The sequence below is a fragment of the Cognatishimia activa genome (assembly GCF_001458335.1).
Lineage (GTDB): Bacteria > Pseudomonadota > Alphaproteobacteria > Rhodobacterales > Rhodobacteraceae > Cognatishimia > Cognatishimia activa.
The window spans coordinates 1-223,887 of record NZ_CYTO01000020.1 but is presented as its reverse complement, the minus strand read 5'-3'; the positions used below and the strand labels follow the sequence as shown (position 1 = coordinate 223,887).

The 223,887-nt window shown below is 54.9% G+C and carries 225 protein-coding genes, 3 tRNA genes, 1 pseudogene and 1 riboswitch; of the genes and pseudogenes, 132 read left to right on the top strand and 97 right to left on the bottom strand.

Features of this window, described 5'->3' with window-relative positions:
- The first annotated feature begins 36 nt into the window (after positions 1 to 36).
- Positions 37 to 1,002, top strand: a complete 966-nt coding sequence (gene nudC, locus TA5113_RS10885) for an NAD(+) diphosphatase (RefSeq protein WP_058314966.1) — start codon at positions 37 to 39, stop codon at positions 1,000 to 1,002.
- A gap of 68 nt (positions 1,003 to 1,070) precedes the next feature.
- Complete coding sequence (locus tag TA5113_RS10880) at positions 1,071 to 1,538, top strand: SRPBCC family protein (RefSeq protein ID WP_058314967.1); 468 nt, start codon at positions 1,071 to 1,073, stop codon at positions 1,536 to 1,538.
- Positions 1,539 to 1,556: 18 nt separating this feature from the next.
- On the opposite strand, the gene TA5113_RS10875 is transcribed toward TA5113_RS10880, so the two are convergent.
- A complete protein-coding gene (locus tag TA5113_RS10875; protein WP_058314968.1) occupies positions 1,557 to 2,405 on the bottom strand; it encodes a prephenate dehydratase in 849 nt (282 codons plus the stop codon).
- Positions 2,406 to 2,520: 115 nt separating this feature from the next.
- On the opposite strand from TA5113_RS10875, the gene TA5113_RS10870 reads away from it, so the two are divergent.
- From TA5113_RS10870 to TA5113_RS10850, 5 genes are all read left to right on the top strand, one after another.
- Entirely contained in the window at positions 2,521 to 3,042 is a 522-nt protein-coding gene (locus TA5113_RS10870; RefSeq protein WP_058314969.1) for a c-type cytochrome, read from the top strand.
- Positions 3,043 to 3,272: 230 nt separating this feature from the next.
- Complete coding sequence (locus TA5113_RS10865) at positions 3,273 to 5,207, top strand: extracellular solute-binding protein (RefSeq protein WP_058314970.1); 1,935 nt, start codon at positions 3,273 to 3,275, stop codon at positions 5,205 to 5,207.
- 7 nt (positions 5,208 to 5,214) lie between these two features.
- Complete coding sequence (locus TA5113_RS10860) at positions 5,215 to 6,306, top strand: microcin C ABC transporter permease YejB (protein WP_058314971.1); 1,092 nt, start codon at positions 5,215 to 5,217, stop codon at positions 6,304 to 6,306.
- 5 nt (positions 6,307 to 6,311) lie between these two features.
- Positions 6,312 to 7,421, top strand: coding sequence for an ABC transporter permease (locus tag TA5113_RS10855; RefSeq protein ID WP_058315748.1), 1,110 nt, complete (start codon positions 6,312 to 6,314; stop codon positions 7,419 to 7,421).
- The gene (locus TA5113_RS10850) at positions 7,418 to 8,995 is read left to right on the top strand and encodes an ABC transporter ATP-binding protein (protein WP_058314972.1); all 1,578 of its coding nucleotides are present in this window, start codon (positions 7,418 to 7,420) and stop codon (positions 8,993 to 8,995) included. Before TA5113_RS10855 ends, TA5113_RS10850 begins: the two co-directional genes overlap by 4 nt.
- On the opposite strand, the gene hemN is transcribed toward TA5113_RS10850, so the two are convergent.
- On the bottom strand, positions 8,996 to 10,351 hold the full coding sequence (gene hemN, locus TA5113_RS10845; RefSeq protein WP_058314973.1) for an oxygen-independent coproporphyrinogen III oxidase: 1,356 nt from the start codon (positions 10,349 to 10,351) through the stop codon (positions 8,996 to 8,998).
- 59 nt (positions 10,352 to 10,410) lie between these two features.
- Between hemN and fnrL the strand changes: the two genes are divergently transcribed.
- Positions 10,411 to 11,157, top strand: a complete 747-nt coding sequence (fnrL, locus tag TA5113_RS10840) for a transcriptional regulator FnrL (RefSeq protein ID WP_058314974.1) — start codon at positions 10,411 to 10,413, stop codon at positions 11,155 to 11,157.
- Here the strand turns inward: fnrL and TA5113_RS10835 are convergent.
- Positions 11,154 to 11,993, bottom strand: coding sequence for a universal stress protein (locus TA5113_RS10835; RefSeq protein WP_058314975.1), 840 nt, complete (start codon positions 11,991 to 11,993; stop codon positions 11,154 to 11,156). The two genes, fnrL and TA5113_RS10835, sit on opposite strands and share 4 nt — an antisense overlap.
- Before the next feature lie 212 nt (positions 11,994 to 12,205).
- Here TA5113_RS10835 and ccoN point away from each other — a divergent pair, with 212 nt between their 5' ends.
- The 8 genes from ccoN (at position 12,206) to ccoS (ending at position 20,325) form a co-directional block, all read left to right on the top strand.
- Positions 12,206 to 13,810 (top strand): cytochrome-c oxidase, cbb3-type subunit I, encoded by a 1,605-nt coding sequence (ccoN, locus tag TA5113_RS10830; protein ID WP_058314976.1) that lies wholly within the window; start codon positions 12,206 to 12,208, stop codon positions 13,808 to 13,810.
- A gap of 14 nt (positions 13,811 to 13,824) precedes the next feature.
- Positions 13,825 to 14,556 carry a cytochrome-c oxidase, cbb3-type subunit II gene (gene ccoO / locus TA5113_RS10825; protein WP_058314977.1) on the top strand — a complete coding sequence of 244 codons (732 nt, stop codon included), beginning with the start codon at positions 13,825 to 13,827 and terminating at the stop codon, positions 14,554 to 14,556.
- Positions 14,557 to 14,567: 11 nt separating this feature from the next.
- Positions 14,568 to 14,765 (top strand): CcoQ/FixQ family Cbb3-type cytochrome c oxidase assembly chaperone, encoded by a 198-nt coding sequence (locus TA5113_RS10820; protein ID WP_058314978.1) that lies wholly within the window; start codon positions 14,568 to 14,570, stop codon positions 14,763 to 14,765.
- Complete coding sequence (ccoP, locus tag TA5113_RS10815; protein ID WP_058314979.1) at positions 14,762 to 15,628, top strand: cytochrome-c oxidase, cbb3-type subunit III; 867 nt, start codon at positions 14,762 to 14,764, stop codon at positions 15,626 to 15,628. Before TA5113_RS10820 ends, ccoP begins: the two co-directional genes overlap by 4 nt.
- Before the next feature lie 479 nt (positions 15,629 to 16,107).
- Positions 16,108 to 17,538: a cytochrome c oxidase accessory protein CcoG gene (gene ccoG / locus TA5113_RS10810; RefSeq protein ID WP_058316711.1), complete on the top strand. Its 1,431-nt coding sequence runs from the start codon at positions 16,108 to 16,110 to the stop codon at positions 17,536 to 17,538.
- The gene (locus TA5113_RS10805; protein WP_058314981.1) at positions 17,535 to 17,996 is read left to right on the top strand and encodes a FixH family protein; all 462 of its coding nucleotides are present in this window, start codon (positions 17,535 to 17,537) and stop codon (positions 17,994 to 17,996) included. Before ccoG ends, TA5113_RS10805 begins: the two co-directional genes overlap by 4 nt.
- 2 nt (positions 17,997 to 17,998) lie before the next feature.
- Positions 17,999 to 20,170: a heavy metal translocating P-type ATPase gene (locus TA5113_RS10800; RefSeq protein WP_058314982.1), complete on the top strand. Its 2,172-nt coding sequence runs from the start codon at positions 17,999 to 18,001 to the stop codon at positions 20,168 to 20,170.
- Complete coding sequence (gene ccoS / locus TA5113_RS10795) at positions 20,167 to 20,325, top strand: cbb3-type cytochrome oxidase assembly protein CcoS (RefSeq protein WP_058314983.1); 159 nt, start codon at positions 20,167 to 20,169, stop codon at positions 20,323 to 20,325. The genes TA5113_RS10800 and ccoS overlap by 4 nt, the downstream gene beginning before the upstream one ends.
- Positions 20,326 to 20,328: 3 nt before the next feature.
- Here ccoS and TA5113_RS10790 read toward each other — a convergent pair whose 3' ends face one another.
- Together TA5113_RS10790 and TA5113_RS10785 are read right to left on the bottom strand one after the other, a co-directional pair.
- The gene (locus TA5113_RS10790; RefSeq protein ID WP_058314984.1) at positions 20,329 to 21,366 is read right to left on the bottom strand and encodes a Hint domain-containing protein; all 1,038 of its coding nucleotides are present in this window, start codon (positions 21,364 to 21,366) and stop codon (positions 20,329 to 20,331) included.
- A 34-nt stretch (positions 21,367 to 21,400) separates the two neighbouring features.
- The gene (locus tag TA5113_RS10785) at positions 21,401 to 22,732 is read right to left on the bottom strand and encodes a D-alanyl-D-alanine carboxypeptidase family protein (protein ID WP_082625872.1); all 1,332 of its coding nucleotides are present in this window, start codon (positions 22,730 to 22,732) and stop codon (positions 21,401 to 21,403) included.
- Between the two features lie 596 nt (positions 22,733 to 23,328).
- On the opposite strand from TA5113_RS10785, the gene clpS reads away from it, so the two are divergent.
- Genes clpS through TA5113_RS10760 form a run of 5 tightly spaced genes read left to right on the top strand, consistent with a single transcriptional unit; the run spans position 23,329 to position 26,808 of the window.
- Positions 23,329 to 23,646, top strand: coding sequence for an ATP-dependent Clp protease adapter ClpS (gene clpS / locus TA5113_RS10780; RefSeq protein ID WP_245627181.1), 318 nt, complete (start codon positions 23,329 to 23,331; stop codon positions 23,644 to 23,646).
- A gap of 30 nt (positions 23,647 to 23,676) precedes the next feature.
- Entirely contained in the window at positions 23,677 to 24,660 is a 984-nt protein-coding gene (locus TA5113_RS10775) for a class I SAM-dependent methyltransferase (RefSeq protein WP_058316710.1), read from the top strand.
- A 53-nt stretch (positions 24,661 to 24,713) separates the two neighbouring features.
- Entirely contained in the window at positions 24,714 to 25,517 is an 804-nt protein-coding gene (locus TA5113_RS10770) for an SDR family NAD(P)-dependent oxidoreductase (RefSeq protein WP_058314987.1), read from the top strand.
- Between the two features lie 23 nt (positions 25,518 to 25,540).
- On the top strand, positions 25,541 to 26,434 hold the full coding sequence (gene hemF, locus TA5113_RS10765) for an oxygen-dependent coproporphyrinogen oxidase (RefSeq protein WP_058314988.1): 894 nt from the start codon (positions 25,541 to 25,543) through the stop codon (positions 26,432 to 26,434).
- Positions 26,435 to 26,436: 2 nt separating this feature from the next.
- Positions 26,437 to 26,808, top strand: coding sequence for a hypothetical protein (locus TA5113_RS10760; RefSeq protein ID WP_258953925.1), 372 nt, complete (start codon positions 26,437 to 26,439; stop codon positions 26,806 to 26,808).
- Between the two features lie 18 nt (positions 26,809 to 26,826).
- Here the strand turns inward: TA5113_RS10760 and hemC are convergent, their stop codons facing one another.
- Entirely contained in the window at positions 26,827 to 27,795 is a 969-nt protein-coding gene (hemC, locus tag TA5113_RS10755; protein WP_058314990.1) for a hydroxymethylbilane synthase, read from the bottom strand.
- 116 nt (positions 27,796 to 27,911) lie between these two features.
- Between hemC and hemE the strand changes: the two genes are divergently transcribed.
- Positions 27,912 to 28,946 carry a uroporphyrinogen decarboxylase gene (gene hemE, locus TA5113_RS10750; protein WP_058314991.1) on the top strand — a complete coding sequence of 345 codons (1,035 nt, stop codon included), beginning with the start codon at positions 27,912 to 27,914 and terminating at the stop codon, positions 28,944 to 28,946.
- On the opposite strand, the gene TA5113_RS10745 is transcribed toward hemE, so the two are convergent.
- From TA5113_RS10745 to TA5113_RS10735, 3 genes are all read right to left on the bottom strand, one after another.
- On the bottom strand, positions 28,947 to 29,591 hold the full coding sequence (locus TA5113_RS10745; RefSeq protein WP_131726414.1) for a LytTR family DNA-binding domain-containing protein: 645 nt from the start codon (positions 29,589 to 29,591) through the stop codon (positions 28,947 to 28,949). It lies immediately after the preceding gene.
- 728 nt (positions 29,592 to 30,319) lie between these two features.
- A tRNA-Met gene (locus TA5113_RS10740) sits at positions 30,320 to 30,396 on the bottom strand.
- 91 nt (positions 30,397 to 30,487) lie between these two features.
- A complete protein-coding gene (locus TA5113_RS10735; RefSeq protein WP_058314993.1) occupies positions 30,488 to 30,835 on the bottom strand; it encodes a RidA family protein in 348 nt (115 codons plus the stop codon).
- A 172-nt stretch (positions 30,836 to 31,007) separates the two neighbouring features.
- Between TA5113_RS10735 and TA5113_RS10730 the strand changes: the two genes are divergently transcribed.
- From TA5113_RS10730 to TA5113_RS10690, 8 genes are all read left to right on the top strand, one after another.
- Positions 31,008 to 31,934 (top strand): ABC transporter ATP-binding protein, encoded by a 927-nt coding sequence (locus TA5113_RS10730; RefSeq protein ID WP_058314994.1) that lies wholly within the window; start codon positions 31,008 to 31,010, stop codon positions 31,932 to 31,934.
- A complete protein-coding gene (locus TA5113_RS10725; RefSeq protein ID WP_058314995.1) occupies positions 31,931 to 32,692 on the top strand; it encodes an ABC transporter permease in 762 nt (253 codons plus the stop codon). The genes TA5113_RS10730 and TA5113_RS10725 overlap by 4 nt, the downstream gene beginning before the upstream one ends.
- Positions 32,693 to 32,793: 101 nt before the next feature.
- Positions 32,794 to 33,591, top strand: a complete 798-nt coding sequence (locus TA5113_RS10720; protein ID WP_058314996.1) for a S49 family peptidase — start codon at positions 32,794 to 32,796, stop codon at positions 33,589 to 33,591.
- Between the two features lie 186 nt (positions 33,592 to 33,777).
- Positions 33,778 to 34,743, top strand: a complete 966-nt coding sequence (locus TA5113_RS10710) for a calcium/sodium antiporter (RefSeq protein WP_058314998.1) — start codon at positions 33,778 to 33,780, stop codon at positions 34,741 to 34,743.
- 366 nt (positions 34,744 to 35,109) lie between these two features.
- Positions 35,110 to 36,984 (top strand): excinuclease ABC subunit UvrC, encoded by a 1,875-nt coding sequence (uvrC, locus tag TA5113_RS10705; protein WP_058314999.1) that lies wholly within the window; start codon positions 35,110 to 35,112, stop codon positions 36,982 to 36,984.
- 351 nt (positions 36,985 to 37,335) lie between these two features.
- On the top strand, positions 37,336 to 37,995 hold the full coding sequence (pgsA, locus tag TA5113_RS10700) for a CDP-diacylglycerol--glycerol-3-phosphate 3-phosphatidyltransferase (RefSeq protein WP_058315000.1): 660 nt from the start codon (positions 37,336 to 37,338) through the stop codon (positions 37,993 to 37,995).
- Between the two features lie 4 nt (positions 37,996 to 37,999).
- Positions 38,000 to 38,245, top strand: a complete 246-nt coding sequence (moaD, locus tag TA5113_RS10695) for a molybdopterin converting factor subunit 1 (RefSeq protein ID WP_058315001.1) — start codon at positions 38,000 to 38,002, stop codon at positions 38,243 to 38,245.
- 1 nt (position 38,246) lies between these two features.
- On the top strand, positions 38,247 to 38,690 hold the full coding sequence (locus TA5113_RS10690; RefSeq protein ID WP_058315002.1) for a molybdenum cofactor biosynthesis protein MoaE: 444 nt from the start codon (positions 38,247 to 38,249) through the stop codon (positions 38,688 to 38,690).
- Between the two features lies 1 nt (position 38,691).
- On the opposite strand, the gene TA5113_RS10685 is transcribed toward TA5113_RS10690, so the two are convergent.
- The 3 genes from TA5113_RS10685 to ubiA form a co-directional block, all read right to left on the bottom strand.
- On the bottom strand, positions 38,692 to 39,021 hold the full coding sequence (locus TA5113_RS10685) for an SNARE domain-containing protein (protein WP_058315003.1): 330 nt from the start codon (positions 39,019 to 39,021) through the stop codon (positions 38,692 to 38,694).
- Positions 39,008 to 40,984: an OmpA family protein gene (locus TA5113_RS10680; RefSeq protein ID WP_058315004.1), complete on the bottom strand. Its 1,977-nt coding sequence runs from the start codon at positions 40,982 to 40,984 to the stop codon at positions 39,008 to 39,010. The genes TA5113_RS10685 and TA5113_RS10680 overlap by 14 nt, the downstream gene beginning before the upstream one ends.
- 70 nt (positions 40,985 to 41,054) lie before the next feature.
- Positions 41,055 to 42,020 (bottom strand): 4-hydroxybenzoate octaprenyltransferase, encoded by a 966-nt coding sequence (ubiA, locus tag TA5113_RS10675; RefSeq protein ID WP_058315005.1) that lies wholly within the window; start codon positions 42,018 to 42,020, stop codon positions 41,055 to 41,057.
- A gap of 12 nt (positions 42,021 to 42,032) precedes the next feature.
- On the opposite strand from ubiA, the gene TA5113_RS10670 reads away from it, so the two are divergent.
- From TA5113_RS10670 to TA5113_RS10660, 3 genes are all read left to right on the top strand, one after another.
- Positions 42,033 to 42,755, top strand: a complete 723-nt coding sequence (locus TA5113_RS10670; RefSeq protein ID WP_058315006.1) for a 16S rRNA (uracil(1498)-N(3))-methyltransferase — start codon at positions 42,033 to 42,035, stop codon at positions 42,753 to 42,755.
- Between the two features lie 70 nt (positions 42,756 to 42,825).
- Complete coding sequence (locus TA5113_RS10665; RefSeq protein WP_058315007.1) at positions 42,826 to 43,335, top strand: hypothetical protein; 510 nt, start codon at positions 42,826 to 42,828, stop codon at positions 43,333 to 43,335.
- A 75-nt stretch (positions 43,336 to 43,410) separates the two neighbouring features.
- Positions 43,411 to 44,781, top strand: coding sequence for a glutamate--cysteine ligase (locus TA5113_RS10660; RefSeq protein ID WP_058315008.1), 1,371 nt, complete (start codon positions 43,411 to 43,413; stop codon positions 44,779 to 44,781).
- A 64-nt stretch (positions 44,782 to 44,845) separates the two neighbouring features.
- Here TA5113_RS10660 and TA5113_RS10655 read toward each other — a convergent pair whose 3' ends face one another.
- The 5 genes from TA5113_RS10655 to TA5113_RS10635 all read right to left on the bottom strand — a co-directional run bounded on the left by TA5113_RS10655 (position 44,846) and on the right by TA5113_RS10635 (position 49,100).
- Complete coding sequence (locus TA5113_RS10655; RefSeq protein WP_058315009.1) at positions 44,846 to 45,322, bottom strand: YHS domain-containing (seleno)protein; 477 nt, start codon at positions 45,320 to 45,322, stop codon at positions 44,846 to 44,848.
- A gap of 167 nt (positions 45,323 to 45,489) precedes the next feature.
- Positions 45,490 to 46,095, bottom strand: a complete 606-nt coding sequence (plsY, locus tag TA5113_RS10650) for a glycerol-3-phosphate 1-O-acyltransferase PlsY (RefSeq protein ID WP_058315010.1) — start codon at positions 46,093 to 46,095, stop codon at positions 45,490 to 45,492.
- Positions 46,095 to 47,372: a dihydroorotase gene (gene pyrC / locus TA5113_RS10645; protein WP_058315011.1), complete on the bottom strand. Its 1,278-nt coding sequence runs from the start codon at positions 47,370 to 47,372 to the stop codon at positions 46,095 to 46,097. The genes plsY and pyrC overlap by 1 nt, the downstream gene beginning before the upstream one ends.
- Before the next feature lie 94 nt (positions 47,373 to 47,466).
- On the bottom strand, positions 47,467 to 48,027 hold the full coding sequence (locus tag TA5113_RS10640) for a hypothetical protein (protein WP_058315012.1): 561 nt from the start codon (positions 48,025 to 48,027) through the stop codon (positions 47,467 to 47,469).
- 116 nt (positions 48,028 to 48,143) lie between these two features.
- Complete coding sequence (locus TA5113_RS10635) at positions 48,144 to 49,100, bottom strand: aspartate carbamoyltransferase catalytic subunit (protein ID WP_058315013.1); 957 nt, start codon at positions 49,098 to 49,100, stop codon at positions 48,144 to 48,146.
- Positions 49,101 to 49,228: 128 nt separating this feature from the next.
- Between TA5113_RS10635 and TA5113_RS10630 the strand changes: the two genes are divergently transcribed.
- The 5 genes from TA5113_RS10630 to TA5113_RS10610 all read left to right on the top strand — a co-directional run bounded on the left by TA5113_RS10630 (position 49,229) and on the right by TA5113_RS10610 (position 56,187).
- Positions 49,229 to 50,008: a uracil-DNA glycosylase gene (locus TA5113_RS10630; RefSeq protein ID WP_058315014.1), complete on the top strand. Its 780-nt coding sequence runs from the start codon at positions 49,229 to 49,231 to the stop codon at positions 50,006 to 50,008.
- An 8-nt stretch (positions 50,009 to 50,016) separates the two neighbouring features.
- Complete coding sequence (locus TA5113_RS10625; RefSeq protein WP_058316709.1) at positions 50,017 to 50,637, top strand: LysE family translocator; 621 nt, start codon at positions 50,017 to 50,019, stop codon at positions 50,635 to 50,637.
- A complete protein-coding gene (moaB, locus tag TA5113_RS10620; protein WP_058315016.1) occupies positions 50,638 to 51,186 on the top strand; it encodes a molybdenum cofactor biosynthesis protein B in 549 nt (182 codons plus the stop codon).
- A gap of 147 nt (positions 51,187 to 51,333) precedes the next feature.
- Positions 51,334 to 52,794, top strand: a complete 1,461-nt coding sequence (locus TA5113_RS10615; RefSeq protein ID WP_058315017.1) for an efflux RND transporter periplasmic adaptor subunit — start codon at positions 51,334 to 51,336, stop codon at positions 52,792 to 52,794.
- A gap of 3 nt (positions 52,795 to 52,797) precedes the next feature.
- Complete coding sequence (locus TA5113_RS10610; protein ID WP_058315018.1) at positions 52,798 to 56,187, top strand: efflux RND transporter permease subunit; 3,390 nt, start codon at positions 52,798 to 52,800, stop codon at positions 56,185 to 56,187.
- Here the strand turns inward: TA5113_RS10610 and TA5113_RS10605 are convergent.
- On the bottom strand, positions 56,184 to 57,011 hold the full coding sequence (locus TA5113_RS10605; protein WP_082625873.1) for a protein-disulfide reductase DsbD domain-containing protein: 828 nt from the start codon (positions 57,009 to 57,011) through the stop codon (positions 56,184 to 56,186). The genes TA5113_RS10610 and TA5113_RS10605 overlap by 4 nt on opposite strands.
- A 166-nt stretch (positions 57,012 to 57,177) precedes the next feature.
- Between TA5113_RS10605 and TA5113_RS10600 the strand changes: the two genes are divergently transcribed.
- Complete coding sequence (locus tag TA5113_RS10600; RefSeq protein WP_370736444.1) at positions 57,178 to 57,753, top strand: YqgE/AlgH family protein; 576 nt, start codon at positions 57,178 to 57,180, stop codon at positions 57,751 to 57,753.
- Here the strand turns inward: TA5113_RS10600 and TA5113_RS10595 are convergent.
- Entirely contained in the window at positions 57,750 to 58,700 is a 951-nt protein-coding gene (locus tag TA5113_RS10595; protein WP_058315019.1) for an L-threonylcarbamoyladenylate synthase, read from the bottom strand. The two genes, TA5113_RS10600 and TA5113_RS10595, sit on opposite strands and share 4 nt — an antisense overlap.
- 106 nt (positions 58,701 to 58,806) lie before the next feature.
- Here TA5113_RS10595 and TA5113_RS10590 point away from each other — a divergent pair, with 106 nt between their 5' ends.
- From TA5113_RS10590 to TA5113_RS10570, 5 genes are all read left to right on the top strand, one after another.
- On the top strand, positions 58,807 to 60,519 hold the full coding sequence (locus tag TA5113_RS10590; protein ID WP_058315020.1) for an acyl-CoA dehydrogenase: 1,713 nt from the start codon (positions 58,807 to 58,809) through the stop codon (positions 60,517 to 60,519).
- Positions 60,516 to 61,556, top strand: coding sequence for an MBL fold metallo-hydrolase (locus tag TA5113_RS10585; protein ID WP_058315021.1), 1,041 nt, complete (start codon positions 60,516 to 60,518; stop codon positions 61,554 to 61,556). Before TA5113_RS10590 ends, TA5113_RS10585 begins: the two co-directional genes overlap by 4 nt.
- A 3-nt stretch (positions 61,557 to 61,559) precedes the next feature.
- A complete protein-coding gene (locus TA5113_RS10580) occupies positions 61,560 to 62,009 on the top strand; it encodes a DUF6173 family protein (RefSeq protein ID WP_058315022.1) in 450 nt (149 codons plus the stop codon).
- 122 nt (positions 62,010 to 62,131) lie between these two features.
- Positions 62,132 to 62,266 carry an aa3-type cytochrome c oxidase subunit IV gene (locus tag TA5113_RS10575; RefSeq protein WP_058315023.1) on the top strand — a complete coding sequence of 45 codons (135 nt, stop codon included), beginning with the start codon at positions 62,132 to 62,134 and terminating at the stop codon, positions 62,264 to 62,266.
- Positions 62,267 to 62,289: 23 nt separating this feature from the next.
- The gene (locus TA5113_RS10570; protein ID WP_245627155.1) at positions 62,290 to 62,925 is read left to right on the top strand and encodes a hypothetical protein; all 636 of its coding nucleotides are present in this window, start codon (positions 62,290 to 62,292) and stop codon (positions 62,923 to 62,925) included.
- 1 nt (position 62,926) lies between these two features.
- Here the strand turns inward: TA5113_RS10570 and TA5113_RS10565 are convergent, their stop codons facing one another.
- Together TA5113_RS10565 and TA5113_RS10560 are read right to left on the bottom strand one after the other, a co-directional pair.
- Positions 62,927 to 63,250 (bottom strand): AzlD domain-containing protein, encoded by a 324-nt coding sequence (locus TA5113_RS10565; protein WP_306338405.1) that lies wholly within the window; start codon positions 63,248 to 63,250, stop codon positions 62,927 to 62,929.
- On the bottom strand, positions 63,243 to 63,962 hold the full coding sequence (locus TA5113_RS10560) for an AzlC family ABC transporter permease (protein WP_058315025.1): 720 nt from the start codon (positions 63,960 to 63,962) through the stop codon (positions 63,243 to 63,245). The genes TA5113_RS10565 and TA5113_RS10560 overlap by 8 nt, the downstream gene beginning before the upstream one ends.
- Positions 63,963 to 64,014: 52 nt before the next feature.
- On the opposite strand from TA5113_RS10560, the gene TA5113_RS10555 reads away from it, so the two are divergent.
- The 4 genes from TA5113_RS10555 to TA5113_RS10540 are packed head-to-tail and all read left to right on the top strand — an operon-like array spanning position 64,015 to position 67,281.
- Positions 64,015 to 64,899, top strand: coding sequence for a formate dehydrogenase accessory sulfurtransferase FdhD (locus TA5113_RS10555; RefSeq protein WP_058315026.1), 885 nt, complete (start codon positions 64,015 to 64,017; stop codon positions 64,897 to 64,899).
- Positions 64,899 to 65,513 (top strand): molybdenum cofactor guanylyltransferase MobA, encoded by a 615-nt coding sequence (gene mobA / locus TA5113_RS10550; RefSeq protein WP_058315027.1) that lies wholly within the window; start codon positions 64,899 to 64,901, stop codon positions 65,511 to 65,513. Before TA5113_RS10555 ends, mobA begins: the two co-directional genes overlap by 1 nt.
- On the top strand, positions 65,513 to 66,016 hold the full coding sequence (mobB, locus tag TA5113_RS10545; RefSeq protein WP_058315028.1) for a molybdopterin-guanine dinucleotide biosynthesis protein B: 504 nt from the start codon (positions 65,513 to 65,515) through the stop codon (positions 66,014 to 66,016). Before mobA ends, mobB begins: the two co-directional genes overlap by 1 nt.
- On the top strand, positions 66,013 to 67,281 hold the full coding sequence (locus TA5113_RS10540) for a molybdenum cofactor synthesis domain-containing protein (protein ID WP_058315029.1): 1,269 nt from the start codon (positions 66,013 to 66,015) through the stop codon (positions 67,279 to 67,281). The genes mobB and TA5113_RS10540 overlap by 4 nt, the downstream gene beginning before the upstream one ends.
- Before the next feature lie 3 nt (positions 67,282 to 67,284).
- Here TA5113_RS10540 and TA5113_RS10535 read toward each other — a convergent pair whose 3' ends face one another.
- Positions 67,285 to 68,295, bottom strand: a complete 1,011-nt coding sequence (locus TA5113_RS10535) for a hypothetical protein (protein ID WP_058315030.1) — start codon at positions 68,293 to 68,295, stop codon at positions 67,285 to 67,287.
- A gap of 82 nt (positions 68,296 to 68,377) precedes the next feature.
- On the bottom strand, positions 68,378 to 68,848 hold the full coding sequence (gene greA / locus TA5113_RS10530) for a transcription elongation factor GreA (RefSeq protein ID WP_058315031.1): 471 nt from the start codon (positions 68,846 to 68,848) through the stop codon (positions 68,378 to 68,380).
- 349 nt (positions 68,849 to 69,197) lie between these two features.
- On the opposite strand from greA, the gene TA5113_RS10525 reads away from it, so the two are divergent.
- Positions 69,198 to 70,850, top strand: a complete 1,653-nt coding sequence (locus TA5113_RS10525) for an electron transfer flavoprotein-ubiquinone oxidoreductase (RefSeq protein WP_058315753.1) — start codon at positions 69,198 to 69,200, stop codon at positions 70,848 to 70,850.
- Between the two features lie 219 nt (positions 70,851 to 71,069).
- Positions 71,070 to 72,779 (top strand): tetratricopeptide repeat protein, encoded by a 1,710-nt coding sequence (locus TA5113_RS10520; RefSeq protein WP_306338399.1) that lies wholly within the window; start codon positions 71,070 to 71,072, stop codon positions 72,777 to 72,779.
- Between the two features lie 68 nt (positions 72,780 to 72,847).
- Here the strand turns inward: TA5113_RS10520 and TA5113_RS10515 are convergent, their stop codons facing one another.
- A complete protein-coding gene (locus tag TA5113_RS10515) occupies positions 72,848 to 73,849 on the bottom strand; it encodes a polyprenyl synthetase family protein (protein ID WP_058315032.1) in 1,002 nt (333 codons plus the stop codon).
- Between the two features lie 55 nt (positions 73,850 to 73,904).
- Between TA5113_RS10515 and TA5113_RS10510 the strand changes: the two genes are divergently transcribed.
- The 3 genes from TA5113_RS10510 (at position 73,905) to TA5113_RS16680 (ending at position 75,237) form a co-directional block, all read left to right on the top strand.
- Positions 73,905 to 74,123: a putative signal transducing protein gene (locus TA5113_RS10510; protein WP_058315033.1), complete on the top strand. Its 219-nt coding sequence runs from the start codon at positions 73,905 to 73,907 to the stop codon at positions 74,121 to 74,123.
- Entirely contained in the window at positions 74,120 to 74,875 is a 756-nt protein-coding gene (locus tag TA5113_RS10505) for a tRNA1(Val) (adenine(37)-N6)-methyltransferase (protein ID WP_058315034.1), read from the top strand. Before TA5113_RS10510 ends, TA5113_RS10505 begins: the two co-directional genes overlap by 4 nt.
- Before the next feature lie 197 nt (positions 74,876 to 75,072).
- A complete protein-coding gene (locus TA5113_RS16680; protein ID WP_082625874.1) occupies positions 75,073 to 75,237 on the top strand; it encodes a YdcH family protein in 165 nt (54 codons plus the stop codon).
- A gap of 51 nt (positions 75,238 to 75,288) precedes the next feature.
- Here TA5113_RS16680 and yddG read toward each other — a convergent pair whose 3' ends face one another.
- Both yddG and gcvA read right to left on the bottom strand, forming a co-directional pair.
- Positions 75,289 to 76,161: an aromatic amino acid exporter YddG gene (yddG, locus tag TA5113_RS10500; RefSeq protein WP_058315035.1), complete on the bottom strand. Its 873-nt coding sequence runs from the start codon at positions 76,159 to 76,161 to the stop codon at positions 75,289 to 75,291.
- Positions 76,158 to 77,108, bottom strand: coding sequence for a transcriptional regulator GcvA (gcvA, locus tag TA5113_RS10495; protein ID WP_058315036.1), 951 nt, complete (start codon positions 77,106 to 77,108; stop codon positions 76,158 to 76,160). Before gcvA ends, yddG begins: the two co-directional genes overlap by 4 nt.
- A gap of 107 nt (positions 77,109 to 77,215) precedes the next feature.
- Between gcvA and TA5113_RS16985 the strand changes: the two genes are divergently transcribed.
- Complete coding sequence (locus TA5113_RS16985; RefSeq protein ID WP_165589408.1) at positions 77,216 to 77,368, top strand: hypothetical protein; 153 nt, start codon at positions 77,216 to 77,218, stop codon at positions 77,366 to 77,368.
- 79 nt (positions 77,369 to 77,447) lie between these two features.
- Here TA5113_RS16985 and phbB read toward each other — a convergent pair whose 3' ends face one another.
- From phbB to TA5113_RS10475, 4 genes are all read right to left on the bottom strand, one after another.
- Positions 77,448 to 78,170: an acetoacetyl-CoA reductase gene (phbB, locus tag TA5113_RS10490; protein ID WP_058315037.1), complete on the bottom strand. Its 723-nt coding sequence runs from the start codon at positions 78,168 to 78,170 to the stop codon at positions 77,448 to 77,450.
- Positions 78,171 to 78,359: 189 nt separating this feature from the next.
- A complete protein-coding gene (locus tag TA5113_RS10485; protein WP_058315038.1) occupies positions 78,360 to 79,538 on the bottom strand; it encodes an acetyl-CoA C-acetyltransferase in 1,179 nt (392 codons plus the stop codon).
- Between the two features lie 132 nt (positions 79,539 to 79,670).
- Positions 79,671 to 80,504 (bottom strand): EAL domain-containing protein, encoded by an 834-nt coding sequence (locus tag TA5113_RS10480; RefSeq protein WP_058315039.1) that lies wholly within the window; start codon positions 80,502 to 80,504, stop codon positions 79,671 to 79,673.
- 59 nt (positions 80,505 to 80,563) lie between these two features.
- Positions 80,564 to 81,127 carry a TlpA family protein disulfide reductase gene (locus TA5113_RS10475; protein WP_058315755.1) on the bottom strand — a complete coding sequence of 188 codons (564 nt, stop codon included), beginning with the start codon at positions 81,125 to 81,127 and terminating at the stop codon, positions 80,564 to 80,566.
- Positions 81,128 to 81,149: 22 nt separating this feature from the next.
- On the opposite strand from TA5113_RS10475, the gene argH reads away from it, so the two are divergent.
- From argH to TA5113_RS10455, 4 genes are all read left to right on the top strand, one after another.
- On the top strand, positions 81,150 to 82,535 hold the full coding sequence (gene argH, locus TA5113_RS10470) for an argininosuccinate lyase (protein ID WP_058316708.1): 1,386 nt from the start codon (positions 81,150 to 81,152) through the stop codon (positions 82,533 to 82,535).
- Between the two features lie 175 nt (positions 82,536 to 82,710).
- Positions 82,711 to 83,040 (top strand): DUF2834 domain-containing protein, encoded by a 330-nt coding sequence (locus TA5113_RS10465; RefSeq protein WP_058316707.1) that lies wholly within the window; start codon positions 82,711 to 82,713, stop codon positions 83,038 to 83,040.
- A 119-nt stretch (positions 83,041 to 83,159) separates the two neighbouring features.
- Positions 83,160 to 84,425 (top strand): diaminopimelate decarboxylase, encoded by a 1,266-nt coding sequence (gene lysA, locus TA5113_RS10460; protein ID WP_058315042.1) that lies wholly within the window; start codon positions 83,160 to 83,162, stop codon positions 84,423 to 84,425.
- A gap of 48 nt (positions 84,426 to 84,473) precedes the next feature.
- Positions 84,474 to 87,059 (top strand): TIGR02302 family protein, encoded by a 2,586-nt coding sequence (locus tag TA5113_RS10455; protein ID WP_058315043.1) that lies wholly within the window; start codon positions 84,474 to 84,476, stop codon positions 87,057 to 87,059.
- Between the two features lie 31 nt (positions 87,060 to 87,090).
- Here the strand turns inward: TA5113_RS10455 and TA5113_RS10450 are convergent, their stop codons facing one another.
- Positions 87,091 to 88,257, bottom strand: coding sequence for a zinc-ribbon domain-containing protein (locus TA5113_RS10450; RefSeq protein WP_058315044.1), 1,167 nt, complete (start codon positions 88,255 to 88,257; stop codon positions 87,091 to 87,093).
- Between the two features lie 146 nt (positions 88,258 to 88,403).
- On the opposite strand from TA5113_RS10450, the gene TA5113_RS10445 reads away from it, so the two are divergent.
- Genes TA5113_RS10445 through TA5113_RS10430 form a run of 4 tightly spaced genes read left to right on the top strand, consistent with a single transcriptional unit; the run spans position 88,404 to position 91,309 of the window.
- Positions 88,404 to 89,081, top strand: a complete 678-nt coding sequence (locus tag TA5113_RS10445) for a cell division ATP-binding protein FtsE (protein WP_058315045.1) — start codon at positions 88,404 to 88,406, stop codon at positions 89,079 to 89,081.
- A 20-nt stretch (positions 89,082 to 89,101) separates the two neighbouring features.
- The gene (locus tag TA5113_RS10440) at positions 89,102 to 89,983 is read left to right on the top strand and encodes a cell division protein FtsX (protein WP_058315756.1); all 882 of its coding nucleotides are present in this window, start codon (positions 89,102 to 89,104) and stop codon (positions 89,981 to 89,983) included.
- Positions 89,983 to 90,726: a lysophospholipid acyltransferase family protein gene (locus TA5113_RS10435; protein ID WP_058315046.1), complete on the top strand. Its 744-nt coding sequence runs from the start codon at positions 89,983 to 89,985 to the stop codon at positions 90,724 to 90,726. The genes TA5113_RS10440 and TA5113_RS10435 overlap by 1 nt, the downstream gene beginning before the upstream one ends.
- A complete protein-coding gene (locus TA5113_RS10430) occupies positions 90,704 to 91,309 on the top strand; it encodes a pyridoxamine 5'-phosphate oxidase family protein (RefSeq protein WP_058315047.1) in 606 nt (201 codons plus the stop codon). Before TA5113_RS10435 ends, TA5113_RS10430 begins: the two co-directional genes overlap by 23 nt.
- 222 nt (positions 91,310 to 91,531) lie before the next feature.
- Here the strand turns inward: TA5113_RS10430 and lpdA are convergent, their stop codons facing one another.
- From lpdA to mdh, 7 genes are all read right to left on the bottom strand, one after another.
- On the bottom strand, positions 91,532 to 92,929 hold the full coding sequence (lpdA, locus tag TA5113_RS10425) for a dihydrolipoyl dehydrogenase (RefSeq protein WP_058315048.1): 1,398 nt from the start codon (positions 92,927 to 92,929) through the stop codon (positions 91,532 to 91,534).
- A 115-nt stretch (positions 92,930 to 93,044) separates the two neighbouring features.
- Positions 93,045 to 94,256: a 2-oxoglutarate dehydrogenase complex dihydrolipoyllysine-residue succinyltransferase gene (odhB, locus tag TA5113_RS10420; protein WP_058315049.1), complete on the bottom strand. Its 1,212-nt coding sequence runs from the start codon at positions 94,254 to 94,256 to the stop codon at positions 93,045 to 93,047.
- Between the two features lie 6 nt (positions 94,257 to 94,262).
- Positions 94,263 to 97,220 carry a 2-oxoglutarate dehydrogenase E1 component gene (locus TA5113_RS10415; RefSeq protein ID WP_058315050.1) on the bottom strand — a complete coding sequence of 986 codons (2,958 nt, stop codon included), beginning with the start codon at positions 97,218 to 97,220 and terminating at the stop codon, positions 94,263 to 94,265.
- 104 nt (positions 97,221 to 97,324) lie between these two features.
- Positions 97,325 to 98,206 (bottom strand): succinate--CoA ligase subunit alpha, encoded by an 882-nt coding sequence (gene sucD / locus TA5113_RS10410; protein ID WP_058315051.1) that lies wholly within the window; start codon positions 98,204 to 98,206, stop codon positions 97,325 to 97,327.
- Positions 98,207 to 98,210: 4 nt separating this feature from the next.
- A complete protein-coding gene (sucC, locus tag TA5113_RS10405) occupies positions 98,211 to 99,404 on the bottom strand; it encodes an ADP-forming succinate--CoA ligase subunit beta (RefSeq protein ID WP_058315052.1) in 1,194 nt (397 codons plus the stop codon).
- Positions 99,405 to 99,604: 200 nt separating this feature from the next.
- Entirely contained in the window at positions 99,605 to 100,453 is an 849-nt protein-coding gene (locus tag TA5113_RS10400; protein WP_165589407.1) for a putative nucleotide-diphospho-sugar transferase, read from the bottom strand.
- Between the two features lie 180 nt (positions 100,454 to 100,633).
- Positions 100,634 to 101,596 carry a malate dehydrogenase gene (gene mdh, locus TA5113_RS10395; protein WP_058315054.1) on the bottom strand — a complete coding sequence of 321 codons (963 nt, stop codon included), beginning with the start codon at positions 101,594 to 101,596 and terminating at the stop codon, positions 100,634 to 100,636.
- Positions 101,597 to 101,763: 167 nt separating this feature from the next.
- Here mdh and TA5113_RS10390 point away from each other — a divergent pair, with 167 nt between their 5' ends.
- Positions 101,764 to 102,501, top strand: a complete 738-nt coding sequence (locus TA5113_RS10390) for a sulfite exporter TauE/SafE family protein (RefSeq protein WP_058315055.1) — start codon at positions 101,764 to 101,766, stop codon at positions 102,499 to 102,501.
- Here TA5113_RS10390 and TA5113_RS10385 read toward each other — a convergent pair.
- Positions 102,498 to 102,812, bottom strand: a complete 315-nt coding sequence (locus TA5113_RS10385) for a hypothetical protein (RefSeq protein ID WP_058315056.1) — start codon at positions 102,810 to 102,812, stop codon at positions 102,498 to 102,500. The genes TA5113_RS10390 and TA5113_RS10385 overlap by 4 nt on opposite strands.
- A 226-nt stretch (positions 102,813 to 103,038) precedes the next feature.
- Here TA5113_RS10385 and TA5113_RS10380 point away from each other — a divergent pair, with 226 nt between their 5' ends.
- The 9 genes from TA5113_RS10380 to TA5113_RS16980 all read left to right on the top strand — a co-directional run bounded on the left by TA5113_RS10380 (position 103,039) and on the right by TA5113_RS16980 (position 110,157).
- A complete protein-coding gene (locus tag TA5113_RS10380) occupies positions 103,039 to 103,893 on the top strand; it encodes an HpcH/HpaI aldolase/citrate lyase family protein (protein ID WP_058315057.1) in 855 nt (284 codons plus the stop codon).
- Between the two features lie 69 nt (positions 103,894 to 103,962).
- Positions 103,963 to 104,166 (top strand): DUF1737 domain-containing protein, encoded by a 204-nt coding sequence (locus TA5113_RS10375; protein ID WP_058315058.1) that lies wholly within the window; start codon positions 103,963 to 103,965, stop codon positions 104,164 to 104,166.
- A complete protein-coding gene (locus TA5113_RS10370) occupies positions 104,167 to 105,198 on the top strand; it encodes a MaoC family dehydratase (RefSeq protein WP_058315059.1) in 1,032 nt (343 codons plus the stop codon).
- Positions 105,199 to 105,518: 320 nt separating this feature from the next.
- Positions 105,519 to 105,902 (top strand): succinate dehydrogenase, cytochrome b556 subunit, encoded by a 384-nt coding sequence (sdhC, locus tag TA5113_RS10365; RefSeq protein WP_058315060.1) that lies wholly within the window; start codon positions 105,519 to 105,521, stop codon positions 105,900 to 105,902.
- A gap of 10 nt (positions 105,903 to 105,912) precedes the next feature.
- Positions 105,913 to 106,284: a succinate dehydrogenase, hydrophobic membrane anchor protein gene (gene sdhD, locus TA5113_RS10360; RefSeq protein WP_058315061.1), complete on the top strand. Its 372-nt coding sequence runs from the start codon at positions 105,913 to 105,915 to the stop codon at positions 106,282 to 106,284.
- 23 nt (positions 106,285 to 106,307) lie between these two features.
- Positions 106,308 to 108,116 (top strand): succinate dehydrogenase flavoprotein subunit, encoded by a 1,809-nt coding sequence (gene sdhA, locus TA5113_RS10355; RefSeq protein ID WP_058315062.1) that lies wholly within the window; start codon positions 106,308 to 106,310, stop codon positions 108,114 to 108,116.
- A 15-nt stretch (positions 108,117 to 108,131) separates the two neighbouring features.
- Positions 108,132 to 109,001 (top strand): hypothetical protein, encoded by an 870-nt coding sequence (locus tag TA5113_RS10350; protein ID WP_131726415.1) that lies wholly within the window; start codon positions 108,132 to 108,134, stop codon positions 108,999 to 109,001.
- An 86-nt stretch (positions 109,002 to 109,087) separates the two neighbouring features.
- Positions 109,088 to 109,870 (top strand): succinate dehydrogenase iron-sulfur subunit, encoded by a 783-nt coding sequence (locus TA5113_RS10345; RefSeq protein ID WP_058315064.1) that lies wholly within the window; start codon positions 109,088 to 109,090, stop codon positions 109,868 to 109,870.
- 137 nt (positions 109,871 to 110,007) lie between these two features.
- Positions 110,008 to 110,157 (top strand): hypothetical protein, encoded by a 150-nt coding sequence (locus TA5113_RS16980; RefSeq protein WP_165589406.1) that lies wholly within the window; start codon positions 110,008 to 110,010, stop codon positions 110,155 to 110,157.
- Between the two features lie 66 nt (positions 110,158 to 110,223).
- On the opposite strand, the gene deoD is transcribed toward TA5113_RS16980, so the two are convergent.
- Both deoD and TA5113_RS10335 read right to left on the bottom strand, forming a co-directional pair.
- Positions 110,224 to 110,928: a purine-nucleoside phosphorylase gene (deoD, locus tag TA5113_RS10340; RefSeq protein ID WP_058315065.1), complete on the bottom strand. Its 705-nt coding sequence runs from the start codon at positions 110,926 to 110,928 to the stop codon at positions 110,224 to 110,226.
- A gap of 9 nt (positions 110,929 to 110,937) precedes the next feature.
- A complete protein-coding gene (locus TA5113_RS10335; RefSeq protein ID WP_058315066.1) occupies positions 110,938 to 111,384 on the bottom strand; it encodes a GNAT family N-acetyltransferase in 447 nt (148 codons plus the stop codon).
- Positions 111,385 to 111,537: 153 nt separating this feature from the next.
- Between TA5113_RS10335 and TA5113_RS10330 the strand changes: the two genes are divergently transcribed.
- Entirely contained in the window at positions 111,538 to 112,071 is a 534-nt protein-coding gene (locus tag TA5113_RS10330) for a DUF4329 domain-containing protein (protein ID WP_058315067.1), read from the top strand.
- A 1-nt stretch (position 112,072) separates the two neighbouring features.
- Here TA5113_RS10330 and TA5113_RS10325 read toward each other — a convergent pair whose 3' ends face one another.
- Positions 112,073 to 112,348, bottom strand: coding sequence for an acylphosphatase (locus TA5113_RS10325; protein ID WP_058315068.1), 276 nt, complete (start codon positions 112,346 to 112,348; stop codon positions 112,073 to 112,075).
- Between the two features lie 54 nt (positions 112,349 to 112,402).
- Positions 112,403 to 114,370: an ethylmalonyl-CoA mutase gene (locus tag TA5113_RS10320; protein WP_058315069.1), complete on the bottom strand. Its 1,968-nt coding sequence runs from the start codon at positions 114,368 to 114,370 to the stop codon at positions 112,403 to 112,405.
- A 406-nt stretch (positions 114,371 to 114,776) separates the two neighbouring features.
- Here TA5113_RS10320 and ccrA point away from each other — a divergent pair, with 406 nt between their 5' ends.
- The 4 genes from ccrA to TA5113_RS10300 all read left to right on the top strand — a co-directional run bounded on the left by ccrA (position 114,777) and on the right by TA5113_RS10300 (position 118,787).
- Positions 114,777 to 116,060 carry a crotonyl-CoA carboxylase/reductase gene (gene ccrA / locus TA5113_RS10315; protein ID WP_058315757.1) on the top strand — a complete coding sequence of 428 codons (1,284 nt, stop codon included), beginning with the start codon at positions 114,777 to 114,779 and terminating at the stop codon, positions 116,058 to 116,060.
- A 193-nt stretch (positions 116,061 to 116,253) separates the two neighbouring features.
- A complete protein-coding gene (locus TA5113_RS10310; protein WP_131726416.1) occupies positions 116,254 to 116,439 on the top strand; it encodes a hypothetical protein in 186 nt (61 codons plus the stop codon).
- 66 nt (positions 116,440 to 116,505) lie between these two features.
- A complete protein-coding gene (locus TA5113_RS10305) occupies positions 116,506 to 118,056 on the top strand; it encodes an ATP-dependent DNA helicase (RefSeq protein ID WP_058315071.1) in 1,551 nt (516 codons plus the stop codon).
- Positions 118,053 to 118,787, top strand: coding sequence for an SDR family oxidoreductase (locus TA5113_RS10300; protein ID WP_058315072.1), 735 nt, complete (start codon positions 118,053 to 118,055; stop codon positions 118,785 to 118,787). The genes TA5113_RS10305 and TA5113_RS10300 overlap by 4 nt, the downstream gene beginning before the upstream one ends.
- 3 nt (positions 118,788 to 118,790) lie before the next feature.
- Here the strand turns inward: TA5113_RS10300 and TA5113_RS10295 are convergent, their stop codons facing one another.
- From TA5113_RS10295 to trpS, 11 genes are all read right to left on the bottom strand, one after another.
- Positions 118,791 to 119,561 (bottom strand): TIGR02186 family protein, encoded by a 771-nt coding sequence (locus TA5113_RS10295; RefSeq protein WP_058315073.1) that lies wholly within the window; start codon positions 119,559 to 119,561, stop codon positions 118,791 to 118,793.
- Position 119,562: 1 nt separating this feature from the next.
- On the bottom strand, positions 119,563 to 120,480 hold the full coding sequence (locus TA5113_RS10290) for a sulfite exporter TauE/SafE family protein (protein WP_058315074.1): 918 nt from the start codon (positions 120,478 to 120,480) through the stop codon (positions 119,563 to 119,565).
- Positions 120,481 to 120,567: 87 nt separating this feature from the next.
- Positions 120,568 to 121,533 carry an ABC transporter permease gene (locus TA5113_RS10285; RefSeq protein ID WP_058315075.1) on the bottom strand — a complete coding sequence of 322 codons (966 nt, stop codon included), beginning with the start codon at positions 121,531 to 121,533 and terminating at the stop codon, positions 120,568 to 120,570.
- Positions 121,533 to 122,630: an ABC transporter permease gene (locus TA5113_RS10280; protein ID WP_058315076.1), complete on the bottom strand. Its 1,098-nt coding sequence runs from the start codon at positions 122,628 to 122,630 to the stop codon at positions 121,533 to 121,535. The genes TA5113_RS10285 and TA5113_RS10280 overlap by 1 nt, the downstream gene beginning before the upstream one ends.
- The gene (locus TA5113_RS10275; RefSeq protein WP_082625875.1) at positions 122,630 to 124,210 is read right to left on the bottom strand and encodes an ABC transporter ATP-binding protein; all 1,581 of its coding nucleotides are present in this window, start codon (positions 124,208 to 124,210) and stop codon (positions 122,630 to 122,632) included. The genes TA5113_RS10280 and TA5113_RS10275 overlap by 1 nt, the downstream gene beginning before the upstream one ends.
- Before the next feature lie 7 nt (positions 124,211 to 124,217).
- The gene (locus tag TA5113_RS10270; protein WP_058315078.1) at positions 124,218 to 125,213 is read right to left on the bottom strand and encodes a BMP family lipoprotein; all 996 of its coding nucleotides are present in this window, start codon (positions 125,211 to 125,213) and stop codon (positions 124,218 to 124,220) included.
- 163 nt (positions 125,214 to 125,376) lie between these two features.
- Positions 125,377 to 125,799: a ribosomal protein S18-alanine N-acetyltransferase gene (gene rimI, locus TA5113_RS10265; RefSeq protein WP_058315079.1), complete on the bottom strand. Its 423-nt coding sequence runs from the start codon at positions 125,797 to 125,799 to the stop codon at positions 125,377 to 125,379.
- Positions 125,796 to 126,377, bottom strand: coding sequence for a tRNA (adenosine(37)-N6)-threonylcarbamoyltransferase complex dimerization subunit type 1 TsaB (gene tsaB, locus TA5113_RS10260; RefSeq protein WP_058315080.1), 582 nt, complete (start codon positions 126,375 to 126,377; stop codon positions 125,796 to 125,798). The genes rimI and tsaB overlap by 4 nt, the downstream gene beginning before the upstream one ends.
- Complete coding sequence (locus tag TA5113_RS10255; RefSeq protein ID WP_058315758.1) at positions 126,367 to 126,930, bottom strand: NifU family protein; 564 nt, start codon at positions 126,928 to 126,930, stop codon at positions 126,367 to 126,369. The genes tsaB and TA5113_RS10255 overlap by 11 nt, the downstream gene beginning before the upstream one ends.
- A 122-nt stretch (positions 126,931 to 127,052) precedes the next feature.
- Positions 127,053 to 127,508 carry a universal stress protein gene (locus TA5113_RS10250; RefSeq protein ID WP_058315081.1) on the bottom strand — a complete coding sequence of 152 codons (456 nt, stop codon included), beginning with the start codon at positions 127,506 to 127,508 and terminating at the stop codon, positions 127,053 to 127,055.
- A gap of 349 nt (positions 127,509 to 127,857) precedes the next feature.
- Positions 127,858 to 128,889 carry a tryptophan--tRNA ligase gene (gene trpS / locus TA5113_RS10245; RefSeq protein WP_058315082.1) on the bottom strand — a complete coding sequence of 344 codons (1,032 nt, stop codon included), beginning with the start codon at positions 128,887 to 128,889 and terminating at the stop codon, positions 127,858 to 127,860.
- 86 nt (positions 128,890 to 128,975) lie between these two features.
- On the opposite strand from trpS, the gene TA5113_RS10240 reads away from it, so the two are divergent.
- Positions 128,976 to 129,662 (top strand): rhomboid family intramembrane serine protease, encoded by a 687-nt coding sequence (locus TA5113_RS10240; RefSeq protein WP_058315083.1) that lies wholly within the window; start codon positions 128,976 to 128,978, stop codon positions 129,660 to 129,662.
- 62 nt (positions 129,663 to 129,724) lie between these two features.
- Here TA5113_RS10240 and murJ read toward each other — a convergent pair whose 3' ends face one another.
- From murJ to TA5113_RS10225, 3 genes are read right to left on the bottom strand one after another with little or no spacing between them, the layout of a single operon-like run.
- Positions 129,725 to 131,263, bottom strand: coding sequence for a murein biosynthesis integral membrane protein MurJ (gene murJ, locus TA5113_RS10235; RefSeq protein ID WP_058315084.1), 1,539 nt, complete (start codon positions 131,261 to 131,263; stop codon positions 129,725 to 129,727).
- Positions 131,260 to 134,070, bottom strand: coding sequence for a [protein-PII] uridylyltransferase (locus TA5113_RS10230; RefSeq protein ID WP_370736443.1), 2,811 nt, complete (start codon positions 134,068 to 134,070; stop codon positions 131,260 to 131,262). The genes murJ and TA5113_RS10230 overlap by 4 nt, the downstream gene beginning before the upstream one ends.
- Positions 134,030 to 135,202 carry a penicillin-binding protein activator gene (locus TA5113_RS10225; RefSeq protein ID WP_058315759.1) on the bottom strand — a complete coding sequence of 391 codons (1,173 nt, stop codon included), beginning with the start codon at positions 135,200 to 135,202 and terminating at the stop codon, positions 134,030 to 134,032. Before TA5113_RS10225 ends, TA5113_RS10230 begins: the two co-directional genes overlap by 41 nt.
- 93 nt (positions 135,203 to 135,295) lie before the next feature.
- On the opposite strand from TA5113_RS10225, the gene rsmI reads away from it, so the two are divergent.
- The 3 genes from rsmI to gshB all read left to right on the top strand — a co-directional run bounded on the left by rsmI (position 135,296) and on the right by gshB (position 137,579).
- Entirely contained in the window at positions 135,296 to 136,153 is an 858-nt protein-coding gene (rsmI, locus tag TA5113_RS10220) for a 16S rRNA (cytidine(1402)-2'-O)-methyltransferase (protein WP_058315086.1), read from the top strand.
- A gap of 70 nt (positions 136,154 to 136,223) precedes the next feature.
- Positions 136,224 to 136,559, top strand: coding sequence for a YraN family protein (locus tag TA5113_RS10215; RefSeq protein ID WP_245627156.1), 336 nt, complete (start codon positions 136,224 to 136,226; stop codon positions 136,557 to 136,559).
- Positions 136,560 to 136,637: 78 nt separating this feature from the next.
- The gene (gshB, locus tag TA5113_RS10210; RefSeq protein ID WP_058315088.1) at positions 136,638 to 137,579 is read left to right on the top strand and encodes a glutathione synthase; all 942 of its coding nucleotides are present in this window, start codon (positions 136,638 to 136,640) and stop codon (positions 137,577 to 137,579) included.
- A gap of 3 nt (positions 137,580 to 137,582) precedes the next feature.
- Here gshB and TA5113_RS10205 read toward each other — a convergent pair whose 3' ends face one another.
- The 4 genes from TA5113_RS10205 to cobU are packed head-to-tail and all read right to left on the bottom strand — an operon-like array spanning position 137,583 to position 141,169.
- A complete protein-coding gene (locus TA5113_RS10205; protein ID WP_058315089.1) occupies positions 137,583 to 139,091 on the bottom strand; it encodes a YifB family Mg chelatase-like AAA ATPase in 1,509 nt (502 codons plus the stop codon).
- Positions 139,092 to 139,144: 53 nt separating this feature from the next.
- Positions 139,145 to 140,026, bottom strand: a complete 882-nt coding sequence (locus TA5113_RS10200; protein ID WP_058315090.1) for a glutathione S-transferase — start codon at positions 140,024 to 140,026, stop codon at positions 139,145 to 139,147.
- A gap of 58 nt (positions 140,027 to 140,084) precedes the next feature.
- A complete protein-coding gene (locus TA5113_RS10195; protein WP_058315091.1) occupies positions 140,085 to 140,651 on the bottom strand; it encodes a histidine phosphatase family protein in 567 nt (188 codons plus the stop codon).
- Positions 140,648 to 141,169, bottom strand: a complete 522-nt coding sequence (cobU, locus tag TA5113_RS10190) for a bifunctional adenosylcobinamide kinase/adenosylcobinamide-phosphate guanylyltransferase (protein ID WP_058315092.1) — start codon at positions 141,167 to 141,169, stop codon at positions 140,648 to 140,650. The genes TA5113_RS10195 and cobU overlap by 4 nt, the downstream gene beginning before the upstream one ends.
- Positions 141,170 to 141,243: 74 nt before the next feature.
- Between cobU and TA5113_RS10185 the strand changes: the two genes are divergently transcribed.
- The 5 genes from TA5113_RS10185 (at position 141,244) to TA5113_RS10165 (ending at position 146,985) form a co-directional block, all read left to right on the top strand.
- Complete coding sequence (locus TA5113_RS10185) at positions 141,244 to 142,119, top strand: RNA polymerase factor sigma-32 (RefSeq protein WP_058315093.1); 876 nt, start codon at positions 141,244 to 141,246, stop codon at positions 142,117 to 142,119.
- Positions 142,120 to 142,199: 80 nt separating this feature from the next.
- Complete coding sequence (gene coaBC, locus TA5113_RS10180; protein ID WP_058315094.1) at positions 142,200 to 143,399, top strand: bifunctional phosphopantothenoylcysteine decarboxylase/phosphopantothenate--cysteine ligase CoaBC; 1,200 nt, start codon at positions 142,200 to 142,202, stop codon at positions 143,397 to 143,399.
- A 17-nt stretch (positions 143,400 to 143,416) separates the two neighbouring features.
- The gene (gene dut, locus TA5113_RS10175; protein ID WP_058315095.1) at positions 143,417 to 143,878 is read left to right on the top strand and encodes a dUTP diphosphatase; all 462 of its coding nucleotides are present in this window, start codon (positions 143,417 to 143,419) and stop codon (positions 143,876 to 143,878) included.
- Positions 143,878 to 144,915: a HesA/MoeB/ThiF family protein gene (locus TA5113_RS10170; protein ID WP_058315096.1), complete on the top strand. Its 1,038-nt coding sequence runs from the start codon at positions 143,878 to 143,880 to the stop codon at positions 144,913 to 144,915. Before dut ends, TA5113_RS10170 begins: the two co-directional genes overlap by 1 nt.
- A 57-nt stretch (positions 144,916 to 144,972) precedes the next feature.
- Complete coding sequence (locus tag TA5113_RS10165; RefSeq protein ID WP_058315097.1) at positions 144,973 to 146,985, top strand: M3 family metallopeptidase; 2,013 nt, start codon at positions 144,973 to 144,975, stop codon at positions 146,983 to 146,985.
- Positions 146,986 to 147,049: 64 nt separating this feature from the next.
- Here the strand turns inward: TA5113_RS10165 and TA5113_RS10160 are convergent, their stop codons facing one another.
- The 5 genes from TA5113_RS10160 to TA5113_RS10140 all read right to left on the bottom strand — a co-directional run bounded on the left by TA5113_RS10160 (position 147,050) and on the right by TA5113_RS10140 (position 152,550).
- Positions 147,050 to 148,891, bottom strand: coding sequence for a KpsE/RkpR family capsule polysaccharide export protein (locus TA5113_RS10160; RefSeq protein WP_058315098.1), 1,842 nt, complete (start codon positions 148,889 to 148,891; stop codon positions 147,050 to 147,052).
- Complete coding sequence (locus TA5113_RS10155; protein ID WP_058315099.1) at positions 148,869 to 149,528, bottom strand: ABC transporter ATP-binding protein; 660 nt, start codon at positions 149,526 to 149,528, stop codon at positions 148,869 to 148,871. Before TA5113_RS10155 ends, TA5113_RS10160 begins: the two co-directional genes overlap by 23 nt.
- 200 nt (positions 149,529 to 149,728) lie before the next feature.
- Complete coding sequence (locus TA5113_RS10150; protein ID WP_058315100.1) at positions 149,729 to 150,988, bottom strand: Na+/H+ antiporter NhaA; 1,260 nt, start codon at positions 150,986 to 150,988, stop codon at positions 149,729 to 149,731.
- 202 nt (positions 150,989 to 151,190) lie between these two features.
- A complete protein-coding gene (locus TA5113_RS10145) occupies positions 151,191 to 152,219 on the bottom strand; it encodes a permease (protein ID WP_058315101.1) in 1,029 nt (342 codons plus the stop codon).
- Positions 152,212 to 152,550: an ArsR/SmtB family transcription factor gene (locus TA5113_RS10140; RefSeq protein WP_058315102.1), complete on the bottom strand. Its 339-nt coding sequence runs from the start codon at positions 152,548 to 152,550 to the stop codon at positions 152,212 to 152,214. The genes TA5113_RS10145 and TA5113_RS10140 overlap by 8 nt, the downstream gene beginning before the upstream one ends.
- Positions 152,551 to 152,674: 124 nt before the next feature.
- Here TA5113_RS10140 and TA5113_RS10135 point away from each other — a divergent pair, with 124 nt between their 5' ends.
- From TA5113_RS10135 to TA5113_RS10125, 3 genes are read left to right on the top strand one after another with little or no spacing between them, the layout of a single operon-like run.
- Complete coding sequence (locus tag TA5113_RS10135) at positions 152,675 to 153,313, top strand: LysE family translocator (RefSeq protein ID WP_058315760.1); 639 nt, start codon at positions 152,675 to 152,677, stop codon at positions 153,311 to 153,313.
- Between the two features lie 9 nt (positions 153,314 to 153,322).
- A complete protein-coding gene (locus TA5113_RS10130) occupies positions 153,323 to 153,901 on the top strand; it encodes a uracil-DNA glycosylase family protein (protein WP_058315761.1) in 579 nt (192 codons plus the stop codon).
- Positions 153,902 to 153,906: 5 nt separating this feature from the next.
- A complete protein-coding gene (locus TA5113_RS10125) occupies positions 153,907 to 154,695 on the top strand; it encodes an SseB family protein (protein ID WP_106387475.1) in 789 nt (262 codons plus the stop codon).
- A 75-nt stretch (positions 154,696 to 154,770) separates the two neighbouring features.
- Here the strand turns inward: TA5113_RS10125 and TA5113_RS10120 are convergent, their stop codons facing one another.
- A complete protein-coding gene (locus TA5113_RS10120; RefSeq protein WP_058315103.1) occupies positions 154,771 to 155,700 on the bottom strand; it encodes a 2-hydroxyacid dehydrogenase in 930 nt (309 codons plus the stop codon).
- On the bottom strand, positions 155,697 to 156,107 hold the full coding sequence (locus tag TA5113_RS10115) for a VOC family protein (RefSeq protein ID WP_058315104.1): 411 nt from the start codon (positions 156,105 to 156,107) through the stop codon (positions 155,697 to 155,699). Before TA5113_RS10115 ends, TA5113_RS10120 begins: the two co-directional genes overlap by 4 nt.
- 90 nt (positions 156,108 to 156,197) lie before the next feature.
- Here TA5113_RS10115 and TA5113_RS10110 point away from each other — a divergent pair, with 90 nt between their 5' ends.
- Positions 156,198 to 157,028, top strand: coding sequence for a LysR family transcriptional regulator (locus TA5113_RS10110; protein WP_058315105.1), 831 nt, complete (start codon positions 156,198 to 156,200; stop codon positions 157,026 to 157,028).
- Here the strand turns inward: TA5113_RS10110 and rodA are convergent.
- From rodA to TA5113_RS10085, 5 genes are all read right to left on the bottom strand, one after another.
- Positions 157,025 to 158,164 carry a rod shape-determining protein RodA gene (rodA, locus tag TA5113_RS10105; RefSeq protein ID WP_058316706.1) on the bottom strand — a complete coding sequence of 380 codons (1,140 nt, stop codon included), beginning with the start codon at positions 158,162 to 158,164 and terminating at the stop codon, positions 157,025 to 157,027. The genes TA5113_RS10110 and rodA overlap by 4 nt on opposite strands.
- The gene (mrdA, locus tag TA5113_RS10100) at positions 158,161 to 160,107 is read right to left on the bottom strand and encodes a penicillin-binding protein 2 (RefSeq protein ID WP_058315107.1); all 1,947 of its coding nucleotides are present in this window, start codon (positions 160,105 to 160,107) and stop codon (positions 158,161 to 158,163) included. Before mrdA ends, rodA begins: the two co-directional genes overlap by 4 nt.
- Positions 160,104 to 160,631 (bottom strand): hypothetical protein, encoded by a 528-nt coding sequence (locus TA5113_RS10095; RefSeq protein ID WP_058315108.1) that lies wholly within the window; start codon positions 160,629 to 160,631, stop codon positions 160,104 to 160,106. Before TA5113_RS10095 ends, mrdA begins: the two co-directional genes overlap by 4 nt.
- Complete coding sequence (gene mreC / locus TA5113_RS10090) at positions 160,624 to 161,526, bottom strand: rod shape-determining protein MreC (RefSeq protein ID WP_058315109.1); 903 nt, start codon at positions 161,524 to 161,526, stop codon at positions 160,624 to 160,626. The genes TA5113_RS10095 and mreC overlap by 8 nt, the downstream gene beginning before the upstream one ends.
- Before the next feature lie 76 nt (positions 161,527 to 161,602).
- Complete coding sequence (locus tag TA5113_RS10085; protein WP_058315110.1) at positions 161,603 to 162,643, bottom strand: rod shape-determining protein; 1,041 nt, start codon at positions 162,641 to 162,643, stop codon at positions 161,603 to 161,605.
- 227 nt (positions 162,644 to 162,870) lie between these two features.
- Between TA5113_RS10085 and TA5113_RS10080 the strand changes: the two genes are divergently transcribed.
- Positions 162,871 to 163,650, top strand: a complete 780-nt coding sequence (locus tag TA5113_RS10080; protein WP_058315111.1) for a 23S rRNA (adenine(2030)-N(6))-methyltransferase RlmJ — start codon at positions 162,871 to 162,873, stop codon at positions 163,648 to 163,650.
- Positions 163,651 to 163,761: 111 nt separating this feature from the next.
- On the opposite strand, the gene TA5113_RS10075 is transcribed toward TA5113_RS10080, so the two are convergent.
- Together TA5113_RS10075 and TA5113_RS10070 are read right to left on the bottom strand one after the other, a co-directional pair.
- Positions 163,762 to 165,318, bottom strand: a complete 1,557-nt coding sequence (locus tag TA5113_RS10075; protein WP_058315112.1) for a 2-isopropylmalate synthase — start codon at positions 165,316 to 165,318, stop codon at positions 163,762 to 163,764.
- A gap of 11 nt (positions 165,319 to 165,329) precedes the next feature.
- The gene (locus TA5113_RS10070) at positions 165,330 to 165,686 is read right to left on the bottom strand and encodes a cupin domain-containing protein (protein WP_058315113.1); all 357 of its coding nucleotides are present in this window, start codon (positions 165,684 to 165,686) and stop codon (positions 165,330 to 165,332) included.
- Positions 165,687 to 165,981: 295 nt separating this feature from the next.
- Between TA5113_RS10070 and TA5113_RS10065 the strand changes: the two genes are divergently transcribed.
- Entirely contained in the window at positions 165,982 to 166,644 is a 663-nt protein-coding gene (locus TA5113_RS10065; protein WP_058315114.1) for an SDR family NAD(P)-dependent oxidoreductase, read from the top strand.
- An 11-nt stretch (positions 166,645 to 166,655) separates the two neighbouring features.
- Here the strand turns inward: TA5113_RS10065 and TA5113_RS10060 are convergent, their stop codons facing one another.
- The 4 genes from TA5113_RS10060 to TA5113_RS10045 all read right to left on the bottom strand — a co-directional run bounded on the left by TA5113_RS10060 (position 166,656) and on the right by TA5113_RS10045 (position 170,502).
- A complete protein-coding gene (locus TA5113_RS10060) occupies positions 166,656 to 167,528 on the bottom strand; it encodes an alpha/beta fold hydrolase (RefSeq protein ID WP_058315115.1) in 873 nt (290 codons plus the stop codon).
- The gene (locus TA5113_RS10055; RefSeq protein ID WP_082625878.1) at positions 167,525 to 169,018 is read right to left on the bottom strand and encodes a tripartite tricarboxylate transporter permease; all 1,494 of its coding nucleotides are present in this window, start codon (positions 169,016 to 169,018) and stop codon (positions 167,525 to 167,527) included. The genes TA5113_RS10060 and TA5113_RS10055 overlap by 4 nt, the downstream gene beginning before the upstream one ends.
- Positions 169,019 to 169,027: 9 nt before the next feature.
- The gene (locus TA5113_RS10050; protein ID WP_058315116.1) at positions 169,028 to 169,486 is read right to left on the bottom strand and encodes a tripartite tricarboxylate transporter TctB family protein; all 459 of its coding nucleotides are present in this window, start codon (positions 169,484 to 169,486) and stop codon (positions 169,028 to 169,030) included.
- A 62-nt stretch (positions 169,487 to 169,548) separates the two neighbouring features.
- Positions 169,549 to 170,502: a tripartite tricarboxylate transporter substrate binding protein gene (locus TA5113_RS10045; protein ID WP_058315117.1), complete on the bottom strand. Its 954-nt coding sequence runs from the start codon at positions 170,500 to 170,502 to the stop codon at positions 169,549 to 169,551.
- A 134-nt stretch (positions 170,503 to 170,636) separates the two neighbouring features.
- Between TA5113_RS10045 and TA5113_RS10040 the strand changes: the two genes are divergently transcribed.
- A complete protein-coding gene (locus TA5113_RS10040; protein ID WP_058315118.1) occupies positions 170,637 to 171,659 on the top strand; it encodes a LacI family DNA-binding transcriptional regulator in 1,023 nt (340 codons plus the stop codon).
- A gap of 23 nt (positions 171,660 to 171,682) precedes the next feature.
- Here TA5113_RS10040 and TA5113_RS10035 read toward each other — a convergent pair whose 3' ends face one another.
- Entirely contained in the window at positions 171,683 to 173,083 is a 1,401-nt protein-coding gene (locus tag TA5113_RS10035) for an MORN repeat-containing protein (protein WP_082625879.1), read from the bottom strand.
- Between the two features lie 145 nt (positions 173,084 to 173,228).
- Here TA5113_RS10035 and TA5113_RS10030 point away from each other — a divergent pair, with 145 nt between their 5' ends.
- Positions 173,229 to 174,887: an NAD+ synthase gene (locus TA5113_RS10030; RefSeq protein ID WP_058315119.1), complete on the top strand. Its 1,659-nt coding sequence runs from the start codon at positions 173,229 to 173,231 to the stop codon at positions 174,885 to 174,887.
- Position 174,888: 1 nt separating this feature from the next.
- A complete protein-coding gene (locus TA5113_RS10025) occupies positions 174,889 to 175,374 on the top strand; it encodes a flavodoxin family protein (protein ID WP_058315120.1) in 486 nt (161 codons plus the stop codon).
- A 19-nt stretch (positions 175,375 to 175,393) separates the two neighbouring features.
- Here the strand turns inward: TA5113_RS10025 and TA5113_RS10020 are convergent, their stop codons facing one another.
- Both TA5113_RS10020 and TA5113_RS10015 read right to left on the bottom strand, forming a co-directional pair.
- On the bottom strand, positions 175,394 to 175,912 hold the full coding sequence (locus tag TA5113_RS10020; RefSeq protein ID WP_058316705.1) for a Pr6Pr family membrane protein: 519 nt from the start codon (positions 175,910 to 175,912) through the stop codon (positions 175,394 to 175,396).
- Positions 175,913 to 176,149: 237 nt separating this feature from the next.
- Positions 176,150 to 177,073, bottom strand: a complete 924-nt coding sequence (locus tag TA5113_RS10015; RefSeq protein ID WP_058315122.1) for an MBL fold metallo-hydrolase — start codon at positions 177,071 to 177,073, stop codon at positions 176,150 to 176,152.
- Positions 177,074 to 177,164: 91 nt separating this feature from the next.
- Here TA5113_RS10015 and TA5113_RS10010 point away from each other — a divergent pair, with 91 nt between their 5' ends.
- The 6 genes and pseudogenes from TA5113_RS10010 to gcvP all read left to right on the top strand — a co-directional run bounded on the left by TA5113_RS10010 (position 177,165) and on the right by gcvP (position 185,387).
- Complete coding sequence (locus TA5113_RS10010) at positions 177,165 to 177,599, top strand: DUF1801 domain-containing protein (RefSeq protein ID WP_058315123.1); 435 nt, start codon at positions 177,165 to 177,167, stop codon at positions 177,597 to 177,599.
- Positions 177,600 to 177,724: 125 nt separating this feature from the next.
- Entirely contained in the window at positions 177,725 to 179,050 is a 1,326-nt protein-coding gene (gene gltX, locus TA5113_RS10005) for a glutamate--tRNA ligase (protein ID WP_058315124.1), read from the top strand.
- A 136-nt stretch (positions 179,051 to 179,186) separates the two neighbouring features.
- The gene (locus TA5113_RS10000; RefSeq protein WP_058315125.1) at positions 179,187 to 180,581 is read left to right on the top strand and encodes an MATE family efflux transporter; all 1,395 of its coding nucleotides are present in this window, start codon (positions 179,187 to 179,189) and stop codon (positions 180,579 to 180,581) included.
- A gap of 105 nt (positions 180,582 to 180,686) precedes the next feature.
- Positions 180,687 to 180,772, top strand: a riboswitch (glycine riboswitch).
- Positions 180,773 to 180,927: 155 nt separating this feature from the next.
- Complete coding sequence (gene gcvT / locus TA5113_RS09995; protein WP_058315765.1) at positions 180,928 to 182,061, top strand: glycine cleavage system aminomethyltransferase GcvT; 1,134 nt, start codon at positions 180,928 to 180,930, stop codon at positions 182,059 to 182,061.
- 24 nt (positions 182,062 to 182,085) lie between these two features.
- Entirely contained in the window at positions 182,086 to 182,445 is a 360-nt protein-coding gene (gene gcvH / locus TA5113_RS09990) for a glycine cleavage system protein GcvH (RefSeq protein ID WP_058315126.1), read from the top strand.
- Positions 182,446 to 182,538: 93 nt separating this feature from the next.
- A pseudogene (gene gcvP / locus TA5113_RS09985) lies at positions 182,539 to 185,387 on the top strand (aminomethyl-transferring glycine dehydrogenase).
- A gap of 66 nt (positions 185,388 to 185,453) precedes the next feature.
- On the opposite strand, the gene TA5113_RS09980 reads toward gcvP, so the two are convergent.
- Positions 185,454 to 187,982: an ABC transporter permease gene (locus TA5113_RS09980; RefSeq protein ID WP_058315128.1), complete on the bottom strand. Its 2,529-nt coding sequence runs from the start codon at positions 187,980 to 187,982 to the stop codon at positions 185,454 to 185,456.
- On the bottom strand, positions 187,979 to 188,665 hold the full coding sequence (locus tag TA5113_RS09975) for an ABC transporter ATP-binding protein (RefSeq protein WP_058315129.1): 687 nt from the start codon (positions 188,663 to 188,665) through the stop codon (positions 187,979 to 187,981). Before TA5113_RS09975 ends, TA5113_RS09980 begins: the two co-directional genes overlap by 4 nt.
- A 51-nt stretch (positions 188,666 to 188,716) precedes the next feature.
- Here TA5113_RS09975 and TA5113_RS09970 point away from each other — a divergent pair, with 51 nt between their 5' ends.
- Entirely contained in the window at positions 188,717 to 189,346 is a 630-nt protein-coding gene (locus TA5113_RS09970; protein ID WP_058315766.1) for an arylesterase, read from the top strand.
- 2 nt (positions 189,347 to 189,348) lie between these two features.
- On the top strand, positions 189,349 to 189,960 hold the full coding sequence (locus TA5113_RS09965) for an SOS response-associated peptidase (protein ID WP_058315130.1): 612 nt from the start codon (positions 189,349 to 189,351) through the stop codon (positions 189,958 to 189,960).
- Here the strand turns inward: TA5113_RS09965 and TA5113_RS09960 are convergent.
- The gene (locus tag TA5113_RS09960) at positions 189,957 to 191,105 is read right to left on the bottom strand and encodes an MFS transporter (protein ID WP_245627157.1); all 1,149 of its coding nucleotides are present in this window, start codon (positions 191,103 to 191,105) and stop codon (positions 189,957 to 189,959) included. The two genes, TA5113_RS09965 and TA5113_RS09960, sit on opposite strands and share 4 nt — an antisense overlap.
- Positions 191,106 to 191,332: 227 nt before the next feature.
- Between TA5113_RS09960 and speA the strand changes: the two genes are divergently transcribed.
- From speA to speB, 4 genes are all read left to right on the top strand, one after another.
- On the top strand, positions 191,333 to 193,219 hold the full coding sequence (gene speA / locus TA5113_RS09955) for a biosynthetic arginine decarboxylase (RefSeq protein WP_058315132.1): 1,887 nt from the start codon (positions 191,333 to 191,335) through the stop codon (positions 193,217 to 193,219).
- 24 nt (positions 193,220 to 193,243) lie between these two features.
- Positions 193,244 to 194,455: a saccharopine dehydrogenase family protein gene (locus TA5113_RS09950; RefSeq protein ID WP_058315133.1), complete on the top strand. Its 1,212-nt coding sequence runs from the start codon at positions 193,244 to 193,246 to the stop codon at positions 194,453 to 194,455.
- Positions 194,456 to 194,577: 122 nt separating this feature from the next.
- On the top strand, positions 194,578 to 195,747 hold the full coding sequence (nspC, locus tag TA5113_RS09945) for a carboxynorspermidine decarboxylase (RefSeq protein ID WP_058315134.1): 1,170 nt from the start codon (positions 194,578 to 194,580) through the stop codon (positions 195,745 to 195,747).
- Positions 195,744 to 196,586 (top strand): agmatinase, encoded by an 843-nt coding sequence (gene speB, locus TA5113_RS09940; RefSeq protein WP_058315135.1) that lies wholly within the window; start codon positions 195,744 to 195,746, stop codon positions 196,584 to 196,586. Before nspC ends, speB begins: the two co-directional genes overlap by 4 nt.
- Before the next feature lie 12 nt (positions 196,587 to 196,598).
- Here the strand turns inward: speB and TA5113_RS09935 are convergent, their stop codons facing one another.
- The gene (locus tag TA5113_RS09935; protein WP_058315136.1) at positions 196,599 to 197,618 is read right to left on the bottom strand and encodes a LacI family DNA-binding transcriptional regulator; all 1,020 of its coding nucleotides are present in this window, start codon (positions 197,616 to 197,618) and stop codon (positions 196,599 to 196,601) included.
- Positions 197,619 to 197,725: 107 nt separating this feature from the next.
- Here TA5113_RS09935 and TA5113_RS09930 point away from each other — a divergent pair, with 107 nt between their 5' ends.
- From TA5113_RS09930 to TA5113_RS09905, 6 genes are all read left to right on the top strand, one after another.
- Entirely contained in the window at positions 197,726 to 198,556 is an 831-nt protein-coding gene (locus tag TA5113_RS09930; RefSeq protein WP_058315137.1) for a sulfite exporter TauE/SafE family protein, read from the top strand.
- Positions 198,557 to 198,636: 80 nt separating this feature from the next.
- Positions 198,637 to 199,731: a TRAP transporter substrate-binding protein gene (locus TA5113_RS09925; RefSeq protein ID WP_058315138.1), complete on the top strand. Its 1,095-nt coding sequence runs from the start codon at positions 198,637 to 198,639 to the stop codon at positions 199,729 to 199,731.
- A gap of 62 nt (positions 199,732 to 199,793) precedes the next feature.
- On the top strand, positions 199,794 to 200,294 hold the full coding sequence (locus TA5113_RS09920; RefSeq protein WP_058315139.1) for a TRAP transporter small permease subunit: 501 nt from the start codon (positions 199,794 to 199,796) through the stop codon (positions 200,292 to 200,294).
- On the top strand, positions 200,294 to 201,895 hold the full coding sequence (locus TA5113_RS09915) for a TRAP transporter large permease (protein WP_058315140.1): 1,602 nt from the start codon (positions 200,294 to 200,296) through the stop codon (positions 201,893 to 201,895). Before TA5113_RS09920 ends, TA5113_RS09915 begins: the two co-directional genes overlap by 1 nt.
- An 18-nt stretch (positions 201,896 to 201,913) precedes the next feature.
- On the top strand, positions 201,914 to 202,633 hold the full coding sequence (locus tag TA5113_RS09910) for a dienelactone hydrolase family protein (RefSeq protein ID WP_058315141.1): 720 nt from the start codon (positions 201,914 to 201,916) through the stop codon (positions 202,631 to 202,633).
- Positions 202,626 to 203,465 (top strand): alpha/beta fold hydrolase, encoded by an 840-nt coding sequence (locus TA5113_RS09905; RefSeq protein WP_058315142.1) that lies wholly within the window; start codon positions 202,626 to 202,628, stop codon positions 203,463 to 203,465. The genes TA5113_RS09910 and TA5113_RS09905 overlap by 8 nt, the downstream gene beginning before the upstream one ends.
- On the opposite strand, the gene TA5113_RS09900 is transcribed toward TA5113_RS09905, so the two are convergent.
- The 5 genes from TA5113_RS09900 to TA5113_RS09880 all read right to left on the bottom strand — a co-directional run bounded on the left by TA5113_RS09900 (position 203,454) and on the right by TA5113_RS09880 (position 208,184).
- Complete coding sequence (locus tag TA5113_RS09900) at positions 203,454 to 204,209, bottom strand: hydroxypyruvate isomerase family protein (protein ID WP_058315143.1); 756 nt, start codon at positions 204,207 to 204,209, stop codon at positions 203,454 to 203,456. The genes TA5113_RS09905 and TA5113_RS09900 overlap by 12 nt on opposite strands.
- The gene (gene otnC / locus TA5113_RS09895; RefSeq protein ID WP_058315144.1) at positions 204,206 to 204,856 is read right to left on the bottom strand and encodes a 3-oxo-tetronate 4-phosphate decarboxylase; all 651 of its coding nucleotides are present in this window, start codon (positions 204,854 to 204,856) and stop codon (positions 204,206 to 204,208) included. The genes TA5113_RS09900 and otnC overlap by 4 nt, the downstream gene beginning before the upstream one ends.
- Positions 204,856 to 206,124 (bottom strand): 3-oxo-tetronate kinase, encoded by a 1,269-nt coding sequence (gene otnK, locus TA5113_RS09890; RefSeq protein ID WP_058315145.1) that lies wholly within the window; start codon positions 206,122 to 206,124, stop codon positions 204,856 to 204,858. Before otnK ends, otnC begins: the two co-directional genes overlap by 1 nt.
- A gap of 2 nt (positions 206,125 to 206,126) precedes the next feature.
- On the bottom strand, positions 206,127 to 207,035 hold the full coding sequence (ltnD, locus tag TA5113_RS09885; RefSeq protein WP_058315146.1) for an L-threonate dehydrogenase: 909 nt from the start codon (positions 207,033 to 207,035) through the stop codon (positions 206,127 to 206,129).
- A 150-nt stretch (positions 207,036 to 207,185) separates the two neighbouring features.
- Positions 207,186 to 208,184 (bottom strand): LacI family DNA-binding transcriptional regulator, encoded by a 999-nt coding sequence (locus TA5113_RS09880; protein WP_058316704.1) that lies wholly within the window; start codon positions 208,182 to 208,184, stop codon positions 207,186 to 207,188.
- Positions 208,185 to 208,421: 237 nt separating this feature from the next.
- Here TA5113_RS09880 and TA5113_RS09875 point away from each other — a divergent pair, with 237 nt between their 5' ends.
- On the top strand, positions 208,422 to 208,802 hold the full coding sequence (locus tag TA5113_RS09875) for a methylglyoxal synthase (RefSeq protein ID WP_058315148.1): 381 nt from the start codon (positions 208,422 to 208,424) through the stop codon (positions 208,800 to 208,802).
- Between the two features lie 46 nt (positions 208,803 to 208,848).
- Here the strand turns inward: TA5113_RS09875 and TA5113_RS09870 are convergent.
- A tRNA-Thr gene (locus TA5113_RS09870) sits at positions 208,849 to 208,923 on the bottom strand.
- Positions 208,924 to 209,023: 100 nt separating this feature from the next.
- Complete coding sequence (locus TA5113_RS09865) at positions 209,024 to 209,920, bottom strand: LysR family transcriptional regulator (RefSeq protein WP_058315149.1); 897 nt, start codon at positions 209,918 to 209,920, stop codon at positions 209,024 to 209,026.
- Positions 209,921 to 210,035: 115 nt separating this feature from the next.
- On the opposite strand from TA5113_RS09865, the gene TA5113_RS09860 reads away from it, so the two are divergent.
- The 6 genes from TA5113_RS09860 to hisD all read left to right on the top strand — a co-directional run bounded on the left by TA5113_RS09860 (position 210,036) and on the right by hisD (position 214,178).
- Positions 210,036 to 210,461 (top strand): hypothetical protein, encoded by a 426-nt coding sequence (locus TA5113_RS09860; protein ID WP_058315150.1) that lies wholly within the window; start codon positions 210,036 to 210,038, stop codon positions 210,459 to 210,461.
- Complete coding sequence (locus TA5113_RS09855; protein ID WP_058315151.1) at positions 210,458 to 210,769, top strand: hypothetical protein; 312 nt, start codon at positions 210,458 to 210,460, stop codon at positions 210,767 to 210,769. The genes TA5113_RS09860 and TA5113_RS09855 overlap by 4 nt, the downstream gene beginning before the upstream one ends.
- Before the next feature lie 113 nt (positions 210,770 to 210,882).
- The gene (locus tag TA5113_RS16855) at positions 210,883 to 211,044 is read left to right on the top strand and encodes a hypothetical protein (RefSeq protein ID WP_165589405.1); all 162 of its coding nucleotides are present in this window, start codon (positions 210,883 to 210,885) and stop codon (positions 211,042 to 211,044) included.
- A gap of 6 nt (positions 211,045 to 211,050) precedes the next feature.
- Positions 211,051 to 212,319 (top strand): UDP-N-acetylglucosamine 1-carboxyvinyltransferase, encoded by a 1,269-nt coding sequence (gene murA, locus TA5113_RS09850; RefSeq protein ID WP_058315152.1) that lies wholly within the window; start codon positions 211,051 to 211,053, stop codon positions 212,317 to 212,319.
- On the top strand, positions 212,316 to 212,777 hold the full coding sequence (locus TA5113_RS09845; protein ID WP_058315153.1) for a DUF2948 family protein: 462 nt from the start codon (positions 212,316 to 212,318) through the stop codon (positions 212,775 to 212,777). The genes murA and TA5113_RS09845 overlap by 4 nt, the downstream gene beginning before the upstream one ends.
- Before the next feature lie 96 nt (positions 212,778 to 212,873).
- Positions 212,874 to 214,178, top strand: a complete 1,305-nt coding sequence (gene hisD / locus TA5113_RS09840; protein ID WP_058315154.1) for a histidinol dehydrogenase — start codon at positions 212,874 to 212,876, stop codon at positions 214,176 to 214,178.
- Between the two features lies 1 nt (position 214,179).
- On the opposite strand, the gene TA5113_RS09835 is transcribed toward hisD, so the two are convergent.
- The gene (locus TA5113_RS09835; protein WP_058315767.1) at positions 214,180 to 214,938 is read right to left on the bottom strand and encodes an SDR family oxidoreductase; all 759 of its coding nucleotides are present in this window, start codon (positions 214,936 to 214,938) and stop codon (positions 214,180 to 214,182) included.
- Between the two features lie 143 nt (positions 214,939 to 215,081).
- Between TA5113_RS09835 and TA5113_RS09830 the strand changes: the two genes are divergently transcribed.
- The 7 genes from TA5113_RS09830 (at position 215,082) to TA5113_RS09800 (ending at position 218,355) form a co-directional block, all read left to right on the top strand.
- A complete protein-coding gene (locus TA5113_RS09830) occupies positions 215,082 to 215,561 on the top strand; it encodes a UPF0262 family protein (protein WP_058315155.1) in 480 nt (159 codons plus the stop codon).
- A 2-nt stretch (positions 215,562 to 215,563) separates the two neighbouring features.
- On the top strand, positions 215,564 to 216,016 hold the full coding sequence (locus tag TA5113_RS09825; RefSeq protein WP_058315156.1) for an arsenate-mycothiol transferase ArsC: 453 nt from the start codon (positions 215,564 to 215,566) through the stop codon (positions 216,014 to 216,016).
- Between the two features lie 131 nt (positions 216,017 to 216,147).
- A complete protein-coding gene (gene infA, locus TA5113_RS09820) occupies positions 216,148 to 216,366 on the top strand; it encodes a translation initiation factor IF-1 (protein WP_007205486.1) in 219 nt (72 codons plus the stop codon).
- Positions 216,367 to 216,399: 33 nt separating this feature from the next.
- Positions 216,400 to 216,978 carry a Maf family protein gene (locus TA5113_RS09815; RefSeq protein WP_058315157.1) on the top strand — a complete coding sequence of 193 codons (579 nt, stop codon included), beginning with the start codon at positions 216,400 to 216,402 and terminating at the stop codon, positions 216,976 to 216,978.
- Entirely contained in the window at positions 216,975 to 217,994 is a 1,020-nt protein-coding gene (locus TA5113_RS09810; RefSeq protein ID WP_058315158.1) for a ribonuclease E/G, read from the top strand. Before TA5113_RS09815 ends, TA5113_RS09810 begins: the two co-directional genes overlap by 4 nt.
- Before the next feature lies 1 nt (position 217,995).
- Positions 217,996 to 218,202, top strand: coding sequence for a DNA gyrase inhibitor YacG (locus TA5113_RS09805; RefSeq protein ID WP_058315159.1), 207 nt, complete (start codon positions 217,996 to 217,998; stop codon positions 218,200 to 218,202).
- 78 nt (positions 218,203 to 218,280) lie between these two features.
- Positions 218,281 to 218,355, top strand: a tRNA-Phe gene (locus TA5113_RS09800).
- A gap of 31 nt (positions 218,356 to 218,386) precedes the next feature.
- On the opposite strand, the gene TA5113_RS09795 is transcribed toward TA5113_RS09800, so the two are convergent.
- On the bottom strand, positions 218,387 to 219,499 hold the full coding sequence (locus TA5113_RS09795; RefSeq protein WP_058315160.1) for a tyrosine-type recombinase/integrase: 1,113 nt from the start codon (positions 219,497 to 219,499) through the stop codon (positions 218,387 to 218,389).
- Positions 219,499 to 219,735 (bottom strand): hypothetical protein, encoded by a 237-nt coding sequence (locus TA5113_RS09790; RefSeq protein ID WP_058315161.1) that lies wholly within the window; start codon positions 219,733 to 219,735, stop codon positions 219,499 to 219,501. The genes TA5113_RS09795 and TA5113_RS09790 overlap by 1 nt, the downstream gene beginning before the upstream one ends.
- Positions 219,736 to 220,101: 366 nt before the next feature.
- Here TA5113_RS09790 and TA5113_RS09780 point away from each other — a divergent pair, with 366 nt between their 5' ends.
- From TA5113_RS09780 to TA5113_RS09750, 5 genes are all read left to right on the top strand, one after another.
- Positions 220,102 to 220,524 carry a helix-turn-helix domain-containing protein gene (locus TA5113_RS09780; RefSeq protein WP_245627159.1) on the top strand — a complete coding sequence of 141 codons (423 nt, stop codon included), beginning with the start codon at positions 220,102 to 220,104 and terminating at the stop codon, positions 220,522 to 220,524.
- Between the two features lie 3 nt (positions 220,525 to 220,527).
- Complete coding sequence (locus TA5113_RS09775) at positions 220,528 to 220,848, top strand: hypothetical protein (RefSeq protein ID WP_131726418.1); 321 nt, start codon at positions 220,528 to 220,530, stop codon at positions 220,846 to 220,848.
- A gap of 371 nt (positions 220,849 to 221,219) precedes the next feature.
- The gene (locus tag TA5113_RS09765) at positions 221,220 to 221,591 is read left to right on the top strand and encodes a hypothetical protein (protein WP_058315165.1); all 372 of its coding nucleotides are present in this window, start codon (positions 221,220 to 221,222) and stop codon (positions 221,589 to 221,591) included.
- 141 nt (positions 221,592 to 221,732) lie between these two features.
- Positions 221,733 to 222,365 carry a tyrosine-type recombinase/integrase gene (locus TA5113_RS09760; protein WP_058315166.1) on the top strand — a complete coding sequence of 211 codons (633 nt, stop codon included), beginning with the start codon at positions 221,733 to 221,735 and terminating at the stop codon, positions 222,363 to 222,365.
- An 887-nt stretch (positions 222,366 to 223,252) separates the two neighbouring features.
- Positions 223,253 to 223,492, top strand: coding sequence for a hypothetical protein (locus TA5113_RS09750; protein ID WP_131726419.1), 240 nt, complete (start codon positions 223,253 to 223,255; stop codon positions 223,490 to 223,492).
- Positions 223,493 to 223,513: 21 nt separating this feature from the next.
- Here the strand turns inward: TA5113_RS09750 and TA5113_RS16975 are convergent, their stop codons facing one another.
- Entirely contained in the window at positions 223,514 to 223,681 is a 168-nt protein-coding gene (locus tag TA5113_RS16975; RefSeq protein ID WP_165589404.1) for a hypothetical protein, read from the bottom strand.
- Positions 223,682 to 223,887: the final 206 nt, after the last annotated feature.

Genomic DNA, 223,887 nt, shown 5'->3' with positions numbered 1-223,887 from the left:
CTGGCGTATCTCATCAGCCAAAGCGGAGAGCAGGTTATGGCGAATTTTGAAGCAGTCACCTTTGGTGGTTCGGGTTTGGACCGAGCGGCCGAGTTGCGGGGCGATGAGAGTGCATTGCGGGCTGCGCTGACGGACCCGTCTAGTCGGTGCATCGCGTTTTGGCGCGAAAAACCATTGGTTTCAGGCGAGGATGCAAAACAGCTCGTGCGGTTGCCCATGAACCACGCGGTATCAGAGTATTCCATCGAGAGACCGCTGTTTTTGGGGAGGGATGAAGAGGGATTTGTTTTTGCGCACAATCTTGAGACCTGGGAGCCTGAAGCGCAGGATTTGCCGGGGTCTGATTTCGTAGATCTAACCCTGCAACACTTTCCGGGTCTTCCCGGGGATCATCAATTCGAAGAGTTGCGGGCGATTATGACTCGCTTGAACCCACGTGATGCTGAACTTGCTGCAACGGCGCGGTCGCTTTTTGCATGGCATCGCACTCACGGATTTTGCGCAAAATGCGGTCATCAGTCGGTGATCACGCAAGCGGGTTGGCAACGGGATTGTCCTGCATGTGGTGCCAAGCATTTTCCGCGAACGGATCCAGTGGTAATCATGCTGATCACCCATGGAAACCAAGTTCTGGTTGGGCGCAGCCCCGGGTGGCCAGAGGGGATGTATTCGCTGCTCGCTGGATTTCTTGAGCCGGGAGAAACACCGGAAGCCGCGGTGCGGCGCGAAGTCTATGAAGAGGCAGGCATTCGCGTCGGAGATGTCAGCTATCTCGGGAGCCAGCCTTGGGCATTCCCGTCCTCTCTGATGCTTGGATTTGAGGGCGAAGCTCTGGGCACTGACATCTCAATTGATCCAGTTGAGATCGAAGAAGCGATCTGGGTCAGCCGCGAAGCCATGATGGATGTGTTCGCAGGGACTCACCCAACGATAAAACGTCCGCGAAACGGGGCCATTGCACACTTTATATTAAAGAACTGGCTTGAAGATTGCCTTGATTAAGGCGAGAATCCGAAGAAGTCGGTCAATAACGTTCCACAATAAAACCCGCGTTTATAAAGAGCAGAGCAATGGAATTCACCGCAAAAGACGACCTAGATGTTCCGATCGAGGCAGCGTTTGACCTGCTCTCGGATTATGATGTGATCGAGCGCATGGCCATGCGTCGAGGGGTCGAAGTGCAACGGCATAATCCCGAGAAACCGATTGGCCTTGGCACGTCTTGGGATGTTGAGTTTGAGTGGCGCGGCAAAGACGTGCCGATGCAGGCTCAGATCATCAAGTATGAACGCCCAGATGTTTTGGAAATCGAAGCCATCATGCCGGGAATGGATGTGGTCGTACATTTCGAGTTGGTCGCACTTTCCAAGAAGCGGACACGCATGCATTTCCATGCAACTTCGACTGCCAAAACATTGCCGATGCGCCTGTTGCTTCAGTCGCTGAAGCTGGCACGCAGTAGCATCGACCGCAAAATCAAAGAGCGCGTGTCAATGCAGTGCCGAAATCTGGAAGAGCGTTACGCGCAGGCGGCATAATACCTTGCGTCTTTGGCATTAGCTTTCTTCTAAGTGCCGTGCTTTCTCCGCGGGATAAACGCCCAAGATATTGAGATAATTGGTGAAATAGTCCAGTTCCTCAAGCGCACGCTTTAGCGCTGGGTCCTCAGGGTGCCCTTCCACTTCTGCATAGAATTGGGTGGCCGTGAAACGGCCATCAACCATATAGCTTTCCAATTTGGTCATATTCACACCATTCGTCGCAAACCCACCCATCGCTTTGTACAAAGCAGCCGGGATGTTGCGCACTTGAAAGACGAAACTGGTGACCATGCCATGGCCTTTGTCGCGCCGATCTGTTTGCGCTTCAGGAGCCATGATAAGGAATCGTGTCGTGTTATTGGCGAAGTCTTCAATATGACGCGCCAAGACGTCGAGACCATAGATTTCGCCAGCCAATTCAGAAGCCAACGCGGCGGATGACTTGTCGCCAGCTTCCGCAACTTCGCGCGCCGCGCGTGCGTTATCTGGACTCACACGCCCACGAATATTGTGTTCCTTCAAGAAGGTTGCGCATTGCGGCAAAAGAACCAGATGGGAATAGGCTTCTTTCACATCTGAAAGCGATGCGCCGGGCACGGCGAGCAAGTTAATATGAACACGAACGAACGCCTCATCAATGATGTGAAGCCCACTTTGCGGCAGCAAACGGTGAATGTCTGCGACGCGTCCATAGGTGGTGTTCTCGACGGGCAACATCGCCAATGCGGCCTCGCCCGTTTTGACTGCTTCGATCGCATCTTCGAAGGTTGCACAAGGCAGCGCATCCATGTCTGGACGCGCATTTCGGCACGCCTCATGAGAGTAGGCGCCGGGTTCTCCTTGGAATGCAATCCGCTGTGTCATCGTCGTATCCGTATTTTTCCCAAAACAGGGCGTTTGGTCGCGGTATCTACACCTTGCTTTCAATGGAAGGAAGCGCTTAGGTTACGCCATCAACGCCACGAAATGGAAACGTAGCATGTTTGACACGATGACAATGACCAAAGTCGCAGGTGCACTCTGTGGATCACTGTTGGTCTTTTTGCTGGGCGCATGGGCCGCCGAAGAACTTTATCACACTGGCGGTGGCCATGGACATGGTGGCGAGGCAAAACAAGGCTATGCCATTGAGGTAGAAACAGCGAGCGCGGGCGCTGCTGTTGAAGAAGGCCCTTCTCTTGAAGAATTGCTCGCAGCGGCGGACCTAGGCAAAGGCGAAAAAGTATTTGGCAAGTGTAAAGCGTGCCACAAGCTTGAAGATGGCGCGAATGGCACCGGCCCACACCTGTTTAACGTGGTTGACCGTGCGGTTGGCGTACAAGATGGATTTGCATATTCAGGCGCAATGGTTGCTGTGGCTGAAACATGGTCAGCTGAAAACTTGGACGGTTTCTTGGCAAGCCCCAAGAAATTCGCACCCGGCACCAAAATGGGTTTCGGTGGTCTTAAGAAGCCAGCGGATCGTGCGAATTTGATTGCGTATCTTGCGACGATCAAGTGATCTGATTGGATCACAAAGAATTCATGGGGCCGTTGCGTTGCAGCGGCCTTTTCTTTTGCACAAGTCATTTGCGAACGGCTCCTGAAACAAGTTTTCACGGGGCTGTGCGAATCTGCCCTTGAAACGATCACCACTTGTTTATGCATTCTTGCCTTGAATGCTGTGAGGCCGAAGTCATAGTCTATAACAAAGGACCGCAAAGCGTTCAGTCTCAACAGAAAGGGCACCCTATGATTAAGCATGCCGAAGAAAAGAAGTTCCTAGAATTTTCACGGCGACATGTGCTTGGGCTCATGGGGAGCAGCGCTGCAGCAATTGGGTTCGGCCTGCCGGGGCGTGTTTACGCCGATGACGATGAGATGGTTGTCGCCCATGGTTACTCTTTCTTTGGCGAGTTGAAATATCCCAAAGACTTTCCTCACTTTGACTATGTAAATCCTAACGCGCCAGTTGGGGGTGAGATTGCCGTCGCGACGCGGGGCTCATTTGACGGTATGAACCGCTTTGCAAGCAAGGGGCGGTCTGGCCTGTATTCTGGCCTCATTGCCGAATCTATGTTCGCAGATGGGCCATTTGGGACCGCCACTCCGGCTGACCGCTTGACGGAGTCCTATTGCCTGCTCGCACACACCGTTGAATACCCGAAGAGCAAACGTTGGTGTGTCTTCCACATGCGCCCTGAAGCGCGGTTCGCCGACGGATCCCCGCTTACGGCCCATGATGCCGCCTTCACACATAACCTCTTCTTGGAACAAGGCATTCGCAGTTATGCGCGTGCGGTGAAGCAGCGTATCAAAGGTGTTGAGGTCATTGATGATCACACCCTGCGATATGAGTTTGTAGATGGCATTTCACGGCGCTCTCTTGTGTCTCAAGTCGGTGGCACGCCGGTGTTTTCCAAAGACTGGTATGAGCGTACCGGCGAACGGTTGGATGAACCGAGCCTCAATACCCCTATGGGGAGTGGTCCATACGTGGTCGATGATTTCGAGGTGAATCGTTACATCGTTTACAAACGCAATCCGGATTACTGGGGCTGGCATGTGAATGTGAACAAAGGCCGCCACAACTATGATCGCGTGCGTGTCGAATATTTTGCGGATGACGCCGCAGAATTTGAGGCGTTCAAATCTGGCGTTTACACATTCCGCGCGGAAGGCAGTACAAAACGCTGGGCGACCGGCTACGACTTCCCGGCGATCGACAAGGGCTTTGTAAAACGCCAAACTCTAAAGAGTGGAACACCTCCATCTCCGACCGGCTTTATCTTCAACTTCCAACGCGAAAAGTTTCAGGACAAACGTGTACGCGAAGCCATGGCGCTTGCGTTTAACTTCCAGTGGACCAGTGCCTCACTGCAATATGACCTGACGGAACAGCGTCATTCGTTCGTTCAGAACACAGAGATTGAAGCGAAAGGCGTACCAGAAGGTTTGGAAAAAGCGTTCCTCGAAAGCCTTGGCGATGTCGTGCCAGCTGAAATGATGACCGAAGAAGCGGTGCTGGCGCACACATCAAACCCGAACACCACCGTTGATCGCCGCAACAAGCGCAAAGCGTTGAAGCTTCTTCAGGATGTCGGTTGGATCGTGGGTGATGATGGCAAGCTCAGAAACGACGCGGGCGAGCCATTCCAGGTGCAGTTTATGCTGTCTTCTGCGACATCTGACACGGCTGAAGCAATCATCACAACCTATGTTTCTAACCTTCAATCCTTCGGCTTTGATGCTGAAATGGAGAAGGTAGACACCGCGCAAATGCAGCAGCGGTTCTTGGACAAAGACTTCGATATGCTCTTCACGCGGAACCAGTCTTTCCAGACATCGGGAACGGGCTTGATGCAGACCTATGGTTCCGAGCAAGCGATCGTTTCGTCTTGGAACCCTCAATCTCTGCAAAGCCCATTGGTGGACGCAATTATCGAAGCGTCTCTCGAGACGAAATCTCGTGAGGAAGAAGTTGCTTCCTTGGTGGCACTGGATCGCGCATTGCGTTACCTGCGCATTCAAGTGCCTGTGGGATATGTGGCGGACAATTGGATTGCGTCTTATGACATGTATGAACATCCAGAAGAGTTGCCGCCCTTGGCCGTTGGCTATCTCGATTTCTGGTGGCAGAACGAAGAGAAATATGAAGCTCTTAAAGCCGCTGGTGCGTTTGGGTAACTGAACCGTGGGCGCCTATATTCTAAGACGGCTATTGCTGGTTATCCCGACGCTTATTGGGATCATGATCATTAACTTTAGCTTGGTGCAATTTGTACCGGGTGGACCAATCGAACAAATCATTGCGGAAATGCGTGGCGAGGGCGACGTGTTTGGCGGATTTGCGGGTGGGTCCAATGATGTTGACTTAAACAGCGAAGCATTGGGTTCTGACAGCGAATATATCGGCGCTCGAGGCTTGCCCAAAGACTTCATCGAAGAACTCGAAAAGGAATTTGGCTTCGATAAGCCGCCCGTCCAGCGTTTTCTCGACATGATGTGGAACTATATCCAGCTAGACTTTGGCGAGAGCTATTTCCGAAAAATCGGCGTCATCGACTTGGTATTAGAGAAGCTGCCGGTGTCTATTACACTCGGCCTTTGGTCCACGCTAATCGCTTATATCGTCTCAATCCCGCTTGGCATTCGCAAAGCTGTGAAGGACGGAACGGCCTTTGACACCTGGACAAGCGGCGCGATCATTGTGGCTTATGCAATCCCGGGCTTCCTCTTTGCGATCCTTCTCGTTGTTCTCTTCGCTGGGGGCTCTTACTGGCGTATCTTCCCACTTCGCGGACTGACAAGCGATGGTTGGGAAGACATGACCCTCATTGGCCAAATCCTTGATTACTTCTGGCACATCACTTTGCCAGTGCTTGCCAGCACGATTTCTGCCTTTGCAACACTCACATTGCTCACCAAGAACTCGTTCTTGGATGAGATCAAGAAACACTATGTTATGACCGCGCGGGCGAAGGGCCTGAGCGAAAATCGGGTTCTGTATGGGCATGTTTTCCGCAACGCGATGCTGATTGTCATCGCGGGATTCCCAGCGGTGTTCATTGGTGTTTTCTTTGGCGGTTCGCTGATTATCGAAACGATCTTCTCGCTTGATGGCCTTGGGCGCCTGGGTTTCGAAGCAGCGGTGGCGCGCGATTACCCGGTGATCTTCGGTACCCTCTTTGTGTTCGGCCTTATTGGCCTTGTGGTCGGGATTTTGAGCGACTTGATGTATGTGTTTGTTGATCCACGCATCGACTTTGAGCGGAGGGAAGGCTGATGGGTATGATCTCGCTTTCCCCGATCAACCAGCGCCGCTGGCGCAATTTTTGCCGCAACCGTCGCGCGTACTGGTCATTGATCATTTTCAGTGTGGTTTTCGGCCTCAGCCTGTTTGCTGAGCTTATTGCCAACGACAAACCCATCTTGGTCAAATACCAAGGCGAGTACTATACGCCGGTTTTCAAATTCTATCCGGAAACGGCTTTTGGCGGGGATTTCAGAACCGAAGCGGCTTACCGAGATCCAGAGGTCGAGTGTCTGATCGTGACCGGCGGGATGGACCTCTGTTTTGATGACCCGGAAGGCTATATTGAGGATGCCCAAGATGGCGTGATCGAGGGCGAGACCATCCAACAAGGTTGGTCCCTTTGGCCATTGATCCCTTATTCCTTTGATACACCCGTGGATCGTGCAGGGGCTGCGCCATTGGCTCCGAATGAGCAGAACTGGCTTGGCACCGATGACACCAAGCGAGACGTGGTCGCACGGGTGATTTACGGTTTCCGCCTTTCGATCTTCTTCACTCTGATCGTGACCACATTTGCAAGCATTGTGGGGATTCTCGCAGGTGCTATTCAAGGTTACTTCGGTGGTTGGGTAGATCTCATTTTTCAGCGGGTGATCGAGATTTGGGGGGCGACCCCAAGCCTCTACATCATCATTATTCTCTTCGCGATATTGGGGCGAAGTTTCTGGCTATTGGTGTTCCTAACAGTGCTCTTTGGCTGGACGGCCCTTGTGGGCGTTGTCCGGGCTGAATTCCTAAGGGCGCGCAACCTTGAATATGTGCGCGCTGCCAAAGCGCTGGGCGTCTCAAACCGGGTGATCATGTTCCGCCACATGTTGCCAAACGCGATGGTTGCCACGGTGACCATGCTGCCGTTCATCGTAACAGGTACCATCTCTACACTGGCTGGGCTCGATTTTCTGGGCTTTGGCTTGCCGTCTTCCGCACCGTCTCTGGGCGAGCTGACATTGCAAGCCAAGCAGAACCTGCAAGCGCCATGGCTTGGCTTCACCGCCTTCTTTACCTTCGCCATTATGCTGTCGCTTCTTGTCTTCATCTTCGAAGGCGTGCGTGACGCGTTTGACCCTAGAAAGACCTTTTCATGAGCATTCTCAAGGTTCGGAACCTGCGTGTGTCTTTCCGGGTCGAAGGCCGAGACTTCCAGGCCGTCAAAGGCGTGTCTTTCTCAGTCGATCGGGGAGAGACCGTTGCTTTGGTGGGCGAGTCCGGTTCCGGCAAGTCGGTGACTGCGCTGTCTACCGTTTCTTTGCTGGGTGCGAGCGCCGCCGTCGAAGGTTCTGTACAATATGACGGTCAAGAGATGGTCAATGCGGATGAGAAGCTGCTGCGCAAAGTGCGCGGCAATGACATCAGCTTTATTTTCCAAGAGCCGATGACCTCGCTTAATCCTCTCCATACGCTGGAAAAGCAGCTGGGAGAGTCGCTTGCTCTGCACCAAGGGATTGTTGGCGATGAGGCGCGCGGGCGGATTCTTGATCTGCTTGAGAAAGTCGGCATCCGAGATGCTGAAAGCCGACTGACGTCTTATCCTCACCAACTTAGTGGTGGCCAGCGACAGCGCGTGATGATCGCAATGGCTTTGGCCAATAAGCCGGACATTTTGGTGGCGGACGAGCCGACAACGGCACTGGACGTGACCATTCAAGCGCAGATCCTTGAGTTGCTGGCGGAGTTGAAGAAATCCGAAGGCATGGGGCTGTTGTTCATCACCCATGATCTGGGGATCGTTCGTAAAATCGCCGACAAGGTTTGCGTCATGAAAGACGGCGAGATTGTCGAGGCTGGCCCGGTAGCCGAAATCTTCGAAAATCCACAACACGAATACACCAAAACTTTGCTGAATGCCCGTGCTGCGGGTGTGCCCGAGCCTGTGTCTGAGGACGCCCCAGTTGTGGCTGAAACAGACGGTCTGCGCATCTGGTTCCCAATCCAACGCGGTTTACTGCGGCGAACCGTGGGCCATGTGAAAGCTGTGAACGATGCGACGCTCACTGTAAGAGCAGGGGAGACGTTGGGTATCGTCGGCGAGAGTGGTTCTGGGAAGACTACGCTTGCCCTTGCCCTTATGCGTTTGATTTCCTCCGAGGGCGGCATCCACTTTATGGGTGAGGACATCCGGCAGCGAAACACCAAGTCCTTGCGCGCCCTGCGCAAGGATATGCAAATCGTGTTTCAGGATCCGTTTGGAAGCCTGTCCCCGCGTATGAGCTGCGAGCAAATTATTGCGGAAGGTCTTGGCGTACATGGTAATCCCGATGGGCGCGATCCGCGGGATTTGGTAGCGGAAGTTATGGATGAAGTGGGGCTGGACCCAGCGACAATGGATCGCTACCCACATGAGTTCTCTGGCGGTCAACGCCAAAGGATCGCAATTGCGCGGGCCATGATCCTGCGCCCCAAACTGGTCGTCTTGGATGAACCAACATCAGCATTGGACATGACGGTGCAGGTTCAGATCGTGGACTTGCTGCGGAACCTGCAGAAGAAGTACGGCTTGGCCTATCTCTTCATCAGCCATGACCTGCACGTCGTGCGTGCCATGAGCCATAAGATCATGGTGATGAAGCAAGGGGATGTGGTTGAGGCTGGCGATGCAAGCCAAGTCTTTATGCAACCTTCGACGGATTACACACGCGAATTGATGGCGGCCGCTGATTGATCAAATCGCTGCGCTGTGGCGTGCTTTGGTTTGGTCATAGGCGTCAAAACTGCGTGCGATAAGACGCGTTAACGGGCGTACCTCCGGCGGGATATACAAGCCGTCATGAGTTACGCTTAGCAAACCATCGAATTCAGTGTTCACAGCCTCAAACCGCTGCCGCAGCTGCGTAGGCGTGATGTCAAAGAGGTCTACGATCTCCGCTGTATCAACCGCAAAATCACACATCACCGCTTCGATCAGTCGGGAATTTAGTGTGTCTTCCCCGGAAAAGCGATGCCCGCGGGAGACTGAAAATCTCCCTGACTCAATCGCTTTTATATAGGCGGCCGTTGCGGGAGCATTTTGCGCGAAACCTTGTGGGAACCGAGAGATGGAGGACGCGCCGATGCCAATCAAAACATCTGCCTGATCGTCGGTGTATCCTTGAAAATTCCTTCGTAGTGTCCCCGCCTTCGCAGCCTTTGCCAGCCCATCGCTGGGCAACGCGAAGTGGTCAATGCCAATTGCGTCGTAACCATCCCACTCAAACAGCTTTGATGCAGCTTCAAACAACGCAAGGCGTTCTTCTGGTGTTGGAAGTTTGTCTGATGGGATGAGCTGCTGGCGTTTTGCCATCCAAGGCACGTGGGCATAGCCATAAAGCGCGACTCGGTCTGGGGAGAGCGACAGGAGCTTTTGGACACTTTCCGTGATCTTTTCCAAATTTTGGTCCGGCAGTCCAAAGAGAATGTCTGCGTTTAGACTGTCGATCCCGCGCGCCCGGATCATCTCGGAGACGTCCTTGGTCAGGGCATAGCTTTGTTGCCGTCCAATGATATCCTGAATGTCTGGATCAAAATCCTGCACGCCAATTGAAGCGCGTGTCATGCCCGCGCGTGCGAGAGCATCCAAACGCGCTTCATCAAGCTCGTTTGGGTCGATCTCTACCGAGAATTCACCGCCCGCGGCCATGGGCGCAGTTTCAAAGATGGCGTCCGTTATTTGGTCTATCATCTCTGGCGTCAAAAGGGTGGGTGTTCCTCCGCCCCAATGCAGACGAGAAAGCGTCACGCCTTCTGGCAACCGGTCAGTTAACATTCTGAGTTCTGTTCGCAAAACATCGACATAAGCAGCGACCGGTGATGCGGATTGGGTGCCCTGAGTACGACAAGCGCAGAACCAGCAGAGACGCCGGCAAAACGGCACGTGGACGTATAGAGAAATCTCCGCGCCCTCTGGAATTTTGCTTAAGCAGTCCTCAAAAAACGGCGCGCCGATCCCTGTGTTGAAATGCGGTGCTGTTGGATAACTGGTGTAGCGCGGTACCTTAGCGTCAAACAGTCCCAGTTTTGCGAATTGCTGTTTTTGTCTCATGTCGATAGCATTAGGGGGTGAGACGTGAGTCTTCTTTGACGCAGATCAAAGGTTTAACGATGCTATTGGATATGCCGGGCCAAGCGCCCAGCCATTGTGGAGACTGCCAAATCCGGCACCGCGCCGTATGTGCGAAGTGCGACACGGACGAATTGCAGCGCCTTGAAGAGATCAAATACTATCGCAGCTTTGAAGCGGGGCAGACTGTGATTTGGTCCGGCGATCACATGGGGTTTGTTGGCTCTATTGTCACTGGCATCGCGACGTTGACCCAGACAATGGAGGACGGGCGAACCCAAATGGTGGGTCTTTTGCTGCCATCTGATTTCGTTGGGCGTCCTGGCCGCGAGATCGCGCCTTATGACGTGGTTGCGACCTCTGATATCGTTATGTGTTGTTTCCGCCGTAAGCCGTTTGAAGAGATGATGGAAAGCACACCTCATATCGCGCAGCGCTTGTTGCAGATGACTCTTGATGAGTTGGATGCTGCTCGTGAATGGATGTTGGTGCTTGGTCGCAAAAAGGCACGGGAACGGATCGCGTCGCTGCTGGCGATCATTGCGCGGCGCGATGCGACCCTGAAACTGGCCTCGCTGCAGGGCAAGATCGAATTTGATTTGCCCCTGACCCGTGAAGCAATGGCTGACTATTTGGGCCTTACTCTAGAAACAGTAAGCCGCCAAATCTCCGCGCTTAAGAAAGACGGGGTCATTTCGGTCGAAGGCAATCGCCACGTTACTGTGCATGACATGGACACCTTGTTGCAGGAAGCAGGTGACGATACCGATGGAGGCATCCTCTCTTAATGCGCCATGAACACCGGTACGTCCGCTTGTTCGAGCATATGGCGTGTTGCACCGCCTAAGATAGATTCCCTGAGCCGCGAGTGGCCATAAGCGCCCATCACAATGAGGTCAGATCTTTTGTCCTTAGCGTGTCGCAATATGACATCAGATACCCGTGGAAGCGATTTGGATAAGACGTCGATTTCCACGTGCACACCATGGCGAGCCAAGAAGGTAGACAGCAATCCCCCCGGATCAGAACGATTGGCTCCGTGTTTCGCGGGGTCGATCACCAGAACGCGAACGATATTCGCGGATTTCAAAAGCGGTAGCGCGGCCTTTGCTGCATTGAGAGATTCTTGGCTTTCGTTCCAAGCAAGAGTGACCACTTTGGGTTCAGAGAGCGGCTTCATTCCATTGGGCACCACAAGAACTGGCGCGGCCCCATCAAAAAGCGCGGCCTCAACAATGGTCTCCATCTCGACACCGTGTTTGTCACCGTATGGCTTTGGTAGAATTGTCAGGTCCGAAAACCGAGCGCGGGCAGCAACGTGGCGCGCCACATCGGTCGTCATGCAAACACCAGCTTCGGTTCCCCAACGACCATCGGTATTTTTAAGAAATGTTGTCGCCATGCGCTCTATGTCTAGCGCCTCGGCGCGCGCGTCATTCAACGTGGTCTCGACGACCACGGCGCTGGCACCAGAAAAGTAGTGTCCCATCTGCGTTCGGTCGACACCGAGGCAGAGGACATCAAGATGCGCGTGTTGATTTCGCGCGAAATGGCTTGCCTGTTCCAAGGGCGTTTGCGCGAATTCGATATCTGAAAGCACCGTTAAGATGGATTTATAAGTCATGGGACCTCTCACCTAAGGCTAAATTGTTCTGCGAACTGTGAGCTCTTGAACCTATCCTGTGCCTCAGATGCTGCCTGCGCCTTGATGCAGATCAAGGCAGCGATTCCGCCAGCGCGGCAAAACCCCTTCAGTCAGTAGCCGCCCGCAATCTGTTTGGATTCGATTCTTGTTTGGATCCATAACGCTAGCTGGGCACGACAAAGGGACATGAAATGGTCAACATAGTTAAGCTGGTCGTGCTGGGAGTAGTCACGCTATTTGCGATGATTGCTGCCAACTATGCACGCGATTTGGCCTATATGGTGCAAGCATTGATCGTGATGCTCGTCGCCGGAGGGCTTTTCTTGTGGACCCTGAGAGGTGTTGGGGAAGAGAAACCCGCGATCAATCAGGGCGAGTATATGGATGATGTCATCCGGTTTGGGGTGGTCGCGACCGCCCTTTGGGGTGTCGTCGGGTTTTTGGTTGGCGTCGTCATCGCCTTTCAATTGGCCTTTCCAGTGCTCAATTTTGAATGGTCCCAAGGGATCACAAACTTCGGCCGTTTGCGTCCTCTGCACACAAGTGCGGTGATTTTTGCCTTTGGGGGCAACGCTTTAATCGCCACCTCGTTTTATGTCGTTCAGCGCACCAGCGCAGCGCGACTATGGGGCGGCAACCTCGCTTGGTTTGTGTTCTGGGGCTATCAGCTTTTTATCGTGCTTGCGGCAACTGGCTATGTGTTTGGCGGCACTCAGGGCAAAGAATATGCCGAGCCTGAATGGCATGTCGATCTTTGGCTCACCATCGTCTGGGTCGCGTACCTTGCGGTGTTCTTGGGCACCATCATCAAGCGCAAAGAGAAGCATATCTATGTGGCGAACTGGTTCTTCCTGAGCTTCATCGTCACCGTTGCGATGCTGCATTTGGTGAACAACGCGACCATTCCAGTCAGCATCTTTGGTTCGAAATCCGTGATCCTTTGGGCCGGTGTTCAGGACGCCATGGTGCAGTGGTGGTATGGCCACAACGCTGTGGGCTTCTTCCTGACAGCGGGCTTCTTGGGCATGATGTACTACTTCATTCCAAAGCAAGCCGAACGTCCGGTTTTCTCGTACAAACTGTCCATCATTCACTTTTGGGCGCTGATCTTCCTGTATATCTGGGCGGGTCCGCACCACTTGCACTATACAGCGCTCCCTGACTGGGCATCGACCTTGGGTATGGTCTTCTCGATCATCCTCTGGATGCCAAGCTGGGGTGGTATGATCAACGGTCTGATGACGCTCTCCGGCGCCTGGGACAAACTGCGCACCGACCCGGTTATCCGGATGATGGTGATCAGCCTTGGCTTCTACGGCATGTCCACCTTCGAAGGCCCGATGATGTCGATCCGTGCGGTGAACTCTCTGAGCCACTACACTGACTGGACCATTGGGCACGTGCACTCTGGTGCGCTGGGCTGGAATGGTATGATCACATTCGGTGCGCTGTACTTCCTAGTGCCAGTTCTGTGGAAACGCGAGCGTCTTTACAGCCTGACCATGGTCAGCTGGCACTTCTGGCTCGCGACTATCGGCATCATTCTCTACGCGGCCTCCATGTGGGTCACAGGGATCATGGAAGGTCTGATGTGGCGTGAAGTGGATGCGAACGGCTTCCTCGTGAACTCTTTCGCCGACACCGTGGCAGCGAAGCTTCCGATGTATGTGGTGCGCGGATTGGGCGGGGTCATGTACCTCACCGGCGCGATCATCATGTGCGTGAACCTCTATCTAACCGTTCGCAGAGCCCCAGCACGGGAGGCCCGCCTCTCTGTTGCGGTCCCAGCGGAATAAGGAGGGTCTAAGAGATGGCAATTCTTGATAAACACAAAATCCTAGAAACCAATGCGACACTCCTTTTGGTGTTCAGCTTCCTCGTCGTGACTATCGGGGGGATCGTACAGATCGCCCCGCTGTTCTGGCTGGAAAACACCATCGAGGACGTTGAGGGCATGCGGCCTTATACACCACTGGAACTTGCAGGGCGTGACATCTATCTGCGCGAAGGCTGCTATGTCTGCCACAGCCAGATGATCCGCCCAATGCGAGACGAAGTAGAGCGCTACGGTCACTACTCACTGGCGGCAGAGTCACAGTATGACCACCCATTCCAGTGGGGGTCCAAACGGACGGGTCCTGATCTGGCGCGTGTTGGTGGTCGCTACTCTGACGATTGGCATGTTGATCACCTGATCGATCCGCAGTCGGTTGTACCTGAATCGATCATGCCGAAATATGGCTATCTGACCAACAAGCAGGTCGATGGGAAGCACATCGGCGACTTGATGCGGACTCAGTCGTATGTCGGCGTGCCTTACACCGATGAAATGATCGTGAATGCGCAGTTGGACTTCAACGCACAAGCCGATCCCGATCTGGACTACGACGGGCTGCTGGAACGCTACGGCGAGGACAGCGTGAACGTGCGCAACTTCGATGGGCGCCACGGCACCTCTGAGATGGATGCGTTGGTCGCCTATCTGCAAATGCTGGGCACATTGGTCGACTTCTCGACCTTCACCCCAGATGCGTCACGTTAAGGGAGGAGATCATGGAAACTTATTCTCTCTTACGTGAGTTTGCAGATAGCTGGATGTTGTTGTTCCTGTTCACGTTTTTCGTCGCTGTGATCCTTTGGGTGTTTCGCCCCGGATCCCGGTCCGAATACCAGGAAACGGCCGATATCCCGTTCCGCCATGCTGATAAACCAGCGCCAGCCGCCGCGACCGAAAAGGAGGCGCAGCCATGAGCAAACAACCGGTTCAAAAAAATGAGGTCTCGACCACCGGCCACGAGTGGGATGGCATCGAGGAATTCAACAACCCGCTGCCACGTTGGTGGCTCTGGACCTTCTATCTCACCATCATCTGGGGCATTGGCTACACCATAGCCTATCCAGCATGGCCAGGTATCAAAGGGGCAACGGAGGGCATGTTGGGCTTTTCCACGCGTGCTGAAGTCGCCGCCGATATCGAAGCGGTCAATACTCAGAACGAGGCGATTAACACCCGCTTGGCATCAGCGGAACTGACCGAGATCGCGAATGATCCCGAACTGAACGGCTATGCGAATTCTGCTGGTGCAGCGGTGTTCAAAACCTGGTGCGCTCAGTGTCACGGGTCCGGTGCTGCCGGGGCTAAAGGGTACCCGAACTTGCTGGACAACGATTGGCTTTGGGGCGGTGATATCGAAAGCATCCACCAGACGGTCACAGCCGGTATTCGCAACGAAGAAAACTTTGATGCGCGGTACTCGGAGATGCCAGCCTTCGGGCGTGATGAGCTGCTTGAAGACGAGCAGATTGATCAGGTCGTGAACTTTGTGATGTCTCTGAGTGGCGATCCAATGGATGCGAGCCTCGTAGGTGAAGGTGCGACTGTCTTTGCGGACAACTGTGCCTCTTGCCACGGCGATGCCGGGCTTGGGGATCGCGACCAAGGTGCGCCGAACCTCGCTGACGCGATTTGGCTATTTGGCGGCTCATACGGCGACATTCGTGAGACGGTTTATAACAGCCGCTTCGGCGTCATGCCGAGTTGGGACACCCGTCTGACAGAAGCACAAATTCGCGCCGTCTCCGCCTATGTGCATCAATTGGGCGGCGGTGAATAAGCGCGCCAAATCAATAAATGTAAGGCCCCCGCATCGATGATGCGGGGGCTTTTGTTCAGAAATAGGTGATGGAGAAATATGCGAACGGTCGTCCGGCGTTTCCATCAACTCCATTCACCAAGGCGGGCGCTACCCTGCCATCTTCCGTCAAAAAAGTTGACTGAACTGGCCATTCAATAACACCGCTTGATCTGTATCAAAGCGATACTCCTGCGAATCTGCGACTTTGTAAGGGAAGACGGGCCGTCGCTCCCACATAACCGACGGCAACGTCCCCGAATACCCACCCTGAGGAGCGTGGGTATGGGTGCCGGTCGTTCTCCTGTTCGCGCGTTTCCGAACGACCGGCACCAAAACTCTCTTCGAAATCAATGGAACAGTTTTTATCCCGCCTTTGATCTTGGTCAAAGTGCAGCTTGGACGACTCGGGCAAAAGCAAGGGGCGAATACGAAATCCCAGCCAAATTGTGAGCCAGTAAGTGTCATCAGATAGCCTATATGCAGCCCGCGAACCGGTGTTTCCACGCCGGGTGAGCGGTCGTTTCCGTTCACTTAAGTGGATCATCATGGCCGTGACGCTCGGCATCTATTACATCGTTCCATGGTTGCGGTGGGACCGTGGTCCTGCGCTGCCAGATCAGGCTGTGCTGGTCGATTTGGCAAACCGTCGCTTTTTCTTTTTCTTTATCGAAATCTGGCCGCACGAATTCTATTTTATCGCGGGCCTATTGATTATGGCCGGCTTGGGGCTGTTCCTCTTTACTGCTGCGTTGGGTCGCGTTTGGTGCGGCTATGCATGCCCGCAGACGGTTTGGACCGATCTCTTTATTCTTGTGGAAAGATGGATCGAAGGGGATCGAAATGCACGGCTCAAGCTCCATCGGCAGAAAAAATGGGATCTTCGCAAATTACGCCTACGGGTCACTAAGATCTTCGCTTGGATTTTGATTGCCCTCGCTACTGGCGGGGCTTGGGTGTTTTATTTCGCCGACGCGCCAAACTTGTTGCGCGACTTGGTCACCGGACAGGCCCATCTTATCGCCTATTCCACAGTGGGAATTCTGACCGCTACCACATTCTTCTTCGGTGGCTTTGCGCGAGAACAGATTTGTATCTATGCCTGCCCATGGCCGCGGATTCAGGCGGCCATGATGGATGAAGACACTTTAACCGTGGGCTATCGCGAATGGCGTGGTGAGCCACGGGGGAAACTCCAGAAAGAAGTAGATCCGAACGCACCTCCGCAGGGCGACTGCATCAACTGCATGGCCTGCGTGAACGTGTGCCCAACCGGCATCGACATTCGTGACGGCCAGCAGATGGAGTGTATCACTTGTGCGCTCTGTATCGACGCCTGCGACGACATGATGGAAAAGATCGGTAAGCCGCGCGGCTTGATCGATTATCTTGCCCTGAGTGACGAGCCTCTTGAACGCGCGGGCACACCACCGCGTCCTATCTGGAAACACGTCTTTCGCTTGCGCACTATGGTTTACACCGGGCTTTGGTCGCTCGTTGGGGTTTTGTTGATTGTTGCGCTGCTCATGCGCTCTGACATCGATGTCACTGTCGCGCCAGTGCGCAATCCAACATTTGTCACCCTGTCTGATGGATCCATTAGAAACACCTACGAGCTGCGCATGCGCAACAAACACGGGGAGGAGCGTCGGTTTGAAATTGGAATTGAAAGCAGTGAGGCGCTGTCCCTGTCCATCGAAGGCTCGGAGGACATGAGCGTAACTGTAGACCCGGACTCAATGCGCCTGCAACGCGTTTACGTTGTTGCCCCCAAAACATCCCAGGCTGCGCAGGGTGCGTTGAGCGACCTCACCTTCTGGATCGAAGATAGCATCAGCAACGAACGTGCCCATAAGGACACGGTGTTCCACGGTAAAGGAAATGGCCAATGACACGAGACAGACAAATTACCGGGCGTCACGTCGCCATGATCTTTGTCAGCGCATTTGCTGTGATTATAGCGGTCAACCTTTTGCTGGCTTTCAGTGCGGTGAAAACCTTTCCCGGACTCGAGGTGAAGAATTCCTACATCGCCAGTCAGACCTTTGACGACCGCCGTCAAGCGCAGCATGCTTTGGGTTGGGAAATCAACGCTTCCGCTGAGCGTGGCGCGTTGGTGCTGTCCATTCGCGATTCATCCGGGCACCCGGTAGAAGCGGCGAGCCTGCATGCGGTGGTTGGACGCGCTACCCATGTTAAAGATGATTTCACCCCAGAGTTTCTTTATGATGGGCAAGATTATGTAGCGCGCGCCAGTTTGGCGGAAGGGAATTGGAACATGCGCATGACAGCGACAGCGCAAGACGGCACAACCTTTGAACAAAGGGTTGTACTGCACGTGGAGCGCTGACGATGACGGCGATCTCTGCCTGTCCTGCATGTGATGCGGTACCTGCGGCGCAGACCGTTGCTCAGCAAGATGTGCTATCTGATCAGTCGTTAGCCCTAAGCGTACCGCAGGTTCATTGCGGCGCATGTATTTCAAAGGTCGAGAACACGCTCGCTGCTTATCCGGGTGTCCACAGCGCTCGCGTAAACCTGTCTTTGAAGCGCGCCTTCGTTGAGGCAGAGCCGCAGGTTTCAATTGATGACCTAATCACGCAATTGGCCGGGGTTGGGTATGAGGCCCACGAGCTCGACCAAGGGGCGCTGAGTGCGACGGTTAATGACAAAGCCAGGCGGGACTTGCTCATGCGGCTGGGTTTGGCGGGCTTTGCGGCGATGAACGTCATGCTGCTGTCCGTTGCCGTTTGGGCCGGGGCGGAAAACGCCACACGTGACTTGTTTCATTGGATTTCGGCGGCCATTGCTTTGCCAGCGCTCGCCTACACGGCCAGTCCGTTTTACAAAAGCGCCTGGAAGGCATTGCGGGCACGGCAGCTCAATATGGACGTGCCCATTGTCTTGGCCATAGTTCTTGCCGTGGTCACCTCCGTTTGGGAAACCGCACTTTCCGGCCACCACGCCTATTTTGATGCCGCACTGACGCTGGTGTTCTTTCTTCTTGCAGGTCGCTATTTGGATCACCGTACCCGCGCTGCCGCACGTTCGGCAGCGGAAGAGTTAACTGCATTAGAAGTGCCACGCGCCACCCGTGTTGACGGGGACACTACGTCGACAGTTGCGATTTCAGAATTGCAGGTGGGCGACCTTGTGCTTGTCAAACCGGGTGGTCGTATGCCTGTGGACGGTGAGATCGTTTCAGGAGAGTCAGAACTGGACCGCTCGCTGCTAACCGGTGAAACGCTACCCGTCTTTGCAAAGCCGGGGCAAAACGTGAGCGCTGGCGAAGTGAACTTGACGGGTCCTTTGACCGTAAGGGCAGCTGCGATTGGCGCAGACACAAGCCTGCAGCGCATGGCGAACCTAGTGGCCATCGCTGAAAGCGGGCGCTCTCGGTATCGCTCGCTCGCAGACAGCGCTGCAAAACTTTATGCGCCCGGCGTACATATCCTATCCGCTTTGGCCTTTCTTGGCTGGTATGTGTTCACTCTTGATGTGCGCACGGCGCTCAACATCGCGGCCGCTGTTTTGATCATCACATGCCCATGTGCTTTGGGCCTCGCAGTGCCGGCAGTGACAACGGCGGCGAGTGGACGCTTGTTCCAAAAGGGTATGCTGGTGAAGAGCGCCACTGCTTTAGAACGGCTTGCGACTGTCGACACAGTGGTTTTTGACAAGACCGGAACGCTCACGCAAGGCACGCCAGTGGTCACCAATTGGGCCGCCTTAGATGCCGAGGCAGCCAGCGTCGCGCTTGCATTGGCATCAGGCTCGGCGCATCCGCTCAGCCAGGCGATTGTTCAGGCCGGGGCAGGGGGCATCGCTGCGGAGCTTAGCGATATCCAAGAGCGTCCGGGCTTTGGCATCGAAGCGGTGTGGCAGGGCAAGCCGGTTCGTTTGGGGCGCTGTGATTGGGTTGGCGCTCAGCCAGTGGAGGGCACCGCTGTTTACCTAAAGGTAGGCGCTGAGACTGCCTTTGCCATTCGCTGCACTGATGCACTGCGTCCGGGTGCTGCGCAAACCGTTTCCGATTTACGAGAACAAGGGTTCCATGTGCATCTGCTGTCAGGGGATGCAGAAAACGCGGTTGAGGCGATTGCCCAAGAGCTTGGGATTGAGGATTGGCGGGCGGAATTCCTGCCAGAAGAAAAATCTGAATATATCAAAGCCCTCAATGATGCTGGTCATCGTGTTCTCATGGTTGGAGATGGTCTAAACGATACCGCAGCCCTAACCGCAGCCGATGTGTCTATCTCTCCTGCATCTGCGTTGGATGCGGCACGCGTGGCGTCTGATATCGTTTTGCTTGGGACTGATTTATCTCCAGTAACCGATGCCTTGCTGGTTGCGCGTCGCGCGGTTCGTCGGATCAAAGAGAATTTTCGTATTGCAACACTGTATAACGTCGTCGCGGTGCCACTGGCTGTGGCTGGACTTGCCACTCCATTGATCGCAGCGATTGCCATGTCCACCAGTTCAATTACGGTGAGTTTGAACGCATTAAGAGTGAGAGTGAAATGACAGTCCTAGGAATCTTAATTCCAGCATCACTTTTGTTGGGCGGTCTTGGGCTTTTCGGCTTCTTCTATACGCTGCGCAAAGATCAATATGATGACCCGAAAGGGGACGCAGAGCGCATTTTATCCGGCGACTATGACGACCACCCGAAACCTTAAGGTTTAACTGACCTTCAGATGAAAGGTCTCTTCTCGCGCAAGCTCTCGCATCAGCCTTTGAACTTCATGCGCCTTGAGCACGCGACGCGCCGTTTTGGTATGCTCAGCAAACGTCGCCAAGCTTTCCAAGCCTTCGCTGCTCTCCTCAGAAAAGGCCTCCCCTGCAATCTTGCCGTGGAACAGGCTTTCCGCTGCCATACCGTTGGCGCGGATGACATGGTGATCTGCTAGAAGAATGTGGTGAAAGCGGATCGGAAGAGCGACTGGTGCATGGCCGATGCCGTTGTAGCCCATCAAGAACTTAGCAGCGATAAGCACTTCGCGATTGCCGAATAGTTCGAAACACAGAACGTGTGAAAACAGAAGACGATGATTGGCCGATACAAAGGTGTCCTTCGCGGGATGTGCTGGACTTAGGGCATGCGCGGGAACCCGGATTGGTCTCGCCATAGGATCAGACGTTTGGTCCAGAGAAAGTTGACAAGCACCGGCCCAAAGAACGGGCTGCAACCCGCTGTCATTTGTCTGAACATAATCCCCCACAACGAGGTCCTGCACTGGCAAGGGGCCGCGATCCGTCTGGATCAAAGTCCCTTCCAGAAAACATGGCACTGTGCCTTTTGATGGGGTGTCATTTACGCCGTAGTTCGCGCCGCCATCTGTGGTCTCTAGGGATTCGCCTTGGCCTGTACCGCCAAGTTGCGTCGATGTCATACCCGCTGCGGGGCCGTTGGTTGCGGTGAACTCGGACTCAAACGAGATGAACTGAACGACCACACCGTCTTCAACCACGGCGACTGCACCATTTTTGTGTACGCCATTGAATGTTGCTGAGTTGGCGGATTCGATGACGTAGATGTCTTTGCCCGCAACGGTATCCTCGACAGTGCCGAGATCATTGGTCGTCCGCACCGACCCGTTGGGATGATAGATCACAATCTGCACGTTGCTTGGATCGCTACCTGCATCAAGTGCGATCTCCACGAAGTCTACGTTCCCGGCACCCAGAAATTTGACCTCAGATACAAAAGGGTCTGGCATGGCGTCATCCTTTCAGAAAGAAAGCAATCCGAGTTTAGCTTGGCCCGATCATGAAACAGTTAACTTGACGGGCTTGCAGGCGACGACATGCGAGGTCTGCTGTCTCACGGGTGAGCCCCATAAAGTTCGCGTCAAAACCACGCTTGGACTTCACGACTTTCCGCAGCGACCCATCGAGCGTGCTCATTTCCGCAAGCGCAGTTTTCAGTAGAACTTTTTCGGCGGCATAGCGGCTGCCATAACGGCCAACGTTGATCCCCCAGTGCCGACCGCCGGAGGTCGACAGGCGAGTTACAACCTGAGGCTCTTGCTCTTCGATGATTGTCGGCGCTGCTGGCTCTGCGGTTTTTGCTGCAGTGGGATAGATTGATGCGGTGTTGGCTTTCGCTTCCTTCAGCGCATTTTTGATTTCAGCATCCATCACTTCGTTCGCGGCCAAAACAGTTGGCGCTGGAGCGCTTGCTGTTGTGGGTCGGATGTTTGGACGAAGGCTCTTTTTCACTGCTGTCGCAACCCGAATTGTTTTGCCGACAGGCTCGGATGCAGACCCGCCAGAGGTGCCTGCATTGCCCGCATAAGCTGGACGTGTCGGTTTGCGCAGGGCGACCCGGCTTGGTGCACGGCGGAAGCCCAGATCAAGCAATTCGGCGACCTTGGCATTGCGAGACGCGGTGGAGCGGCCACCAAATACAGTCGCGATGATGCGTTCGCTGCCGCGTTCGGCAGAGGCAACAAGGTTAAAGCCCGCTGCACGGGTGTAGCCAGTTTTGATGCCATCAGCGCCGCGATAGTTGCTTAGAAAGCGGCGGTTTGTATTGGCCACTTGCTTAACACCGGCGTGCGTCGATTGGCGGGAGAAGAGGTTGTAGTACTGCGGGTAATCATACAGCAGATGGCGCCCCATTGTGGTCATGTCCCGGGCAGTGGACATATGGCCATTCTCAGTAAGACCATGGGCGTTCTTAAATGTGGTCCGGGTCATGCCCAAAGCACGCGCTGTGCGGTTCATCCGGCGGGCAAATGCTGCTTCAGACCCGGAGACGGCCTCACCGATTGCGGTTGCCGCGTCGTTAGCAGATTTCACGGCGGCTGCGCGCACAAGATAGCGCAGGGCAATGCGCTGGCCGGCTTTCAAACCGAGCTTTGAAGGTGGCTCTGCCGCGGCAACTTTGGAAATCCGCACCTTAGTGTCCATGGTGAGCTCGCCGTTCTGAACCGCTTCAAATGCGATATAGAGCGTCATCATTTTGGTCAAAGAGGCGGGATGCAGACGCGTATCAGCGTTGCGTGAATGCAGAACCTTGCCTGAGCGAGAATCGACCACCATAGCCGCATAAGGCGCAGCCACCGCTGAGAGCGCGGTCATGCACAAAAGAAAACCTGTGATCAGGATAAATAGCCCAAAATGGGCCGGCCTGTTTTGCCGAACCTTCACTGTTACTTGCCCTTACTGCCTCTGCCGCCGATTTTTTCGGCTGACCTTTTGTAGAAAGGCTACCATAGGGTGGTTTTTAAAGAAACCCTTTGATTCAAGCGGTTTGCAAAAGTTTAAGGCAGGTTAATTTCAATATTTAGCGTGTGCCGTAAAGTGAGCCACTAAACCATCGATTGTGGCGAGAATGTGGCAGAGAAAGATATCTGCGCGGAACCTGTTCTCGGCCAACTGGAACCTGAAGCCGCTGTTCCGACGCGCACGATTTCTTAGTAAAGTCATGCAAAGTGGTTAAAAAATCGGTTTTTGCGAAGGAAATGTCGCCCGAATCGAGATTCGAGGTATATTGGAAACCAAGGTCAGCGCAGGGCCGCTTATGTCGGTGTCGAATGGATCACATTTTGCTGGATTCAGCCACTGAGCGCATACCAGCGGCCACTGGGGTCTTTCATATTGGTGATGACAGGCTATATAACGCGCGGATACGAAGCATCGGAATGACATTAGGTATGGCAGCACAGCCGTTTTTCATGACGTCGGATAATGAAGATGACAGCGATGTAGGCATCGCGGTCAAAACCCGTGCGCGCACGAAACGGCCGCCGCTGTATAAAGTCCTGCTGCTAAACGATGACTACACGCCGATGGAATTTGTGGTGCAAATTCTTGAGCAGTTCTTTGGCCTGACCCACGCGCAGGCCTTTGAGATTATGCTGACGGTGCACAAAAAAGGCGTCGCAGTCGTTGGTGTGTTTAGCCACGAGATCGCTGAGACAAAGGTCACACAGGTGATGGACTTTGCTCGACGCCACCAACACCCGCTTCAATGCACCATGGAAAAGGAGTGATCCGCGGCAAAGCCCGGGATCAAGAGCCTCATGTCATCTTCTCGATTGTCGCTGGCCGTTGAAAGCGGCCAGATTTCATTGCCTGCCGAAGGGCGAATTGCAGTTTTTGCGCCAAGCGCAGGAATGAACCTGTCGGCTTTGCCGCGCGAACGCGTTCAAGTGATTACGTCTTTGAAGCCCGACTACGACGCCTTCTCTGCAGCTGGATATGATGTCGCTCTCGCACCCGAAGGTGATTATTCTGCTGCCTTGGTCTTCGTAACACGTGCCAAAGCAGAAGCGCGGGCGCTTGTTGCGCAGGCGTCTGAATTAGCGGACATCGTTTTCATCGATGGGCAAAAAAACGACGGCGTGGATTCAATGCTTAAGGATTGCAAAAAACGCGTCGGTCTTAATGGGTCTTTCTCTAAAGCGCATGGCAAGCTCTTCTGGTTTGAGGGGGGGGACTTTAGCGATTGGAAAGAGGCTGGCCCTTCCGAGGTTGCGGCAGGTTTTGTGACCCGTCCCGGCGGTTTCTCGGCTGATGGCATCGATCCGGCATCTGCAGCTCTGGTCGCAGCTTTGCCTGACAAGCTTGGCCGACAGGTTGCGGACTTGGGGGCTGGCTGGGGATATCTGTCCAAGGCTGTTCTGGAACGTGCCGATGTTGAAGATCTATACCTCGTCGAGGCCAATCACGTCGCGCTAGATTGTGCACAGCAAAACATCACCGACAGCCGGGCCAGTTTTCACTGGGCGGATGCGATAACCTGGGAGCCGCGCGCGCGGATGAACACGGTTGTTATGAACCCACCGTTTCACAGCGGCCGCGCAGCCAACCCGGCGCTTGGCAAATCGTTCATTGCGGCCGCGGCGCGAATGCTAGCACCTTCTGGCCAGCTTTGGATGGTGGCCAACAGACACCTTCCGTACGAGGCGACCTTGGAAGGTTTGTTTGGCAAGGTTGAAGAAATCACCGGCGACAATCGGTTCAAAATCTTACGCGCTGAACGGCCTTCTCGCGCGAAGGGATAAATCCGCGTAACGTTCTTCAAGAATCGCGGGCAAAAGACGTAGTGGGGATAGACATGTCATTTTCAATTGCAGGTAAGACCGCCATTGTGACCGGAGCCGCCAACGGGATCGGTCTCGCCATCTCCCGCGAATTCGCCGAGCAAGGGGCGAATGTGATGATGGTAGACATGGATGACAAACAACTCAGCAAAGAAGCAGGCGATGTACCTGAGGGCAGCAAGATCGAGTTCTTCGCTGGTGATTTGCGCGAACGGCTGACAATCGCCAATCTGGTCTCTGCCACCATAGATGCGTTTGACCGCGTTGATATCTTGGTCAATGCCAGCCGCCAAATGATGCGGACAGATCCGCTTGATATGGATGACGACAGCATCTCTATCATGTTGAACCAGAACTTGCTGACGTCCTTGCATCTAAGCCAAGCAGTGGCAAAGCGCATGATCAAGCAGGCTGATGCAGAAGAGCAGGAGGGGCTTGCGGGCTCTATCGTCAACATGTCGTCGATCTCTGCATGCCGCACCAACCCGGACCTTATGGGGTATTCCATGGCAACGGCGGCGCTGGACCAAATGACTCGTGGCTTGGCGACCGCTTTGGCACCGCACCGCATTCGCGTGAATGCAGTTGCCTTTGGATCGGTCATGAGCGCGAGCTTGCAGAATATTTTGAAAGAAAACCCGGATTATCGTGGTGATATCGAAGCGCATACGCCACTCGGTCGCATTGCGCCGCCGACGGAACTTGCTGATACGGTAAGATATCTGGCGTCTGACGCATCTGCCTTTATGACAGGGCAAATCATCACCGTTGATGGCGGTCGGACATTGATCGATCCGGTTTCCTCTCCGGCGCACTAAAGAAACACATACTGGACCGGCGCATGACTGACTCTATGGAACAACAAAAGGCTCAGGCCAGCGCTTGGTTTCGAACACTGCGCGACGATATTGTTGCAGCGTTTGAGGGGCTGGAGGATAGCCACGACGTCGGGCCGTTTTCAGATCAACCAGCCGGACGCTTTGAGGTTACGGAGACCAAACGCGCCTCTGATGATGGGACTGATGCAGGCGGCGGCTTGATGTCCGTGATGCGCGGCGGGCGTGTGTTTGAGAAGGTCGGCGTGAACGTTTCCACGGTGTTTGGAACGCTTGGGGAACGCGCGCAAGCTGCCATGGCTGCGCGCAAAGGTCTACCGGGTATGAAAGATGATCCGAGGTTCTGGGCTTCGGGGATTTCATTGGTGGCGCATATGCAAAACCCCCATTGTCCTGCAGTGCACATGAACACACGCATGTTCTGGACGCCCTATGGTTGGTGGTTCGGCGGTGGTTCCGACCTAAACCCGTGTCTGGAATATGACGAGGACACCGGTCATTTTCATGGTGTCCAAAAAGAGCATTGCGACCGGCACGGAGACCAGCACTATCCCCGCCTGAAGGAATGGGCGGACGAGTATTTCTATATTCCGCACCGCGGCCGCGCGCGCGGAGTTGGTGGTATTTTCCTAGATGACCATAACTCTGGAGATTGGGACACGGATTTCGCGTTCATCCAAGACATCGGCAAAGCCTTTTTGCCTGCTTTTGTTCCCTTGATCGAAAAGCGACGCGTCGACGACTTCGGCGATACGGAGAAGCATGCGCAACTTGTGCACCGTGGTCTCTATGCCGAGTATAATCTGGTTTATGACCGTGGAACTAAGTTTGGGCTAGAGACCGGGCATGACGCAAATGCAGTGCTGATGAGCCTACCACCAATGGCGAAATGGGTCTGAGTTTGTCTTTTGCATACGCATACATGACGCTCTGTTTTGGCGTTGCGCTGTTTCAGATCGCCCTAATTGCCGGCGCTCCTTGGGGTAAGATTACCCAAGGTGGACGCTACGAAGGGCCACTGCCGGTCTCTGGACGGATTGCGGCGGCAGCCTCCATCGTGGTTATTTTGGCGATGGGGCTTTCTGTCATGTCCGCCGCCGGCACTTGGCCAGAATGGCCTCGCTGGACCGGGTTTGTTGCTTTAGGTGTTCAGGCTTTGTCTTGCATTGCAAATTGGATAACGCCTTCATCTGCAGAGCGCCGCATCTGGGGGCCGATAACCAGCCTAATGCTTGGGTTGGCTGCTGCAGTGGTGTTTCAATTTGTTCGGTAGGCTGAGGTTGGGTTCGATCTAGGTAAGGTCGAAAAAGCCAGCAGGTGCCAGGGCCAACAACTCTTCGCCAAGCTCACGACCAAGATCCTCTGCACCAGACAGCAATGCACGCCCTTCAATTTCAAGGCAATCGGACCCGTCTGGTCGCAGAATTTCGCCGCGCAAGTGGATTTCGGGGCCATCAATCTCGGACAGAGCCGCAATGGGTGTTTCGCAGGACCCATCTAGCGCGCGCAAGAAAGCCCGTTCGCAACGCACGCGCCAGCCTGTTTCTTCATCGTGAATAGCGCTCAGCATATGCTGGGCTAGGGAGTCATCGACACGACATTCCAGCCCGATTGCGCCTTGGGCGACGGCGGGGAGCATCTCGTCAGGTTCAATCGCTGACGTGACCTTGTCGAGCATGCCCAGCCGGGTGAGGCCCGCCATGGCAAGAAAAGAACAATCGGCGACTTCGTCTGATAGTTTCGTCAGGCGGGTCTGCACGTTGCCACGGAATTCAACCACGTCAAGGTCAGGGCGTTTGCGCAAAAGCTGCGCGCGTCGGCGCAAGGAAGACGTCCCGACCTTCGCGCCCGCTGGCAACTCGGAGATCGAGCCATACTTCAATGAAATGAAGGCATCCCGAACGTCTTCACGCGGCAGGAATGTCTCTAGCGCCAGGCCTTCGGGCTGCTCAGTTGGCATGTCCTTGGTGGAGTGGACCGCGACGTCGATATCACCGCGAAGCATCGCTTCTTCGATCTCTTTGGTGAACAAACCCTTGTTGCCGATTTCCTTAAGCGGGCGATCGGCGTCGATCATCTGCCGATTGTCGCCCGTCGTCGCGATGACTTCGATGTGAAATGCGGCTTCAGGCAAATCAAAGGCTTCCATCAACCGATCCCGAGTCTCATGGGCCTGTGCCAAAGCCAATGGAGAACCACGTGTCCCTATTTTTAGGGGAGAGTCCGGTGTCGGGAAAGTAAGCGTCGCTGGGTTGGTCATGGCTCGAGGTCTAGCCGCGCTAGATTGTCCTGACAAGGAGAATGCCACCTCCCGAGCCTTGACATCTTGTCGCTTGCGCTAGACCTAACGAGAGACAGCGAAGAGCGAGGAAGACCATGGCAGAGCAAAAAACCATCCTGCGAGCCCTAGCGGGTGAAACCCTGCCAACGCCGCCAATTTGGATGATGCGCCAAGCAGGGCGGTATTTGCCAGAGTACCGCGCGACCCGAGCGCAGGCCGGGGATTTTCTTTCGCTGTGTTACAATTCCGAGCTGGCTGCCGAAGTGACCCTGCAGCCGATCCGTCGCTACGGGTTTGATGCCTCGATCCTGTTTGCAGACATTCTTTTGTTGCCGCAGGCCTTGGGTGCAGATCTTTGGTTTGTGACTGGCGAGGGGCCACGACTTTCCACGATTCAGTCTCAAGCGGACTTTGATGTGCTGAAGCCAGCAGATGCGGTGCACGACACGTTGTCGCCAATCTATGAAACGGTACGTATTCTGCGGCGCGAACTTCCTGCCGAGACTACATTGATTGGCTTTGCTGGAGCGCCTTGGACCGTTGCGACGTATATGATCGCTGGACGGGGGACGCCCGACCAAGGGCCAGCGCATGCGCTAAAGGACGAAAATCCAGACCTATTTGGTCAAGTCATTGATCGCCTGGTCGAAGGAACAATCACGTATTTGTCTGAACAGATCAAAGCAGGCGCTGAAGTGGTGAAGCTCTTTGACAGTTGGGCAGGCTCTCTCAAAGGCGCCGACTTTGAGCGCTACGCGGTAGAGCCAACCAAACGCATTATTGCGGCGCTGAAAGACATGCATCCAAATACACCGATCATCGCTTTCCCCCGTGGGGCGGGTGAGCGATATGAAGGTTTCGCGCAAGCGACTGGCGCGGATTGCGTGGCTTTTGATGATGGTGTGACCGCGGCTTGGGCGGCTCAACATGTTCAGAAAGATGGGTGCGTTCAGGGCAACCTGAAATCATCCCACATGGTTACGGGCGGAGATGCCTTGGTTGCGGAGACACGCGCCATTGTGGACGCGCTAAGGGGCGGGCCTCACATCTTTAACCTTGGGCACGGGATCACGCCGGATGCGGATCCCGAAAACGTGCAGTTGATGATTGATACGGTGCGCGGCCACTGATCACTCGGCTGCATCTCGCCCTTCTTGTCGCTCTCGGATCATTTTGACGTTCTTACGGCTGATCGGATGCACGGTTCCGGTGGTCGCAAAAATGCGCGGGTTGCCGTTCTCATAAATAATGCGCCCCATGGCGTCCCATGCGAGCCAAACAGAACGGTGTATGCGCATACCTCGTGCCGGGTCTAGCTTCTCCTCAGCTGCTGTCAGCGACATAGACAAAAGCTGTTCGCCGTTTTGTGTTGTGACACGGATGTATTTATTCTCAGCAACGATTTGTAAGACGGGCCCCCTGACTGGGGCCAAAAGAAGCCCTTGTATCTGCTCGTTCTCTAGGTCGGGTTTTGCGGTTTCAATTGGGACCTCTACAGGCGCACTTTTTTCTGGCCAACGCAGAACGCGAACGTTCAGGTCTCCTTCGTCCAGGATTGCCTGAAAGTCGCTTTCCAAGACAAACAGCAGAATCAGAAGAGCGGAGCACGCGACTGTTGTCTCAGAAACAATGAGCCCCAAAAACTTCATCGCATAACTGTGTTCCTCAAAAAAACCTTCTGGCACCCACAAGAGCATAATGATTGCTTCGGGCACCACAGTTGGGACCACAGCGACAAACGCGGCGATCAAAAGTGGCACACCATATGGCGCCATACGCACAACATTCCATGGGGCAAGCCATATGAGACAAGCGGCTTGAACAAAGGAAAGTGCGAAGGGCAGAAAGAAAAGGAAAGCGAAGGAGAGATGCTCAAATCCGCTGGGTTGCAAGAGAGGCAAACGAAGCGAGGCGAGGCTTACAATCAAAACGAAAAGCGGAGAATAGGCTGTTTTGATCGCATAGAGTCGTAGATTTCTTTCAACGGTGCGTTTGTTTGGGGGCAGGGTCGCCGATTTCTGTAAATACAGGGAAAGAAAGTCCGAAATGGTGCTAGGCAAGAGGCCTCCATTTGAGTTCGTTAACACTGAACGTTCTCAAAGCTGTAGATCCTTTGGTGTTCCCACTCCCCAGCAGCCCAAAGGAACCGTTGCTCGTCGAACGTAGGTTTAGCTTAGCGACTGTGGCCGCGGATGAAAGCGTTGCTCGCGAAACTTGTGAAGTGCGTCACGAAAACGTGCTTTCGAGTCAGGCGCTTCCAAAGCAGGGTAAATTCAGCGCCCGTTACTTGAATGCGTTTTCTCCCCTCGTATTCGCAGGCAGGGGTCGCTGACATAAAAACGCTGCGGTTATTGCAATTGCATCCCCATATGCATCCCCCAGGTTGCACCAATACCATGTGTTTTAATGATCAAGGCCAGCAAGGTGTTGCTGGCCTTGTTTCTATAAGGCAACAACGGACTTCGGGCCGATGAACGGGTGGGTTCTTTATAAATTGGGGAAGTGGTGGCGTGGGGGAGACTTGAACTCCCGACCTCTCGATTATGAGTCGAGCGCTCTAACCAGCTGAGCTACCGCGCCATGAGTGGAGCGGGGTTTAGGCCAGCCCGCAGATAGCGTCAAGAGGAAAGCGACGAGAAAATCCCGTCGCTTTCAAAAAAATGTGCAGCACTTATTTGGCGGCGGTGACGATCATTTCGACCTTCAGTTCCGGGCGTGCCAATTTAGACTCCCCGCAAGCCCGCGCAGGCGCGTGGCCTTCTGGCACCCAGGCGTTCCAAACCTCATTCATTTCAGCGAAGTAACCCATGTCAGACAGCCAGATGGTGCATTGCAAAATGCGGGTTTTGTCGGAACCGGCTTCGGCGAGCAGGGCATCAATCTTGTCCAAGCACTCTTGGGTTTGTTTCTGAATAGACTCACCTGCTGTTCCCACTTGGCCAGTCAGGTAAATCGTTTCGTTGTGGACAACGATCTTGCTGCTGCGGACGCCAGTGTGTTTGCGAATGATCTCGCTCATGACTTACACCTCTTCGTAATGGATTTGTATTTCGTGACCTGTGACAGATCGTTCTGTCGGGGCGTCTATATGCAAAAACGCATATTGTCTTATGCCAATTTACGCAATTGGATGTGACCAGCTGGCGGGCTAAGTACGCACTGCAATGTGAGGCATCTTGGGAAAGAGAGCGATGTCTATTTTAGAAATTGAAGACCTTAAAAAGGTCTATGAAGGTGGCTTTGAAGCGCTCAAGGGCGTGAGCTTAGAGATTGAAGAAGGTGAGATCCTAGCTTTGCTTGGGCCAAACGGCGCAGGCAAGACCACGCTTATTTCCACCATTTGCGGAATCACGACCAGCACATCAGGTGATGTGCATGTGGGTGGTTTTAATATCAAAGATGATTACCGCGCTGCGCGCAGTCTGATTGGACTGGTGCCGCAAGAAATCAACCTCGAACCTTTTGAAACGGTTTGGAATACGGTGCGGTTCTCGCGGGGGCTTTTCGGTAAGAAGCGCAACGACGCCTACCTAGAGACGGTGCTGCAAAAGCTTAGCCTGTGGGACAAAAAAGACAGTCGCATCATGGAGCTTTCGGGCGGCATGAAACGCCGGGTGTTGATCGCCAAAGCGCTGAGTCATGAACCGCGTGTGTTGTTCTTGGACGAACCGACTGCTGGTGTCGACGTCGCGCTACGCAAAGACATGTGGGACACGGTCGCGGAACTGAAGCGTGATGGCGTCACAATCATTCTGACCACGCATTACATCGAAGAAGCAGAAGCGATTGCCGACCGGGTTGGAGTGATCAACAAGGGCGAATTGCTGTTGCTTGAAGAAAAGGCGTCGTTGATGCAACGGCTTGGTAAGAAGCAAATGAAGGTTGAATTGCAAGACGCCATTCAGTCATTGCCTGAAAGCCTGAGCGCCTATGATCTTGCGTTAGAAGAAGGAGGCTCTGTGCTGACCTATTCGTATGACACGCGATCAGAGCGTACTGGTATTACAACCTTGCTGTCGGACCTTTCGGCGGCGGGGCTTGTGCTTAAGGACTTACAGACCGCGCAGAGCAGTTTGGAAGACATCTTTGTCGGTCTCGTTGAGGAGGGCCAATCATGAATTGGACCGCAATTACCGCCATCTACAAATATGAAATGGCGCGTTTCTTCCGCACGTTGACCCAGAGCTTTATCTCTCCGGTCATTTCTACGTCCCTTTATTTCGTGGTGTTCGGCGCTGCCATCGGCAGCAGGATCGAGCAGGTCGAAGGCGTAAGCTATGGCGCATTCATTGTCCCAGGTTTGATTATGCTTTCGATCATGACACAGGGGATTTCGAACGCGTCGTTCGGCATCTACTTTCCGAAATTCATAGGGACGATCTACGAACTGCTTTCTGCACCAGTGAACTTCATTGAAATCGTCATTGGGTATGTCGGCGCCGCGGCGACCAAGTCGCTCTTTATTGGTGTTGTCATTCTGGCAACCGCCGGGTTCTTTGTGGATTTAGAGATTCAGCACCCCATCGCGATGATCGCCTTTATGGTTCTGACTTGTACAAGTTTCGCGCTGTTCGGATTCATCATCGGGATCTGGGCGAAAAACTTTGAGCAGCTTCAATTGGTGCCGCTGTTAATTGTGACGCCTTTGGTTTTCTTGGGCGGGTCTTTTTACTCGATCTCGATGTTGCCTCCATTTTGGCAGACAGTGACCCTGTTTAACCCGGTTGTTTACCTGATCTCTGGATTCCGCTGGGCATTCTTTGGATTGGCAGATGTCCCGGTTGGATTGAGCCTCGTGGCGATTGCCGGGTTCACAGCGGTTTGCTTGGTCGCGATCTGGTGGATCTTTAAGTCTGGCTGGAGAATTCGCAGCTAAAAGTCTCATTTTTTGGGGAAAAAAACTGCAAAAGTATCAAATGGGCGCTTTCTGAAAGCGCCCATCTTGTTTGGCAAGGAAACGCGTTCTACATGCGATGCATGAAACGTTGGATCCCATTTACGAAGAAGTCTCCCACCGTCGCAGTTGTGCGTTTGGCTGGTGTTATTGCAGCCGGAAACCGCGGTGGCCTGAGCGATCAGGCGCTCGCCCCTTTGATCGAGAAAGCTTTCCGCCGCGGCAAGCCTGATGCGGTTGCGCTTATACTAAATTCTCCGGGTGGCTCGCCTGTGCAAAGTGCACTGATCGGAGCACGTATCCGTCGTTTAGCAGAAGAGAAGGATATCCCGGTTTACGCATTCGTTGAGGATGTCGCCGCGTCTGGTGGGTACTGGCTCGCCGCTTCTGCCGATGAAATCTATGTGGACGCGTCATCCGTCGTTGGTTCTATCGGTGTGATTTCAGCGGGCTTTGGTGCCCATGAACTCCTTGAGCGCCATGGCATTGAGCGCCGCGTACACACAGCGGGCAAATCGAAATCTATGCTCGATCCGTTCCGTCCCGAAAAAGAAGAGGACGTGGAGCGGCTCAACACAATGCTCGAAGATATCCACGAAAACTTCATTGTTCATGTTCGAAGCCGACGTGGTGAAAAGCTTGTCGACAACGAAGACCTTTTCACCGGCGAGATTTGGATTGGTCAAAAGGCGGTCGACCAAGGGCTTGCCGACGGCTTGGGTCACATCGTGCCGGTGATGAAAGAGAAGTTTGGCAAGGACGTACGTTTCCGCCGCTATGACCAACGCCGGCCCTTCTTGCAGCGGTTCGGCGCGCAGCTTGCGCAAGATGCCCTAACCGGGCTAGAGGAACGGGCAAGTTACGCGCGGTTTGGGCTTTGAAGTGTTAGCAAAGATTGTTCTCCTTTTTCTCGCAGGCATGGCTGTCTTGGCCATGTTCGGCAAGCTTAGCGTGCCGGGCAAGAAGACCCTGCAGAAACAGTTGAACGCAAGACGATGCTCCGATTGTGGGCGATTTCAGTTTGGTAAGGGCCCTTGTCCCTGCCGCAGCAAAAAGGGCTAAAGTTCATGCTCGTTTGGCTAACGGCCGGTTTGGGTCTGATAATTCTGCTTCTCGCTGGGGACGCATTGGTGCGAGGTGCAGTCAACCTCAGTCTGCGTGTGGGTATCCCCGCGTTGATCGTAAGTCTGACCATCGTTGCTTTTGGAACATCTGCCCCTGAGTTGCTGATTGCAATCAGCGCGATTGATGACGGTGCTCCAGGTATCGCAATGGGGAACGTGGTCGGTTCTAATACGGCCAACGTGCTGATGGTTCTTGGCATTCCAGCCATTTTGTCGCGATTGCATACAAGCACCTGTGATACGCGAAAAAACTATTTGTTCATGATGGGCGCCACGGTGCTTTTCATCGGATTGGCTTTCTGCGGTGTCTTCACTTGGGTAAGTGGCTTGATCTTGTTGGCCGCTCTGGCCTTCGTTTTGGGTGACGCTTTTCGTATGGCGATGCAACATCGCAAGGCGGGAAAAACCGTTTGTGACAATGCCGACGAAGATCTGGAGGATCTAGAGGGCGCAGATCCAGATTTGCCTTGGTGGCGGATTATTGTGTTTCTTGGCTTGGGCTTGATCGGTTTGCCGTTTGGCGCGGATCTGCTGGTCGATAGTTCTGTTGAAATTGCGCGGATGTTCCATGTGGAAGAGGCGGTGATTGGCTTGACGCTTGTTGCCGTTGGCACCAGCCTCCCTGAACTTGCCACAACAGTCATGGCAGCCTTGCGTCGTCAGGCCGATGTAGCTTTGGGCAACGTCATCGGGTCAAACATGTTCAACCTGTTGGCCATCGTTGGAATTGCGAGCTTGATTGGCCCAATCCCTGTTGATCCAGAGTTCCTAGAGTTCGACTTGTGGGTCATGGCCGGTGCAAGCCTGTTGCTGCTGCCATTTGTCTGGTTCAAGAAAGACATCACACGCCGCTGGGGTGTCCTCTTAACGGCCCTCTATGTCGCGTACATCTTGGTCGTACTTTCCTAAAACTAAGCCGGTTATAGGTCGCGGGTTATCAGACCGATACCAGGTCATTTATTGTCAGTAGAGTGAGCGGCGGTAGCCACAACCAAATAAGTTGTGCACCGGTCACACTTCCGTCACGGAAGCGTTACAAAAATCATAGTGTTTTCAGTGTTTTGGCTGGCTTGAAAATTAATTTATATTAAAATCAATGACTTAGGGTTTTGCCTAAAAAATAGGCAACGATTGATTTTGGGTTAAAAATAAGGGGATTTCGAATGTCAGAGAAAGTTATCTGCAGAGTTATCCACAGAATTAGTGGACATGTTCTCTCTTGCCATAGAGCAACTAAGATTGCAGGCAGGGTAAGAATCATAGCTCAATGTGCCCATGACTGACCAAGACCCGAAATCCGAACCATCATTGACCGGACACGCCCGTATCGCGGCGTATCTAAAGACTTTGGATGGATCCCCAGGGGTTTACCGGATGCTGGATGCGCAGGCGCGTGTCTTGTACGTGGGGAAAGCGCGTAATTTGAAAGCGCGCGTGTCGAATTACTCTCGACCAACTGGGCACACAGGCCGGATCGCTCGTATGATCAGCGAAACGGCGACCATGATGTTTCTGACAACAAAGACAGAAACGGAAGCGTTGCTGCTAGAGCAAAATCTCATCAAGCAGCTGAAACCAAAATACAATGTGCTTCTGAGGGATGACAAAAGCTTCCCGAATATCTTCATCTCTTCCGAGCATGATTTTCCCAAGCTTGAAAAGCATCGGGGCGCGAAAACCCAAAAGGGCCGATACTACGGCCCCTTCGCAAGCGCTAAGGCGGTCAATCGGACCATCAATACATTGCAGAAGGTTTTCTTGCTGAGAACATGTTCTGACCGAGAGGTCGAGGCAGGTGACCGCCCTTGTCTGAACTACCATATGAAACGCTGCGCTGGTCCATGCTGTGGCGCGATCAGCGTGGAGGACTATGCAAAGCTCGTCAAAGAAGCGGATGACTTTCTATCGGGTCGCTCGACCCGCGTTCAGGCCGAACTCAAGGAACAGATGAAAGACGCGTCCGATGCCATGGAGTTTGAAAAGGCGGCATCGCTACGCGATCGGATTGCTGCTTTGACTCAAGTGCAGTCGGCCCAAGGCATCAACCCGCGTGGCGTGCCCGAGGCTGACGTTATTGCTTTGCATATGGAAGGGGGGCAGGCATGCGTACAGGTCTTCTTCATCCGTGCCAATCAAAACTGGGGGAATTGGGATTACTACCCGCGCGCAGGGAATGAGATTGATGCGGCCGAAGTGCTGGGTGCTTTTGTGGGGCAGTTCTATGACAGCAAAGACCCTCCGAAGCAGGTGATACTTTCCCACGCAATTGAAGATCAGGAGCTTATGTCCGAGGCGCTTGGCGAAAAGGCCGGTCATAAAGTGCAAATCCTGGTGCCCCAGCGCGGCGAAAAAGCTGAGCTTGTTGCAGGCGCTTTGCGCAATGCAAAGGAGTCTCTTGCTAGAAAGATGAGTGAGAGTGCGACCCAGGTTAAACTTCTCAAAGGTGTCGCCGAAGCCTTCGATCTTGATCAACCGCCAAAGCGGATCGAAGTTTACGACAACTCTCACTTACAGGGCACAAATGCGGTAGGCGGTATGATTGTCGCCGGTCCCGAAGGGTTCATGAAGAACAGCTATCGCAAATTCAATATTCGCGGTGAGGACATTACGCCTGGCGATGACTTCGGAATGATGAAGGAAGTGCTGCTGCGGCGGTTCAAGCGGCTTCAAAAGGAAGACCCCGAACGCGAGAAAGGCCAATGGCCCGATTTGTTACTGATTGACGGCGGTGCGGGTCAGGTCTCTGCCGTGCATGAAATCATGCAGCAATGTGGCGTCGAGGACATTGCCATGGTCGGTGTCGCAAAGGGCGTAGACCGTGATCATGGCAAAGAAGAGTTTCACCGGATCGGACAGCGCCCCTTTGCGTTGCGCCGCAATGATCCAGTCCTCTATTTCATCCAGCGGTTGCGCGACGAGGCCCACCGATTTGCGATCGGAACGCACCGTGCGAAACGGGCGAAGTCGGTAAGTGCCACTCCATTGGACGATGTGCCAGGTGTTGGGGCGACCAGAAAACGAGCCCTCTTGGCGCATTTTGGAAGTGCCAAAGCGGTGAGCCGCGCGAATCTCCAAGACCTCAAAGCAGTGGATGGAATCTCGGACTCATTAGCGGAATCAATCTATGATTTCTTTCATGAAGGACGCTGATCAGACTCCTAACCTAAAGTATAGTTACCTACCCGATTTTTGTCCGAATTGCTCTGCGCCATCTAGGCTAAACCTTTGTCGTTCATGTAGAATAATTCTAACGAAGCGTGCACGCTGATGGACGTCTCTGTAACTCGGATCACTAAGCATCCCGATCCGTCTTTGCCCCCAGGGGAGACCATCAGCAATCGAAAGAATTTCGGGGAGTAAATTGCTTCGGCACGAGGCCCGGACATACCCAATGTCCGGGCCTCTTTGATTCTGGTCCATTTTTAGATGCTGAGAGCACAAGCTCATTGTCGCGCGGCTCGAGGGCTTTTCACCAAGCGGGAGACCGGTTAGGAATGGCACATGACCTGGACCTTCCCGAATATCCTGACCGCACTGCGCTTGTTGGCAGCGCCAATGATCGCAGTGATTTTTCTTGTGCTGCCTCGGCCCTTCGCAGACATTCTCGCCTTAACGTTGTTTGTTTGCGCTTCGCTGACTGACTATCTGGACGGCTATCTCGCGCGGAAATGGAACCAGGTAACAAAGCTCGGTGCGATGCTTGATCCAATCGCTGATAAGGCGATGGTGGTGATAGCTCTGATGGTTATCGTTGGTTTCTCATCTCTGTCTTTGGCTTTGGTTTTGCCTGCGGCGATAATTCTGTTTCGTGAGGTCTTTGTGTCTGGTCTAAGAGAGTTCCTAGGCGACACAGCCGGTACGTTGAAAGTAACGAAGCTGGCGAAATGGAAGACGGCTTCTCAGATGGTTGCAATCGCTGTGCTGCTTGCCCAAGGGATTTTTGAACATTACTTCGGCATGTGGTCCTGGGGTATGGATCAAGAGACAGTGGCACTTATCCTGTCCGGCGGGAGTGAAGACGTGAATGGTTTGCGCTCCGTCTATTCAGGCGCTGTTTGGACGAGCCAAGCGGGCTTGGGGCTTTTGTGGATTGCGGCTGTGCTGACCCTCGTGACCGGGTTTGACTATTTCCGCAAAGCAGCACCGTTTTTGAAGGACTAACGCCATGGAACTTGTCTATTTTGCATGGGTAAGAGAGCGGATCGGCCTACCGAAGGAACGCTTTGAAACCAGTGCCGCGACCGTAAATGAACTGGTCGACGAATTGCGCGCCAGAGAAGAGCGCTATGCCTTAGCGTTCTCAGACCTGACTGCGCTAAGAGTGGCGCTAGATCAGGAGCTTTCGGATTTTGATGCTTCTCTGAGTGGCGTGCGAGAAGTCGCTTTCTTCCCGCCAATGACAGGTGGCTAAGATGCGGATCGTTGTGCAAGAGGCGCCATTTGATCTGGGTGCGGAGAGTGATGCTTTCGCCGCTCAACACGAGGGAATGGGGGCGGTCGTCACCTTCACAGGCATTGTGCGCAACAACGCCGAAGGCACGCTGCAGTCGATGCAGATTGAGCACTATTCGGGTATGACGGAAAAGGCGCTGACTAAGATTGCAGAAGAGGCGATAAAGCGTTGGGATCTCGGTGATGTTTTGGTCATCCACCGCTATGGCAATCTCAAGCCTGGCGAACGGATCATGATGGTTGCAACCGCCTCAAAACACCGCGCTGATGCGTTTCAGGCTGCTGATTTCTTGATGGATTTCCTGAAGTCCCGAGCACCATTCTGGAAGAAAGAGATCACCTCTAACTCTGCAGAATGGGTGGCGGCAAAAGACGATGATGAGGACGCGCTGAAGCGCTGGTAAATCAGCTTGGTTGCTGAATCTGCGCCACGTATTTGCGAAGCTCTTCTGCCTCGTGACGGGCATCGCGCAGACCTTCCATCGCAGCGCCAAGCTCTGCTTCAGTCTGGTTCAGCTGATTGGTGAGCTCTGCTTCGCGTTGCTGAAGGTATGTTATCGCCTGATCGCGTGTCTCTTCCGCTTCGTGAAGCTCTTGGCTCATGCGCTCAAGCTGATCCACGTCGGATTGTGCGACCCGCGTGAAGCGGTGCACAAGCCAATTGGCGAACCATCCAAGACAGAATGCAATGAACAGAACAATCGCGGTTGCGATAATAAACTCAATTCTGGACATCGGGGACTGTCTCCTGGGCTTCGGTGTTTTCACCGTTCGTGTCTTCTTCCACCGGATCGGCGTTGTTTTCAAGGGGGGCTTGAGACTCTTCCGTAGGTTCAGAGGTATCTTCAGATACATTCGTCTCTTCGTTTGGCGCAGGCGTATCGGCGACTGGCTCAATTAACACGAACTCGATCCGGCGGTTGGCTTCGCGCCCTTCCTCGGTTTCGTTGTCCCCGATTGGCTTTGCTTCCCCATACCCGAGCGCGGCAAATGTCCCGGTCAGGATGCGACGGTCCCTTAGGGCGGCCAGGACGGATTGCGCTCGGTTCTGGCTCAATGCAAGGTTCATGCTTTCGCGCCCTTGGCTATCGGTATGGCCTTGAATCTCCAACGGCAGTTCACCGCAGTCTTCTAGGATCACGGCGATTGCATCGATAATGGGTTCAGCAGAGGCGTCTAGAGTTCCTGAGCCAGGTTCAAAGGTGATCTTGGCCTTCGTCTGGACCGCTTGCAGCTTGGCAATACATTCTTCAGGAGTTGGGATAAGTGCCAAGGGATCCAGCGCTTCCACATAGGCGACGTCGATCGCGAATTGCTGTCCTTCACCAAGGCGCTTCGCCAGAACTTGGCTGATTTCAGCACTAGCGTTTGTTGACCCGGTTAGTCCGCTGACTTCAACAAAATCCGAGGTCACAGTCACAGCGCCATTGCTCAATTTTGACAATGCGTCCAATCCTGCCATCACGCGGCTGGGCCAGTTCGCTGGGACCTGATCAGACAGACGCAAAGCATCGTAGACGTTGTCATTGCCAAAGCGCGCCTGAGCGTAGCTGTCTATGGTGGTTTGGCTTAGGGCGCTGCCCAGTTTGCCACGCATCTGCATCAAGCCTTCCGGGCTCAATGTCGCGATAAACTCGGTTTTCTCTGCCTCACCGTTTTCGTCAATTTGCGGCAAAGTTGCATGTAGTGCGAAAAGCTCTGGCAAGTTTTTCTCTGTCTTCGCAACGACCCGATCAAAAACGGCTGGATCGGTTCCCGCCATCGCCACCAATGAAATGTCTGCGTCCGTCAGCGTGACGGTGCCGCCGCCAAGCTCACTCAATGCCTCTAGTGAGGCCACAGAGGCTTTGGACCACTGCGGTGAGGGTACGCCAAGGCCAATTCGGCAGTCCTGTCCGTCAGGCAGGCCAATCAGGTCCGCGGCCGCAAGGATCTCTGCGCGTGTGTCCTCGGTGTCTGCCGAACAGGCATCAAAGCGAAGGCTTCCGTCGGCAAAAATTGCGCGCAGCGTAAATGGGGTGATGACGGGGCGAGGCGCGGAAATATCCAGAATAAGGTCGACGCCCTTTGGCGTGTCTTTCGCGAAATCGCGCTCAAGTTTAAGCTTTTCTTCGATACTGTCCGCCATTGCGGTGATCCGTACAGCATCTGCGTCCACAGAAATCTTAGAACGCGGGAGGTCTCGTAAAGCATCGACCGCAAAGCGAAGCGACTTTGACCAGCGCTGTGGAACGGCGTAGTCCGCTGTTTCCAACAAGTCCGCGATGCTTTCGTTTTTGTCCGCAGCTTTTTCTAAGCGAGACATGAGTGCGTCCCGATCCTGTGCTTGTGGGATTAGGCCAATCACCGAAATCCCTGCGTCATTCCGCAGAATCTCGACAGAGAATTTTGGCGCTTCTAACGCGGCGATCGCTGCCACGTTCATATTGTCGATCACTCGTGCCGCATCGACGATACCACCGGCAGTCGACATGGCGCGGAATCGCTCCGCTTCATTTGGAGCGGTACCCGTTAGGAACACCTCCAAGCCTTCGGCGTAGGTCTCGGCCCACTCAAGGCCACCCTTGTCCAAAGCGGCCTGAACGCTGGCCTGCGTACTGTCTTCGATGACGGTCGCGGTCAGGCTTGCGGCTGCAAGGCTGACGATCCCAGCGAGTCCAAAGGTAGTGGCCACGGTCAAATTTAAAGGCAGTCGCATCAGGTCTTCTTTATTTGATCTTTCGGTCTGCGGTTCCGTGACTGATACGCAACTCGGCGCGCCTTATCAATCAAAGGAACAGGGCACCGGCGAAAAACAGCAAAGGAATCAAGCCCGCATCCCGGTTTGAGCGGAAAATTTTGACCAAAGTGTCTGCATCTTCCGTGTCCAAATTGCGCAGCTGCCAATGCAAGTGCCATCCCATGGCCCACACTCCTGTAAGCGCGAGGACCATGGAAAACGGGTTGCGCTCGATCGTTGCACCGATCACCGCAAAGGCCATGAGACACATGGTGGCAATCAAAAAGCCGGTGAGCCATTTTCCGGTGTTTCCCGCAAAAAGCCGTGCCGTCGATCGGATGCCGATCAGGGCGTCATCTTCTTTGTCCTGATGGGCGTAGATCGTGTCATAGAACAGGGTCCAAGTAATCCCCGACAGATAGAGAACCACGGCCGGCCATTCCAACGCATTGCTATGGGCAGTCCAAGCAAGCAAGGCACCCCAGTTGAACGCCAAGCCGAGGAAGACCTGAGGCCACCATGTAAAGCGTTTTGCGAATGGGTAGATGGCGACTGGCACCAAAGCGAGAATGCCAAGATAAATGGCGTTTGGGTAAAACGTCAGCAGGATCACAAAAGCCAGAAGCGCCTGCGCGACCATCCAGACCACTGCGCCCTTTACAGTGACCTGACCACTCGGGATCGGGCGAGATTTCGTTCGCTCAACTTGGCCGTCATATTTGCGGTCTGTGATATCATTCCATGTGCAGCCAGCCCCGCGCATCAGAAATGCTCCCATTGCGCATCCAACCAGCGTCCAAGCGTCCTGCCACCAAACCCGGCCATCATACAGCATGGCGAGCATCAGCCCCCACATGCATGGGATAAACAATAGCCATGTTCCTATGGGACGGTCCGCGCGGGACAGTCTCAGGTAGGGACGCGTCGGGGCGGGGGCCCATGTGTCCACCCAATTTCCTTCGACCGCATCAGAAACCTGCCCATCTGGCTCTGGCGTTGTGGGGGTGTCGGCCATATGTAGGTCCTCATGAAGGATGCAAAAGTCAGACTGTATGTAGATCAACCCTTGGGGGTTGGGCAATCGGTTCCTCTGGGCCGGGACCAAGCGCATTACCTTTTTGGGGTGATGCGATTGGCTGTTGGAGCCCATATCCTGCTGTTTAACGGCAAGGATGGCGAATGGCGGGCCGAGGTTGTACAGGCGGGCAAACGCGCGGGTGAGCTGTCTTGCATTGAGCAGACAAAGCCCCTGCAAATGCCCCCCGATCTTTGGCTGATCTTCGCACCAATCAAAAAAGCACGTACCGATTTCATCGTGGAGAAGGCCGCTGAGATGGGGGCGGCAATGATCATGCCGGTGCAGACTGAATACACGAATTCTGACCGTATTCGCCAAGATCGCCTTCAAGCCCATGCGCTGGAGGCTGCAGAGCAATGCGGCGGAACCTATGTGCCTGAGGTCACCGATATCCAGAAATTGGATCGCTTGCTGGCGGATTGGCCGGAAGACCGCAATCTGATGTTTTGCGATGAGGCCGAAGTCGGTGCGGCGAAAACGCTTGGAGCTGCAAACGGAGAAAAATGGGCCATTCTGATTGGGCCGGAAGGTGGTTTCTCTCCGAAAGAACGCGAACGTTTACATGCGCATCCCAAAGCTCATGTTGTGTCATTGGGGCCGCGGATTTTGCGTGCCGATACGGCGGCAGTCGCGGCGTTGACCGTTTGGCAGCAACAGCTCGGAGACTGGTGATGTTGCGCGAGGCGGCAATGGTCGTTCCCGATCGGTACTTTGCTGCGTTTATGACCGGGGTGCAGAAGAAATGAGTTTCATACGACCAGAAGCCCAAGCGGCACTTATGCAATGGCGTGAAGCGATCATTGGTATTGCCGTTGTCATTCTTGGCGCATGGTGGATCGCTGGCGGAGGTATTCTTCGTTGGGTTGGCATGGCCGTTGTGCTTGGGGGTGCCGTCTTGATCTATACCGGCGTTCAGCGCGCGCGTTTTCGCTCTGGTAAGGGTGGGCCGGGGGTCGTCACGGTCGATGAGGGTCAGATCAGTTATTTCGGCCCGCTGTCAGGGGGCGTTGTTGCGATCAGTGACCTTGCAATGGTTGTCCTCGATCCAACACAAACGCCTCCGGTATGGCTGCTGCAACAACCTCGGCAAACCGATCTTGCAATTCCGGTGAATGCAGAAGGCTCTGATCAGTTATTTGATGCTTTTGCCAAGCTTCCTGACATGCGAACCGAACATATGTTGTCTTCCCTAAAAGCCGACGCGGCTCAACCTGTCGTGATTTGGGCAAAACCTGTCACTCGGCTGCATTGACAGTCGTCGCGATTCCCTTCACCAACGTCACCCTGAACACTATTTCGCAATCTGCGATTTTATCGGAGACAGCCCATGTCCATCCCACAGTCCGGCGGCGGACCTATTGAACGCCACGAACAACTTGCGGAATATCTTGAGGCGGGCTGTAAACCGCGGGATCAATGGCGGATCGGCACTGAACACGAGAAGTTCGGCTTTTGCCAAGACAGCCTGAATCCATTGCCTTACGAAGGTGAACGCTCGATCCTTGCGGTTCTTGAAGGCCTTCGCGATGGCCATGGCTGGGCACCGGTGCTTGAGGGCGACAAGCTGATCGGTCTTGAGAAAGACGGCGCGAATGTCTCTTTGGAACCGGGCGGGCAATTGGAACTTTCCGGCGCACCGCTTCAGTCGATTCATGAGACCTGCGACGAGGTGAATGCCCACCTTAAGGACGTGAAAGATATCGCCGATAAGATCGGTGTGAAGTTCATCGGTCTTGGAGCCGCACCGATTTGGACCCACGAACAAATGCCGGTCATGCCCAAAGGCCGCTACAAGCTGATGACCGAATATATGGACCGCGTCGGCACCATGGGGAAATCCATGATGTACCGGACCTGTACCGTTCAGGTGAACCTCGATTTTGGGTCCGAGGCAGACATGGTGAAAAAACTGCGCGTGGCCCTGGCATTGCAGCCTGTGGCGACGGCACTCTTTGCAAATTCCCCGTTTTTTGATGGCAAAGTGAATGGCCATAAATCCTGGCGCTCGCGCGTATGGCGTGACCTTGATCCTGCGCGCACCGGCATGTTGCCGTTTGTGTTTGAGGACGGGTTTGGGTTTGAACGCTGGGCGGAATATGCGCTCGATGTGCCGATGTACTTTGTCTATCGCGACGGCAAATATGTCGACGCGCTGGGCCAGTCTTTCCGCGATTTTCTGAAAGGTGAACTGCCTGCATTGCCCGGTGAAACCCCAACTCTTTCTGATTGGGCTGATCACCTGACCACCGCTTTCCCAGAAGCGCGCATCAAGAAATTCATGGAAATGCGTGGTGCAGATGGCGGGCCATGGCGTCGCTTATGTGCGCTGCCAGCCTTCTGGGTCGGCTTGATGTATGATCAATCCTCGCTCGATGCTGCGTGGGATCTGGTCAAAGGCTGGGATGCTGAAACGCGCGAAGCGTTGCGCGTCGGCGCAAGCGAGCAAGCGCTTCAAGCGCAGGTCGGCAATCTCAACATGCATGATCTGGCGCGTGAGGTCGTTGCGATTTCAGATGCTGGTCTCAAAGCGCGCGCGAAACCGGGTGCCGGTGGTTTGATCCCAGATGAAACCCATTTCCTCAACGCACTGAAGGAAAGCTTGGACAGCGGCAAAGTCCCTGCAGATGAGCTGCTCGACCGCTATCATGGTGACTGGGGCGGTGATCTCACCAAAATCTACGACGAATTCAGCTACTGATCTTTGGTCAGTACACATAACGGCGGCGCCTTTCGGTGCCGCCGTTTCCATTTTATCTCAAGTGTTATTGAGCTTGCAAAGTTGCCGGAGCGACATCTGCGATTTCAGTCCACTGCGCGTCTGCTTTTTCGATGTAACCCGGGATGTCACCTTCCCAACGCTCTTGGATGTCCTGCGCAAGGTTTAAGAACAGCTCACCATCAACTATTTTCCAGAGTTCTGGATCACCATCGAATTTAAAGCCCATTGCTGCCCCGAATGCACAGTATCCGCCGTATTGAGGCAGGTAAGCTTCTGGGTTTGCTTCAAAAGTGGCTTTGTGAGCCTCGGACGCAAACCGGTACGTGGTGTCATTATAAACCGTCGTGATCTTATAGTCGCCCGGTGTTGCTTGGCCTTCGGTGAAGTATGCGACTGGGTCATAACCTTGCAGGGCCAGACCTGTGTTTGAGGCATTGACCTCAACGCCTGCGGCAAAAGCTGAAGCTGCAACTGAAGACGCGAGAAGAATTCCCCCGATGAGGGATTTCAAAGTGTTCATGATGTTTACCTTTCGGAATGTGTTGGTCCTTCGGCAAAAATTGCGTCGGGACCGGAATGGGACGTCTCGACGAAATTGCGTCGGACAGCCCCAATCTCATGGCGCATCAGATCAAATTCAAAACAACAGATTTTGATTGTGCAGCGGCGCAGAAAGGTTGTGCGCCGTTACTTCTGGCCGATCTTTGGCTCGATGCCTGCCCGCAGGCGAGAAATGTTTTCGGAGTGTCGCCAGAACACCAGAAGGGTCACAGCAATTCCGAGAATGAAAACAGGGCTATACCCAAGGATCAGAATCCAGAAAGTAGACGAAGCCGCGGCTACAAGCGCTGAAAGCGAAGAAATCCGTGAGACCAGTGCGGTTACCAGCCATGTCAGACAGCAGGCAACGCCGACAGGCCACGCCAAGGCAAGCATCAGACCAAGGAATGTCGCGACGCCCTTGCCGCCTTTGAACTTCAGCCAAATCGGAAAGCAATGACCTAAAAAGGCCATAAGCCCTGCCAATTGCGCAGCATCTTCTGCCGCCAACCAACGCGCGACCAAAACCGCGATAGCGCCTTTGCCGCCATCTAGGATCAAGGTCGCCGCCGCTGCGGGTTTAGAACCGGTGCGCAAAACATTGGTGGTTCCGATATTGCCGGACCCAATTTGACGCAGATCACCCAAGCCAAAGACGCGAGTGATCACGATCCCAAAGGGAATAGAGCCAAAAAGATAACCCACAAGCCCCCAAAGAATCAGAGCCAGCAAACCGGTTTCAATGGGGGGCATTAGTCTCTCCGATAAACAGCCGCGCCGGCCACGTAAGTCGCCACGACCTTACCCTGCATTTTTTGTCCGTCAAACGGCGTGTTCTTGGATTTTGACTTCAGTTTGAAGCGGTCCAGAACAAACGGCGCGTCCGGATCAAAGACTACAAGGTCGGCTGGCGCGCCTTCGCTCAGACGACCAGAGTCGAGCCCCAAGCGCGTTGCCGGATTCAGCGACAGCGCGCGGAACAATTCTGGCAGGGTCAGCTGCTCATTAAGAACAAGTCGCATCGCGGCTGGCATTAGCGTTTCGAGTGCGACTGCGCCCGCAGCCGCTTCCTCATAAGGAAGTCGTTTGCTTTCTTCGTCCTGTGGGGTGTGCATCGAGCTAATCGTGTCAATCAAGCCGGATTTCACCGCATCAATCATGGCCAGCCGGTCATCTTCGCTGCGCAGCGGTGGTTTGACTTTGAAGAAGGTTCGGTAATCCGCCACGTCCAACTCGTTCAGGGTCAGGTGGTGGATAGACGTGCCTGCTGTGATGTCGAACCCATTGGCCTTTGCACGTTCCAGCGCGGGCAGGGCGCGGGCCGTGGTGATCTGGTCGGCGTGGTATTTCACACCAGTCATCTCGATCATCGCGATGTCGCGGTCGAGCCCCATACGCTCTGCCATTGGGGACACACCGGGCAAACCGCGCAGGCTCGCAAATTTGCCAGAAGTCACGGCAGCGCTTTTTGAAAGGCCCGGATCTTGCGGATGACCAATAACCAACGCACCCATGGCGCGTGCATAGGTCAGCGCGCGGGAGAACACCTTGTTGTCCGTGACCACGTTGTCCCCATCGGTGAATGCGATCGCACCGGCATCTTGCAAGAAGCCGATCTCGGTCATTTCCTTGCCTGCACGCCCTTTGGTGAGGGCGGCCATCGGCACAACATTCACGGGAGCAGCTTCATTCGCGCGGCGAGTTACGAATTCCAAAGTTTCAGGGTTATCAATGGCAGGCGTTGTGTCGGGGCGCGTCACCATTGTGGTGATGCCACCTGCGGCTGCTGCTTGCCCAGCGGTTTTGTAGCTTTCTTTGTGGCGCTCGCCCGGCTCACAAACCTTAACACCGATATCCACGATCCCCGGCGCGAGGCAGTGACCTTGGCAATCAATCACCTCAGCACCTTCTGGGGCCGCGATGTTATCACCCACGGCGATGATCTTGCCGTCTTTTACCAGCAAACTGCCAAGAGTGTCGGTTTGGTTTTCAGGATCAATCAGGCGGGCGTTGGTGAAAAGAAGGCTCATGAACGGTCAATTCCTCTTTTAGTCAGCGCCCTGCGCTTGGTTTGAAGCCACATGCCGGTTTGCAGCAATGACGTCAAGGGTTTGCACCTGCGCGTCATCTTAGAACAAGCCACGCCAAAAGGGCCAATAGACCGATGATGATCGGCAGCGCGACAATCGCCGCAAGTAGTGTGAGATGAGGGTTATTGATTTTCGGCGGTGGCGTATCGGCGACAGAGCCGCGTGCGGCTTCGCTGGCAAGTGGTTTGAACTGCACGGGCGCGGTTTCCTCTTTGAAGGTTCCAAGCCAACGTAGTGGAGCTCTGGCATGTAGCGTCTGTTCAAACCCATCAAAGGCACTTGAAAGAACCACAAGCACATGTCCCGAGATTGCATCGATCTGGGGTTTCATGTCAGCCAAGTCTGCCGCTGAAACTCCCAACCCTTGGCGCATATAGCCGTGAAGACCAAGATCTTCTAAATCAGCAACGTCAAAGACTTCGATGAAATCTTGGTCCAGGTAAGTCGCACCAAGGGCGTCGCGTAGGGGCCAGTGATCATCGTCCTCAGAGAAGCTGCGATTGCGAAACTCGTCGATTTCTTCCGCAGAAAGATCAATTGCAAAGATCCGAACAAGGCCATGTTCATGTTGGCTGACCTTCATCTGTTCGGACATTTGACGCTCCTGATCACCCAGCGATAAAGACCATCAGGCCAACAAGCGCGAACATCACCAGCAACGCGATGCTTGCCACGCGGCCGCTCATTTTTGGGTCCTTGGGATCTTCCATATCAGACCTCGACCGGTTGGTTCTGGCGTGCTTCGCGCAGGTTTCGTGCAAGCAGATCCATCGCAGCCATGCGTACGGCCACGCCCATTTCCACTTGATCTTGGATCACTGAGCGATTGATGTCGTCTGCAAGTTCGCCATCAATTTCGACACCGCGGTTCATCGGCCCCGGGTGCATAACGATGGCGTCGTCCTTGGCATGGGCGAGTTTTTCCGCGTCCAGACCATAGCGGTGATAATACTCTCGTTCTGACGGGATAAAGCCGCCATCCATACGTTCTTTCTGAAGGCGCAGCATCATGACAACGTCGGCGTCTTTGATGCCTTCCGCCATGTCGTCATAAACTTCGACACCAAGTTGGTCGACTTGGCTTGGCATAAGTGTGGGTGGACCAACCAGACGCACTCTGTTTTCCATCTTGCCCAGTAGGATCATGTTAGACCGCGCCACGCGGCTGTGGGTTACGTCCCCACAGATCGCGATGTTCAGGCGGTGCAAGCGTCCTTTTGAACGGCGGATGGTCAAGGCATCCAGCAAAGCTTGGGTCGGGTGTTCGTGTTTGCCGTCACCGGCATTCAATACGGCACAATTCACTTTTTGAGCCAGCAGATCCACCGCGCCGGAATGCGGATGGCGCACCACGAGCAGATCCGGGTGCATCGCATTCAGCGTCATCGCCGTATCAATTAGCGTTTCACCCTTTTTGATCGAGCTCGCCTGCATGGCCATGTTCATCACATCCGCGCCCAAACGTTTGCCAGCAATCTCAAAGCTGGCTTGCGTGCGGGTGGAGTTTTCAAAGAACATGTTGATCTGTGTGAGACCGCGCAGCGCCTCAGAGTGCTTTACGTCCCGGCGGTTCAGATCGACATATTGGTCGGCCAAATCAAGCAGTGCGGTGATCTCTTCTGGGTGAAGCTGTTCAATCCCTAGAAGATGCTTTTGACGAAACACCATCGCACGGCTCCTTTAAGTGATCTGTGAATGATCCTTGCCGCTTATAAGAAGCACGCGCCTTATGGGCAAGCGGCGATGAGGCGCGATTGTGGTTTTCGCGGCCAGCAGGCCGGGGTAGGGTAACGCCTATGGAATCGGGGTTGGATTTTCACACGGCAAAAGCGCTGCTGGATTGGCAGGTCGAACTTGGTGCGACCGAAGCCATTATGGATGCGCCAATAAACCGTTATGAGGTCCCTGAGAAAAAGGCTAAACCGGCCGCGCAATCAGAGCCTCCAGCGCCGGTGAAACGCGTGGAGGTCGATCCTGCCGACGTGGCCACCCAGATGGCGAAGCAAGCGAACGATTTGGATCAACTCAAGGCCGCCATCGCTCAGTTTGAGCATTGCACATTGAAGCAAGGCGCACGCTCTTTGGTGTTTAGTGACGGCAACCCGAAAGCGCGGATCATGATCATCGGCGAAGCGCCGGGGCGAGATGAGGATCGTGAGGGGCGTCCTTTTGTTGGGCGTGCTGGTCAATTACTGGATAAAATGCTCGCGGCGATTAATCTGGATCGAAAAGCCGAAGCGCCGGAGGGTGCGGTCTATATCACGAATGTTCTGCCATGGCGGCCGCCGCAAAACCGTGATCCTCAGACCGAAGAAATCTTCATGATGATGCCGTTCGTGCGGCGTCATGTGGAATTGGTTGATCCAGACATTCTTGTCGTTATGGGCAACATCGCCTGCCACGGTGTTTTTGGCAAACGCGGCATCACCCGCCTGCGTGGTGATTGGGTGGAAGCCATGGATCGCCCCGTGCTGCCCATGTTCCATCCAACATTTTTGCTGCGCAGCCCGCATATGAAACGCGAGACATGGGCAGATCTTTTGGACCTAAAAGCAAAACTTCTGAGTTTGGGTTAAGACGCAACATGGATCTCTATCTTCTACTGGCCTTTATCCCTGCGGCGCTTGCTTTGAACCTGACGCCCGGCGCAGATATGATGTTTTGCTTGGGGCAGGGCCTTAGGTCTGGCACCAAAGCCGCGGTTGCAGCGAGTGCCGGTATCTCGTTGGGGGCCATGATTCATATGGCGCTTGCCGGGGCAGGGTTGGGTGCAATTGTTGCAACTGTACCGTGGGTTTTTGATGCCATCCGCTGGGTCGGTGTCGCCTATTTGCTTTGGCTCGCATGGGGCGCTTTACGGGCCAGCAACGTCGAGAACGGTAAGGTGCAAGGGCTCAGCGCTGCAAAGGCTTTCAGACAAGGGCTGATCGTCAATCTCAGCAACCCTAAGGTCATCCTGTTTGTGCTCGCGTTTGTCCCTCAATTTGTTGATCCCACCAAAGGCTCGGTTTTTGTCCAATTCATGGTGTTTGGATCGATCATCGCCTTAGGCGGGTTCGTCGTGAACGGTATGTTGGTTGCTTTTTCTGGGACCGCCGGTCGCGCGTTGACCGGCTCTGTGAAGTTCCAGCGAGGCCTTGGATATACCACCGCGGCCATCTTTACTGCTCTTGCCGCACGGCTTGCGATTATGGAGAAAGCATAAGTGTCTCGTATCGACGAAAACCGCCCGTTTGTTCCTGTGCGCATTGCGATCCTGACGGTCAGCGACACCCGTGGCCTGGATCAGGACAAAAGCGGAGACACGCTGGTCGCTCGCCTAGAGGACGCGGGGCACCTACTGGCGGCAAGGGCGATCTTGCCCGATGAAAGGGATCAAATCGCGGATCAACTGCGCGCGTGGTGCACTGAACCCGATATTGATGTCATCATATCCACCGGAGGCACTGGCTTAACAGGGCGAGATGTGACGGTGGAAGCGCATCGCGATGTCTATGAGAAAGAAATAGATGCGTTTGGGACCGTGTTCACGATGGTTTCCATGCAGAAAATTGGGACCTCTGCGGTGCAGAGCCGGGCGACCGGCGGTGTTTCCAATGGGACTTATCTCTTTGCACTGCCGGGCAGTACCGGGGCCTGCAAAGATGCGTGGGACGAGATATTGCGACTTCAACTCGACTATCGCCATATGCCTTGCAACTTTGTTGAAATACTGCCGCGACTGGATGAGCACCTGAAACGCAGCAAGGGGTGATTTCCCAGACCGGCTTGTCTGCCGGTAAGTTTTTGTTCAACTTTTTGCGACGGAAGGCGGTTTTGGTACCGTTTAACGACGGTAGGCATTTGCAAAACACTGAAAAAACATCACCTTTGTTGTGCGCGGTATCGGAAGGAAACCTAAATGCGTTTTTTGCGGCAAAGTATGACGGGGCTTTTCTTGCTCGCCGTATCGCTTGGATTGCTGGCGGCTGCCCTACAGGTATTCTCGCAGGCGGTTTCTGAGCGCGCTGGCCGCGAGCAACGTGCGCCGCAACAGCGTGAGCGGGTCTTTACTGTCAATGTCCAGACAGCGGAGCTGCAAACGATTGCACCCAAACTGGCTGTTTTTGGTGAAGTACAAAGCAAACGCTCTTTGGATATTCGCAGCGCCTCTAGCGGAACCTTGGTGGAGCTCAATCACAACTTCCGTGACGGTGGCCGGGTCAAAAAAGGGCAGGTACTAGCCCAGCTCGATACGGCGGATGCCGAGGACGATTTGGCGCGTGCCCGCGCGGATTTGAAGGCGGCTCTGTCAGAGGTCGAAGATGCGGAACGCGCTTTGGAGCTGGCGCGCGAAGAATGGGTTGCGTCTACCGAGCAGAAAGACCTGCGTGCGCGGGCTTTGACGCGACAGCGAGATTTGGAAAGCCGTGGCGTGGGCACCGCAGCAGCAATTGAAACCGCAGAACTCAACTTTTCCAACGCGCGCCAACAGGAATTGGGCAACAGACGCGCCGTCGCGCAAGCGGAGGCGCGCGTCAATCAAGCCGGGACATCTGTGGAACGCGCGCAGATTGCGGAAATTGAGGCGTCCCGCAATCTTTCGGAACGCCAAATTCTTGCAGAGTTCGACGGCACGCTTTCTGGCGTAACTGTTGTCGAGGGCGGATTGGTATCTGCCAATGAACGTATCGCGCAGTTGATTGACCCTATGGCTTTAGAAGTGTCTTTCCGCGTTTCCACCGCCCAATACGCGCGAATGTTGAACACCGAAGGTGCTCTAAGACAGTCCGATGTCTCCGCCGTTCTAAACGTTTCCGGCCTAGAGCTTATCGCACGCGGTCAAGTGAGCCGTGACAGCGCCGCCGTTGGTGAAGGTCAAACAGGGCGTTTGATCTTTGCAACGCTTGATGTCGCACCCGGGCTAAAGCCCGGCGACTTCGTAAGCGTCTTCGTGGATGAGGCTCCTTTGACGAATGTTGTTGAACTACCGTCGTCAGCGTTGGATCCACAAAACCAAGTCCTTGTGGTGGGGGAAGCAGACCGACTGGAGGCGTTGCCAGTCACATTGCTGCGCCGCCAAGGCGACAAGGTGCTTGTGTCCGGGAGCCGAGAATTGGCCGGGAAGTCGGTTGTGACCCAACTCACGCCCCTGTTGGGGGCTGGGATTAGAGTGAAACCGGTAGGCGATGCAGTGCCGGAATCGCCCGCAGAACCGGAAATGCTGGAGCTGAGCGAGGAGCGTCGCGCCAAGCTATTGGCTTTTGTTGAAGGCAATCGCCGGATGCCTGCAGACCGCAAGGAACGCATACTGGAGCAGCTCTCTCAACCGGCAGTGCCTGCACAGATGGTGAACCGCATCGAAGCGCGGATGGGAAGCTAAGCGATGGTGCGTGGTATTCCACCTTCGGCGCAAGGGCTGCTTTCCTACTTCACCCGTCACGGAACAGCGGCCAATTTACTTTTGGTGCTGCTGCTGATTGCAGGTTTTGCCGCCGTCCCGAACATGCGGGCGCAGTTCTTTCCAGATGTGATTGTCGACAACGTGTCCGTTTCAGTGAACTGGGATGGTGCCGGCGCGGAAGATGTCGACAATGCAATTGTCGGTGTCCTGGAACCGGTTTTGCTTGCGGTTGAAGGTGTCGAATCCACCAATGCGCGTTCATCTGAGGGATCCGCGCGAATATCGATGGAGTTTGAACCCGGATGGGACATGGCGCGTGCTGCGAACGATGTGCAAGACGCGGTGGATACGATCTCGACCCTGCCCGAAGACGCGGACGATCCGCGGGTGCGCCGCGGCGCGTGGCGTGATCGGGTCACAGATGTTGTTATTACCGGTCCGCTTGCGCCCGAGCAACTGGGGCGGTTTGCCGACGAATTTGTCACGCGCTTGTTCGCAGAAGGAGTCACGCGGTCGACAATCCGCGGAATTGCCGCGCCGCGCACGATTGTTGAAGTGCCATCGGTCAATCTGATCCAATTTGATCTGACGATGGCGGAAATTTCCGCTGCGATTGGCGCCGAGGCCGATGCAGATCCCGCAGGTGACATCACAGGGGCAAATGCGCGTGTGCGCACTGGCGTTGCGAAACGCACCGCTGAACAGATCGCAGAGATCGTTTTGCGCACGGAGGTTGACGGGTCATCCTTAACCGTCGGTGGTGTGGCAACTATCGTGGTCGAAGGCTCCGATCGAAACCGCAGCTATTTTGTTGGGGAAGACCCGGCAATTTCGGTACGGGTTGATCGTTCTGCGCAAGGTGATGCCATTGGCATTCAAGCCTCGGTCCAAACCGTCGCTGATGAGCTGCAAGCAACACTGCCGAAGGGTGCGAGTATCGAGCTGATCCGTACCCGTGCCGAGGCGATCAGTGGGCGTCTCAATCTGCTCATTGATAACGGCTTAATGGGGCTTGGCTTGGTGGTGCTCTTGCTGTTCCTTTTCCTGAACGCTCGAACAGCCTTCTGGGTGGCCGCTGGCATTCCAGTCGCCATGTGCGCAGCGCTTGCGCTGATGTATGCGGCGGGTGTGACGATCAATATGATCTCACTCTTTGGGCTGATCATCACCCTAGGTATCGTCGTAGACGATGCGATTGTGGTGGGTGAACACGCGGACATGCGTGCACGCCGATTTGGAGAAGCACCAGAAGTCGCCGCTGAGAACGCGGCCAAACGCATGGCTCTGCCAGTCTTTTCGGCCACGCTGACCACGATCATCGCTTTTTTTGGGCTTACGGCCATTGGTGGCCGGTTTGGTGACCTCATCATTGATATTCCGACAACGGTGATTTTGGTGCTGACGGCATCTTTGATCGAGTGCTTCCTGATCCTGCCGCATCATATGAGCCATGCTTTGGTCCACACCGCCAAAGAGCACTGGTATGACTGGCCAAGTCGCCAAGTGAACCGTGGTTTCCGCTGGGTGCGTGATGTGCCGTTTCAATACTTCATGCGTTTTGTCATTTGGGCACGTTATCCGGTCCTTGCGGCCCTTGTTTTGGCGTTGTCCACGCAAGCAGCATTGTTTGCAAAAGGCGATGTACAATGGCGGTTCTTTAATGCGCCAGAGCGGGGTTCGGTTTCAGGCAACTTTATCATGTCCGCTGATGCGACACGTGCGGACTCGCTAGCCATGATGCGAGAACTTCAGCGGGCGACCGAAGCGTTGGGTGCAGAATATGAAGAGCGTCACGGCACCAACCCGTTGGATTTCGTCATCGCAGAAATCGGTGGCAATACCGGTCGCGGGCTTTCTGGCGCCGAGAATCGCAGTGGCGATCAGTTGGGTGGCATCGCCATTGAATTGATCGACGCCGATTTGCGCCCGTATTCCAGCTTTGCCTTTGTGGCTGACTTGCAAGATCGTGTTCAGAAACATCCTTTGGCAGAGACGGTCAGCTTTCGAGGTTGGCGCTCTGGCCCAGGTGGGGATGCGCTAGACGTACAGTTTTTCGGCGCAGATAATGACACTTTGAAAGCAGCAGCAGAGTCCTTGAAAGAAGCGCTGCTGCCATTCCCAGAAGTCTCGGCTGTTGAAGATTCCTTGCCTTATGACAAAGAAGAGCTCGTGCTGGACCTGACCGCACAGGGACAGGCGCTGGGCTTTACCATTGATGGGCTGGGCCGAGTGCTTCGAAACCGTCTCAATGGGCTTGAGGCTGCCACTTTCCCTGAAGGGCCGCGAACCGCAAGTATCCGTGTGGAGTTGCCCGAAGGCGAGCTGACCGCCGATTTCCTTGAACGCATTATGATGAGAACACCGGGCGGAGAATATGTGCCGCTTGCCGACATTGTAAGTGTGGAGCGCAAGACGGGCTTCTCGACCGTACGGCGCGAAAACGGTGTTCGTGTGATTTCAGTGAATGGCGATATATCGGAAGATGACCCCGTACGAGCGGCAGAAATCGAAGACGCGCTTGAACAAACGATCCTACCAGAAATCGCGTCAGTTCATCAGGTTGAGTGGCGTTTGGCCGGACTTTCAGAACAAGAAAATGAATTTCTGAATGACGCGCGCAATGGCTTGATCTTGTGCCTAGCGGGAATCTACTTGGTTCTCGCTTGGGTCTTTGCCAGCTGGTCCCGTCCGATGGTGGTCATGGCCATTATTCCGTTTGGCCTTGTTGGAACGATCTGGGGTCATCACTACCATGACGTCCCTTTATCCATGTTCTCAGTTGTTGGCCTCCTTGGCATGACGGGGATCATTATCAATGACTCAATCGTGCTGGTTACAACCATTGATGAATACGCAAAAGAACGCGGGATGATTCCGGCGATCATCGAAGGCACTTCAGAGCGCCTGCGCCCCGTTTTGTTGACGACGATGACAACGGTTCTTGGGCTAACACCGCTTTTGTTTGAGCGATCCGCGCAAGCCCAGTTCCTGAAACCTACGGTGATCACGTTGGTCTATGGATTAGGTTTTGGCGTGCTTTTGGTGCTTCTGGTCGTCCCCGCATTGCTCGCTGCTCAGCAGGATATCGGCAAAATGGTGCGGTCCTATCGTCGGGCTGTCAGAGCACGCGAGTTGCGTGTGCTGTTTGGCGCGACCACGCTGCTAACCCTTGCTTGGTTTGCGCTTACCCTCGGCTGGCAACTGCTAAACGGAGCGCTGCACCCGATCCTGCAATCCATCGACAGCTTCGCAGACATCACGAGCTTTGGGCCAGCGATGGGCGTTTTTGCCGCTGGCGCAGCGGTGCTCGCGCTTTTGGCTTACACCTTTGGTGCTGTTGTCTTGATGATGCGTCGACGCGCGCAGGCTTAGCCAGAGCAGCCCTGAATATCGACGGCGTAATTGCCTCCGATCACCGTGAAGCGCAGGCTAGAGCGATTTAGCAAAAAGCTTTGTTCTTCCACATGCATCACCTCAGAACGCAAACGCAACGTGTTGCCTTTGCGGGTTGAGGTGGCCTCTGCGACCCATAGCAGCGGGTTGTCGGTCTCAATGACCGAATATTCCCGTCCACCAGTGGATGGCATCTTAATCTCTGCAGAAATCGCCATACCGTCGCTGGTTGGTTCAATCGAACAAGACACCTTCTGGACCCCGGCTTCTTCAGCAGAATAAGGCTGATCCGCTAAGGCAACAGAGATGCTTGGGTCGATCTTTTGTCCTTCAGCGGGCAGCCGTGCGGTGACGTTAAGCGTTTCGGGTACGCAAATTTCTTCGCAAACGCCAATCTCCAAACGCCCTTTCAAGACAACATCCTTATCCGCACGTTTTGGGGTCACCAGAATGGGCACAATCACTTCGTCTTTGTACCCAAGGGACCGCATGCCGCCCTGATCAAAAACCGTGGGCGTTGGCCACATGGCTTCAATGTTTCCCGCGTTCCGAGAGCCTTTCCAGTCAAACCGAGGCGGAATGCCGCCATCGCCAGGCGAGCGCCAATAGGTCTTCCAGCCGTCTTTCAGGCGAAAACGCAACGCAGCCATATGATTGCCATCGACCACACGCCAGCCGGGCAAGATGTCTGCTTCAACAGCAATCGTGTCATAGGACTGCGATTGGGCCAACTGTGGCGCGAAAGTAAGCGTGGACAGGGCAAGCGCGGATGCGAGCGTTTTTGGCAGTTTGGTCGTGTTCATAAGCCAGAGATGCGCGATAGGTTGGTAAATGCCAACTCACTTTACAGCGAGCAAATGTGTCGGACGCAGAAATATCACACTCTTTCAGCCGTTGAATCGGTCCTTGGGCCTTGCGTCACGCCGGCGCGGGTCTAACATTATGATTAAGCAGTAGAGGACATATCGATTGAGTGACGCCTCAGAAAAACTGGATCTGACCGGCAAAATCCTAATTGCCATGCCTGGCATGGGGGATCCGCGATTTGCCCATTCATTGGTCTACCTTTGTGCCCATAGTGACGACGGTGCAATGGGTCTGATCGTCAACAAAACAATGGGTCAAATGACCTTTAGCGATTTGCTTAAGCAGCTTTCAATTGAGGAAAGTTCAAAAAGCCGACCGCTTCCATTGCATTTTGGTGGGCCTGTAGAGGGAGGCCGCGGGTTTGTGCTGCACTCTGCAGAATATCGCTCTCAAATCTCAACGCTGCCGGTGGATGATTTCTTTTCAATGACGGCTACGCAGGATGTGCTTGAGGAAATGGCGCAAGGTGCAGGGCCAGACAAGGCGCTTATGGCCCTGGGGTATAGCGGCTGGGGGCCGGGGCAGCTTGAAGGTGAAATTGCTCAGAATGGCTGGCTGATCTGCGATGCTGGTTTCGAGCTGGTGTTTGACCTCGCAGACGACAAGAAATGGGAAGCGGCCCTGAATACGTTGGGCGTTGACCCGATTACCTTATCGGCAAGCGCTGGTCGGGCTTAACCGCGCGGCGCGGCGGCGCGTTTCAACCGGTCATTGATCGCCACACCAAGCCCTTGGTTCGGAATGGGCGAAACCGCGATGGCTTTTGCCTGTGCCGCATCAAGCCTATGAAGATGATGAAACAGGTTTGCCGCGGCCTCTCGCAGGTCACCCGCCTCCGATAGATTGAGGTCGCACGCGACCGCACCAAAGCCCAGCATCACCTCACCCTGTTCTTTTTGTGATGCATTCAAACGCACCGGCGCACCCGGTGCATAATGAGAGGTCATTTGTCCCGGCGCGACCAGTGGATCTGCGGCCGTATGAATCGCGAGTGCTTCCCCAAGTGCGGCTTCCAGCGCCTCGTGGGGTAAACCTCCGGGTCGCAGAAGCATCGGCTGATCAGACAGGCCAACAATGGTGCTTTCCAACCCAACCTCACAAGCGCCACCATCCACGACCGCTTCGATCTTTCCGTTCAGCCCTGCGACCACATGGTCTGCGGTTGTCGGGCTGATTTTGCCGGACGGGTTGGCGGAAGGAGCGGCGATTGGGCCGCCGAAGGCTTGCAAGATATCGCGTGCAACGGGATGTGCTGGCATTCGAACAGCGAGCGTTGGCAAGTCAGCGGTTACAAGTGGAGAAAGCCCAAATTCCGGTTTCAAAGGCAAAACCAACGTCAACGGCCCGGGCCAAAACGCGCTGGCCAACCGATCTGCAAGATCGTTCCATTCCACCAGCGCCTGCGCTTGCGCAACATCGGCCACATGCACAATCAAAGGGTTAAATTTTGGACGCCCTTTGGCTTCAAAAATCCGTGCCACCGCCAGATCATTTCGCGCATCTGCCCCAAGCCCGTAGACCGTCTCTGTCGGCAGCGCGACCAAGCCGCCTTCGCGCCAGATTTCCGCGGCGCGGCGAAAACCTTTGGGATCGGCATTCAGAACTTCGGTCGTAAGGTCATGCATTTTCTGACGCTGCGTTAGTGTATCGGGGGCACAAGCCCGTTTCTATGCTGTGTCTGGCTGCATACTAGCCTCGCCAAACAAAGCCAACCAGTTAAGGGTCTTTCCCATGCCGTACCGCGCACCTACCGGTGATTACGAATTCATTTTTAGCCAGCTGATCAACTTGGATCAGGTCAGTCAGACTGAAAAATTCGCTGACGTTGATAGCGACACCGTGTCTGCGATCCTGACCGAGGCGGGCAAGATGAGCGAAGAGGTGTTGTACCCGACCCTGCGCAATGGCGATTTGACCCCGGCCGTCTTGGAAAACGGAAAGGTGCGGTCCTCTCCGGGATTTGCCGAGGCCTTTTCAGCCATTGGCGATGGTGGCTGGATTTCCACCTCTGCGGATCCGGAATTTGGCGGGATGGGTTTGCCCTTTACGGTGACAATGGCAGTCAACGAGATGATGGCATCGGCGAACTTGGCCTTACAGCTCAACCCGCTGCTGACCCAAGGCCATATCGAAGCGTTGGAGGCGCATGCCACCGAAGAGCTCAAACAGACCTACTTGCCAAAACTCAATTCCGGCGCATGGAACGGCACCATGAACCTGACCGAGCCGCAGGCTGGCTCTGATGTCGGCGCACTGTCAACGAAAGCGGAACGCAACGATGACGGCACATACGCGATCACTGGTCAGAAGATATTTATCACTTGGGGCGACTCTGATTTTGCCGAAAACGTGGTGCATTTGGTTCTGGCGCGTTTGCCAGACGGCGGCAAAGGCACCAAAGGCATCAGCCTGTTTGTGGTTCCCCGCAACATTCCAGATGAAAACGGCGAGCCGGGTGTCGCGAATAGCCTGAAGGTCGTAAGCCTTGAGCACAAGATGGGGATCCACGGCTCCCCAACCGCAGTCATGCAATATGACGGTGCTACCGGTTGGCTCGTCGGCGAAGAACATGACGGCATGAAGTGCATGTTCACCATGATGAATAACGCGCGCCTGAATGTGGGCGGGCAGGGTGTTGGCGTGGCCGAAGCGGCCTATCAACATGCGTTGGCCTATGCGCTGGATCGCAAACAAGGTCCAACGCCGCTGGGCAACGGCACCATTGTGGATCACGCTGATGTGCGTCGTATGTTGGCGACCATGAAGGCCGAGACCTTCGCCTCCCGCGCGATTGCGCTGGAAAGCGCATTGGCCATCGATATGGGCAACGCGACTGGCGAGAAGGCGTGGAAAGCTCGCGCCGCGTTTTTGACGCCGATTGCCAAAGCCTTCGGCACAGATACGGGTATCAAGGTGGCCGATCTGGGCATTCAGGTCCATGGTGGCATGGGCTTTATCGAAGAAACAGGCGCCGCCCAATATGCCCGCGATGTGCGCATCACATCGATCTATGAAGGCACCAATGGCATCCAGTCCATGGACCTTGTGGCACGTAAATTGATGGATGGTGGCGAAGCGGCCTATGCCTTGATCGAAGAAATCGAGAACTTCGCTGAGAGTGCGCGTGCCACCCGCCCGAATATGGCGGAGATGGTCTGGCAGGCCTCTGAAACGCTGCGCGAAGCGACCGAGTGGATGGTGAAGCAGGGCGACCTGAATGAACGCTTCGCTGGTTGTGTGCCATTCCTGAATGGCTTTGCCCGCATTTTGGGCGCGCATTTCCACCTAAAAGCTGCATGTGCGGAAGATGGCGAAGGCCCTCGCACCAAGCTTGCAAGGTTCTACATCAAACGGCTATTGCCAGAGCATGCGGGCCTTCTGGCTCATGCAACACAAGGGGCAAAAGAGCTTTATGATCTTGGAATTGACGATCTGTCCGCATGAATGAACTAAGCGGCATTCGCTATCCTTGGGAAACTCCTCCGGAGCAAGGTCAAGCGATCAAGGTGGCGCAAGGCGTGTTTTGGATACGCCTACCGCTTCCGATGGCGCTGGATCATGTGAATGTTTACGCCTTGGACGATGGGGACAGCTGGACCATTGTCGACACCGGGCTATTCACCCGGAAATCGGTGAAAATCTGGGAAGACCTACTGGTGAGCGCATTGGCTGCGAAACCCGTGGGTCGGGTGATAGTGACCCATCATCACCCCGACCATGTGGGCATGGCGGGGTGGTTCCAATCTGAAAAAGATGCGGAACTCTGGACAACACGCACGGCGTGGTTGTTCTCTCGGATGTTGCTGCTTGACGAACAGGCAGTCCCCACCGCCGAGTCACTGGCTTTTTATCGCTCTGCCGGGATGGATCCGGAAATCTATGAAGAGCGCAAAGCCACACGGCCATTCAATTACGCCGATGGTGTCCATCCCATGCCGCTTGGATTTAAGCGTATTAAACAGGGGGATGTGATTCGCGCAGGTGGGCGCGATTGGGACGTTCATATCGGCAATGGGCACTCGCCAGAGCACCTGACCCTCTGGTCCCGCGATGACAATCTTGTGATTGCTGGGGACCAAATCCTGCCGTCAATCAGCTCTAACATCGGTGTCTACGCAACCGAACCAGATGCCGATCCGGTCGCAGATTGGCTGGAAGCATGTGAACGGTTGGCGGAGTTCGCGCGTCCGGACCATCTTGTTTTGGGCGGTCATAAGCTGCCTTTCACCGGTTTGCCGACCCGTATGCGCCAACTCATCGATAACCACCATGGCGCACTCGAGCGTCTGATTGCCCATCTTGATGAACCCAAAACGGCAGGCGAGTGTTTTCCGCCGCTGTTCAAACGCAAGATTGGCAAAGGCGAATATGGTCTGGCCCTTGTAGAAGCGATTGCTCATCTCAACCATCTGTATCATCTTGGCGAAATCACCCGGCGGCGCCGGGACGATGGTGCCTGGCTTTGGCAGATAAAGGATTGAGAAATGGACGACGACATCAAAACCTCTGCTGAGGCCGTAGAAGCTGATGCTTTGCCACGTCGCTATGAAGTGGACGCCGCAAAAGGTGGGAAAAAAGATCTGCCGACAGCGGTGGCAAAAAAGCCTGCAAAGCAGAAAAGCCCAGCTGAATGGGCCTATGAACGGTTGATCCTTTATATCCAGAACTTTGAGCAGCAGCTTGATAATGAACACGAGATTGCCATGGGTTTTACCGGTGGCGACGCAGGTGTTCTACGCATCGAGGGTATGGGCTTTTTTGACCCAGACATGGTGACCTTCCACGGCACAGATACAGACGGGGCAAAGACGCAGTTGGTGCAACACGTCAGCCAGCTGAACGTGATGCTTCGCGCGCTGCCGAAACAGGTCGAAGCCGAAGAGCCAACGCGCATCGGATTCCGTCTGGCTCGGGACCTAGAAGAAAACGGTTAAGGCTTGGGAGAACCTGATTTTGCGCCCGGCTTTTTGTCGCGGGGCTTGTGGGTGACAGGTTCATACAATTGCAGTATTCATCTCCTAAGCAAGGATTTATCCCAGTTAAGAGGAACAACGATATGGCTGAACACGAACACGGCACCATGAACACAGACGTTCAAGAACAGTCTTTTGCAGGGTTCATTCGCGTGTCGACCTATGTGGCAGGTGTTTCAATCGCAGCGATTGTTCTTGCATTGGCATTCTTCGGCTAAAGAAGGCCGCGAAAGGAGCTGCCATGATGAAGCTATTGGTCAGGGCGGCTGTTTTTGCTGCGGCGACGGCCACGCTTACAGCTTGTACTGTTCCTAACCGCGGTGGCGCGAGCTTGGAAGAGGTTTCGCGGGCGGCCTATGTCCACGATGGGCCGCCAAGCATCACGCTTTATACCATGCTGTCCAACCGCAGTGGTGCTGGTGCACATACCTCTATATTGGTGAACGGATCACAGCGCGTGGCCTTTGATCCCGCGGGCAGCTTCCGTCACGAAAAAATCGTGTCACGAAATGACACGGTTTATGGCATGACCCCTTATTTGGTCGACCAATACACCCGCTTTCACGCACGTGAAACGTTTCATGTTGTGACCCAGACCATCGAAGTCTCTCCCGAGGTGGCTGAGCAAGCTTTGCAATTGGTCATGAGCCACCCAGCGGTGGGTCAATCGCACTGCGCCATGTCGACATCACAACTGTTGTCTAAGCTGCCGGGATTTGAGGACGTTCGACCGTCTTACTATCCGAAGCGTCTTATGGAGACGTTCAAAGCTAAAGGCGCAACCTTTGAGCGGCTTTACGAATACGATGATGCGGATAAGACGGGTGTCTTACGTGCCTTCGTACCTGAATATGAAAAGCGCAGAAACGGCGCTTAATTTAATTTAACAAGTACAATCCGCCATAAAGCGTGATCGCCCCTGCGATCACTGCCAGAAGCACGCTCTTGCGCCAATACCCCACTGCGAAAGTGACACAGGCCGCAGCCATACGCGCTGGCTCTGGTTCGCCGCCGGTGCCAGCGGGCCAGAGAACAAGTGGTATCACTAGCCCCGGCAAAATCGCCACCGCTGTATAGCGTAAGTGTCGCATCACCCAGTCGGGGAGGGTGCGGTCACCGATCAATCCTATGAACAGAAAACGCAAGCCAAAGCTGCCGAATGCCAATGATAAAATGACGGTCCAGACCGTGAACTTATCCATCAGCTTGCACCTTCTTTGAAAGCCAAAGCTCCACTTGGGCGCCGGTAAGCATTGCCAATATCGCGGCTATCAAAAGCCCCATATTGAAAGGGATGCCGCCGAAGGCCAGTGCGCCAACGACTGAAACAAATGCTGCCGCCATATGGGCGGGTGTTCGCAACATGGGGCCGATCATAGCCAAGAAGGTGATGGGCAACGCAAAGTCTAAAGCCCAACTTTCAGGAACGGCCTTCCCGCCAAGAGCACCAATCAGGGTGAAGCAGTACCAAGTGGGCATAGCAACCGAAATGACCCCAAAGAAATAAGCCATCTTTGACGCGCGCGACATCTCGGGTTCTTGGTCATAGAGGATCAAAGACAAGGCCGCACTCTGGTCAACCGTCGCATAGGCGGCGAGGGCCTTTTGCCAAAGCGGAGCGCCGGCAAAATGCGGGGCTAGGCTTGCAGAATACATAGCCATGCGTAGGTTCACAGCCAAAGCGGATGCAATCACGATGGCCGTCGGTGCATTTTCCGACATCAGTTGGAGTGCCGCAAATTGCGCGGTCCCGGCGATCACAGCGATCGAGAAAACCAAGGTTTCAAAAACGTTCAACCCTGCTTCTGTGGCGACCACGCCAAACAGGCCCGCAAACGGGGCTAGCACAAGGAAAAAAGGCGATCCGTCGCGAAATCCCCTTAAGAATGCGATTTTTGGTGTGGTGCTTGCCATGGGGAGGCCCTAGGTTTGAATATGCATTAGCCGTAACCGCCTGAAAAGTGAGATGCAATTGGCAAAGTTGACTGACATCAACTATGTGATCGCGCCGGACCCAGAGAAGGTCGGATTGACGCGCGCAGTTGCGGGCGTGGATCATCTTGGTCAGGCAGTAGAGCTTGGCGTTGTAGAAGAGCGTCCGCTAACGATTTTCTTGAACCGTCGAGAAATCGTCACTGCCATGACCATAGGGGATTACCCCGAATTCTTAGCCTTAGGTTTTCTGCGCAATCAAGGCATGCTGCAGGATGGGGAAACTGTCACAGCTGTTGATTTCGATGAAGAGTTGGAAACTGTCGTCGTCCGGACGCAAACGGAAACGGACTACGAAGATAAGCTTTCTCGGAAAACCCGCACAAGCGGGTGTGCAGTGGGTACTGTTTTTGGAGACATGATGGAGGGGCTTGCAGAGGTGAACCTGCCCAAGACCTCTGTTCGCACATCCGATCTTTACGCACTGTCTGCAAAGATCAATCGGACCCCATCACTCTATTTGGAAGCGGGCGCAATCCACGGGACCGTTCTGTGCCAAGGTGAAGCACCGCTGGTCTATATGGAGGATGTCGGTCGCCACAACGCCGTGGACAAAGTGGCAGGGTGGATGTTCCAAACCGGGACGTCTGGCGCAGATAAACTGCTCTACACAACCGGTCGCCTGACATCAGAGATGGTGATCAAATGCGCGCTCATGGGCATCCCTGCTTTGGCCAGCCGCTCTGGCTTCACCGCTTGGGGCGTGGAGATCGCAAATCAAGTGGGTTTGACACTTATCGGTCGTTTGAAGGGGCAGCGGTTTGTGTGCCTGTCGGGCGCTGAACGTTTGATCCGCGACGCCGATCCCACTGCGGTGGCTGCCGAACCCCCCAAATCTCGCCGTAAAGGAGGGGTGTGATGGACCGGCCTTTGGGCGTGATCTTGGCCGGTGGTCAGGCGCGGCGAATGGGCGGCGGTGACAAGGGTTTGCTGCGCTTAGATGAGCGCAGCATTTTGGATCATGTCATTGAACGGCTTTCCCCGCAGGTCGACGCGATTGGATTGAATGCAAATGGTGATCGCACGCGTTTTGCCGATACAGGCCTGCCTGTTTTTCAAGACAGTATTGATGGTTTTCCGGGGCCTTTGGCAGGTGTCTTGGCGGGTATGGATTGGGCTCATGATCAAGGGGCCAGCATGATTGTGACAATTGCTGCCGACACACCGTTTTTTCCGGGCGATCTGGTGGCACGCCTCATGTCTCAATACTCAGAAGCCAATCCCATTGTTTTGGCGGCGACACGCGATGAGGCCGGTAAACTTTGGCGGCATCCGACCTTTGGGTTGTGGACCGTGTCTTTGCGAGATGACCTCCGGAAAGCACTTGGTGACGGTTTGCGAAAAGTGGTTCTGTGGACCGATCAGCACGGTGCAACCGAAGCTGAGTTTGAAACCACACCAATTGATCCGTTTTTCAACGTGAACACGCCAGACGACCTTGTTGAGGCCCGTCGCCTATTGGAGACCGCATAATGAAGGTCTTTGGTGTCACCGGTTGGAAAAACAACGGCAAGACCACATTGGTTGCGAAACTCGTGGCTGAGATCACGTCTCGTGGCTTCACCGTCTCAACAGTCAAGCGCACTCACCATAGTGTTGATCTGGACACTCCAGGTACGGACACATTCAAGCACCGACAAAGCGGGGCGAACGAGGTGATGCTGGCGTCGGACGCGCGCTATGCGATCCTGAAAGAACTGTCGGAACCGCCAAGCCTTGCGCACATGATATCACGACTAAGTCCCGTTGATCTCGTGCTGGTCGAAGGTTTCAAATCGGAATCGCATGACAAGATCGAATGCCACCGAAAGGGTGGGGAACGTCCTTTGATTTGCGAGAGCAACACTTCAGTTGTGGCAGTAGCGACAGACGCGCCGATTGATGCACCAGTCCCGTTGCTGGCAATCGACGATATCGTCGATATTGCGGATTTCGTGCTTGCCAAAGTCGGTCTTGAAAAAGGGATGGAAAAATGAGTTCATCAGATCTCACGCCTCCCCCATTAAAGAACGATTGTTTCGCGCTGCCCGCTGGCGCGCATTGGGCGCCGGTCGATGAAGTCTATGACTTGCTCAGGACGCGTTTGGACGTCGTTGTCGGGCGCGAAACGGTTCCAATTGGCAAGGCAATGAACCGTGTATTGGCGACTGACGTGTTGGCAAATAGAGCAAACCCACCTGCGGCGAATAGTGCTGTGGACGGTTATGCGGTCTTTGGTGCGACTTTTGCAGACGGCGAGCACATTGTGCCCTTAATTGAAGGCCGATCAGCCGCAGGTGATCCATTTCAAGGAAAGTTCACACAAAGCGAAGCCCTGCGCATTCTGACCGGCGCGAACATGCCTGCCGGAGCAGATACGGTGATCTTGCAAGAGGACGTCACACTTGGGGACGGCGAAATTGCCTTCCGCGGTCCCCTAAAACCCGGTTCAAATGCTCGGAAAGCTGGAGAGGACTTCAATACCGGTGATGTATTGCTCCGTGCAGGCCGGCGCGTGAGCGTTGCTGACATGGCTTTGCTCGCAGCTGCGGGCGTATCTGAAGTTGAGTTGCGCAAGCCGTTGCGGGTTGCGGTTCTGTCCACCGGAGATGAGTTGGCTGAAGCAGGCTCTGACGCTGCTGCTGAGCAAATTTTTGATGCCAATCGACCAATGCTTTTGGCGCTGGTTCAGCGTTTGGGCCATGAGGCGATAGACATCGGACGCATTCCTGATGACCGTGAAACCCTGAGATCCGCGCTTGATCGTGCGGCCTCAGAAGCGGATCTGATCCTGACCAGCGGCGGAGCCTCAGCCGGTGACGAAGACCACATGTCAGCGCTTCTGGAAGAAACCGGAGCGATGGCCCTTTGGCGCGTGGCGATCAAACCGGGCCGCCCCTTGGCGCTTGGTATGTGGCAAGAAACGCCGGTATTTGGCCTGCCTGGAAACCCAGTTGCAGCGATGGTCTGCGCCTTGATCTTTGCCACCCCAAGTATGGGCGTTTTGGCCGGGCAGGGGTGGCGCGTTCCAGAAGGCGTTTGGGTGCCTGCGGCGTTTGATAAGCGCAAGAAAGCTGGGCGACGCGAATATCTACGGGCGCGTCTGAGGAATGGCAAAGCTGAGGTATTCGCCTCTGAGGGCTCAGGGCGCATCTCTGGTTTGAGCTGGGCGGAAGGTCTAGTCGAGCTTCCCGACGATGCCATCGACGTCACCGAGGGCACATTGGTGCGTTACTACAGCTACGGCGAGTTCGGGATTTAGAGCTTAGTCGAAGATTCCGGCGACACGGCCCAAAAGCATGAAAGCGCGCGCCGTGCGCGTCTCAGACAAAGCGGTGATTTCCTGATCGCTCGCGGATTTCTCAAATTCCACAAAGGTCTTATCAAACCGACGAAGGAAGTGATGCGCCGCATCCCTAAAGATTGGGTCTTGCTTCATGCGACCGGCAGAGAGGGCCAAAGAGGAACGATCACGTACACCACCAAGTGCTGCGATTTCGCGGCCACGGATTCCTTCCGCAAACTGCCGCCAGATTTCAGGGCGCGCGAGGTCTGGGCGTAGGTCATCCATATAGATGCCATCTTGGCTCAGCAGGGTTAGAACGTCTTGCGCCGCTTGCACCAATTGACTTGCTTGGCGATCCTTCAGCGCTTTGCGCAAAGCGTTGAAGCCCTCTTGGTCTTCTGCATTTTCCGGGAAATGCATTGCGCGGATCAGATCCGCGTTGCTGATAGGTGGGTCCAATTCTTCTGCAGATGTGCCAAGCGCGAGAAGACCCTGATCTTCCTCATCCCGAGCAGGCTCGGCCTGTTCAACAACGCGAGCCGCTTGTGTCTCGCGCGTGGTTGAAAACATGGCGATGGCGGTTTCGGTCTTGCGCTGAGCCGCGGCGATCTCGTCCAGTTTTTTGGCGATGGTGGGTTCCATCCCGCTTTGACCAGAGGCTTGCGCCTGAGACATGTAGCTTTGACGCAAGCCTTCAACGGCAGCATTTATCCGTTGACCTTCTTCGCGCATGACGCGGCTGGACCGCGCTGTCATGGCAGCTACCCAAATCAGGGCGACCGGCATGAAAATTGCCACCATGGTCATGATGAATTGAAGACTGTCAGCGCCTTCAGTTGACGGTTCCAAGATCAAGAAGAACACAACTGTCGCCAGCAGCCAAATCAAGCTTAGAACGACAGCGATAACTTCGATGCCGGTCACCTCGCGTTTTTGAGGCCGGTCGTAAAGGCCAGCGGGTGCTGACGTGCTGTCGTTGTTATTTACCATTTAAACATCTTACCAAATCTAGCGGTTAGAACCATAACCAAGCTCTGGTGCAACCTACAAACCCAAAGCTGACGAGCCAGAGTTAAACGTATGAAACCTCGACGATTTCGTAGCTTTTTGTACCACCGGGCGTGCGCACGTCTACACTGTCGCCTTCTTCTTTACCGATCAAGGCACGGGCGATTGGCGATTTAATGTTCAGCAGGCCTTTTTCGACGTTTGCTTCATATTCACCCACGATTTGCCAAGTTTTCTCTTCGTCTGTGTCTTCGTCGGCAACAGTCACAGTCGCTCCGAACTTAACGGATCCCGAAAGGTTTGCCGGATCGATCACATCAGCAAGCGATAGGATACCTTCCAGCTCTTTGATCCGTCCTTCAATGAAGCCCTGCTTTTCGCGTGCGGAATGGTATTCAGCATTTTCTTTCAAATCACCCAATTCACGCGCTTCCGCGATCGCCTGAATGATGGCTGGGCGTTCTTCCGATTTCAAAACCTTCAATTCTGCCTCAAGCGCGGTGAAACCCACGCGAGTCATTGGGATTTTGTCCATTTATGCGTTCCCTAAAATCTTGTTTTCTTTCAGAGCGGGTATGCTCGAGCGTTAACGGATGAATTACCTGACCTAAACCGGAATGTGAATGCAAGGGAAAGCTGAAAGCCCGGGGAAATTTCGACAGAACTCCGCTGAATTCTTAACTGCGACCATATGAATGCTGGGCGGCAGTGTCGAAATCGCGTGGTTTTCCCAATCTCATAGGTTAGTTTGGCCTTATGACGTGGCGTTTACTCGAGATTTTGCGTCGCGTTCGCATTGACCTTTTTGATTTGAAAAGGCTAGCAAAAACCGAATGAATTACCCGGTAGCCATCCGGACAGCCACCCCAAGGAAGGAAGCCACGATGGCCGATATTGAACGCGAAACAATGGAATACGACGTCGTGATCGTAGGCGCAGGCCCAGCCGGCCTGTCTGCAGCGATCCGTCTCAAGCAACTCGACCCTGATCTGGACGTTGTCGTCTTGGAAAAAGGCTCTGAAGTTGGCGCCCATATTCTGTCGGGCGCTGTCCTTGATCCATGTGCATTGAATGAGTTGATGCCAGACTGGAAAGAAAAGGGTGCACCGCTCAATACACCAGTGACCGAGGATAACTTCTATGCCCTGGGTCCAGCGGGCCAAATGCGCATCCCAAACTTTCCGATGCCGCCATTGATGAACAACCATGGCAATTACATCGTATCCATGGGCAATGTCTGTCGCTGGATGGCAGAACAAGCCGAAGAGCTGGGCGTCGAAATCTTCCCGGGTATGGCATGTTCTGAATTGGTTTACGGCGACAAAGGCGAAGTCAAAGGCGTGGTGGCTGGTGTCTTCGGCTTAGAGGCGGATGGGTCTTATGGTCCAAACACTGAGCCGGGAATGGAATTACACGGCAAATACGTCTTCATCTCGGAAGGTGTGCGCGGGTCTCTCGCGAAAGAGATCATCGAAAAATACGGGCTTCAGGACGGCAAACAGCCGCAGAAGTTCGGTGTTGGTATGAAAGAGATCTGGGAGATCGATCCGGCCAAACACAAAGAAGGTACAGTCACGCACACAATGGGCTGGCCTCTTGGGTCCAATGCTGGCGGTGGGTCGTTCATCTATCACTTGGAAAACAACCAAGTTTATGTCGGCTTCGTGGTGCACCTGAACTACAAAAACCCGCATCTGTTCCCTTACATGGAGTTCCAACGCTTCAAGCACCACCCAATGGTGGCGGACCTCTTGGAAGGCGGAAAACGCGTGGCTTATGGCGCACGTGCGATCTCTGAAGGTGGCTACCAGTCCATGCCGAAAATGACCGCACCAGGTGCGGCATTGCTGGGCTGTTCAGTTGGCATGGTCAACGTGCCGCGCATCAAGGGTAACCACAATGCGATGTATTCCGGCATGGCAGCGGCGGAAGCGGCCCATGCAGCAATCAAAGCGGATCGCTCTGGCGATGAGCTGCATGACTATGAAGAAAACGTGCGCAAAGGCCCAATTGGTCAGGATCTGAAGAAAGTGCGCAATGTAAAGCCGCTTTGGTCGAAGTTCGGCATGGTGGCCTCCCTAGTACTGGGCGGTTTTGATATGTGGGTTCAGACCCTGACACGTGGTGTTTCCCTGTTTGGCACTCTGGGTCACGGTAAGACCGACGCGGCTGCAACAGAGCCTGCGTCCGCACATAAACCAATCGATTATCCAAAGCCCGATGGCAAACTGTCCTTTGACCGTTTGACCAATGTCAGCTTTGCAATGACCAACCATGAAGAAAGCCAGCCGTGTCACTTGCGTCTTGCTGACCCAATGCGACCGATCTCTGATAACCTCCCAATGTTTGATGAGCCTGCGCAGCGTTACTGCCCTGCCGGAGTTTATGAGATTGTCGAGAAAGACGGTAAGCCAGAGTTCGTCGTGAACTTCCAAAACTGTGTTCACTGTAAGACCTGTGACATTAAAGATCCGGCTCAGAACATCACTTGGGTCACACCCCAAGGCGGCGATGGGCCGAACTATCCGAATATGTAAATTCACAATTTCGACAGAATGCCCGCTTCGAGCGGGCATTTTTTTAATCAGATGCGTCTTGGGATTGGCGTTTTGCCAAGTTTTAAAGCGGTCTGAGCATCGCTGCTGACGGATGACATGGCATAATTCAGCTTATGATCTGCTTGTGTGCGCTGGCCATTGCCACGCTTGGAACTGCCGTTTAGTCTTTCTCGGGTCGAGCAAGATAAGGACCATCCTGTGAAAAAGATTACTCTGCGCGCGCTTGTCGCCACGTTGATGTTGAGCACTGCCACATTCCCAGCACAAGCAGAGACGAATTCTGGATCTTATCTCGCTGCCCGTTCTGCAACGATGCAAAGTGATTATGCAGCGGCATCGCTCTATTTTACACGCTTGCTCGTGCAATCTCCGCAAAACGCATTCTTGTTGGAAAATTTGGTGCTCGCCAATCTTGCGCTTGGTGAAATGGATAAGGCGATCCCGCCGGCGCGCGTGCTTGATCAACAATCGGTCAACAGCCAGATCGGCAATATGGTTGTGATCGCAGATCTCATTGACCAGCAGAACTTCGCAGAACTGATCAATCGGTTTGATGCTGATAATGGTATTGGCCCGCTTGTGGACGGACTTTTGCTGGCTTGGTCCCATCTTGGGAATGGCCAGATGTCCGAGGCGCTGGCTGATTTCGACAAAGTGGCGCAAGAACGGGGCCTCGAAGGGTTCGCGCTTTATCATAAAGCGCTGGCGTTGGCGTCTGTGGGCGACTTTGAAAGTGCCGAAGATATCTTTGGTGGTGAGACCGCCAGCACGGTGCAACTTTCCCGCCGCGCGGTGATGGCGCATATCGAAATTCTTAGCCAACTCGAACGCAATGAAGACGCGATCGTTGTGATGGATGCGTTATTTGGGCAAGGGCTGGACCCAGAACTTCTGCAGATGCGAGAGGTGCTTGAGGCAGGCGAAATGCTACCTTTCTCTCAAGTAACGCAACCAAGAGATGGCATGGCAGAGGTGCTCTATAGCGTTGCCAACGCGTTGAAAGACGAAGCCTCTCCCGACTACACGCTCCTTTATAGCCGTACCGCGCAATTCCTACGCCCATCTCATATTGATGCGCTGCTGTTGTCTGCGGAACTTTTGGAAGAAGTCGAGCAATACGACCTGGCGACGGAAGTATATAAATCCGTCCCAGCCGGTCACCACAGTTTCCACGCCGCTGAAATGGGGCGCGCCGAAGCGTTGCGCGCTGGTGGCAAAGCGGAAGCGGCGATTGAAGTTCTGGAACAGCTTTCGCGAACCCATGGTGATCTGGCCATCGTGCACACCTCCCTTGGTGATGCCTTGCGCCAGCAAGAACGCTTTGGAGAAGCCGCTGAAGCCTATGACCGTGCGCTTGGGCTATTTGATGCCCCTGACGAAAGCCAATGGTTCTCTTACTACGCGCGCGGCATATGCCACGAACGGCTTGGTGAATGGGAAGATGCTGAGTCAGATTTTCGTCAAGCCCTGGAACTCAACCCCGGCCAGCCGCAGGTTCTCAATTACCTTGGTTACTCTTTGGTCGAAAAACGTATCAAGCTCGATGAAGCGCTGGGTATGATTCAGCAGGCGGTCGATGCACGGCCTGACAGCGGCTACATCGTCGACAGCTTGGGGTGGGTGCTTTACCGTTTGGGGCGCTATGAAGAAGCGGTATCACATATGGAGCGCGCGACGGAACTCATGCCTGTCGATCCCGTTGTAAATGACCACCTTGGCGATGTTTATTGGTCTGTGGGTCGCAAGACAGAGGCACAATTCCAATGGATGCGCGCCCTAAGCTTTATCGACGAGAACGCGCCGCCAGAAGCGGATCCTGACCGCATTCGTGCAAAACTAGATCGCGGCCTAGATGCTGTGCTTGCAGAAGAAGGCGCAGCTCCGATCCAAGTGGCAGAAGAAAAATAACTTCCGCTTTCTTTTTGGCAAAATATCCTGGGGGAGCTTGAACCTCGTTCAAGCGGGGGCAAAGCCCCCTAGCTGACGCGCGCCACGACGTAGTCGGCGAGATCGGTCAACAAACCCTTGATCTCGTGATCTGGCAGCGGTTCAAGAGCAGATTTCGCCTTTGCTGCCCAAGCCAGAGCATCTTTGCGTGTCGCTTCCAACGCACCGTGTTTGTTCAAAAGCTCAAGCGCATGTTCTAGATCGCCGTCATCCTGCTTGCCCTTTTCGATGGTGCGTTCCCAGAATGCCCGCTCATCAGTGTCAGAATTGGCGACTGCTTTGATCACCGGCAAGGTGAGTTTACGTTCGCGGAAATCGTCGCCGACGTTTTTACCCGTCGCTTTAACGTCGCCCTGATAGTCTAGCAGGTCATCCACAATCTGGAACGAAATTCCTAGTGCGTCACCATAATCAAAGAGCGCCTTCACATGTGCTTCATCGGCACCAGCAATCACGCCACCGACCTCGGTTGCCGCTGAAAACAGAGCTGCCGTCTTGCCGCGCACCACTTGCAGATAAATGCTCTCATCGGTTTTGAGATCCTGCGCGGCTGTCAACTGCAGCACCTCACCCTCAGCAATAGTTGCTGATGCGTTCGCGAGAATATCCAAAACACGAAGCGACCCGGTTTCCACCATCAACTGGAAAGAGCGGGAAAACAGATAGTCGCCCACCAAAACAGAGCTTTTGTTGTCCCACAAAAGGTTCGCTGTCGGACGCCCGCGGCGCTGTCCGCTTTCGTCTACCACGTCATCATGCAGCAATGTTGCGGTGTGAATGAACTCTACCGTTGCTGCCAGATGCACATGGTAGGGGCCTTCATAGCCACAGAGTTGCGCAGCGGCCAAAGTCAACATCGGGCGCAAGCGTTTGCCGCCAGCCCCCACAAGATGTGCTGTGACCTCTGGGATGCGAGGCGCGTGTTCGCTCGCCATACGTTCGGTGATCAACGTATTCACCGCTTCCATATCCGACGCCAAAAGCGCGCTCAGCGCCTCATGTGGTTTTGTCGCTGCGTGGTCCAGACCCATCACACTCCCGTCACAAGGCTCGACATTTGCCGGGCCTTGCCCTTACATCCCAACTATGAAGGAACTTTTGCGTACCACCGACCCGACGATCATCGCCTTTGCCATGGCACTCCTTCGAGGGGAGGGTATAGACTGCTTTGAAATGGACGTAAATATGAGCGTGCTCGAAGGCGGCATTGGGATCTTTCCCCGCCGAATTTTGGTCCATGAAGACCGGCTCATACAAGCAGAGCGCGTGATGGCGGATAACGAAATCCCATTGGGGCGACCGTGACCGAGCAAACCACTGAAAATGCCTATCTTGGCGGGCGTGTGCGCATCAAGCAGCCCTCAAAAGGCTATCGCGCAGGGGTTGATCCTGTCTTGTTGGCCGCCGCCATTGAGGCAAGTTCCGGGCAAACCGCGTTGGAGCTTGGGACTGGTGTCGGCACTGCGGCACTTTGTCTGGCAGCACGTGTGCCGGGAATTCAACTGCATGGTGTTGAAATCCAACCAGCCTATGCGTCACTGGCACGAGAAAATGCTACCTTAAATGACGCTGACTTTTCGGTGTTTGAAGCAGACTTGACCAACCTGCCACAAGATCTGAAACAGCGCCGTTTTGATCATGTCTTTGCAAATCCGCCCTACTTTGACCGAAACACCGGCAACGCAGCCACCGACGCAGGTCGTGAGCAAGCGATGGGTGAAGATACTCCACTTAAGACTTGGTTGGAGGTCGCAGTAAAGCGCGTGCAGCCAAAGGGCTACGTAACCTTTATCCACCGTGCCGAGCGATTAGGTGATCTCTTGAGGAATATGCCGACAGCGATGGGATCTCTGCAGGTGCAGCCCTTCGTTCCACGTCCTGGACGGGATGCAAATCTTGTCTTGGTTCGCGCCCGTCATTCCGGTCGCGCGCCGTTGCGTCTGCACGCTCCAATCCAGTTACATTCTGGGCAAACGCATGAAAAAGACGCAGAAGACTACACAGATCGCATCAAATCTGTGCTCAGAGACGGAAATTCCTTAGGGTTCCCGGCATGAATTCGCCCACCGCATTTCTCTGATTAAGCAATTTGAATCGCTGGTAAATCCCCGTTCAGGCTGCGGGTTTGCGCGATTTTTAACGCCTTTTGCTTGGTTTTTGAGGCGAAAATGATGCGCCTGCAGCGTGACAGAAACACGAATTTGTGATGGACTGATGAGGTTAACCGAAACCTATTTAGAGAGGAGTATGCCATATGAGCGTGAGCTCGCACTTGGAACAGTTGAAACGGAAACACGAGAGCCTCTCAAAACTCGTCGAAGAAGAACAGCGCGCCCCAGGGTCCAGTGACCTCGAGATCGCTGAAATGAAAAAGCAGAAGCTGAAGATCAAAGAAGAGATCAGTCGCCTGTCTGCTTAGTGACACCCTCAAAAATTGAAACAAAAGCCCCGTTTCTTTTGAAGCGGGGTTTTATTGTGTTTGATTTGAAACGCTTGCGCGGGCGGCGATGATAGCCCCTAAGGTGATCAACAGTGCCGCGATACCCAGCGACCAGCTGGCGTTTGCGACGCCAGCGAGCACCAGAACCAGTGTCGATAAAAGCGGCGCGGCATAGGAGCTTGTGCCAAGCAGTTGTATATCGCCCTTTTTGACGCCGATGTCCCAGACATAAAAAGCCAGTCCCACGGGGCCCAACCCGAGGGCGAGAACCGAGCCCCAACCCAACGCGCTGTTCGGCCATGTGGTGGTTTCAAGTGCAAGGTGAAGGGCGAGGGACAGGATTGAGGTCGCAACGCAAAAAACGGCAACCGCCGCCGTTGGGACATCGCCAAGCCGGCGGGAAATGACAGAGTAACCGGACCAGAACAGCGCGCAACAGAACGCCAAAGCGTAGCCCGCTGCGGCTTCCGCTTTGAATCCGCTTCCGCCACCTTGAACGATAATTGCCGCTCCGGCGAACGCCACGATGGCGCCGATCACGTGGGCCGTTTTCAAGCGTTCTCCGGGCAAAAGACCCGAGAACAAAACAATCAAGAGCGGCCACAGATATGCGATCAGACCAGCCTCTGCGGCTGGGGCCAGTCGCAGAGCACTAAAGTAGAGCGCGTGATAGCCAAAGAGACCGATGGTGCCGAAGCCAAAGACCCATAACGGCACCTGTTTCAGCTGCCTTAGGCCTCCGGTCCGCGCGGTCCAAACCAAACCCAGCGTTCCACCGATTGCAAAACACACCGCGTTCAACAAAAGTGCGGGCATCGGAGCGGTGCCGACGGTAAAGAGCGCAAGAAAAGACCAAAGCAGAACAGCAAGGAACCCAATCAGGGTTGCGCGGTTTTTCGTCATTTAGATTGCAGCTCCGTCACTGGGATGATTTCAAACCCATCAGAGAAATGCGCTGTTTTTTCGATCTCTGCAACGAACCAATCGCGCAGGGCTGCCACATCGGGTCTTGTTTCCGCTCCCTTCCGACAAAGAAAGCGGAATCGGGCATCTGACTCGATTGCGATTTTGAATGGGGCAACGAGTCGGCCTTCTAAGACATCCTTCAAGATGATGGGGCGGCGACCTAAGGCTGCGCCAACACCGGCAATAGCCGCATCGATCGCGTGGTCGGCGTTTGAGAAATGCGCGCCACGTTTGTTTGCGGGCATTTCAATCCCGGCCGCCCTGAACCAAACGGGCCAATCACATCGCGGATTTAGAAAGTCGATCGAGTCATCAAAAACCAAAGGAGCGTCCAGTAGTTTTTCCGGGCTGTTAAACTGTTCTGCCATTTCTGGCGTCATCACTGGCGTAAGCCACTCTTTCTGCACCGGGAGGCAATATAGGTCTGGATAGTCCCGCTGACCAAAACGAATGGCGACATCTACGTCGTCGCGTTCCAAATCCAGGTTCTTCAAGGATGCTGAGAAGCGCAATTCCGTGTCTGGATGCTGGCGTGCGAAATCAAAAATTCTCGGGGCGAGCCATTTTGCCGTCAGGGCGGGTCCAGCGGTAATCGTGAGTGTATTTGTGCTGACCGACCTTTGCGCACTGCGCCACGCATTTGCCAAAGCATCAAATCCTTCAGATGTCCCGGGCGCCAATGCGCGCCCTGCTTCCGTCAGCTCAACGGCTCGATTTAGGCGCACAAAGAGCGGGTGCCCAAGGTGTTCTTCTAACGATTTGATCTGAAAAGACAGGGCGGCAGGCGTGACATGAAGCTCTTCTGCAGCCATGGCAAAGGACCGATGCCGCGCAGCGGCTTCAAAGGCGCGTAGAGCGGTGAGCGGTGGGAGACGGTCAGCCATATCAGTTAAGTAAAACTAAACTGAAGACATGAAAAGTCTCGTTTGTAAACTTTATTTGCGGGCTGCATATTCACAACAGTTCAGAAATTCAAATGCAGGAGCGCAAAATGATCGAAGTATCTACAACCCGCGAGATCGCCCGCGCATACGACCGGGCTCACGCAGAACGAGCGCAAGCTTTTAAAAAGCTGTTCCGTCTTCCTCGCGTTAACTTTCATGTGCCGCTGGGCTGGTTTGCCCTTACGGCGCCGTCCCGCTGATTTGGCAACATTTCTTACGGGACCAAATGAGAAGGGCCGGTCAATTGACCGGCCCTTTGCATTTTGATCAGGTCTGCGCTTAGACGAAGAACTGCGCACCGTTCGCAGAAATGGTCGAACCGTTGATGAAGCCCGCATCGTCGGACGCAAGGAAGGTCACGCAGCGTGCGATTTCTTCTGGCTCACCCAAACGACCTGCTGGGATTTGGCCGATGATGGATTCGCGTACCTTTTCTGGAACTGCCATCACCATTTCTGTTGCAATGTAGCCTGGGCAGATTGCGTTTGCAGTGATGCCTGCGCGCGCGCCTTCTTGGGCCAAGGACTTTACGATGCCAAGGTCGCCTGCTTTGGTTGCTGCATAGTTCACCTGTGCGAACTGACCTTTTTGACCATTGATCGAAGAGATAACGATGATGCGGCCAAACTTACGCTCACGCATGCCAGGCCAGATCGGGTGGATGGTGTTGAACACGCCAGTCAGGTTCGTGTCGATCACTTCTTTCCACTGTTCAGGGGACATTTTGTGGAAAGGTGCGTCGCGTGTAATGCCTGCGTTTGCCACAACCACATCGATTGGGCCTAGGTCCGCTTCGACCTGAGCAAGGCCGGCTTTGGACGCGTCATAATCCGCAACGTTCCATTTATAGGTCTTGATACCGGTTGCTTCGGTGAAAGCAGCGGCTTTTTCATCGTTGCCTGCGTAGGTCGCTGCGACCTCGTAGCCTTCGGCTTTAAGGGCTTTGGAAATGGCTTCACCGATGCCGCGTGAACCGCCGGTGACGAGTGCTACTTTTGCCATGAATCTACTCCAAGTTGGTCAAGTCTTCAGGTAATTCTATTACTAATTTTATGCCGAACTTGCAATATTATTACTGCATGAGAATCGGCAAATTAGCTCAAGATTTCGATTTAAAAAGAGGTACTTATAAACAAAAAGGGCGACCCAAGCTGGGACGCCCTTCACAAAAGGTGTTTTGGCGTCAGAAAGTTATGGGCGCTCTACGCAGAGCGCGACACCCATGCCACCGCCGATGCAGAGAGTCGCGAGACCTTTCTTCGCGTCGCGGCGCTGCATTTCAAACAACAGAGTGTTCAGAACACGGCAGCCAGACGCGCCGATTGGGTGACCAATCGCAATCGCGCCGCCATTGACGTTCACGATTTCTGGATCCCAACCCATGTCCTTGTTCACCGCACAAGCTTGCGCAGCAAAAGCCTCATTGGCTTCGACCAGGTCCAGGTCTGAAACGGACCAGCCTGCTTTATCCAGAGCTTTGCGGGACGCGTAGATTGGGCCAACGCCCATGACAGATGGGTCCAAGCCAGCAGTTGCATAAGATGCAATGCGCGCCATTGGATTAATGCCGCGCTTTTCGGCGTCATCTGCAGACATCAGCAGAACGCCCGCCGCGCCATCGTTTAGGCCAGATGCGTTCGCCGCAGTTACGGTGCCGCCATCGCGTACGAAGGCTGGGCGCAACTTCTGCATGTTTTCAATAGTTGCGCCGTGGCGGATGTATTCGTCTTTGTCGACGATGATCTCACCCTTACGGGTTTTGATGGTGAAAGGGATCACCTCGTCATCAAACTTACCGGCTTTCTGAGCGGCCTCGGCTTTGTTCTGAGACGCCAGCGCGAATTCGTCCTGCATTTCGCGAGAGATTTGCCATTGGTTTGCAACATTCTCAGCGGTTTGACCCATGTGATAGCCGTTGAAGGCATCCCAAAGACCATCGCGGATCATGGAGTCGATGTATTTCATGTCGCCCATCTTCTGGCCGGCACGTAGGTGCGCCACGTGTGGCGACAGGGTCATGTTTTCCTGACCACCTGCTGCGACGATAGATGCGTCGCCCAACTGGATGTGCTGCGCTGCCAAAGCAACGGCGCGAAGACCGGAGCCACAAACTTGGTTAATGCCCCATGCGGCGCTTTCTTGCGGAAGGCCTGCGTTGATATGTGCCTGGCGCGCAGGGTTCTGGCCCTGACCGGCGGTCAGAACTTGACCCAAGATGGTCTCAGACACTTCGGATTTATCAACACCGGCGCGTTCAACCACTGCTTCCAGCACTGCGGCGCCCATGTCATGAGCAGGTGTGTTTGCGAAAGATCCGCCAAAGCTGCCAACAGCGGTACGGGCTGCGGAGGCAATTACTACGTTCGTCATATTATTCGGTCCTCTAAAGATGCGAGAGATGCGCTCACTGTGACGCATTTCGCTGTCCTTGCGTGGTCTCAATAGCTGAATTGCTGCACTGCCGCAACAGTAAGCGACTTCCGATCGAAAGAAAATTTCAGATTAGGCCGCTGATTTGGAATTTTTGTTCTCATCCCGCGGCGGATTCACCGTCGGAGCGCCAAAGCAATAGCCCTGCAGACAGCGGACACCTAATCCGTGAAGTGTACTTGCATCATCCATACTCTCTATACGTGTCGCAACTGTGAACATCCCAAATTGTTGCGCTAGGTAAGAAATTGCGTAGGTCAGTGCCTGGTTTTTGGGATCCGTTTGGATGCTTTTAGCGAATGATGCGTCCAGTTTTATGTAATTGAAAGAAAAGTCTTTTAAGTGCCGGTACGAGGTCAGATCCGCGCCGTAGTCATCTAAGGCAAATGCGACAGAATGCTGCTGGTACTCATCCATAAAGTCCATGACCAATTCTGGGACCTGCATGACGGACGTTTCTGAGATCTCAAGAATCAGTCGTCGCCCCAGCGTGGGGTCGCGCTTCAGGTTAGAATTCAGGATGTGCTTCCAATTCCGATAACCGATCGAACGTGCCGACATGTTGATTGAGAGAACGATGTCAGGATTGTCGCGAAGGGTTTTTAAGCCCATCGAAAGCGACAAGCAGTCCAGTTTTCGACCCGCTTCGCTCACTTCAACCTGTGCAAAGAAGTCTCTGGCGGGAATCACCCGGCCGGTTTCATCTAGCACCCTGATGAGTGCTTCAAAATGAGCGGCCATTGTCGGATTTTCGGCGAACACCACCGGCTGATATGCGAGCAGCACCTCTTTATGCTGAATGGCCTCGTTGACCATATCAAGCGTCTGCTGGTCGCGCCCGTCCAGCGCCCAATCCAAAGGGCTGCTTTTTGCTGCCCTTCGTAATTTCCGATCTTCCTTGCCCATCTAGGTGCCCTCCAGCGACTCTGATTAGAGGGTGAATGGGTGAAGAAGGGGTTAAATGATCAATTTGAAGTGTGGCCAATCAGGGTGGTCAAAATGGCCTTAGCATTGTCGCTGGACCAATCGGCATCACCGCGCAGTCGAGCGATCTCGTTACCCTCTGGATCAAGGATCATTGTGGTTGGTAGGCCAAACACTTTCATCTCACGCGCAACCGTTTGTTTTGGGTCACGGTGCTGCGGCAGGTTGTCCACGCCAATTTCTTTGAGAAACTTCGCCATTGCGGGCGGCATATTTCGTCCGGTGGCCAATGTAACAACCTCAAAATCATCACCGCCGAGCTCTTCTTGTAATTCAGAGAGCATGGGCATTTCATGGCGGCACGGCGCGCACCAAGTGGCCCAGAAGTTCAAAAGAACATATTTGCCTTCGTAGTCAGCCAGCGTTCCTTCGCCACCATCTTCATGCAGGAAAGCCGCTTTTGCGGTTGGTAAAGCCTCTGGATGAAAGACCAGCTTTTTCATATCACCTTCACGCAAGGCTACCGCAGTTTGAATATCAGCGGACGCAACATTTGCGCTTAGGGCTAAGGCCATATAAAGCACGCTAAACCGTAACAGACGCATCGTTCCTCCAGAAGGGCAAGACATGACAGACAATTCCTCAAACCAGATGTGGGGCGGCCGCTTCGCCGCCGGGCCGGACGCGATCATGGAGGCAATCAATGCCTCGATCGGTTACGATCAGCGGATGGCGGCACAGGACATTGCTGGCTCGCGGGCCCACGCAGCCATGTTGGCCAAGGCAGGCATCATTACGGATAAGGATGCTGAAGCGATTAGGGAAGGCCTGCTCACGGTCTTGTCAGAGATCGAGAACGGAAATTTCAATTTTTCTGCAGCGTTGGAAGACATTCACATGAATGTCGAAGCGCGCCTGAAAGAGATTATTGGCGAACCAGCCGGTCGTTTGCACACGGGTCGTTCCCGGAACGATCAGGTGGCGACAGACTTCAAACTCTGGGTTCGCGATCAGATGGACGCGGCGATTGCTGGCATCGAAGCGCTGATGAAGGCGCTCTTGTCGCAAGCAGAAGCGGGCGCGGAATGGGTGATGCCGGGCTTTACACATTTGCAGACTGCGCAACCGGTCACATGGGGCCACCATATGATGGCCTATGTGGAAATGCTGGCGCGGGATCGCAGCCGGTTCATGGATGCGCGCAAGCGTATGAACGAATCCCCACTGGGCGCCGCCGCTCTGGCTGGCACGTCCTTCCCGATTGACCGTGAGATGACCGCAGACGCGCTTGGCTTTGATCGCCCTGCGGCGAACTCTTTGGACGCCGTGTCTGACCGCGACTTCGCACTAGAGTTTCTATCTGCATCCACCATCTGTGCTGTGCATTTGAGCCGCCTGTCCGAAGAACTGGTGATCTGGTCCTCTGCGCAATTCCGCTTTGTGACCCTGTCTGATCGTTTCTCTACCGGCAGCTCGATCATGCCGCAGAAGAAAAATCCAGACGCAGCAGAGCTGATCCGCGCGAAGATTGGTCGGATCTTTGGGGCCAACACCGCGCTGACGATTGTCATGAAGGGCCTGCCATTGGCCTATTCCAAAGACATGCAGGAAGACAAAGAACAGACCTTTGATGCGGCAGACAACCTGATGCTGGCGCTTGCTGCAATGGAGGGCATGGTCAAAGACATGTCTGCCAATACCGAAAGCCTTGAAGCGGCTGCCGGAAGCGGTTTCTCAACCGCAACCGACCTCGCTGACTGGTTGGTGCGTGCCCTGAATATGCCGTTCCGCGATGCGCATCACGTGACCGGCACTTTGGTCGCCATGGCGGAATCTCGCGGCTGTGATTTGCCCGATTTGACCTTGGAAGATATGCAATCAGTACACGAGCACATCACCGAGGACGTCTTTGGCGTGCTTGGCGTGCACAATTCCGTGGCCTCGCGCACGTCTTACGGTGGCACCGCCCCAAGTCAGGTCCGCGCGCAGGTCGCCCGTTGGAAGGATCTGTAGGGATGAAAATCGTTGCTGGGTTGATGGCTGTAGTGTTTCTGGCGTCTTGCGGGGCGGATGGAGCACCGATCAAACCGAGCGCTTCCGTTGGCATTGGTGTCGGAACGAATGGGGTTTCGACTTCTGCGAGTGTGGGAGCCTCTAAAGGTAATGTGAGCGTGAGCGTCGGGCTCTAATGGAAAAGAGAACTGGCCTGCATTGGATCTTTTTAGCCCTCGCGATCTGGGGTGCGATCCACCCTATGTATTACTTCGTGTCTTGGTTTCAGGAGAACGGAGTTGACCTCGCAGCGATGGGCCGTGCCTGGAATGTGAATAATGCCGCCAGCGGTTTGGTTTGGGACCTCACGATTTCAGCGATTGCATTAACCATTTGGGTGATCGCGGACGCCATTCGCCATCGCGCCTGGCGGTGGCTGATCGCTATACCTGCCACTTGGTGCATTGGCGTGAGTTGCGGGCTACCGCTTTTCCTTTTCTTTCGTCTTGGGCGCGGCAGCCTTTGAATTTGAGTATTTGGGCAAAGAAGAAGCCCGGATATTAGCTCTGATGATTGCAAGCGGTGGCAGTTCTGCCTAAGAGGGGCCGACTGACCTGAGCTAGACTTGCGGATGAGGGTGCGCGAATGGATCATTTTCTTTATCGGGACGGTGTCTTGCACGCCGAAGACATTCCGGTTGCAGAGATTGCAGCGGAGGTGGGTACACCCTTTTATTGCTATTCAACTGCAACCCTAGAGCGGCATTTCCGCCTTTTTGATGAGGCATTGGCCGGGACCGAGCATTTGGTTTGTTACGCCATGAAGGCGGCAAGCAACCAAGCGATCCTGAAAACCCTTGCGGCGCTGGGCGCTGGCATGGATGTTGTTTCTGGCGGCGAATACGCGCGCGCCAAAGCGGCAGGTGTACCGGGTGATCGGATTGTGTTCTCCGGTGTTGGTAAGACGCATGATGAAATTCACGCAGCCCTGAGTGGCGGCATCCGTCAGTTCAACGTTGAGTCCGAGCCAGAAATGGCAGTGATCAACGCTGTTGCTTTGGAATTGGGTGTAAAAGCCCCGATCACGGTGCGCGTAAACCCAGATGTGGACGCAAAAACCCACGCCAAGATTGCCACCGGAAAATCCGAAAACAAGTTCGGCATCCCCATCAGCCGCGCGCGCGAAGTCTATGCGCACGCCGCCAGCTTGCCGGGCTTGGAAGTGATCGGGATCGATGTGCATATCGGTAGCCAACTGACTGAACTTGCGCCTTTCAAATTGGCTTATGAAAAAGTTGCCGCACTCACAGAAGAGCTGCGCGCCGATGGACATGACATTCGCCGTCTCGATCTAGGCGGCGGCTTGGGTATTCCTTACGAGCGCAACAATGAAGCGCCACCTTTGCCAGTGGAATATGGCGCAATGGTCAAAGAGACCCTTGGTCATCTGAATGTCGAGATTGAGATCGAGCCGGGTCGCTTGATCGCGGGCAATGCGGGAATTTTGGTCTCTAAAGTCATCTATGTCAAAGAAGGCGAAGACCGGAAATTCATGATCATCGATGGGGCGATGAACGACCTCATCCGCCCGTCTATGTATGAAGCCTTCCACGAAATCGTTCCTTTAAAGGAAGCAGAACCCGGCGTCGACTTCACCAAATACGATATTGTTGGCCCGGTCTGTGAGACCGGTGACACCTTTGCCAAAGAACGCAATATGCCACCGGTTCAATCCGGTGATTTGGTGGCGTTCCGGTCTGCCGGCGCCTATGGCGCGGTCATGGCCAGCGAGTACAACACGCGGCCTTTGATCCCAGAGGTCTTGGTGAAGGGCGATCAATTTGCGGTTATCCGCCGACGTCCGACCTTTGAAGAAATGATAAATCGCGATACCATTCCTGAGTGGCTGTAGGGCAATTCCGCCCAAGAGCCCCCGTTTGGGAGCACGATTTGAGGTCTCATGGCGCAGGCTGACCGCGCGAAAGCCGTCCTGAGCAAGCTAAGCTGGGTTCTATCGCTGACGCGACTGGGCCTGTTTTCTGAACGTGTGATTCGCGCCTTCTGGCCCGTTTGGTCTCTGATTTTCGTGGTTTCAGCCGCCCTCATGATGGGGTTGCAGGATGTGCTTTCTCTTGAATTGGTCTGGGCGGCGGGTGTTCTGTGTCTCGCGGCGCTGCTGTTTTTCATTTGGCAGGGCGTTCGGCGCATAACGCTACCGAGCCGTGATGAGGCGCTGCAGCGGCTGGACGACACTTTGCCGGGGCGTCCCGTGCAAAGTTTGCTCGATCAACCTGCGTTGAGAGAAAGTGACCCAGCAACCCAAGCGCTCTGGCAGGCACACCAGCGCCGTATGGCTGATAAGGCGGCTTCGGCGCGGGTTCCAAAACCGAATTGGGTGGTTTCCCATCTCGATCCGTTCGGATTGCGCTTTACTGCGCTCCTTTTGTTCTGCGTTGCTCTTTTATTTGGCAGCGTTCATCGCGTGGGCAGCCTGTCAGATATGGCCCCCAACTCCGCTGCGCCCTCGATTGCTGCGGCGTCATGGGAAGGTTGGGTTTCGCCGCCGCGCTATACTGGTCTTCCGACGCTCTATCTCAATGATTTGCCTGCAGGTCAATTGACACTACCGGTCGGGAGCCAAGTGACATTGCGCTTGTACGGCGAAGTTGGCGCTTTGACCGTGAACGAGACGGTGTCCGCGCGGACCGAAGTTCCGAGTGCGGCCGATTCAGCGCAGAGTTTTGAGTTGAACAAAGATGGCACCCTTGAAATTGCTGGCGAGAATGGTCGGCAATGGCAAGTTGCGCTGATCCCCGACGCACGGCCTGAGGTGACGAATGTCGGAGAAGCAACCGTTTCCTCACGGGGGGAAATGACGCTGCCTTTCTCTGTCAAAGATGACTACGAAGTTGTCGATGGGTCTGCGCGTTTGGCCCTTAACCTTGATCGGGTCTCGCGCCGGCACGGGCTTAAGTTTGATCCTGAAAACACGGATCCTTTAGATCTGGTGCTACCTTTGCCAGTGACCGGCCAACGGGACGCATTTGATGAGAACCTGATAGACGATTTCTCGGCGCATCCTTGGGCGCATTTGCCGGTCGAGGTGACGTTGCAGGCCCGTGATGCGGCAGGTCAATTGAGCGAGCCGAAGGTGGTGCAGTTCGATCTGCCTGCCCGCCGGTTCTTTGATCCCATGGCCAATGCATTGGTGGAAATGCGCCGTGATCTTCTTTGGTCAAGGGAAAACGCAACCCGCGTTGCGCAGTTGATGCGTGCCATTTCGCACCGCCCCGATGAAGGTGTGTTCCGCAAAGACAAAGATTATCTGCGCCTTCGTACGATCCTGCGCCACCTTGAGCGTGTGATCCCAGCGGGTTTGCCTGATGAGGATCGCAAGGCGATCACGGACGAACTTTGGGCGTTTGCAATTGAGCTGGAAGAGGGCGATCTGGACGACGCTCTGGAGCGGATGGAACGCGCCCGAGAGCGCCTTGCCGAGGCCATGAAGAACGGCGCGAGTCCCGAAGAGATTGCGCGTTTGATGCAGGAACTGCGCGAGGCGACACGCGACTACATGCGCCAGCTTGCGCAGCAGAGCCCTTCCAGCGAGCAAACGCCGGGGGAGCAGCAACAAGCGCAAAACCGCATGGAAATGAACCAAAGCGACATCCAGCGCATGATGGACCGGATCCAAGAGCTGATGGAGCAGGGCCGCATGGCGGAAGCGCAGCAGGCTTTGGAAGAATTTCAGCGTATGATGGAGAATATGCAAGTGACCCAAGGCGGGCAGGGGGAGCCATCGCCCGGCCAGCAAGCCATGGATCAATTGGGAGAGATGCTCCGGGATCAGCAAGGGCTGAGCGACGAAGCCTTCCGCGATCTACAGGAACAGTTCAATCCGAATGGCCAGCCGGGGCAGCCCGGCCAACAAGGCCAGCCGGGACAGTCACAGCCCGGTCAAAGCCAAAATGGACAGTCTGGACAAAACCCCGGACAATCCCAGCAGGGTGAAAACGGATCTGGCGAACAGGGCGAAGGCCAAGGCGAACGGGGTTTAGAAGGCGAACTCGCGGATCGACAGCAAGCTTTGCGCCAAGAACTCCAGCGACAGCAACAGGGCTTGCCCGGTCAAGGTACCCCTGAAGGGGACGCCGCACGGGAGGCGTTAGATCGCGCTGGCGAAGCTATGGATGGTGCGGAAGACGCGCTTCGCAATGATGATCTGGCCGAAGCGATTGATCGACAGGCCGATGCCATGGAAGCGTTGCGCGAAGGCATGCGCAACTTGGGTGAGGCGCTCGCACAGAACCAAGAAGGCGAGGGTCAAGAAGGCGATGGCCAGAACACGCGCGGAGCTGGACTGGATCCTTTGGGTCGAAACCCTGGTGAAACTGGATTGTCCAATAGCGAGGAAGGCCTGTTGCAGGGTGAGGACATCTATCGACGGGCGCGGGAGATCTTGGACGAAATCCGCCGCCGTGCCGGAGAGGAAGAACGCCCTGAAATTGAACGGAATTATCTGAACCGGTTGTTGGATCGGTTTTAAGGGAATGCCGGGCTGAAGCCCGGCCTACAATTTACCCTTCAGATGAGAGCCCATCGAGCCATAACATCAGCTTCGTCATCTGCGCATCAAGCCCAAGGCGCACACTATCCACTCCATTCACAAACGCGGACACAAAAGTGCTTGAACCTGGAATGGTCTCACTGACCGTTTCAGAGTTTGTGTAGATCAGCGCGCCCGCAGCAATCAGCAACAATGCCAAGGCAAATCCCATGCGTCGACCACCGGCTCGACGCTGACTTGGTGTTGGCCGTCCATCTGGCTGCTCCTCAGGCATGCGATCTTCAGTTGCGCGCAGCGTTGAGTTGATCTCTTCAATGTCAGGCAACAAATCTCGGCGCGAATTTTCAGGCACAGGCTGAGCGGGTTGACCTGCAGCATCCGGAGAAAGGCCACGCATCCGGGCCATCCGGTCCCGCGCCTGTTTGGCGCGTTTGGCCGCGTCATCAAGCGGTTGTTCTTCGAGACCTAAATCAGGCTGGCTTTCGAGATTTGTCTCTTCTGCCCGTTTTTCGGCCTCTAATGCGGCCTCTTCTTGCAAGATGCCGGCGACGGTTGGATCAATTGTGCGCCGCGGTGGTGTGTCATGTTCGACCGGTTCTTCTGGTTCATCTTGTGTGGGTTCGAAATAAATCTCGTCTTCGGCTTTGCCTAGTGACTTGGCTTCGTCGACGTCCGACGCGGCTGCTTCTGGTTCGACCTTTGGCGCGTCAGCTTCGATCTCGCCTAAAGCTTCGTCGAGTTCATCTTCAAAATCTTGATCCGCTTGTGCAATCGCAGGGGTCGGCTCGTCTTTTTCCGGGATGTCCGTGATCTCGACCGTCGCACCAGGTCGGGCACGACGTAGCGCTGCTTTCACCGCCTCTGCCAATACCGCATCGGGTGCGTCCGCGGCCATCGTTACGGGCCCATCCTCATTAGAATTGTGGTTGGGTTCTGGCGCCTCTGGCACGGCCTCCGCTAGTGGTTCATCCGCCGGAACCTCAGGCGTCCATTCTTCTTCTGGCTGCGGAGTTTCTTCAGAGGTCGATAGATCTTCTTCTGCCGCAGGAGCGGTGTCCGGGTGGGCCTGAAACCACGTTGATCCGCAGTTTGAGCATTGCACATCGCGGCCTTCAGGTGGAATCACATCATCAGGCACTTCATATTGCGCATCGCAATTTGGACAAACTAACCGCATGAACCCCTTAAACCCCAGTTAACCTATGGTCTTTTACACAACATATTGTGGAATGGCTGCGCGGGAAAGTGCAAAGGCGTGTATGCTTATATTGCAACCAAAGCGATGCTACGGCACAACAGGGCAAATTGTGATTGAGGCCCGAAGTGATTGAGTTGAACAACGTCGCCTATAGTTATGGCGGTGGAGAGCTATTAAGCGAGATCGACCTGTCGATTCAGCCCGGGGATTTCTATTTCCTGACTGGCCCGTCTGGGGCCGGTAAAACCACATTCCTGAAACTCTGCTACGGCGAACTTACGCCGACCGCGGGCCATGCGTCGCTGTTTGGGCAGGATATTCGCACAATGACCCGTGACGACCACGCGATGACCCGTCGCCGGATCGGAGTGGTGCATCAGGACTGTCACTTCCTTGATCATTTGCCATTGGCAGACAATGTCGCGCTGCCGTTGACTGTTTCGGACCGCAACGATCTTGAACAGGTGGCGAACCTAAAGGAACTGCTGACTTGGGTGGGGCTGAAGGAACGCGCAAAAGCTCTGCCGCCCGAACTTTCTGGAGGCGAGCGGCAACGCGCGGCCTTGGCACGCGCTGTCATCATGTCGCCCGATATCGTGCTTGCTGACGAGCCGACCGGGAATGTCGACTGGGAAATGTCTCAGCGCTTGCTGCAACTGCTGATCGAGCTCAATAAAATGGGCAAAACGGTGATGATCGCAACCCATGACATGAATTTGATCCGCGCCGCGAAATCCAAGGTGCAGGCGCGCGTGTTGCGTATCGCGAACCGTCGCGTGCAATTGGCGGGGGCGGATCTGTGAAGCGTTTCTTCAATGACATTATGGCAGTGATCGTTGGTGATGCCCAAGCGGACCGTATGGTGCCACCCACGGGGTTCACCGCGCGTCTGACCTTGTTTGCGTCTGCCGCCATGGCCTTCCTCGCGGTTTTTGCCATTGCGCTGTCACTGGCCTCTGGCCGTTTGGCTCATCGCTGGGGGCAGGAACTCGCACAAAGCTCCACTCTGCGGATTTCAGCCCCGGTCGAACAGATGGCTGCCCAAACGGCAGCCGCGTTGCGTGTGCTCGAGACGACACCGGGCATCGCGAAAGCCGAGGCGATGTCTGATGAAGAGCAACAAGCTCTGCTGGCACCATGGTTTGGGCCGGATTTGCCGGTCGAAGATTTGCCGATCCCGCAGTTGATTACAATTGAGGAAACCGCTGAGGGTTATGATTCAGCTGGCTTGCGTTTACGTCTGCAAGCGGAAGTGCCCGGCGCAATCTTGGATGATCACACCAGATGGCGCAAACCCCTGCAACAAGCGGCCTCACGGCTGCGTTTGCTGGGTTTCCTATCCGTCGTCTTGATCGCATTGGTCACTGCTGCGATGATCACTCTGGCTGCGCAGGCCGCTCTTGCAGCAAATGCTAAGATCATTGCGGTACTGCGCCTTGTCGGGGCCCAGGACAGCTACATCGCAAAGGCTTTTGTAAGACGTTTCACATTTCGTGCCTTTAGCGGCGCTGCAGCGGGAGCATTTGTCGGCTTTCTCGCGGTGCTCCTATTGCCAGCTGCACAGGAGCAGGGCGGATTTCTCACCGGTCTTGGTTTCCAAGGGCTGTCAGCGCTTTGGCTGCTGTTGATCCCGCTCCTTGCAGCAATTGTGGGCTACTTTGCGACCGGCACCGCCGCACGGCGTACCTTGAAGGAACTTCGTTAATGACCGTCCAGTGGCTGCGCTCGCTGTTTTTCATCATCCAGATGTATGTTGTGATGCTGATTATGGGACTCGGGTTCTTTATCCCATCCCTCTTTAGCCGCGACATCGCGATCTATGGCATGAAGCTCTATTGCGCGTGGGTGCGCTGGACGCTCTCTTGGATGGTTGGCCTAAAGACCGAGATGCGCGGCCCGCTCCCGGAAGGCAACGTGATCGTTGCCGCTAAACACCAGAGCTTTCTTGACATTATCATGCTGATGGGCTGGCTGCCGTCGGGCAAATTCATCATGAAGCGCGAATTGATGTATGCGCCGATCCTCGGGCAATACGCGCTGCGCATAGGCTGCGTGCCCGTCAATCGTGGCAAGCGTGCACAAGCGATCAAGAAGATGGCGGATGATGTGCGCAAAGGGACCCGCCATCCGGGGCAATTGATCATTTACCCGCAAGGCACGCGGATCGCTCCGGGGGTGAAAGCCCCTTACAAGATCGGAACCTTTGTCCTTTATGAGCAGATCGAGCAGGCCTGTGTGCCTGTCGCGGCCAATGTGGGTCTCTTTTGGCCGAAACGCGGCATCCTGCGGAAACCGGGCAAAGCGGTGATTGAGTTCATGGACCCCATCCCCGCGGGTCAGGATCAAAAAACTTTCATGAAAACCCTAGAAAACCAAATTGAAGAGCGCTCAAATGCGCTTATGGCAGAAGCAGGGTTTGACGTGAATGCAGTTCATCGAGACGATTGAAGATCTAGAAAGCCATTACGGCACTCCGGGGGCAGCGGCCACGCGTAAAGTGGCTCAACACTTAACACCCCTGTATCGCAAATGGATCATGGCCTCACGCCTCTGCATGGTCAGCACTGTCGGTCCTGAAGGCACGGATGGCAGCCCGCGGGGCGATGATGGCCCTGTGGTATTGGAACTCGATCCGCAAACGCTGGCGATGCCCGACTGGCACGGCAATAACCGCATCGACACGCTGCGCAATGTTGTGCGTGATCCGCGCATATCATTGATGTTCATGGTACCCGGCTCCAACAACGTCGTGCGCGTGAATGGGCAAGCGAAAGTGACCGCCGATGCGGCGCTGCGGGAACGTTTTGAGTTCAAGGGCAAACAACCCCGAACAGTGATCGTCATCAAAATTCAAGAGATCTACACCCAATGCGCACGCGCCTTGATGCGCGCCCGGCTTTGGCAAAGCGATGATGAAAGCGCGGATCTTCCGACAGTTGGCCAAATCCTTGCCGAACAGACTGACGGCGAAGAGGGTGGCAAGCCATACGATGACGCCTGGGGTGCGCGTGCAGCTGACACAATGTGGTGAAGATCGGGCCGCACGGATTTGTGAAGCGGCTTGAGGAGAATTCCGCGGCCCAAATGCCTACGTTTGGCTAAGCGCAGCCCCGATGCGCGCCAAGGCTTCAACCTCGGAGGAGGCCTTAGGCGGAGCGACAGACACCCCATTCCCCCTGTCGCTCTGCCTTAACTCTGCAAAAAGAAAAAGGCGGCCAATTTAGGCCGCCTTTCTTGTTCGATATAGACTTGCTTATGCGTGGATTGGACCGTCGCCGCAGGCCAGCGCCGCTTCGCGAACCGCTTCCGAATAGGTCGGGTGTGCGTGGCAGGTGAGGGCGATGTCTTGTGCAGATGCGCCAAATTCCATGGCCACGCAGATCTCGTGGATCATGTCACCGGCCGCTGGGCCGATGATGGCTGCGCCGAGAACGCGGTCGGTTTCTTTGTCCGCAATCAGCTTTACAAAACCGTCCGCTTGACCAACCGCTTTCGCGCGGCCGTTGCCCATGAAGGAGAACTTGCCAACCTTGATCTTGTGACCCGCTGCTTTCAGCGCGTCCTCGGTCTGGCCAACGGTTGCAACCTCAGGAGTGGTGTAAACCACGCCCGGAATGACGCCATAGTTCACGTGACCATGGTTGCCCGCCAGAACGTCCGCAACCGCCATGCCTTCGTCTTCGGCTTTATGCGCAAGCATCGGGCCTTCGATCACGTCGCCGATGGCGTAGATGCCAGGCACGTTTGTCGCCCAGTTGCCGTTCACAGCAATCTGACCGCGTTCTGTCATTTGCACGCCAAGCGCGTCCAGTCCCAGACCTTCCGCATATGGCTTACGGCCGGTCGCCACCAGAACAACATCCGCGTCGAGAACCTCTTCGGCGTCCGGGGATTTCTTCAGTCCGTATTTGACCTTGGCTTTGGTCTTGGATGCATCCACACCAGAAACAGCCGCGCCCATGATGAAGTTCAGGCCCTGCTTCTCAAGGATTTTCTTGAAGGTGCGCTGAACGTCTTTGTCCATGCCCGGGCAAACCGCGTCCATATATTCAACGACGGTGACTTCAGAACCGAGACGCGCATAAACGGAACCCAGTTCCAGACCAATCACGCCCGCGCCAATCACGGTCATTTTCTTAGGGATCTTTTTCAGTTCCAAAGCACCGGTGCTGTCCACAACAACACCTGCATCATTGTCCACTTCAACACCCGGCAGGGCGGATGGCACAGAACCAGACGCAATCACGATGTTCTTGGTCTCGTAAGTAGTGTCGCCCACGGTGACCTTGCCCGCCGCAGGGATGCTCGCCCAGCCTTTCAGCCAGTCGATCTTGTTCTTCTTCATCAGGAACTCAACACCGCCGGTGTTCTGGCCGATAACATTGTCCTTGTAGGTCAGCATCTGTTTCCAGTCCACGGAAGGCGATTTGCCCTTCAGGCCCATATCCGCGAAGTTGTGCTCCGCTTCATGCAGCATGTGGGTCGCGTGCAAGAGCGCCTTGGACGGGATACAGCCCACGTTCAGGCAGGTGCCGCCCAGGGTCTCGCGGCCTTCCACGATAGCGGTTTTCAGGCCCAGCTGGGCGCAGCGGACAGCGGAGACATAGCCGCCAGGGCCTGCTCCGATGATGATGACGTCATATTGGGACATATTTGTCTCCTAGAAATTCGGGCGGGTTTAGGGGGCTCTGCCCCCGATGCCTTTGGCATCTCCCCGGAGTATTTATGCAAAGAAGAAAGGGGGGCGTTGTGCCCCCCAATTCAGATTACAGGTCCATCAGCAGGCGACGTGGGTCTTCCAACGCGTCTTTCACGCGCACAAGGAAGGTCACCGCGCCTTTGCCGTCCACGATCCGGTGGTCGTAAGACAGGGCCAGATACATCATTGGGCGGATTTTGATTTCGCCGTTGATGACCATTGGACGGTCCTGAATTTTGTGCATGCCGAGGATGCCGGACTGCGGTGGGTTCAGGATCGGTGAAGACATAAGGGAGCCGTAAACACCGCCGTTAGAGATGGTGAATGTGCCGCCCTGCATCTCTGCCATGGACAGTTTGCCGTCACGTGCGCGTTTGCCTTTTTCAGCGATCGCCTTTTCGATGTCTGCAAAAGACATGGAGTCAGCGTCGCGGATCACAGGAACAACCAGACCGGTTGGTGTGCCGGCTGCGATACCCATGTGAACGAAGTTTTTGTATACGATGTCGGTGCCGTCGATTTCAGCGTTCACTTCAGGCACTTCTTTCAGCGCATGCACACATGCTTTTGTGAAGAAGGACATAAAGCCCAGACGCGCGCCGTGTTTCTTTTCGAACTCGTCTTTGTACTGTTTGCGCAGCGCCATCACCTCGGTCATGTCGACCTCGTTGTAGGTGGTCAGCATCGCGGCTGTGTTCTGAGAGTCTTTCAGACGTTTCGCGATGGTCTGGCGCAGGCGGGTCATCTTCACGCGCTCTTCGCGTGCTGCGTCATCTGCTGGAACCGGTGCACGAGGCGCTGCGGACGCTGCTGGCGCAGGCGCTGCTGGCGCAAGCGCTGCTTTCAGCACATCTTCTTTCATCACGCGGCCATCGCGACCAGAGCCAGAAACAGCTGCCGGATCAATGCCTTTTTCAGCCATCAGTTTGTTGGCGGATGGCGCGTTCTCAACGTCAGAGCGACCTGCGGTCGGTGCAGGTGCTTCAACCGCTGGGGCAGGTGCCGCTTCTGCCGCAGGGGCGGGAGCTGCTGCCGCGCCGTCGCCTTCAGCGACGTAAGCCAGCAATGCGTCAACGCCAACGGTATCGCCTTCTTGCGCAACAATGTCGCCCATGACACCGGCCACAGGGGACGGTACTTCGACGGTCACTTTGTCGGTTTCCAATTCGCAAAGCATTTCATCGACGGCAACCGCGTCACCTGGCTGTTTGAACCAGGTGGCAACTGTTGCTTCGGTCACGCTTTCGCCCAGAGTAGGGACACGTACTTCGGTGGACATATTAATTTACCCTTCAATGGTCAGCGCGGCGTCGACCAGCGCTTCTTGTTGAGCTTTGTGTTGGCTTGCCAGACCGGTGGCTGGCGAAGCGGAAGCCGCTCGCCCGGCGTAGGTCGGACGGGTGTGTTTGGCTTTGATACGGCCCAAGACCCATTCGATATTCGGTTCAATGAAGCTCCAGGCACCCTGGTTCTTCGGTTCTTCCTGACACCAGACCATCTCTGCGCCTTTGAAGCGCTCCAGTTCTTTGACCAGAGAGATCGCTGGGAACGGATAGTATTGTTCGATCCGCAGGAGGTAGACGTCGTCAATGCCACGGCGATCACGCTCTTCCAGCAGGTCGTAGTAGACTTTACCGGAACACATCACCACGCGTTTGATCTTGTTGTCCGCCACCAGTTTGGTGTCGCTATTGCCTTGCTGTGCATCGTCCCACAGAACGCGGTGGAAGCTGGATCCTGTGGTGAATTCTTCGGTCTTGCTGACCGCCAGTTTGTGGCGCAGCAGAGACTTTGGAGTCATCAGGATCAAAGGCTTCCGGAAGCTGCGGTGCAGCTGACGGCGCAGGATGTGGAAGTAGTTCGCAGGCGTTGTACAGTTCGCAACGATCCAGTTGTCACCGCCACACATTTGTAAGAAGCGTTCCAGACGCGCAGAGGAGTGCTCTGGGCCCTGGCCTTCAAAGCCGTGCGGCAGAAGAACCGTCAGACCTGACATCCGCAGCCACTTGGATTCGCCAGAGCTGATGAACTGGTCAAACATGATCTGCGCACCGTTGGCGAAATCACCGAACTGCGCTTCCCAAAGGGTCAGCGCATTTGGTTCTGCCAGTGAGTAGCCATATTCAAAACCCAATACCGCGTATTCGGATAGAGCAGAGTCGATGACTTCGTACTGCGCCTGACCTTCACGGATGTTGTTGAGCGGGTAGTAACGCTCTTCCGAGTTCTGGTTCACAATGCCGGAGTGACGTTGAGAGAATGTGCCCCGTGTCGCGTCCTGACCGGACAAACGCACTGGATAGCCCTCTGTCAGCAATGAGCCAAACGCCAGCGCTTCGCCAGTCGCCCAGTCAATGCCCGCCCCTGTGTCAAACATCTTGGTACGTGCGTCCAAGAAACGATTAATGGTGCGGTGCAGAGGATAGCCTTCTGGGACTGTTGTCAGTGCTTTGGCAACGTCATCAAAAGTTTCCGGTTTGATGGCGGTTTCGCCACGCTGGTACTCTTCGTCCTGACGATCCAGGTGGGACCACTTGCCATCCAGCCAGTCGGCTTTGTTTGGCTTGTACTCTTTGCCCGCTTCGAACTCGGTGTTCATTTTGGCCTGGAAAGCGGCCTTCATGTCTTCGATTTCGCCTTCCGGGATCAGACCGTCTTTGACCAAACGCTCTGTGTACAGAGACAGGGTCGTCTTGTGACCTTTGATCTTCTTGTACATCACCGGGTTGGTGAACATCGGCTCGTCGCCTTCGTTGTGACCAAAGCGGCGGTAGCAGAAGATGTCCAGAACCACGTCTTTGTGGAATTTCTGGCGGAATTCAGTTGCCACTTTCGCTGCGTGCACAACCGCTTCTGGGTCATCGCCGTTCACGTGGAAGATTGGCGCTTCCACAACCAACGCGTTGTCGGTCGGGTATGGAGAAGACCGAGAGAAGTGTGGCGCGGTTGTGAAGCCGATTTGGTTGTTCACAACGATGTGCATGGTGCCGCCGGTCTTATGGCCACGCAGGCCAGACAGAGCGAAACATTCTGCCACAACACCTTGGCCTGCAAAGGCCGCGTCACCGTGCAGAAGAATCGGAAGAACCGAAATTCGGTCGTCGTCGTTCATCTGGTCTTGCTTGGCGCGCACTTTACCCAGAACAACTGGGTTCACCGCTTCAAGGTGGGATGGGTTGGCTGTCAGCGACAAGTGAACGCTGTTGCCGTCGAATTCGCGGTCAGAAGACGCACCAAGGTGGTATTTCACGTCACCAGAGCCATCAACGTCTTCAGGCTTAAAGGAGCCGCCTTGGAATTCGTTAAAGATCGCGCGGTATGGTTTGGCCATCACGTTGGCGAGGATGTTCAAACGACCACGGTGGGGCATGCCAACCACGATGTCTTTCACACCCAACGCGCCGCCGCGTTTGATGATCTGTTCCATCGCTGGGATCAGAGATTCACCACCGTCCAGACCGAAACGCTTGGTCCCCATGTATTTCACATGCAGGAATTTCTCAAAGCCTTCCGCCTCAACCATCTTATTGAGGATCGCTTTGCGGCCTTCTTGAGTGAAGGTGATTTCTTTGTTGAAACCTTCAATGCGCTCTTTCAGCCAACCGCTCTCTTCCGGGTTGGAGATGTGCATGTATTGCAGCGCGAAAGTGCCACAATAGGTCCGCTTCACAATGTCCAGGATTTGGCGCATGGTGGCGATTTCGAGGCCCAGAACTTTGTCGATAAAGATCGGGCGATCCATGTCCGCTTCTGTAAAGCCGTAGGACGCTGGGTCGAGTTCCGGATGCGGGGTCGCGTCGCGCATGCCCAATGGGTCAAGGTCCGCAACCAGGTGACCGCGAATACGGTACGCGCGGATCAGCATCAACGCGCGGATGGAATCTAGAACCGCTTGCTTGACGGCGTCGTCAGACACCTCAACGCCTTTTTCTGCGGCTTTGGCTTTGATCTTGTCACCAGCGGCTTTGCCTTCGGCTGCTGCAGGCCATTCACCTGTCAGAGCACCGGTCAGATCATCATTGGGGGCCATTGGCCAGTCGCCACGGGACCAACTTGGTCCGGCCGCTTCAGCTTTCACGTCCAGCTCTGCGTCTCCGAGCTGACGGAAGAATTCTTGCCAGGACGCGTCCACTGCGTTCGGATCAGCTGCGTACCGGGCGTACATCTGTTCGAGGTACTCGGCGTTGTGACCCTGCATAAAGCTGGATGCGTGGAAAATATCGTTAGGGGATTGGTCGGTCATTGGAGGTGACTCCCGAGCCACTACTGGGTTTCATTTTAACGTCCAGCTTGGTGCTGGATTAAGAGACAGGCCGGGAATACGGCCTGCCTCCAATTCAAAAACGATTAGCCGATCGCTTTCAAGACCGCTTCGCCCAGACCTGCTGGGCTGTCAGCCACAACGATGCCCGCAGACTTCATTGCTTCGATCTTGTCTTCCGCGCCGCCTTTGCCGCCAGCAACGATCGCGCCAGCGTGGCCCATGCGACGGCCTGGAGGGGCTGTACGGCCCGCGATGAAACCAGCTGTTGGCTTCCAACGGCCTTTTTTCTTCTGCTCCGCGAGGAACTCGGCCGCTTCTTCTTCTGCAGAACCGCCGATTTCGCCGATCATGATGATGGACTGAGTCTCATCGTCATCCAGGAACATGTCCAGCACGTCGATGTGCTCTGTGCCTTTGATTGGGTCGCCGCCGATGCCCACAGCTGTGGACTGGCCCAGACCTATGTCTGCGGTTTGCTTAACCGCTTCATAAGTCAGTGTGCCGGAGCGGGATACAACGCCCACAGAGCCGCGCTTGTGGATGTGACCTGGCATAATGCCGATCTTACATGCGTCAGGTGTGATGATACCTGGGCAGTTAGGACCGATCAGGCGAGAAGAAGAGTTCTCCAGTGCGCGTTTCACTGCCATCATGTCCAGCACAGGAATGCCTTCAGTGATACAGATGATCAGTTCCATTTCCGCGTCGATGGCTTCCAGAATGGAATCCGCCGCGAAGGGAGGAGGAACATAGATCACGGAAGCGTTCGCTTCGGTAGTCGCTTTCGCTTCGTGCACGGAGTTAAAGATTGGCAGGCCCAAATGTTCCTGACCACCTTTACCCGGTGTCACGCCGCCAACCATTTTGGTGCCGTAAGCGATTGCTTGTTCAGAGTGGAAAGTACCCTGAGAGCCGGTCAGACCCTGACAGATGACTTTGGTATTTTCGTCTACGAGAATGGCCATTTTCTTATCCTTTCACCGCTTTGACGATCTTTTCAGCGCCATCGGACAGGTTGTCTGCCGCGATCACGTCAACATCGGAGTTGTTGATGATGTCTTTACCGGCTTCCACATTGGTGCCTTCCAGACGAACAACCAGTGGCACTTGCAGACCAACTTCTTTCACAGCAGCCACAACGCCCTCTGCGATCACGTCACAGCGCATGATGCCGCCGAAGATGTTGACCAAGATGCCTTTAACGTTTGGATCAGAAGTGATGATCTTGAACGCTTCGGTCACTTTCTCTTTGGTCGCGCCACCACCTACGTCGAGGAAGTTTGCTGGCTCTGCACCGTAGAGTTTGATGATGTCCATGGTTGCCATCGCGAGACCCGCGCCGTTCACCATACAGCCGATTTCACCGTCCAGAGCGATGTAGTTCAGGTCGTACTTGGACGCCTCAAGCTCTTTTGGATCTTCTTCTGTTTCGTCGCGCAGTTCTGCAACATCTGGGTGGCGGTAGACCGCGTTGCCGTCAAAGCCCAGTTTCGCGTCCAGAACTTTCAGGTCACCAGAGTCGGTTACGATCAGTGGGTTGATTTCCAGCATCTCCATATCCTTCTCAATGAAGGCTTTGTAGAGCTGGGACATCAGTTTCACGCACTGCTTTACCTGTGCGCCCTTCAGGCCCAAAGAGAATGCGATGCGGCGACCGTGGTAAGGTTGGAAACCTGTCGCTGGATCAACAGAGAAGGACAGGATCTTTTCAGGAGTTGCTTCCGCAACTTCTTCAATGTCCATGCCACCTTCTGTGGAGCATACGAAAGACACGCGAGATGTCTGACGGTCGACCAACAGAGCCAGATACAGTTCTGTTTCAATGCCGGAACCTGCTTCGATATAGATGCGGTTCACTTGCTTGCCTGCTGGGCCTGTCTGGTGTGTCACCAGTGTGCGACCGAGCATGTTCTTGGCTTCTTCTGCGGCTTCTTCAACAGATTTGGTCAGGCGAACACCGCCCTTTTCACCAGCTTCTGCTTCTTTGAAAGAGCCTTTGCCGCGGCCACCTGCGTGGATCTGAGCTTTGACAACCCAAAGAGGTCCATCAAGTTCGCCCGCTGCGGTTTTAGCGTCCTCGGCCTTCAGGACAACGCGTCCTTCAGAAACCGGGGCACCGTAAGAGCGAAGCAATGCCTTCGCCTGGTATTCATGGATATTCATGAAACTATCCCATTTTGCTGCAGTTGGATCGGGTATAACCGCAGCGAGCCCTATAAACTAACTGGTTTTTACAAAACTGTAGGAAAAAGCGACATTTGTGATCACACGCAAAAAAAGTGTGATCACAAAAGGTGGATTTGAAATGGCGAAATGCGATTCGATGTTAGCCGCGGCAGATAATCTTCAGCTCTGCGATCGAACTATGCCCCAATCAGACTTATTGCGCGACGCCAAATGCTTTTCTTCTTTTGAGTTTCTTCAAGGCTATTCAACTTTCGCACCTTAGCTTTCGGATTCCCACCAAGCGAGAAGTCGGAAGCAATGAGCTGCTTTAAATGCGTTGTCAGTTCTGGCGACAGAATTTCGTCATATTCAAATGGTTTCTTCGGATCGCCTGGGTCATCCCTGTAGTGCAATGCCGGACAATGTAGGACGCGAGGTGCATTGGTTTTACTTGTCCAAACCTGAATAGTCTCGAGCATCATCAAATTATACTCGGGGGGCAAGATGCCAAGGTTGTAGTCGTTATCGTAGAGCAGTTTGCGTAGGTAAGGTTGGTCCAACTTATCGCCAGATTGGCTGAATTCGTCGTCCCACTTGCGCATTAAGTCGCTAGTGCTTTCAGATTTGCGTATTGCTATCACCCCGGTATTCACTTGCGGAAATGAAACAGGAATGTGTTTCGTAAAAGGACGGCGTGATAAGGCCATATTGCTGCCACGCGCATGTGCGGCCATAAATTCATATTTGTCGAGAGCACGAAACAGATCTTGAATATCGGCCACGACCATGATGTCGCAATCTAGGTAAATTGTGCGGTCAAACCGGGAACGCCGTAATGCCTCCATTTTGGGGCGGGTGGTGTCCTTTGAGACAGCGTGCACTTTCTCAAAAATAGGGTCTATAATTTCTTGGTCGCTATAAAGGTCAATTGCAGCATCAGCGTGAATGCGCCTCAGACTGCGCGCAGCGCGCCGAGCAAGAATGTTATATTGATCGCCTGTTGCCGCGAATACAAATCCGCACCTAATTTCAGAATGGTCAGACACGTCTTTTTCACTTCGAAGCATTGGAATTGTTTTGATGTTAATGATCGAACTATATTTGCGGTCTCTTTGAAAGAGAAACATAATTGGACGAAATGAAACTTGTTTCGTTAAACAAAAAACCCAAGCCTCGAACGTTGAGGCTTGGGTTTCATTTTGCTTTGAATAAGCGTGATCTTTGGCTTAGGCCAGAGAGCTGTCGATGCCTTTGCAAGCTTCAACCAAGCCGTTGACAGCATTCACGGATGTGTCGAACATTTCTTGCTCTTCCGCGTTCAGCTTGATGTCGACGATGCGCTCAACGCCGCCAGCGCCGATCACTGTTGGAACGCCAACATACATGCCGTTCAGACCCAATGCGCCGTCAACATATGCCGCACATGGTAGAACGCGTTTTTGATCTTTCAGGTAAGCTTCTGCCATTTCGATCGCAGAAGTTGCAGGCGCGTAATACGCAGAACCTGTTTTCAGCAGGCCAACGATTTCCGCACCGCCATCACGTGTACGCTGAACGATACCGTCCAGTTTCTCTTGAGTGGTCCAGCCCATTTCCACCAGGTCTGGCAGAGGGATGCCCGCGACTGTGGAGTAGCGCACAGATGGCACCATGGTGTCGCCGTGGCCGCCCAGAACGAAGGCTGTGACGTCTTTCATGGAAACATTGAACTCTTCTGCCAGGAAGTGGCGGAAACGAGCGCTATCCAGAACACCTGCCATGCCGCAAACTTTGCTGTGTGGCAGACCGGAGAATTCGCGCAGGGCCCAAACCATTGCGTCCAGCGGGTTGGTGATGCAGATCACGAACGCGTCTGGAGCGTTGTCGCGGATGCCTTCACCCACGGACTTCATAACTTTCAGGTTGATGCCCAGCAGGTCGTCGCGGGACATGCCTGGCTTGCGAGGAACACCCGCTGTCACGATGACAACGTCAGCGCCAGCGATGTCGGCGTAATCGGTTGTGCCAGACATTGCCGCGTCAAAACCCTCAGATGGGCCGGACTCTGCGATATCCAACGCTTTACCCTGTGGGATGCCGTCTGCGATGTCGAACAGAACGACGTCGCCAAGTTCTTTGATTGCTGCAAGGTGAGCCAGTGTGCCACCGATCTGACCAGAACCGATAAGGGCGATCTTGGGTCGTGCCATGGGAAATCTCCAATCCGATTGAAATTCGCGCTAGTGGGTAAGGGCAAACTGTGCGCGGCGCAAGCCTTTTGGAGTCTCACGTTATGAGGTAAGCCTGTCTCGAGTTCGCCCAAAATCCCATTTTGTGCGCAATTGTATACATTTTAGCGCTAAACGGTCGGCCGATAATGGATCTACAATTTTTTGCAGTTGCAGCATTGGCGGTGACCTTTGCTGGGGTGTCAAAAGGCGGATTTGGCGGTGGACCCGCTTTCGCTGCATCAGCGATTCTTGCGCTTGTCGCGACCCCCACGCAGGCCATCGGGTTGATGTTGCCATTGCTGATGTTGATGGATGTCACTGCGTTGCGGCCGTTCTGGAAAAAGTGGGATTGGGTGCGCGCCAAGATCATGATCATCGGGGCGGTGCCGGGTGTGGCGTTAGGGGCCGTATTCTACAAAATCACCAACGACGACGTATTGCGATTGTTGATTGGTTTGGTTTCTTTGGGGTTTGTCGTGTGGCAAATCTGGCCCAAAACGAGAGTGAAAGAGGCCAACTTTTCCGCGCCGGTCGGGCTTATTGCTGGTCTAGTGGCAGGCTTCACGAGCTTTATTAGCCATGCAGGTGGCCCACCCGGCGCGATGTATCTGCTCTCGCAAAAACTAGACAAAACCACTTATCATGCCACCATGACTTTGATTTTTTGGATCGTAAATATGGTCAAAGTCATTCCCTATGCATTTTTGGGAATCTTCACTTTTGATACGGTTTTTAACGGTATTTTGTTAGCGCCGTTTGCCATTATCGGGGTCTGGCTTGGTGTTCGGGCGCATTACGTCCTGTCGGAAGTTGTGTTCTTTCGGCTGACCTATGCGCTCTTGGCTATGACCGGGTGCAAGTTGATTTTTGATGCGCTGACCTAAGCATCTTTGTCAGAAAGCGGAAGTTTCTCGGCAAACGTTTCGAAGCTTTGGCCTGATGCGATGAGGCAGGTCATACCCGTCGGCGTCGTGACAGTAATGGTCCATGTACCGCTCTCGACACTCGCGTAAACTTCCATCAGCGCGTTATCGCGCCCCAGCCCAACGGATTGCCGCGTCTCCCCATAACCGTCCGCAAGTCTTTCAACGACCGTTTCTCTTGGGGCGCAGTGCCTTTGAGTTTGTGCTTGTGTCATTTCGGCGGCCAACAAAAGTGCGAAAGCAAGGCCGATTGGTTTTAGTAGTCCTTTCATAGTGAACCCTTTCTGAAACACTTGGCTGCCGTTGAGGCTGCGCCAATCAGGTGTTTCTGCTGATGACCAAAACCATGCTGCGGTAAAGAAAACACTCCGTTAACGGACCGTTCTTTGTGAGGGTAGAGTTTGACGTGGGGTCTTTTCTGCACCGCAGAAAATAGCGCTTGAATTCTTTTTGGAAAAAATGTCAGTAATGAGCGCAACTTTATTGCGGAGTGAATCTATGAGCCAGCGCGCACGTCCTTACCGGTCCGTTCTCTACATCCCGGCCTCCAATACTCGAGCGATGGAAAAGGCGAAAACCCTGCCCATCGACGCGATCATCTTCGACTTAGAGGACGCGGTCGCTCCGGCCGAGAAAGAAAATGCACGTGGTTTGTTGGCCGAGGCACTGGCGACAGGTGACTACGGCAAGCGTATGCGCATTGTTCGCATCAATGACCTCAACACAGAGTGGGGACCGTCCGACGCTGCCGCAGTCAAAGACATGAAATGCGATGCAGTACTATTGCCCAAGGTCGAAAGCGCAGCGCAGGTACAGGCATTGGCTGATATCACCGGCGATCTGCCGATCTGGGCGATGATGGAAACACCGCGCGGCATGCTCAACGCACATGAAATCGCGCTGCATCCGATGTTGAAGGGCATGGTGATGGGCACCAATGACCTGGCGAAAGAGCTGCAAACCCGTTTCCGCCCCGACCGTTTGCCAATGCAGGCGGGGCTTGGGCTTTGTCTGCTCGCGGCAAAAGCCGAAGATGTTGTGATTGTTGATGGCGTCTATAACGCCTTCAAAGACGCTGAAGGGTTACAAGTGGAATGTGATCAGGGCCGAGATATGGGCTTTGATGGCAAAACCCTGATCCATCCGGCTCAGGTGGCCGTTGCCAATGCAGCCTTCGCGCCGTCTGAGGCGGAAATCGATCTCGCCCGCCGCCAGATCGAAGCCTTTGCGCAAGCCGAAGCGGATGGGTCCGGCGTCGCCGTTGTCGACGGAAAGATTGTTGAGAACCTTCACGTGGCCACTGCACAAGAGATCATTGCGAAAGCCGACGCGATTGCTGAGCTCGAAGCCTAAGCAATCGGGCTTGCTCGACCCATAAATCGGGGGCATTCAGAGTAGGAGAGCCTTTAAAGGAATACCTAAATGAAACTCTATCGTTTGCTCACAGAAGATGACACCCCTGCCTTCTGCCACAAGGTCACGGACGCCCTGAATAAGGGCTGGGACCTGCATGGCGATCCAACCATCACATTCGACTCTGCCCGCGGCGTGACCCGTTGCGCGCAGGCGGTGGTGAAGGAAGTGGAAGGCACTTACACCCCAGAGACCAAATTAGGAGCGCATTAAATGGCAAAGACCAACGCGGGTCGTTTTTTCGAAGATTATGCCGTCGGAGATGTGATCAAACATGCGGTGCCACGCACCGTTTCAGGCGGCGAGCGAGCGCTTTATCACGCGCTCTACCCGGCGCGCCACGCGCTTTATTCTTCTGACGAATTCGCGCGCGCGTCTGGTCTGCCGAAGTCTCCGATCGACGATCTGGCTGCGTTCCACGTGGTGTTTGGTAAAACAGTTCCTGATGTGTCTTTGAACGCAGTAGCCAATTTGGGCTACGCGGAAGGACGCTGGCTTAAGCCTGTCTATGAAGGCGATACGCTCCGCTCTGAATCTGAAGTGATCGGCGTCAAACAGAACTCCAACGGTAAGTCCGGCGTCGTCTATGTGCGCACCTGCGGCCTGAACCAAAATGACGAAGTTGTCATGGAGTATGTGCGCTGGGTGATGGTGCGCAAAGGGAACCTCGACGCGCCTGCACCGGAAACCGTCCTTCCAGAGCTGAACAAGGTGATCCCGGCGGATCAACTGGTTGTGCCTGAGGGATTGGACTTTACTGGTTATGACTTTGACCTGGCGGGCGAGAGCCATCGCTTGGGTGACTACGAGATTGGCGAAACCATCGATCACGTCGATGGGGTGACCATCGAAGAAGCCGAACACATGATGGCAACGCGCCTTTGGCAAAACACGGCTAAGGTCCATTTTGACAATACGGCCCGTCCAGATGGGACGCGGCTCATTTATGGCGGCCACGTGATTTCCATGGCGCGCGCCCTGTCCTTCAATGGTCTCGCCAACGCCCAGATGATCGTCGGCCTGAATGGCGGCGCGCATGCCAACCCTTGCTTGTCTGGCACAACCGTGCGCGCATGGAGCGAGGTTCTAGACAAAGCAGAGACCTCCGCGCCGGGTGTCGGTGCAATCCGTCTCCGCCTTGTAGCGACCAAAGGCGGCGCTCCGTTTGATCTGAAAGGCGAGGATGGAAAATATCTGCCAGACGTCCTGTTGGATCTCGACTACTGGGCGCTGATGCCGCTCTGACCAGATCTGTGATCGCATAAAAAGAAGTGGGGCTAAATGCCCCTAAAAAATCGACGCATTTTGCAAGAAACCCGAGCGAATTTGCGTTAACTTATTCCATGAAATTCACCGACTCACCGGTCGGTTTTGGGTGTCGGTTTTAAAAGTGAGAATTTACGTGAGTTGTGATCACAGTAAATCTAAGTGTGATCACAAAATGGCCGCTTGTTTGCGCAAACGCGGTTTTCTTACATAAAATAGACGTTTTTTGGCCGCCCAAGCCGTGACAGAGAGCGATTTTTCTGTAGTAAGAACCGGGAGAGAACTCGAAAGGACTCAGAATGGCAGACGTGAATCGCGGCAATCGCCCGCTTTCGCCCCACCTCACAATCTACCGTCCTCAAATGACATCCATGTCTTCGATCATGGTTCGCATCACTGGTATTGCGACATTTGTTTTGGCGATCCTTGTGGTTTGGTGGCTGATTGCGGCGTCCACTTCAGAGGCAGCATTTGCCGTAATCGATGGATTGCTTGGTAGCCTACTTGGTGACCTGCTGGTGCTCGGCGCGGTTTGGGCGCTGTTTTACCACATGCTCGGGCGCCTGCGTCACGTGATCTGGGACTTTGGTTATTGCTTGGATGTTGAGACGTCTGAGAAGATGGGTGTTGGCATGTTTGTCGGCGCAACCGTCCTGGCATTTGTCGCCATCATTATTGTGTAAGGAGCAAACGATGAGATACCTTACCGACCGCAAACGCGCCCAAGGCACCGGCTCTGGCCGCCAAGGCACCGAGCACCACTGGAAAATGCTTGTAAGCTCCATCTTGATGGTGCTGGTCGTTCCACTGTTTATCTTCGTGTTTGGCGCGGGCTTTTCCGGATCCTACGAAGACGTCTTGGCGTATTTTGGCCGCCCATTCCCAGCCATTGTGACCGGTCTGACCGTCACGGTGATCATCCTTCATGTCATGCGTGAAGCGCACGAAGCGATTGAAGACTACATGCATGGGGTCCCAGAGCGACTGGCGCTGATCGGCTCCACCGCGATGGCTTACACGATGATCGTCACTGCGATCTTTGCCCTCATCAAGCTTGCGCTTTAAGGCGCTGCCAAGGAACGAATGAGATGACAGCAGCATATGAATATGAAACCCACGAATATGACGTGGTCGTAGTTGGCGCCGGCGGCGCTGGTCTGCGTGCAACCCTTGGTATGGCCGAGCAGGGCCTGCGCACCGCTTGTGTAACCAAAGTATTCCCAACCCGTTCCCACACCGTGGCCGCCCAAGGTGGTATCGCGGCGTCTCTGGCCAATATGGGTCCGGACAGCTGGGAATGGCACATGTACGACACCGTAAAGGGCTCTGACTGGCTTGGTGACACCGATGCGATGGAATATCTCGCTCGTGAAGCACCAAAGGCGGTTTACGAGCTAGAGCATTACGGCGTTCCGTTCTCACGGACTGAGGAAGGCAAAATCTATCAGCGTCCATTCGGCGGCCACACCACCGAATACGGTGAAGGTCCACCTGTACAACGGACCTGCGCGGCTGCGGACCGAACCGGTCATGCGATCCTGCACACGCTTTATGGCCAGTCCGTAAAGAACAACGCTGAGTTCTTCATCGAGTATTTTGCGATCGACCTGATCATGTCCGAGGATGGTCAATGTCAGGGTGTCGTTTGCTGGAAGCTCGACGACGGCACTATGCACGTCTTCAACGCGAAGATGGTTGTCCTAGCGACCGGCGGCTACGGCCGTGCATACTTCTCTGCGACGTCTGCTCACACCTGTACCGGTGACGGCGGCGGCATGGTCATGCGCGCTGGCTTGCCAATGCAGGACCTTGAGTTCGTTCAGTTCCACCCAACCGGCATCTACGGCTCTGGCTGTTTGATCACCGAAGGGGCTCGGGGTGAAGGTGGTTATCTGACCAACTCTGAAGGCGAGCGTTTCATGGAACGTTACGCGCCGACCTATAAAGACTTGGCACCACGCGACTATGTTTCCCGGTCCATGACCATGGAAATCCGCGAAGGCCGCGGTGTGGGTGCAGAAGGGGATCACATTTTCCTCAACCTGAACCACTTGCCAGCCGACGCATTGGCGGAGCGCCTCCCAGGTATCTCTGAATCCGCGAAGATCTTTGCGGGTGTGGATGTAACCAAAGAGCCGATCCCGGTTATTCCAACTGTTCACTACAATATGGGTGGTGTGCCGACCAACTATTGGGGTGAGGTTCTTGATCCATCAGAGGACGATCCAAACAAGGTTGTTCCGGGTCTTATGGCCGTGGGTGAAGCGGGTTGTGCATCTGTTCACGGTGCGAACCGCCTGGGTTCTAACTCCTTGATCGACTTGGTTGTTTTCGGTCGCGCTTCTGCGATCCGTGCGGGTCAGGTTGTAGATCCAAACACACCTAATCCGAAGCTAAACCAAGCGTCTGTCGACAAAGCGTTCGAACGTTTTGACGGTCTGCGTTACGCAAAAGGTGCGATCCCAACTGCTGATCTGCGTCTGGAAATGCAGAAAGCGATGCAGGCAGACGCGGCGGTGTTCCGGACTGCAGAGACCATGAAAGAGGGCGTCGAAAAGATGACCGTGATCGCCGACAAAATGGACGATCTGAAAGTCACCGACACGTCCTTGGTGTGGAACTCTGATCTGATGGAAACATTGGAACTGACCAACCTGATGCCAAGCGCATTGGGCACCATCCACGGTGCGGAAGCGCGTAAAGAATCCCGTGGCGCGCATGCGCATGAGGACTTCCCAGAGCGTGACGACAAAAACTGGCGTGTTCACACGATCAGCCGCGTCGACGGCAGTAAGGTCGATCTGAGCTATCGCCCAGTTGTTCTTGATCCGCTGACCAAAGAAGAAGATGGCGGCATCGAGCTTAAGAAGATCGCTCCTAAGAAGCGGACGTTCTAAAGCACGATGAACGAAGTGGCGCAAAAATCCCTCGCAGACGCGCTCGGCATTCAGCCGGGCGTGGTCTTGCGTACGTTTGGGATGCGCCGCTCTGGCAACCACGCCATCATCAACTGGCTGCTGCGCAATGCGCATATGGGGTCCGTCTTCTTGAATAACTGTTCTGTGGGGCGCCCGGCGCGTCGCACATGGCGGTCAATCGAGGTGAATGGCCGTCGTGCGAGCATTACCAAAGGTGATCCCATCAGTGGTGTCACATCCAAAGCCCGCGATGGCGCTTTGGTGATTGTGTCCTACGAGGATTTCTCGCCAGACCCAGATGAAATGGGGGCAGAGGTCACACCGGATCTGTCAAAATCCGAAGTCACCCATGAAGTGCTTTTCTATCGGGATTTCATGAACTGGTCGGCGTCGCTGTTGAAAAAAATTCAGGCCAATGACGACCAAGACGCCTTGGTGTGTCTTCGGATTATGATGGTCGCTTTGGATAAATACCGCGACATGTTGCAGTTGATCACGCAGGCCAAATCCCTAGGGGTCGTGCCTGTGAACTATGATCGCTGGCTGACGCGCCCAGTTTATCGAGAGAAAGTGCTGCAGACTCTTGGTTTGCCGTGCAAAGACAACTCACTTGGCAAGGTTCAGCCTTACGGTGGTGGGTCGTCCTTTCAGAAAGATGCCGTAAACGCGTCGGACTTAAAGGCGGATCAGCGCTGGCTTACTATGGCCAACGATGCCGCTTTCCAAATTGTGCTTTTGGCAGCCAGCCAAGACAAAGAACTGATCGGTTTGATGCAGAAACTGATGCCCAAAGACGCAGAGCTTTTGGCCAATTATCTGGATCAAGCCCAGTTTCCATATATTGTACAGGTGGGAGATACATGACCCCTCTTGTTCATCCTATTGGCGTGATCACACGCTACGTAACCAAGCGCACACTATGTGCGTCAGGCAGGTAAGGAGGCCGTATCATGGTCGAATTCGCACTCCCAAAAAACTCCCGTATCACGACGGGGAAAACTTGGCCGAAACCTGACGGTGCTAAGAACATCCGCAAGTTCCAGATTTATCGTTGGAACCCGGATGATGGCAAAAACCCATCGGTCGACACGTATTTCGTCGATATGGACACGTGTGGTCCGATGATTTTGGACGCGCTGATCAAGATCAAAAACGAGATTGATCCAACGCTGACCTTCCGTCGCTCTTGCCGGGAAGGCATTTGCGGCTCTTGCGCCATGAATATTGGCGGCATCAACACGCTGGCCTGCATTTATGGCATCGACGAAGTCAAAGGCGGCGCGGTGAAAATCTATCCACTGCCGCACATGCCGGTGGTCAAAGACCTGATCCCAGATCTGACACACTTCTATGCACAGCACGCATCCATCATGCCGTGGCTGGAAACCAAGACCAACCGCCCTGCGAAAGAGTGGAAACAGTCCATTGAAGACCGCAAAAAGCTTGATGGTCTTTATGAGTGTGTGATGTGCGCATCCTGCTCCACCTCTTGCCCAAGCTACTGGTGGAATGGCGACCGTTACCTCGGCCCAGCAGCCTTGCTGCACGCATATCGTTGGATCATCGACAGCCGTGACGAAGCGACGGGCGAACGACTGGATGCTCTGGAAGATCCATTCAAACTCTATCGCTGCCACACCATCATGAACTGCGCGAAAACCTGTCCAAAGGGTCTGAACCCTGCAGCGGCCATCGCGCATATTAAGAAAATGATGGTCGACCGCGCGGTCTAAGTCGCGTTGCGAAAACGGCACTTGCTGCAATGCAGCAAGTGCATACCGCCTCTGTAAAACTATCGGATGCAAAGGCGCCCCTGCGGGTCTATTTGAACGGCAGGGAGGAGTGATGAAACCAAAATGGGATCACTCCAATGACACTAGACACTGCAAACACCCAAACCAAAGCTGAAGACGCCCTGGCCGTACTTGAAGAGGCTTGGAGCTATTATTCGCCAGAACCTGTGCTGGTCTCTGACGGCCAACATGAACCTGAATGGTTTGAATACGCCAACGCCGCGTAATCTTATGTGGAAACAAAAAGGGCACCTCGTTGTGAGATGCCCCTTTTTGAAATCTCCGACGAATAGTCAGGCGAAGGCCGCTTCCAGCGCAATTTCCACCATATCGCCAAAGGATTTCTCGCGCTGATCGCTGGGCAATGCCTCTCCTGTCAGCAAATGGTCCGAGACTGTTAGCACGGCCAAAGCGCGGCAATCGTAGCGTGCCGCGAGGTTGTAAAGCTCCGCGGCTTCCATTTCGACACCAAGAATGCCGTGACGGGTCATCTGTTCATTCAGATCAGGGCGTTCGTCGTAGAAAACATCAGCGGAGTAGATTCCGCCGACATGGGTTGGTGTTCCCTTTGCTTCCGCTGCATCCGCCGCAGCACGCAGCAATCCGTAATCGGCGCTAGGGGCAAAGTTGATCTCTTTGAAAATCCCCCGCGATGGCGTGGAGATTGATGTGGCCGTCATGGCGATGATCACATCGCGCACGCTGACTTTCTTTTGCATGCCGCCGCAAGAGCCGATGCGGATCAGGGTTTTGGCACCATAATCTTTGATAAGCTCGTTCACATAGATCGACAGGCTGGGCATGCCCATGCCGGAGCCGTGGATCGTCACGGGATTGCCTTTCCACGTGCCGGTGAAACCAAGCATCCCACGCACTTCGTTCACGCATTTCACATCATCTAGGAACGTCTCTGCCGCCCACTTCGCGCGGTAAGGGTCGCCGGGCAAAAGAACGGTTTCCGCAATATCTCCGGGCTGAGCGCCAATATGAATTGTCATTTCTTCCTCCTATGTCCGAGCATATTTGATGAAGGGTGTCAGGCTACCGATGCGATCATACAGTTTGCGCGCATCGGCGTTAAAGTCTTGGGTCATCCAATAGACGGTTGGCGTGCCGTTGTCGTCGGCGGCTTGGTACACTGCCTCGATTAGCGCTCGGCCAAGTCCCAAGCCACGCGCCTCTGGAAGCGCAAATAGGTCTTGCAGGTATGTGACCTGTTCCACGTGCCAATTGTGCGCGTGATAAATGTAGTGAACGAGCCCAAGGAGTTTTCCTTCGCGTTCAGCTACAAACGCGTTTTGGTCATGGCATTCTGGATCGCAAAGCCGCGCAAAGGTAGTTTGTGTGACCTCATCTATGACACTGGATTCATAGAACTCCAGGTAATCCTGCCAAAGCGCATTCCACTGCTCAAAGTCATCCTTCTGAACGGGACGAATTCTTATCTCTGCCATTGAGACACCTCCTAGGCCTCAGGGTTAGTTCAAGTTGATAGCATGCGCCAGTCCAATCCAACGGGCTTAAGACAGTGTGCCAGTGAGTGAACATACATTGTCCTTGGCAGTTCTCTGTGCTTCATTTCGATCACCGTAGAACAGGACGTAACCATGATGCGCAGTACCCTTCGCCCGATGATTTCCTTTCTTGCTGTCTTGGCAGCCACAAGCCTCACCGCAGGTCCCCGCGACGAAGTCGCTTTGATGAAAGAGGTGTTTGAAGAAATCCAACCTCTGTCGCTAGATCACAATCGCGAGTTCTGCGGCTATATTGGATTGGATGAAAACGGCGAACTGGTTGCATCTCCGGCGCGCAAAGGCCGCAAATCAAGCTGCCGTCCACGCAATCCCCGCAATATCGAAGTGATCATCGCGTCCTATCACACGCATGGGGGATATGAGGGGCATGACGCCTATGAGGTGCCGAGCGTCGATGACATTGAAAGCGACGAAGCAGAAGGAATCGATGGATACGTCGCCACCCCCGGTGGTCGCCTTTGGTTCATTGATACCGAAGACATGACAATTTCATTGGTCTGTGGCCCAAAATGCCTGACGCACGCAGAGGGCTACGAGTCTGAACCAGATGCCGATATTCGTGACTTCTACACCTACGAAGAGTTGGTGATCTGGTACGAAGAGTAAGCTAATCGATGATTTCGAAGTGTGTGCTTGTGTGATCCTGAGAGATCGCACGATGCTGCACATCGCGAACTGAGGCAGCTCCGGGTCCGGACCAAAGTTCTTCTACCATCTGATGAACGGTTTTTTTGTCGCCCTCAAGGTGCGCAATGACGGCGCCGGATACGTCGTTTCGAACCCAGCCGGTCAGACCCAGCGCGCGGGCGCGCGAACGTGTCCAGTTGCGGTAAGCCACGCCTTGTACGCGGCCGGTGACACGGGCTTCCACTGATAAACTCATATGACATCCTCCCTCCAAAAGTGTGGCAGGGAGGAGCAGATTTTGCAAATTGGGCTATTCCGCCGCGACCGGGGCAGGGTCCGCGAGCACCACAATGTCATGCATAATGGTGTTCAGCTCAAAGTCTTTTGGCGTGTAAACACGGGATACACCCATGGCCAAAAGCCGCTCTGCATCGTCATCAGGAATGATGCCGCCAACGATCACAGGTGTGCCTGAAAGACCCGCGTCTTTCATGCGCTGCACAAGGTCTTCGACCAGCGGGATGTGAGAGCCAGACAGGATCGACAAGCCGACCACATGGGCCTCTTGTTCCTTCGCGGTCTTCACGATCTCTTCGGGCGTTAGGCGGATGCCATCATAGGTAATGTCCATGCCGCAATCACGGGCGCGGAATGCAATCTGCTCCGCACCGTTTGAGTGCCCATCTAGCCCAGGTTTGCCAATCACAAACTTCAGGCGACGACCGAGCTTGTCGCTGACCAAATCCACAGCATTGCGCAAATCGTCGAGACCTTCGGTTTTGTTGGACTGGCTTCCAGATACGCCGGTTGGCCCACGGTATTCTCCGTGTACCGCACGCATTTGTGCCGCCCATTCGCCGGTGGTGACACCGGCTTTTGCAGCCTGAATCGAGGCAGGCATGATGTTCTTGCCCACCGCCGCCGCCGAACGGAGTTCGGCGAGCGCCAGATCAACTTCACCTTGATCGCGACTGTCACGCCATTCTTGCAAACGGCTGACCTGTTCCTGCTCCACTGCGGGGTCGACCACCATAATGCCGCCGTCACCGGTCATCAGCGGTGATACTTCCCCTTGCTGCCATTTATTCACACCAACCACGACCACTTCGCCCGCTTCAATACGGTTCAAGCGGTCCGCGTTGGATTCCACCAAACGGCCTTTCATATAGTCGATCGACCCAATCGCGCCGTCCATGGACTCAAGGGTTGCCAATTCGTGTCGCGCACCTTCTTTGAGTTCTGCGACTTTGCGGTCTACGGCCGGGTTGCCGTCAAACAGGTCTTCATATTCCAAAAGATCAGTTTCATAAGCCATGATCTGCTGCATGCGCATGGACCACTGCTGGTCCCATGGGCGTGGCAAACCCAGAGCTTCGTTCCAAGCAGGCAGCTGAACGGCGCGCGCGCGGGCACGTTTTGAAAGCGTCACAGCGAGCATCTCGATCAGGATGCGGTAAACGTTGTTTTCAGGCTGTTGTTCGGTAAGGCCCAACGAGTTTACCTGAACGCCATAACGGAAACGGCGGAATTTCGGGTTTTCGACGCCATAGCGTTCCTGCAGGATTTCATCCCATAGCTCCACAAAGGCACGCATTTTGCACATCTCGGTGACGAAACGAATGCCCGCATTCACAAAGAATGAAATCCGACCGCAGAGGGCAGGGAAGTCTTCGGCCGGAACCCGCGGTTGCAGCTCATCAAGAACGGCGATTGCAGTGGCAAGCGCAAAGGAAAGCTCTTGCTCGGGCGTCGCTCCTGCCTCTTGCAGGTGGTAAGAACAGACGTTCATCGGGTTCCACTTGGGAACATTTGTGTAGCAGTACTCAGCCACATCGCCGATCATCTTCAAGCTAGGCTTTGGCGGACAAACATAGGTGCCTCGGCTGAGGTATTCTTTGATCAGGTCGTTCTGAACAGTACCTTGCAGCTTCGCGACATCGGCACCTTGCTCTTCCGCCACCGCAATATAGAGCGACAACAGCCACGGAGCTGTGGCGTTGATCGTCATCGACGTATTCATCTGTTCAAGCGGTATTTCATCGAACAGCGTGCGCATATCGCCCAAGTGGCATACTGGAACGCCAACTTTACCCACTTCGCCCCGTGCGAGGATGTGATCACTGTCATATCCAGTTTGGGTTGGAAGATCGAAAGCAACCGAAAGGCCCGTCTGACCTTTCGCGAGGTTGGACCGGTAAAGGGCATTTGATGCCTTAGCGGTGGAGTGACCAGCATAGGTTCGGATTAACCACGGGCGGTCTTTCTGCGCTTGCGACATGTTCGGCTCTCTTTCGTTGGCTGAGCAATAATATTACGCTTGTTTGTAATTAGGCGAAGTTTTTAACACTTGTCAATTCGCTGCGACGCGGCGATTTGGGGTGAAATCGGCCAAAAAACCGTGAAATATCGCTAAAATCATACCAGTTTGCAGAAGTATATGTTCCCAGTTTCGCTCCTCTAAGTGGCTTGAATTTTTTTTATGCTATTGAAAATATTGAAGTTTTTCAGATTTTTCGTGTCTGAGTCCAAAGTGACGCCACGTTTCTGCGTTTGCGAGGTTATAAAATTACTCATATAGTGTTGATCGTGTTGCAAAGTTGCGCGCAAGAATCTATCTCTACCTCAGAGACGCGATTCTGCATCGCGGCGAAACAACAAGCGAAACCCCCAGCCAGGAGGCAAAAATGGCTCTGGATTCTGATAACGGCACCCTCTCCTACGAGGCACCGGAAAAAGATCTTTATGAATTGGGGGAAATCCCTCCAATGGGCTATGTCCCAAAGCAAATGTACGCATGGACCATCCGGCGCGAGCGTCACGGCACGCCTGATAAGTCCTTTGAAGTCGAAGTGGTTGATGTTCCAACCCTAGACGCACACGAAGTTCTGGTTCTCGTGATGTCTGCTGGCGTGAACTACAATGGCGTTTGGGCTGGCCTCGGACAGCCGATCTCTCCGTTTGATGGTCACGGTGCGGATTACCATATTGCGGGTTCTGACGCGTCTGGCATCGTTTGGGCCGTTGGTGAGAAAGTGAAGAACTGGAAAGTGGGCGACGAAGTCGTGATCCACTGTAACCAGGACGATGGTGATGACGAAGAGTGTAACGGTGGCGATCCGATGTACTCTCCGAGCCAGCGCATCTGGGGCTATGAGACACCAGATGGTTCTTTCGCTCAGTTCACCAATGTGCAAGCTCAGCAGTTGCTGCGCCGCCCGACACACCAGACTTGGGAAGAAAGCGCCTGCTACACGCTGACACTGGCGACCGCGTACCGGATGCTGTTTGGCCACGCGCCACACGATCTGAAGCCAGGTATGAACGTTCTGGTCTGGGGCGCGTCTGGCGGTTTGGGCACCTATGCAATCCAGCTGATCAAAGCAGCGGGTGCGAACGCTATTGGTGTGATCTCTGACGAAAGCAAACGCGACTTTGTTATGGGTCTTGGCGCGAAAGGCGTCATCAACCGCAAAGACTTCACTTGCTGGGGTCAGCTGCCAACGGTCAACACACCTGAGTACAACACATGGTTCAAAGAAGCGCGCCGTTTCGGTAAAGCGATCTGGGACATCACCGGCAAAGGCAACAACGTTGATATCGTCTTTGAACACCCTGGCGAGACCACATTCCCTGTGTCTAACCTGGTTTGTAAAAAGGGCGGCATGGTTGTGATCTGTGCGGGTACCACCGGCTACAACCTGACGTTTGACGTTCGCTACACTTGGATGCACCAGAAGCGTCTGCAGGGTTCGCACTTTGCGCACCTCAAGCAAGCGGCGGCTGCCAACCAGCTGATGATTGAACGTCGTATTGAGCCGTTCCTGTCTGAGACATTCTCTTGGGACGAAATCCCTGAAGCGCACATGAAAATGTATCGCAACGAGCACAAGCCTGGGAACATGTCTGTTCTGGTGCAAGCGCCAACGACCGGCCTGCGCACTTTGAAAGAGGTTCTGGACGCCAAATAAGCGCGACCAAATCGTTGAAAATAAAACCGCCAGCGACTTACCGTTCGCTGGCGGTTTACGTTTGAGAAACCGTTTCACTGATATTCAAAGGCCGATGGCTCTTTCGTGGGGCAGAAAGCCCACGTCGCCTGTGACCATCGCGTGTGTTTTGCATAAAGCGTGACGCCGCTCATCGGACATGCTGGGGGCAGCCATGAAGTACGATTGGATACTTGACGTGATCTCTGATCTAGAGACGTTCGCAGCCGCCAATGACATGCCTGATCTGGCTGCGGAATTGGGGGATTTGAAGCTTGTGGCTGCCGCAGATATTTCCAGCAAAGAGGCGCAAGAGTTGAATTCAGATCGTGCAAGCAACATAGGTCGCCGCCCTCATTAATCCCCCATTTAAATCCGCCGCCAACTAGCGCTGGTGCTTTCAAGATGGCCCCTGTAGGGTCCGCTCATGACGACGCCATCCACGCCAGAAAATACCACATCGGCGGTAACTTTATCCCATGATCAGGCGGACGCTTTCGATCAGATTTCGGCGATTCTGAAGGACTCGGGTGTTGATCTAGACGACAGTCTATTGATGCCACCAAAGGCCAGCACCTCTGCGGTGGCTGCGGTCATGGGCAAGGCTGGATCCGGCAAAACGCTCTTGCTTGCCGAACTGGTGAACGCGCTGAAAGATGCGGGTGTTTCCATTGTGTCTGGGGATTATGAGAGCAAGAAAGCGCTCGACCGCCGCACTTTGGCGATTTTGGCCCCCACCAACAAAGCTGCCAGCGTTTTGCGCATGCGTGGTGTGCCGGCGACCACAATCCACCGCATTCTTTATTCACCGGTCTATGACCCGGAATACGAAAAGATCGCTGAGTGGCTGGCAGAAAACGGCGAGCGTCCAGAGATTGAAGGGTTGACCGATGAAGCATTGGAGCGCGCTCATGCGTTCTATCAGCTTCATAAATCCATCCCCGGCGCTTTGGCCGCGGCAGGACTACGGGGATCAGACTTCATCACCGGCTGGAAACGCCGCGAAGATCCTCTGGATATCGGCTTCATTGACGAAGGCTCAATGCTGGATGACCGCCAGTTTGAAGATCTGCAAGCGATCTTCTCGACCCTTATTGTGTTTGGGGATCCTGCTCAGCTCGCGCCAGTCAACCAATCCGGGTCGATGGTGTTTGATAAGCTGCCAGAAAAAGCCAAATTTTCGCTCAGCCGTATTCACCGCCAAGATGCTGATAACCCGATCCTCGATCTGGCCCATGCCTTGGCCGACCCGGAGCTTGGCTTTGAAGATTTCGAACGGATGATCGAAGAGAAGGCACGGCAAGATGACCGGGTGGTCTGGTCTCAGCGGGTCGAAGTGGATCTTATGGCGCGGTCTCCGGTTTTGGTCTGGCGTAACAATACACGTGTGCGGTTGATCAGTGCCTTCCGTGCGGTGCATGGCGCACCGGAAGATGACCTTCTCGAAGGCGAACCGCTGATCTGCGATGGCATCGAGCTCCCCATGAAACACCGTAAGAAACGGTTGGATCTGGAAGCGCGTGGCCTGATCAAAGGCGCGCAGGTGGTCTATCTCGGGCCGGGTCGCAAACCCGGCTTCTCGCGATTGCACGTCATGGGTGCCGAAGATCCGCAGGTCTCTGCGGCCTCGATTGTGAAGATCGAGAAGCCAGATGAAGAAGAACCCTTTATTCCATATGCCGCGCGGATGGGCGCTGCATTCCTTCACGGGGCAGCTGTGACCATTCACAAAGCCCAAGGGTCGCAATGGGAGAATGTTCAGGTCTTTGCGCCCGATCTCTTCGTTGCAGCGCGTATGGGCCGGGTTGAAGCGGGGCAACCTTTGTGGAAACGTCTGGCTTACGTGGCCATCACCCGCGCGCAAGAGCGCCTTTACTGGGTGGTTCGTAACAGGTTGGCCAAGCCAACTGGGCCACTTGTAATAGATGACCTCAGGGCGGCCCCAGCAGCGCCTTTAACTTTGGAGGAGCAAACATGAAAAGCATCATCGTAACGGGAGCCAGCTCCGGCATTGGACGGGCTACGGCAGAGGCTTTTCTTGAGCAGGGTTGGAAAGTCGGGCTGATTGCACGCCGCGGCGATCGCTTGGCTGAAATTGCTGCCAAAAACCCGGCGGCTATTCCATTACCTGTCGATGTAACCGACGCATCGGGCATGCAGGCGGCATTTGATAAGTTTCTCGACATGACCGGACGTCTTGATGCGCTGTTTAATAATGCAGGCAGTTTTGGCCCGTCGGCCTCGATCGATGAAGTCGACCTCGACGATTTTGACAACGTGCTGAATGTAAATGTGCGCGGCATGTTTATTGCGGCTCAACTGGCATTCCGGCAAATGCGGGAACAGTCCCCGCAAGGCGGACGTATCATTAACAATGGCTCACTGTCGGCGCATAGTCCGAGGGATAGCAGCATTTGCTACACCACGAGTAAACACGCAATTACGGGCATGACCCGCAGCTTGTCGCTGGACGGTCGCCCACATGACATCGCCTGTGGTCAGATCGATATTGGCAATGCCCGCACTGAGCTCGTGGATGATCTAAACGCGCGTGCGCTGGCCGATGATCCGAACGCAAACCTAATGCCCATGATGGATGTGGGTGACGCGGCGCGCTTGGTCCTGCATATGGCAGAGCTGCCGCCGGAAGCCAACGTTCAGTTCATGACCGTAATGGCGACCAAAATGCCTTACATTGGACGCGGCTAACGCTTAGCGGACCTGTCGGATCACCCGGAAAAATGCAGATGCACCCCAACCCGCGACAATCGCAATGGCAAGCGAAAGCAGGCCATAGATCAGCGGTTGCTGACGGGACAGGTTGAACAAGAAGCGCTCTAGGCCAACTTTGCGTACGTCGATGGTCGTTTCATGCTCTGACACGATTTTGCCGCTTCGTGTCAAGAAAACGCGTGCGCTGTAGTCACCTTCGGTAAGGTTTGCAGGCATTGCAACGGACGTTCTGAACAGTGTCTGCTCTGCGACCTCAATTGCGCCTTCTTGCACCGAATAGAGACCATTGTCAGTCCGAATTCGGCTCACCGCTTGAGCAAAGTCGATGGGATGATCTGACTGGAAATGGGCGCTGATCACATCAATTGCATTCTCGATAGAAACACGGCTCAGCTTGTCTTCTTGTGCCGTCAGAACATCGCGCAGCGGGCCACTTGTGGCCACTGTGTAAAAGCTTGGCGCACCATCAATGGTCACGCTTTCCGTATTCACCCAAATGCCAAATCGCTTTTCTTTACGACGAACAGTGATCTTTTCTTTTGGACCAGAGATGGCAATGACCACTTCAAGTGGGTCGCCATCAGGGATTTGGGTTTCGCGTTTGACCGCGCCAAAAACGAGGATCTCCGATCCATCAAAATTTGCGGTAATCGCAACACGATTTTGGCTGAGGCCCAAAACCACTTCCTCATTGGCGGTGGCCGTGAGTGGTGCAATCAAAAGCGCGAGAGAAATCAAAAGACGCCGCATCTTAGTGTCCTCCCGCTGCGCCGATGGAGTAGAGCTCGCTCGGCATAATCAGCAGATCCAGCGCCAACTTCAGGCAGACCGCGATCACCATTAGGGCCAATAGGATACGCAGCTGTTCGGCTTTCAGTTTCGCGCCGATCACCGCGCCGAACTGTGCGCCAATGACGCCGCCAACCAAAAGCAGCACCGCAAGCGCCATGTCCACGGTGTAGTTGGTGGTTGCGTGTAGAAGTGTGGTGAACGCGGTGACAAAGATGATCTGAAAGAGCGACGTGCCCACAACCACTTTGGTTGGCATGCCAAGCAGATAGATCATGGCAGGCACCATGATAAAGCCGCCGCCGACCCCCATGATTGCTGACAGGATACCGACAAAAACACCGACAATGAGTGGAGGGATGACTGAGATATAAAGACCCGACACGCGAAAGCGCATTTTGAATGGAAGGCCGTGAACCCAGTTGTGTTTCTTGCGCTTGATCGGGCCCGTGTTCTTGCGAGACTTGCGGATCGCATTCAGGCTCTCCACGAACATCAAACTGCCGATGATGCCGAGGAAGATCACGTAGCAAAGCTTTACCAGCAAATCGACTTGGCCAAGCGATTTGAGGTAGTTGAAGATCACCACCCCAAGCGCGGCTCCCGTCAGGCCGCCGATGAGCAACACTGTGCCCATCCTGAGATCCACCGTTCGCCTTTTGAAATGCGCGAGCACTCCTGAGAAAGAAGAGGCTACAATTTGGTTGGCTTCTGTGGCCACGGCCACGGCTGGTGGGATCCCGATGAAAAACAAAAGCGGCGTCATTAAGAAGCCGCCGCCAACACCAAACATCCCTGAGAGCACGCCAACAAGACCACCCAGCCCCAAGAGGAGGAAGGCGTTCACGGAGACTTCGGCTATCGGTAGGTAGATTTGCATGGCGGCACATAGCGCCTGAAAATCTCAAAATGCAACCGGGCTGCGTCACTTTGGCAGCCCGGTCATATAGTTTTTTTTAAACTGGACTCATCGTTCTTTTACATATGGCTCACCGCCAGCTCTTGGCGGGATGGCGCGGCCTACAAATCCAGCAAGAATTACCACCGTCAAAATGAACGGCAGCGCTTCCATCAGTTGCACCGGAATGACGATTCCCGCCAGTTCGATGCTTTGGAACCGAACCGCCAGAGCCTGTAGCAGACCAAATAGCAAGCAAGCCCAAAGCGCATACCAGGGCCGCCACTTCGCAAAGATCAACGCAGCCAGCGCGATGAAGCCACGGCCAGCAGTCATGTCTTTGATGAAACCCGCTTGCAGGCCTGTGGCCAGATACGCCCCTGCGACACCGCAAAGCGCACCGCAGATCAATACCGCAGTGAAACGCAGGCGGATCACAGAGACACCAGCCGTGTCCACGGATGCTGGGTTTTCACCCACCGCGCGTAGACGCAAACCGAAACGGGTGCGGTATAGGATCCACCAAGTCAGTGGCACAAAGGCAAAGGCGACATAGACGATCAGGCTGTGGCCAGAAACGAGCTCGCTATAGGTTGGACCAAACAACGGGATCGACTCAAACATATCAGCGAATGGCAGATTGATTGGGTTCAGGCGCCCTTCGGTCAACAGCGAAGGCGTACGGCCCCCTTGTTGGAACCAGTCTTGCGCAATCAATACCGTCATCCCCGCCGCAAGCATGTTGATCGCAACGCCCGAGATCAGCTGGTTGCCGCGGAATGTGATGGATGCCACGCCGTGCAGAAGGGACAAGATCATAGACGCGCCGATGCCGGCTAGAAGACCGACCCAGACAGATCCACTCACCGCGGCAAAGGCACCTGCCGCAAAAGCAGCGGCCAGCATTTTACCTTCAAGGCCAATGTCAAAGATGCCCGCGCGCTCGGAATAAAGACCCGCCAAACACGCCAGAAGCAGCGGCACGGCAAGACGAACGGAGCTATCCAGAACCTGAAGAAGTGTCAGGAAATCCATTATGCGTTCTCCTTGCGGCCAAAGTTCAGGAACAGGCGCTCAAGTGGCATACGCACCATATTGTCCAATGCGCCGGTGAAGAGGATTACCAAGGCTTGGATGACAACAATTAGCTCGCGCGGAATATCGGTCCAAAGTGCGAGTTCGGCACCACCTTGTGCAAGGAAGCCAAAAAGCAGAGCAGCCATCAGGATACCAATCGGGTGGTTGCGGCCCATCAAGGCCACCGCGATCCCCACAAAACCTGCTCCTTCCGTCGAGTTCAGGATCAAGCGTTCGCTTTCACCCAGTGTGGTGTTCACCGACATCATGCCCGCCAAAGCACCCGAGATCAGCATCGCGATCACAGTGATGCGCACTGGGGATGTGCCTGCGTATTTCGCAGCGGTTTCAGAGAAGCCAAAGCTGCGGATGTCATAGCCTAGGCGCGTTTTCCAGATCAGAACCCAGACAAAAACACAGGCCAACAGGGATAGGAAGAACGTCACGTTTGCAGGCGCGCCACGGAACATGCGTGAGCCTTCAGGGGCAAACATCTCGTGGAAGTTTGGCAGGTGCGTTGCTTCTGGGAAGCTTGCGGATGCCGGGTCCATTTGGCCAGTTGGGCGCAGGACCTCGACCAGTAGGTAGCCAAGCACAGAAAAGGCGATGTAGTTGAACATGATCGTGGTGATCACGATGTGGCTGCCGCGTTTGGCTTGTAGGTAGGCCGGGATGAAGGCCCAAGCCGCACCAAACAGTGCTGCCGCTGTGGATGCACCCACAATCGCCAAGCTCCAATGAGGCCATGGAATGTAGAGACAGGCCAAAGCAACGCCAACGCCACCGATCATCGCCTGACCTTCACCGCCGATGTTAAACAGCCGCGCATGGAAGGCGACCGCGACCGCGAGGCCGGTAAAGATGTAGTTTGTTGTGTAATAGAGCGTGTAACCCCAGCCTGCAGAGCGTTTCAGCGCCCCATCGACCATCAAATTAAACGCTTCAATCGGGTTCTCGCCGATGCCTAAGATCACGATGGCGCTGAAGAACGCTGCCAAAAGCAGGCTGATCAGCGGCACCAGAATGGCGTCGGCCCAAAGTGGCATTTTGCCCATTACGAAGTCTCCCCTGTGACGCCGGCCATCAGGAGGCCTAGTTCTTTCTCGTCTGTCTCACTGGCGTTGCGTTCGCCCATGATTTGGCCGTCAAACATAACTGCCACACGGTCCGCCAAAGACAGAACCTCTTCGAGCTCCACGCTGACAAGCAAAATCGCTTTGCCCTGATCGCGCAGGTTCACGATCTGTTGGTGGATGAATTCAATCGCACCGATGTCCACACCACGTGTCGGCTGACCAATCAGCAAGACATCTGGGTTGCGCTCAATCTCGCGTGCCACAACGATCTTCTGCTGGTTACCGCCAGAAAAGTTCTTTGCCGCCAAATGCGGATGCGGAGGGCGCACGTCAAAACGCTCCATCTGGTCGGCCGCTTTTGCGAGGATGCCTTTGTTATCCATCAGGATGCCGTTTTGGTATTCCGGCTCGTGGTGATAGCCAAAGACCGAGTTCTCCCATGCAGAGAACTCCATGATCAGGCCCTCTTTCTGGCGGTCTTCCGGTACGTGGGCAATGCCCGCCGCTCGGCGCGCTTGCCCGTCGGCACCATGACCAGACAGTGGCAGCTCTTGGCCGTTCACCGTCACAGAACCGGTTGCATCTTGGAAACCTCCCAAAACCTCAAGCAATTCGGATTGACCATTGCCTGCGACACCCGCGATACCAACGATTTCGCCAGCGCGTACGGTCAGGTCTATGCCTTTGACGCGTTCAACGCCTGCTTCATCGACAACACGCAGCCCTTCGATCTTGAGGATCTCGTCACCCGGTTTTGCGGGCTCTTTGTCCACTTGCAGCAAAACTTTCCGGCCCACCATCAGCTCTGCCAGTCCTTCCGGAGAGGTGTCTTTGGTTTGGACCGTCGCCGTCATCTGGCCGCGGCGCATCACACTTACGGTGTCGGTGTACTCCATGATCTCACGCAATTTGTGTGTGATCAGGATGATCGTTTTGCCTTCTTTGCGCAGCCGATCAAGAATACGGAACAACTGGTCCGCTTCCGCCGGAGTCAGCACGCCGGTCGGTTCGTCCAAGATCAGGATATCTGCCTGACGATACAGGGCTTTCAGGATCTCAACGCGTTGTTGGTGACCGACACTTAGGTCTTCAATCATCGCATCTGGATCGACATTCAGCTCGTATTCTTCTGCCAGTGTTTTCAGCGTTTTGCGCGCCTTGGCCAAGGACGGCCGCAGCAGGGCGCCGTCTTCTGCACCCAAGATGATATTCTCAAGCACTGTGAAATTCTCAACCAGCTTAAAGTGCTGGAAGACCATGCCGATGCCCGCCGCGATGGCGGCTTGGCTGTCGGGGATATTGGTTTTCTGACCCCGAATATAAATCTCGCCGGAATCCGCTTTGTAGAATCCGTAAAGGATCGACATCAGAGTCGATTTACCCGCACCGTTCTCACCGATGATACCGTGGATCGTGCCCGGGCGGACTGAGATTGAAATGTCTTTATTGGCCTGAACAGGCCCAAAGGCTTTGGAAATTCCCTTGAGCTCTAACGCCAAGGGGGTGGAGGCGGCAGGGGCGGCCATTTCTGGCCGCCCCGTATCAAGAGTATCAGTCATGTAAGGATCAGAATTCTAGAACAGAGCAGGACTCTGCTGCTGCGTAATCTTCGACTGTGATCTCGCCAGAAACGATGCCTTTGGTCGCCATATCCACGGCTTCCTTCATCTCGGCAGACACCAGAGACGCGTTGTTGTCGTCAAATGCAACACCAACACCGTCGCTTGCGAGGTTCAGGTTTTGGAAGCCAGTTTCCAGATCAGCGCCGTCTTTCAGTGCGTTGTATACCGCAACGTCTACACGTTTCAGCATGGAAGTCAGAACTTTGCCTGGGTGCAGGTGGTTTTGGTTGCTGTCAACGCCGATGGACAGGATGCCTTCGTCCGCTGCTGTCTGCAGAACACCAACACCGGTGCCGCCCGCTGCCGCGTAAACAACATCCGCACCTTGAGAGATCTGCGCTTTGGTCAGCTCGGAGCCTTTTACCGGGTCGTTCCATGCTGCAGGTGTTGTGCCAGTCATATTTGCAATGATGGTCGCGTCTGCGTTTACAGATTTAACACCTTGGGCATAGCCACAAGCGAACTTGCGGATCAGTGGGATGTCCATACCGCCGATGAAGCCAACGGTGCCGGATGTGGAGGCTTTTGCAGCCATAACACCAGCCAGATAAGACCCTTCATGCTCTGCGAAGGAGATGGTTTGAACGTTTGGCAGGTTGGCCCAGCCATCAATATTCACGAACTTGGTCTCTGGATACTCTGGCGCAACCTGTTCGATGGTTGGCGTCATTGCAAAACCCATAGTCACGATTGGGTTTGCACCAGCTTCTGCGAAACGGCGTAGCGCTTGCTCGCGCTGTGCTTCGGACTGCAGTTCGATGTCCAGGTACTTACCGCCAGTTTCAGCGGCCCAACGCTCGGCGCCGTTGTAGCCCGCTTCGTTGAAAGATTTGTCGAACTTGCCGCCAAGGTCAAAGATGACCGCTGGGTCAGCGTTGGCAACGCCAGCTGTCAGCGCGACGGTCGCCGCAGCGCCGAGGAATTTTTGCATAAGGGTCATGAATGTATCTCCCAGTTTTGTATCGGTTCGTACTGTCACTCGTCGAACCTTTGCGTTCTTAAGGATCGCTAAGATCAATATCCAAAGGTGGCCGTAGAGGGCAGGGGGGGTCAACCGGTTTTTTGACCATCCGTACGAGAATTAAACAGTTTCAAATTGGACTTTATAATTTTAGCTGCATGATGAGGGCATCTACGGGCGTTCCAGTGGTGCGTTTGTAGTAGCCTGCGCGCACGGAAATGACTTCGTAAGACATTGTTTTATATAAATTAAGAGCCCTTGTGTTGTCTTTCGCGACCTCTAGGAAAAGCGTATTGGCCCCTCTGGCTTGGGCTTCGTCATGATAGTGCTGCAAAAGCAGGCGGCCATGGCCTTTACCTTGCGACACTGGGTCTACGGCGATGGTTAAAAGCTCGGATTCCTGAGCAATTAAACGGCCAATAGCAAAACCGTGTGAGTCGCCGACGCAAAAACAGTGTTTGGACGCTAACAGCGCTTCGAACTCTTCCGTGCCCCAAGGTCGAGATTCGCGGAAGGCGGCGGCGTGAAGGCGCGCAAGGTCTTTTGGTTTGAGGAGTGTCGTCACAGGATTTTTGGAGGCAGGTCGCGGGACGGCGCTGCATCCGCTTGCCTGATGTAGAGTGGGGCCGGGCGTTGCGCAGTGTCGTCCATCCGAAGTCGCGCCTGGTGGGCGATGTTTTCTGCGAGAATGGCGCCACCGGGCGGATAAACAATGGGAAGGTCTGTATCGTACGGAAGGGAGACCAGTTTTGCTGCCTCACCTGGCTCTTGAACATATTGCTGATCACGCGGAGCAGGGACCGCTGCTGCCGCGGGCGTTGTTGTTCCATGTAGCGTCGCGTCAAAAGTAGAGACCCCAATGCAAGGTACTTCAAGCGCCAAGGCCAAGCCGCGCGCTGCTGATACCGAGATGCGAATGCCGGTGAAGTTTCCAGGACCAGTGCCAACGCCGATTGCTGACAGGTCGCTCCAATTCAGATTTTGCCCAGCCAATAGAGCTTCAAGCAAAGGCATGAGCTCTTCAGCTTGTCCTCGGGTCATTTCCAAAACACGTGAGGCCAAAACCTCTTCCCCACGCAGCAAAGCGGCCGCGCAATGCGCGGCCGATGTGTCGAAACCCAAAATAAGTGGATCAGAGGCCAACCGGGCGTACCTCTGTGACTTCAGGAATATAGTGGCGTAGCAGATTCTCGATGCCCATTTTGAGGGTCACGGTCGAGGATGGGCAACCGGCACAAGCGCCTTGCATATGCAGGTAGACGACGCCGCGCTCAAAGCCATGGAACGTAATATCGCCACCATCCTGCGCGACCGCTGGACGTACGCGCGTATCCAAGAGCTCTTTGATCTGTTCGACGATTTCCCCGTCTTCACCGTGATGCTCTGCGTGCGCCGCAGGCGCATTGGCATCTCCACCCAAGACAGGGTCACCGGATTGGAAGTGCTCCATGATCACGCCAAGAATAGAAGGCTTGAGGTGGTCCCACTCAACGGAGTCGGTTTTGGTGACTGTCACAAAATCATGACCAAAGAATACGGCTGTTACACCCTCAACGCCGAAGACGCGGGTTGCCAAAGGCGATTGCTTGGCGGCTTCCTCAGATGGGAAGTCTGCTGTGCCCATTTCCAGAACCGTTTGGCCCGGTAGGAATTTCAGCGTTGCTGGATTCGGCGTGGATTCGGTTTGAATAAACATGGTCATGCCTTTCGTATCTGCACACTGATATGCGTGGCGGGTATGCGAGTGTCAAGGTTTAGAAGCATTCTAAACTGCCGTGACAAAGCTTATACCTGCTCTACATCAATCAGTGGCGTCTGTTAGGTGATCGCTTCCAGCCGATCTTTTGGTAGATCGCCTGGTACAATTGTCACCGGAATTGGCAATGTGCCAGAGGCTTTTGCCATCTGTGTGACGAGTGGTCCTGGACCCGCGCTTTCCGTGCCCGCACCGAGAACCAGAACGCCGATTTCTGGGTCCGTATGAACTTGTTCTAGGATTTCGGTGACCAGTTCGCCCTCACGGATAACCAATTCAGGATCAATGCCCTGACGGTCGCGCATCCATTTGGCAAAAACCTCAAAGTGGGCCTCGATGCGCTCACGCGCTTCCTGACGCATGATATCGCCGACGCCAATCCAGTGCTGGAATTCCTCTGGCGGAATGATGGACAAGATTTCCACACCACCATTGGTCTTCTTGGCACGCATCGCCGCAAAGCGCATCGCGTTCAGGCATTCGCGACTGTCATCAAGCACCACAAGAAATTTACGCATAAAACGGCCTCCTTCGCGGCATCATGGCGGAAGGTCGAAGGCAGGGCAATGGGTATTTGGTTGCAGTGATCAGGGAAACTCGACCGCATATGAAATGACCCCAGAGCCGAAGCTCTGGGGCAAATTATTGAAAAGTGCTTTTGGCTGACGCCTTCAAATGTCAGGTATGCGTCGCGGATCTCGGGGGGGAAGCGCCACATAAATTCCGAGTTTGAATGCGCACAACTTAACGGCGAAAAGATTCGATTTTGTGACAGTTTTCGACGTTTGCCACCATGTTTTCCGACAAGCAAAATCAAAAAAACCGGGCGCGGTGCACCCGGTTTTTCAATTCTTGAAGTCAATTAAATTAAGCGCCGACCATACCGATGATTTTGTAGGTTTCTTTCAAGATCGGAGAGGCGATCTCACGTGCCCGCTCAGCGCCGCGGGCCAAGATCTTGTCGATCTCTGCCGTGTCTTCCATGAGCCGTGCCATCTCGCCGGAGATCGGTGCCAACTTTTCAACCGCTAGTTCGGCGAGCATCGGCTTGAATTCCGAGAACTGTTTCCCGCCGACATCCGCTAGGACAGCGTCAACCGATACTTCAGACAATGCTGAGTAAATATTGACCAAGTTGCGCGCTTCTGGGCGATCTTCCAGCCCTTTCGCTTCAGACGGCAGAGCTTCTGGGTCGGTCTTTGCTTTACGGATCTTCTTGGCAATCGTGTCCGCGTCATCGGTCAGATTAATTCGCGACGCATCAGACGGATCAGACTTTGACATCTTCTTAGATCCATCACGCAAAGACATCACACGTGTAGCCGCGCCTTCGATCACCGGCTCAGGCACCGGGAAAAAGTCGACCTTGTAGTCGTGGTTGAACTTGTTCGCGATGTCGCGTGTCAGCTCAACGTGCTGCTTCTGGTCTTCGCCCACTGGGACGTGGGTTGCGTGATAAATCAAAATGTCCGCTGCCATCAGAGCAGGATAAGCAAAGAGACCCAATGAGGCGTTTTGCGAGTTCTTTCCCGCCTTATCCTTCCACTGGGTCATGCGCTGCATCCAACCCATGCGGGCGACGCAGTTGAAAATCCAGCCAAGCTGCGCGTGTTCGGGCACTTGGGATTGATTGAAAAGAATGGATTTCTCTGGGTCGAGACCTGACGCAATGTAGCCCGCGCAAAGTTCACGGGTCGCGCGGCGCAAATTCTCTGGGTCTTGCCAGACGGTGATCGCGTGTTGGTCGACCATACAATAGATCGATTGCACGCCGGTGTTCTGGGTGTCCACAAAGCGCTTCATTGCGCCGAGGTAGTTGCCGAGCGTCAGGCCACCGGACGGTTGAATGCCGGAAAAGACGCGGGGCGAGAAAGAAGACGTTTGGACCGCCTCACTCATATCAGATACTCCGTCTGGAAATTGTTGCCCGCTTGGCTTACCCATGGCTGCAATGAGCGTCAAGCCGCACCCCTGCAGGAGCTTTCATGTCTGATCCCAATATCCAAAGCCCGTTTAATGCGCTGCCGCCGGTGATTGCCGCTTTGGCGATCGTGATTGTTGGGGTGGAGATCGTTTTCTACCTAGGCAGCACTGGTTTGGTCGGTGGCCCCGAGGCGATTGGCTGGCGTCTGCAAGCGGTGCAGCGATTTGCGTATTCACCAGATATCTTTGCGTGGATGTGGCAGAACGGAACTTGGCCGTCAGAGCATGTCGTCCGCGTTTTCAGTTATCTCTTTTTGCACGGTAACTTTACGCATGCCCTGTTTGGAGCAGTGATTGTTCTGGCGCTGGGCAAAATGGTCGGAGAGGTGTTTCACCCGGTCGCGACTTTGTTGGTGTTTTTCGCCTCTGGTGCGGTTGGTGCCATTGCCTACACCGCAATTTGGTCTGCGCCAGTGCCTTTGATTGGCTCTTACCCCGGGGCCTATGGTTTCATTGGCGCATTCACATTCTTGATGTGGGCACGTCTGCGCGTTGGCGGCGAGAACCAGATGCGCGCCTTTTCCTTGATTGCGATGTTGCTGGGAATTCAGCTGCTTTTTGGCGCTTTGTTTGGCAGCAATGGGGATTGGGTTGCCGACCTTTGTGGCTTCGTCACTGGTTTCGCGCTGTCGTTCTTTTTGGTGCCCGGTGGTTGGGCACGCATTCGTGCAATGATCCGGCACGATTGATGTAGGGTGGGGGTTTACCCCACCTTCAGGATCGCATTAACATGGTGGGGTAAAACCCCACCCTACGATTTCCCACCTTTGATAATCTGGCGCAGGTTAAAGGCGCCAATTGCGTGGCCAGCGACAAAGTAGACTGCTGCTCCAGCGATAACCAACGCAAGCAAGGCAAGGTAACGCCAGCCATCTGTGTAAAGCGCGGTTTGAAGCAGTTCTTGCAGACCAAAGAGGGCAATTGCCATTGCGGTGGTTGCGGCAATAATGCGCGGCAAGCGGCGTGCAAATTGGGCGTCAAACTTTGCTACGTCCCCAAAGCCGCGCGCGCCGATCCAAAGAAACGCCACCATTGCCCAACCAGCAACGGTTGTCGCAACCGCAGGTGCCATCCAGCCAATAAAGGGATGAAGCCCAAATGCCAGCGCGGCGTTAATAATCATCGCATAGACCGCAAAACGAAACGGTGTTTTGGTGTCTTCACGGGCAAAGAAGAGCGGCTGCACGAGCTTTTGCAGCACGAAAGCGGGCAAGCCCAAACCGTAGATTGCGACGGCCCAAGCGATGGCTTCACTATCTGCAGCCGTCGTTTCGCCGCGTTGATACATTACGGAAACAAGCGCCAATGGGATCACCAAGAACGCCACGGCACTTGGAATCGTCAACGCGAGGGCAAATTCACCGGCACGGGAATAAGCATCGCGCGCGCCACTATCATCGCCTGCTTTCAAACGACGAGAGAGTTCCGGCAGCAAAACAATCCCGACCGCAATCCCAACAACGCCCAAAGGCAGTTGATAAAGACGGTCCGCTGCGAAAAGCCAGCTCACGGCAGACTCTGTGCGTGACGCAACAAGCTGACCGACTACAAGGTTGATCTGCATCACGCCAGAGGCCAATGCAGCCGGTATTGCGACCTTTAGCATGTGAGACATATCCGGCGTCCAACGCGGGCGGCCAATGCGCAGCGTGATGCCGGCGCGTTCTGTTGCAACCCAAACCAGTGCCAGCTGTGCGATGCCTGCGACTGGGATCGTCCAGATTAGCCAATTGATGACCTCGCCACCAAGAAGATAGCCAAGGGTCATCGCGCCTACGGCGAAGATATTGAGCAGAACCGGTGCCGCAGCGGCGGCTGCAAAACGGCCCGTGGCGTTCAAAACGCCTGAAAACAAAGCCGCTAAGGACATACAAATGATGTAGGGAAAGACGATCCGTCCGTAGCCGACAGTCAAATCAAACCGCGCATCGCCGTAAAACCCTTCGGCTGTCAACCAAACAAGCCCGGGCATAAAAACCATGGCGATGGCAATTAGTGTCAAAACCGCAAAAGCCAGCCCATTCAACGCATCCTGAGCGAAGGCCTGCGGATCGTCCCCGACCTCATATTTCTTGGAAAACATGGGCACAAAAGCTGCGTTAAACGCGCCTTCGGCGAAGAAACGGCGGAACATGTTGGGCAGGCGGAAAGCGGCGACAAAGGCGTCAAATACGGCTCCGGGCCCGATCAGCGAGAGGATCATGATCTCGCGTGCAAACCCCAATATGCGGCTGGCAAGGGTCCAAAACCCGACGGTCATAAAACCGCGTATCAGCCGGATCGGCTTCACCCGTTCGCCCTCTCATAGCCCTTGGCGATGGCGTCGCGCAGGCGCTTCTCAAGGGTTTTTTGTTTGCTCTCTGTGTAGAATTTCAATCCGAACATGTCTTTGACATAGAATGTATCCACCACCTGTTCCCCGTAGGTCGCAATGACGGCAGAGGCGACGTAGATATTGCTGCTCGCTAAGGAGCGCGCGAGGTCATAAAGCAGACCCGGCCGATCGCGGGTGTCCACCTCGATAATTGTGTAGATATCCGAGCCTTCGTTGTCGAAGGTGATGGTCGTTGGGACGCGGAAAGCACGTTCGCGTTTCTTGATAACGTCGCGCGACTTCATCGCCTCTGTCGTGACCACTTCGCCCATCAGGGTCTTGCGGATCATCTGAGACAGACGCCCCAAGCGGCTGGCCTCATAAGGGCTGCCTTCTGCGTCCTGAACCCAGAAAGCGGCGGTGGCATAGCCGTCTTTGGACGTGTAGGTGCGTGCATCGACCACGTTCGCGCCGACCAGTGCCAATGCACCGGACAGTCGCGAGAAGATCCCCGGGTGATCTTCCAAAGCAAACAGGACACGTGTTGCATCGCGATCCTCATCTGGCTCTAGGTCGATATGGACTTCGTCACCATCAAGGTTTTGCAAGAGCTTTGCGAATGCCACATGGGCTTCCGCAGGCAGACCTTGCCAATAAGGATCGTAATGACGGGCGCATTCCTCTTTAACGAGCTTGCTTTCCCAATCTTTAAGGCGCAGACGAAGCGATTTTTTGGCTTCGTTGGTCCGTTGTGTGGTATTGATCGCTTCGGCGCCACCCTCCAGCGCATCACGGGTCAAACTATAGAGATTGCGGATCAGCGTGGCCTTCCAGTTGTTCCAGACGTCTGGTCCAACGCCACGAATGTCACACACTGTGAGGACAGTGAGCAGGTCGAGCTTCTTCACCGATGTAACGGCCTTCGCGAAATCACGAATGGTGCGCGGGTCTGAAAGATCGCGTTTCTGCGCAACGTCAGACATCAGTAGGTGATAGCGCACGAGCCATTCGACGGTTTTGCATTCTTCCTTGTTGAGCCCCAGACGCGGCGCGACTTTCTTGGCAATCTTCGCGCCAAGGATGGAGTGGTCTGTGTCGCGCCCTTTGCCGATGTCATGCAAGAGCATGGCCACCATAAGAACCTTGCGATTGATACCGCGTTTCAGGATTTCAGAACTTAGAGGCAGTTCTTCAATGAGATCCTCACGTTCAATCTGAGTGTAGGTCGAGATCACCTGGATCGTGTGCTCGTCCACAGTGTAGGAATGATACATGTTGAACTGCATCATTGCGACGATGGGTTCGAACTCAGGAATGAAAGCAGAAAGAACACCCAGTTCGTTCATGCGACGCAGAGCACGCTCTGGATTGCCGTGCTTTAGCAAAGTGTCCAAAAAGATCTTAGCCGCCCGCGGGTCGGCGCGCATGTCATCATCGATGAGATGCAAATTGGCCTGCAACAGGCGCATGGTATCTGGGTGGATCAGAACCCCGGTGCGCAAGGCTTCTTCAAACAGCCTAAGAATATTGAGCTTATCCGCCAGGAATTCAGTTTCGTCAGCGACTGAGATCCGGTTGTTCGTGACGATATAACCCGCTTTTACTTTCGGGGGGCGGCGTCGGAAAATCCGCTCCAAAAGTGGGGCAGATTTTGTGTGGTTGTCTTCGAGCTTAGTGAGCAAAATCCGCGTCAGGTCCCCAACTGCCGTCGCGTTGCGGAAATAGTCCTGCATGAAATGCTCAACCGCACGGCGGCCGTCTTTATCCGTGTAACCCAACCGTTCAGCGACCATGACTTGCATGTCAAAACTGAGCTGCTCGGTTGGTCGGTTATTGATCAAATGCAGATGTGCGCGCGTTGCCCACAGGAAGTTTTCGGCGCGTTCAAAAAGTTCGAATTCGTCCTGATGGAAAAGGCCCAAGTCGACCAATTCCCGCGTCGTATTCACGTGGTAGACATATTTCGCAATCCAAAACAACGACTGCAAATCGCGCAGTCCGCCTTTGCCTTCTTTCACATTCGGCTCAACCACGTAACGCTGGCCCTGTTTTTTGTGGCGTTCATCCCGTTCGGCGAGTTTTGCGTCGATAAATTCACTCTCGCTGCCTTTAAAAAGCTCGTTCTCAAGGCGGGTTGTGAGTTGAGCAGATAGAGAAATATAACCCGCCAGAAAGCGCTGTTCCAAAAGCGCGGTTCGGATCGTGAAATCCTCGCCACCCAGTCGGATGCAATCCTTGACGGTTCGAGAACTGTGGCCAACTTTTAGGCGTAGATCCCAGAGGATGTAGAGCATCGACTCAATCACGCTCTCCGCCCAGCCGGTGATTTTGTAAGGCGTTAAAAACAGCAGATCCACATCGGATTGCGGCGCCATTTCTCCGCGCCCGTAGCCACCCACAGCAAACAGAGCGATGCGTTCGCCTTCGGTTGGGTTTGCATTTGGGTGAAGCGCGTGGGTCGACACGAAATGCGCTGAATTGACCAAACAATCGGTGAGCCAAGTATAGGCGCGCGTCATTGGGCGCGCAGCAAATGGATCTTTCTCAAAAGCAGCAGCGATGGCTGCGCGACCGTTCTTCTGCGTTTCGCGCAGCAGTTCGACCACAGCTTTGCGTGTGTCTTTTGCGTTATTCGCCGCAAGGCAGGCGTCAACAATTGCCGCGCCCAATTGGGCGCGGTTGACGATCAAATCTGCATCGCAAATGAGGTTGTCCGGTGGGACCGGGAGAAAAGCGGCAGGATTAGAAGCCTGCGTCGCCAAAACTTCTTGGTGCTGGGTCAATGATAACAACCTGTTTGTCGCGGATCGTGGCCACTGCCAACCCGCGTTCGTTCGTTCCATCCGCGCGAAGGCGGAAAACTCCGTTGACGCCATTAAAGCCCGCACCTTGGGTGAGAGCGGCGGCTGTCAGAGCATCTGATTTGCCTTGCGAGACCAAGGCGCCAATTGCTGCAATACCATCATAAGCAAGCCCACCGATTGGATGTGGCGTCGTGCCATAAGCGTTTGAGTAGCGGTCACGGAACTGACCGGTCAGCGCCGGATCAGGCATCGCGAACCACCCCCCTTGAACACCCGGCAGAGCAAGGGTCTGCGCGGGAATGTCCCAGCGGGTCAAACCAATGAATTGCGTGTCCGTTGGGTTCACACCAGCTTCGGGCAATAATTGAGAGAAAAGAGGCAAGGCACCCGACGTGTCTGATGTGAAAAAGATCGCATCAGTTCCGGTGCTGCGTGCGGTGTTGCGGACTTGATCCACTGCATTGATCACGCCTTTCTGGGAAAATTCGTAAGGCACGGATCCGGCACTGCTTGCGCTTGTCGACGCCAAAGCGTTGGCGATCGCGTCACGTCCCGCCTCGCCAGCAACATTCTGCGCATGGACAGTCAAAATATTGGATTTGCCGTTTCGTGCCGCGAAGCGTGCAAGGCGATTTGCGCTATTTTGAAAGGTTGGCCCAAGTACAAAGACGTTACCGCCTGCAATTGAGGTGTTGTTTGAGAAGGACAGAACGTTCACGTTCCGACCTGCAAGCGCAACGCCAACCGCATTAGACGGGCCACTGCGCACTGGCCCCAGAATGATCTTAGCGCCTTCGCCAACCGCTTTAAGGGCTGCAGTCTGCGCGACCCCCGCATCACCTGCAGTGTCGTAGACACGCAGGTCGATCTGCACGCCTTCCAAATCCGACATCGCCAAACGCGCTGCGTTTTCAAGGCTTTGTGAAAGTACCGCGTCTCCTGAAGACTGTGAAGATTTTGGAACCAAAAGCGCGACAGGTACGGGTTTTGCAGTGTTGATCGATGGGCCGCCGCCAATTGTGACGGGTTCACAAGCTGATACAAAAGCCGCAGCACTTATGGTCAGCAGACCTTTCAGAATTTTACGGCGCGGTTTAAAAGCAGCAAACATGAACAACATCCTCAGACTGTACCAAATGGGCGGCGCAACTCGTACCGCCGTTTCGACTGCGGATAATAAACGCCCCAAGCGGAGGGTCCAGCGTTGAATCATCAAATCGTTCCTTTGAAGGCGGGGCTGTACTTTGTCGCAACACCGATAGGTACGGCGCGTGACATCACGCTGCGTGCATTAGATATCTTGGCAAGCGCTGATGTGCTGGCCGCGGAAGACACCCGGTCGTTGCGTCGGCTTATGGAGATTCATGGGGTTCCATTGGGGGATCGCAAGGTTCTGGCATATCACGACCATTCTGGCGAAGGCGTACGCCAAAAGCTGATCGAGCATTTGGACGCAGGTCGATCCGTTGCATATGCTTCGGAAGCCGGGACACCTTTGATTGCAGACCCGGGCTATCACTTGGCCAAAACGGTCTCGGAAGCGGGGCATCTGGTGACTTCTGCGCCGGGTCCGACCGCCATTGCGACAGCATTGACGCTCGCAGGGCTGCCGACGGACGCGTTTTTCTTTGCGGGTTTCCTGCCGAACGCAAAAACTGCGCGGCGCAATGGGCTAGACGCGGTCAAAGACGTTCCGGGCACCCTTGTCTTTTATGAAAGTCCGAAACGTTTGGCCGAAATGCTTGGCGATGCTGCGGACGTTTTGGGTGCAAGCCGAAACGCGGTTGTTTGTCGTGAACTGACCAAAAAATTTGAAGAAGTGCGCCGCGGTGAGCTGTCAGAACTGGCCAGCTCATTCGGTGGTCAGCAGGTCAAGGGTGAGATCGTTGTCTTGATTGACCGCAAGCAAGGTGACGACAATTCCGCTGAAGACATCGAAAGCGCGCTTCAAAAGGCATTGGAGAACATGACGGTGCGCGACGCCGCCGACACCGTCGCAAAGGCCTTCGGCACCAATAAACGCAAAGTTTACAAGTTGGCGCTAGAGCTGAAAGGGAAATAAAGGAAAGCCCTGTCATATGCAGCCATATCAAAACGCAACATTTCGTTCCCAACGAGGAAAACGGAATTTCTTGGCCGGACAGGCTGCAGAACACTCTGTTCGGCGCATCTATCAGGATCGCGGCTTCGATCTGATTGCACAGCGTTGGCGCGGCGGCGGCGGGGAACTCGATCTGGTCTTCAGAAAGGGCGACAGTTTAACCTTCGTTGAAGTCAAAAAGTCGCGGAGCCATGAGTTGGCTGCGCAGCGCGTTTCGCAACAACAAATCCACCGTATTTTTAACGCAGCATCCGTTTTCGCGAGTAAGCTGGAAGGCGGAAATTTGCTGGAGATGCAGTTTGATGTGGCACTGGTTGATGGTGCAGGCGCGGTTCAAATTCTTGAAAACGCACTGATGGCGTTCTGATCGCCATTGCAACCGGCAGGGCGCTACGCCATGTAATGGGCTGAACCACAGGACAAGCCCAGAACGAGCCAGAACAAAATGACCAAAAGAATCGCCTTTCAAATGGACCCGATTGATGCGGTCGATATCAACGCAGATAGTTCATTTCGGATTGCCGAAGAAGCGCAGGCGCGCGGGCATCAATTGTTTTACTACTCCCCAGACCAGCTGGCTTATGAAGAAGGCGTCATCACGGCACGCGGGCATTCCATGGTTGTGCGCCGTGAGCAGGGCAACCACGTGGATCTCGGGCCGCTTGAGAAAGTTGACCTTAGTGATTTTGATGTGATTTGGCTCCGCCAAGACCCGCCGTTTGATATGCATTACATCACATCCACGCATCTACTTGACCGCCTGAAAGATGATGTGTTGGTGGTGAATGACCCGTTCTGGGTGCGGAATTACCCGGAAAAACTGCTGGTTTTGGATTTCCCAGAGCTGACCCCACCAACCACAATTGCGCGCGATCTCGAGACGATCAAAGACTTCAAAGCCAAGCATAAAGACGTGATCCTAAAGCCGCTATACGGCAATGGCGGTGCAGGCGTTTTTCGGCTTGATGCAAATGATCGTAATCTCTCGAGCCTGCATGAGCTCTTCACGGGGTTCAGCCGAGAGCCGCTGATTGTCCAAAAGTTCCTGCCTGATGTGAGCAATGGCGACAAGCGAGTCATCTTGGTTGACGGCGAACCCGTTGGCGCGATCAACCGCGTTCCTGCGGCTGGAGAGACCCGCAGCAATATGCATGTGGGCGGTCGGCCTGAGAAAATTGGTTTAACGGAACGGGACCTTGAAATCTGCGCAGCCATCGGCCCGCTTTTGAAAGAAAAAGGGCAGGTGTTTGTGGGGATTGACGTCATCGGCGATTACTTGACCGAGATTAACGTGACCTCGCCGACGGGTATTCAAGAGCTTGAACGCTTTGATGGTGTGAATATTGCTGAAAAGATCTGGGAAGCGATTGAAGCGAAACTCGTCTGACGCTTAATGTGCCGCAGCCATCCGGTAGCTGATCGCTTCTGCTATATGATCTCGGTGGATTTTGTCGCTTTCGGCCAAATCGGCAATGGTGCGCGCAACACGTAATACGCGATGATAACCACGCGCGGTGAGGCCAAACCGCTCGGCAGCCTTTCCCAACAGCGCGCGCCCTTCATTATCTGGGGCCGCCACCTCTTCCAACAGTGCACCCTGCATATCGGCGTTGGATCGAATGAAGCTTTGGTCTTTGAAGCGTGACATCTGCTGCTCCCGCGCGGAAGCTACGCGCGAAGCGATCGTGGCTGATGTCTCTCCGTCAGCCGGTAAATCCAAGTCTTGATAGCTCACGGGCGGGACCTCAATTCTCAGATCAATACGATCCAATAACGGGCCAGAGATGCGTCCAAGGTAGTCCTCTCCACAATTTGGCACTTTCGGGCAAGCGCGTGATGGGTCGTACATGTAGCCGCATTTACAGGGATTTGCGGCGGCGACCATCATAAAACGGCAGGGATAGGTCACGTGGGCATTCGCGCGCGCAACCATGACCTCTCCGGTTTCAATCGGCTGGCGCAGTGTTTCCAAGACCTGCCTTGAAAACTCTGGCAGTTCATCCATGAAAAGGACACCGTTATGGGCAAGGCTGATTTCTCCCGGCGAGGCGCGTCTGCCGCCGCCGACAATTGCGGCCATCGACGCGGTGTGATGAGGTTCCCGGAAAGGGCGTTGCATCGAAATGCCACCCTGATCCAATAGTCCTGAAAGCGAATGGATCATGCTGGTTTCCAGCGCTTCAACAGCAGACAGGGGCGGCAAAATAGTTGGCAAACGGGACGCGAGCATAGATTTTCCTGATCCGGGCGAGCCGACCATCATCACATGATGCCGTCCTGCAGCGGCGATCTCTAAAGCGCGTTTGGCGCGCTCTTGGCCTTTCACGTCACGCATGTCTTTTGTGCCGACCGCGGTTGTCACTTCGCCGGGTTCGCACGGTGGTAGCGGGCTTTGGCCGGTAAAATGACGGATCACATCCGCCAAATTACCGGCACCAATCACCTGCGCCGCGCCGACCCAAGCGGCCTCTGCTCCGGAGGCTTCGGGGCACAGCAACATCCGGTTTTCTTCGGCCGCGGACATGGCGGCGGGTAAAGCGCCAATAACGGGCACCAATGCGCCATCAAGTGACAACTCGCCCAATGAAACGGCTCCTTCTGCCGCATCTTTCGGGATAATCTCTATCGCAGCCAACAAGGCCATGGCGATGGGTAGGTCGAAATGGCTGCCTTCTTTGGGGAGGTCCGCAGGCGATAAGTTGATTGTGATGCGTTTGGACGGCAGAGCAATTGCTAAAGAGGTCAGGGCTGCACGGACCCGGTCGCGCGCTTCAGAAACCGCTTTGTCAGGCAGGCCGACGACGGAGAACGCGGGCAATCCAGCGGTCACCGCGCATTGGACTTCCACTTGATGCGCTTGCACGCCCTCAAAGGCGACGGTGTAGGATTTGGCGACCATGGCTCTCCCCAGCGGTTTGCAAGAACCATATTGGGGAGAGCGTTACTCGATTATTAACCATGTTCTGCGCGGACTTGGGTGAATGCGGGCCAAGCTTCTGGGTCGGCAACGGTTTTGTCACGGCAGAAGGCATTACAAAAACCGTAGATCACACCGTCTAGCTCAAGCATATTGGTGCTTTTCTTGCCGCTATATGGGCACAGATCGTTAACAGGTGCGCCTTCAGCGGCCTGAGCTTTCAATGGCGTTGGGCCTGGCCAGGCTCTCTGTGGGTGTGGCTGATCATAAAATGAAAGATGAGCGCCGCGAACCAGTCCCATGGCCCGCCAACGCCGCAAGGCAAGGTCATTGAGGTGCATGTCGACATAGGCCAGTGCTCTGCTTCCAACTGGTAGGCTAAACCCAGCAATGCGCATAGCGACCGGGGCATACATTGCATCAACGGCGGAATAGTTGCCGCAAAGCCAACCACCATCCTCGGTGCCGCATTCTTTTCGAGCCCATGCCCAGATTTCTTCGATCCTCTCGAGGTCAGCCAGCACAGCAGCATCTGGGCTTTCCCAAACAAAAGACTGTCGCAGATTCATTGGGCAAGCATTGCGCAATGAGGCAAATCCCGAATGCATTTCCGCCGCCAACGACCGAGCAACAGATCGATGCTTTGGGTTTTCAGGCCAAATTCCTGCGTCTGGGTGCCGGTCTGCCAGATCCTCGGCAATGGCATAGCTTTCAGAGATGATTCCACCGTCTGGGGTGCGGATCGTGGGGACGGTCCGGGCGGGTGCAAAGCTTGGCATCTGTTCTTTGACAGATGCGTCGGAGCTGAATTCCACCAGAGTGACATTGCGTGGAATGTCGAATTTTTCAAAAAGCAACCAGCCCCTCAGGGACCACGAAGAATAGGCATAATCGCCAATAACAAGATCATAGGTCATAGCCAGAGGCTACGTCAGGTGGCCCGGTCAGCAAAACGAGGTTTTGTTGAGTGCAGCATCACAAAACGTGATTAATCCTTGGGGCGGACCAATTTGGCTGTGTGTGGATTTCGGTGACGGAGAGGTTGCTGATCTTGTGACCGAAGGCCTCATAAGCCGAGATGTTTAGGGCCCGTTGGATTTGCGTAACGACCACACCAAAATGGCAAACGACCACTAAGTCGCCCTCGTATTCCGACATCAAAGCGTCAATCGCTTGGTCGACACGGGCGGAGAACCCGTTCCAGTTTTCGCCATTTGGTGCGTTGATTTCCCCGGGTTGATCCCAAAACGCCATCATGTGGTCTTTGTCTGCAATTTCCGTGTGGGTCTTTAGCTCCCAATCCCCGAAGTGAATTTCACGCAGGTCACTATGATGGGGCAAACGCAGGCGCGCGCCTTGAATGGCGTTTGCCGTTTCAATTGCACGTGACAGGTCAGAGGACACTATCTTGGCGTCGGCCGGTAGCGATGCCTCAAGCCGTGCCAAAGCGGCTGTATCCGAAAGGTCCGCCGGTAGGTCAGACCAACCGACCATGGATTTTGCATGGGTGGGGCCATGGCGCACAAGGAAGAGGCGGCTCATGGCAATTGCCCCTTTAGAACATTCGGCAGACCGGCAACAACAAACACGGCGAGCTCCGCCTGCGCCGCTATTTGCTGATTGAGCTTGCCTTGGGCGTCGCGGAATCTTCGTGCCAAAGCGTTATCTGGGACAATGCCCATCCCGACCTCGTTAGACACCACAACGACACGGCCGGAGCAGTCATTGATTTGAGCCAGAAGGCCTTCAGTTTCCGCAGCGATATCCGCCTCAGCCATCATATGATTTGAGAGCCACATTGTCGCGCAATCCAGCAAGACCACTTCATCTTGATTGATCGACGCAAAGGCGTCGGACAGGTCAGTAGGTGCTTCAATCGTGCGCCAATCCGTGCCACGCATCGTCAAATGAGCGTCTACCTTGGCGCGCATCTCCGCATCAAAGACCTGTGCCGTTGCGATGTAAACCCTTGGCGCACCTGTCTGAATCACGAGTTGCTCAGCGAAAGCTGATTTGCCGGACGCCGCGCCGCCCAGAATAAATGACAGTTTCGGTAACATTGGCACCTTAGAATTGATCCAAATTCCGCCCCCCTGCGTAATACCAGAAAAGCTGGCAAGCAAGGGAGACGGACATGCATACGCAAGAACGTAAGAACATGGTGACCCAAGCCGCCATGAAAACCAAATTGCTTGAACCGGAACAAGAGCTGGAACTGGCCCGCGCTTGGCGCGACGACAGAGACGAAAAATCCCTGCACAAACTGACCATGGCTTATATGCGTCTCGCGATATCCATGGCGATGAAATTCAAACGATACGGCGTACCAGTGCCAGACCTGATCCAAGAAGCCGGTGTTGGTCTGATGAAGGCGGCGGAAAAGTTTGACCCTGATCGCGGCGTGCGTTTCTCGACCTATGCGGTCTGGTGGATCCGGGCGAGCATTCAGGACCATGTGATGCGCAATTGGTCATTGGTTCGTACCGGGTCGACCTCCGCGCAAAAGTCCTTGTTCTTTAACCTGCGCCGCGTCGAGGCAGAGCTGTCGCGGGATGCACAAAAAGCGGATTTGGATCTTGATAGCCATCAATTGGCCCAGCAGGTCGCGACTGAAATCGGCGTTTCTGTAAGTGATGTGCAGATGATGCAGGGCCGTTTGTCCGGCAGCGATTTCTCATTGAATGCGCTGCAAGGGGCGGACGAGGACAGCCGAGAATGGATCGACATTCTTGAAGACGAAGATGCGATTGGCGCTGACACCGTTTCGCGTGACCATGATCAAGCGCAAGCAAAGGCGTGGATCGGGGAGGCGATGGACCATTTGACAGATCGTGAGCAAATGATCATTCGCCAGCGAAAATTGGCAGATGAAGCGCAAACGCTGGAAACTCTGGGTCAGGCGCTGGGCATTTCAAAAGAGCGCGTACGTCAGTTGGAGGTCTCTGCGCTGACCAAAATGCGCAACGCGCTTTCCGCACACGCGCCAGAGCTGCGTCAGCTTCTCGCTTAAGTCTTCGCAACGCGCGGGCGCGCTTGTTTCCGCCCGCGCAAATGCATAGTGTCTGATCAGCCTGACCTCGGAGGGGCCAAATGCTGGAAGACAAACGCATTCTTCTGATCATTAGTGGCGGAATCGCCGCCTATAAATCGCTGGATCTGATCCGCCAGCTTCGCAAACGCGGAGCGTGGGTCACGCCTGTTTTGACAAAATCTGCGGAAGAGTTTGTCACCCCGCTTTCCGTATCGGCGTTGTCAGAGGAAAAAGCCTATCGGGATCTGTTTGATCTGACCGATGAAGCAGAGATGGGCCATATTCAATTGTCCCGGTCTGCTGATTTGATCGTTGTTGCGCCAGCCACTGCAAATCTGATGGCAAAAATGGCGACGGGCCAAGCGGATGATCTTGCATCCACCCTCCTTTTGGCGACAGACACGCAGGTCTTGGTGGCACCCGCTATGAACGTGCGGATGTGGGAACACCCCGCGACTCAACGCAATCTTCAAATGCTCAAGCGAGACGGTGTCGCTTTTGTAGGGCCCAACGAAGGTGACATGGCGTGCGGCGAATATGGCCCCGGTCGCATGGCAGAGCCCGCCGAAATTGTAACTGCGATTGAAAACCAATTGGCGGAAGGTCCCCTGACCGGCCGGCGCATCATTGTCACGTCCGGCCCAACCCATGAACCGATTGACCCGGTGCGCTACATCGCAAACCGGTCTTCCGGCGCACAAGGCACAGCAATAGCGCGCGCGCTTTCGATGCTTGGGGCAGAAGTCGTGTTTGTCACTGGCCCTGCGGACGAGCCGCGCCCGGAAGGGGCCCATGTGGTCGAGGTCGAAACCGCCAAAGAAATGAAAGACGCCGTTGACGCAGCCTTACCTGCTGATGCTGCCATTTTCGCGGCCGCAGTTGCTGATTGGCATGTGGATGGGGCCAGCGACAGCAAGATCAAGAAGCAAGACGGCAAAATCCCAAGCCTAAGTTTTGCGGAAAACCCGGATATTCTCGCAAGCGTGTCTCAGTCAGGAAAAGAACGCCCAGCACTGGTCGTTGGGTTTGCTGCAGAAACAGATGATGTGATCGAAAACGCTACGAGAAAGCGTGTGCGTAAGGGATGTGATTGGATTGTGGCCAATGATGTCAGCCCGGAGACCGGGATCATGGGCGGTCGTGAGAACGCCGTTGTTTTGATCTCAGATGCGGGCGCCGAACACTGGCCGCGCATGGAAAAAGACGCCGTCGCCCGGCAATTGGCAGAGCGTATTGCTGCCGCTTTAGAAAACAACTGACCTCAAGAGGACCTACTGTGGTTGCCATCAAATTCACTTGGACCGAAACAGCAGATCGCGATCTTGGTTTGCCTTCCTATGAAACGCCCGGTGCAGCTGGCGCAGACCTGCGCGCAAATTTTGCTGAAGAAGATCGTGGCGGTGTCACCCTTGCGCCCGGTGAGCGGACGTTGGTGCCGACGGGTTTGCGTATGGAAATACCATTGGGCTACGAGGTGCAAATCCGTCCGCGTTCCGGCCTTGCATTAAAACACGGTATTACCCTGCCGAACACACCGGGCACCATTGATAGCGATTACCGCGGCCCGCTGGGGGTCATCGTTATGAACGCGGGTCAGGAAGCCTTCCATATTGGCCATGGTGATCGCATCGCTCAGATGATTGTCGCTCCGGTTTTGCAGGCGGAGTTCCTGCTCGCTGGGGATCTGAGCGAGACTGAGCGGGGCGCTGGCGGGTTCGGGTCTACAGGCGTCAACTGATGCTTCTGGTCCTAGGGATTTGCGCATCGGTTTGGGGATTGGGCCGCGTGCTTAAGCTCCCAAATCAGGTGATTTGGCCGATCCTTGGGCTCATCTATTTGGCTGTCATCAGTGTGAATTTGGTGCTGCCACCGGAAAATGGTTTGCGGGTCGCGACCGGTGGGTCTGCCGCACTTTGGCTGATGCTTGGGGGCGCGGGCGCTTTGGTTCTTGGGTATGTACGCGGTCTCAAGTGGCTAAAATCACGTGTGCAGAAACCAGGGCCGGTTGTGGAGCGACACGGGCCTTTCTCTGAAACGGAACTCAACCGATATGCGCGCCATATCGTATTGCGTGAGGTTGGCGGCCCAGGCCAGAAACGACTGAAAGACGCGCGTGTTCTTGTGGTTGGGGCAGGGGGGCTTGGCTCTCCAGCGTTGCTGTATTTGGCAGCGGCAGGGGTCGGCACGATCGGCGTGATCGATGACGACACTGTCGAGAACTCCAATCTTCAACGTCAGGTGATCCACAAGGATCAATCTATCGGTATGCCGAAAGTGCATTCCGCTGCGGAGGAAATGCGTGCGCAGAACCCATTCGTGACCGTTCTGCCTTACGCGAAACGTTTGACGGAAGAGCTCGCGAGCGAGCTGATCGCCGATTTCGATATAGTTCTGGATGGCACCGATAATTTCGACACGCGATACCTTGTAAATCGCATTTGCTTTGAACTGGGCAAGCCTTTGATTTCAGGTGCTTTGTCTCAATGGGAAGGCCAGCTTACGGTCTTTGATCCAAAGGGAAATACACCTTGTTATCAATGTGTCTTCCCCGAAGCGCCCGCGCCGGGCCTCGCGCCCAACTGTGCAGAAGCGGGCGTCATAGGCCCGCTTCCTGGCGTTATTGGCGCAATGATGGCGGGTGAGGCCATCAAGGTGATCACTGGGGCAGGCGCTGCGCTGCGGGGCGAGATGCTGATCTACGATGCGCTCTATGGCGAAAGCCGGAAGATCACGCTGAAACAGCGCGCTGATTGCCCGGTTTGTGGGGATAAATAACACTTCGCCATTGCGGATCAGCGACAGAGGCATAGGTTGTTTCCAAAGGAGACACCCATGACCAACCCGTTGCTTTCTGATTGGAAAACCCCCTTCGAAATCGCGCCATTTGCAGAAATCGCCGACGAAGATTTCATGCCTGATTTTGAAACGGCTTTGGCAGCCGATCTGAAAGAAACGGAAGCGGTGGCTGGCAACCCTGAACCCGCGACTTTTGCAAATACAATTGAGGGCCTGATGGCGACGGGCAAGGCCTTGGATAGGGTCGCAGGGGCGTTTTATACGGTGGCCGGTGCCGACAGTAACCCAGCGCGCGAAGCGATTATGCGAGAGATGGCGCCAAAGCTTGCAGCACATTCTTCAGCCATTTTTAGTAATAAAGCTTTGTTTGCACGCATCCAGCAAGTTTGGGAGCAGCGAGATGAGCTAGATCTGACGGATGAGCAAGCACGGGTCCTGATGCTAACGCATCGCGGTTTCGTTCGCGCAGGTGCGGCGCTCACGGGCGATGCTGATGCGCGTATGAAAGAGATCAAGTCTCGACTTGCTGTGCTTGGAACGGAGTTTACGCAAAACCTACTGGCGGATGAACGTGACTGGTTCATGGATTTGTCGGAAGAAGATCTAGAAGGCCTTCCCGGTTTTGTCGTTTCCGCCGCGCGGGCAGCTGGTGAAGAGAAGGGCGCGCAAGGTCCGGTGGTGACCTTGTCTCGGTCTCTCATCGTGCCGTTTTTGCAATTCTCGCCACGGCGCGATTTGCGTGAGAAAGCCTTTGCCGCATGGACGGCCCGTGGTGCAAATGGTGGAGAGACAGACAACCGAGAAATAGCGGCTGAAATTCTCGCGCTGCGTGAGGAACGTGCAAAACTGCTCGGCTATGCAAGCTTCGCCGATTTCAAGCTCGAAACCGAAATGGCCAAGACGCCTGACGCGGTGGAAAAATTGTTAATGGACGTTTGGGAACCGGCAAAGGCGCAAGCCGAAAAAGACGGTGCTGTGCTCGAAGGGTTGATGCATGCCGATGGCATCAATGACAGTCTGGCCCCATGGGATTGGCGCTATTACGCCGAGAAACGACGCAAGGCCGAGCATGACTTGGATGAAGCCGCGTTGAAACCGTACCTGCAGCTTGATCGGATGATTGAGGCCTCTTTTGCCTGTGCGAACCGCCTGTTTGGTCTGGAATTCGCGCCGTTGGATGTGCCGCTTTATCATGAGGATTGCCGCGCGTGGGAAGTCACACGTAACGGTGCACATGTGGCTGTGTTCATCGGCGATTATTTCGCGCGTGGTTCAAAACGCTCTGGTGCTTGGTGTTCGGCGATGCGTTCTCAGGCGAAGTTCCCTGAGACCCAAGCGCCTGTTGTGATCAACGTCTGCAACTTTGCAAAGTCAGACCCAGCTTTGCTGTCTTACGATGATGCCCGCACGCTGTTCCATGAGTTCGGCCACGCGTTGCACCAAATGCTGTCTAATGTGACCTATGAAAGTGTGTCCGGCACATCGGTGGCGCGCGACTTCGTCGAGCTGCCAAGCCAACTTTATGAGCATTGGTTGGAGGTGCCAGAGGTCCTCAAGGAGTTTGCAACGCACGCCGATACCGGCGAAGCGATGCCTGAGGCGCTGCTTGAAAAAGTTCTGAACGCCGCGAATTTCGACATGGGGTTCCAGACGGTGGAATATGTTGCCTCCGCGCTTGTGGATCTGGCGTTCCACGACGGCGATGCGCCTGCTGATCCAATGGCGAAACAGGCTGACGTTCTCAAGGGGCTCGGCATGCCTGCGGCGATCACCATGCGACATGCAACGCCGCACTTTGCTCACGTGTTTGCCGGGGACGGTTATTCCAGCGGCTACTACAGCTATATGTGGTCAGAAGTGATGGACGCAGATGCTTTTGAAGCGTTCCTAGAAGCGGGCAGTGCATTTGATGCAGACACGGCCAAAGCATTGGAGGCCAATATCCTGTCTACCGGAGGCTCGGTGGATGCCGCAGATCTGTACAAAAGGTTCCGAGGTCGTTTGCCCGGGGTTGAGGCCTTATTGAAAGGTCGCGGTTTGGCTGCCTAAAGAAAGCCCACATGGAAAAAAGGCCGCTTTTCAGCGGCCTTTCTTTTATAAGATTTAGCCAGTTTTATCCCGAAACTTGCTCGCGCAGGATCGATCCAGTCAGCGAGATCATCAGATAGATTCCAGAAAAGATCAGGAAGCTAAGCATGGTGTTCTCAAAGCTGCGTGGATAGCTTGGATCCTGTGATGTCACCGGCTGCACTGAGGTCGTCAGGTAACGCACCTGACGAGAGGCCTCGAGCTCTGTTTGGTTCAGGGTTTGCAGCGCAGCTGTCAGAATGATGTCAGCGGTTGCAAGGTCAGCCTGAGCAATCTGAATGGCCGCGGCTTGTCCCGCGAGCGATGACTGTGTGCCACCGACTTCGGTCATCCGGTTCTCTAGTCCGAGCAAAATAGACTGCAGGTTCCTGATATTGCCCCGAACACCATTCACCCGTGCTTGGTTTGGACGTGGATTGTCCAGCAACTGGCTCAGTTCCAACTGGTTTTCCTGCAGTTCCAGCTCATAAGTACTGATTTGTTGACGCAAGCTGGCAATCAGACCTTCTGGGTCCAAAACTGAGTTTTCTTGCAATTCAACAAGCGCTCTTTGTGCACTGCGTCGGTCTTCTTTGGCCTTCTCTAGGCTACGACGGGCGTCTTTTAATTGGTCCTCGCGCTTACGCTGCGACTGGCCGTCAACGCGGTCTTCCGCATAACCGATCAGTGCACGGGAGTATTCGGTGCTGGTGTCTGGATCAGGGGAGGAGACTTCCATGCGGATCACGCCGTCGGTGGGGTCAAAGCCGATTTTGACGTATTTTTGGTAGACCTTGTAAGCCTCTTCATTTGTCGGGTTCTCGCCAAGACGTTGGAGAGGATCTACAGATGGATCGGCGAATACAGATTTGAACCCGACATCCTCTTCCAAAAGCAACATCGCTTCTTTGGATTGCAGGAAGGATTGGGTGGAGGTCGAGTCTTTGGTGTCAAATTGGGAACCAGCAAGTGAGAAACCACCGGTCGGGCCCGCTTGTTCTGACGCGATGATCAGAAACTCGGACTTCGTGGAATACATCGGGGTCGCCATTTTGTAATAGTAGTAGCCGGCCAAGAGCGTCGGTAACATGACGAATGCAGCAAGCCTCGCGATCATCAGCACAGATTTGCGACGGCGACGCCGCGCGATGTCTTTTTGGATATCGCCGATTTCGCGGACGCGGCGTTCGGCAGGCGACGCCATTTCCATAGATGGTAAGTTCGCCTGACCAGCGGCCTGCGTTTGAGGCAGTTGTGGTGCGCCAGATGCGATCTGAGTGCCCGGAGGTGGTGCCACCTGATCCAGCATATTTTTGCTGCGGAACGGATCTAATCCTTGCGCGCGCAACAGCCGCACGGCGTCATAGTCGGATGTGGCCGCCAAGTTGTGTTTTTGAGCCAATCGGCGCGCCATGCGCAACTGTCGACCGGTCAGACCTTCTTGCCGGATCAGTGCAATCGCTTCCTCAGGGGAACTTGATGCTGGCATGGATGCTGGAGGTGCGGTTGTGCCACCGGTTGGAGGCGGCGCGGACGCTGCGACGTTAGGTGCGGCAGCGGCCATTTCCAAGCCGCCCATGTCTTCTTCGGTCGAGGTCGGCAAAGGCTGTGCATCATCAACCGTAGCATTGCGTGCGCGGCGTTCTGCGGATCGGGCCATGCGAGCCTGGCGCCGCGAAGCTCTATCGGAAACCTCGGCATCCGGTTGCGGAGCTTCGGCGTTTGGCGCGGTTGGGACCTCAGAGAGTTGTGTCTCTGGCATTTCTGCGGTTTCAGGCGCTACGCTGCTTTCAACGACATCGGATTCCGGCGCTGCAGGCGCTGCCGCAGATTGGCTGCCCGAGCTGCGCCGGATGCGGAATTTTTTAGCCTTGGGTTTGGTAGTCATAGAGCTGCTTTGCCTCTTCCAAGGTGTCAAACATATGCAATTGCCCGTTCACAAGCACACCGGCTGAGCGAGCAAATTTTTCCAGCGTTTTGGGCTGGTGGGACACGATGATCATGGTGGTGGTGCGCAGGCGTTCGCGAAGAACCTCCCCCGCTTTGCGATTGAATTCCACATCCGTGGAAGAGGGCATGCCCTCATCAACCAAATAAATATCAAAATCGAGCGCCAGCATCAGCGCGAATGAAAATCGCGCGCGCATGCCGGATGAGTATGTGCCCAGCGGCTGGTCGAAATATTCTTCGAGCCCGCAGAGCCAACGGCAGAAGGCTTCCACATAATCCGGATCAAGCCCGTAAAGCCGGGCGATATAGCGGCTGTTTTCCACGGCAGTGTGTTTGTTGACTACCCCACCCATAAAACCCAGCGGGAAGGAGATACGGCACGTGCGACGGATTTCGCCTTCGTCGGGTTTCTCGAGGCCTGCCATCATGTTGATGATCGTCGTTTTTCCAGAGCCATTGGGGGCGAGAATGCCAACGGATTCACCCAAATCCACGCGAAAAGACGCCTGATCAAGAATGACCTTGCGCTGCGTCCCCGTCCAGAAGGACTTACTCACGTTATCAAATTCGAGCATTCAACTGCTCCGGCTGCTCTGCCTTACGTTTATTAGAAGCCCCACCTTATTGGTGAAGTCTTAATAGGCCGCACATACGACCTTTGTTTATTATGACGGATTTGATTGATCCCTGACAACATATGCGTCGCGATTAGGGCGAAAAAAAGGCAAAAACCGGCGCGATGGCACCGGTTTCTGTGTGTTTTGAAGGGGATGAGTTACTCCGCCGGCGTCAATTCAGCCTTTTCAACCCTAAAGACCTTGCCGGCAATGATGGAAATCACCGCTGCAAAGAAGCTGAACAGCGCCCCCATCTTGGCCGCGTCTTGCACGTCCCCAGGCGGGAAGGCCACAGAGGCGACAAAGAGCGATACGGTAAAGCCAATCGCGGCAACAAAGCCGATGACCACAAGATCAATGATGCGCATGCCCTGCGGAATACCAAGCCTTAGAGGAACCGCCGCGAACCAGCCAAAGAGCAGGATGCCAATCGGCTTACCAATGATCAAACCTGCGAGAACAAGCCATGTCGCATCTCCGATGGCGCTGAATTCTACACCAGCATTCAAAAGGCCAAAGAAGAACAGGATAATCTCAACCGGATGTTTGAGCGCGTGCTCAATCACGTTCAGCAAGTCGTGTAGATGGGTTTCCGCTTCCGAGAACATACCAAAGGCACGGTCGGCATGAGGGATCGCCGGAACGATTGGCAACAAGCCAAGAGCTGGGTGAAGGCCCGAGCGCATAAAGCCGTACCAGCTGACGCAGCCAGCAACCGCATAAGGCACGAAATGTAGGTTCTTGCGAACCCAAGTGGAGTTTGGCCGGTCTTGGTTGCCGCGGTCAAGCCGACGTGGCAGCCAGTTGAAAACCAGGAAAACCACAATAGCGGCACCGAAAGAGGCCAGTAGCCATTCTGGCGCTAGCTCGCTTGATGGGTAGAATATTGCAAGGATAATTAGCCCGGCCGCATCGTCAGCAATCGCGAGAAGAAGTAGGAAACGCACTGCGGGGTGACCCGCTCCAAAAACCAGTCGACCCACGAGATAGGAAAACGCAATGTCCGTTGCAGTCGGGATCGCCCAGCCGTTTGCCACAGCGTTGTAAGTGTCAGAGCCCAGCAAGAAGGCCAGACCTAGGTACACGCCGATTGGTCCGAACATACCGCCCGCTGTCGCAAAAAGCGGCGTTGCGGCCTTTTTGCCTCTTAGAGAGCCGTCATTCAAAATCACCGCTTCCCAGACTTCCTTGGCGGCCATCGCAAAGAAGAGGGCCATGAGAATGTCATTGACGAGATAGTGCAGCGTGAGGGTGCGATGACCGTGGTGATAATGCCCGATCGGCGCATGGTCCCAGATCACGAATTCCACAAAGTGATGGTAGGTTTCAGGGTTCGTATTTGCCCAGAACAGCGCAAGAATTGCGCCGAAAATTAACAGAAGCGAGTAGTTCGTTAAGAAATTCCAGACGCGATACATCGATGCTCCCCCGAATTTTGTTTTTGAATGGATAGCCCAAGATTGGATTTCAAACAACGAAATCAGCAGCAGTATGAGCGGTTTTGACGCGGATTTACGGCCCAAAACGCCAAATTGAATGTTGGAATAAAGTCGCTGTTAAACAAAAACAAACGCTGCATTGCAGCAATGCAGCGCTTGTCATTGTCAATTAATGGTTGTGTCAGGCGATGAATTGCCAGCTTATTCCAGCCATGAAAGCGCCGACCATCGCGAGGCCAAGATAGGCCCCAAAGACGCGTGGTTTCACGAGCGCCCACACAGCGATGGCAGCGGGGACAGAGCTCACACCGCCAGCAATCATGAAGCTCATGGCTGCGCCCGGTGCCATACCTTGTAGAAGAAGCGCGTCCACCAATGGAACAGCCGCATAGCCATTCAGATAAGCCGGTGCACCGACCAAGGCCCCAAGTGCGATTGGTTGAAGGCCTTCGCCACCCAGCACATTCGCAATCCAAGATGCGGGCACGTAGTGGATCATCAGCGCTTCGACCGTATAAGCCAATGCGAGCCACTTTAGGAGGAACACGGCGTTCTCGATCGCGGTTTCCCTGAAAACGGTCCGGCGGGTGTCATCGCCCCAGAATTTCCAAACCGGTGTCTCAGAAAATGGCGCTTTGACCCCGCAGCAACCGCCCACTTGAGGCTTCTCGCGCAGCGGATCTGCAAAGACGGAGGATTTAGCAAACCACATGGTCATGAAGCCGCCAAAGAGCCCAAGCCCCACCGCAGACGCGGTTTTGGCGATAGCAAAGTCAAATCCAAGCTGACCAGCGGTGATTGAGAACATGGCCGGATCCATCAAAGGCGATGCCAACCAAAAGGCCATGACCGCAGACAATGGCGTGCCCGCAGCGAGAAGGGCCGCAATGAAGGGGATCACTTCGCAAGAACAGAAGGGCGCTAGCCCACCGAGAAGTGCAGCGAAGACGATCATGCGGCTTTCTTTGCCAACAAAGGCCTTGGCGAGCACGTTCTCTGCGCCGGTCGCTTTTAGGTAGGCGATGGCCATGACTGCAAACGCGATAAAGGGCGCAGTGCCAAGGACGGCATTTGTCGCAAAGGAGACCGTTGGAATAAATTGGGGCCGATCAAAGACCGCAACAGCAACCAATATCAGAACCAAAGCCAGCCAGGCTTTGTCCACGCGTCTGAAGAGGTGTGGTGCAGGAGAGTGGGTTGTGTCAGCCATGGCTGCAATCCTCTGTATCAAGATCAGCACAGCATTCCTTGAGCAGAAACTCAGACAATGCGCGCACCTCGTCAAAAGCAACAGCGGCGCAAATGATGCTGCGACCTTGCTTTTGTTGGTTAACAAGGCCCGCTTGGGCCAAGATTTTCATATGGTGTGTCAAAGTGGACCCCGTAACGCCCGTGCGTTCGCCCAGTGCACCAATCGTAAGGCCCTGATCGCCCGCCCGCACCAAGGTGCGCAAAACGCTAAGGCGTTGTTCCGAGCCAAGGGCCGCGAAAGTAGAAGCGGCGACTTCGAGGCTGATATCGTTGAATGCTGTATTTTTCATAATTCTAGAAATATCGAAATAAAAAATTCACGCAAGAGATATTTTCATAATTTTCGAAATATAGAATTGATTTGCTTTTACCGGGGTGGCACGCGAGGGTGAGCCTGCTTGCAAGGAGACCTTTATGACGCTCGCAGACATTTTGACTTTTGCCTTTGTTGCCAGCCTCTTGGTGATATCACCTGGCCCGAACGGGGTGCTTATCGCAAAAACCGTTCCGACGTCCGGTCGTCGGGCAGGGTTTGCCAACGTCGTGGGATTTTTGACCGCCTTTTACTTGCATGGAGCCTTTTCAATATTCGGTCTGTCATTGCTTTTGACGCAATCGGCCACTGCTTTCGCGGTGCTAAAGTACCTCGGAGCTGCTTACCTTTGCTGGATCGGTTTGAAGTCACTAATGGAGGCTTTGAATGGTTCGACTGCGTCCGTTGCTGTTGCACCTGCGAGACGGGCGCGTAGCTTGCAAAAGTCTTTTGTTGAAGGGTTTCTGACCAACGCACTGAACCCGAAAGTGTCAATGTTCTACCTTGCGGCTTTCCCACAGTTCATCATGGTGGGCGGCAACACAGCGCTGACTTCTCTGATGCTGGTCACAATCCACGCCTTTATCAACGCGATTTGGTTCACTGCGATGGTTTTGCTTTTAGCACGGCTGTCCGCCGTTTCGCGCGATGCTGGGTTCCAACGTTGGCTCAAGGGGGTTACCGGCGTGGTGTTCCTTGGTTTTGGCGCGAAGTTGGCGACATTGCGGGCTTCTGCCTAGCATAATGTGGTGGGGCTACGGGCTGACATATTATCTTGTCGGTTGTGTTCGGATCGGTTCGAACACACCCATACGCGACATAGGCCGAGACCAGTTGTCTGGTTCCGTCCCGGCGCGCGTATTCTTGTAGCGGGACAAGCGCCGGGTGCGCGGGTCCATGAAAGCGGGCGACCCTTCACTGATCCATCCGGCGACCGGTTGAGAGAGTGGATGGGGATTGGGGAAGATGTCTTCTATGATCAAAGTAAGCTCGCGATCCTGCCGATGGCGTTCTGTTTTCCGGGATACAATGCAAAAGGCTCTGACCTGCCGCCGCCCCCAATATGCGCAAAAACTTGGCGCGACGGGGCTTTGGCTGAGCTGGGATCGGTCCGCTTGACGCTTTTGGTTGGTGGTTACGCACAAAAGTGGCATCTGGACGCACGCGGCGTCACTGAAACAGTTTCCGCTTGGCGCGACCATGCGCCCACCGTCTTTCCCTTGCCACATCCGTCTTGGAGGAATACGGCATGGTTGAAGAAACATCCGTGGTTTGAGGCCGAGCTATTGCCAGCTTTGCGCCACGCTGTCCAAGAGGCCCTGACGTGACCGAGATTGATCTGACCCCGCTTGATAAAGCCCATGCGGAAATGGAAGCAAACACCGCTGACGACAATGCGCGCTTGCGGTTTTATGAACGCCTTGCGGATGCGGAACTCTTCTTGTTGCTGGAGAAAGAGCCTGAAAACGAGAAGATCTCTCCTGAGGTGTTTGAGGTGCAGGATCATTCTTTTGTGCTGGTTTTTGATACAGTGGATCGCTTAGCGGAATTCGTCGGGAAGCCCGCGCCCTATGTCGCGCTCTCCGGTCGTGTTGTGGCGGGCATGCTGGCCCCGTCGGGTATTGGCTTAGGCGTGAACCTCGAAGTCGCGCCGTCTTCGATCTTGATACCGGCGGAGGCGATGGGCTGGCTCGTGGACACGCTTGGCAATGCACCAGATGAGGTGGAAGCGCGGATGTCTGAGTTCACCGCGCCTGCCGGTTTGCCAGAGACATTGGTGACGTCTCTGGACGCAAAACTATCGACAGCGGTTGGCTTGGCGAAATGGGCCTATTTGGTTGGCACGGTTCAGGAAAACGGAACGCGGTCCCACATGATCGGTTTTGTAAGCGCTGTTGACGGTGCACAAAGCGCCTTGGCGAAGGCGGTATCGGAAGCTTTGACCTTCTCAGGTATCGAGGCCGGCGCCTTGGATGTGGGGTTCTTTGACAGCAATGATCCAGTCGCTGCGCAGCTTGCACGGGTCGGTTTGCGGTTTGATTTGCCGGAACCAGAGAAGCCAACGGAATATGTACAGGTCGCTCCGGGAAGCGATCCTGACAAACCGCCGATTTTGCGGTGAGGTGGTCCCGGGATTTTCTTTGAAAATCCTGCCTGCGGCGCGGATATTTGAGCCAAAAAGAAAGCCGGATTTGCGTTAGTATCCCGCTGCTTTGTCCACCTGATGGAGCAGGGATTGACCGCTCTCGCAGCGTGCGATGTTTTCGGCAATAACTTCTGATGCAGAACTTGGGCGCGTTTCAGCGGCAATATGCGGTGTCACGGTGACCTTTGGGTGCGACCAATAAGGATCATTGGCTGGTAGAGGCTCAATGCGGAAAACGTCTAGGGTTGCATGGGCAATCTGGTCGTGATCGAGAGCTGCGATCAAAGCGGCATCATCAATCAGCGTCCCTCTGCCAGGATTGATGATCCGAGCGCCTTTGGGCAAATGGGCGAGTGTCTCAGCATTCAGCGTGTTCTCGGTGGAGGGGGTATTTGGGAGCAAGAGCACGACAATCTCTGCGCTCTCGAGGGCTGCGGTGAGACCCTCTTCACCGAATTGACAAGTGATCCCGGCAATTGATTTCTTTCGCCGCGACCAACCTGTCATCGCAAACCCCAATCCAGCAAGGGTGGTTGCACAGGCGGTTCCAAGTTCACCGAGACCTAAGATCGTGATCTTACGATCCTGCGCAAGTGGCGGGGTTTTCGGGGTCCATTGCCCGTTTTGACTGGCCAGCGCCTCGTCAATCCCCAGATGATACCGCATGCAATGACCGGTGACCCATTCGACCATCCCCTGCGTTAACCCCGGATCCACCATCCGGCAAAGCGGTTGGGTGAGGGATAGATTGCCGACGATCTTTTCGACACCTGCCCAAAGGCTTAGGACCGCTTTGCACTTGGTGAATGGGCTAAAGTCTTTTAGGTCGCTGACTGGCGCGTAGATGATATAGTCTGAGTCCTCGGCGGGGTGTGCCGTGCTGAGGTCAATGCTCAGGCTTCGGTCCTCAAATGCTTTGGTAAGTGGAGCCTCGTAAGTTTGCCAGTTTTCGTCACCAGCGGCGAAGAGAACTTTGATCACGACGCAAACACTCCGCTTTCATCATGAAACCCCTTGATCTCGATTGGGTTGCCAGACGGATCATAAAAAAACATCGTGGCCTGCTCTCCAGGCTCGCCTGCAAACCTGATCTGCGGGGGGATTTCAAATTCAATCGTTTGATCTTCAAGCCGCACCAATAGATCTCGCCACTGAGGCATTGGCAGCACTGCTCCGAAATGTGGCATCGGGACATCGTGTTTTCCCACCTTGCCGGATTTCGTTACCGGAAAGGGTGTACCAAGGTGGAGCGATATTTGGTTTCCAAAAAAATCGAAATCGACCCAGGTCTCGGCAGAGCGGCCCTCTTGGCAGCCCAGAATGTCGCCGTAAAACATGCGGCTTTTGTCCAAATCTGTGACGTGAAATGCGAGGTGGAACGCTGGCATTGGAGTATCCTGATGTTGTTTCGTTAGAGATAACACGTCCTTATAAATTTAGGTTAGCTTTCTTTTGTTTCTTCTATAGTAAGTAAAACTATGGATCTAAAGTTCTTGGAAAGCTTTCTCTTGGTTGCCGAGCACAACAGCATTGCTGCCGCGGCACGTGCGCAGAACCTTACCGCTGCGGCGGTCTCTCAGCGATTGACGGCGTTGGAGGCTGAACTTGGCGTGAAGTTGGTCATACGTGAAGGACAGAAGATGGCGATCACCGCAGACGGGGCCGCGATCCAGCCAACCGTGCGTCACATGCTTCATCTGCGTCATGACATGGAGCGGTTGTTGGCCTCAAAGCAGCTCTCTGGAACTCTGCGTGTCGGGTCAATTTCGACTGCCCTCAGCGTGTTTGGTGCCGACCTGGTCGAGCGCATGCAAAGAGAGGCGGCAAAGGTGTCCTTACAGTTGCAGCCGGGTTCATCGGAAGAGCTCTATGAAGCGTTTGAAGCGCGAGACATTGATATGGCTGTCGTGGTTGCGCCGCCTTTTGAATTGCCCAAATCGGTCCGCTTTTACGAGATCGCAACGCAAGAGATAGGTCTCGTCCGTCGCAAGGATAAGCCTCAAGATCAGCCCTTTGTTGTCTATGACCGTAACTCATGGGGCGGCCGCACGTGCTGGGAAGCGCTGCGCCAATATAACCATAGCCCTCGCGTGATCTGTGAGATGGACGCGCCTGAGGTGATCGCTCAGATGGTCATCGACGGCTTGGGGCAAGCTGTCCTGCCCAAATGGCCGGGGCTCAGACTTGATGACGCCAATCTTCACTTTGAAAGCCTTGGCGTCTCCAGATCGATTGGGTTGCTTTGCTGGCAAAGCCAGGTCGATGCACCGTTGACTGAGCTGATCCTGAAATTGATGCAGTTCCGTTAGCGCGGGCGATGCACATGGGCGCTTTGCACCAAGCCAAATGCCACCATCAAGACAAGCATCGCGGATCCACCATAGCTCACCAGCGGGAGCGGCACGCCCACCACCGGTGCCAATCCCATCACCATGGACATGTTCACCGCGAAGAACAGGAAGAAGGTGCCTGCAATGCCCATGGTCATCAGTGACGAGAACCGATCTTTGTTTTGGATCGCCGACACCACGCAGAAGACGATGATTAAGGCATAAAGAAGCAGCAATGAAATCGCGCCGATAAAGCCAAACTCTTCCGCAAGCGTGGTAAAAATGAAGTCTGTGTGTTTTTCCGGTAGGAAGTTTAGTCGACTTTGGGTGCCTTGCATAAAGCCGCGCCCGGTCCAGCCGCCGGAGCCCAAGGCGATTTTGGATTGGGTGATGTGGTAACCTGCCCCGAGCGGGTCAGAGGCCGGGTCCAAGAATGTATCGATACGGCGGTATTGATAGTCTTGTAAAAACTGCCAACCGGTTCCACGCGACTGAAACACGGCTGTGACAAGGCCGACTGCGAGCGTGATGACCGCCGCGAAATAAGCCCAGTGAACCCCGGCAAGGAAAATCACAATGGCTCCGCCCATGAGCAACAGAAGGGATGTACCAAGATCGGGTTGTTGCAAGACAAGATATGTCGGCAACAGGGTGATCAAGATTGGCAGCAATATCCACTGTGGCTTGGAGGTACGGTTTGCCGGGAGCCAGTCGTAATAAGCCGCTAAGAACATCACTAAGGTGATCTTCATCAGCTCTGACGGTTGCAGGCGCATGAACCCAAGATCAATCCATCGCTGCGCCCCCATCTGAACGGTGCCCATAACCTCTACGAGGATCAAAAGCACCAATGAGGCCGCGTAGAGCACACCTGAAACATTGCGCCAGAACCATATCGGTACCATGGCAACGCCGAACATAAGCACGAGGCCCATGATGAAGCGTTTCATTTGTGCTTCCGCCCATGGGGTGTAGGACCCGCCGGCAACGGAATACAGCATGAGAAAGCCCGCGCATGCGACGGTGATTAGAAGCACCACCAACGCCCAGTTCATATGCAGGATTTTGCGAAGACCGGTGGGTACCGATTTGACGGAATACTCAAGATAGCTCATGCGCGGTCGTTTCCTGAGCTACCCAAGCTTGGGTTTTCGAGGCGTAAGCGTTCTTGCTGTGACTTTATGCGGTTGCGATCTTTTGACGGGTAAGCGTCAAGCGGCGGGTCGCCATCATAAAGCGCTTGAAGTGTGATGTCGCGGGCAATGGGTGTCGCTGCTTTAGAGCCGCCACCATGCTCGACAACAACCGCAACAGCGATGCGCGGATCGTTGTAGGGGGCGAAGTTCACAAACAACCCGTGGTCGCGACGCTCCCATGGAAGGTCTTCGTTACGAATAACGCCGGCGCGACGTTCCGCGGCCGTAATGTTGCGCACCTGGCTGGTGCCTGTTTTGCCCGCAAGGCGCACTTCATCTTTGATGATGCGCTGGCTGTAGGCCGTGCCTTTGCGATGGTTTGATACCGCAAACATCGCCTGGCGTACCATGCGCAGGTGGTTTGGATTGACGTCCAGGTCCGGAACATCTTCGGCGGGAACCGTTTGATCGATACCGTTGATCGATTTCAGAAGTTGTGGCTCCACAGCTTTGCCAGATGCCAGTCGCGCGGTCATCACGGCCAGTTGCAATGGTGATGTCAGCACAAATCCTTGACCGATCGATGCGTTTACAGTGTCACCAATCACCCAGTCTTGATCGATATTTCGGGCTTTCCAGCCTTTTGTCGGCGTTAGGCCGGTGGCAACCGCAGACATTGGAATGCCATGCTTGACGCCGAGCCCAAGACGGTTTGCCATCTCGGTGATCTTTTCAATGCCCACTTCCAAAGCGCATTCATAAAAGAACACATCACAGCTTTCCCGCAAGGCGCCTTCCAAGTTCATATGCCCGTGGCCACCACGCTTCCAGCAGTGGAAGTCACGGTTGGAAACCTTGAGCTTGCCGGAGCAGTAGTAAGTCGTCTTGCTGTCAATCACGCCCGCTTCAAGTGCTGCGAGGGCGACGACCATTTTATAGGTGGAACCAGGTGGGTAGGTGCCCTGCACAGATTTTGTTGCCAACGGGCGATGATCGTTTTCCGTGAGTGTGGAATAATCGGCGACCGAAATACCCCGCACGAATAGGTTGGGATCAAAGGTCGGCGCGGAGTTTATCGCTAGGATTTCTCCCGTCTTGCAGTCCATAACAACGGCGGCGGCGCTTTCGTCGCCAAGCCGCGCTTGGATATAGCTTTGCAGCTTTTGATCCACAGTGATCTGCAGGTCATCCCCGGTTTGACCTTCGCGTCGATCCAGCTCGCGCATGACACGGCCAACGGCGTTCACTTCAACCTGTTTGGTTCCCGCTTTGCCCCGCAGCTTCTCTTCGCGTTTGGCCTCTAGGCCAACCTTTCCGATTTGGAAACGCGGGATCAAAAGCAACTGATCGGGATCTTCGATCTTTGAGAGATCATAGTCAGAAACGGGGCCGACATAGCCAACCACATGGGCGAAATCTACTCCATAGGGGTAGACACGTGACAGGCCAACTTCGGGAGTCACACCCGGGAGAGCCGGGGCGTTCACTGCCACGCGAGACATTTCCTCCCAGCTGATGCGCTCTGCAACCGTGACTGGCAGGAACGGCGGAGACCGCTTCATCTCTGTCATCGCCCGGTTCAAAGCGGTGTCATCCAGCTCAATCAATGTCGAGAGACGGCCGATAACTTCCCCAACATCGCCAGCATCCTCGCGGACGATGGTAATACGGTAGCTGGGTTCGTTGGCGGCGATGGTGACTCCGTTGCGGTCATAGATCTCGCCCCGTGCTGGAGGGATTAGGCGTACGTTGATACGGTTCTCTTCTGCAAGAAGCCGGAACTCATCCGCTTGGTCGACCTGCAAATACCGCATGCGTAGGCCCAACAACCCCATGAACCCGAGCTGTGCGCCGCCAAGCAACAAGGCGCGGCGGCTCAGCCGGTTATGACTTGCGGCAGTTTCTGCGGCAGTGCGCTTCACGTCAGGTCTCCTTCACGGAAACGGGTCTGGCGGATGCCCATCAGTAGGCCAAATCCGCTTGCAACGATCGGATAGATGACAAAGCTGCTGATCAATTGGATCAATGTAAGGCCCAGAGATGACTGATCCAGCAGGAATATCGACAGGAGAACGCGGTTGCCAATCACAATCGCGGCAAGACCAGCGGCTGCCGTAAGCCATTCCATCGAGAACTGCATTTCAACCCCCGTCATGGAGCGTCGGCGCAGGTTTTCAGTGACGATGACCGTGAGTGCAGCCATCAGGCCGGGGGGGCGAGACAGCAGGAAGTCAGCGAGCAGCATAAGACCTGCTATGAGATAGACCGGCGCGTAGTCAGGACGGCGCAGAACCCAAACCATCATCAAGACCAGCAGCAGATCCGGTCCAGCGAAGTTGCTGGGAACCGTGTTCAACGGCATGAGTTGCCAGTACAGGATCCCCAGTGCCAAAACCGCGAAGGTGATCCGCATGATCCATGGTTTTGCGCCAGAGGTCTCAGCCATCGCTGCCCTCCGACGATAGGTCGCTTTGAACGAGACCTTCAGGGGCGATCAGCTCGCCCGGTTGTTCAATCTGTTCTTTGCCGTAATCGCGCAAGACACGGAGGAACTCCAAGCGTTCGTAGTCTGCTGCCAACCGGACGCGAAGGCGACCACCGGGATCTGATGCAATGCGACCAATCAAAAGTCCCGCGGGGAAAACACCACCGTCACCCGATGTCACCACCCGGTCACCGGGGCGGACTTGGTCGGCATTTTCGACAAAGTCGATATGGGGGGCGAGGGTGTTGTCGCCCACGATCAGTGCGTTTTGGCCTGAGGGCTGGATCGTTGCTGGAATACGCGATGATGCGTCCGTCAATAGGATCGTACGGCTGGTGGATTCACCGACGCCCGAGATGCGTCCCACAAGACCGATCCCATCCATCGCGGCCCAACCATCCACAACTCCGTCGCGTGCGCCAATATTTAGCAGCACCGACTGACGGAAGGGGGAGCCACTATCCGCAAGAACAACGCCAGTGATGTAGGTCAGCCGCGGATCAAGCCGCACGTTGTTCAGATCCAATAGCCGTGCATTTTCTTGTTCAAGCTGCAGCGCGGCTTCTTTCCAAGCCTTCATCTGCTGCAATTCGCGACGGAGTTCTTTGTTTTGCTCCACGACCCGTTGATAGCTTTGGAAATCGCGGAACAGGTTGATCGTCCCAGTGACAGGGGCCATGGCCCATTCAAAGGATGGCACAAACCGGTCAACAAGGTTTGCGCGGAATTGCTCAACCCGAGGGCTATCTATGCGCCAAAGCAGGAAGATTCCCAGCAGGCACACCACAAGAATGCCCGCAAAGAGCCGCTTGAGCGGGGCGACATAATCTTCACCCTGTGTCCTGTCTCGGGCCATACGTCCTCCGGTTCAGAACAATGCCTGCAAAAGAATATGGCGAGGCAAGCGTGTCTGCCAAGAAAATTGCGCGCGATCAGCTGTCGTAGTCAATTGCGTGGCGCAGTTGCTTTTCGAATTCCAGCGCTTTGCCGGTGCCCAAAGCCACGCAGTTCAGGCTCTCATCCGCGATAGAAACCGCAAGGCCAGTCTGTTCACGCAGCGCGAGGTCCAAATCGCCTAGTAGTGCACCGCCGCCCGTCAGCATAACGCCACGGTCAACGATATCTGCTGCCAGATCCGGTGGAGTTGCTTCCAGCGCGGTCATCACTGCTTCGCAGATTTGCTGCACAGGTTCTGCCAGAGCTTCCGCCACTTGCGCCTGTGAAATTTCGGTTTCTTTTGGGACGCCATTCAACAGGTCGCGACCACGGATTTGCATGGAAGAGCCACGGCCATCGTCTGGCATGCGGGCTGTGCCGATCGAGGTCTTGATGCGTTCTGCGGTGGATTCACCCACCAGCAGGTTTTGCTGGCGACGCAGGTAAGAAATGATCGCTTCGTCCATACGGTCACCACCGACACGCACGGAGCGCGCGTATACGATGTCGCCCAGAGAGAGGACCGCAACTTCGGTTGTGCCACCACCAATGTCGACAACCATGTTACCGGTTGGATCGGTGATTGGCATACCTGCGCCAATCGCAGCAGCAATCGGTTCTGCAATCAGGCCTGCGCGGCGTGCGCCGGCAGAGAGAACCGATTGACGGATCGCGCGTTTCTCGACTGGTGTGGCACCGTGTGGGACACAAACAATGATCTTTGGCTTAGAGAAGGTGGAGCGTTTGTGCACTTTGCGGATGAAGTGTTTGATCATCTCTTCCGCAGTATCAAAATCCGCAATCACACCTTCACGCATTGGGCGGATCGCTTCAATGGAACCCGGGGTCCGGCCCAGCATGAGCTTTGCGTCTTCGCCCACGGCGAGGACTTTCTTCACGCCATCTTTAACATGATAGGCCACCACAGAAGGTTCGCTGAGAATAACACCTTTGCCTTTAACATAAACAAGTGTGTTGGCCGTGCCCAAGTCGATGGCCATGTCAGACGTAAACAGTCCGCCAAGATTTCCCAGCATTTCTACCCCGATCCCCAAATACGATTCTATGTCGGCCCGCGACTCTGGGTGAGTTCGGGCCGCTCTCTTATAGGACTGCGCTGGGGTTAGTGAAAGGGCGCGATCTTTGAAATCAGCGTTATTCCGCCAGATTCTTCGACCAATCGAATTTGGGTTTGTAAATTGACGTCTGTCCTGCCGTCAGAAACTCGGATAAACCCGAACAAGACCGGCGAAAAGGGCAGTTTATGCTTAGTTATCAGCACATTTACCATGCGGGCAATTTGGCGGACGTACAAAAGCATGCGCTTTTGTGTGCGATGCTTGAATATATGAGGCAAAAGCCCAAGCCGATGAGCTACCTTGAAACCCATTCTGGGCGCGCGCTTTATGATTTGAGCTCAGCGGAAGCCACGAAAACCGGTGAAGCGGAGGCAGGTATTGGGTTAGCGGAAAAGTGGTTCGCCGCTGAGCATCCATTTCGTCGCGCTTTGAAAGCGGTGCGCGATGGGTTTGGCGAACAGTCCTATGGCGGCTCGCCCCTATTGGCTGCCCAGCTTTTGCGCCCTGATGATAAGATGCATCTGGCAGAGTTGCACCCTCAGGAAGGGGATGCCTTGGAAGACGCCATGGTGATGTTTGACGCCAAGATTCATCGCCGGGATGGGTTTGAAATGGCGCAGGCTGTTTGCCCGCCCACGCCGCGACGTGGGATGTTGCTGATTGATCCGAGCTATGAGATCAAGACTGATTACGAAACGATCCCCAAACAGATCGCAAAGCTGCATCGCAAATGGAATGTTGGGGTCATCGCACTTTGGTACCCGATTTTGGCCGATGGCACGCACCTGCCGATGGTCACCGCATTGGAATTTCAGAACCTGCCGAAAGTTCTGCGTCACGAGGTGCGTTTCCCGGCGGCACGGGAAGGGCATCGCATGATCGGGTCGGGCATGTTTATTGTGAATGCGCCTTACGGATTGGACGATGAGGCTAAGCGCTTGACTGAGTTGTTCGGTAAGGCGTGATTTTGCAAAAAAGGGAGGGGCTTTGCCCCTCAGCGCTGACGCGCTTTCACCCCAGAGTATTTTGCAAAGGTGAATGCAGGGGCGCAGGTATGGGCCGCGCCCCAATTGGCATTACGCCATGTCTTTGTAGTTGATTTCTTTGGCGTCTACGCCATCACCCAGCTTGCCGCGACGCACCAGAAGGCGGTTCAGGGCGTGGATATAGGCTTTCGCGGAGGCCACCACCGTATCTGTGTCAGCACTTTCACCGGTGGCGATATTGCCATCCTCTGACAGACGCACCGAAACTGTTGCTTGCGCGTCGGTGCCAGCGGTCACGGCGTGCACTTGATAGAGCTCCAGCCTTGCGGTGTTTGGGTGCAGTTGACGAATGGCTTTGAAGGCCGCGTCGACGGGGCCATCTCCGCTTTCAATGGCGGTTTTCTCTTTGCCATCGATCTCCATCACCAGGGTCGCGTCCGCCGGACCTCCGGTGCCGCAGACCACACGCAGGGTTTTCAGCTTCAGCGTGTCGTTGGCGTCGTCCGTCCGCATCAGGGTGATGATGTCGTCATCAAACACCTCTTTTTTACGGTCCGCCAGATCTTTAAACCGAACAAAGATATCCTTGAGCTGGTTGTCGCCAACTTCAAAACCCAGCTGCTCCAGCTTGTCGCGCAGTGCCGCGCGACCGGAATGTTTGCCCAGAGGCAAAGATGTGCCGGACAGGCCCACGTCCTCTGGACGCATGATCTCGAAGTTTTCTGGGTTCTTCAGCATGCCATCTTGGTGGATGCCGCTTTCATGGGCAAAGGCGTTTTTGCCGACGATGGCTTTGTTTGGCTGCACCACAAAACCAGACACAGTGGAGACGCGACGGGAGATCGCCATGATCTTTGTCGTGTCGATCCCTGTGGTATAGGGCATAATATCGTTGCGGGTTTTCATGGCCATAACCACTTCTTCCAAAGCGGTATTGCCGGCCCGTTCACCCAAACCGTTGATCGTACATTCGATCTGACGCGCACCACCTGCGACAGCCGCCAGCGCATTGGCGGTCGCCATGCCAAGGTCGTTGTGACAATGCGTTGCGAAGATTACCTCATCCGCACCCGGAACAGTTTCGATCAGGCGTTTGATCAGATCGGCAGACTCTACTGGGGCTGTATAGCCGACTGTGTCTGGGATGTTGATGGTCGTCGCACCGGCTTTGATGGCGATTTCGATCACGCGGCACAAATAGTCCCATTCGGTCCGGGTCGCGTCCATAGGAGACCATTGCACGTTGTCCGTCAGGTTACGCGCATGGGTCACGGTTTCATGGATCTTGTCGGCCATTTCATCCATGGTCAGGTTTGGGATGGCCCGGTGCAAAGGTGACGTCCCGATGAACGTGTGAATGCGGTTTAGCTCTGCGTGTTTGATGGCTTCGGCGCAGCGATCAATGTCCGTCAGATTGGCGCGTGCCAGACCACAGATGCGGCTGTTTTTGCTGCGCTGGGCGATTTCGCTCACCGCGCGGAAGTCGCCTTCAGATGCAATCGGGAAACCCGCTTCAATAATATCCACGCCCATCTCGTCCAGCATCTCAGCGATTTCGAGCTTTTCTTCATGGGTCATCGTTGCGCCGGGGGATTGCTCGCCGTCGCGCAGGGTGGTGTCAAAAATGACGACTCGGTTCTTGTCCATTAGTCTTGTCCTTAGATATGCGGCTTGGGTGCAGGCTCTCGGCCGCTGTCCCCGGAATTTGGTTCACCCTTGGGTTCGATCAGAAGTACCTTCACCTCTGATTCAGCTTTCGGGCGGTGTACAACGCCTTTGGGCACGACGACAAGTTCGCCAGCGCCAAAGGTGACGGGATCGTGGTTTTCATACTCCATGGTCACCTCTCCCTCGAGGACGAGGAAGAAATCATCTGTGGTGTCATGTTTATGAAAAGGAAATTCGCCTTTGAATTTCACGACCATGATTTCGTTGTCATTATAGTTGGCGACCACGTGCGGGTCCCAGTGCGACGAAAACATCGCGAGCTTTTTAGCCAGATTTATCTTTTGCATGAATTGCGTTCCTAAACTCGTAGCGTGTGTGGGCTTCGGTGGGTACGGCGCGTCACTACTCCTCTGAGCACGCGCGCCGAGAAGGCCGCGCTCAGAGGCGAGTTAGGAGTAGGTCTAGACCACGCGCAAACGGCGCCGGGAGGCGCTGCAGGGATGCGATATGGGTCATCGTTTTCATGAGCTTGACTATACAGGGCAGTAAGAGAATGAAAAGTAGAAAAATTTGAGGTGGTCGTGAGTGGTGAAACATCCAAACTGCATTTGATATCAACCTTTCTGAGGCTATGTGCTCCCTATGGAACAGATACTTATCATTGGTGACAGTGGTGGCATTGGTGCTGCATTGCGAGAGGCATTTGAGGCGCGGGGTGCCCATGTTACAGGCCTGTCGCGCAGCGGAGATGGGTTTGATGTGACCTATCCCGGTCGGGCTGAAGCCGCATTGGAAAGTCTTCAAGGCCCATATGATCAGATTTGGATCGCGCTTGGGGTTCTGACTGGAGCGGCAGAGAGACCTGAAAAATCCCTAGCGGAGCTTGACGCCGTCGAGATGGTGGGCGTGCTGGCGGTAAATACCGTTGGTCCCGCGCTGGTCATGAAACACGCCAAACGTTTGTTGTCGCGGGATGGATCTGCGCGTCTGGTGGCGCTTTCGGCGCGTGTCGGCTCCATTGGCGATAATCGCGCGGGCGGCTGGTATTCCTATCGGGCTTCAAAGGCGGGGTTGAACCAAGTGCTGCATACCGCTGCCATTGAGCTTAAGCGCAGTCACAAACAAGCGGTATGCGTTGCGATGCATCCCGGCACAGTTGCCACTTCGTTTACGAGCGGTTTTCCCAGCGCGCCAAAAGTGACTTCAAAAGAGGCGGCACAAAACTTGATCAAGGTTGTAGAGGGATTACAGCCAGAAGACAGCGGAGGCTTTTTTGACTGGCGGGGTCATCCAGTGCCTTGGTGAGGCGGATACGGCTAAGACTGAAATCTCTTTAGCTCCATCATTGGATTCAAATCCAGCCACTCAGTGAGAATTGCCTGCGAAACAGCAGGTGACTCAAATAACACCCCATGCCCTCCATTAAGCAGCCAAAAGGACCCGTTTTCCAGTGCCGCGGCCATCGCTTTCTGCGCGCGCTGTGGGGCTTGCCTGTCCTGGATGCCCGCAATGACCAAAGTTGGTGTTTTGATCTCTGGTAGCGCGTCCCAAATGTTGTGATCGCGTCGGGCATCTAGGAGCTTTGCATAGCCGCCAGAGTTTATCGATGGGTCAGCAAAGGCCTCTTCAAACTCAAGGCGTGCGTTTAGCATTTGTTTATAGGCGTCTGGATCGCTCATACGAGCGTCGTCGGCACGCACATCCTGCAAGCAAAGGGCCCGCTCGGCGGCTTCCTTTCGCGGTAGATCAAGAAATTCTGACACATCAAATGATGCGCCGCCCGCTCCGCCCGACGTAGTTGATGTGAGAACCATGCTGGAAACGCGTGCCGGAGCCATATTGGCCATATGCAGCGCAGTCATACCGCCAAAGCTTTCGCCGATGATATGCGCGTCGTGCCAGCCGATCGCATCCATGTAGGAAAATGCGTCTTTGGCGTAATCTTGCATGGACCAAGCGCCGTCAGGCAGATCAGATCGGCCAATGCCGCGGGGTTCGAAGGTGGCGAGTTCGACCGCGTCCAACAATGGTGACGTAAGAAAGCGCCGCTTTAGTCGAAGGTCGAAATTAGACCCCCCCAGAAGCAGCACGCGCCCATGGGGATGCCCCTTTGGGCGCGTGCGCATGTGGAAAAGGGTTATTTGCTCCGTTGAGATCAGCCCCTCATTCGTGATTTCAAAGCCTTTCATTGCGCGACCTGACGGGTACGGGCGAGACCCAAGCGGATCAAGGGCAGGCACAATGCGATGGTGGCTGCTATAATCAGGACGAGCGCGATGGGGCTTTGGAAGAACGCGAGGAAGTTGCCGTCTTTCAGGATCAGCCCTTGGCGAAGCGTCAATTCGAGTGTCGGACCAAGCACCATGCCGATGACCAGAGGCGCCATTGGGAAGCCTTGGCGACGTAGGATGAAGCCGCCAACCCCGGCCAGTCCCATGACCAGCAAGTCAAACGGGTTGCCGCGCACAAAATAGATCCCAACGGCGCAGAGCAGCACGATAGCGGTCATCATATAGGCCTCTCGAACACGCAAAACAGGCGCGGCGATGCGAGACAAAAGGATTCCCAGCGGGAGCAAAAGAAGGTTAATCACAAAGAAACCGGTGAAGATTGCGCCGATGAGTGCCGGGTTATCTTCGACCAGTTTTGGTCCCGGCGTGATGCCGTGCAAGGTGAGTGTGGCGAGCATAACAGCAGTGATCGCGTCTCCGGGAATACCAAGCGCCATGGTCGGCACCAATGCGCCACCGGTCACAGCGTTGTTCGCCGCTTCAGATGAAACGATGCCGTCCGGCTCGCCTTTGCCAAAGTTCTCGCTGTTACGCGAAGAACGACGGCCTTCTGCGTAAGAAATAAAGGCTGCGGTCGCGGCTCCAGTGCCCGGCAGAACACCGATGACATTGCCGATAAGGACGGACTTTACCAGATTGCGGACCCGGCCGCTCCAATCTGACAGCTTGGGCAGAACGATGCCTTTGAAGCTCACAAGATCAGAGACTTCGTTCACTTTCTGGCTTGCTCGGATCAGGACCTCCGAAAGAGCAAAGACCCCAATAACGACCGCCAAGAGATTGAAGCCGGAATAGAGTTGCCATTTGTCGTAGGTGAAGCGGAACTCTCCAGTGATCGGGTCGCCGCCCACGAGGCTTAGGAAAATGCCGATCATGCCAGACAAAAGGCCTTTCACCACAGATCCGGTCGAAACCGACACGATACATGTCATACCCAATAGGATAAGCGCGAAGGTTTCGATGGGGCCGAACTCCAAAGCGAATGCCGCGAGTTCGGGGGCTGCAAAAATGAGAACCACCGCTGAGACGAGGCCGCCGATGACGGACGCGACAGTGGCCCAACCCAAGGCGAGCCCGGCTTCGCCGCGCTGCGCCATTGGGTAGCCATCCAAACATGTCGCCGCCGATTGCGGTGTGCCAGGGGTATTGATCAGGATGGCAGCAATGGAACCGCCGTAGACTGACCCCGCATAGACGGCGAGCAATAGGATGATTGCGGGCGCTTGGCCCATGGAAAGCGTGAAGGGTAAAACAATGGCAACGGCCACCGTGGACCCAATGCCCGGCATTGCGCCTAAGATGATGCCCAGAACTGTGCCCAGCACGAGAACCAAAATGCCTTCAATATTAAACAGCAGCGCAAAAGCGTCGGGTAGGGACGAGAGCATCTTGGTTCCTTAGAAATAATGGGTGAACGGAGATGTCGGCAGTGGCATGCCAAGCACATGGTTGAAGAGCAAAACCAATGCTCCGGGCACAGCGATTGCGTATCCAGTTAGGATTGCCGGATGGCGCATGCCAAACACCGGCAGGCAAATCAGCGTGAACAACGCGGATGTCAGAAAGAACCCGTACATGGTGAGCAGGTTTGTGTAGGCAATGCTTGCCGCCACCAAGATGATCAGCCTGAAAACGCCATCAATGGGCTGAGCCTTCACCGATTGCATCAGGGTCTGGCCCAAAGCTATGACAGTAAGACCTATCCACAAAACCAAAATGATCTGCGGGAAAAACACCGGAGAGTGGGCGCTGCCTACATCGGAAAAACTGAGAGTGAGGCTTGAGCGATAAAGCGCAACGGCACTGAGCAAGAGAGCCAGAAGCACAAAAACGCGCTCGTTGAGATGGCGAGACATGTGCGGAAACCTTTTTGGACTGGGTGGCGCAGGCTAACACGCGCCACCCAAAATGCGTGTCTTTAGAGACCAGCGGCAGAAATCAGCGCTTTGTTGGCGTCGTATTGCGCTCGGAAGAAAGCATTGAACTCTTCAGGGCCACGGTGGTTGATCACTGTGCCAGAGTTGTTCGCGAATTCTTGGAACCCATCGGAATGCACGGCGTCGTCGCATGCCTTGGCCAGTACATCAACGGTGCCTTGCTCCAGCCCGGCAGGCGCGAAGAGACCACCCCAGAGATAAAGCTCGTTGAGCGGTGCTGCGATACCAACTTCAGTCGCAGTCGGTACATCTGGGAAGCTGTCCAAACGCTCGGCGTTAAACACCATCAATGGGCGGAAATCGCCGCGTTTCATCAAGAGCTCGGTATCGCCGAAGAAATGGATGTTGCCCGCTGTCAGCTCTTTGATCGCTGGGCCGGAGCCCTTGAATGGCAGGTGTTTCACTTTATCCATCAGGTCGAGGCCAGAGAACGCCGAAACCATGGAGAGGTGGGTGATCGCACCTGGGCCGGATGAACCGAATACATATTTGCCTGGTTCAGCGTTCACCGCAGCGACCACGTCTTCCATGGACTGGAAAGGGCTATCATTGCTTACAAACAGCATGGTGGGGGATGCGGCAATTGAACAGATCGGCGTCCAGCTATCCACGCCATATGGAACGTTTTTGATCTGAGGCTGGATGGTGGACACGGTGATCGACATGTATGCCATCTGGTAACCGGTCGGTTTCTGACCTTGCAGCGCAGATGCCGCCACGGTGCCAGAGCCGCCGGACATGTTGGACACAAAAACGTTTTCGCCAACCGCTTCTTCAAAATGAGGAGCGAGACCGCGCAGCAATAGATCTGTGCCACCGCCTGCGTTGAAAGGGGCGATCAGGTTGATCGGACGTTCTGGGAAATCGGCAGCGACGGCACCGGTTGCAGCCAGGGCTGCGCCAAAGGCCATACCAATTGCGGATGTGAGTTTCATGTTTTCCTCCCTAATGAAGCTCAAATTTATGTAGATTGGTAACGTTGTCATTTAAATTGTTAACGTTGTCAATTTTAAATGACAACGTTGTCAGTCTGGGTCATTTGCGCTAGGGGTCGGTGGGGAGTATCGCAATGAACGACATCACAGCCAAACCAGCCCAAGACCGCGTCACCATCAAAGATGTGGCGAAAAAGGCAGGGGTTTCAGATATTTCCGTGTCTCGTGTGATGCGAAATGCCCCCAATATTTCGGCCAAATTGCGTGAGAAAGTGACCGCTGCAGCGGATGAGTTGGGCTATACGCCAAACCGTTTAGCGGGGGCGTTAAAAACCCGCAGCAGTAACTTGGTTGCGGTCATTGTGCCGTCGATGTCGAACGCCGTTTTTCCCGAAGTGCTTGATGGAATCGATTCGGTTCTGGCTGAAAATGGGTTTCAGGCGGCGCTTGGCATCACCCACTACGACAAAGAGCGCGAGCTTCAGGTTGTTCGTGACATGCTCGCTTGGTCTCCAATGGGGGTGATCCTTGCAGGGACCGATCAGGATGAGCGCGTCCGCCACTTGCTTCTCAAGCAAGCCATACCAGTGGTTCAAATGATGGATATCGACAGTGATCCCATACAGGTCGCCGTGGGTATGTCTCACCGCGACGCGGCCTATGAAGTGGCTGAGAGGATGGTCGCAAAAGGGTATAAGAAGTTTGGTTATATCGGGGCATGGGGCGAGCGCCCTGATCGTTCCAAACTACGACGTCTGAGTTTTGAAGAAAAACTAAGCGAACTAGGTTGCCCTTTGATTGCACGGCTGATCCGTGACGAGAATTCTTCGGTACAGATCGGCGCGCAGGCAACACAGGCTTTGTTGGCAGAAAACCCGGATATAGACTGCATTTTCTACGCAAATGACGACTTGGCCGTGGGTGGATATTTCCATTGTATGTCGCAAGGCATCTCTGTCCCAGAGGGCTTGGCCATCGTCGGATTCAACGGCATCGATCTTGGCCAAGCGCTGCCAAGTAAATTGACGTCTGTCAAAACGCCGCGCTTCACGATGGGCAAGGAATCCGCATCAATCCTCCTGCGCTGCCACAATGGGGCAGAGGTCGCGCCGATTCATGATCTTGGGTTTGAACTGATGCTGGAAGGCACCGCCTAATGCGGGGCTCTCTGAGGCAGATTCTAGTTCTGTTTCAGCGCGCCGTTTTCCCAATCGCCTGACGTTTCCTGCCCGGACGCATATTTCATTGTCCCTGCACCTTGGCGTTTGCCAGCCTTGAACGTGCCCTCATAGACATCGCCATTTGCGTAGGTCGCAACCCCTTGGCCGTCGATCTCGCCCGCTTTCCAAGCGCCTGTGTACGTGAAGCCATCTGGCATGGTGATTGTGCCTGTGCCGTCCCGTTGTCCGCTGACAAAATTGCCTTCGTAGATGGTGCCGTCTGTATAGGTTGCTTTGCCTTGGCCATGACGCTGGCCATCCGCCCATGCGCCTTCGTACCGGTAGCCATCGGAATAGGTCATCACGCCTTGACCGTGGTTTTTCGCGTTCTGGAATTCGCCCTCATAGACAAGTCCATTGGCATAGGTCGCTTTGCCGTTGCCCTGGATAACCCCGCCTTGCCAGTCGCCCTCGTATACTGAGCCATCTGGGTAGGTGATCATGCCTTGGCCATCCGCAAGATCCTCGCGGAAACCACCGACGTAGATCGAGCCATCCGGATAGGTCACAGTGCCGTTGCCTTGGATCTGCCCGGCGACCCAATCGCCTTCATATTTGTACCCATCTGCGCCGATAAATACTCCGGTGCCTTCACGTCGGTCGCCTTTGAAGTCACCTTCATAAATATCGCCATTGGCATAGAGCACCCGACCAAAACCTTCGCGCTGGCCGCCCACCAGAGTGCCCTCGTAGACATCGCCATTGGGTTGGGTCAGCTTACCTTGCCCGTCAATTTGTCCAGCGCTCCAAAGGCCTTCATAGACCAACCCATCTGGCATGGTCAGCGTGCCGGTGCCTTGGCGTTCGCCAGCCAAGATCGCGCCGTTATAGACCGCACCGTCTGGATAAGTGATCGTGCCGGACCCTTCTTTAACACCATTCACCCAATCACCGGCATAAACGTAGCCGCCGGGAGAGCGCATGGTGCCTTGGCCGTGGTGCATAGCATTCACGAAACCACCTTCATAGGTCACACCATTGGCGTAGGTCGCAAAACCCTGGCCGGTGATTTTCCCATCGACCCATTCACCCTCATAGGTGCCGCCGTCAGTGAAGGTGATCTTACCGATACCTTCTGGTTTGCCTTTAACAAATTCGCCCTCGTAAAGAGAACCATTGGGGAAGCGCGCCTGACCCATGCCCTGAATTTCGCCATCCACCCAGGCGCCGGTATATTCGTAGCCATTTGGCAAACGATAGCTGCCGGTTCCGTGCTGCAATCCGTCTTTAAAGGTGCCCTCATAGACACCCCCATCGTCATATTGCTTTGTCAGAACTCCGCTATCCTGGGCAAGCGTGGGGCCAGCTGTTGCGATAGCGGCGATCATTGCCAAGGTGGAAACTGCGTATTTGAAAGTCATTTCTTGCCCCTGCTGGCCTGCGCCTTGCGCGAAATCTAGTCTAGCCGCGTCAAGGGAGCAACGCCTTTTGCCGCTTTGCACTTTTCCTTAGGCGCAGTTCTGCTAAATCTTGCTCAAGTTCATATGATACGGCTGCGGAGCAAGTATGTCAGATAAATTCCGAGTGACGTTAGCACAGGCAAACCCGACCATGGGCGACATTGCTGGCAACGCAGCAAAGGCAAAAATCGCCTGGGACGAGGGTAAGGCCGCTGGCGCAGATCTGGTTGCGATGCCCGAGATGTTCATTCTTGGCTACAACCCGCAGGACTTGGTCATGAAGCCGGCTGTTCAAGCCGCATGCCTGGAAGCCATCAAGCAGCTGGCTTTGGACTGCGCCGATGGTCCTGCTTTGGCGATTGGCGGGCCCTATGCCGACAATGACAAGCTTTATAATGCTTATTTCGTTCTGAATGGCGGCAAGATCGTTAGCAAGCAGCTCAAACACCACCTTCCGAATTACAACGTTTTCGACGAAGTGCGTCTGTTTGATAGCGGCCCGCTGGGTGGCCCTTACGCGGTTGGCAACACGCGCGTCGGCTCTCCGATCTGCGAAGATGCTTGGTTTGAAGATGTGGCGGAAACGTTGGAAGAAACCGGCGCGGAATTTCTGTTAGTCCCCAATGGGTCGCCTTACTATCGCGACAAATTCGATCGTCGCATGAGCCATATGGTGGCGCGCGTGATCGAGACGGGTTTGCCGCTGATTTACCTGAATATGGTGGGAGGTCAGGACGATCAGGTCTTTGACGGTGGCTCATTTGTTTTGAACCCCGGTGGGCACCTGGCAGTGCAGCTGCCGGTCTTTGATGAAATGATCGCGCATGTAGATCTGGTGCGGGCGGAAGATGGCTGGGTTGCAGAGCAGGGGGACCGCCATCTGTTGCCATCGGGCGAAGAGCAAGACTATCGCGTCTGTGTCGAAGCGCTGCGCGACTACATGGGAAAGACCGGTTTCAAAAAGGTACTCTTGGGCTTGTCTGGCGGGATCGACTCCGCGCTGGTCGCCACCATCGCCGTGGACGCGCTGGGCGCAGAAAATGTGCGCTGCGTGATGCTGCCATCAGAATACACCTCGCAAGGCTCGCTCGACGACGCTGAAGACATCGCAATACGTTTGGGCGTTCACTACGACTACGTGCCGATCAAAGAAGGTCGTCAGGCGATCACCAACACGCTTGCACCGTTGTTTGAAGGCTTAGATGAAGGCCTGACCGAAGAAAACATCCAGTCCCGCCTGCGCGGTTTGCTGTTGATGGCGATGTCAAACAAATTCGGCGAGATGCTCCTGACCACAGGCAACAAATCCGAGGTGGCCGTAGGCTATGCAACCATCTATGGCGACATGAATGGCGGCTATAACCCAATCAAAGACATGTACAAAACCCGCGTCTTTGAAACCTGCCGCTGGCGGAACGACAACCACCGCGACTGGATGGACGGACCAGCGGGCGAGGTCATTCCAGTCTCGATCATCGACAAGCCGCCTTCTGCGGAGCTGCGCCCGGATCAAAAGGACGAAGACAGCCTACCGCCTTATGATGTGCTTGACGGCATTCTGGACCTGCTGGTGGATCAAGAGAAATCCGTCGCTGATTGCGTGGAGGCGGGCTATGAGCGCGCTACGGTCAAGCGGGTCGAACACCTGCTCTACATCAGTGAATACAAACGCTTCCAATCCGCACCCGGTGCACGGTTGTCCAAGAAAGCGTTCTGGATGGACCGGCGCTATCCGATTGTGAACCGGTTCCGGGACGAGAGTTAATTTGGCGCAACTTCTGATCATATACCACTCGCGCACAGGCGGTAGCCAGCAGATGGCAGAAGCAGCATATGAAGCTGCGCGATCAGAATGTGACACTCACCTTATTCGGGCCGCAGACGCGCAGGCCGACCACTTAATCAAGGCTGATGGGTACATTTTTGTGGCCCCAGAAAATCTCGCGGCACTTTCAGGCGAGATGAAAGAGTTCTTTGATCGGTGCTATTACCCGGTTTTGGGAAAGCTTGAGGGCCGCCCCTATGCGCAAATGATCTGTGCTGGGTCAGATGGTGAGAATGCCGTGCGCCAGTTGGCGCGGATAGCGACGGGATGGCGGCTCAAAGAAGTGCAGCCACCCATGATTGTGAACACCGCGTCACAGACCAAAGAACAAATACTGGCTCCAAAGACGATCAACGAAAAAGACCTCGCGACATGCCGCGAGGTCGGTCAAGCACTAGCAGCGGGACTTGCGCTCGGCGTGTTCTGACAAAAGGCCAAGGCGAAGCTTACGCTTCGGACACAGCCCCTCGGCCCATTACGCGGGCGATACCAACCAATATTGCCCCTGAGACGTAAAACAGCACACCTAAGCCCACGACATATGCACTTACGCCGGGCCAGCCGATGTCTTTCGGGTTGAGGAAGAAGTACGGATAGGTGCCATCAAAAGCGCCGCGCAGCAGGACAAAAGCCACATAGCCAATCGGGCATGCCAACCAGATCAACGGGTGCTTGAATGTCAGGCCCTGTTTATTTGCAAAAGCCAACCAAAACACGAGCGCTGCAATTGGGACGATCGTGTGCTGGAAGAGGTTCACAACGATATCGCCACCCTCAGGGTGATGGGTTGAGGACAGTAGCACATGGTAGACGATGCCAACGAGAACGATCCAAACGGTTAGAGCAGTGCTCCAACCCGGACCCGCAAGGCGGCGGTTGGCAAACTGAATTGCGAAGAAAATGCCGACACTAAACATCATTAAGTTGGTGAAATAGCGGGCTTGTGACCAGATCGCGGCCAGCAATTGATCACCCTCTTTGGTGATGTCGATATAGGTCTGTAAGGCCAGCGCACCCAGGCCCCCGCCGCAATAAGGCCTGCGCCCGCCCGCTGAATTGTTGTCATAGCTCTCTCCCTAGCACGCAACGTTTTCCGTGGGAGCGCCTCTGGTCAAGGGTGGCGTTGCGTAAAGCAGTTGAGCGCACCTAACCCCGATGGCGAGCGCGGGTCACTCCGGTACTGACGTTTTAAAGAGCCGATATCAGAGCATCAGTTGATAGCTCGACGCAACATAGTGGTAGCCTTCGCCTTTGCTTTCCACGTATCCCACGCCGGGGAATGGCATGTGGTAGCCCACAAATGGGATGTTATCCGCGGCCATCATATCAAGCATCTTACGGCGGGTCGCGGCTGCTGCGGCTTTATCCATATCAAATCGCACTTCCCAATCTGGGAAGCCCAAAGACCAAACATAGTGATTGGCGAAGTCCGCGCCCAACACCAGCTGCTTACCATTGCTTTCGATGCGATAGGCCATGTGGCCGGGTGTATGGCCAAAGGCACTCATCGCGGTGACGCCGGAGGAAACGGAAGCCCCATCGCCGATCATTGCGAATTTCTCAGCCAAGGGGCGCACTTTGCCCTCAAACCGTTCGTTCTCGGCACCAGCCCAGAAGTCAAACTCAGTTGAGCCTGTCACATAGCGCGCGTTTTCGAAGGTTTCGCCAGCGTCTCCCATCAGCCCACCGATGTGGTCGCCATGCATATGCGTGATGACGACCGTGTCGACTTGATCCGCAGTGTAACCAGCTTGTTTAAGGGCGCTTGCGATGCCCGCTGGGTTCAATCCCGTGTCAAAAAGGATTAGCTCGGAGCCAGTGTTGACTACGGTCGGCGTAAAGAAGAACTGCGCTTTGTCCGTTGGAATGCGCGCTGCCTCGGAGGCGGCTGCGAATTCTTCAGGGGAGACGTTCATGCCGAAGATTTTTTGCGGTTCTTCGACGGTACGCGTTCCGGCCAGAAGCGTCGTGACCTCAAAATTACCAACTTTCATACGGTTGAACCGGGTTGCAGCAATGCCTTTCATCTCTGCGGCACCGCGCACTTGGCTCGCGGCGGCGATCAGCGGAAAAGATGCCCCTGCCAGCATCACATCTCTGCGGGATAGTGTCTTCGCGCGTTCCATGGCATCCTCCTTTTGAACTCGCCTTAAAGGGTAAGGCGATTCTGAAACTTTCAAGGTAGCGTTTGCGTGAGGACGCTTTTGGAGGCGAAATATGGCGCAGGCAAAAAACAAGACCGTTGCTGAAACTACGGACCCAAAGGCGTTTATTTCCAGTGTGGAACACCCAACCCGCCGCGCAGATGCAGAGATACTTTTGGAACTATTTTCTGGCGTGACCGGCTATGACGCGGTCATGTGGGGCAGCTCGATTATCGGATTTGGAAAATACCATTACGTCTATGACAGTGGTCGTGAGGGCGACTTTTTGGCCACCGGCTTTAGCCCACGGAAATCAAACCTCTCGATCTACATAATGCCCGGCTATCAAGACTACGGGGATATTTTGGCCCGACTTGGGAAACACAAAATGGGCAAAAGCTGTCTCTACGTGAATAAGCTCGCCGATATTGATCTGGATGTGTTGCGCGAGCTTATTCGCGCTGGCTTGATTGATTTGAATAAGAAATGGCCTGTTGCGCCGAAATAGGAGCGTATTAGGAGAAAGGCGCATCCCTTACTGCCGAAGAGCCGTTGAAATCCCCTTAGGCCGCGCATTTTCTGGACAAAGCCACCGCCATATGAGACAGAGCGGCCCGAACAACGGAGACTCTGATGACCACCACACGATTTGCCCCGTCGCCCACGGGCTATATCCACGTTGGCAACCTGCGCACCGCGCTGATGAACTTTCTGATCGCCAAAAAGGCGGGTGGGACGTTTATTCTGCGCATCGATGATACGGACCCGGAACGGTCCAAGCAGGAATATGTGGATGCGATTCAGCAGGATCTGGAATGGCTGGGCCTGACCTGGGACAAGATCGAGCGTCAGTCAGAGCGTCTGGATCGTTACCATGCGGCGGCTGATAAGCTGCGCGAGATGGGGCGGTTTTATGAGTGTTTTGAGACACCGACCGAGCTGGACCTCAAACGCAAAAAACAGCTGAACATGGGCAAGCCGCCGGTTTATGACCGTGCAGCTCTGAACCTGTCTGACGATGAGCGCGAGGCGCTGCGCGCTGAGCGCGGCAATGGGCACTGGCGCTTTAAGTTGGATCAAACACGGATCAATTGGGTGGATGGTGTTCTGGGCGATCTTTCCATTGATGCGGCTTCTGTCTCTGATCCGGTTTTGATCCGAGGCGACGGCCAGTTCCTTTATACGTTGGCATCCGTGGTGGATGACACGGAAATGGGCGTGACCCACGTGGTGCGTGGCTCGGACCACGTGACCAACACGGCGACCCAAATCCAAATGATCGAAGCGCTGGGCGGCACCGTCCCGACCTTTGCTCACCACTCACTGCTGACCGGCCCGCAGGGCGAAAGCTTGTCCAAACGTCTTGGCACACTTTCTTTGCGTGATCTGCGCGAAGCCGGTGTCGAACCGATGGCCTTGCTGAGCCTGATGGCACGTCTTGGTTCCAGCCAACCAGTGGAACTGCGCGGCTCGATTGATGAGATCGCCGAAGGCTTCGACGTGGACCAATTTGGATCCGCTCCGACCAAGTTCGATGAACAGGATCTCTATCCGCTAACCGCCCGTGTCTTGGGAGAACAGGACCTGTCCGGTGTCGCTGAAGACGTTGCCGCTGCGGGCGTTCCAGCAGAACTTGCAGAGCAATTCTGGACGGTTGTGCGCGAAAACATCACGACCCGTAAAGACATCGCCCCTTGGTGGGACCTCTTTGCCAATGGGGCAGAACCAGTGATTGATGACGAGGATAAAGAATTCGTCGCGCAGGCCATGACGCTTCTGCCAGAAGGGCCTTTTGACGGCGACACCTGGGGCACCTGGACCAAGGCCGTGAAAGAAGCGACGGGCCGCAAAGGGCGTGGTCTCTTCATGCCATTGCGTAAGGCACTGACTGGTCAGAGCCACGGTCCTGATATGTCCGCGGTTCTGCCGTTGCTGCAGGTGATCAAAGCCCGCGGTTAAAAACCCAAAGAAACCATAGTCAGGCCGTCCTTCTGGGGCGGCCTTTTTGTTTGAGCCATTGTCACTGTGCAATTTTGCAGATTGGAAATGGTTCGCCCCCGTGTTCTGTTAGGCCACGGACAGAACGGGGGCTCTCATGGCCGAAGCACAAGCGAAATTTCTAACCGGCAGCTTATTCCGGCATGTGGTGGTAATGTCTGCCACGTCCTCGATCGGTCTCATGGCGATCTTCCTCGTGGATTTGGTGGACATGCTGTTCATCTCGATGCTCGGTAAAGACGAGTTGGCGGCGGCTGTAGGGTATGCGGGCGCGATCCTGTTCTTTACCACCAGTTTCGGCATCGGCATGGCCATTGCGGCGGGGGCGCTGGTGGCCCAGGCTTTGGGGGAAGGGGATCGGCAAAAGGCTGGGCGGCGCGCGGCGACGTCTTTGCTTTATGGCTTTATTTTTGCAGCGATTTTTTCAGCCATCGTTTGGTTTAACTTGGAATATCTCGCAGGCCTTATGGGCGCGAGCGGGGTCACATTAGAGCTGGCTGTCGGCTATCTGCAGATCATCATCCCAACCCTGCCGATATTGCTGATTGGTATGGTCAGCGGTGCGATTCTGCGCGCTCACGGGGACGCACGGCGGTCCATGATGTCGACCATTATTGGCGGCGCTGTGAATGCGGTTCTCGACCCGATCTTGATTTTCGGTTTGGATATGGAACTTTCGGGCGCCGCGTGGGCCTCTGTGGCGGCTCGTTTCGCGATTGCTTTCTGTTCACTCTATCCTGTGATCCGTTTCCATAACGGGCTGGATAAACCAACGCCTGCCCAGTTCCGTGTGGATTTAACCGCCATCGTCGGAATTGCAGGCCCTGCAATCCTAACGCAATTGGCGACGCCAATTGGGCAGGCCTACGTCACGCGCACAATGGCAACTTATGGCGAGGATGCGGTCGCCGGAATGGCCATCGTCGGTCGTTTGACGCCAGTCGCCTTTGGAATGATCTTTGCTTTATCGGGTGCGGTCGGCCCAGTGATCGGCCAAAACTTTGGAGCGGGACAGCATGATCGCGTCCGCATAGCGTTCCGCGAAAGTCTTTTATTCACAGCCATATGGGTGCTTGGGATGACCGCGTTGCTATTCATGCTCCGAGGTCCGATCCTTGCGCTCTTCAGCGTCGCAGACGGCACCATGGCGGCGACTTTGGTTCTTCTTTTCTGCGGGCCGCTCGCTTTAGCGTTCTTCTTTAATGGCGCGCTTTTCGTGTCGAATGCTGCCTTTAACAACTTGGGCCATCCGTTTTATTCCACGTGGCTCAACTGGGGCCGCAACACTTTGGGCACGATCCCACTGGTCTACTTCGGTGCGCTCTGGTTTGGCGCGCCGGGGGTTCTTATTGGCCAAGCATTGGGCGGTGTGATTTTCGCTCTGATTGCCATGTTATTGGCGAAACGGGTGATGGGATTGCGCAAAGACCATACCCATGCTCCTTTTGCGCGTCAGGCGCGATTGATGTCCCTTTTTCACTTCCGGCGGTGATGCTGACAAATTGAGCAAAGGGCAAAAAAAATCCAAATTGCTGTCACGCCTGTCGGAAAGAGGCTTGTTTATGTCGTCTTTGCCCTCTAGTTTCACCGTCAAGCTAAGGTGACTCGGGAGAACCGGGTAGCCCGGTGCCGAAGGAGCAACCGCCCCGGAAACTCTCAGGCCAAAGGGACCGCTGTCACCCGCTGAACTCTGGAGAGTGGTGCTTGAGCACCCGCCGAAGGGATAACGATCTCAGGCGAAAGGACAGAGGGGGCATCGCGCGTAAGTGTGAACTTGCGCAAATGTGATGCCGGACACCTTCCAAAAAGGTCTGCTCCGGAAAGAAGGAGCGATGATGATGGCTGAGACGGGTGATCTGGAACACACGCCGCTATTTGATCTGCACGTAGAGCTTGGCGCTAAGATGGTGCCATTCGCGGGTTATTCCATGCCAGTGCAATACCCATTGGGGGTTATGAAAGAGCACCTACATTGCCGAGGGCAGGCGGGTCTTTTTGACGTAAGCCATATGGGGCAAGTGATCCTGCGTGGCGAAAGCTATGACGCGGTGGCCAACGCGTTTGAACAACTGGTGCCCATGGATGTGGTTGGCTTGGATGCCGACAAGCAGCGGTACGGGTTCTTTACCAATGATGAAGGCGGCATCGAGGATGACTTGATGTTTGCGAACCGCGGTGACCATCTTTTTGTGGTCGTGAACGCTGCCTGCAAAGAGGCCGACATCGCACGTATGAAAGCTGCGCTTGAGCCAGCCGTGACAGTCGAAGTCGTCACTGACCGCGCTTTGATTGCCCTACAAGGTCCAGCTGCAGAAGCCGCTTTGGCGCGCTTGCATCCGTTTGTTGCCAATATGACCTTCATGGACGTAGTGACCGCAAACCTGCTGGACGCAGAATGTTGGATTTCCCGTTCGGGTTACACCGGCGAAGATGGGTTCGAAATCTCTGTGCCGAGTGACATGGCAGAGGCGCTTTGCCGGGCGCTGCTTGAGATGGTTGAAGTCGAACCCATCGGCCTGGGGGCGCGCGACAGCTTGCGCCTTGAGGCAGGGCTTTGCCTTTATGGCAACGATATCGATGCCACCACCAACCCCGTCGAAGCGGGTCTCACTTGGGCCATGCAAAAGGTGCGCCGTGCCGGAGGCGACCGTGAAGGTGGCTTCCCGGGGGCTCCACATATCTTTAGCGCATTGGCGGAAGGTGTGGCCCAGAAACGCGTTGGTTTTTTGCCTCAGGGTCGTGCGCCTATGCGGGCTGGAACCCCGATTTTTGCCTCCCAAGAGGGTGGCGAGCAGATCGGTTCGGTTACGTCCGGCGGATTTGGTCCGTCAGTCAATGGACCCGTCGCGATGGGATATGTCGGCAGCATCCACGCCGCCACCGGAACCGAACTTTATGGCGAAGTCCGCGGAAAACGCATGCCACTCACCGTGGCAAAGCTGCCGCTTATCCCCGCCAATTTCAAACGCTGAACACGAGATACACAGGAGAATCCCATGAAATTCACAGAAGAGCACGAATGGCTGCGCGTCGAAGGTGACGTTGTTGTGGTTGGCGTAACCGCTCACGCGGCGGAACAGCTGGGCGACGTTGTTTTCGTCGAACTGCCAGAGGTCGATACAGAAGTCTCTAAAGACGACGAAGTTTGCGTGATTGAGTCCGTGAAAGCCGCCTCTGACATTCTCGCGCCATTGGATGGCGAGATTGTCGAAGTGAACGAAGCGCTGGTGGATGAACCGGGTAAAGTGAACGAAGACCCGATTGGCGACGCATGGTTCTTCAAAATGAAGGCCGCGGATCTGAGCCAGATGGACGACTACATGGACGAAGCGGCTTACAACGATTTCATCGGGTAACCCTACTCAACAAGAACCGCGTGGGGGGCTTTTGTCTCCTCCCGCGCCTGGCCTTGAGCCTCGCTGCAATTCCCATTTCGACTGGAGCCAAAGATGCCTTTCGAACCTACTGACTATTTGCCCTACGACTTTGCCAATCGCCGCCATATCGGCCCCTCGCCGGTTGAAATGGCAGAGATGTTGACCGTTGTCGGTGCAAAAGATCTGGACGATCTGATTGATGACACGCTGCCAAAATCAATCCGTCAAGAAAAGCCATTGGACTTTGGGCATCCATTGTCAGAGCGTGAATTGCTCTACAAAATGCGCCAAACCGCTGAGAAAAACACCCTGATGACCAGCCTGATCGGGCAGGGGTATCATGGCACGGTGACCCCTCCAGCGATCCAGCGCAATATCTTGGAAAACCCGGCGTGGTACACGGCTTATACGCCTTACCAACCAGAGATTTCGCAAGGTCGTTTGGAAGCATTGTTGAACTTCCAAACCATGGTCAGCGATCTGACTGGTTTGGAAGTGGCGAATGCTTCGCTTCTGGATGAATCAACTGCCTGTGCCGAGGCCATGACAATGGCGCAGCGGGTGTCAAAATCCAAGGCAAAGGCCTTCTTTGTAGACCGTGACTGCCATCCTCAGAACATCGCTGTTGTGAAAACTCGCGCGGAACCGCTGGGCATTGAAGTTATCGTTGGCAATCCGGCCAAGCTAGAGGCGGACAAAGTGTTTGGCGCATTGTTCCAATACCCTGGGACTTATGGCCATGTGCGAGATTTCACCGATGAAATCGCAGCACTTCATGAGAACAAAGCAATTGCGATTGTGGCAGCTGATCCACTGTCTTTGACACTGCTTAAAGAACCGGGTGCCATGGGCGCAGATATTGCTGTTGGCTCCACCCAACGGTTCGGTGTTCCAATGGGTGCCGGTGGTCCGCACGCGGCCTATATGGCAACCAAAGACGCCTATAAACGCGCGATGCCAGGCCGTTTGGTTGGTGTCTCAGTGGATGCGCATGGCAACCGTGCTTATCGTCTCTCGCTTCAAACGCGTGAGCAGCATATTCGCCGTGAAAAAGCGACGTCTAACGTGTGTACGGCGCAGGCGCTGCTGGCGGTTATGGCCTCTATGTATGCGGTCTTCCATGGGCCGAAAGGCCTGCAGGCCATAGCGCAGCGTATTCACCGCAAAACCGTGCGTTTGGCAAATGGTCTTGAAGCGGCGGGCTTCAAGGTGGATCCACAATCCTTCTTTGACACGATCACCGTGGATGTTGGGCCTTTGCAAGCCGCCGTGATGAAATCAGCACGGGACGAGAACATCAACTTGCGAATAGTTGGTGAAACCCGCGTGGGCATTACGCTGGACGAGGCCACGCGCTCTGATGTGATTGAGGGTGTCTGGCGCGCCTTTGGAATTGAAACCAAAGACGACAAACCGACGCAGGCTACCGGGTGCCGGAGAACATGCACCGCCGCACCGAGTACCTGACCCACCCGATTTTCCACATGAACCGGGCGGAAACCGAAATGATGCGCTACATGCGTCGTTTGGCGGACCGTGATTTGGCGCTGGATCGGGCAATGATCCCGCTGGGGTCTTGTACGATGAAGCTGAACGCGGCGGCAGAAATGATGCCGATCAGCTGGCCTGAATTTGCGCATATGCACCCGTTTGCCCCAAGCGAGCAGGCGGCAGGCTATACAGAGATGGTGGATGATCTCTCGGACAAGCTCTGTGTGATCACGGGCTATGACGCGATTTCCATGCAGCCGAACTCTGGTGCGCAAGGTGAGTATGCGGGTCTGTTGACCATTGCCGCCTATCACCGCGCGAATGGTGAAGGGCATCGCAACATCTGCCTGATCCCGATGAGTGCCCATGGCACGAACCCGGCTTCCGCTCAGATGGTGGGTTGGAAAGTTGTTCCGGTGAAATCCGCTGAAAACGGCGATATCGATCTGGAAGACTTCCGCGCCAAGGCTGAGAAGCACGGCGAGAACCTCGCGGGCTGTATGATCACTTATCCTTCGACCCATGGTGTGTTTGAGGAAACCGTGCATGAGGTCTGCAAAATCACGCATGATTTTGGCGGTCAGGTCTATATTGACGGCGCCAACATGAACGCCATGGTGGGCCTGTCCCGTCCCGGCGATCTGGGCGGTGACGTGAGCCACCTGAACCTGCACAAGACCTTCGCAATCCCGCATGGCGGCGGTGGCCCCGGCATGGGACCAATTGGTGTCAAAGCGCACCTGACACCGCATTTGCCGGGTCACCCCGAAACGGGAGGCACGCAAGGTCCTGTTTCTGCGGCACCACTGGGCTCTGCTTCGATCTTGGCGATCAGCTGGGCGTATTGCCTGATGATGGGCGGGGATGGCCTGACCCAAGCGACCCGCGTTGCAATTCTAAACGGCAACTATATCGCGAAGCGGTTGGAAGGGGCGTTTGACGTTCTTTACAAAGGGCCGACCGGTCGTGTTGCGCATGAGTGCATTATCGACACGCGTCCTTTTGCAGACAGAGCTGGCGTGACGGTGGAAGATATCGCGAAACGTCTGATCGACTGTGGCTTCCACGCGCCGACCATGTCTTGGCCGGTTGCGGGCACCTTGATGATCGAGCCAACGGAGTCTGAAACCAAGGCGGAGCTTGATCGGTTCTGTGATGCGATGTTGGCCATTCGTGATGAGATTGCTGCCATCGAAAAAGGTGACAGTGATGCGGAGAATAACCCGCTGAAAAACGCGCCTCACACCATGGAAGATCTGGTGAAAGATTGGGATCGTCCTTACAGCCGTGAGCAGGGTTGTTTCCCTCCTGGTGCCTTCCGCGTGGATAAGTATTGGCCGCCGGTGAACCGGGTCGACAACGCCTTTGGCGATCGGCACTTGGTCTGCACATGTCCGCCAATGGATGAATACGCGGAAGCGGCAGAGTAAAAAGAGAACGGCCCCCAATTGGGGGCCGTTTTGCCTCCGGCGGGAGTATTTTTGCAAAGAAGAAGCTTAGTCCGCGGTTCTTAGAATGCCCGCGGGCTTCGCTTTTAGGGGGCCTGAAGCGAAGGCGAGACCCGCAAGGAGCGTTGCGGCAATGCCGCCGAGGACAATCGCAAGCGCGTTGTTCCAGATCACATTGAAATCGCTTTCCAGGACAAAGTGGCTGACGGCCCAACCGCCCAAGATGCCTGCAGCAATGGCGACAATGCCCGCGGCCGCGCCGAGCAAAGCCCCGCGCATTGTGAAGCTGAGCAGAATGCGGCGACGCGTGGCACCAAGAGTCTTCAAAATGGCCGCCTCGTAGGTGCGATTTTGTTGGCCTGCTGCTGCGGCGCCAATCAAAACGAGGAAGCCAGTTAATAGGGTTGCTGCCGCGCCGTAGGCGGTGGCGGCGGCGATGGAACCGAGCACTTCTGTCACACGATCAATAGCATCACGCACGCGAATTGCGGTCACGTTGGGATAGGCGTTTGACACATCGCGCAGGATTTGCGCTTCGGCTTGCTCTTCTGCATAAACCGTCGCGATGAAACTATGAGGTGCGCCCGCTAAGGCGGCCTCGTTCATGACCAGCACAAAGCCCATTCCAGCAGTCGAGAAATCGACGTCCCGGAAGCTTGTGACGGTGCCGGTGATGTCTCGGCCCAGAATGTTCACCGTCATCTGGTCGCCAAGTTTCAAACCCATTTCTTCGGCTTCTTCCGCGGCGAAGCTGATCTGCGGGTCGCCGGTATAATTTTCGCCCCACCACTCTCCGGCCGTAAGAGTTGTCGTTTCAGGGAGCGCCCCAGCATAGCTCACGCCGCGATCCCCACGAATGACCCAATGATCGCCTGCGGTTTCCGAGGCGGGTTTGTCATTGATCTGGGTGATGATCCCGCGCAGCATCGGCGCGTTTTCCACATTGCTGACCGCTGGATCCCCTTCGACACGCTCCAAAAAACCCGGCATCTGGTCTCGTTGAATATCAACAAAAAAGTAACTTGGGGCGATGTCGGGAAGGTCCTGCGCAATGGCCGCGCGCAGGTTGCCGTCTATTTGGCCAACGGCAGCAAGAACCGAAAGACCCAAACCAAGCGAAAGCACCACAGAAGCTGCGCCTTCTCGCGGGCTGCTGATCGCAGCGAGGGCCCAACGGAGGGCTGGGCGACGGCGCGCACGAGGCGCTGTGATACGCGAGATCCAACGGATCAGGAGGGACGCAAGCGCAAGCAACAGGAGCGCGCCTGCGATGCCGCCGGTGGTCCAGAGGGTGAGGCTGACAGAGCCAGAGAAATAGCTCGCGGCACCTACAAGCAAGGCGACCAAGAGGCCCGTGGCCAGCAGATAGCGCAGGGCCGGTAGGCCCTTGGCTGCATTCATGGAGTCACGAAACAATTCTGCGGCGCGGATGTCTTCGGTGCGGGCTAAGGGCCAGAGGGTGAAGATCAACGCGGTGAGCAAGCCATAGGTTGCGGCTTCCATAAGCGGCAGCGGATGAAGCGTGATGACTGCGGGAAGGGGCAGGGCTGCCTGAATAATCGGCCCCAGCGCGATTGGTGCGATGCCGCCGAGCAGCAAACCCATCGCGATACCCAAAAGACTGAGTACGCCGATTTGAATGAAATAGGTTAAAAAGATCGTAGAGCGATCAGCGCCCAAAGATCTGAGGGTGGCAATCACATGGGTTTTTCCTGCGAGATAGGCACGGATTGCAGCGGAAACACCGACCCCACCGACTGCAAGACCTGCCAGTCCGACAAGGATCAGAAACGATCCCAGACGTTCCACAAACTCCGCCACGCCCGGTGCGCCGTTGCGGCTGTCGCGCCATCTCAGGCCGGTCTCTTCAAACTTGGACTCGGCATCGGTCTTGATCGCGTCGAGATCGCTGACATCGTTCAAAATCAAGCGATATTGCGTCTCAAACAACGTGCCGGGTGCCAACAGCCCCGAGTCGGCTAAGCTGTCCGTCGTCACAATTGTGCGCGGTCCAAGGCCAAATCCGCCGCCAGCATTGTCCGGTTCGCTGGTCAGTCGCGCAGACAGGCGGAACTCTTGCCGCCCAAGGGCAAATGTATCCCCAATGTCTAGTGCCAGCCGATCCGCAAGCAATGGGTGCATGATTGCACCCGGGAGGCCGCTCTGCGAACCCAAGGCGTCTTCTAGCGAAATCGGCTGATCAAGGACGACCTCGCCTACGAGCGGATAGGCGTCGTCGACCGCTTTGATTTGGGTGAGGCCGCGTTCGGTTTCGCCGCCGCGTGTGACCACCGCCATGGACCGGAAGTCTACTACCTCAGAAATCGCGCTGGCGTTCTCAGCCATCCAGGCGCGTTCAGGTTCTGTCGCGTAGCGATAGGTGAATTCCATTTCCGCGTCGCCACCCAATAGTTGGGTGCCTTGGGAGGTGATGCCCGCTTGGATGCTTTCACGCACCGACCCAATGCCCGCAATGGCAGCGACACCTAGGGTCAAGCATGCAAGGAAAATCCGAAAACCTTTGAGACCGCCCCGCAACTCGCGGCGGGCAAATTTTGACGCTGTCCGCAGGCTCATTCCGCGGCCTTTTTCATTGTGTCCACACGACCATCGCGCAGGCGAATAACCCGGTCACAGCGGTTTGCCAGCTCGTTGGAATGGGTCACCAGGATTAAGGTCGCCCCATGGCGGTCGCGCAGCCCAAATAGCAAATCCATGATCGCCGCACCGTTGGTGCCATCCAGGTTGCCGGTCGGCTCATCCGCTAGCAAAATCTGCGGGCGTGGGGCGGAAGCACGGGCAAGTGCGACCCTTTGCTGCTCGCCACCAGACATTTGGGCGGGATAGTGATCTGCGCGATGTCCCAGACCGACCGCTTCCAACTCTGCTTCCGCACGCTCAAAGGCGTCTTTGTGACCCGCAAGTTCCAGTGGTGTGGCGACATTTTCCAGCGCCGTCATGGTTGGGATCAGATGGAAGCTTTGGAAGACCACGCCCATGTGGTCACGGCGAAACCGCGCCAATGCATCCTCGTCCATATGGGTGATATCTTGGCCCAACGCGGTGATCGTACCGCCTGTTGAACGCTCCAGCCCGCCCATCAGCATCAAGAGCGATGATTTTCCCGAACCGGACGGCCCAATCAGCCCCAATGTTTCGCCCTTTTGGACGTCCATAGAAATGCCGTGCAAAATTTCTACCAGCCCGGCGTTGCCTTCCAGCGCCAAATGCACATCTTTGAGAGAGAGGATCGTGTCCATGGAGTATGCCTGTTGATCAATCTTAAACGCCAATATGGGGCCTTGAGTGCCATGAGCAAGGCGAGTGCTGTGCTTTTGCTGTCGACCACCGCGGTTTTTGCAGAGCCGGTCACGATTGCGGCCATGGGCGATAGCCTGACCCAAGGCTATGGTTTGCAGGCAGAGCAAGGGTTTGTGCCGCAACTTCAGGCGTGGCTGACGGGGCAGGGCGCTGAGGTAGCAGTGATCAATGCGGGCGTTTCCGGGGACACCACTGCCGGTGGTCTGTCGCGGGCTGCTTGGACGCTGACGCCGGATGTGGACGCGATGATCGTTGCCCTTGGTGGCAATGACATGTTGCGCGGAATTGACCCTGCGGCTTCAAAAGCTAACCTTGCTGGGATTTTGGACGCTGCTGCTGCACAGGACGTAGATGTGCTGCTGGTGGGCATGCAGGCCCCGGGCAACTTTGGGCCTGACTACAAAGAAGCATTTGACGGCATGTATCCGGAACTGTCGCAGACTTACGAAACTCTTCTGGCGCCGAGTTTCTTGGAAGGGCTGGGGTCCGTTGACCCGTCTGAAGTGCAAAAACTCATGCAAGCAGATGGCATTCATCCGAACTCAGAGGGTGTTGCACGCATTGTCGAGAGCCTGGGTCCGCACGTCTTGTCCCTGATCGAACAAGTCAAAGGAAGCTGATCATGCCGGGGCGTTTCTTTCTGACGACGCCCTTGGCGGACATCGCCAAATTTGCTGGGCGCGCAGATGAGGCGCTTCCAGAAGCGAAGCCACGTCGCAATATTCAGCCGGGACAGGACGTCATCGCACTCACGACGGATGGCTTTGAGCCAATGCGCTGGGGCATCATTCCTGTGGGTCGCGTGAATGCGCGGGGACGACCAGTGATGGAAACCATCATCAATGCCAGGTCAGAGACGGTCTTTGACAAAGCGGCATTTGATGGTGTCGGGCGTGCAGTGGTGATCGTGGATGGCTGGTATGAATGGACCGGCGAAAAACGCCGCAAAACCGCTTGGCGCATCCATGGCAATGCGCCGTTGATTTTTGCCGCGATCACAGATGTCTGGAAAGCCCCGGGCGGTCGAGACGTGAAGCAGGTTGCCATGGTGACCTGCGAGCCCAATAAAGACGTCGCAGACATTCATCACCGCATGGGCGTGTTGCTAAGACCCGAAGATGTACCTCTTTGGTTGGGCAATGACCTGGACGCCGCGCGCGCGTTGATGGTGCCGTGGCCGGATGGGATGCTTTCAATCGAGAAAGCGGACGATGTCGATTGGACCGCTGATTAACGTGTCTCTGCCTCTGGGCGGAGCGACGGCGCGATGGTCAACATAATCACAGCCAAGGCCAAGAGCACTCCGAAAGCGCCGCGCAGGGAAACCAATTCAGACAAAAAGCCAATCACCGGTGGGCCAAGCAGAATGCCCCCATAGCCGAGCGTCGCAACGCTTGCGATGGCTTGGGCGGGTGGCACGTTGGGATCGTTGCCTGCGCGGCCAAAGGCAAGCGGCATAGCGAGTGCGTATCCCAATCCCATGAAAAGACAGCCGATCAGGATGACCGGCACTGTTGGGCCAAAGACTACAATACCCGTGCCAATAACGGCCGCGACGCCACTGCCAATAGCGGCGCGCTGTGAGCCAAGATTTTGAATGACGACCCCACCCGCCAACCGCATCCCAACCATGGCGCTGGAGAACACAACCAAGGCAAGTGGCGCGGTTTGTTCCTCAGCAAGGGCGACTTCAATGAGATAAATCGCACTCCAATCCGCCATCGCGCCTTCCCCAAGGGTTGTGCACATGGCAAATACCCCAACCAACAAAAGCATGCCCCTTGGGATTGGGAAAAGCGGGGTTTTCTCTGGAAGCTCGCGCAGGGTTTTTGTCCAAGGAAATCGCATACCCCAAAATCCGAGTATCGGAACAATGAGCGCTGCGATTGCGAACTGCCAAGGATATGCGAGGCCTGATGAAACAGCCAAAGACCCACTAAAGGCGCCAATGCCCGCACCAAGGCTCCACATGGCGTGAAAGCTTGGCATCCAGGCACGCCCCGCCTTGCGCTCGACATCCGCAGCCCATGCGTTCATCGCCACATCCATTCCCCCATGGCAGGCTCCAAACGAAAACAAAGCAAACGCGACGCCCCAAATATTGGGTGCAATTGCGAGACCCAGCATCGAGATCGCTTTGCCCAGAGTCAAAAGCCGGGTGATCTTATCTGCCCCGTGTTGATCCGCCATGCGCCCTGCAATGGGGAAACACAAAATCGCTCCAAGCGCCAAGAGCAACAGAAGCAGGCCAAGTTGGTTGTGGGTCAGTGAGAAGGTTTCGGCGACGGCTGGAATACGTGCGGCCCAGATACCGTAGAATACCCCGTTTACAAGAAATGCAGTTGTAATCCCAAGCCAAGCGCGGCGGTTTTGCTTCAAAGTTGCCTCCTTCATCGCGCGCCATTGTTGCTTTGCGATGCTTGGTTTGAATTTTCATAAACCCCATGTGGCGCTGACTTTATAGAAATGTAACGGTGCGCCTAGACTGTTTTGGTGATCTTTTTGATGCTGCTCCAAAGCGTTTTAATTTCTACTTGGAAGAATCGCCAATCCCCACTAAACCGCGCCATCTACCTGACCAACCGCTCTTTTCGGGGGACACCTGATTGAACAAGACCTATGCAGCGCCACATGACGTCTACGGCATCAAAAAATGGGGCAAGAACCTCATTGTCGTAAATGACAAGGGAGAGATCGGGCTTAAAAACCCGCTGAACCCCGATGCGCCATCGGTCAGCCTACCGGCGATTTTGGAAGATCTGGATGATCGCGGTGTTCAAGTGCCGATGATCCTGCGGGTTTCGTCCTATTTGGAGCATGAAATCAAACACATGAACGATTGCTTCAATGAAGCAATCGCGCGGGTCGGGTATCGCGGAAAATACCGCGGAGTGTTCCCGATCAAGGTGAACCAACAAGCCCAAGTGGTGGACCGGATTGTCGAATTCGGCCGCCCGTTTGAATATGGCTTGGAGGCAGGTTCGAAACCAGAACTGGTGATTGCTTTGGCGCACCGGCTCTCTCGCGAGGCGCTGATTGTTTGCAACGGCATCAAAGACGAAGAATTCATTCGCCTCGCCATCCTGTCGCGCAAGCTTGGTTTTAACACGGCCATCGTTCTGGAAAGCCCGAAAGAGGTCGACACAGTGATCTCAGTTGCCAAAGAGCTCGACGTGGACCCGATGCTTGGGGTGCGGGTGAAACTGACCAACCAGATCTCTGGCAAATGGGAAAAGAGCTCGGGCGACCGGTCGGCCTTCGGCATGAACACGGACCAACTGGTTTTGATGGTGGATAAACTGCGCGATGCAGGCCTATTGCATTGTCTAAAGCTGCAGCACAGCCATCTGGGCAGTCAGGTGCCGGATGTGAACGATGTGCGCCGCGCTGTCACCGAAGCTTGTCGGTTCTACATTGAATTGACTCAAGAGGGCGTTCCGCTCACCCATCTTGATCTTGGCGGTGGCATGGGCGTCGACTACACCGGTGAAAACCGGGCGACGGACAGCTCTATCAACTACTCCATGCGCGAATATTGCACCAATGTGGTGGAAACCGTGGCCTATGCCATGGATGGCGCAGAGATCGATCACCCCACCTTGGTGACCGAAAGCGGCCGAGCGGTGGTCGCGACCTCATCCATGTTGATTTTCAACGTGTTGGAAGCCACCCATTACGACGCCCCCACCGCGCCAGAAGCGGAAGAGGGTGATCATCACCTGATCTCTGACCTACTGGCGATCACCGGCTACATCACCGGCGCGCGTCTGCAAGAGTGTTGGAATGACGCGAACTTCTACCGCAATGAACTGCGCGCTTTGTTCCATCGCGGCTATATCGACCTGCGCCAGATGGCCCGGGCGGAACGCATTTATCTGCACCTCATGGCGCGGATCAAAGAACATGCGGGCTTTGATGACATCCAGATCAGCGATGAGCAACTGACGAAACTTGCAGATATCTATCACTGCAACTTCTCGCTCTTCCAATCCCTACCGGATGTCTGGGCGATTGATCAGCTGCACCCGATTGTGCCTTTGCAGATGCTGGACCAAGCGCCGGACCGTCACGCGGTGTTGACCGACATCACCTGCGATAGCGACGGAAAAGTGGACCGTTTCATCCTTGCGGATGGCGTCGCGCCGACCCTTCCAGTGCACACGCTGCCCGAAGACACACCCTACTACATGGGAGTGTTCTTTGTAGGCGCTTATCAGGAAACCCTGGGCGATCTGCACAATCTCTTTGGCGACACAAATGTAGTCACAATTGACCTACGTGCGGACGGCGGTTTTGACCTGCTGCATGAACAAGAAGGCGACACCATTTCCGAGGTCATGTCCTATGTGGAGTTTGACCCTCAGGACTGCGTCGCAGAATTTCGCAAAATGGTGGATGAGGCAATCTCCACCGGCGCGCTGAAATCCAAAGACCGTAAAACGCTGATGGGGGCTTACCGTGACTCTATCAACGGCTATACATATTACGAATAACCACCTCATTCAGGAGTTCTGATCATGGGCAAAACACTGGTTGTTGGCGCAGGGGGCGTGTCCCACGCGGCCGTGCATAAAATGGCAATGAACGCGGATATCTTCACCGATATCACCTTGGCCAGTCGGACGAAGTCCAAATGTGACGCCATCGCAGCTGCCGTGAAAGAGCGCACTGGGGTGACGGTTAAGACCGCTCAACTGGACGCAATGGATGTGGAAGCGACCGCTGCGCTGATCCGCGAAACCGGTGCGGAACTGCTGGTGAACCTTGCGCTGCCATATCAAGACCTGAAACTGATGGATGCTTGCCTGCTGGCGGGTTGCCACTATCTGGATACGGCGAATTATGAGCCAGAAGACGTGGCTAAATTCGAATACCATTGGCAATGGGCCTATCAGGGCCGTTTCCGCGATGCAGGTTTGACCGCAATCTTGGGATCGGGCTTCGATCCGGGCGTGACATCTGTGTTTGCCACATGGCTGAAGAAGCACAAGCTCGACACCATTCGCCAGATCGACATTCTGGACGCAAACGGTGGTGATAACGGTCAGGCCTTCGCCACCAACTTCAACCCGGAAATCAACCTGCGCGAAGTGCTCGCAGAGGTGCGCCACTGGGAAAACGGCGCGTGGCAGCACAGCCCTGCCTTGACCAACAAAGTGACTTTCGACTTCCCAGGTGTTGGCGAAAAGAACATGTATCAGATGTATCACGAAGAGCTGGAAAGCCTGTCCACGCACTTCCCGGAAATCGAACGTGCACGATTCTGGATGACCTTCGGCGATGCTTACATCATGCATGCCACCGTGCTGCAAAACGTCGGCATGACCCGCATCGATCCGGTGATGCATGATGGCAAAGAAATCATCCCGATCCAGTTCCTGAAAACCCTGCTGCCAGATCCCGGTGATCTTGGCGCGCTGACCAAAGGCAAGGCTTGCATTGGTGATATCGCCACAGGCCAAGCCAAAGACGGGTCTGGCGAGAAAACCTACTACATCTACAACATCTGTGACCACGAAGAGTGCTACGCGGAAGTTGGGTCCCAAGCGGTGAGCTATACAACCGGTGTGCCTGCAATGATTGGCGCGGCTCAGCTCCTCAAAGGCAATTGGAAAGAGCCGGGCGTTTGGAACATGGAGCAATTGGACCCAGATGACTTCATGGATATGCTCAACGAACACGGCCTTCCATGGCAGGTGCACGAGCTTGACGCTCCCGTCGACTTTTGAAACGCATAGACGGGCCTAAACGGCCCCTTCTTCTTTGAAAAAATACTCCGGGGGAGGTCGAAAGCCCCGCTTTCGACCCTGGGGGCAGAGCCCCCGGCAGCCTCCGACAGGAGGCTCCACCAATGCCCGAAATGATGACCACCCAGGCCGGCGACCCAGGCGCGTTTACGTCCTTTGACCTCTCCCGCGTCCCATCGCCCTGTTTTGTCGTGGACGCGGCGAAGGTCGAAGCCAATCTGGAAATTCTCAAAGACGTCTCTGACCGCTCCGGTGCCAAGGTTCTGGCGGCACTCAAAGCCTTCTCGATGTTCTCTCTTGCGCCCTTAATCGGCAAATATCTTGCGGGAACCTGCGCCAGCGGCATCTATGAAGCACGTCTCGCGCGTGAAGAATATGGCGGCGAGGTCACGACGTTCTGTGCGGGCTACAAAGACAGTGAGATCGACGAGATCATCGAACTTTCTGACCAAGTGATCTTCAACAGCGTCGCGCAAAAAGACCGTTACCTTGCCAAATGCCAAGCCGCAGGGGTGGATGTGGGTTTGCGCATCAACCCGGAATATTCCGTGGGCGAGGTTCCAAAATACGATCCCGCCGCGCAATTCTCGCGCCTTGGAGTGCCCATCAGTCAGCTTACCCCAGAGGCCATGCAGGGGGTGAATGGCATCCACATGCACACGCTTTGCGAGCAGGGTGTTCAACCGCTAATGCATGTCTGGTCCGCGATCGAGTTCAAGCTGCTGCCCTATTTCAAGCAATTGAAATGGTTGAATTTTGGAGGTGGGCACCACATCACGCGTGCGGACTACGACCGCGATGTGCTGATCCAACTGATTAAGGATATCGGAGACAAATACGAGATCGAAGTCGTCCTAGAACCCGGCGAAGCCATCGCTTTGGATGCAGGTATTCTGGTGGGCGAAGTGCTCGACACCTTTATCAATGAAAAGCAGATCGCAATCACCGATATTTCGGCCACCTGCCATATGCCTGATGTGATTGAAGCCCCGTATCGTCCGGCATTGCTTGGGGAAGCCCAACACGGGACGACCTACCGTTTGGGCGGCCCGTCTTGTTTGGCTGGTGACGTTATCGGTGACTACACATGGCCCAAGCCGCTCGCCGTTGGGCAACGCTTCGCATTCTTGGATCAGGCACATTATTCCATGGTGAAAACCAACACGTTTAATGGCGTACCTCTTCCAGCCATTGCCCTCTGGGACAGCCGCACGGATGAGCTGAAGATCATCCGCGAATTTAGCTACGCAGATTTCAAGGACCGTCTGTCATGAGTGTTTTTCTCGATGGCGAACTTAGCGCGGAAGAACGCAGCTCCGCCGGACGTTTCCAAATCATCCCGGTGCCACTCGAGCGCACCGTTTCTTACGGTTCAGGCACAGAGAACGGCCCAGCCGCAATTATCGAAGCATCCAATGAGCTCGAACGGATCACGAATGGCCAAGAGCCCTGCGCAGATGGTGTGTTCACCCAAGAAGCTGTCGATTGCACCGGTGATTTGCCGGATGTAATGGAGCGCATCGCTGCGCGCACTAACGCAGCGGTCCTAGCGGGGCAGGTCCCTGTCACTTTAGGCGGAGAACATTCGCTCTCTTATGGAGCCGTGATGGGTGTAGCACGTGCACTCAATAAACCGGTTGGCCTCGTGCAAATCGATGCCCATGCCGACCTACGGGTTGCCTATCAAGGTAATAAGCACAGCCATGCCTCAGTCATGCATCTCTTGTCCGAGCAAGGGGTGCGGCTTGCACAATTTGGTGTCCGCGCGCTTTGCCAAGAAGAAATGGACAGCCGCGCAGCCAACAGCGTTTTCTTCAAAGATGCGGAAGAACTCGTCGTGGGTAATATTCACGAGGTCGATCTCCCTGACGACTTCCCAGAAGACGTCTATGTGAGTTTTGATGTGGACGGGTTAGACCCAAGCCAGATGCCCGCGACAGGCACACCGGTGCCCGGCGGCTTAGGCTACTATCAAGCTTTGCGACTGGTGGAACACGCCCTCAAGGGCCGTAGATGTGTCGGCTTGGACGTGGTCGAGCTTGCGCCGGATGGCAATGCTGCGTGGGATTTCACCGCTGCGCAAATTGCCTATCGGCTCATGGCCGCTTGCTAAGCCTGCCCCATCTTAAGGTGCCGGAGTGAAACCCGTCGTCTCGCGCACCTTAAGTTCAGTTCGATATTGGATGGTCTCCGTCTCGGTCCGCTTTCCTTCAATACGGTCGAGCAAAAACGTCGCCGCATTATTTGCCATCAACTCGATGGGCTGCTGTACCGTTGTGAGACTGATGATATCCCAACCGGCCATCTCAATCCCGTCAAAGCCAACCACCCAAATGTCTTCGGGCACGCGGCACCCGGCAGCCTTCAAACCATTCATAATCTGAATGGCAATCAAGTCATTGCCGCAGGCAATCGCGTCGGGCGGATTGTCGGCACCAAAAATATCCATACCCAATTGGCGAAAGGCATTGTCCTTAAAGGGGCGCGAAAAAAAGAGATCTGGATCCGGCGTGATTCCAGCGGCGCGCAACCCTTCTCGGAACCCTTGTTCGCGATCCGCCAAAGTGGTGCGGTCCTTAGGGCCGTTCACAAACGCCACTTTCTTGCGTCCGCACTTCACCAAGTAATCTGCCAGATCAAAAGCCCCTTGGTGATTGGTCGAGACCACCTGATCGCAGTCCAGTTCGTCAAAAGAACGGTTGATTGAGACAAGCGGCATATCCGCTTCATGCGCCGCTTTTGCCGCTTCGCTTTGTTGATTGGCGGCAGTGAATACCAAACCGTCAACAAGCCCAGAACGGATCGCGCTGATAAGACCGTCCTGTCCGTTTTCGTCCGTATTCCACACCACCACCCGACGGCCCTTTGCGGTGAAACTGCGGGTGAGAGCTTCTAGAATCTCTGGCACAATGGGGTTCGTGACGCGCGAAACTGCGACCCCCACGGCGGCAGATTGGTTGGTGCGCATGGCTTGGGCGAAGGCGTTCGGCCGGTAGCCGTGGGCCTTGACCACCTGCATGACCTTTTCTTTGGTCGCGGCTTTAACGCCATCGCTGCCCGATAGAACCCGCGACACCGTCGCCTGTGAAACCCCTGAGAGTCGGGCGATGTCGACGCTACTGAGCTTTTTTGGTTTCGTATTCATTTGGACTCACTAACAAATATTGGGCGTTTTGGGAATATGAAAAAATATTATTGAATACGTATACATTTCTGCTATCAATTTTGGAAACCACGAGTCGGAAGATCAGAATGCCTTACGAAACAACCCTTCTTATTCAGCTTGCGGTCGGCTTGCTTGTCACCGGCGCTCTAGCGGGTGTGTTGGCGGGGTTGCTGGGTGTGGGCGGTGGTATTGTCATCGTTCCGGTGCTGTTTTTGCTATTTGATTTTCTTCAGGTTCCGCAGGAAGTGGCGATGCATCTGGCTGTCGGGACATCTCTGTGCACAATCATTCCGACTTCCATTTCTTCTGCGCGGTCCCATTATCGGCGCGGCGCGATCGACGTTAGTCTGCTCAAGCGTTGGGCGCCTCTAATCTTTGTGGGTGCGCTGGTTGGCGGCCTGCTGTCCAAAGTCCTCAATGCCGAAGTTCTGACCCTCATCTTCGGCTTTGTCGCATTGGCGGTCGCGATCAACATGGCGATTCCGAAAACGCTGGTTGTGTCCGAGTCGCTGCCGTCTGGCGTCGTTGGGGCAGGGGCTGTGCCCGTGGGTATTGGCGGGTTTTCAGCCCTCATGGGTATCGGTGGCGGCACATTGTCGGTGCCGGTCCTCAGCGCATTTTCCTTCCCAGTGCATCGCGCGGTTGCGACGGCATCGGCCTTTGGGCTGGTGATCGCCGTGCCCGCGGTGTGCGGATTTATCTGGTCAGGCCTAAATGTGGATGGCCGACCTCCTTATTCCTTCGGGTATGTGAGCGTACCAGCCGCGGTGCTGATTTTCTCGGTCAGTGTTTTGACCGCGCCTTTGGGGTCCAAGCTGGCGCATAGTTTAAACCCAGCACGTCTAAAGCTCGCCTTCGCTCTCTTCTTATTTCTGACCGCATTGCGCATGCTGTGGTCCGTGTTCGGGATGGGATAAACAGGCAAATGAAACATATGAACTAAAGATCATTTTTCGCGAAATGGAACCTTGAAACTGTCAACTTGGGAGGAGCCAAAATGACAATTAAGACAAACAGAAGAAACTTTCTAACCACCGCCGCTGTCGCAACCGCTGCAGGAGGGTTGGCAGCACCTGCATATGCCACCGGAAAGCGTACCCTAAAGATGGCAACCGGCTGGCCAAAGAAGTTCCCAGGTCTCGGCGTTGCATCGCAACGGATCGGTGACGCCATCACCGCAGCCAGCGATGGTCGCCTGACCGTCGAAGTCTTTGGCGCGGGTGAGCTAGTGCCTCCATTCGAGGCCTTTGATGCGGTCGCATCCGGCGCAGCGGACCTTTACCACGCCGCAGAATATTACTGGCAAGGGAAATCCACGGCATTCAACTTCTTCGCGGGCGTACCGTTTGGCATGACCACAGCGGAACACAACGCGTGGATCTACCACCGCGGTGGCCAAGAACTGTGGGAAGAAGTCTCTGCATCCTTTGGCGTGATCGCGTTCATGGCGGGTAACTCTTCTGCGCAAGCGGGTGGTTGGTTCAACAAAGAGATCAACTCTGTGGATGACCTCAAAGGTCTGAAAATGCGTATCCCTGGCTTTGGCGGTAAAGTGATCGACGAAGTTGGCGGCACAGCCGTGACCTTGCCAGGTGGCGAGATCTTCTCTGCGCTGCAGTCCGGTGCGATTGACGCGGGCGAGATGGCTGGTCCTTGGATCGATCTGGGTTTTGGTTTCTACAAAGCGGCCAAATATTTCTACAATCCGGGCTTCCAAGAACCGACTTCCGCTGAGAGCCTTGGTGTGAACCTCGACCTATGGAACGATATGTCTGCAGCGGATCAACAAGTGATCAAACTGGCTGCGGCGCAAGAAAATGTGATGAACCCAGCGGACTTCATCGCAAACCACTCCCGGTCATTGGATATCCTGCTGAAAGAGCACGGTGTCGAGCTGCGTTCTTTCCCAGACGAAGTGATGATCGAACTCGGCAAAGCCACCAAAACGGTGCTTGCGGATGCCGCCGCTGCCGATCCGCTGACAGGCAAGGTTTATGAAAGCTATATGGAGTTCCTTGACGAGGTCTCCGGTTGGACGGAACAATCCGAACAAGCTTACCTGCGTGCTCGCTCCCTGGCACGCGCGTCCTAAACCTATTGATCCGGGAGCGGCTTTGTTCGCTCTCGGATCATCGACTTCCTAGGAGACCTCTGGTGATTGAGATCATCGAAAAAACCAATCGCCAGTTGGGGCGAATTGCGGCCTATTGCGCTGTGGTCATGATGCTTGCGCAAGTGTTTTCCGTGGTGGCACGCTATGTGTTCAGCTACGGGATCATCGCGGTACAAGAAACGGTGGTTTACGGCCACGCGTTGATGTTCCTTTTGGGTGCTGCCGTCGTTTTGCAAACCAACGAACATGTGCGTGTTGATGTCTTCTACGGATCAGTCAAACCGCGCACCCGCTACCTGATTGATCTCATTGGTCTTATCGGTTTCGTACTGCCGGTTGCATTGTTGATTGGCTATTATTCATGGCCATACGTTGCACGTGCATGGTCGACCTATGAAGGGTCTCGTCAATCCGGCGGTTTGCCTGCTGTCTTTCTCCTAAAAACCGCCATCCTGATTTTCTCAGCGTCTCTGTCACTGCAAGTTATCGCGACCGTTACGAAGCTGCTGCGCGGTGAAAGCTGGAACCGGGAGAAAGTCTAATGGCGACCGACGCAATCCTTGTTTCCCTGCTTTTCATCGTCGCTTTTGGCACGGTGCTCGGCGGTATCCCTGTGGCCTTTGCTTTGGCCGGTGCCGCATTCTGGATGTCTGTCATCGCTAGCTTCTTTGGCCTGTTTGATTTCTCGACTTTTGCTGCTGTTCCATCGCGCATCTATGGCACGGCGATGTTCAACGAAGTGCTCACAGCGGTGCCGCTCTTCATCCTGATGGGGGTGATCCTAGAGCGCAGTAAGGTTGCCGAAGACCTTCTGACCAATATGGGGCATGTGGCACGTCGACTGCCCGCGGGCCTTGGTATTTCCGTCACCCTTGTGGGTGCACTTCTTGCCGCCTCCACAGGAATTGTCGGCGCCACCGTTGTTGCAATGGGCTTGCTGAGCCTGCCGACCATGCTCAAACACGGCTACAAACCATCCCTCGCCGCGGGCTCAATCTGTGCGTCCGGTACGCTTGGTCAAATTATTCCACCATCCATTGTCTTGGTGTTCCTAGGCGACCAGCTTTCTGGTGCCTACATGGAGGCCCAACGGGAAATCGGCAACTTCTCCCCTGATCCGGTTTCCGTTGGTGACCTCTTTGCCGGGGCCATGATCCCCGGTATCGGCCTCGCCTGTCTTTACATGCTCTATCAGCTGATCATCGGTATATTACGCCCACAGGATTGCCCGCCCGTGGTGGCTGATGAGGAAGACAACACGTCGATGCAGCAAATCCTCGTTGCATTGCTGCCGCCTCTCTTGCTGATCATTGCGGTGCTTGGCTCCATTCTTGCTGGTGTCGCGACCCCAACCGAAGCCGCGGGCGTCGGTGCCACTGGCGGTCTGCTGCTTGCGGGACTGCGGATGAGCCGTCAGGACGCTGCCGAAGGCCAGCAAGGCTACCCGCTTCTAAGCAAGCTGATCGGTTCCGCCATCGTTGCAATCTTCGTGCTGCCGGTTTTGCGGAGCGTTGCAGATCTACGCATGACCCTTGAGGTGGTGACCACATATAACATGATCTGCTTTGCCCTTGCGGTCGCCGCGAGCACAGTTCTGATCATCGGCCTAGCGGCCGCGCTTTTGGTTCTCATGCGCCGCAAGCAGCTGGATCAGATCGTTCAGAATACGATGAAAGTCTCTACTTTGGCTTTTGCGATCTTGATCGGGGCGACCATCTTTTCGCTGATCTTCCGTAGCTTTGGCGGCGAGCACGTGGTGACCCATGTCATGGAGCAGATCCCCGGTGGTACATATGGCGCGCTCATTGCCGTATCGCTGTTGGTGTTTGTTCTCGGCTTCTTCCTCGACTTCATCGAGATCGTCTTCATCATCATGCCAATCGTTGCCCCGGTGATCCTGCAATCCGACATCAACCCGGTGTGGTTTGGCGTCCTAATTGCGATGAACTTGCAGACGTCGTTCCTCACGCCACCTTTTGGATTTGCGCTGTTTTATTTGCGAGGGGTGGCTCCGCCCGAGGTGAAGACGGCGGATATCTACCGCGGTGTGTTGCCTTTCATCGCCATCCAGATCTTTGCCTTCTTGGTCGTCTTTAGCTTCCCTGCTTTGGCCACTTGGTTGCCCTCTGTCATCTATCGATAAAGGCTTGAGAATTCCGTCATGACTTACCTGACCCCGAATACAAAAATTCCTGCGACTGATGGTGATATGGATGCCTTTGTGATCCTGCCGCCTGAAGGCGTCAAAGCGACTGTCATCATGCAGGTCGAACTGTGGGGAATGACACTGCATATGCAAGAGGTTGCTCATCGTCTTGCTGCGGAAGGTTATGCAGCGGTTGTGATCGATCTGTTTCGCGGCGCACACCCTCCGGTGCCTTCAGATCCTCACGAAAAATGGGCGAAGACCTTTGAAGGCTTCAGCGATATTCGAGCAACATTGGATAGCCGCCATGCCCTAAGCTGGGTGCTGGATGGTGGTCTTGGCTGTGATCCTGGCAAAGTCTTTGCATGGGGCTTCTGCATGGGCGGGCGGTTCGCGCATAACCTAGCGGCCTTCGATCCGCGCCTCACCGGAGCCATTAATTTCTATGGCCGCGTGAACTACCCGCGTATGGACAATAAACCGTTCTTGCCCATTGAGGTCACACAGATGATCGAATGCGCCTATCTCGGAGCTTTTGCCGAAACCGACGGGCTCATCCCGCCAGAAGACGTGGCGCAGGTCACCAAAGATCTCGCGAGCAATTCAAAGGCCGAAATCCGCGTCTACGAGGGAACAGAACACGCTTTCTTCAATGATCATCGCGAAGCCTATCACGCGGGTGCCGCTGCAAAGGCGTGGCAGCACGTTCTAGATTTTTTGCAGAAGCATGGCTGACGTCATCTATATTCAAAGCGGCACTGCGAAGCTCTGTCTCTCTGTAAAGGGAGAAGGGGAGCGGTTGCTGTTTATTGGAGGAACCGGATGGGATTTGCGCAAGCCGGCCGGTCCGTTGAATTCGCCCCTACTTAGGCAATTTCAAGTCGCTCTTTACGATCAACGAGGGCAGGGGCGTTCTGACAAACCCCCAGCGCCTTACACGATGCTTGATTACGCGAATGATGCGATCGCTGTCGCGGATGCCTTGGAGTGGGATCACTTCCACCTTGTGGGCTATTCTTTCGGCGGCATGGTCGCGCAAGAGGTGGCGATCAGACATCCAAATCGCATCGATCGACTGGTTCTTGCTGCGAGCACACCCGGAGGAAAAGGCGGTGCATCCTTCCCCGTTGAGCAGCTTCTTGACCTATCGCCGGTAGACCGGGCACGTGAAGGCCTTCTGATCGCGGACAAGCGCTTTGCGGATCAGCTCTCACACGACCCTGAAACAGCAGTAAATCGGATCAAGAGCCGAGCCGCCGCACAGACCCAGTTTATTGATGAGCCAGGTGCGCGCGAAGGCCTCCACGCCCAGCTTGGAGCGCGGTCACAGCATGATTGCTATGAGCGTTTAGATCAGATCTCCGCGCCAACGCTGGTCTTGGCGGGAGAGTCTGATGGGCAAGCGCCTTTGGATGCTCAAATGAGAATGGCGGAGCAAATTCCAAGCGCGTCCTATATGACCCTCCCGGGCCCTCATGATTTCTTGTTTGAGGACGATACGGCCTATGGTGTGATCGCAGATTTCTTAGATACCGGCGACCACAAAAAGTCGATCTCAGCGGAGTGAGGCCATCCAGTCGAGTGATGCATCGGTCGGCCCAGAAGGCTTGTACTCGGCTCCCAGCGGTTGAGCGTAGCTCAGTGACTTCAGGTGATCGAAGATGAAAGAGTAGTTCAGTTCGCCTTGATCAGGTTCTCCACGGCTTGGCACACCCGCAAATTGTACGTGACCAATTTTAGGCATCAGCTTGGTCAGTCGGTTGCAGATGTCGCCTTCCATTAGCTGCACGTGATAGCAATCAAACATCAGGCGAATGTTGTCAGCGCCAACTTCATCCATGATGGCGACCGCTTGGTCGGTTGTCGTCAAAAAATACCCCGGGGCCGCGTAAGAATTCAGGGGTTCAATCAGGATCGTGATCCCCAACGGTGCAGCTTTTGCACTTGCGTATTTGAGTGTGTCGACAAAGGCGGCGTGGGCGTCAGGTCCTTCCGCGAAACCCGCCATGACGTGCACATTTGGTGTATTAAGCGCCGCTGCATAGGCAAGCGCCTCGTCAACCGCCGCGCGCGCGTCTTTCGAGCGGCCGGGCAGGGCAGACAGCCCATTTTCGCCGGGATTGCCTTGCCGTGTGTTCAGGCCCAGCATCTTGAGCCCGGTTTCTTCCAAAGCGGCGGCCACTTCTCCGACAGGCACTGCATAGGGCCAATGGCACTCGACCGCGTCAAACCCCGCCGCCTTCGCTGCGCGGATTGCGTCTGGCAGGCTGTGTTCGGTCCAAAGAAATCCAAGGTTGGCAGAAAACTTCATACGTCCCAATCCACATTAAAGCGTGTCACCAGGTTCTGAACATCGTCTTCGGTCAAGCCGCGCGGTTTCATGCCCTGGGTGATGACTGCAAGCTTTGCCGTCTCTTCCATTTCCTCAATTGCGCTGCAGGCCGTATCGATGTCCTTGTCCGCCACCACGGGCCCGTGATTGGCGAGCATTACCGCTTTACGAGTGCCGTTAAGCGCACGCACCGCATCACCCATCGCATCATCGCCTGGAAGAAAGAAAGGCAGCATCTTCACCTTCCCAAGCCGCATGATCCCGTAAGGGGTCAGCGCAGGCAGGAAGTTGTCCGCATCTACGCCCGGTAGCATCGATAGCGCCACGCAGTAGGTGGAGTGCAAATGCACCACCGCGCCAGTTTCTGGTCGGGAGTCATAGAACGCGCTGTGTAGCGGCATTTCCTTAGTGGGTTTGTCCCCATCAATCAGAACACCATTTGCATCAAATCGAGATAAGCGCGCCGGGTCCAAACGACCAAAACTGGTGCCGGTCGGCGACACCAAAAGGCCGCCGTCTTCAGTGCGCGCTGAAACGTTGCCGGTGGAACCGCCAGTTAGTCCACGCTCGAACATGGATTTTGACAGGATACAGATCTGCTCGCGGAGTTTGGATTCGCTGCTCATTACTCTTCCAGTTTGCTCAAGGCGGTGGCGAAGAAAGTCTCATTGCCAAAGTTGCCGGATTTCAGCGTCAACGCAATGTCATGACCTTCGGAGTTGCAATAGGTCCACGGCACACCGGGCGCGATTTCCGCGCCGATGATTAGCCGATCCGTGCCAAGCGCTTTGGTCACCGCGCCAGATGTTTCACCACCCGCCACAACAAACCGCCGTGCACCTTGGTCGCGCGCGGCAAGCGCGCATTTGGCCAAGGTATCTTCCACTAACTCTCCAGCTTCGGCGACGCCGAGTTTGGCTTGGACCTCTTTAACCTTCTCAGGCTCTGCGCTTGCGTAAACGAGAGGCGCTTCGGTGAGGTCTTGCGCAGCCAACCAGTCCAATGCAGCTTGCGGTCCATTTTCTGCAAGCTCCAAGGCGTCCAATTGCAAGCTAGGGGCGCCAGTGTCCTTATAAGCTTGCACCTGTGCACGCGTCATAGCTGAACAGCTGCCCGACAGAATGATCGCAGTGCCGGCCAGACTTGGCTTGTCAGCCGTCTGCGCTTCCGATGGAAAGAGCCCTGCATCTTTGTAGAGCTGCGGCAACGGCATCGCGACGGCACTGCCGCCGGTCATCAGGGACATGTCCTGGCAGGCTTCCGCAATGACACCCAGATCATCGTTTGAGACCGCGTCCACAACCACATGGGCCACGCCTTCGGCTTTCAGCGCTTCAAGACGATCTTTCAAAGCAATGGCCCCTTTGGCCACGGTCAACCGATTTGCAAGCCCAACGGGCTGTTTCACCTGAGGTTCCAGCAGACGCATCAGGTTGCTGTCAGTCATCGGAGTCAGCGGATGGTTCTTCATCGGGCTTTCCGACAGGGGGTGTTCGCCGACAAACAGGTTGCCCATAAAGATCGAGCGCCCATTCTCTGGGAAGGCTGGACAGTAGATTGTTTGATCGGCTCCCAGTGCCTCCATCAAAGCTTCAGAAACCGGGCCAATATTGCCCTCTGGTGTACTATCGAAAGTGGAGCAATATTTCCAAAAAAACCGCTGCGCGCCCGCTGCTTTGAGCCAGTCAAGCGCCGCTAAAGTTTCCGCAACAGCTTCTCCAACCGGGGCAGTTCTCGATTTCAAAGCGATGACTTCAAAGGCAGCAGTGTCTTTAGGCGGCTCACTTGGTACACCGATGCGCAGGCTTACTTTGACGCCCGACCGCGCGAGCAAGCCGGCGAGGTCGGTCGCGCCCGTAAAATCATCTGCGATACATCCAAGGATGGTGGTCATGGTTAAGCTTTCTTTGGCAGGGTCAGGCCCGCATTCTGGGCATAAACTTTGGCGACCGCTGCGTCGTCTTCATGCCCCAATCCCATACCCGCTGCCGCGAGGAATTGTTGCATGGCCGCTGCGGTAATCGGAGCGCTGAATTGAGCAGATTTCGCAATGTCGAGAACAATGCCCAAATCTTTCGGCCAGATGTTAACCGAACTGTGTGGCGTATAATCGCCGTCAACAATATGCGGTGCGCGGTTTTCCAGCATCCAACTTGTGCCCGCGCATTGTGAAATCACCTCAACGAAAGTTTTCGGCTCAATTCCTTGCGTCATGCCAAAGGTCAGCGCCTCGGCCATGGTTGCAATGTGTACGCCAGCGAGCAATTGGTTTGCGGCTTTCATTGCAGAACCTGCGCCAGCTTCGTCGCCAAGCTCAAACACGGTTTCAGCCATAGCATCCAATGCAGGGCGTGCCGCCGCAAATGCCTCCGGCGTACCAGACGCCATGATAGAGAGTTGGCCATTGGCAGCTTTGACCGAGCCACCCGAAATTGGGGCGTCAAGGTAATGCACACCTGCTTCAGAGCAACGGCTTGCCATGTCCCGTGCAAATTCTGGTGGCACGGTTGCGCAGGCCAAGACCGCTGAGCCGGGCTTCATAGAGGCTACAATCCCGTTGGCGCCAAAAAGGACCGATTCCGTTTGTGCGGCATTTAGGACGACGACAACCGCGGTATCGACTGTAGGAAGAGTGCTCTCTCGGTCTCCAGGCGCACCCCCTTCCGCACGAAAGGCGTCAACACGTTCTTCAGAGATGTCAAATCCATAGGTTTCATGGCCCGCGCGTAAAACGGATTGCGCCATGCCATATCCCATAGATCCCAGGCCGATGACCGCAATTTTCGTTTGGGTGCTTTGTCCCATAATGTCCAATCCTTCGTGCTCGCGGCAAAATGTGTTTAACTGTGTTTACGTAAACACAGCACAAGCTGTATAAGGCGTTGTAGCAAGGGTTGTCAATCAGATGGGTTGCGAATTGTTAGCGCTAGCATCAATGCGAGCGTTCGACATCGGTTAAGTGGTTTGGCCGATAACCAAGCGTGTCTTCAAGGCTTCTTTTGGCGGGTCATCAGGTGAATCTAGAGCGACATATTTCGCTGCCCGCACGCCCATTTCGTACAGTGGAGTATGAGTCGTTGTTATTTGCTGTGGCAAAGCCGCCAGAAAGGGAAGGTCGTTAAAGCCCGCTAAAGCGATATCGCCGGGGACTGAAACCTCATTTGTTATGCAATGCATTAAGGCCCCAGCTGCGAGGTCATCGTTTGCGCAATAGATTGCATCGCATCCTTCTGCTTTCTGCAGACAGGTGGCCGCAAGGTCGCGCCCAAGTGTCATTGAAGAGGGCGCTTTGGAGATTCTTTCGTAGATGATCTCACCGTCGCCCGCCAAAAGCGTGTCGCGAAAAGCGCTAAAGCGCTTCGCGGCTCGGAGGTCATCGCCGCCTTGACTGCCTAAATAGGCCACTCTGAGATGGCCGCGTGCGAGGAAATGCCGGGCCATGTCAGCTCCAGCTGTTTCCTGCGAAACACCGAAAGAGGCCGAGATCGGAGTGCCATCCGCATCCATGATTTCAGCAACCCGCGCACCGGACTGGACCACCGCTCGTTTCAATCCTTCCGTATGTTCTAGTCCGGACAGGATCAGGCCGCTGGGTTGCCAAGACAGCATGTCGCGCACCAAAGTCTCTTCAGCTGTCGCTGAATATTCGGAAACGCCAAAAACCGGGCGCATATTCAAGCTCGAAAGTGTGTCATTGATGCCTGCTAAAACATCTGTGAACACGTGGTTTTTCAACGTCGGAAGAACCACCCCGATCATCGGGTTTTTCATGCCCCGCTGAACCGAAGCAAGCCGATTGTGGATGTATCCCAGCTTCGCCGCCGCATCCGCCACACGTTTCTTCACATCTTGTGAGAAATACCCGTCGCCCCGCAGAACGCGACTGACAGTCATTTGGCTCACCCCTGCCGCCGCGGCGACATCGTGCATGGTGGGTCGATCAGAATTCACCATGATTTCGCCTGCTGTCCTTTTTTCTGATTTGGGTGCTCAACACGCCTGCGCTCCTATTCTTTTATATTGGTTTACGTAATCACGTCAGCCATGTTCTATATGTTTACGTAAACGCAATTTCGTTGGGCGTCGAGTGCCCGGATGGGATGCAGAGCCAGGGCGCAGTTATGCAAAAGGTTGATGGCGCTAACATCTGCAGTTAGGCATGCAGTGACGAAGGAATGCAAAGAGGGACCCATGACCGAAACCAAAGAAGCCATCGCTCTTGTCGCCCACGATCAACGCAAGGACGATCTTGTGGCTTGGGCAAAGCTACATGCGGATCAACTTAGCCAGTATGATTTATACGCGACGGGCACTACAGGGGGGCGCTTGGCGAAAGAAGCAGGTCTTGACCTCACCGCCCTTAAAAGTGGCCCACTTGGCGGAGATGCCCAGATCGGCGCAATGATCGCTGAGGGTCGGCTGAATAACCTTATTTTCTTCATCGATCCACTGACGGCGATGCCTCACGATGTGGATGTGAAATCGTTGCTGCGATTGGCCATTCTCTATGAAACCAAGCTGGCTGTGAACGAGGCATCTGCGTCCGCAATGTTTCCGTTGCAAGACGACTAACACCGCATAACAAACCGCAGGTGTGCTTAATCTGATGTATGGCTGATGGTGCTGCTGGGGAGGATTGAACTCCCGACCTCACCCTTACCAAGGGTGCGCTCTACCACTGAGCTACAGCAGCAGCGTGAGCGGCTACTTAGACGCAATCCTTACGCAGCGCAAGCGATTCAATCACGATTTTTTCGTTTTTTCTGATCCACGCTTTCGGCTTCTGAGGAGAGCTATATCGCTTCAGTTTTGCGCGCTTTACCCGAAAGCAAATCAGCATAGGATTTCGTACGGTTCGCAATGAAATCCGCCAAAGCTCGCAGACGCGCATTGTTACGGGTTTCGGGGTGCCGCAGAAGCCAAAGGGTTTGAAATGGTGGGCAATCGGGATCAGACAATCGGCGAAGCCCGGGCTCGTTATCAGCCAGGAAGCAGGGCAAATAGCATAGGCCGACACCTAATTTGCAGGCGGTCAATTGCGCTGGCATATGCGACATGTACACCGCATCCAACGCATCAGGGAAAGGCGTTGTCTTCTTCCAAACGGCGGCTGTTTCTTTTGGCGTGAAGCAAATCCATTTCGCATCGTTGCCCTTTTCAATCTGTTCCGCGTAAGCATGGCTCGCATAGACCGCTCGAGCTGTCTCTGTGAGCCGACGACCGATCAGATGTCCCTGCGGCGCAGCCCCAAAACGGAGTGCCAAATCGGCTTGTCCCCGATCCAGATCCGCCAATGTATTTCCCACACGTATATCTAAAGTGATCTCTGGGTAGGTATCTGCAAACTCTTGCAAAACTGCCATGTAGGGGCTTGTTGCCAATGCATCGAGTATGCTGATCGATACATGACCCCGCAGCACTTGATCCTGCCCAAAGGCCCGCCGAGACAGGGCAAACAACCGCTCTTCGATTTCTTCTGCCGTGCGAAAGAAATCCTCCCCTGCCGCGGTGAGATGATAGCGACCTTTCTCTGGTTCAAACAGGGCGACCGGACTGCGCGAGGTCAGCGCATCAATGCGTCGCGAAATCGTCGAATAACTCACACCGCAAGTCGCCGCTGCATCGCGCATATTTCCCGCCCGGATTAGAGCCAAGAAAAGCTTCAAGTCTTCCCAGTTGTCTTGTTGCATTTTTGAACGCTCGTGTCTCAATTGGTGCAATTTAAATGCCATTATCGCAACGCTACCTTGTTCAGGCAAGCCCAATACTTGGGTGCACTTAAGAACCTAAACATGAGGAAAAGACATGAAACTCAAAGCTCTGGTGACCGCGTTGTTGATGTCCGTCGTGGGCACGGCCAGCCTTGCGGAGAAAGCCAAGTCGTTCGTGGTTTTGGATATCCTGCCCTTGAAGGACGGCGCGACGCTTGAACAAGCCTATGACTATTTCAAAGGGGTCGAACCGATCTTTGCCAAATACGATTTTCATCGTAGCGATGCAGCACTGGAAGTGCTGTCGATCCCACGTGGTCCGGTCACAACGGACGTTGTGAACCTTTGGGCGACAGATAACCCGCAAGCGGCGTTTGACGGGATCTTTGCGGATAAAGATTACTTGGAAAATCACGTGCCATTGCGTGACAGCATTTTTGATCTGCAAGCGGCAACCATCATTGTCACCAAACGTGGCGACACGATCACAACACCAACTGGAAAGGTGACCCACCCATGAGCCAACTGCTTTTAGATATCCTGAAACTGAAGCCCGGTAAGACAGCTGCGGAAGCAACGGCATATTTCGACAGCCTGAAGCCGGTTTTTGAACGGGTCGGTCTTTCGCGTTCTGATGTGCCGCTTGTTGCGTTGAAAACTCTGCGCGGAAGCACCGAGGCCGATGTTGTGAACCTTTGGCAGTCTAACGACGCTGCGACGTCCATGGGCGCAATGGCTGCGGATGCTGAATACCAGTCCAAAGTCCCGTTGCGAGATGAGATTTTCGATCTCGAAAACTCAACTGTGATTTTGACCCAGCGCTCATAATCGCGGTCCAAGAAAACAACAAACAAGTTTGAAAACTGCCCTGGCCGAGATCTGCTCGGCCGGGGTTTATGCGTGCTCTGGACCGTAAGCCATGGCTGGGTTACAGAAGGGCCATGGCAGAAGACCGCGCAAAACCCAAAAAACAAAAGCCTGTGACCCGTGAAGACCGGCTCAAGGCAGCACTGAAAGCGAATATGGGCCGCCGTAAGGCGCAAGCCCGCGCGCGCAGTGCGGATAGCAAAGGGTTAGCGGCGGATAATCAGGATAAAGGGTAAGAGCAGATGGATTCGATTTTGGTAAAAGGGAATGGCCCGCTGAATGGCCAAATCCCGATCGCGGGTGCTAAGAACGCGTGCTTGACCCTTATGCCTGCCACGCTGCTCAGCGAAGAACCGCTGACGCTGACAAATGCGCCGCGCCTCTCTGACATCAAGACCATGACGCTGTTGCTGCAGTCCTTGGGGGCAGAGATTTCTAGCCTGCAAGACGGCAAGGTCATCGCAATGTCGAGCCACAACTTGGACAATCACATCGCGGATTACGAAATCGTCCGCAAAATGCGTGCGTCCAACTTGGTGCTGGGGCCAATGCTCGCGCGTCTTGGCCAGGCAGTTGTGTCTCTGCCGGGCGGCTGTGCCATTGGCGCGCGTCCAATGGATCTACATATCTTTGGCCTCGAAAAGCTTGGTGCTGTGATTGAGCTGAAAGACGGCTATTTGCATGCCAAAGCCCCGGGCGGCCTGAAGGGCGCCGAAATGGAGCTGGCTTTTGCTTCTGTTGGTGCCACTGAAAACATCTTGATGGCCGCGACCCTCGCGAAGGGCACCACCGTCATCCGTAACGCGGCGCGTGAGCCAGAGATTGTCGATCTGGCTGATTGCCTGCGTTCCATGGGCGCGCAGATCGAAGGGGATGGCTCCCCGGAAATCGTTATCCAAGGTGTGGATCGCCTAGGCAGTGCGACCCACCCGGTGGTCACTGACCGCATTGAGTTGGGCACTTACATGCTTGCTCCATGCATCGCCGGCGGCGAAGTGGAATTGCTCGGTGGGCGCATCAATCTGCTTGGGGCGTTCTGTGAGAAGCTTGATGAGGCTGGCATTTCCGTTGAGGAAACCGAAAAGGGCCTGAAGGTCGCGCGCAAAAATGGTCGCGTGAAATCCGTGGATGTGGTGACAGAGCCGTTCCCCGGCTTCCCAACCGACTTGCAGGCGCAGATGATGGCGCTGATGTGCACCGCTGACGGCACCGCTGTGCTGGAAGAAAAGATCTTTGAAAACCGCTTCATGCACGCCCCAGAGCTGGGTCGCATGGGTGCAAATATCGAGGTCGCTGGCGGTACGGCCACCGTTCATGGGGTTGAACGTCTTAAGGGCGCGCCAGTCATGGCGACTGACCTGCGCGCATCTGTGTCGCTGATTCTCGCAGGGCTTGCGGCGGAAGGGGAAACGCTCGTGAACCGCGTTTATCACTTGGATCGTGGCTATGAGCGTCTGGAAGAAAAACTCGGCGCAGTTGGTGCCAACATTCAACGGGTTCAGGGCGTATGACCGAAGACGCGCGTTTTGAAGATGGTCGCGAAGCGCCCCTGAACCTTGGGGCGCTGGACGAAGATGACCTAAAAGTCGTCTCTGCACTGGTGCAGGACGCTGTATTTCCAGTGACGGAAATGACATGGCGCGCCAAAGAGCGCCGCTTTGCCATTTTGCTCAATCGTTTCCGTTGGGAAGATCGCGACAACGCCGAAAAACGCCGTCGTGATGTGGAGCGGGTTCAGTCTCTTTTGGTGATCGAAAACGTTTTGAAAGTGGCGAGCCAAGGGGTTGATCGGTCTGACAAGGACATGATCCTGTCTTTGCTCGCAGTCGAGTTTGCGGATGATGAAGTGACGCTAACGCTCGCGGGCGACGGTGCGATCCGCTTGTCGGTCGAGGCTCTGGAGCTGTCGTTAAGAGATGTCACACGCCCCTACATTGCGCCTTCCAAGCAAGTTCCGGATCACGGCTGACGCGAAAGTCAGCGCAAAGCCTTATCTGGCCAGCGACCTTCAATAGCTTGAGGCTGGCTCTGATGGTCGGTATGAGCGTGCCAAAGGAGTCTCTTCATGCCTCAGTTTCTCAACACGCAAGACGCGGATTTTGAAGCCAGCTTTACCGCATTGCTTGGCGCAAAGCGCGAAGACAGCCCCGATGTGGATGCGGTGGTCGCTCAGATCATTGCCGACGTACGTGCCCATGGGGACGCAGAAGTCATACGTCTGACAGAGAAATTTGACCGGCTAGAGCTGACCCCTGAAACCCTGCGTTTTTCAGAGGCTGAAATCGAAGAGTATTGCGCTCGGGTGTCTGATGAAGATCGGGCCGCGCTTGAACTCGCCGCCGACCGCATTCGCGCCTATCACGCACGTCAAATGCCAGCAGATGACAGCTGGACGGATGAAAGCGGGGCAACACTTGGGTGGCGTTGGTCTGCTGTTTCCGCAGCAGGTCTTTATGTGCCGGGCGGGCTGGCCAGCTATCCGTCTTCCGTTTTGATGAACGCAATCCCAGCGAAAGTCGCAGGCGTTGGGCGTTTGGCGATTGTGGTGCCGACGCCTGATGGCATTGCGAACCCGTTGGTTTTGCTCGCCGCCAAGATCGCAGGTGTGGACGAAATCTATCGTATTGGCGGCGCACAAGCGGTTGCGGCTTTGGCTTACGGCACCGAAACCATTGAACCGGTTGATAAAATTACTGGCCCGGGCAACGCTTTCGTAGCGGCCGCAAAGCGCCGGGTGTTCGGCAAAGTGGGCATCGACATGATTGCCGGTCCGTCCGAGATCCTCGTGATTGCAGACAAATACAATACCCCTGATTGGATCGCGTTGGATTTGCTCAGCCAAGCGGAACACGACGAAAGCGCCCAATCGATCCTGATCACCGATGATGCGGAGTTCGGCCAGCAGGTCGCGGCGGCGGTTGATAAACGCCTTGAAACCCTGCAGCGCCGCGATATCGCAGGCGCAAGCTGGCGTGATTTCGGTGCGGTCATCGTTGTGAAAGATCTGGATGAAGCCGCAGCCCTGTCAGATCGCATTGCACCCGAACACCTCGAGCTATGCGTCCAAGACCCAGATGCTCTGTCTGAAAAAATTACCCATGCAGGTGCCATTTTCTTGGGACAATTCACCCCAGAAGCCATTGGCGACTATGTTGGCGGTCCGAACCACGTGTTGCCGACCGCGCGATCTGCGCGCTTTAGCTCTGGCCTCTCTGTGATGGACTTTTTGAAGCGCACCACGCTGTCCAAAATGACCGTGGACAGCCTGCGCGCCATCGGCCCCGCAGCAGCGACTTTGGCAGAAAGCGAAAGCCTTGAGGCACACGGCTTGTCCGTTTTGGCCCGTTTGGATGCTCTGAACGAGAAATAATTCAGTAGTGGGTGGAGAAACCACCATCCACTGCCAGCACTTGCCCAGTCACATAGCTCGCCGCTGGCGAGGCCAAAAACAGCACCGCTGGCGCGAGCTCTTCTGGCATGCCCCATCGCTTCAATGAGGATGACCGCTCCAGCCGCTTATGGGTTTCAGGATCGTCAAATGCGGCTTCGTTTGGCGCGGTCCGAAAGAAACCGGGCGCAATCCCATTCACGGTAATCCCGTCCACTCCAAGCTCTGCCGCCATTGCTTTGGTCATCCCGTTCAATCCGGCCTTGGCCGTTGTGTAGGCAGCGTCACCCGATTGCGCGATAATGCCCGCGATTGAACTGATATTGACGATCCGTCCATAACCTCTCGTCGCCATGCCCTTCGCCGCCTGCTGTGCCATCGCAAAGGGCGCAACAAGGTCGACGGAAAGAAGGTTCGCAACATCTTCGATCTCAAAATCTTGCAAAGCCCGGCGATCGCGCATCCCGACGTTATTGACCAGAATCGATAGGCCGCCGCGTGTCTCAATGTCGTCGATTGCTGCAGTCCTTGCGTCGGCATCACTGACATCAAACACTGCGGCATGGGCACGAGGCCCGATTTGCGCGATGGCATCTTGGACAGCCGTCGAATCACGGCCATTGATCCAAACATCTGCCCCTGCCTCAGCAAGAAGTGACGCAACGGCAAGCCCAAGACCCGCATTTGAACCGGTAACCAGTGCTCGTTGACCCTCAAGGGAAAAAACGCCGTAATTTGCCATAGTTCCTCCGTTTTCAGCAAATTGCGCCATTTCCAAACCGTTGCCAACAGGACCCGCATAAATACCTTTGCTGCAATGCGGCATTGCTGGGGGAAGGTTCATACGCTACCTGTGTTGAACGCAGTGAGGTAAGGGTTGCTCCGATGAGCTTTATTAGCCGTATCGAAATTGACGATCGCAACTTGCCACCCCCGACGCCTGAAATCGAACAGGAACGCCGGGTGGCGATCTTTGATTTGATCGAAAAGAACAGCTTTGATTTGCCCAAACGGGACGGTCGCGCCGTGCCGGATGGCCCCTATGCGGTTGAACTCGCGATCCGTGACAAACGGCTGGTTTTCGATATCGCCACCGATTCCGGCGATAAGGCGGCCGAGTTTCATCTATCGCTTTCCCCCTTCCGTCAGGTGGTAAAAGACTACTGGCAGATCTGCGAGAGCTATTTTGATGCGGTCAAAAACATGCCGCCCAGCCAGATCGAAACCATCGATATGGCCCGCCGCGGTATCCATGATGAAGGCGCACGTATTCTGGCAGAACGCCTTGAGGACAAGGCCGCAGTAGATCATAGCACTGCACGTCGCTTGTTCACCCTGATCTGCGTATTGCATTTCGGAGGCTGAGAATGACCGCCGAGCTGCCCCAATCCATTCTGTTTTGTTGTGACCACAACGCAGTGCGTTCGCCCATGGCTGAAGGCATTATGAAAGAGCTCTACGGCGCGGACGCCTATGTTCAATCCGCAGGCATCAAGAATGATCTAGAGATCGACGGCTTTGCCATTTCCGTGTGTCAGGAGATCGGTGTCGAGCTTTCTCGTCATCAAAGCCGGTCTTTTGAAGAGATGGAAGAGCAGGGCGAACAGCTTTCAAGCTTTGATATGGTTGTGGCTTTGACGCCTGCAAGCCACGCCAAAGCAGGCGAATTGAGCAAATGGTTCCATATGGACCTGCAATTCTGGCCGATTCCTGATCCAACGGGGAAAGGCGAAACGCGAGAAGCCAAGCTTGAAGCCTATCGCGTCTCACGCGATGCAATCATCGCACGGCTTAAGGAAGCTTGGGGTGCATCGGGCTGATCTTAGCAGACCAGGACACAAGCCTTCTGTTCATATTTCCGCGAAAGCCGCAGAATAGGCTTGTAAATCAGCCCAATTGCGCTCATTTAGGGTCCGCCCGTGATTGACGGGTGTTTTGTGAAGGAGAAACCATGGCCAAGGAAGAACTGCTCGAATTTCCCGGTGTCGTAAAGGAACTCCTGCCAAATGCGACGTTTCGGGTCGAGCTGGAAAACGGCCATGAGATCATCGCACATACGGCAGGTAAAATGCGCAAGAACCGCATCCGCGTTCTCGCAGGCGACAAAGTTCAAGTTGAAATGACGCCGTACGATCTGACCAAGGGTCGGATCAACTACCGCTTTAAGTAATCCGCTTTTGCGGCTGTTTGCAGGTTTGGTGATATGAAACTGATCCTCGGTTCGGGCAGCCCAAGGCGTCGTGAATTACTGGCACAGATCGGGGTTGTGGCGGATGACATTCGCCCCCCTGATATCGATGAAACGCCTTTGAAAGGCGAACTCCCCAAAGACTATTGCAACCGCATCACGCGGGAAAAAGTCGCCGCGGTAAAGGCGGATGCCGATGATATCGTGCTTTGCGCAGACACCACCGTTGCTTTGGGGCGCCGCATTCTGGGCAAGCCTGCTAACGCGGGCGAAGCGGCCGAGTTTCTGATTGCCTTAGGCGGCCGTCGCCATCGCATTATAACCTCCGTCGCCATAAAACGCGGTGATCAGTTCTGGCAACGCGACGTGGTCAGTCAGGCCAAGATGAAGCGCCTCTCTGATGATGAGCTGAATTATTATCTGGCGACCGGTGACTGGGAAGGCAAAGCGGGCGGATATGGCATCCAAGGCCCCGCCGGTGCCTTCATCCCATGGATCAGCGGGTCTTTTTCAAGCATCATGGGCTTACCCATTGCAGAAACCGCCGCATTGCTGACCGCAGCGGGCTATCCGCTTTACAAGGAGACGCCATGAAAGGCCGTCAAATCATCCTCGACCATCTGAACGGCCGCGAAGCTGCGGCCCTGATGGTGGATGGCAAATTGCATGATTTTCTGATCGATCATGACGATGCACCGCGCCCCGGCACCATCTATCGCGCTATTGCCGATCGTCCGATGAAAGGGCAGGGGGGTATGTTCCTGTCGACACCAGATGGCAATGTGTTTTTGCGTCAGGTGAAGGGGCTCTCTCCCGGCCAACCTCTGCTGGTTCAGGTGACCGGTTATGCCGATGACGGCAAAGCGATTCCGGTGACACAAAAGGTTCTGTTCAAGAGCCGCTACGCCATTGTGACTCCGGATGCTCCCGGTTTGAATGTCAGCCGCTCCATCAAAGATGAGGATCTGCGCGACACCTTGAAAGGTATTGCCCATTCCGTGATGGAGGAAAGCGAAATGGGGCTGATCCTGCGTTCATGCTGTATGCCCGAAGAAGTGGAAGAGATCGCCGAAGACATCACCGCGATGCAAGCGATGGCAGAAGCGATTATGGCCGATGGCGAAGGCCCAGCAGAAAAACTAGCTGATGGCGACGGTCCGCATGTCCTTGCATGGCGCGAATGGATCGCCCCAGCGGAGGTGGTGACCGAGCCCGGTTCTTTTGAAACCCATGGGGTCCTGGACGCGCTAGAAACCCTATCGAGTGAACGAGTCACCCTTGGCGGCGGCGCGTTTATGTTTATTGAGCCCACCCGTGCGCTTGTGGCTGTGGATGTGAATACGGGGCGCGATACGTCTCCGGCTTCCGGTCTACAGGCCAACCTTGCGGCGGCACGCGACCTGCCGCGCCAATTGCGTCTGCGGGGGCTGGGCGGCCAGATAACTATCGATGTCGCGCCAATGTCCAAAAAGGATCGCCGGATCTTTGAAAGCACTCTGCGTTCAGCTTTGAAAGCGGATGGCGTCGAAACGGTCATGGTCGGGTGGACCCCGCTTGGCCATTTCGAACTACAGCGCAAACGCGACCGTTTGCCGTTTGAGGGGCTCTGATATGGCCTGCCCAATCTGTGGCAAACCAACCGCCGCGGCCTACCGCCCGTTTTGTTCAAAGCGCTGTGCCGACATCGACTTGGCCAAGTGGCTGAATGAGGATTACAGCGCGCCAGCTGTCGAAGATGAGGGCTTGGAGGATGCACTTCTAGAGGCCCATTCACGCGGTGAAATGGGGCGCGGAAAAAAAGACGGCCCCATCCACTAATTTTTCGAATTATCCTCTGGACACCATGGCGACCCTGACATAGAACGCCGCAACCCGAGTGATTGATCACTCACCCGTGCCCGGGTAGCTCAGGGGTAGAGCAGTGGATTGAAAATCCTCGTGTCGGTGGTTCGATTCCGCCCCCGGGCACCATTTAACTCTCTGATATGATTGAGTTTACCGCTCATGTTTGATCCTCATTTTGGTCAGGTTTGACGCTTTTCGGCGAAGGTTTGACAATTTTCGCGCGCCTTTCGTTTTCTTTTTCCAGTGCCGCCATGGTTTCACGGTTCTTTTCGGCAAGGTTTGCCGAACGGGAATAGTGCCGTGCCATGGATGGGGTCTTTTGCCCGAGAAGATCGGCGATGCGGCGTTCATCGAGGCCAGCTTCACGAAGTGTGGTGGCTACCGTGTGGCGCAAACCTTTGAGCGTTAAGCCTGGCGCGATCAGTCCTTCTTCCTCAAGCTTGATCTTGAAGCGGTGCCAAACCGTTGAAAAGCCGTTGTACGTCCATGCCTCGCCGCGCGAATTGGAAAGGACAGTCTCGGCCTCGTGTTTGGGCATGCGATCAAGCGCGGCCTTCAACGTCGGACTGACCGGAATCGCGACCTCTTCGCCAGTCTTGCCGCGCACGCCCCAGATCGTACCGCCGTCGACCTGATCGTTCCGCAATCTTAGGGCGTCGGACGGGTCGAGACCCGTGTTCATCATCAGGGCCAGAGCCACGCGCACATGGGGCTTGGCATTGCCCAAGACGGTGTCTCGCTCCTCGATGGTCCAGGGGCGGTTGGCATAGGCGCGGTCGCGCGGGCGACGCTTGGGAATAACGTCTTTGGCGAAGTTGGCGGAGATGAGCCCCTTCGGAATGTTGTAGCGAAATACCTCGCTCAGAAGCGTGCGCACCATGTTCGCTCGTCGCCAGCCAATCTTCTTCGCGGCCTTGTCGTGGACGCCTGCAATCAACGGGGTGTCGATCACATGAATCGGTGTGCCTTTGATCGGCTCAAGGAAGTCAGCGCATTTGCGGTAGTCGCGACGAGTGGCTTCCGCGAGGTTTTGAAAGTGTTCAGTTTGGAAATACGTCTGAAAGAGTGCGCCAAGGGTGCCAGCTTTCGGTGCCTTCGCTTTTTGGGCGTCTGCAATGGCCCGGATCGTTTCGCACTCTGCGAAGAACTCCGCAGAGCCGATTGGGGACTTCTCAATGTCAATCTTGTGGCCTGTGGCGCGGTGGTAACAACGCGTTTTTCCATGCCGGTCCTTGAAAATCTTGAACCCTTTGACGCGCACTAGGGTCATCAAAGTCGACCCAGGATGTCATCTCGCGTTTCAGTCATCGCCCCTGATTTCACATCGTCGATCCATAGGTCGATATCTTTGCGATCCCAAAGCAACGTCCCCTCCTTCAATTCAACCGGGCGCACCGGGCAAGCTGCCTTGAAGTGTTTCACTGGCAAGCCAGAATAGCTTGCGGCCTCGGATTGCTTCATCATGCGCTTGTCGATCACGCTGATATTGAGATTGGTCGTAGCCATTGCTTTTGTCCCCTGTCAGTTTGCAGCCGTTCTCTCGCTTTCACAGCTTTTGACTTTGGTTGCGTTCCTCTGGAACCGTTCCCAACCGCTCATCGTCAGTCGCTTGGTCTTCGAAGATATTTCTATAAACTCCAAACGCCCATCGTTCATGAGCGCGCGAATTTGCGCAGGGCTAAGACCAACGATCTCGCTGAGTTGCTTCGCTGAAAGCAGACGTTCTTGTTCCAAAATGGTATCCTTTGCTCATAGTTGGCCGGAATCGCTTGTTTTGAGTCATCCTGCATGGTCAGATGACGAAACAAACCTAAATTTGTCATTTTTAGCATATTTGCTAAAAATTGCACATTCGTCAACTGGGAACCACACGTGACGCAAAAAACGTCTGATATTTTCATTGGCATTGGGGCCAGGCTTGCGATTACGCGCAATGAAACTGGCTTGTCTCAGACAGACATGGCCAAGGAAATTGGTGTCTCGCTGCGGGCTTACCACAGCTATGAAAAAGGTGAGCGCGGCCTGCCAATTGAGGCGTTGGTGTTGCTCGAAGAAAAATTCAGTGTTGATGTAAACTGGATTCTTCTCGGATCGAAGGCCGCGCGTGTTGAGCACGACATCGACGCACTCGAAGAGTTCGAAACCTCGCTTGATCGGTTCCTGGTCGAACAAGGCATCAGAATCAAAAGCGAAAAGCGCGGGGCCATTGTCGGGCGCTGGTATCGGTCGCTAACCGATGGAAAAGAGGTCCCAATCGAAGACGTTCATACGTGGATCGAATTGCTGAAGGAGTAGACTATGAGGTTCTCTAACATTCCGCACATGCAGCGGCAAAAACTGGCCATTCTGGAGCGGGTGCGGCATGATGTTGGCCGTTTCACCAATCCTGTTTTCAATGCCTTTTTGATCGCTGCGACAGTCTATTTTCCCTGCTTTGCCAAGCTCATGATTTTCTCAACATCTGGTACGCTCGATCCGCTGAATGTTCTTCTTGCATTGTCCGCAATCGCCATTGTTCTGATGACGCCCGCTTTTGCGCTGGCTGCTGCTGTTGAGGTCTATTTCGCCCGTCGAATAGCCAATGCGTCTGGGGCCCTCGAGAAGAGCGAGTTTGCATAAGACCTGCGCTTGATGCTTTCAAACAATTAGAGAGCCGGATGCAGTTGACAATTTCATCAGGATTCCGCCGCAAAACAGACAAACCGGACCTTCGTGAAGAATGCAGCGAAGGTGCCGAAAGAGCCCATCCTGTGAATTCGATTTTTTTGCTGCGAGCGCACACAGCGTGGAAAATGCTGCACCCGCGTAAATCTCAACGCTGCTGTGCTTAGGGAAAACCGGTCATTCATGCGAGCCGCAGCGGACAACACGCGTTCAAGGATCAAGACGCGGACAAGGTTGACAGTCGGACCAACTAGCACTGTCAATCCTGAACCGAGCTGAGCTACTCTCAGACTCAGAGTCTGGATTATTCAGCTAAGGAAACCGATATGGACGATCAGGCATTTATTGATGCTGTTAAGGAACACGTTTTTAACAGTGCTGTAGAGGATGTCCTGTCTCAGTTGGATTCACCAGCGGGAAGAAAACCCGCAGATACGACGATGCAGCTAAGTCTTTGGTACAATGAACAAAACGATGATTCGAAGGCACATATTAGGCAATGTGTGCAGGAAGGAGCGCACGCAGCCCTTTTTGGGTTCTTTTGCGTTTTGGACGGAGTCCGGTTGATCCATGAAGACCTGCGCCATGGTGAGCTGAGACTCGTTTTACAGACTGACGCGAAAGAGATTGTGCTAGCTGACAACCAAGCTATTTCAGATTTGCATGACATTTTTAATGCTGAAACCAGCGGCGCCTAAGGGCTCATTGCAGACCAATGCGCGCGCAGAAGATGCCCATTTAGCCAGCTTCCCAAAACGGACGTTCATCCTTGCTTGTACACTCGCCCGGTCAGCGCGGTGCTGATGATTGGGCTTGGAGGGAGGATCGGAGGGCAAATCATGCCAAGAGTCCAACTTCCTGCAACAACCCCGAAACGCAGAGCCTGGAACAAGGGGCGGATTATTGGGCAGAAACGTCCACTGCTGCCAAAACAGGTGTGGGCGATCCGCGCTCGGCTCGAACTTGCAGGCAACCTACGCGACCTTGCTTTGTTCAACGTCGCCATCGACAGCAAGCTGCGCGGATGCGACCTGGTCAAACTAGCAGTGGCCGACCTCGTCAAAGACGCCCGCGTTCGTGAGCGCGTGTCGGTGATCCAAAGCAAGACCAAGCGTCCTGTCCAGTTTGAACTAACGGAAAACACTCGTGAGACCGTCTTGGCCTGGGTCAAATCACCCGAGATGTATGCGTGTCGGTTTATGTTCCCAAGCCGATTCCATGACCGCCCACACATCTCAACACGCCAGTATGGACGCTTGGTGCGTGATTGGGTGACGGCGATTGGGCTTGAACCGAGCGGATACGGCACCCATTCGCTCCGGCGGACAAAGGCGGCGGAGATTTATCGAAAAACTGGCAACCTCCGCGCGGTCCAACTGCTACTCGGCCACACGAAGGTCGATAGCACTGTTCGTTACCTTGGGGTCGAACTGGAAGATGCCCTAAGTATCGCCGAGCGGATCGATATCTGAGCTATCTTGGCGAGCGGCGCTGCCGTTCGCCATTTCAAAGCGGATGTCTGTCCCTCATGCGGCGTTAGTCGGTGCTGAGCCTCACAGGAGACGAAGGATTTTCACGCTGCGCGCTCACAGTACGAAAACCGCCCCAGATACTCGGAGCAGGACGCCGCACGGCGGCAGAGATCGCTGCCATTCGTTCTCGTTGCAGCGAAGAATTAGACCAAACTTTGCTTCCACTGAACAGTGTAGGCGCTATCGCGACGCGGACGAAGCCGATCTAGGTTTTTTCTCTTCGCTGGAACAGCTTTACTATACTTTCATCAGATTTTTTAAGGTGATTGGATCCAAATGATACGGACAAACTGATGCTGTCATGTCTCACAGATAGAGCGTTTCTAGCAATCCAGGTACATTATTGATGCGCTGAAAGACCCTATTTGTGAACGCGAGCTTCATTCACAGCGAACGGGCATCAGACTTTCGCCGCCTCCAATGTTTGCAATAGCGGGACTAATGCAATTCACGTGCAAAAGAAAAGCTTTTCGCATAGGTCCAGACCCAATTGACCGGAAAGCCTTCTGTTCATAAGTAACTTAGGCGCGCAATTGCTTCTGTGCGCAGAATGATTTGGGGCGGAGGAACGCATCCGTTATTTTCCTCTGCCCCCAGTTTCAAAGTACGAGAAGAGGAAATGCTTGTTGTATTGGATCTTGGGGATGGAAGAAGATTCGCGTGTGAAACTTTCGAATATGCTAAGGAGGCTTGGCTAAAAAAATTCGCAGAATGTCTGGGAGCAACGATAGAAGTTTACCCTGAAGTCGGAAGCAAGGCAGGACCGGAAATTTACAGATATGATCACGCCAATCGGATTTGGGTCACGTCTAAGTAGGGAGAATACCTTGAGCGGTGGACCCATGACACAGTACATTCACCGCGACATCGAGATTGAGTGCGCGGGACCGGCGCAAAGAGTGCTATCTGGCTGGACGGCCAGAGCATTGCGCCAGATCGCAGACAAGCTAGAGCGAGACGAATTTCAAGACGGCCACCACGATGTTACAGATCGTCACGGTAAGAAGCTGGGGTCAGTGTATTTTGATTTCTCGGAAGGTCATCAATATGATGACAACGAGTCCTAAAACGAAGCATTGCTCATTGAGCTAGGTTTCTTCGACTTCGCGCCAGCTAAGAGTTGTTACTTCCGGTAAATATTTTGCCGCCCGGTATCGATCTTCGGGGATTTCGAATTCAAGGCCGCTGTCTTTCACCCAGACGAGGTCTGGCTGTCCAAAGGAAGTTTTTATTCGAAATAGACCCACGATTTTCATTTACGGCTTCCAATAAAAGTTTTCTGGAAGCCCCTTACGCAAACACCAAAATCCGAGAAAAAGGTATCGAGCATAAAGGGCTTATTTGCTCTCACCTTAACGCGAAACCGGCGAGTTGAGGTCAACGCGAAGCTGAAGTAGTAACTTTCCGCGTTGCTCACTTGTGAGCTAACATCTCACCAGCCTAAATGAAAGATATAAAAGGT

Bases quoted from the DNA above. Each gene is read 5' to 3' on its own strand.
- nudC (WP_058314966.1), top strand. From the start codon at position 37: ATGGCGAATTTTGAAGCAGTCACCTTTGGTGGTTCGGGTTTGGACCGA.
- TA5113_RS10880 (WP_058314967.1), top strand. From the start codon at position 1,071: ATGGAATTCACCGCAAAAGACGACCTAGATGTTCCGATCGAGGCAGCG.
- TA5113_RS10875 (WP_058314968.1), bottom strand. From the start codon at position 2,405: ATGACACAGCGGATTGCATTCCAAGGAGAACCCGGCGCCTACTCTCAT.
- TA5113_RS10870 (WP_058314969.1), top strand. From the start codon at position 2,521: ATGTTTGACACGATGACAATGACCAAAGTCGCAGGTGCACTCTGTGGA.
- TA5113_RS10865 (WP_058314970.1), top strand. From the start codon at position 3,273: ATGATTAAGCATGCCGAAGAAAAGAAGTTCCTAGAATTTTCACGGCGA.
- TA5113_RS10855 (WP_058315748.1), top strand. From the start codon at position 6,312: ATGATCTCGCTTTCCCCGATCAACCAGCGCCGCTGGCGCAATTTTTGC.
- TA5113_RS10850 (WP_058314972.1), top strand. From the start codon at position 7,418: ATGAGCATTCTCAAGGTTCGGAACCTGCGTGTGTCTTTCCGGGTCGAA.
- hemN (WP_058314973.1), bottom strand. From the start codon at position 10,351: ATGAGACAAAAACAGCAATTCGCAAAACTGGGACTGTTTGACGCTAAG.
- fnrL (WP_058314974.1), top strand. From the start codon at position 10,411: ATGCTATTGGATATGCCGGGCCAAGCGCCCAGCCATTGTGGAGACTGC.
- TA5113_RS10835 (WP_058314975.1), bottom strand. From the start codon at position 11,993: ATGACTTATAAATCCATCTTAACGGTGCTTTCAGATATCGAATTCGCG.
- ccoN (WP_058314976.1), top strand. From the start codon at position 12,206: ATGGTCAACATAGTTAAGCTGGTCGTGCTGGGAGTAGTCACGCTATTT.
- ccoO (WP_058314977.1), top strand. From the start codon at position 13,825: ATGGCAATTCTTGATAAACACAAAATCCTAGAAACCAATGCGACACTC.
- TA5113_RS10820 (WP_058314978.1), top strand. From the start codon at position 14,568: ATGGAAACTTATTCTCTCTTACGTGAGTTTGCAGATAGCTGGATGTTG.
- ccoP (WP_058314979.1), top strand. From the start codon at position 14,762: ATGAGCAAACAACCGGTTCAAAAAAATGAGGTCTCGACCACCGGCCAC.
- TA5113_RS10805 (WP_058314981.1), top strand. From the start codon at position 17,535: ATGACACGAGACAGACAAATTACCGGGCGTCACGTCGCCATGATCTTT.
- TA5113_RS10800 (WP_058314982.1), top strand. From the start codon at position 17,999: ATGACGGCGATCTCTGCCTGTCCTGCATGTGATGCGGTACCTGCGGCG.
- ccoS (WP_058314983.1), top strand. From the start codon at position 20,167: ATGACAGTCCTAGGAATCTTAATTCCAGCATCACTTTTGTTGGGCGGT.
- TA5113_RS10790 (WP_058314984.1), bottom strand. From the start codon at position 21,366: ATGCCAGACCCTTTTGTATCTGAGGTCAAATTTCTGGGTGCCGGGAAC.
- TA5113_RS10785 (WP_082625872.1), bottom strand. From the start codon at position 22,732: ATGACCGCGCTCTCAGCGGTGGCTGCGCCTTATGCGGCTATGGTGGTC.
- clpS (WP_245627181.1), top strand. From the start codon at position 23,329: ATGACGTCGGATAATGAAGATGACAGCGATGTAGGCATCGCGGTCAAA.
- TA5113_RS10775 (WP_058316710.1), top strand. From the start codon at position 23,677: ATGTCATCTTCTCGATTGTCGCTGGCCGTTGAAAGCGGCCAGATTTCA.
- TA5113_RS10770 (WP_058314987.1), top strand. From the start codon at position 24,714: ATGTCATTTTCAATTGCAGGTAAGACCGCCATTGTGACCGGAGCCGCC.
- hemF (WP_058314988.1), top strand. From the start codon at position 25,541: ATGACTGACTCTATGGAACAACAAAAGGCTCAGGCCAGCGCTTGGTTT.
- hemC (WP_058314990.1), bottom strand. From the start codon at position 27,795: ATGACCAACCCAGCGACGCTTACTTTCCCGACACCGGACTCTCCCCTA.
- hemE (WP_058314991.1), top strand. From the start codon at position 27,912: ATGGCAGAGCAAAAAACCATCCTGCGAGCCCTAGCGGGTGAAACCCTG.
- TA5113_RS10745 (WP_131726414.1), bottom strand. From the start codon at position 29,591: ATGGCGCCATATGGTGTGCCACTTTTGATCGCCGCGTTTGTCGCTGTG.
- TA5113_RS10735 (WP_058314993.1), bottom strand. From the start codon at position 30,835: ATGAGCGAGATCATTCGCAAACACACTGGCGTCCGCAGCAGCAAGATC.
- TA5113_RS10730 (WP_058314994.1), top strand. From the start codon at position 31,008: ATGTCTATTTTAGAAATTGAAGACCTTAAAAAGGTCTATGAAGGTGGC.
- TA5113_RS10725 (WP_058314995.1), top strand. From the start codon at position 31,931: ATGAATTGGACCGCAATTACCGCCATCTACAAATATGAAATGGCGCGT.
- TA5113_RS10720 (WP_058314996.1), top strand. From the start codon at position 32,794: ATGAAACGTTGGATCCCATTTACGAAGAAGTCTCCCACCGTCGCAGTT.
- TA5113_RS10710 (WP_058314998.1), top strand. From the start codon at position 33,778: ATGCTCGTTTGGCTAACGGCCGGTTTGGGTCTGATAATTCTGCTTCTC.
- uvrC (WP_058314999.1), top strand. From the start codon at position 35,110: ATGACTGACCAAGACCCGAAATCCGAACCATCATTGACCGGACACGCC.
- pgsA (WP_058315000.1), top strand. From the start codon at position 37,336: ATGACCTGGACCTTCCCGAATATCCTGACCGCACTGCGCTTGTTGGCA.
- moaD (WP_058315001.1), top strand. From the start codon at position 38,000: ATGGAACTTGTCTATTTTGCATGGGTAAGAGAGCGGATCGGCCTACCG.
- TA5113_RS10690 (WP_058315002.1), top strand. From the start codon at position 38,247: ATGCGGATCGTTGTGCAAGAGGCGCCATTTGATCTGGGTGCGGAGAGT.
- TA5113_RS10685 (WP_058315003.1), bottom strand. From the start codon at position 39,021: ATGTCCAGAATTGAGTTTATTATCGCAACCGCGATTGTTCTGTTCATT.
- TA5113_RS10680 (WP_058315004.1), bottom strand. From the start codon at position 40,984: ATGCGACTGCCTTTAAATTTGACCGTGGCCACTACCTTTGGACTCGCT.
- ubiA (WP_058315005.1), bottom strand. From the start codon at position 42,020: ATGGCCGACACCCCCACAACGCCAGAGCCAGATGGGCAGGTTTCTGAT.
- TA5113_RS10670 (WP_058315006.1), top strand. From the start codon at position 42,033: ATGAAGGATGCAAAAGTCAGACTGTATGTAGATCAACCCTTGGGGGTT.
- TA5113_RS10665 (WP_058315007.1), top strand. From the start codon at position 42,826: ATGAGTTTCATACGACCAGAAGCCCAAGCGGCACTTATGCAATGGCGT.
- TA5113_RS10660 (WP_058315008.1), top strand. From the start codon at position 43,411: ATGTCCATCCCACAGTCCGGCGGCGGACCTATTGAACGCCACGAACAA.
- TA5113_RS10655 (WP_058315009.1), bottom strand. From the start codon at position 45,322: ATGAACACTTTGAAATCCCTCATCGGGGGAATTCTTCTCGCGTCTTCA.
- plsY (WP_058315010.1), bottom strand. From the start codon at position 46,095: ATGCCCCCCATTGAAACCGGTTTGCTGGCTCTGATTCTTTGGGGGCTT.
- pyrC (WP_058315011.1), bottom strand. From the start codon at position 47,372: ATGAGCCTTCTTTTCACCAACGCCCGCCTGATTGATCCTGAAAACCAA.
- TA5113_RS10640 (WP_058315012.1), bottom strand. From the start codon at position 48,027: ATGTCCGAACAGATGAAGGTCAGCCAACATGAACATGGCCTTGTTCGG.
- TA5113_RS10635 (WP_058315013.1), bottom strand. From the start codon at position 49,100: ATGGTGTTTCGTCAAAAGCATCTTCTAGGGATTGAACAGCTTCACCCA.
- TA5113_RS10630 (WP_058315014.1), top strand. From the start codon at position 49,229: ATGGAATCGGGGTTGGATTTTCACACGGCAAAAGCGCTGCTGGATTGG.
- TA5113_RS10625 (WP_058316709.1), top strand. From the start codon at position 50,017: ATGGATCTCTATCTTCTACTGGCCTTTATCCCTGCGGCGCTTGCTTTG.
- TA5113_RS10615 (WP_058315017.1), top strand. From the start codon at position 51,334: ATGCGTTTTTTGCGGCAAAGTATGACGGGGCTTTTCTTGCTCGCCGTA.
- TA5113_RS10610 (WP_058315018.1), top strand. From the start codon at position 52,798: ATGGTGCGTGGTATTCCACCTTCGGCGCAAGGGCTGCTTTCCTACTTC.
- TA5113_RS10605 (WP_082625873.1), bottom strand. From the start codon at position 57,011: ATGAACACGACCAAACTGCCAAAAACGCTCGCATCCGCGCTTGCCCTG.
- TA5113_RS10595 (WP_058315019.1), bottom strand. From the start codon at position 58,700: ATGCATGACCTTACGACCGAAGTTCTGAATGCCGATCCCAAAGGTTTT.
- TA5113_RS10590 (WP_058315020.1), top strand. From the start codon at position 58,807: ATGCCGTACCGCGCACCTACCGGTGATTACGAATTCATTTTTAGCCAG.
- TA5113_RS10585 (WP_058315021.1), top strand. From the start codon at position 60,516: ATGAATGAACTAAGCGGCATTCGCTATCCTTGGGAAACTCCTCCGGAG.
- TA5113_RS10580 (WP_058315022.1), top strand. From the start codon at position 61,560: ATGGACGACGACATCAAAACCTCTGCTGAGGCCGTAGAAGCTGATGCT.
- TA5113_RS10575 (WP_058315023.1), top strand. From the start codon at position 62,132: ATGGCTGAACACGAACACGGCACCATGAACACAGACGTTCAAGAACAG.
- TA5113_RS10570 (WP_245627155.1), top strand. From the start codon at position 62,290: ATGATGAAGCTATTGGTCAGGGCGGCTGTTTTTGCTGCGGCGACGGCC.
- TA5113_RS10565 (WP_306338405.1), bottom strand. From the start codon at position 63,250: ATGGATAAGTTCACGGTCTGGACCGTCATTTTATCATTGGCATTCGGC.
- TA5113_RS10560 (WP_058315025.1), bottom strand. From the start codon at position 63,962: ATGGCAAGCACCACACCAAAAATCGCATTCTTAAGGGGATTTCGCGAC.
- TA5113_RS10555 (WP_058315026.1), top strand. From the start codon at position 64,015: ATGCAATTGGCAAAGTTGACTGACATCAACTATGTGATCGCGCCGGAC.
- mobA (WP_058315027.1), top strand. From the start codon at position 64,899: ATGGACCGGCCTTTGGGCGTGATCTTGGCCGGTGGTCAGGCGCGGCGA.
- mobB (WP_058315028.1), top strand. From the start codon at position 65,513: ATGAAGGTCTTTGGTGTCACCGGTTGGAAAAACAACGGCAAGACCACA.
- TA5113_RS10540 (WP_058315029.1), top strand. From the start codon at position 66,013: ATGAGTTCATCAGATCTCACGCCTCCCCCATTAAAGAACGATTGTTTC.
- TA5113_RS10535 (WP_058315030.1), bottom strand. From the start codon at position 68,295: ATGGTAAATAACAACGACAGCACGTCAGCACCCGCTGGCCTTTACGAC.
- greA (WP_058315031.1), bottom strand. From the start codon at position 68,848: ATGGACAAAATCCCAATGACTCGCGTGGGTTTCACCGCGCTTGAGGCA.
- TA5113_RS10525 (WP_058315753.1), top strand. From the start codon at position 69,198: ATGGCCGATATTGAACGCGAAACAATGGAATACGACGTCGTGATCGTA.
- TA5113_RS10515 (WP_058315032.1), bottom strand. From the start codon at position 73,849: ATGGGTCTGGACCACGCAGCGACAAAACCACATGAGGCGCTGAGCGCG.
- TA5113_RS10510 (WP_058315033.1), top strand. From the start codon at position 73,905: ATGAAGGAACTTTTGCGTACCACCGACCCGACGATCATCGCCTTTGCC.
- TA5113_RS16680 (WP_082625874.1), top strand. From the start codon at position 75,073: ATGAGCGTGAGCTCGCACTTGGAACAGTTGAAACGGAAACACGAGAGC.
- yddG (WP_058315035.1), bottom strand. From the start codon at position 76,161: ATGACGAAAAACCGCGCAACCCTGATTGGGTTCCTTGCTGTTCTGCTT.
- gcvA (WP_058315036.1), bottom strand. From the start codon at position 77,108: ATGGCTGACCGTCTCCCACCGCTCACCGCTCTACGCGCCTTTGAAGCC.
- TA5113_RS16985 (WP_165589408.1), top strand. From the start codon at position 77,216: ATGATCGAAGTATCTACAACCCGCGAGATCGCCCGCGCATACGACCGG.
- phbB (WP_058315037.1), bottom strand. From the start codon at position 78,170: ATGGCAAAAGTAGCACTCGTCACCGGCGGTTCACGCGGCATCGGTGAA.
- TA5113_RS10485 (WP_058315038.1), bottom strand. From the start codon at position 79,538: ATGACGAACGTAGTAATTGCCTCCGCAGCCCGTACCGCTGTTGGCAGC.
- TA5113_RS10480 (WP_058315039.1), bottom strand. From the start codon at position 80,504: ATGGGCAAGGAAGATCGGAAATTACGAAGGGCAGCAAAAAGCAGCCCT.
- TA5113_RS10475 (WP_058315755.1), bottom strand. From the start codon at position 81,127: ATGCGTCTGTTACGGTTTAGCGTGCTTTATATGGCCTTAGCCCTAAGC.
- argH (WP_058316708.1), top strand. From the start codon at position 81,150: ATGACAGACAATTCCTCAAACCAGATGTGGGGCGGCCGCTTCGCCGCC.
- TA5113_RS10465 (WP_058316707.1), top strand. From the start codon at position 82,711: ATGGAAAAGAGAACTGGCCTGCATTGGATCTTTTTAGCCCTCGCGATC.
- lysA (WP_058315042.1), top strand. From the start codon at position 83,160: ATGGATCATTTTCTTTATCGGGACGGTGTCTTGCACGCCGAAGACATT.
- TA5113_RS10455 (WP_058315043.1), top strand. From the start codon at position 84,474: ATGGCGCAGGCTGACCGCGCGAAAGCCGTCCTGAGCAAGCTAAGCTGG.
- TA5113_RS10450 (WP_058315044.1), bottom strand. From the start codon at position 88,257: ATGCGGTTAGTTTGTCCAAATTGCGATGCGCAATATGAAGTGCCTGAT.
- TA5113_RS10440 (WP_058315756.1), top strand. From the start codon at position 89,102: ATGGCAGTGATCGTTGGTGATGCCCAAGCGGACCGTATGGTGCCACCC.
- TA5113_RS10435 (WP_058315046.1), top strand. From the start codon at position 89,983: ATGACCGTCCAGTGGCTGCGCTCGCTGTTTTTCATCATCCAGATGTAT.
- TA5113_RS10430 (WP_058315047.1), top strand. From the start codon at position 90,704: ATGCAGTTCATCGAGACGATTGAAGATCTAGAAAGCCATTACGGCACT.
- lpdA (WP_058315048.1), bottom strand. From the start codon at position 92,929: ATGTCCCAATATGACGTCATCATCATCGGAGCAGGCCCTGGCGGCTAT.
- odhB (WP_058315049.1), bottom strand. From the start codon at position 94,256: ATGTCCACCGAAGTACGTGTCCCTACTCTGGGCGAAAGCGTGACCGAA.
- TA5113_RS10415 (WP_058315050.1), bottom strand. From the start codon at position 97,220: ATGACCGACCAATCCCCTAACGATATTTTCCACGCATCCAGCTTTATG.
- sucD (WP_058315051.1), bottom strand. From the start codon at position 98,206: ATGGCCATTCTCGTAGACGAAAATACCAAAGTCATCTGTCAGGGTCTG.
- sucC (WP_058315052.1), bottom strand. From the start codon at position 99,404: ATGAATATCCATGAATACCAGGCGAAGGCATTGCTTCGCTCTTACGGT.
- mdh (WP_058315054.1), bottom strand. From the start codon at position 101,596: ATGGCACGACCCAAGATCGCCCTTATCGGTTCTGGTCAGATCGGTGGC.
- TA5113_RS10390 (WP_058315055.1), top strand. From the start codon at position 101,764: ATGGATCTACAATTTTTTGCAGTTGCAGCATTGGCGGTGACCTTTGCT.
- TA5113_RS10385 (WP_058315056.1), bottom strand. From the start codon at position 102,812: ATGAAAGGACTACTAAAACCAATCGGCCTTGCTTTCGCACTTTTGTTG.
- TA5113_RS10380 (WP_058315057.1), top strand. From the start codon at position 103,039: ATGAGCCAGCGCGCACGTCCTTACCGGTCCGTTCTCTACATCCCGGCC.
- TA5113_RS10375 (WP_058315058.1), top strand. From the start codon at position 103,963: ATGAAACTCTATCGTTTGCTCACAGAAGATGACACCCCTGCCTTCTGC.
- TA5113_RS10370 (WP_058315059.1), top strand. From the start codon at position 104,167: ATGGCAAAGACCAACGCGGGTCGTTTTTTCGAAGATTATGCCGTCGGA.
- sdhC (WP_058315060.1), top strand. From the start codon at position 105,519: ATGGCAGACGTGAATCGCGGCAATCGCCCGCTTTCGCCCCACCTCACA.
- sdhD (WP_058315061.1), top strand. From the start codon at position 105,913: ATGAGATACCTTACCGACCGCAAACGCGCCCAAGGCACCGGCTCTGGC.
- sdhA (WP_058315062.1), top strand. From the start codon at position 106,308: ATGACAGCAGCATATGAATATGAAACCCACGAATATGACGTGGTCGTA.
- TA5113_RS10345 (WP_058315064.1), top strand. From the start codon at position 109,088: ATGGTCGAATTCGCACTCCCAAAAAACTCCCGTATCACGACGGGGAAA.
- TA5113_RS16980 (WP_165589406.1), top strand. From the start codon at position 110,008: ATGACACTAGACACTGCAAACACCCAAACCAAAGCTGAAGACGCCCTG.
- deoD (WP_058315065.1), bottom strand. From the start codon at position 110,928: ATGACAATTCATATTGGCGCTCAGCCCGGAGATATTGCGGAAACCGTT.
- TA5113_RS10335 (WP_058315066.1), bottom strand. From the start codon at position 111,384: ATGGCAGAGATAAGAATTCGTCCCGTTCAGAAGGATGACTTTGAGCAG.
- TA5113_RS10330 (WP_058315067.1), top strand. From the start codon at position 111,538: ATGATGCGCAGTACCCTTCGCCCGATGATTTCCTTTCTTGCTGTCTTG.
- TA5113_RS10325 (WP_058315068.1), bottom strand. From the start codon at position 112,348: ATGAGTTTATCAGTGGAAGCCCGTGTCACCGGCCGCGTACAAGGCGTG.
- TA5113_RS10320 (WP_058315069.1), bottom strand. From the start codon at position 114,370: ATGTCGCAAGCGCAGAAAGACCGCCCGTGGTTAATCCGAACCTATGCT.
- ccrA (WP_058315757.1), top strand. From the start codon at position 114,777: ATGGCTCTGGATTCTGATAACGGCACCCTCTCCTACGAGGCACCGGAA.
- TA5113_RS10310 (WP_131726416.1), top strand. From the start codon at position 116,254: ATGAAGTACGATTGGATACTTGACGTGATCTCTGATCTAGAGACGTTC.
- TA5113_RS10305 (WP_058315071.1), top strand. From the start codon at position 116,506: ATGACGACGCCATCCACGCCAGAAAATACCACATCGGCGGTAACTTTA.
- TA5113_RS10300 (WP_058315072.1), top strand. From the start codon at position 118,053: ATGAAAAGCATCATCGTAACGGGAGCCAGCTCCGGCATTGGACGGGCT.
- TA5113_RS10295 (WP_058315073.1), bottom strand. From the start codon at position 119,561: ATGCGGCGTCTTTTGATTTCTCTCGCGCTTTTGATTGCACCACTCACG.
- TA5113_RS10290 (WP_058315074.1), bottom strand. From the start codon at position 120,480: ATGCAAATCTACCTACCGATAGCCGAAGTCTCCGTGAACGCCTTCCTC.
- TA5113_RS10285 (WP_058315075.1), bottom strand. From the start codon at position 121,533: ATGGATTTCCTGACACTTCTTCAGGTTCTGGATAGCTCCGTTCGTCTT.
- TA5113_RS10280 (WP_058315076.1), bottom strand. From the start codon at position 122,630: ATGGGCAAAATGCCACTTTGGGCCGACGCCATTCTGGTGCCGCTGATC.
- TA5113_RS10275 (WP_082625875.1), bottom strand. From the start codon at position 124,210: ATGACTGATACTCTTGATACGGGGCGGCCAGAAATGGCCGCCCCTGCC.
- TA5113_RS10270 (WP_058315078.1), bottom strand. From the start codon at position 125,213: ATGACCCTTATGCAAAAATTCCTCGGCGCTGCGGCGACCGTCGCGCTG.
- TA5113_RS10255 (WP_058315758.1), bottom strand. From the start codon at position 126,930: ATGTTTATTCAAACCGAATCCACGCCGAATCCAGCAACGCTGAAATTC.
- TA5113_RS10250 (WP_058315081.1), bottom strand. From the start codon at position 127,508: ATGCGTAAATTTCTTGTGGTGCTTGATGACAGTCGCGAATGCCTGAAC.
- trpS (WP_058315082.1), bottom strand. From the start codon at position 128,889: ATGAGTGAGGCGGTCCAAACGTCTTCTTTCTCGCCCCGCGTCTTTTCC.
- TA5113_RS10240 (WP_058315083.1), top strand. From the start codon at position 128,976: ATGTCTGATCCCAATATCCAAAGCCCGTTTAATGCGCTGCCGCCGGTG.
- TA5113_RS10225 (WP_058315759.1), bottom strand. From the start codon at position 135,202: ATGTTTGCTGCTTTTAAACCGCGCCGTAAAATTCTGAAAGGTCTGCTG.
- gshB (WP_058315088.1), top strand. From the start codon at position 136,638: ATGACCAAAAGAATCGCCTTTCAAATGGACCCGATTGATGCGGTCGAT.
- TA5113_RS10205 (WP_058315089.1), bottom strand. From the start codon at position 139,091: ATGGTCGCCAAATCCTACACCGTCGCCTTTGAGGGCGTGCAAGCGCAT.
- TA5113_RS10200 (WP_058315090.1), bottom strand. From the start codon at position 140,026: ATGACCTATGATCTTGTTATTGGCGATTATGCCTATTCTTCGTGGTCC.
- TA5113_RS10195 (WP_058315091.1), bottom strand. From the start codon at position 140,651: ATGAGCCGCCTCTTCCTTGTGCGCCATGGCCCCACCCATGCAAAATCC.
- cobU (WP_058315092.1), bottom strand. From the start codon at position 141,169: ATGTTACCGAAACTGTCATTTATTCTGGGCGGCGCGGCGTCCGGCAAA.
- TA5113_RS10185 (WP_058315093.1), top strand. From the start codon at position 141,244: ATGCATACGCAAGAACGTAAGAACATGGTGACCCAAGCCGCCATGAAA.
- coaBC (WP_058315094.1), top strand. From the start codon at position 142,200: ATGCTGGAAGACAAACGCATTCTTCTGATCATTAGTGGCGGAATCGCC.
- TA5113_RS10170 (WP_058315096.1), top strand. From the start codon at position 143,878: ATGCTTCTGGTCCTAGGGATTTGCGCATCGGTTTGGGGATTGGGCCGC.
- TA5113_RS10165 (WP_058315097.1), top strand. From the start codon at position 144,973: ATGACCAACCCGTTGCTTTCTGATTGGAAAACCCCCTTCGAAATCGCG.
- TA5113_RS10160 (WP_058315098.1), bottom strand. From the start codon at position 148,891: ATGACTACCAAACCCAAGGCTAAAAAATTCCGCATCCGGCGCAGCTCG.
- TA5113_RS10155 (WP_058315099.1), bottom strand. From the start codon at position 149,528: ATGCTCGAATTTGATAACGTGAGTAAGTCCTTCTGGACGGGGACGCAG.
- TA5113_RS10150 (WP_058315100.1), bottom strand. From the start codon at position 150,988: ATGTATCGCGTCTGGAATTTCTTAACGAACTACTCGCTTCTGTTAATT.
- TA5113_RS10145 (WP_058315101.1), bottom strand. From the start codon at position 152,219: ATGGCTGACACAACCCACTCTCCTGCACCACACCTCTTCAGACGCGTG.
- TA5113_RS10140 (WP_058315102.1), bottom strand. From the start codon at position 152,550: ATGAAAAATACAGCATTCAACGATATCAGCCTCGAAGTCGCCGCTTCT.
- TA5113_RS10135 (WP_058315760.1), top strand. From the start codon at position 152,675: ATGACGCTCGCAGACATTTTGACTTTTGCCTTTGTTGCCAGCCTCTTG.
- TA5113_RS10115 (WP_058315104.1), bottom strand. From the start codon at position 156,107: ATGCCAGCGTTCCACCTCGCATTTCACGTCACAGATTTGGACAAAAGC.
- TA5113_RS10110 (WP_058315105.1), top strand. From the start codon at position 156,198: ATGGATCTAAAGTTCTTGGAAAGCTTTCTCTTGGTTGCCGAGCACAAC.
- rodA (WP_058316706.1), bottom strand. From the start codon at position 158,164: ATGAGCTATCTTGAGTATTCCGTCAAATCGGTACCCACCGGTCTTCGC.
- TA5113_RS10095 (WP_058315108.1), bottom strand. From the start codon at position 160,631: ATGGCTGAGACCTCTGGCGCAAAACCATGGATCATGCGGATCACCTTC.
- mreC (WP_058315109.1), bottom strand. From the start codon at position 161,526: ATGGCCCGAGACAGGACACAGGGTGAAGATTATGTCGCCCCGCTCAAG.
- TA5113_RS10085 (WP_058315110.1), bottom strand. From the start codon at position 162,643: ATGCTGGGAAATCTTGGCGGACTGTTTACGTCTGACATGGCCATCGAC.
- TA5113_RS10080 (WP_058315111.1), top strand. From the start codon at position 162,871: ATGCTTAGTTATCAGCACATTTACCATGCGGGCAATTTGGCGGACGTA.
- TA5113_RS10075 (WP_058315112.1), bottom strand. From the start codon at position 165,318: ATGGACAAGAACCGAGTCGTCATTTTTGACACCACCCTGCGCGACGGC.
- TA5113_RS10070 (WP_058315113.1), bottom strand. From the start codon at position 165,686: ATGCAAAAGATAAATCTGGCTAAAAAGCTCGCGATGTTTTCGTCGCAC.
- TA5113_RS10065 (WP_058315114.1), top strand. From the start codon at position 165,982: ATGGAACAGATACTTATCATTGGTGACAGTGGTGGCATTGGTGCTGCA.
- TA5113_RS10060 (WP_058315115.1), bottom strand. From the start codon at position 167,528: ATGAAAGGCTTTGAAATCACGAATGAGGGGCTGATCTCAACGGAGCAA.
- TA5113_RS10055 (WP_082625878.1), bottom strand. From the start codon at position 169,018: ATGCTCTCGTCCCTACCCGACGCTTTTGCGCTGCTGTTTAATATTGAA.
- TA5113_RS10050 (WP_058315116.1), bottom strand. From the start codon at position 169,486: ATGTCTCGCCATCTCAACGAGCGCGTTTTTGTGCTTCTGGCTCTCTTG.
- TA5113_RS10045 (WP_058315117.1), bottom strand. From the start codon at position 170,502: ATGAAACTCACATCCGCAATTGGTATGGCCTTTGGCGCAGCCCTGGCT.
- TA5113_RS10040 (WP_058315118.1), top strand. From the start codon at position 170,637: ATGAACGACATCACAGCCAAACCAGCCCAAGACCGCGTCACCATCAAA.
- TA5113_RS10035 (WP_082625879.1), bottom strand. From the start codon at position 173,083: ATGACTTTCAAATACGCAGTTTCCACCTTGGCAATGATCGCCGCTATC.
- TA5113_RS10030 (WP_058315119.1), top strand. From the start codon at position 173,229: ATGTCAGATAAATTCCGAGTGACGTTAGCACAGGCAAACCCGACCATG.
- TA5113_RS10015 (WP_058315122.1), bottom strand. From the start codon at position 177,073: ATGGAACGCGCGAAGACACTATCCCGCAGAGATGTGATGCTGGCAGGG.
- TA5113_RS10010 (WP_058315123.1), top strand. From the start codon at position 177,165: ATGGCGCAGGCAAAAAACAAGACCGTTGCTGAAACTACGGACCCAAAG.
- gltX (WP_058315124.1), top strand. From the start codon at position 177,725: ATGACCACCACACGATTTGCCCCGTCGCCCACGGGCTATATCCACGTT.
- TA5113_RS10000 (WP_058315125.1), top strand. From the start codon at position 179,187: ATGGCCGAAGCACAAGCGAAATTTCTAACCGGCAGCTTATTCCGGCAT.
- gcvT (WP_058315765.1), top strand. From the start codon at position 180,928: ATGGCTGAGACGGGTGATCTGGAACACACGCCGCTATTTGATCTGCAC.
- gcvH (WP_058315126.1), top strand. From the start codon at position 182,086: ATGAAATTCACAGAAGAGCACGAATGGCTGCGCGTCGAAGGTGACGTT.
- TA5113_RS09980 (WP_058315128.1), bottom strand. From the start codon at position 187,982: ATGAGCCTGCGGACAGCGTCAAAATTTGCCCGCCGCGAGTTGCGGGGC.
- TA5113_RS09975 (WP_058315129.1), bottom strand. From the start codon at position 188,665: ATGGACACGATCCTCTCTCTCAAAGATGTGCATTTGGCGCTGGAAGGC.
- TA5113_RS09970 (WP_058315766.1), top strand. From the start codon at position 188,717: ATGAGCAAGGCGAGTGCTGTGCTTTTGCTGTCGACCACCGCGGTTTTT.
- TA5113_RS09965 (WP_058315130.1), top strand. From the start codon at position 189,349: ATGCCGGGGCGTTTCTTTCTGACGACGCCCTTGGCGGACATCGCCAAA.
- TA5113_RS09950 (WP_058315133.1), top strand. From the start codon at position 193,244: ATGGGCAAAACACTGGTTGTTGGCGCAGGGGGCGTGTCCCACGCGGCC.
- nspC (WP_058315134.1), top strand. From the start codon at position 194,578: ATGCCCGAAATGATGACCACCCAGGCCGGCGACCCAGGCGCGTTTACG.
- speB (WP_058315135.1), top strand. From the start codon at position 195,744: ATGAGTGTTTTTCTCGATGGCGAACTTAGCGCGGAAGAACGCAGCTCC.
- TA5113_RS09935 (WP_058315136.1), bottom strand. From the start codon at position 197,618: ATGAATACGAAACCAAAAAAGCTCAGTAGCGTCGACATCGCCCGACTC.
- TA5113_RS09930 (WP_058315137.1), top strand. From the start codon at position 197,726: ATGCCTTACGAAACAACCCTTCTTATTCAGCTTGCGGTCGGCTTGCTT.
- TA5113_RS09925 (WP_058315138.1), top strand. From the start codon at position 198,637: ATGACAATTAAGACAAACAGAAGAAACTTTCTAACCACCGCCGCTGTC.
- TA5113_RS09915 (WP_058315140.1), top strand. From the start codon at position 200,294: ATGGCGACCGACGCAATCCTTGTTTCCCTGCTTTTCATCGTCGCTTTT.
- TA5113_RS09910 (WP_058315141.1), top strand. From the start codon at position 201,914: ATGACTTACCTGACCCCGAATACAAAAATTCCTGCGACTGATGGTGAT.
- TA5113_RS09905 (WP_058315142.1), top strand. From the start codon at position 202,626: ATGGCTGACGTCATCTATATTCAAAGCGGCACTGCGAAGCTCTGTCTC.
- TA5113_RS09900 (WP_058315143.1), bottom strand. From the start codon at position 204,209: ATGAAGTTTTCTGCCAACCTTGGATTTCTTTGGACCGAACACAGCCTG.
- otnC (WP_058315144.1), bottom strand. From the start codon at position 204,856: ATGAGCAGCGAATCCAAACTCCGCGAGCAGATCTGTATCCTGTCAAAA.
- otnK (WP_058315145.1), bottom strand. From the start codon at position 206,124: ATGACCACCATCCTTGGATGTATCGCAGATGATTTTACGGGCGCGACC.
- ltnD (WP_058315146.1), bottom strand. From the start codon at position 207,035: ATGGGACAAAGCACCCAAACGAAAATTGCGGTCATCGGCCTGGGATCT.
- TA5113_RS09880 (WP_058316704.1), bottom strand. From the start codon at position 208,184: ATGGTGAATTCTGATCGACCCACCATGCACGATGTCGCCGCGGCGGCA.
- TA5113_RS09875 (WP_058315148.1), top strand. From the start codon at position 208,422: ATGACCGAAACCAAAGAAGCCATCGCTCTTGTCGCCCACGATCAACGC.
- TA5113_RS09865 (WP_058315149.1), bottom strand. From the start codon at position 209,920: ATGCAACAAGACAACTGGGAAGACTTGAAGCTTTTCTTGGCTCTAATC.
- TA5113_RS09860 (WP_058315150.1), top strand. From the start codon at position 210,036: ATGAAACTCAAAGCTCTGGTGACCGCGTTGTTGATGTCCGTCGTGGGC.
- TA5113_RS09855 (WP_058315151.1), top strand. From the start codon at position 210,458: ATGAGCCAACTGCTTTTAGATATCCTGAAACTGAAGCCCGGTAAGACA.
- TA5113_RS16855 (WP_165589405.1), top strand. From the start codon at position 210,883: ATGGCAGAAGACCGCGCAAAACCCAAAAAACAAAAGCCTGTGACCCGT.
- murA (WP_058315152.1), top strand. From the start codon at position 211,051: ATGGATTCGATTTTGGTAAAAGGGAATGGCCCGCTGAATGGCCAAATC.
- TA5113_RS09845 (WP_058315153.1), top strand. From the start codon at position 212,316: ATGACCGAAGACGCGCGTTTTGAAGATGGTCGCGAAGCGCCCCTGAAC.
- hisD (WP_058315154.1), top strand. From the start codon at position 212,874: ATGCCTCAGTTTCTCAACACGCAAGACGCGGATTTTGAAGCCAGCTTT.
- TA5113_RS09835 (WP_058315767.1), bottom strand. From the start codon at position 214,938: ATGGCAAATTACGGCGTTTTTTCCCTTGAGGGTCAACGAGCACTGGTT.
- TA5113_RS09830 (WP_058315155.1), top strand. From the start codon at position 215,082: ATGAGCTTTATTAGCCGTATCGAAATTGACGATCGCAACTTGCCACCC.
- TA5113_RS09825 (WP_058315156.1), top strand. From the start codon at position 215,564: ATGACCGCCGAGCTGCCCCAATCCATTCTGTTTTGTTGTGACCACAAC.
- infA (WP_007205486.1), top strand. From the start codon at position 216,148: ATGGCCAAGGAAGAACTGCTCGAATTTCCCGGTGTCGTAAAGGAACTC.
- TA5113_RS09815 (WP_058315157.1), top strand. From the start codon at position 216,400: ATGAAACTGATCCTCGGTTCGGGCAGCCCAAGGCGTCGTGAATTACTG.
- TA5113_RS09810 (WP_058315158.1), top strand. From the start codon at position 216,975: ATGAAAGGCCGTCAAATCATCCTCGACCATCTGAACGGCCGCGAAGCT.
- TA5113_RS09805 (WP_058315159.1), top strand. From the start codon at position 217,996: ATGGCCTGCCCAATCTGTGGCAAACCAACCGCCGCGGCCTACCGCCCG.
- TA5113_RS09795 (WP_058315160.1), bottom strand. From the start codon at position 219,499: ATGACCCTAGTGCGCGTCAAAGGGTTCAAGATTTTCAAGGACCGGCAT.
- TA5113_RS09790 (WP_058315161.1), bottom strand. From the start codon at position 219,735: ATGGCTACGACCAATCTCAATATCAGCGTGATCGACAAGCGCATGATG.
- TA5113_RS09775 (WP_131726418.1), top strand. From the start codon at position 220,528: ATGAGGTTCTCTAACATTCCGCACATGCAGCGGCAAAAACTGGCCATT.
- TA5113_RS09765 (WP_058315165.1), top strand. From the start codon at position 221,220: ATGGACGATCAGGCATTTATTGATGCTGTTAAGGAACACGTTTTTAAC.
- TA5113_RS09760 (WP_058315166.1), top strand. From the start codon at position 221,733: ATGCCAAGAGTCCAACTTCCTGCAACAACCCCGAAACGCAGAGCCTGG.
- TA5113_RS16975 (WP_165589404.1), bottom strand. From the start codon at position 223,681: ATGAAAATCGTGGGTCTATTTCGAATAAAAACTTCCTTTGGACAGCCA.